Origin of the sequence: Paenibacillus abyssi, assembly GCF_014640295.1 — a bacterium.
Classification (GTDB): domain Bacteria; phylum Bacillota; class Bacilli; order Paenibacillales; family Paenibacillaceae; genus Paenibacillus_D; species Paenibacillus_D abyssi.
The window spans coordinates 1-230686 of the sequence record NZ_BMGR01000008.1 but is presented as its reverse complement, the minus strand read 5'-3'; the positions used below and the strand labels follow the sequence as shown (position 1 = coordinate 230686).

At 49.2% G+C, this 230686-nt stretch carries 187 protein-coding genes, 11 tRNA genes, 6 pseudogenes and 3 riboswitches (1 of these 207 cut by a window edge); of the genes and pseudogenes, 36 read left to right on the top strand and 168 right to left on the bottom strand.

The window, feature by feature from the left end:
* The 8 genes and pseudogenes from IEW11_RS13695 to glgB form a co-directional block, all read right to left on the bottom strand.
* On the bottom strand, positions 1–27 hold the start of the coding sequence (locus tag IEW11_RS13695) for a response regulator (RefSeq protein WP_229725271.1). 2058 nt of this gene lie to the left of the window's left edge; 27 of the gene's 2085 nt are visible here — the first part of the coding sequence; its start codon is at positions 25–27; its stop codon lies beyond the left edge, outside the window.
* A 24-nt stretch (positions 28–51) separates the two neighbouring features.
* On the bottom strand, positions 52–894 hold the full coding sequence (locus tag IEW11_RS13690) for a CheR family methyltransferase (RefSeq protein ID WP_188531663.1): 843 nt from the start codon (positions 892–894) through the stop codon (positions 52–54).
* The gene (locus IEW11_RS13685) at positions 887–4579 is read right to left on the bottom strand and encodes a response regulator (RefSeq protein ID WP_188531608.1); all 3693 of its coding nucleotides are present in this window, start codon (positions 4577–4579) and stop codon (positions 887–889) included. Before IEW11_RS13685 ends, IEW11_RS13690 begins: the two co-directional genes overlap by 8 nt.
* A 184-nt stretch (positions 4580–4763) precedes the next feature.
* The gene (locus IEW11_RS13680; RefSeq protein ID WP_188531607.1) at positions 4764–5090 is read right to left on the bottom strand and encodes a YflT domain-containing protein; all 327 of its coding nucleotides are present in this window, start codon (positions 5088–5090) and stop codon (positions 4764–4766) included.
* Positions 5091–5184: 94 nt separating this feature from the next.
* The gene (locus tag IEW11_RS13675) at positions 5185–5688 is read right to left on the bottom strand and encodes a hypothetical protein (RefSeq protein ID WP_188531606.1); all 504 of its coding nucleotides are present in this window, start codon (positions 5686–5688) and stop codon (positions 5185–5187) included.
* A gap of 348 nt (positions 5689–6036) precedes the next feature.
* A pseudogene (locus tag IEW11_RS13670) lies at positions 6037–6342 on the bottom strand (transposase); the annotation flags it as partial.
* A 196-nt stretch (positions 6343–6538) separates the two neighbouring features.
* Positions 6539–7981, bottom strand: a complete 1443-nt coding sequence (gene glgA / locus IEW11_RS13665; RefSeq protein ID WP_188531605.1) for a glycogen synthase GlgA — start codon at positions 7979–7981, stop codon at positions 6539–6541.
* 25 nt (positions 7982–8006) lie between these two features.
* The gene (gene glgB / locus IEW11_RS13660; protein ID WP_229725267.1) at positions 8007–9932 is read right to left on the bottom strand and encodes a 1,4-alpha-glucan branching protein GlgB; all 1926 of its coding nucleotides are present in this window, start codon (positions 9930–9932) and stop codon (positions 8007–8009) included.
* A gap of 333 nt (positions 9933–10265) precedes the next feature.
* On the opposite strand from glgB, the gene IEW11_RS13655 reads away from it, so the two are divergent.
* Entirely contained in the window at positions 10266–11468 is a 1203-nt protein-coding gene (locus tag IEW11_RS13655; RefSeq protein ID WP_308422737.1) for a glucose-1-phosphate adenylyltransferase, read from the top strand.
* A 65-nt stretch (positions 11469–11533) separates the two neighbouring features.
* Here the strand turns inward: IEW11_RS13655 and IEW11_RS13650 are convergent, their stop codons facing one another.
* From IEW11_RS13650 to IEW11_RS13625, 6 genes are all read right to left on the bottom strand, one after another.
* On the bottom strand, positions 11534–13132 hold the full coding sequence (locus IEW11_RS13650) for a hypothetical protein (protein ID WP_188531604.1): 1599 nt from the start codon (positions 13130–13132) through the stop codon (positions 11534–11536).
* Positions 13133–13146: 14 nt separating this feature from the next.
* Entirely contained in the window at positions 13147–13902 is a 756-nt protein-coding gene (locus IEW11_RS13645) for a hypothetical protein (RefSeq protein WP_188531603.1), read from the bottom strand.
* Between the two features lie 16 nt (positions 13903–13918).
* A complete protein-coding gene (locus IEW11_RS13640; RefSeq protein WP_188531602.1) occupies positions 13919–17851 on the bottom strand; it encodes a vWA domain-containing protein in 3933 nt (1310 codons plus the stop codon).
* Positions 17848–19245, bottom strand: coding sequence for a hypothetical protein (locus tag IEW11_RS13635; protein ID WP_188531601.1), 1398 nt, complete (start codon positions 19243–19245; stop codon positions 17848–17850). Before IEW11_RS13635 ends, IEW11_RS13640 begins: the two co-directional genes overlap by 4 nt.
* A gap of 237 nt (positions 19246–19482) precedes the next feature.
* Positions 19483–19908 (bottom strand): hypothetical protein, encoded by a 426-nt coding sequence (locus IEW11_RS13630; protein WP_188531600.1) that lies wholly within the window; start codon positions 19906–19908, stop codon positions 19483–19485.
* 4 nt (positions 19909–19912) lie between these two features.
* Entirely contained in the window at positions 19913–20281 is a 369-nt protein-coding gene (locus IEW11_RS13625) for a zinc ribbon domain-containing protein (protein WP_188531599.1), read from the bottom strand.
* Between the two features lie 227 nt (positions 20282–20508).
* Between IEW11_RS13625 and IEW11_RS13620 the strand changes: the two genes are divergently transcribed.
* Positions 20509–20817: a TM2 domain-containing protein gene (locus IEW11_RS13620; protein ID WP_188531598.1), complete on the top strand. Its 309-nt coding sequence runs from the start codon at positions 20509–20511 to the stop codon at positions 20815–20817.
* 150 nt (positions 20818–20967) lie between these two features.
* Here the strand turns inward: IEW11_RS13620 and IEW11_RS13615 are convergent, their stop codons facing one another.
* The 15 genes from IEW11_RS13615 to IEW11_RS13545 form a co-directional block, all read right to left on the bottom strand.
* Positions 20968–22323, bottom strand: coding sequence for an MATE family efflux transporter (locus IEW11_RS13615; RefSeq protein ID WP_188531597.1), 1356 nt, complete (start codon positions 22321–22323; stop codon positions 20968–20970).
* Between the two features lie 25 nt (positions 22324–22348).
* Entirely contained in the window at positions 22349–23116 is a 768-nt protein-coding gene (locus IEW11_RS13610; RefSeq protein WP_188531596.1) for an ABC transporter ATP-binding protein, read from the bottom strand.
* Positions 23113–23934, bottom strand: coding sequence for an ABC transporter ATP-binding protein (locus IEW11_RS13605; RefSeq protein WP_229725265.1), 822 nt, complete (start codon positions 23932–23934; stop codon positions 23113–23115). The genes IEW11_RS13610 and IEW11_RS13605 overlap by 4 nt, the downstream gene beginning before the upstream one ends.
* Complete coding sequence (gene nikC / locus IEW11_RS13600; RefSeq protein ID WP_229725263.1) at positions 23934–24782, bottom strand: nickel transporter permease; 849 nt, start codon at positions 24780–24782, stop codon at positions 23934–23936. The genes IEW11_RS13605 and nikC overlap by 1 nt, the downstream gene beginning before the upstream one ends.
* Positions 24782–25732 carry a nickel ABC transporter permease gene (nikB, locus tag IEW11_RS13595; protein WP_188531594.1) on the bottom strand — a complete coding sequence of 317 codons (951 nt, stop codon included), beginning with the start codon at positions 25730–25732 and terminating at the stop codon, positions 24782–24784. The genes nikC and nikB overlap by 1 nt, the downstream gene beginning before the upstream one ends.
* A gap of 71 nt (positions 25733–25803) precedes the next feature.
* Complete coding sequence (gene nikA, locus IEW11_RS13590; RefSeq protein WP_188531593.1) at positions 25804–27354, bottom strand: nickel ABC transporter substrate-binding protein; 1551 nt, start codon at positions 27352–27354, stop codon at positions 25804–25806.
* A gap of 379 nt (positions 27355–27733) precedes the next feature.
* A complete protein-coding gene (locus tag IEW11_RS13585; protein ID WP_188531592.1) occupies positions 27734–28660 on the bottom strand; it encodes an aminoglycoside phosphotransferase family protein in 927 nt (308 codons plus the stop codon).
* A gap of 623 nt (positions 28661–29283) precedes the next feature.
* The gene (gene groL / locus IEW11_RS13580) at positions 29284–30921 is read right to left on the bottom strand and encodes a chaperonin GroEL (protein WP_188531591.1); all 1638 of its coding nucleotides are present in this window, start codon (positions 30919–30921) and stop codon (positions 29284–29286) included.
* Between the two features lie 75 nt (positions 30922–30996).
* Positions 30997–31278, bottom strand: a complete 282-nt coding sequence (groES, locus tag IEW11_RS13575) for a co-chaperone GroES (protein ID WP_188531590.1) — start codon at positions 31276–31278, stop codon at positions 30997–30999.
* 275 nt (positions 31279–31553) lie between these two features.
* Complete coding sequence (locus IEW11_RS13570) at positions 31554–32138, bottom strand: hypothetical protein (RefSeq protein WP_188531589.1); 585 nt, start codon at positions 32136–32138, stop codon at positions 31554–31556.
* 97 nt (positions 32139–32235) lie between these two features.
* The gene (locus IEW11_RS13565) at positions 32236–33459 is read right to left on the bottom strand and encodes an MFS transporter (protein WP_188531588.1); all 1224 of its coding nucleotides are present in this window, start codon (positions 33457–33459) and stop codon (positions 32236–32238) included.
* 269 nt (positions 33460–33728) lie between these two features.
* A complete protein-coding gene (gene kduD, locus IEW11_RS13560) occupies positions 33729–34484 on the bottom strand; it encodes a 2-dehydro-3-deoxy-D-gluconate 5-dehydrogenase KduD (RefSeq protein WP_188531587.1) in 756 nt (251 codons plus the stop codon).
* Positions 34485–34622: 138 nt separating this feature from the next.
* Positions 34623–35378: a DeoR/GlpR family DNA-binding transcription regulator gene (locus IEW11_RS13555; protein ID WP_188531586.1), complete on the bottom strand. Its 756-nt coding sequence runs from the start codon at positions 35376–35378 to the stop codon at positions 34623–34625.
* Between the two features lie 39 nt (positions 35379–35417).
* Positions 35418–36251 carry a 5-dehydro-4-deoxy-D-glucuronate isomerase gene (kduI, locus tag IEW11_RS13550; protein ID WP_188531585.1) on the bottom strand — a complete coding sequence of 278 codons (834 nt, stop codon included), beginning with the start codon at positions 36249–36251 and terminating at the stop codon, positions 35418–35420.
* 92 nt (positions 36252–36343) lie between these two features.
* Entirely contained in the window at positions 36344–37204 is an 861-nt protein-coding gene (locus IEW11_RS13545) for an AraC family transcriptional regulator (RefSeq protein WP_188531584.1), read from the bottom strand.
* A gap of 227 nt (positions 37205–37431) precedes the next feature.
* Between IEW11_RS13545 and IEW11_RS13540 the strand changes: the two genes are divergently transcribed.
* Positions 37432–38313, top strand: coding sequence for a sugar phosphate isomerase/epimerase family protein (locus tag IEW11_RS13540; protein WP_188531583.1), 882 nt, complete (start codon positions 37432–37434; stop codon positions 38311–38313).
* Positions 38314–38351: 38 nt separating this feature from the next.
* Here IEW11_RS13540 and IEW11_RS13535 read toward each other — a convergent pair whose 3' ends face one another.
* From IEW11_RS13535 to IEW11_RS13510, 6 genes are all read right to left on the bottom strand, one after another.
* Positions 38352–39275 (bottom strand): proline dehydrogenase family protein, encoded by a 924-nt coding sequence (locus tag IEW11_RS13535; protein ID WP_229725261.1) that lies wholly within the window; start codon positions 39273–39275, stop codon positions 38352–38354.
* A gap of 162 nt (positions 39276–39437) precedes the next feature.
* Positions 39438–40520 (bottom strand): DNA alkylation repair protein, encoded by a 1083-nt coding sequence (locus IEW11_RS13530; RefSeq protein WP_188531582.1) that lies wholly within the window; start codon positions 40518–40520, stop codon positions 39438–39440.
* Positions 40521–40541: 21 nt separating this feature from the next.
* Positions 40542–40838, bottom strand: a complete 297-nt coding sequence (locus IEW11_RS13525) for a DUF6509 family protein (protein WP_188531581.1) — start codon at positions 40836–40838, stop codon at positions 40542–40544.
* A gap of 308 nt (positions 40839–41146) precedes the next feature.
* Positions 41147–42649 carry an alpha-glucosidase/alpha-galactosidase gene (locus tag IEW11_RS13520; protein ID WP_188531580.1) on the bottom strand — a complete coding sequence of 501 codons (1503 nt, stop codon included), beginning with the start codon at positions 42647–42649 and terminating at the stop codon, positions 41147–41149.
* An 80-nt stretch (positions 42650–42729) separates the two neighbouring features.
* On the bottom strand, positions 42730–43188 hold the full coding sequence (locus IEW11_RS13515; RefSeq protein ID WP_188531579.1) for a divergent PAP2 family protein: 459 nt from the start codon (positions 43186–43188) through the stop codon (positions 42730–42732).
* A 94-nt stretch (positions 43189–43282) separates the two neighbouring features.
* Positions 43283–44182 carry a DMT family transporter gene (locus IEW11_RS13510; RefSeq protein ID WP_188531578.1) on the bottom strand — a complete coding sequence of 300 codons (900 nt, stop codon included), beginning with the start codon at positions 44180–44182 and terminating at the stop codon, positions 43283–43285.
* 163 nt (positions 44183–44345) lie between these two features.
* On the opposite strand from IEW11_RS13510, the gene IEW11_RS13505 reads away from it, so the two are divergent.
* Positions 44346–44507: a hypothetical protein gene (locus IEW11_RS13505; RefSeq protein WP_188531577.1), complete on the top strand. Its 162-nt coding sequence runs from the start codon at positions 44346–44348 to the stop codon at positions 44505–44507.
* Between the two features lie 252 nt (positions 44508–44759).
* Positions 44760–45236 (top strand): C40 family peptidase, encoded by a 477-nt coding sequence (locus IEW11_RS13500; protein WP_188531576.1) that lies wholly within the window; start codon positions 44760–44762, stop codon positions 45234–45236.
* A gap of 130 nt (positions 45237–45366) precedes the next feature.
* On the opposite strand, the gene IEW11_RS13495 is transcribed toward IEW11_RS13500, so the two are convergent.
* The 10 genes from IEW11_RS13495 to IEW11_RS13450 are packed head-to-tail and all read right to left on the bottom strand — an operon-like array spanning position 45367 to position 54120.
* Complete coding sequence (locus tag IEW11_RS13495) at positions 45367–45696, bottom strand: DUF1904 family protein (RefSeq protein ID WP_188531658.1); 330 nt, start codon at positions 45694–45696, stop codon at positions 45367–45369.
* A gap of 59 nt (positions 45697–45755) precedes the next feature.
* Complete coding sequence (locus IEW11_RS13490; RefSeq protein ID WP_188531575.1) at positions 45756–46292, bottom strand: NADPH-dependent FMN reductase; 537 nt, start codon at positions 46290–46292, stop codon at positions 45756–45758.
* A gap of 28 nt (positions 46293–46320) precedes the next feature.
* A complete protein-coding gene (locus IEW11_RS13485; RefSeq protein ID WP_188531574.1) occupies positions 46321–47922 on the bottom strand; it encodes a nitrilase-related carbon-nitrogen hydrolase in 1602 nt (533 codons plus the stop codon).
* Positions 47919–48875, bottom strand: a complete 957-nt coding sequence (locus IEW11_RS13480; RefSeq protein ID WP_188531573.1) for an AIR synthase related protein — start codon at positions 48873–48875, stop codon at positions 47919–47921. Before IEW11_RS13480 ends, IEW11_RS13485 begins: the two co-directional genes overlap by 4 nt.
* Positions 48850–50019 (bottom strand): MSMEG_0565 family glycosyltransferase, encoded by a 1170-nt coding sequence (locus tag IEW11_RS13475; RefSeq protein WP_188531572.1) that lies wholly within the window; start codon positions 50017–50019, stop codon positions 48850–48852. The genes IEW11_RS13480 and IEW11_RS13475 overlap by 26 nt, the downstream gene beginning before the upstream one ends.
* 30 nt (positions 50020–50049) lie before the next feature.
* Complete coding sequence (locus tag IEW11_RS13470) at positions 50050–50973, bottom strand: methylenetetrahydrofolate reductase (protein WP_188531571.1); 924 nt, start codon at positions 50971–50973, stop codon at positions 50050–50052.
* 41 nt (positions 50974–51014) lie between these two features.
* Positions 51015–51527, bottom strand: coding sequence for an MSMEG_0572/Sll0783 family nitrogen starvation response protein (locus IEW11_RS13465; RefSeq protein ID WP_188531570.1), 513 nt, complete (start codon positions 51525–51527; stop codon positions 51015–51017).
* Positions 51528–51573: 46 nt separating this feature from the next.
* The gene (locus IEW11_RS13460) at positions 51574–52536 is read right to left on the bottom strand and encodes an amidohydrolase family protein (protein ID WP_229725257.1); all 963 of its coding nucleotides are present in this window, start codon (positions 52534–52536) and stop codon (positions 51574–51576) included.
* Complete coding sequence (locus tag IEW11_RS13455) at positions 52487–52978, bottom strand: MSMEG_0567/Sll0786 family nitrogen starvation N-acetyltransferase (RefSeq protein ID WP_188531569.1); 492 nt, start codon at positions 52976–52978, stop codon at positions 52487–52489. The genes IEW11_RS13460 and IEW11_RS13455 overlap by 50 nt, the downstream gene beginning before the upstream one ends.
* A gap of 5 nt (positions 52979–52983) precedes the next feature.
* Positions 52984–54120 (bottom strand): MSMEG_0568 family radical SAM protein, encoded by a 1137-nt coding sequence (locus tag IEW11_RS13450; protein WP_229725255.1) that lies wholly within the window; start codon positions 54118–54120, stop codon positions 52984–52986.
* 337 nt (positions 54121–54457) lie between these two features.
* Here IEW11_RS13450 and pdxR point away from each other — a divergent pair, with 337 nt between their 5' ends.
* Positions 54458–55897: a MocR-like pyridoxine biosynthesis transcription factor PdxR gene (gene pdxR, locus IEW11_RS13445; RefSeq protein ID WP_188531568.1), complete on the top strand. Its 1440-nt coding sequence runs from the start codon at positions 54458–54460 to the stop codon at positions 55895–55897.
* Positions 55898–55966: 69 nt separating this feature from the next.
* Here pdxR and IEW11_RS13440 read toward each other — a convergent pair whose 3' ends face one another.
* From IEW11_RS13440 to IEW11_RS13315, 26 genes are all read right to left on the bottom strand, one after another.
* The gene (locus tag IEW11_RS13440) at positions 55967–57088 is read right to left on the bottom strand and encodes a DUF4432 family protein (protein ID WP_188531567.1); all 1122 of its coding nucleotides are present in this window, start codon (positions 57086–57088) and stop codon (positions 55967–55969) included.
* A gap of 142 nt (positions 57089–57230) precedes the next feature.
* On the bottom strand, positions 57231–59645 hold the full coding sequence (locus IEW11_RS13435) for a hypothetical protein (protein ID WP_229725253.1): 2415 nt from the start codon (positions 59643–59645) through the stop codon (positions 57231–57233).
* Positions 59646–59672: 27 nt separating this feature from the next.
* Positions 59673–62012 carry a hypothetical protein gene (locus tag IEW11_RS13430; RefSeq protein WP_188531566.1) on the bottom strand — a complete coding sequence of 780 codons (2340 nt, stop codon included), beginning with the start codon at positions 62010–62012 and terminating at the stop codon, positions 59673–59675.
* 16 nt (positions 62013–62028) lie between these two features.
* Positions 62029–62862 (bottom strand): carbohydrate ABC transporter permease, encoded by an 834-nt coding sequence (locus tag IEW11_RS13425; RefSeq protein WP_188531565.1) that lies wholly within the window; start codon positions 62860–62862, stop codon positions 62029–62031.
* Between the two features lie 3 nt (positions 62863–62865).
* A complete protein-coding gene (locus tag IEW11_RS13420) occupies positions 62866–63768 on the bottom strand; it encodes a carbohydrate ABC transporter permease (protein ID WP_188531564.1) in 903 nt (300 codons plus the stop codon).
* Positions 63769–63872: 104 nt separating this feature from the next.
* A complete protein-coding gene (locus IEW11_RS13415) occupies positions 63873–65213 on the bottom strand; it encodes a sugar ABC transporter substrate-binding protein (RefSeq protein ID WP_188531563.1) in 1341 nt (446 codons plus the stop codon).
* Positions 65214–65421: 208 nt separating this feature from the next.
* The gene (locus IEW11_RS13410) at positions 65422–66459 is read right to left on the bottom strand and encodes a LacI family DNA-binding transcriptional regulator (RefSeq protein ID WP_188531562.1); all 1038 of its coding nucleotides are present in this window, start codon (positions 66457–66459) and stop codon (positions 65422–65424) included.
* 157 nt (positions 66460–66616) lie between these two features.
* A complete protein-coding gene (locus IEW11_RS13405; protein ID WP_229725251.1) occupies positions 66617–67426 on the bottom strand; it encodes an EcsC family protein in 810 nt (269 codons plus the stop codon).
* A 102-nt stretch (positions 67427–67528) separates the two neighbouring features.
* Positions 67529–68431, bottom strand: coding sequence for a response regulator (locus IEW11_RS13400; protein ID WP_308422736.1), 903 nt, complete (start codon positions 68429–68431; stop codon positions 67529–67531).
* 7 nt (positions 68432–68438) lie between these two features.
* The gene (locus tag IEW11_RS13395) at positions 68439–69698 is read right to left on the bottom strand and encodes a sensor histidine kinase (RefSeq protein ID WP_188531561.1); all 1260 of its coding nucleotides are present in this window, start codon (positions 69696–69698) and stop codon (positions 68439–68441) included.
* 87 nt (positions 69699–69785) lie between these two features.
* A complete protein-coding gene (locus tag IEW11_RS13390) occupies positions 69786–70550 on the bottom strand; it encodes a TSUP family transporter (RefSeq protein WP_188531652.1) in 765 nt (254 codons plus the stop codon).
* 20 nt (positions 70551–70570) lie between these two features.
* Positions 70571–71221, bottom strand: coding sequence for an amino acid ABC transporter permease (locus tag IEW11_RS13385; RefSeq protein ID WP_188531560.1), 651 nt, complete (start codon positions 71219–71221; stop codon positions 70571–70573).
* A gap of 14 nt (positions 71222–71235) precedes the next feature.
* The gene (locus tag IEW11_RS13380) at positions 71236–71889 is read right to left on the bottom strand and encodes an amino acid ABC transporter permease (protein WP_188531559.1); all 654 of its coding nucleotides are present in this window, start codon (positions 71887–71889) and stop codon (positions 71236–71238) included.
* A gap of 74 nt (positions 71890–71963) precedes the next feature.
* Positions 71964–72815, bottom strand: coding sequence for an ABC transporter substrate-binding protein (locus IEW11_RS13375; protein ID WP_188531558.1), 852 nt, complete (start codon positions 72813–72815; stop codon positions 71964–71966).
* A gap of 25 nt (positions 72816–72840) precedes the next feature.
* Complete coding sequence (locus IEW11_RS13370) at positions 72841–73569, bottom strand: amino acid ABC transporter ATP-binding protein (protein WP_188531557.1); 729 nt, start codon at positions 73567–73569, stop codon at positions 72841–72843.
* A gap of 401 nt (positions 73570–73970) precedes the next feature.
* Positions 73971–75968 (bottom strand): chemotaxis protein CheA, encoded by a 1998-nt coding sequence (locus tag IEW11_RS13365; protein ID WP_188531556.1) that lies wholly within the window; start codon positions 75966–75968, stop codon positions 73971–73973.
* A 4-nt stretch (positions 75969–75972) separates the two neighbouring features.
* On the bottom strand, positions 75973–76407 hold the full coding sequence (locus IEW11_RS13360; RefSeq protein WP_188531555.1) for a chemotaxis protein CheW: 435 nt from the start codon (positions 76405–76407) through the stop codon (positions 75973–75975).
* A gap of 24 nt (positions 76408–76431) precedes the next feature.
* The gene (locus tag IEW11_RS13355) at positions 76432–77046 is read right to left on the bottom strand and encodes a sigma-70 family RNA polymerase sigma factor (RefSeq protein WP_188531554.1); all 615 of its coding nucleotides are present in this window, start codon (positions 77044–77046) and stop codon (positions 76432–76434) included.
* 32 nt (positions 77047–77078) lie between these two features.
* Positions 77079–78668 (bottom strand): methyl-accepting chemotaxis protein, encoded by a 1590-nt coding sequence (locus tag IEW11_RS13350; RefSeq protein WP_188531553.1) that lies wholly within the window; start codon positions 78666–78668, stop codon positions 77079–77081.
* A gap of 75 nt (positions 78669–78743) precedes the next feature.
* Positions 78744–78826, bottom strand: a riboswitch (cyclic di-GMP riboswitch).
* 29 nt (positions 78827–78855) lie between these two features.
* Positions 78856–79203 carry a Na-translocating system protein MpsC family protein gene (locus tag IEW11_RS13345; RefSeq protein WP_188531552.1) on the bottom strand — a complete coding sequence of 116 codons (348 nt, stop codon included), beginning with the start codon at positions 79201–79203 and terminating at the stop codon, positions 78856–78858.
* Positions 79204–79518: 315 nt separating this feature from the next.
* Positions 79519–80493, bottom strand: a complete 975-nt coding sequence (locus IEW11_RS13340; protein WP_188531651.1) for a ring-cleaving dioxygenase — start codon at positions 80491–80493, stop codon at positions 79519–79521.
* 25 nt (positions 80494–80518) lie between these two features.
* On the bottom strand, positions 80519–80977 hold the full coding sequence (locus IEW11_RS13335; protein WP_188531551.1) for a MarR family winged helix-turn-helix transcriptional regulator: 459 nt from the start codon (positions 80975–80977) through the stop codon (positions 80519–80521).
* Between the two features lie 171 nt (positions 80978–81148).
* Positions 81149–82165, bottom strand: coding sequence for an iron-hydroxamate ABC transporter substrate-binding protein (locus tag IEW11_RS13330; RefSeq protein WP_188531550.1), 1017 nt, complete (start codon positions 82163–82165; stop codon positions 81149–81151).
* A gap of 104 nt (positions 82166–82269) precedes the next feature.
* A complete protein-coding gene (locus IEW11_RS13325) occupies positions 82270–83304 on the bottom strand; it encodes a FecCD family ABC transporter permease (protein ID WP_188531549.1) in 1035 nt (344 codons plus the stop codon).
* Entirely contained in the window at positions 83301–84347 is a 1047-nt protein-coding gene (locus tag IEW11_RS13320; RefSeq protein ID WP_188531548.1) for a FecCD family ABC transporter permease, read from the bottom strand. The genes IEW11_RS13325 and IEW11_RS13320 overlap by 4 nt, the downstream gene beginning before the upstream one ends.
* 121 nt (positions 84348–84468) lie before the next feature.
* On the bottom strand, positions 84469–85065 hold the full coding sequence (locus IEW11_RS13315) for an MSMEG_1061 family FMN-dependent PPOX-type flavoprotein (protein WP_188531547.1): 597 nt from the start codon (positions 85063–85065) through the stop codon (positions 84469–84471).
* Positions 85066–85392: 327 nt separating this feature from the next.
* On the opposite strand from IEW11_RS13315, the gene IEW11_RS13310 reads away from it, so the two are divergent.
* Both IEW11_RS13310 and IEW11_RS13305 read left to right on the top strand, forming a co-directional pair.
* Positions 85393–85944 (top strand): M15 family metallopeptidase, encoded by a 552-nt coding sequence (locus IEW11_RS13310; protein ID WP_308422735.1) that lies wholly within the window; start codon positions 85393–85395, stop codon positions 85942–85944.
* Positions 85945–86030: 86 nt separating this feature from the next.
* Positions 86031–86534, top strand: coding sequence for a cupin domain-containing protein (locus tag IEW11_RS13305; RefSeq protein ID WP_188531546.1), 504 nt, complete (start codon positions 86031–86033; stop codon positions 86532–86534).
* A gap of 89 nt (positions 86535–86623) precedes the next feature.
* Here the strand turns inward: IEW11_RS13305 and IEW11_RS13300 are convergent, their stop codons facing one another.
* The 11 genes from IEW11_RS13300 to IEW11_RS13250 all read right to left on the bottom strand — a co-directional run bounded on the left by IEW11_RS13300 (position 86624) and on the right by IEW11_RS13250 (position 101175).
* Positions 86624–87460: a carbohydrate ABC transporter permease gene (locus IEW11_RS13300; RefSeq protein WP_188531545.1), complete on the bottom strand. Its 837-nt coding sequence runs from the start codon at positions 87458–87460 to the stop codon at positions 86624–86626.
* Positions 87461–87487: 27 nt separating this feature from the next.
* A complete protein-coding gene (locus tag IEW11_RS13295; protein ID WP_373289325.1) occupies positions 87488–88369 on the bottom strand; it encodes a carbohydrate ABC transporter permease in 882 nt (293 codons plus the stop codon).
* Between the two features lie 149 nt (positions 88370–88518).
* Entirely contained in the window at positions 88519–89817 is a 1299-nt protein-coding gene (locus IEW11_RS13290; RefSeq protein ID WP_188531543.1) for an ABC transporter substrate-binding protein, read from the bottom strand.
* Positions 89818–89822: 5 nt separating this feature from the next.
* Complete coding sequence (locus IEW11_RS13285) at positions 89823–91313, bottom strand: DUF5605 domain-containing protein (RefSeq protein ID WP_188531542.1); 1491 nt, start codon at positions 91311–91313, stop codon at positions 89823–89825.
* 198 nt (positions 91314–91511) lie between these two features.
* A complete protein-coding gene (locus IEW11_RS13280; RefSeq protein ID WP_188531541.1) occupies positions 91512–92687 on the bottom strand; it encodes a response regulator in 1176 nt (391 codons plus the stop codon).
* Positions 92665–94473, bottom strand: a complete 1809-nt coding sequence (locus IEW11_RS13275) for a sensor histidine kinase (protein ID WP_188531540.1) — start codon at positions 94471–94473, stop codon at positions 92665–92667. The genes IEW11_RS13280 and IEW11_RS13275 overlap by 23 nt, the downstream gene beginning before the upstream one ends.
* An 89-nt stretch (positions 94474–94562) precedes the next feature.
* Positions 94563–96299 carry a DUF5605 domain-containing protein gene (locus IEW11_RS13270; RefSeq protein ID WP_188531539.1) on the bottom strand — a complete coding sequence of 579 codons (1737 nt, stop codon included), beginning with the start codon at positions 96297–96299 and terminating at the stop codon, positions 94563–94565.
* 109 nt (positions 96300–96408) lie between these two features.
* A complete protein-coding gene (gene glpK / locus IEW11_RS13265) occupies positions 96409–97923 on the bottom strand; it encodes a glycerol kinase GlpK (protein ID WP_188531538.1) in 1515 nt (504 codons plus the stop codon).
* A gap of 12 nt (positions 97924–97935) precedes the next feature.
* Complete coding sequence (locus IEW11_RS13260; RefSeq protein ID WP_188531537.1) at positions 97936–98874, bottom strand: transketolase family protein; 939 nt, start codon at positions 98872–98874, stop codon at positions 97936–97938.
* A gap of 3 nt (positions 98875–98877) precedes the next feature.
* Positions 98878–99723: a transketolase gene (locus IEW11_RS13255; RefSeq protein WP_188531536.1), complete on the bottom strand. Its 846-nt coding sequence runs from the start codon at positions 99721–99723 to the stop codon at positions 98878–98880.
* Between the two features lie 18 nt (positions 99724–99741).
* Positions 99742–101175: an L-fucose/L-arabinose isomerase family protein gene (locus IEW11_RS13250; RefSeq protein ID WP_188531535.1), complete on the bottom strand. Its 1434-nt coding sequence runs from the start codon at positions 101173–101175 to the stop codon at positions 99742–99744.
* Positions 101176–101449: 274 nt separating this feature from the next.
* Between IEW11_RS13250 and IEW11_RS13245 the strand changes: the two genes are divergently transcribed.
* Together IEW11_RS13245 and IEW11_RS25455 are read left to right on the top strand one after the other, a co-directional pair.
* The gene (locus IEW11_RS13245; RefSeq protein ID WP_188531534.1) at positions 101450–102508 is read left to right on the top strand and encodes a LacI family DNA-binding transcriptional regulator; all 1059 of its coding nucleotides are present in this window, start codon (positions 101450–101452) and stop codon (positions 102506–102508) included.
* 224 nt (positions 102509–102732) lie between these two features.
* Positions 102733–103089: pseudogene (locus IEW11_RS25455) on the top strand (IS1182 family transposase); the annotation flags it as partial.
* Between the two features lie 62 nt (positions 103090–103151).
* Here IEW11_RS25455 and IEW11_RS13240 read toward each other — a convergent pair.
* Complete coding sequence (locus IEW11_RS13240; protein WP_188531533.1) at positions 103152–103370, bottom strand: hypothetical protein; 219 nt, start codon at positions 103368–103370, stop codon at positions 103152–103154.
* Positions 103371–103527: 157 nt separating this feature from the next.
* Positions 103528–103615: riboswitch (cyclic di-GMP riboswitch) on the top strand.
* Between the two features lie 95 nt (positions 103616–103710).
* Between IEW11_RS13240 and IEW11_RS13235 the strand changes: the two genes are divergently transcribed.
* Positions 103711–106620: an EAL domain-containing protein gene (locus IEW11_RS13235; RefSeq protein ID WP_188531532.1), complete on the top strand. Its 2910-nt coding sequence runs from the start codon at positions 103711–103713 to the stop codon at positions 106618–106620.
* A 489-nt stretch (positions 106621–107109) separates the two neighbouring features.
* On the opposite strand, the gene IEW11_RS13230 is transcribed toward IEW11_RS13235, so the two are convergent.
* From IEW11_RS13230 to IEW11_RS13205, 6 genes are all read right to left on the bottom strand, one after another.
* Positions 107110–107745, bottom strand: a complete 636-nt coding sequence (locus IEW11_RS13230) for an ABC transporter permease (RefSeq protein WP_188531531.1) — start codon at positions 107743–107745, stop codon at positions 107110–107112.
* Between the two features lie 18 nt (positions 107746–107763).
* The gene (locus IEW11_RS13225; RefSeq protein ID WP_188531530.1) at positions 107764–108663 is read right to left on the bottom strand and encodes a glycine betaine ABC transporter substrate-binding protein; all 900 of its coding nucleotides are present in this window, start codon (positions 108661–108663) and stop codon (positions 107764–107766) included.
* Positions 108660–109343 (bottom strand): ABC transporter permease, encoded by a 684-nt coding sequence (locus IEW11_RS13220; RefSeq protein WP_188531529.1) that lies wholly within the window; start codon positions 109341–109343, stop codon positions 108660–108662. Before IEW11_RS13220 ends, IEW11_RS13225 begins: the two co-directional genes overlap by 4 nt.
* Positions 109340–110554, bottom strand: coding sequence for an ABC transporter ATP-binding protein (locus IEW11_RS13215; protein ID WP_188531528.1), 1215 nt, complete (start codon positions 110552–110554; stop codon positions 109340–109342). The genes IEW11_RS13220 and IEW11_RS13215 overlap by 4 nt, the downstream gene beginning before the upstream one ends.
* Positions 110555–110768: 214 nt before the next feature.
* Complete coding sequence (locus IEW11_RS13210) at positions 110769–111542, bottom strand: Cof-type HAD-IIB family hydrolase (RefSeq protein WP_188531527.1); 774 nt, start codon at positions 111540–111542, stop codon at positions 110769–110771.
* Between the two features lie 285 nt (positions 111543–111827).
* The gene (locus IEW11_RS13205) at positions 111828–115364 is read right to left on the bottom strand and encodes a hypothetical protein (protein ID WP_188531526.1); all 3537 of its coding nucleotides are present in this window, start codon (positions 115362–115364) and stop codon (positions 111828–111830) included.
* Positions 115365–115784: 420 nt separating this feature from the next.
* On the opposite strand from IEW11_RS13205, the gene IEW11_RS13200 reads away from it, so the two are divergent.
* Positions 115785–116612, top strand: a complete 828-nt coding sequence (locus tag IEW11_RS13200) for an AraC family transcriptional regulator (protein ID WP_188531525.1) — start codon at positions 115785–115787, stop codon at positions 116610–116612.
* A 158-nt stretch (positions 116613–116770) separates the two neighbouring features.
* Here IEW11_RS13200 and IEW11_RS13195 read toward each other — a convergent pair whose 3' ends face one another.
* The 4 genes from IEW11_RS13195 to IEW11_RS13180 form a co-directional block, all read right to left on the bottom strand.
* Positions 116771–118753: an alpha-amylase family protein gene (locus IEW11_RS13195; protein ID WP_188531524.1), complete on the bottom strand. Its 1983-nt coding sequence runs from the start codon at positions 118751–118753 to the stop codon at positions 116771–116773.
* A 27-nt stretch (positions 118754–118780) separates the two neighbouring features.
* Positions 118781–120415: a type 2 periplasmic-binding domain-containing protein gene (locus tag IEW11_RS13190; RefSeq protein ID WP_188531523.1), complete on the bottom strand. Its 1635-nt coding sequence runs from the start codon at positions 120413–120415 to the stop codon at positions 118781–118783.
* Positions 120416–120603: 188 nt separating this feature from the next.
* Positions 120604–121491 carry a carbohydrate ABC transporter permease gene (locus IEW11_RS13185; RefSeq protein ID WP_188531649.1) on the bottom strand — a complete coding sequence of 296 codons (888 nt, stop codon included), beginning with the start codon at positions 121489–121491 and terminating at the stop codon, positions 120604–120606.
* Between the two features lie 31 nt (positions 121492–121522).
* Entirely contained in the window at positions 121523–122488 is a 966-nt protein-coding gene (locus tag IEW11_RS13180) for an ABC transporter permease (protein ID WP_188531522.1), read from the bottom strand.
* Positions 122489–122529: 41 nt separating this feature from the next.
* Between IEW11_RS13180 and IEW11_RS13175 the strand changes: the two genes are divergently transcribed.
* Positions 122530–122775: a hypothetical protein gene (locus IEW11_RS13175; RefSeq protein ID WP_188531521.1), complete on the top strand. Its 246-nt coding sequence runs from the start codon at positions 122530–122532 to the stop codon at positions 122773–122775.
* 75 nt (positions 122776–122850) lie between these two features.
* Here IEW11_RS13175 and IEW11_RS13170 read toward each other — a convergent pair whose 3' ends face one another.
* Together IEW11_RS13170 and IEW11_RS13165 are read right to left on the bottom strand one after the other, a co-directional pair.
* A complete protein-coding gene (locus IEW11_RS13170) occupies positions 122851–124524 on the bottom strand; it encodes a type 2 periplasmic-binding domain-containing protein (RefSeq protein WP_188531520.1) in 1674 nt (557 codons plus the stop codon).
* Between the two features lie 59 nt (positions 124525–124583).
* Positions 124584–126788 (bottom strand): helix-turn-helix domain-containing protein, encoded by a 2205-nt coding sequence (locus IEW11_RS13165; RefSeq protein ID WP_188531519.1) that lies wholly within the window; start codon positions 126786–126788, stop codon positions 124584–124586.
* 273 nt (positions 126789–127061) lie between these two features.
* On the opposite strand from IEW11_RS13165, the gene IEW11_RS13160 reads away from it, so the two are divergent.
* Positions 127062–128390 carry an alpha-L-fucosidase gene (locus IEW11_RS13160; RefSeq protein WP_188531518.1) on the top strand — a complete coding sequence of 443 codons (1329 nt, stop codon included), beginning with the start codon at positions 127062–127064 and terminating at the stop codon, positions 128388–128390.
* 126 nt (positions 128391–128516) lie between these two features.
* Here IEW11_RS13160 and IEW11_RS13155 read toward each other — a convergent pair whose 3' ends face one another.
* Positions 128517–130241 (bottom strand): stalk domain-containing protein, encoded by a 1725-nt coding sequence (locus IEW11_RS13155; RefSeq protein WP_188531517.1) that lies wholly within the window; start codon positions 130239–130241, stop codon positions 128517–128519.
* An 809-nt stretch (positions 130242–131050) separates the two neighbouring features.
* On the opposite strand from IEW11_RS13155, the pseudogene IEW11_RS13150 reads away from it, so the two are divergent.
* A pseudogene (locus IEW11_RS13150) lies at positions 131051–132041 on the top strand (transposase); the annotation flags it as partial.
* 24 nt (positions 132042–132065) lie between these two features.
* Positions 132066–132268, top strand: a pseudogene (locus IEW11_RS13145) (alpha-L-fucosidase); the annotation flags it as partial.
* Positions 132269–132446: 178 nt separating this feature from the next.
* On the opposite strand, the gene IEW11_RS13140 reads toward IEW11_RS13145, so the two are convergent.
* From IEW11_RS13140 to IEW11_RS13110, 7 genes are all read right to left on the bottom strand, one after another.
* Positions 132447–133748 (bottom strand): stalk domain-containing protein, encoded by a 1302-nt coding sequence (locus tag IEW11_RS13140; protein ID WP_188531516.1) that lies wholly within the window; start codon positions 133746–133748, stop codon positions 132447–132449.
* A 330-nt stretch (positions 133749–134078) separates the two neighbouring features.
* Positions 134079–134342: an HPr family phosphocarrier protein gene (locus IEW11_RS13135; RefSeq protein WP_188531515.1), complete on the bottom strand. Its 264-nt coding sequence runs from the start codon at positions 134340–134342 to the stop codon at positions 134079–134081.
* A complete protein-coding gene (gene ptsP / locus IEW11_RS13130; protein WP_188531514.1) occupies positions 134342–136060 on the bottom strand; it encodes a phosphoenolpyruvate--protein phosphotransferase in 1719 nt (572 codons plus the stop codon). Before ptsP ends, IEW11_RS13135 begins: the two co-directional genes overlap by 1 nt.
* Positions 136061–136085: 25 nt before the next feature.
* Positions 136086–137240 carry a mannitol-1-phosphate 5-dehydrogenase gene (locus IEW11_RS13125; protein WP_188531513.1) on the bottom strand — a complete coding sequence of 385 codons (1155 nt, stop codon included), beginning with the start codon at positions 137238–137240 and terminating at the stop codon, positions 136086–136088.
* Complete coding sequence (locus tag IEW11_RS13120; protein ID WP_188531512.1) at positions 137240–137677, bottom strand: PTS mannitol transporter subunit IIA; 438 nt, start codon at positions 137675–137677, stop codon at positions 137240–137242. The genes IEW11_RS13125 and IEW11_RS13120 overlap by 1 nt, the downstream gene beginning before the upstream one ends.
* Positions 137674–139752 carry a BglG family transcription antiterminator gene (locus IEW11_RS13115; RefSeq protein ID WP_188531511.1) on the bottom strand — a complete coding sequence of 693 codons (2079 nt, stop codon included), beginning with the start codon at positions 139750–139752 and terminating at the stop codon, positions 137674–137676. The genes IEW11_RS13120 and IEW11_RS13115 overlap by 4 nt, the downstream gene beginning before the upstream one ends.
* An 85-nt stretch (positions 139753–139837) precedes the next feature.
* Positions 139838–141301, bottom strand: a complete 1464-nt coding sequence (locus tag IEW11_RS13110; RefSeq protein WP_188531510.1) for a PTS mannitol transporter subunit IIBC — start codon at positions 141299–141301, stop codon at positions 139838–139840.
* 716 nt (positions 141302–142017) lie between these two features.
* On the opposite strand from IEW11_RS13110, the gene ahpC reads away from it, so the two are divergent.
* Positions 142018–142581 (top strand): alkyl hydroperoxide reductase subunit C, encoded by a 564-nt coding sequence (gene ahpC, locus IEW11_RS13105; protein WP_188531509.1) that lies wholly within the window; start codon positions 142018–142020, stop codon positions 142579–142581.
* Positions 142582–142593: 12 nt separating this feature from the next.
* Positions 142594–144123 carry an alkyl hydroperoxide reductase subunit F gene (gene ahpF, locus IEW11_RS13100; protein WP_188531508.1) on the top strand — a complete coding sequence of 510 codons (1530 nt, stop codon included), beginning with the start codon at positions 142594–142596 and terminating at the stop codon, positions 144121–144123.
* Positions 144124–144345: 222 nt separating this feature from the next.
* Here the strand turns inward: ahpF and IEW11_RS13095 are convergent, their stop codons facing one another.
* The 4 genes and pseudogenes from IEW11_RS13095 to IEW11_RS13080 form a co-directional block, all read right to left on the bottom strand.
* Complete coding sequence (locus IEW11_RS13095; protein ID WP_188531507.1) at positions 144346–146730, bottom strand: alpha-L-arabinofuranosidase family protein; 2385 nt, start codon at positions 146728–146730, stop codon at positions 144346–144348.
* Positions 146731–147208: 478 nt separating this feature from the next.
* On the bottom strand, positions 147209–148390 hold the full coding sequence (locus tag IEW11_RS13090; RefSeq protein WP_188531648.1) for an MFS transporter: 1182 nt from the start codon (positions 148388–148390) through the stop codon (positions 147209–147211).
* Positions 148391–148438: 48 nt separating this feature from the next.
* Positions 148439–148660, bottom strand: a pseudogene (locus tag IEW11_RS13085) (MerR family transcriptional regulator); the annotation flags it as partial.
* Between the two features lie 41 nt (positions 148661–148701).
* Positions 148702–149679 carry an aldo/keto reductase gene (locus IEW11_RS13080; protein WP_188531505.1) on the bottom strand — a complete coding sequence of 326 codons (978 nt, stop codon included), beginning with the start codon at positions 149677–149679 and terminating at the stop codon, positions 148702–148704.
* Between the two features lie 48 nt (positions 149680–149727).
* Between IEW11_RS13080 and IEW11_RS24910 the strand changes: the two genes are divergently transcribed.
* Positions 149728–149928 (top strand): IS3 family transposase, encoded by a 201-nt coding sequence (locus IEW11_RS24910; RefSeq protein ID WP_188531504.1) that lies wholly within the window; start codon positions 149728–149730, stop codon positions 149926–149928.
* A 59-nt stretch (positions 149929–149987) separates the two neighbouring features.
* On the opposite strand, the gene IEW11_RS13070 is transcribed toward IEW11_RS24910, so the two are convergent.
* From IEW11_RS13070 to IEW11_RS13050, 5 genes are all read right to left on the bottom strand, one after another.
* Positions 149988–150815, bottom strand: a complete 828-nt coding sequence (locus IEW11_RS13070) for a carbohydrate ABC transporter permease (protein WP_188531503.1) — start codon at positions 150813–150815, stop codon at positions 149988–149990.
* 21 nt (positions 150816–150836) lie between these two features.
* Positions 150837–151715, bottom strand: coding sequence for a carbohydrate ABC transporter permease (locus IEW11_RS13065; RefSeq protein ID WP_188531502.1), 879 nt, complete (start codon positions 151713–151715; stop codon positions 150837–150839).
* 78 nt (positions 151716–151793) lie between these two features.
* Complete coding sequence (locus IEW11_RS13060; RefSeq protein ID WP_188531501.1) at positions 151794–153101, bottom strand: ABC transporter substrate-binding protein; 1308 nt, start codon at positions 153099–153101, stop codon at positions 151794–151796.
* Between the two features lie 260 nt (positions 153102–153361).
* Complete coding sequence (locus IEW11_RS13055) at positions 153362–154459, bottom strand: response regulator (RefSeq protein ID WP_188531500.1); 1098 nt, start codon at positions 154457–154459, stop codon at positions 153362–153364.
* Complete coding sequence (locus tag IEW11_RS13050; RefSeq protein ID WP_188531499.1) at positions 154452–156218, bottom strand: cache domain-containing sensor histidine kinase; 1767 nt, start codon at positions 156216–156218, stop codon at positions 154452–154454. The genes IEW11_RS13055 and IEW11_RS13050 overlap by 8 nt, the downstream gene beginning before the upstream one ends.
* Before the next feature lie 368 nt (positions 156219–156586).
* Here IEW11_RS13050 and IEW11_RS13045 point away from each other — a divergent pair, with 368 nt between their 5' ends.
* From IEW11_RS13045 to IEW11_RS13010, 8 genes are all read left to right on the top strand, one after another.
* The gene (locus IEW11_RS13045) at positions 156587–158374 is read left to right on the top strand and encodes a sensor histidine kinase (protein WP_188531498.1); all 1788 of its coding nucleotides are present in this window, start codon (positions 156587–156589) and stop codon (positions 158372–158374) included.
* Entirely contained in the window at positions 158361–159659 is a 1299-nt protein-coding gene (locus IEW11_RS13040) for an ABC transporter substrate-binding protein (protein WP_188531497.1), read from the top strand. The genes IEW11_RS13045 and IEW11_RS13040 overlap by 14 nt, the downstream gene beginning before the upstream one ends.
* Positions 159660–159686: 27 nt before the next feature.
* Positions 159687–160871 (top strand): response regulator transcription factor, encoded by a 1185-nt coding sequence (locus tag IEW11_RS13035; protein WP_188531496.1) that lies wholly within the window; start codon positions 159687–159689, stop codon positions 160869–160871.
* Positions 160872–160986: 115 nt separating this feature from the next.
* The gene (locus IEW11_RS13030; protein ID WP_188531495.1) at positions 160987–162291 is read left to right on the top strand and encodes an ABC transporter substrate-binding protein; all 1305 of its coding nucleotides are present in this window, start codon (positions 160987–160989) and stop codon (positions 162289–162291) included.
* Positions 162292–162364: 73 nt separating this feature from the next.
* Positions 162365–163321: a carbohydrate ABC transporter permease gene (locus tag IEW11_RS13025; protein ID WP_188531494.1), complete on the top strand. Its 957-nt coding sequence runs from the start codon at positions 162365–162367 to the stop codon at positions 163319–163321.
* Between the two features lie 13 nt (positions 163322–163334).
* On the top strand, positions 163335–164162 hold the full coding sequence (locus tag IEW11_RS13020) for a carbohydrate ABC transporter permease (RefSeq protein ID WP_188531493.1): 828 nt from the start codon (positions 163335–163337) through the stop codon (positions 164160–164162).
* 528 nt (positions 164163–164690) lie between these two features.
* Positions 164691–165305 carry a TetR/AcrR family transcriptional regulator gene (locus IEW11_RS13015; protein ID WP_188531492.1) on the top strand — a complete coding sequence of 205 codons (615 nt, stop codon included), beginning with the start codon at positions 164691–164693 and terminating at the stop codon, positions 165303–165305.
* Positions 165306–165353: 48 nt separating this feature from the next.
* Entirely contained in the window at positions 165354–167741 is a 2388-nt protein-coding gene (locus IEW11_RS13010; protein ID WP_188531491.1) for an MMPL family transporter, read from the top strand.
* A 304-nt stretch (positions 167742–168045) separates the two neighbouring features.
* Here IEW11_RS13010 and IEW11_RS13005 read toward each other — a convergent pair whose 3' ends face one another.
* The 9 genes from IEW11_RS13005 to IEW11_RS12965 all read right to left on the bottom strand — a co-directional run bounded on the left by IEW11_RS13005 (position 168046) and on the right by IEW11_RS12965 (position 177266).
* Positions 168046–168603, bottom strand: coding sequence for a nitroreductase family protein (locus IEW11_RS13005; RefSeq protein WP_188531490.1), 558 nt, complete (start codon positions 168601–168603; stop codon positions 168046–168048).
* Positions 168604–168769: 166 nt separating this feature from the next.
* A riboswitch (cobalamin riboswitch) is annotated at positions 168770–168983 on the bottom strand.
* Between the two features lie 143 nt (positions 168984–169126).
* Positions 169127–171160, bottom strand: a complete 2034-nt coding sequence (locus IEW11_RS13000) for an amidase family protein (RefSeq protein ID WP_188531489.1) — start codon at positions 171158–171160, stop codon at positions 169127–169129.
* A 229-nt stretch (positions 171161–171389) separates the two neighbouring features.
* Positions 171390–172385 carry a glycoside hydrolase family 43 protein gene (locus IEW11_RS12995; RefSeq protein ID WP_188531488.1) on the bottom strand — a complete coding sequence of 332 codons (996 nt, stop codon included), beginning with the start codon at positions 172383–172385 and terminating at the stop codon, positions 171390–171392.
* Between the two features lie 193 nt (positions 172386–172578).
* A complete protein-coding gene (locus IEW11_RS12990) occupies positions 172579–173703 on the bottom strand; it encodes an NAD(P)/FAD-dependent oxidoreductase (RefSeq protein ID WP_188531647.1) in 1125 nt (374 codons plus the stop codon).
* A gap of 158 nt (positions 173704–173861) precedes the next feature.
* On the bottom strand, positions 173862–174224 hold the full coding sequence (locus IEW11_RS12985; RefSeq protein WP_229725249.1) for a MerR family transcriptional regulator: 363 nt from the start codon (positions 174222–174224) through the stop codon (positions 173862–173864).
* Between the two features lie 101 nt (positions 174225–174325).
* Positions 174326–175306: an aldo/keto reductase gene (locus tag IEW11_RS12980; protein ID WP_188531487.1), complete on the bottom strand. Its 981-nt coding sequence runs from the start codon at positions 175304–175306 to the stop codon at positions 174326–174328.
* Between the two features lie 126 nt (positions 175307–175432).
* The gene (locus IEW11_RS12975; protein WP_188531486.1) at positions 175433–175708 is read right to left on the bottom strand and encodes a hypothetical protein; all 276 of its coding nucleotides are present in this window, start codon (positions 175706–175708) and stop codon (positions 175433–175435) included.
* Between the two features lie 354 nt (positions 175709–176062).
* Positions 176063–176512 carry a DUF441 domain-containing protein gene (locus IEW11_RS12970; RefSeq protein ID WP_229725247.1) on the bottom strand — a complete coding sequence of 150 codons (450 nt, stop codon included), beginning with the start codon at positions 176510–176512 and terminating at the stop codon, positions 176063–176065.
* A 328-nt stretch (positions 176513–176840) separates the two neighbouring features.
* Positions 176841–177266 (bottom strand): Rrf2 family transcriptional regulator, encoded by a 426-nt coding sequence (locus IEW11_RS12965; protein WP_188531485.1) that lies wholly within the window; start codon positions 177264–177266, stop codon positions 176841–176843.
* Between the two features lie 157 nt (positions 177267–177423).
* Here IEW11_RS12965 and IEW11_RS12960 point away from each other — a divergent pair, with 157 nt between their 5' ends.
* The gene (locus IEW11_RS12960) at positions 177424–178377 is read left to right on the top strand and encodes an alpha/beta hydrolase (protein WP_188531484.1); all 954 of its coding nucleotides are present in this window, start codon (positions 177424–177426) and stop codon (positions 178375–178377) included.
* A 27-nt stretch (positions 178378–178404) separates the two neighbouring features.
* On the opposite strand, the gene IEW11_RS12955 is transcribed toward IEW11_RS12960, so the two are convergent.
* The 16 genes and pseudogenes from IEW11_RS12955 to IEW11_RS12880 all read right to left on the bottom strand — a co-directional run bounded on the left by IEW11_RS12955 (position 178405) and on the right by IEW11_RS12880 (position 195719).
* A complete protein-coding gene (locus tag IEW11_RS12955) occupies positions 178405–178755 on the bottom strand; it encodes a DUF1048 domain-containing protein (RefSeq protein WP_188531483.1) in 351 nt (116 codons plus the stop codon).
* A gap of 12 nt (positions 178756–178767) precedes the next feature.
* A complete protein-coding gene (locus tag IEW11_RS12950) occupies positions 178768–179115 on the bottom strand; it encodes a DUF1048 domain-containing protein (RefSeq protein WP_188531482.1) in 348 nt (115 codons plus the stop codon).
* Complete coding sequence (locus IEW11_RS12945) at positions 179115–179420, bottom strand: PadR family transcriptional regulator (protein ID WP_308422739.1); 306 nt, start codon at positions 179418–179420, stop codon at positions 179115–179117. Before IEW11_RS12945 ends, IEW11_RS12950 begins: the two co-directional genes overlap by 1 nt.
* A gap of 856 nt (positions 179421–180276) precedes the next feature.
* Positions 180277–181299: a stalk domain-containing protein gene (locus IEW11_RS12940; RefSeq protein WP_188531481.1), complete on the bottom strand. Its 1023-nt coding sequence runs from the start codon at positions 181297–181299 to the stop codon at positions 180277–180279.
* A gap of 255 nt (positions 181300–181554) precedes the next feature.
* Positions 181555–182274: pseudogene (locus IEW11_RS25450) on the bottom strand (IS110 family transposase); the annotation flags it as partial.
* Between the two features lie 352 nt (positions 182275–182626).
* Positions 182627–183076: a cell wall hydrolase gene (locus tag IEW11_RS12930; RefSeq protein ID WP_188531480.1), complete on the bottom strand. Its 450-nt coding sequence runs from the start codon at positions 183074–183076 to the stop codon at positions 182627–182629.
* 74 nt (positions 183077–183150) lie between these two features.
* The gene (locus IEW11_RS12925) at positions 183151–183324 is read right to left on the bottom strand and encodes a hypothetical protein (protein WP_188531479.1); all 174 of its coding nucleotides are present in this window, start codon (positions 183322–183324) and stop codon (positions 183151–183153) included.
* Between the two features lie 176 nt (positions 183325–183500).
* Complete coding sequence (locus tag IEW11_RS12920) at positions 183501–183914, bottom strand: ASCH domain-containing protein (protein WP_229725245.1); 414 nt, start codon at positions 183912–183914, stop codon at positions 183501–183503.
* Positions 183883–184929: a GNAT family N-acetyltransferase gene (locus tag IEW11_RS12915; protein WP_188531477.1), complete on the bottom strand. Its 1047-nt coding sequence runs from the start codon at positions 184927–184929 to the stop codon at positions 183883–183885. Before IEW11_RS12915 ends, IEW11_RS12920 begins: the two co-directional genes overlap by 32 nt.
* Positions 184926–185453, bottom strand: coding sequence for an ATP-binding protein (locus tag IEW11_RS12910; protein WP_188531476.1), 528 nt, complete (start codon positions 185451–185453; stop codon positions 184926–184928). Before IEW11_RS12910 ends, IEW11_RS12915 begins: the two co-directional genes overlap by 4 nt.
* A gap of 667 nt (positions 185454–186120) precedes the next feature.
* The gene (locus tag IEW11_RS12905; protein WP_188531475.1) at positions 186121–186417 is read right to left on the bottom strand and encodes a hypothetical protein; all 297 of its coding nucleotides are present in this window, start codon (positions 186415–186417) and stop codon (positions 186121–186123) included.
* 222 nt (positions 186418–186639) lie between these two features.
* On the bottom strand, positions 186640–186972 hold the full coding sequence (locus IEW11_RS12900; protein ID WP_188531474.1) for a helix-turn-helix domain-containing protein: 333 nt from the start codon (positions 186970–186972) through the stop codon (positions 186640–186642).
* Between the two features lie 2155 nt (positions 186973–189127).
* Positions 189128–190984, bottom strand: a complete 1857-nt coding sequence (locus tag IEW11_RS12895) for a TnsD family Tn7-like transposition protein (RefSeq protein ID WP_188531473.1) — start codon at positions 190982–190984, stop codon at positions 189128–189130.
* A 12-nt stretch (positions 190985–190996) separates the two neighbouring features.
* Positions 190997–192727 (bottom strand): ATP-binding protein, encoded by a 1731-nt coding sequence (locus IEW11_RS12890; protein ID WP_188531472.1) that lies wholly within the window; start codon positions 192725–192727, stop codon positions 190997–190999.
* Positions 192727–194916 carry a TnsB C-terminal domain-containing protein gene (locus tag IEW11_RS12885; protein ID WP_188531471.1) on the bottom strand — a complete coding sequence of 730 codons (2190 nt, stop codon included), beginning with the start codon at positions 194914–194916 and terminating at the stop codon, positions 192727–192729. Before IEW11_RS12885 ends, IEW11_RS12890 begins: the two co-directional genes overlap by 1 nt.
* Entirely contained in the window at positions 194913–195719 is an 807-nt protein-coding gene (locus tag IEW11_RS12880) for a TnsA endonuclease N-terminal domain-containing protein (protein ID WP_188531470.1), read from the bottom strand. The genes IEW11_RS12885 and IEW11_RS12880 overlap by 4 nt, the downstream gene beginning before the upstream one ends.
* A 142-nt stretch (positions 195720–195861) precedes the next feature.
* Between IEW11_RS12880 and IEW11_RS12875 the strand changes: the two genes are divergently transcribed.
* The 3 genes from IEW11_RS12875 to IEW11_RS12865 all read left to right on the top strand — a co-directional run bounded on the left by IEW11_RS12875 (position 195862) and on the right by IEW11_RS12865 (position 198717).
* Entirely contained in the window at positions 195862–196086 is a 225-nt protein-coding gene (locus IEW11_RS12875) for a helix-turn-helix domain-containing protein (RefSeq protein WP_308422734.1), read from the top strand.
* Positions 196087–196378: 292 nt separating this feature from the next.
* On the top strand, positions 196379–198019 hold the full coding sequence (gene recJ, locus IEW11_RS12870) for a single-stranded-DNA-specific exonuclease RecJ (RefSeq protein ID WP_188531468.1): 1641 nt from the start codon (positions 196379–196381) through the stop codon (positions 198017–198019).
* A 185-nt stretch (positions 198020–198204) separates the two neighbouring features.
* The gene (locus IEW11_RS12865; protein WP_188531467.1) at positions 198205–198717 is read left to right on the top strand and encodes a hypothetical protein; all 513 of its coding nucleotides are present in this window, start codon (positions 198205–198207) and stop codon (positions 198715–198717) included.
* Here IEW11_RS12865 and IEW11_RS12860 read toward each other — a convergent pair.
* On the bottom strand, positions 198712–199356 hold the full coding sequence (locus IEW11_RS12860) for a phospholipase D-like domain-containing protein (protein WP_188531466.1): 645 nt from the start codon (positions 199354–199356) through the stop codon (positions 198712–198714). The two genes, IEW11_RS12865 and IEW11_RS12860, sit on opposite strands and share 6 nt — an antisense overlap.
* A gap of 501 nt (positions 199357–199857) precedes the next feature.
* Between IEW11_RS12860 and IEW11_RS12855 the strand changes: the two genes are divergently transcribed.
* Positions 199858–200052: a hypothetical protein gene (locus IEW11_RS12855; RefSeq protein WP_188531465.1), complete on the top strand. Its 195-nt coding sequence runs from the start codon at positions 199858–199860 to the stop codon at positions 200050–200052.
* A 483-nt stretch (positions 200053–200535) separates the two neighbouring features.
* On the opposite strand, the gene IEW11_RS12850 is transcribed toward IEW11_RS12855, so the two are convergent.
* From IEW11_RS12850 to IEW11_RS12825, 6 genes are all read right to left on the bottom strand, one after another.
* Positions 200536–201861, bottom strand: coding sequence for a competence protein CoiA family protein (locus IEW11_RS12850; RefSeq protein ID WP_188531464.1), 1326 nt, complete (start codon positions 201859–201861; stop codon positions 200536–200538).
* A 36-nt stretch (positions 201862–201897) separates the two neighbouring features.
* On the bottom strand, positions 201898–204216 hold the full coding sequence (locus IEW11_RS12845; RefSeq protein ID WP_188531463.1) for an AAA family ATPase: 2319 nt from the start codon (positions 204214–204216) through the stop codon (positions 201898–201900).
* A gap of 332 nt (positions 204217–204548) precedes the next feature.
* The gene (locus tag IEW11_RS12840) at positions 204549–205505 is read right to left on the bottom strand and encodes a DNA/RNA non-specific endonuclease (RefSeq protein WP_188531462.1); all 957 of its coding nucleotides are present in this window, start codon (positions 205503–205505) and stop codon (positions 204549–204551) included.
* A gap of 190 nt (positions 205506–205695) precedes the next feature.
* A complete protein-coding gene (locus IEW11_RS12835) occupies positions 205696–206103 on the bottom strand; it encodes an HIT family protein (RefSeq protein WP_188531461.1) in 408 nt (135 codons plus the stop codon).
* Positions 206104–206422: 319 nt separating this feature from the next.
* Positions 206423–206653 (bottom strand): hypothetical protein, encoded by a 231-nt coding sequence (locus IEW11_RS12830; protein ID WP_188531460.1) that lies wholly within the window; start codon positions 206651–206653, stop codon positions 206423–206425.
* Between the two features lie 400 nt (positions 206654–207053).
* Positions 207054–207341 carry a hypothetical protein gene (locus IEW11_RS12825; RefSeq protein ID WP_188531459.1) on the bottom strand — a complete coding sequence of 96 codons (288 nt, stop codon included), beginning with the start codon at positions 207339–207341 and terminating at the stop codon, positions 207054–207056.
* Positions 207342–207485: 144 nt separating this feature from the next.
* Here IEW11_RS12825 and IEW11_RS12820 point away from each other — a divergent pair, with 144 nt between their 5' ends.
* Positions 207486–207917, top strand: coding sequence for a DUF3908 family protein (locus tag IEW11_RS12820; RefSeq protein WP_188531458.1), 432 nt, complete (start codon positions 207486–207488; stop codon positions 207915–207917).
* A 54-nt stretch (positions 207918–207971) separates the two neighbouring features.
* On the opposite strand, the gene IEW11_RS12815 is transcribed toward IEW11_RS12820, so the two are convergent.
* The 15 genes from IEW11_RS12815 to IEW11_RS12745 form a co-directional block, all read right to left on the bottom strand.
* Positions 207972–208964, bottom strand: coding sequence for a toll/interleukin-1 receptor domain-containing protein (locus IEW11_RS12815; RefSeq protein WP_188531457.1), 993 nt, complete (start codon positions 208962–208964; stop codon positions 207972–207974).
* 348 nt (positions 208965–209312) lie between these two features.
* Entirely contained in the window at positions 209313–210566 is a 1254-nt protein-coding gene (locus IEW11_RS12810; RefSeq protein ID WP_188531456.1) for an SIR2 family protein, read from the bottom strand.
* The gene (locus IEW11_RS12805) at positions 210529–211809 is read right to left on the bottom strand and encodes a hypothetical protein (RefSeq protein ID WP_188531455.1); all 1281 of its coding nucleotides are present in this window, start codon (positions 211807–211809) and stop codon (positions 210529–210531) included. The genes IEW11_RS12810 and IEW11_RS12805 overlap by 38 nt, the downstream gene beginning before the upstream one ends.
* A 417-nt stretch (positions 211810–212226) precedes the next feature.
* Entirely contained in the window at positions 212227–214059 is a 1833-nt protein-coding gene (glmS, locus tag IEW11_RS12800; RefSeq protein WP_188531454.1) for a glutamine--fructose-6-phosphate transaminase (isomerizing), read from the bottom strand.
* Positions 214060–214705: 646 nt separating this feature from the next.
* Positions 214706–216046, bottom strand: coding sequence for a phosphoglucosamine mutase (gene glmM / locus IEW11_RS12795; RefSeq protein WP_188531453.1), 1341 nt, complete (start codon positions 216044–216046; stop codon positions 214706–214708).
* 39 nt (positions 216047–216085) lie between these two features.
* Complete coding sequence (locus IEW11_RS12790) at positions 216086–217552, bottom strand: CdaR family protein (RefSeq protein WP_188531452.1); 1467 nt, start codon at positions 217550–217552, stop codon at positions 216086–216088.
* Complete coding sequence (cdaA, locus tag IEW11_RS12785) at positions 217545–218378, bottom strand: diadenylate cyclase CdaA (protein ID WP_188531451.1); 834 nt, start codon at positions 218376–218378, stop codon at positions 217545–217547. The genes IEW11_RS12790 and cdaA overlap by 8 nt, the downstream gene beginning before the upstream one ends.
* A gap of 140 nt (positions 218379–218518) precedes the next feature.
* Positions 218519–219166, bottom strand: a complete 648-nt coding sequence (locus IEW11_RS12780) for a zf-HC2 domain-containing protein (protein ID WP_188531450.1) — start codon at positions 219164–219166, stop codon at positions 218519–218521.
* Between the two features lie 123 nt (positions 219167–219289).
* Positions 219290–219856 (bottom strand): RNA polymerase sigma factor SigW, encoded by a 567-nt coding sequence (gene sigW, locus IEW11_RS12775; protein WP_188531449.1) that lies wholly within the window; start codon positions 219854–219856, stop codon positions 219290–219292.
* Between the two features lie 117 nt (positions 219857–219973).
* Entirely contained in the window at positions 219974–222781 is a 2808-nt protein-coding gene (ppc, locus tag IEW11_RS12770) for a phosphoenolpyruvate carboxylase (protein WP_188531448.1), read from the bottom strand.
* Between the two features lie 147 nt (positions 222782–222928).
* Positions 222929–223002 (bottom strand) — tRNA-Gly (locus tag IEW11_RS12765).
* Between the two features lie 7 nt (positions 223003–223009).
* Positions 223010–223086, bottom strand: a tRNA-Pro gene (locus tag IEW11_RS12760).
* A gap of 32 nt (positions 223087–223118) precedes the next feature.
* Positions 223119–223195, bottom strand: a tRNA-Arg gene (locus tag IEW11_RS12755).
* 10 nt (positions 223196–223205) lie between these two features.
* A tRNA-Gly gene (locus IEW11_RS12750) sits at positions 223206–223280 on the bottom strand.
* 198 nt (positions 223281–223478) lie between these two features.
* Entirely contained in the window at positions 223479–224342 is an 864-nt protein-coding gene (locus IEW11_RS12745; RefSeq protein ID WP_188531447.1) for an ABC transporter ATP-binding protein, read from the bottom strand.
* Between the two features lie 280 nt (positions 224343–224622).
* On the opposite strand from IEW11_RS12745, the gene IEW11_RS12740 reads away from it, so the two are divergent.
* The gene (locus IEW11_RS12740; protein ID WP_188531446.1) at positions 224623–226374 is read left to right on the top strand and encodes an alpha-glycosidase; all 1752 of its coding nucleotides are present in this window, start codon (positions 224623–224625) and stop codon (positions 226372–226374) included.
* A gap of 93 nt (positions 226375–226467) precedes the next feature.
* On the opposite strand, the gene IEW11_RS25145 is transcribed toward IEW11_RS12740, so the two are convergent.
* Positions 226468–226590 (bottom strand): hypothetical protein, encoded by a 123-nt coding sequence (locus IEW11_RS25145; RefSeq protein WP_268237389.1) that lies wholly within the window; start codon positions 226588–226590, stop codon positions 226468–226470.
* 69 nt (positions 226591–226659) lie between these two features.
* Here IEW11_RS25145 and IEW11_RS12735 point away from each other — a divergent pair, with 69 nt between their 5' ends.
* Positions 226660–227442 carry a glucosamine-6-phosphate deaminase gene (locus IEW11_RS12735; RefSeq protein WP_188531445.1) on the top strand — a complete coding sequence of 261 codons (783 nt, stop codon included), beginning with the start codon at positions 226660–226662 and terminating at the stop codon, positions 227440–227442.
* Positions 227439–228623: an N-acetylglucosamine-6-phosphate deacetylase gene (gene nagA, locus IEW11_RS12730; protein ID WP_188531444.1), complete on the top strand. Its 1185-nt coding sequence runs from the start codon at positions 227439–227441 to the stop codon at positions 228621–228623. Before IEW11_RS12735 ends, nagA begins: the two co-directional genes overlap by 4 nt.
* 39 nt (positions 228624–228662) lie before the next feature.
* Here nagA and IEW11_RS12725 read toward each other — a convergent pair whose 3' ends face one another.
* The 8 genes from IEW11_RS12725 to IEW11_RS12690 all read right to left on the bottom strand — a co-directional run bounded on the left by IEW11_RS12725 (position 228663) and on the right by IEW11_RS12690 (position 230587).
* The gene (locus IEW11_RS12725; RefSeq protein ID WP_188531443.1) at positions 228663–229856 is read right to left on the bottom strand and encodes an ROK family transcriptional regulator; all 1194 of its coding nucleotides are present in this window, start codon (positions 229854–229856) and stop codon (positions 228663–228665) included.
* Positions 229857–229949: 93 nt separating this feature from the next.
* Positions 229950–230032 (bottom strand) — tRNA-Leu (locus IEW11_RS12720).
* 14 nt (positions 230033–230046) lie between these two features.
* Positions 230047–230122, bottom strand: a tRNA-Lys gene (locus tag IEW11_RS12715).
* A 9-nt stretch (positions 230123–230131) separates the two neighbouring features.
* Positions 230132–230206: transfer RNA gene (locus IEW11_RS12710), tRNA-Gln, on the bottom strand.
* A 6-nt stretch (positions 230207–230212) separates the two neighbouring features.
* Positions 230213–230288: transfer RNA gene (locus IEW11_RS12705), tRNA-Val, on the bottom strand.
* 61 nt (positions 230289–230349) lie between these two features.
* Positions 230350–230424, bottom strand: a tRNA-Glu gene (locus IEW11_RS12700).
* Between the two features lie 8 nt (positions 230425–230432).
* Positions 230433–230508, bottom strand: a tRNA-Thr gene (locus IEW11_RS12695).
* A gap of 3 nt (positions 230509–230511) precedes the next feature.
* Positions 230512–230587 (bottom strand) — tRNA-Asn (locus tag IEW11_RS12690).
* Positions 230588–230686: the final 99 nt, after the last annotated feature.

Here is a 230686-nt window from a genome sequence, read left to right as displayed (position 1 = left end):
ATTGATCAGCGTATCCATCGTGTTCATCTCGCTACTCACCTGCCCTTCGCGTCACTTCACCTTGCGGTACAGCCGGTTCTGGTTGTCGAGCTCCTCATAAGCGTCGGCATGCTTTGTAAAGTTAATTGATTCCTTCGTGCCCAGTGCAAGCACTCCAAACGTGCTGAGGCTGTCGTACAACAGCCCGTGAACATGATCCTGAAGCTGCTTATTGAAATAAATCATGACATTGCGGCATAAGATCACGTTGAATTCATTAAAAGAGCTGTCTGTTACTAAATTATGCTGGGCAAACACAATATTACGCTTTAATTCCGATTGAAAAATAACAGATTCATATTTTGCCGTATAGTACTCGGAGAACGATGACGCGCCTCCCGCCTCCATATAATTCCGGGTGTACAGCTGCATTCTCTCAAGTGGAAAAACGCCTTCCTGTGCCTGCTTCAGCACACCGGCATTCGTATCCGTCGCATAAATCCGCGCCTTCTCGTACAGACCTTCCTCATGCAGTAAAATCGCCATCGAATAGACTTCTTCCCCCGTTGAACAGCCTGCATGCCAAATGCGGATGAACGGATAGGTATGAAGAATCGGAACCACCTTTTCACGGAAAGCCTTGAACATCTGCGGATCGCGGAACATCTCGGTGACATGAATGGTTAAATCCGATAACAGACGGTCCATACATTTACGGTCGTGGAGAATCCGTTCCATTAGTCCGGAAACCGTAGTCAAGCGCTCGATATTGACCCGATGCCAGATCCGCCTTCTAATCGATGCATAGGCGTAGTTACGAAAATCATAACCATACAGTCTAAACACCGCTTCAAGCAGCAGCTCAATTTCAATCTGCTCCCGCTCTTCTTCTTGAGTTTTTACTAGCTTATTTATACAACCACACCCTCATCAACGACAATAACTGCTCGGTATTGACCGGCTTGGAGATATAATCCGAGGCGCCGGCTTCGATACACTTATCCCTGTCGTCCTTCATTGCCTTTGCGGTAACGGCAATAATCGGCAGCTTGTTAAATTTCGGCATCAGGCGAATTTCACGCATCGTTTCATAACCGTCCATCTCCGGCATCATAATATCCATCAATACGAGATCTACGTTCGGATGTTTATCCAATTTCTCTAATGCTTCCCGTCCATTTTCCGCAAACGAGATATTCATTTTGTAGCTTTCAAGCACACTGGACAAAGCAAAGACGTTGCGGATATCGTCATCGACCATGAGAATGTTCTTTCCTTCAAAAATCGTCTCCATGCTGTGCAGTTTGCGCAGTATATTGCGCTTGTCCTCCGGAAGGTCCGCCTCCACACGATGCAGGAACAAAGTTGTCTCCTCCAGGAGCCGCTCCGGCGACTTCACATCCTTGATAATTATTGTGCCTGCGTACTTCTTCAGCTTTAACTCTTCTTTAATATCCAAATCTCTTCCAGTATAGATGATAATCGGCATTTCGTGCAGCAGCTCATTCTGGCCGATTTGATCAAGCAGCTCAAATCCGGAAATATCCGGGAGCCCTAAATCAAGCACCATGCAATCGTAATGATGCTCCTTCAGCTGCTCCAATGCTTCTTTCCCCGTTGACACCGCAGTAATAATGACATCGTCATGTCCGATCAGCTCGACGATGCTTATACGCTGTGCGGCATCATCCTCAACGACCAGCAGTCTCTTCAGACCGCGCTCCAGGAAGGACTCAATCTGCGTGAACACTTGCTCCAGGCTGCCTTTGTCCGTCGGTTTCTTCAAGTAAGCGATAGCGCCCATCGATAATCCATGCTGAATATCGTCAACGACAGAAATAACATGGACCGGAATATGCCTGGTCTCCGAATGATGCTTCAATTGGTTCAGAACCGTCCAACCGTCAAGCACCGGCAATTGAATATCAAGCAATATCGCGTCCGGCTTGTAGGTTCGCGCATAAGACAACCCTTTGTCGCCCTGCAGCGCCACAATCCCTTTGAAGCCGCGCGCACGCGCAATATCCAGCAGAACCTTGGCGAAGTTGACATCATCTTCAACGATTAGCACTACCCTATCCGAGGCTTCAATATTGTTGAGATCGTCTTCTATATCGGATTGTAAATGTTTTAAATCCTGCGTGGTGTCCACGACCTCGATTGCCGGCGCAGCATACAAGGAAGGATCTACAACGCGCTCTCCAACTTCAGGATTATACAGCACATTGTCATAAAGCTCGCGGGAATTTTGCTCACCTGCAATATGGAATTCCGGAAGATACAAGGTAAAGATGCTTCCGCTTCCTTCGACGCTCTCCAATTTGATCGTTCCGCCAAGCAAGGCGGCGAGCTCACGGCTGATCGCCAAGCCAAGCCCGGTTCCTCCATAAATCCTGCTTGTGGTGCCGTCTACCTGCTGGAACGCTTCAAAAATGAGCTGTTGTTTATTCTGCGGGATTCCAATGCCGGTATCCTTCACTTCAAACGCGACAATGGAGGTGCTGTTATCCTCTGCCAGCTCACACTCATCCGGCCTGGCGTTGCGAATTGTAAATTGAACCGAGCCCTGCTGTGTGAACTTAAACGCATTGGATAACAAATTCTTTAAGATTTGCTTCACACGATGGCTATCCGTGTATATCTCCTCCGGCAGGCCGTCCTCCAGTTTTGTTTCCAGGGCAACGCCCTTCTGCAGGCTAATCGGCGTAAAGCTGCGGCGGATGTACAGATCCAGCTCATTCAGGGGCACATGCTCGATAACAACATCCATTTTTCCCGCACTGATTTTGGATAGATCGAGGATCTCATCAATCAGCTTGAGCAGATCGCTGCCGGAGGAATAGATCGTGGTTGCAAACTCAACCTGCTTAGCCGTTAAGTTGCTGTCTTTATTATCCATCAGCATCTGCGACAGAATGAGCAAGCTGTTGAGCGGCGTGCGCAATTCATGCGACATATTCGTGAGAAATTCGGACTTGTATTTGGATGACAACGCCAGTTGGAAGGTCTGCTTCTCCAGCGCGGCTTTCGTTTTCGCGATTTGCTCGCTTTTCTGCTCCGTCTGTTTCATTTGCAGCTCCAGCATGTGCGTCTTTTGAAGCAGCTCTTCGTTGCTCTGCTCCAATTCCTCCTGCTGGCTCTGCAGCAGTTCCTCCGATTTCTTCAGCTGCTTCGTATGCTCTTCGAGCTTCTCATTGGATCGGCGCAGCTCTTCCTGCTGGGATAACAGCTCTTCGGATTGGGCCTGCAGCTCTTCGCCTAATGCTTGCGATTCTCGCAGCAGTTCTTCCACCTTCATCTGCCCGAACAGATTATTTAATATAATGCCGAGACTTTCCATCGTTTCTTCAAGCAATCTTCGCTCCAGCGCACTGAACGGACGAATCGCAGCCAGTTCAATAACGGCCAGCGTATGCTGCTCGTACTGAACCGGAACAAGCAGGAGATGCTGCGGTGAGATATCACCAATGCCGGACTGTAACTTTACATAATCCTTAGGCAATTCATTTAGTTCGATTGGTTTGCCATTTTGTGCGCACTCACCCACTAATCCCTGACCAAAGATAAACTGCTTATCGAATTCGGTCTCATCATCAAAAGCATAGGCTCCCTGAAGCTTCAGGAAGTTCTTCTCCCCGTATCCTTCCCTTACATAGAGCGCGCCAAATTGCGCACCGGTAAGTGGAGTCATCTCCCGGATAAACGAACGGCTTAATTTTGTCAGATCCATATCACTCTGAATCTTCACCATGATTTGGGCCAGATTGGTTTTCACCCAGGACTCTTCTTCTCTGCTCCTACTGTAGATAAGCTCCAGCTCTGTTTTTTTCTCGATATCTTCAGCCAAGGCGTTAAACACCTTCGCCACATCGCCGAATTCGTCGTTTCGGATATGCTGAATTCGCGAAGAGGCATCGATCGTCCCATGGGCGAATCCCCTGATCATGACGGAAAGGCTTTGCAGGCCTTCACCAAGGCATTTCATACTCCACAGCATTGCGCCGATGCCCAGCAGCAGCCCGATGACCGTAGCGATGCTCATCATTGTGATCGTAGAATCACTGCTTGCTTTCGACTCCTCGAATGCTCTATCCATCTCTGCCCGGTGATATTTTACCATTTCGTTGGACTTAGCTGTGAGTTGATTCTGGTAACCGACGCCTTCGTTTTGCCAAAGGGCGCTCGCTTCGACAGCCTCTCCCGCTTCCATCAGCTGGATGATCTCTCGGGCATACTGAATGTAATCTTTTCCAGTTTGTAGAAGTTCAGCTAAAATCTTGTCTTCAAGCGGCGTATTCGTCTGCTCATCAAGCCTCTGCAACGCTTCTCCGGCTACAACTAATGATTGCTGGATACGCTCTGTATTTTGTTCTAAATTTTCCTTGGTCGGTACAGCTAATATGTTAGAAATAGATTGATCGACCTTATTGGCTTCTCCTCTAACCTCATAGGCAAGCAGCATTTTCTGATAACGATTGGCATGAAGGTCGTCCATCTGATTGGCCAGTTTCGTCAAATTGCCGATTCCCGCACTGGCCAATATCAGCAGCACCACTACTAAAATGAGAGATCCGATTAACAGCTTTGTCTTTATCTTCATTGTCCGCTCCTCACCCAAAGTAAATAATAATGAATCAGAGAATAGTCATTATATCATAATGTATTATGGTGTTTATTGCACTTTTTAACAAATCATAGGGAATACCTGATATAAACACAAATAGAAGACAAGCTTCCGAAGAAGACTTGTCTTGTTCAAACGATTGGTTTGAAATAATGTTTTTTTAATGGATTTTCGCAATGACAAGAACTTTCCCTTTATCCAGTTCTTGTTCATATTGATCGGCCTCTTGCTCAGATAATCCGATAGACTCCAGCTTTGCGCGAAGCTCATCACCCCGGGATCGAAACAGATTAGCCATGGAGGTGAATACTCCCTCTTCAGACATGCCGATTGTGTTCGCATTCGTCGCATCGGCTAAGGAATCGGTATGATCATCATCATGTGCAAGCACGTATATATCATCTTGGCTATACCCTCGTTGGTTCAAATCGCGAACTGCGTTGATCGCCGCCATTCCCGTATCTAATACTTGTACAGTTGGTTTCATCTTTCATTCCTCCGTTTCTTTTTTATCATTGGGTGAAGCTTGTGTAACGAGCTAGTCCTGATTACCACATTCCAATCGGATTGAAACATTAATTTTAAACTTGTGATGACCAATACACTTGAAGCGAATCCAATTGCTTGCCGTCTTCCTTGTAATAGAGCTTCAGACTAATTCCATCCTGAACATAAACCAGTCCATCCTCGGCTATATAATCGGGCGTCCCGAGCGTGGTCACCAGATGGTCCATTTCGAACACCAGCTCTTTATCGCCGATCTTGACCACTCCTTGATCTGCAGTAACTTTTATATACTCCACGTAATCTCCACTGAAACCAAGCACCGTGTTGTCATATACATGCTCTTTACGTTCTGGCAACAATGCATCCTTCTCTATCGTAACCGGCTGCCCGAGTTTATCCTCAATTGTAATTAAATTATCCGTTAAACTAATCCCATTCACCTGCTGAAATGAAACGATAGACGGCTCAGACTGGTCGGTTATCGGGGCTGCTGTTCCGGTCTCTGATTGATTGGCAGGCATGACATTTGCAATCTGAAAACCAGCAAGCAGCAGGACGACGATTAAAGATTTTATCATAGGGTACCCACCCTTCCCTCTATTTCAGTACCCATATTTACCCTCCTGTCCAGGGTGTCAAACAACCGATTTGTTCCAGATAGAGCGCTGTGTATTGAGCTTGCCCCGCTGGATTACCGAATTTTATACCGACGTTTAAACTAGCAAGCAGAAAGAGACTGTCTAAAAAAAGTAAAGCACACAGCCTCAACCAAAAAAACAAAACCTATGTAATTGAAAACGGGATGGATCAGGGGTTATATCTGCTCCATCCCGTTTCTATTTTGGTCAATGGCTGCTTTCTTCAGCAAATTTTGGGCTTAAATCCACTCTCTGCGGTATCTGTGCTTGTTTGTGATACGTCTCATATTTCACGACGGACTTCATGTGCTCTGAGAAGAAACGGTTAATGGTGCGAGAGTCTGGGCACTGCCGGGCGGCGAGCCACATGAACATGATATTCTCGCGAACGGCTTTTGCGATTTGGCGGGAAGAGCAGATACGCTGCTTGTAGGCGTAAATGATGACTTTCATGAGCATTTTGGGGTGGCAGCGATCTCGACCGCCGCCGGGATAAGCTGGAGTGAAGATCTTCATAGGTAGGCGATTGACTGCATCATTGATGTCCCAAACGAGATGGTTTTCGGGGATATCTTCCTGCAAGTCTATGGGCAAAGTAAACGGTTACGCCTAAACGGAGCAGATCGAATGATTCTGGAGAAGCGTCAGCGGTCGCCTTTGTTCCCGGATTCCCACCTCGGCCTATTCATTCAAAGGAATCCGGGAACAACAGCGATCGGAAGAACATTCGACTGCGCAGTGAATGCGGTACAACCAAAGCTTTTAAGAAGGGGCTATCCCATCGTCATCATTAACTATATACAGGGCTGAGCACTTCTTCGTACAACTGCTTGTATTGGCGCGCGGACTCATTCCAGCTGTAATCACCGGCCATCGCATTTTTCACAATCCGCTTCCAATGCTCGGGCTGATGATAGACGCTGAGCGCGCGGCGAATCGTGTACAGCATATCGTGGGCATTGTAATTCGTAAAGGAGAAGCCGTTCCCTTCACCGGTCAATTCCTCGTAGGCTTGCACTGTATCATTCAAGCCGCCCGTTTCCCGTACGATCGGAATGCTGCCGTAACGCATCGCGATCAGCTGGCCCAGCCCACAGGGCTCAAACTGCGACGGCATCAGGAACAAGTCAGATGACGCATATATCTGCCGCGCCAGCCTCTCGTCGAAACGGATCTGCACGGAAAGCTTATCCGGATGACGCAGCGCCATATCTAGAAAGAATCCCTCATAATGCGGATCGCCGCTGCCCAAAATGACAAGCTGCAGCTCATCGTCCATCAGCTCATGCAGCACGTGGGACAAGAGATCCAGCCCTTTCTGAGCAGTAAGACGGGTAACCATGCCGATCATCGGCGTGTTTTTGTTCTCTTCCATACCTAAGACCCGCTGAAGCTCCGCCTTGTTTGCCTGCTTCTTGGTGACGCTGGAACGATAACGCTGGAACAGGTGGGGATCAGTGGCGGGATTATACGACTTGTCATCGATGCCGTTAACAATCCCGGTCATCCGATCCCCAAGCCAGCGAAGCGCGCCATCCAGCCCTTCTCCGAAATGAGGCGTCTGAATCTCATCGGCATAGGTACGGCTCACGGTCGTTACCCTGTCGGAATAAACGATGCCGCCTTTCATAAAGCTGACTCCGCCTTTGTATTCGAGCTTATCCGGGCTAAAATATTGATGCTCCATACCAAGCAGCTCACCGAGCACCTCATACGGAAAGACGCCCTGGTACTGCAAATTATGAATCGTATAGATCGTTCGAATGTTCTGATAAAAAGAATCATGGCGATAATGCTTGTCAAGCAGCGGACTGATCATCCCGGTATGCCAATCATGGCTATGAATAATATCCGGTTGAAATTCTATATGCGGCAGTACCTGCAGCACCGCGCGATTAAAGAAGGCAAAGCGCTCGGCGTCATCATAATGCCCATAGACACCGTCCCGCGCACCGAAATAATACTCGTTATCGAGGAAGTAGAAGGTTACCCCATCAAACACCAGCTCAAAAATACCGCAGTACGATTGCCGCCAGCCCACCGGCACTTCGATATGCTGAATATAACGCATCGATGCCGTATACTCTTCCGGAATTGATTTGTACTTGGGCAGCACCACCCGTGCATCGATCCCATTCTTGAGCAGTGCCTTCGGCAGGGCGCCTATGACATCCGCAAGCCCTCCCGTCTTTATAAAAGGGCTTCCTTCCGCTGCAGCAAATAATACCTTCATCTCTCTCCACACCTTTCTTATCTATTTATTTTTTTGCCTTCTTCCCCTTTTTGAGCCAGATGACGCTCATCGGAGGAAGAGTCAGCTCCAAGCTGTGTTTGTGGCCGTGCCATGGGACCTTCTCTATCTCCAACGATGCCTCGCCAAGCACGCCCTCGCCGCCAAAGGCAGGATCATCACTGTTAAGCAGCATTTCATAACTCCCCGAGCTCGGCACACCGATCCGGTAACCATCCCGCTGCACCGGCGCGAAGTTGCAGATGACGATGATCTGCTCCCCTTTGCGCTTGCCTTTTCTCATGTAGACAATAATATTTTGCAAATGATCCTGATGATCAATCCATTGATAGCCATCGAGGGTATGATCTAGCTGCCAGAGCGACTTTTCCTGTATATACAGATGGTTCAGCTTGCGGCTGAATGACTGCAGCTTGCGATGCATCTCATAATCCAGCAGCAGCCAATCGAGCTGCTCGGTGTCCTTCCACTCGATAAACTGTCCGAACTCTCCGCCCATGAACAACAGCTTCTTGCCGGGAAAGGACATCCAATAGCCCAGCAGCGCTCGAAGGCCGGCAAACTTTTGCTCATATGTACCAGGCATTTTGTTCAATAGCGACTTTTTCCCATGCACGACCTCATCATGAGACAGCGGCAGACAGAAATTCTCCTCATAGGCATAGGCGATCGGAAATGTTAACAGCGACTGGTTGGCCGCCCTATAGATCGGATCCAGCTCGAAATATTTGAGCGTATCGTTCATCCATCCCATATTCCACTTATAATTAAACCCAAGCCCGCCTTGATCCGTAGGGCCCGTTACCTGAGCCCAGGCACTGGATTCCTCCGCCATCATCAACGCATTGGGATAGAATTCAAATACCGTTTCGTTCAGCTTCTTGATGAAGGCAATCGCTTCGAGATCCTCTTTGCCCCCATCCTTATTCGGACGCCACTGCTGCTTCTCGAAATCGCGCAGCAGCATGCTCGTCACCGCATCGATCCGCAGCCCGTCGATATGATAAACATCAAGCCAGAATAACGCATTCGAGATAAGGAAGGAGCAGACCTCCGGCTTGCTGTAATCGAACCCGAGCGTTCCCCACCCCGGCTTCTCGGCAATTAACGCGTCCTCATGCTCAAACAACGCGGAACCGTCGAACCTGCGCAGACCATGCGCATCCTTGGCAAAATGAGCCGGCACCCAATCGAGAATAACGCCGATCTCCCTCCGGTGACACTCGTCCACAAAATACATAAAATCATGCGGTGAGCCGAACCGGCTCGTGACCGCGTAATACCCCGTCGCCTGATAGCCCCATGATAAGTCATAAGGATGCTCGGTTAATGGCATCAGTTCAATATGCGTGTACCCCATGTCCTGCACATAATCGAGCAGCTCCTCTGCCAGCTCCCGGTAGGTGAGCAGAGTACCGTCTTTCTTCTGCCGCCAGGTGCCCAGATGCACTTCATAAATATTTAACGGCCGGTCATATACCGGACGGAGCCGTTTCTGCCATTTGCGGTCACTCCAGCGGTAACCCTCCAGAAATCGGACAACCGATGCGGTGCGCGGACGCACTTCTGCCTGAAAGGCGTAAGGATCAGCCTTCAACAGCTTTTCGCCTTCTGCGGTAATAATCTCATATTTATATAATGTCCCTTCGGCTAAACCTTCCATAAACAGTGTCCATAACCCGGACCTGTTTATTTGTTCAAGGGGATGATGCCGGCCGTCCCATCCGTTAAAATCGGATGCCAGCCTTACTTCTCTCGCGTTCGGTGCCCAGACCGTAAAACGCACTCCTTTTTTGCCCGAATGAATCTCAGGCTGCGCTCCCATGATCTTGTAGCTCTGATACAACGTGCCTTCATGAAATAAATAAAGGTCCTCCGGACGAAATACTGTTGATTCCAAATTCCCACCCACTATTGTGTTTTTAGCCATCATTACCTCATCACCCTCCTTTTGAAGCATTTTTCACCAATTTGTATGTTCACATTTTTGTATGTCCATATTTCGATGTAAGGTTCGATGTAAAGAAAGCTTTCATAGATTCACAAATATATTTTCATTATTCTACAGAAAAGGAATGTTTTCCTTTTTAAAATTCTAAAAAAGCATAAGTTTCACACTTATACAAGCTTAGAATTCACCGCAAACAGATCTCCCGCCGCCAAAGACTACGTCAGCAGTTTTCTGTTTGTTTTTTCCTTTTATTGTGTTTCGTCCTGAGCTTTGAAGTTTAAATAGAGCTTACGAACAGAATGCGGGAGGGACATTATGAGACCGAATGAATGTGTTGCAATGGTATTGGCAGGAGGAGAAGGAAAAAGACTAGCCCCATTAACGAGTAAAGTTGCGAAGCCTGCTGTCCCTTTTGGCGGGAGCTATCGAATCGTAGACTTCCCACTTAGTAACTGTAAAAATTCTGGAATTCACTCCATTGGTGTATTGACACAATATATGTCCGAATCGCTGGAAACCCATATCCAGGACGGAAAAGCTTGGACGGACAATGAAGCTGACAGCGAAAAGGTTACACTGCTGCCTTCTTCTGAGCTTGGGACAAAAGGATATTGCGGAACGGCAGATGCAATCTATCAAAATAGAGATTTTATCGATCGGCTCAATCCTGAGCATGTACTTATTCTATCTGGCGACCATATCTATCAGATGGATTATCAGGCAATGCTCGATTTTCATAAATCCAGAGGAGCGGAAGCGACAATCTCGGTGAACCGGGTGCCTTGGAAGGAAGCTTCCCGATTCGGCATCATGAATACTGACCCCGAGATGCGGGTGATTGAATTTGTGGAAAAACCGGACAAGCCGGTGAGTAATTTAGCCTCAATGGGCGTTTATCTGTTCCGTTGGTCTTTCTTGAAGGCCTATCTGGAAGAAGATGCGAAGAATTCGAAGTCAAGCCATGACTTCGGTAAGGATATTATACCACGCATACTGCAAACCTGCTCCAATATTTATGCTTGTCCGTTCGACGGATATTGGCGTGATGTAGGCACGGTCGAGAGCCTGTGGGAAGCGCATATGGATTTGCTGGATGGCCAAATTTCGTTGGAGCGGCCCGAATGGCCGATGTATACTTCGGATAATGACACGCGGTTTGCCTCTTATTGTTCTCCTTTTGCTGATATAAGCCAGTCACTGATGCATCACCGATGTGCTGTAGAAGGCGATCTGAACCGGTCTGTTCTGTTTAGCAACGTGCAGGTCGGACGGGGCAGCGAAATTAACGAGAGTATTATCATGCCAAATGTGAAAATCGGAAGAAATGTAAAGATTACACGCGCCATTATCGGGGAAGGCACGATTATCGAAGACGGCGCCGTCATCGGCGGCGGTCAAGAAATAACGGTAATCGGAGCCGATGAAATTGTATTCTCCAGCACTTCCCTGGCGGACAAGCCGAAGCAGCTGCTTAAGGGAATTTACAACAAGTCTATGCAAATTCCGGTCAATAGCTGAAATAAAAGCTTCTCACCTGTTCCAGTGGAACGGATGAGAAGCTTTTTACATGGTTGTTTATTCCTTTATGGCTGTTTCAAATTTTTCTTGCGGATAATCAAGATTACCGTAACTGTCCCGCCCACCAGCAGCAGGTTGATGACGATAATTACAATCAGCGCTTTGCTCCATCCGCCGCCGGCGGCCTGCCAGGAATAGCTCGTTTCATTCCCATGGCTGTCGCGGACAGAGATTTCTAATGAATCGCCTACGCCCTCGATACTGAAATACCCACTAGCGTCGGGCGTAATTTCATTGCCGTTGTGGATAATGATGCTGTCTAGATCCGCAAACCCGCTGGCTAATCCGCCTTCCAATCGTTCGTGTGTCGAGAGCGGCTGGATCATCGTTAATCTTGGCGGGGTGTAATCGACCAAATACCGTTTGGAATATAGTTTGACCGCCCCGCCCTGATCGGCAAGCAGCACCTCAATAATTTGGTCACCCTCGGCAAGCGGCACGGAGACAATCTGCTCCTCCGCCTCTTCGCCGCCAGCAACGGCTTGGTCGAACAAGATTCCGCTCGAGCCGTTCACGATTTGCACATGGGTTTTTGCTTGAAGCTTCAATATCACCTGGAGCTGCCGGGCATTCGTCTTCTCCGTTTCAATCGACCACTTGACCTCATCCTTGCTCCAATCCCGCATCTTTAGCTCAAAGGAAGGGATGTCCATCACCGGGCTCATCGTATAGTCGCCGAATACAACCTGAAATGATCCTTTGTATGCACCGGCATTCAGCGGTAACAACCAGCGGAGCACCTGCATATCCGTCCGCTCCGTCTGTTCAATCTCCGAAAGCTCCTGCCTGCCGGCATGCTTTAAGAACGTGCTGCCCGTGCCGTCAGTAAAAGAAGCTGTAATGACCGTCCATTCGAGGTCGCGGGGAAATTCAAATTCAAGCTCAATGGCATCCCCACGCGGGATCGCATGTACAGCTCGAATGCCGTCATAGCTGACTCCACGCTGTACATGCAGCGTCACATCCGGCTCAATGTGCTGCCCATCCGGCGTTTTGTTATCGGCTATGATGAACAGCTCATATTCCCCATCTGCAAGCGTGCCCGGCAAATATAATGACGCCGCTCCATCTCCCAGCTGCGCTTCTCCGATCAGCATATTCTGCCATCCGCCGGCCGGCCTTAGGAAGAACCGGATTCTATCATTCGCATCGTAGTCTCCCTGGCTTCTCCACGCCAGTTGAATCGGCTCGTTCGCAGCGGTCAATTCGGTGCCCAATGGCGATACCCAAGCCGTGTCCGGCCGTCGTAATTCCTTCTTTATGGTGACTCGATAGGCTTGCTCTGTACCTGAGATATGCAGCTTATATTCGCCGGCCGGCGCTTCATTGATCAGCCAGCGGCGCTCTCCCTCCATATCAAGATACAGCACTTTCTTGCCGTCAAATTGATCATGTGTATACCGCGTTCCGCCCGGCATTTCCAGCTCCACTTCAAACGGCTCCGAGGCTTCTCCCGTTACAATGAACTGAACATTGAACTGCTTCTCATCCAGCCGCAGGGTTTCGGTTTTAATCGCAGGCTCCGCGTTTGCCGGCAGGACGGAAAACATGAAAACAGCAAGCCATAACGCCAGTAGGTAAGGGCCTTTGCGCAATGCGTTCATTCCTCTCGAAGTTGTTATAAATAAGTATCGGCCCATGAGCTGAAGGAGCGCTCCGCATGTTGATCATAGTACTTAATCGGTGCTTGTACATTGGACCTGATGTCTCCCAGCAGCGCGGCGAACTGTCCGTCGTACAGCCAGCTCACGGGAATCTGGATGATGGCATATTTCAATGTCCGGGTGTTGATGCCTTTTCCGATATTCAACAGCAGCGTAAACCGGTCGTCATAAATTTCCTTGACCGTCTCGGTAAAATCCGGGAGACGGCGCTTGATCTCATCAAACCGAAGCTCCTTGCGGAACGCAAAGACTCTTCCCCCGACGTAATGATTATTGGCCTTGGTCACATCGATCAGCACATGCTCCACACTGGACCATTTGATATAGGGAAGTATCCTGGCATCTAAATTGTTAAACAAATTGACGGCGATCCCCCCGGCATCCGTTACAACAAGCGGAACACGTACAGCCGTGTCCGGGTATTTCCTGTGTCGTCCCGGGGTATTGACGGACCGGATAAATATAACTCCCCCGACGACCAGACCGGCTGTAATGGCCCAGTCCTTCAGCCACATGATGTCCTGCTCCGCGGAACGAGGAAGTACCGCTTGCAACAGATAGTAGAGGATAAACATTGTAATCGCGATCGCGGGAACCGCCAGGCAGCCGATATACGGCATATTCCTGTATCCGCGGTCGGCACGGCCGACTGCGGAAAAAAGGCGGGCGAATTCCCACTCATACGCGCTGCAGCTATAGCTAGTTCTCATCCTTAAGAATCACTCCTTAGCGGTATACTGCAGGATCGGCGCCCAAATGAATATGAGGCTCGAACATCCATGCCTCCGCTTCCATAATGAGGTAGGATTGATCAAAACGGGAAGCATTTAGAAACAACGCCATATCCCCAGTAAGCTCCATTACGTTCAGAGAGCCTCGGTAAGTAATCGTCAGGTCGCCGCCGTAGTTGTAATCATGCCACAGCAGCCTCGTATTCCCGTCAAAGTTGATCGGCTCGATGAAAGTACCTGCGCTGATTTCGTTAGCATCGATATACGCCGTTCTCTTACTTAGTTCGAATCCGATCACCTTTAGCGTCATCGCCCCATTAACCGACCATTCCTCTGTCCCCAGACTTTTCACTCCCGCTTCGCCTTCTACGCATAATACACAAGCTGAATTAGGGTCCATATCGACAAGCGGCAGCTTGTTCACCCATTCGATCGCTTTCTGGAACGGTCCGTCGACTGCCGTTCCGACCTCTGTGCCGAGCACGCCGCCAAAGCCCTCTCTTCCGTCAATTCCGACCTTAACGGCACGAGCGGTCAAGCCTGTGGTGCCCAGAGGCACACCTCTCGGGCTGCCGACCAGCACTTCTCCCGCTCTAGGCAGGATGCTTCCCTGCCAACCCAGCTTCAAGCCGAATTTATTGATGAGGGCTCCGGCATCCGATGTGACATCAAATGAAAAGGCGCGAATCGTCCCCTTAAAATCCTCGATCTCCATTCCCAAATCGAACTTTCCGGTTTTATGCTCATAAGCTGCGGACAGCTTCGTTCCTCCGGTCTCCAGTAATGAGCCCAGCTGAAGCGCAGCGCCAACCTCACCGCTGACTGTAATGTTATCCGTTTCGTAGCCAATCTCCAGATTTGCATCCGACGGCAGGAACTTTACGGTTTGCATCCACCGATCGATGTGAGGCGATTTCAAATCGCCCAAGAACGAGAAGCCTTTTATCCCCGCTTTGGACTTCAAGGTTCCGCCGTCACCCTTGTATTTCGCTTCATACGTCAGATTAGGCGCCAGGTAAACCTCCAGGCCGAATTTCCCGAGCGTGGCTTTATCCAAAATGTCCCTAGCGGCATTGCTGCGTGTAATCTGGAAGGTCTTTTGGTTATTTTGGACCTCCATCGTAATATTGTCCGGCAAAAACCGCTCCTTCAGATTGCTGGCACCGACCGCTGCAGCAGGCGCGATGCCGATCTTCGTCTTGTCGACGTTCGCGAGCAAACCGCTGAACGTCAAGACGCGTCCGCCTTCGAGCTTCATCTCTCCCCTCGCATCATACAGGAAACGGTCGACAGACGTATTGCCCATGAAATGGGCTGTTCCGGGTTCGTCCTTGATGAAATCGGCATACACTCTTGCATCTCCGAATGCCCGGTACTCCTGGTCGCCTGACTTGGCTACCGACAGATTGTATTCAAGCTCCCGCTGGTCCTTCGCGATCAATTTGATTTTATGAATGCCCAGCGCAAGGTTGTTCCGAACCGTAATATCCAGCCTGGTGTCACTGACCCGGTTGAAGCGGATATCCTCGTTATTGAACGCGACCTTCTCCACGCTGCCGAAGCCGATGCCCAGAATTTGCACATTTGTGGTCCCGAGCGCTGAAGCGGTAATACGATTAGGTATCGTCTGATTGATCGCAAAATCAATCCAATCGGCTTCAACTGTCGCACCATCGCCCACCAGCGGGCCGCTTCCAGCCGCATCGGCATCCATGCCAATCGTATAGGTTTTGGAGGCCTTTGTATCATTCGGCCCCGTCAGGCCGACCCGATGAACGCCTTCCTCCATCGGATCCAGCGTGTAGGATATTTTGTAAGACCTCTCCAGGGTGGCTTTTATCTCGGCAAAGCTGATCATCAGATCATCCAGGCCTGCAGCTGCAAGATACTTCCCTCCTGTCGCCTCGGCGACATCCCGGAGCGTCTCATATCCCGCCCCGAAGCCGACCGCAAAGACGGTGACCCCTTCTTCATTGGCCCGCTGAATGATGCCCGCGCGGGTTTCCGGCAGCGAGAAATTGTCATCCTCTCCGTCTGACAGGATAAACAGCACACGCTCGCCGGATTCCCGTCCGATCAACTCCATCCCGGAATTTAATGCCTCGGCAATGTTCGTGCCGCCGCCGGCGGAAATTTCTCCGACCGCTTCCATGACCGGGGGGAGGTTGGAGGTAATAGGATTCAAGACAAAGCTTCCGTCCGAGAAGGCGATGACGCCAATCCGCTCATTCTCGCGCAGATCGTGAACAAAGTTCTGGACAGCCAATCTTGCCGCATCGATCCGTTCTCCGTCCATCGAACCGCTGCGGTCGATGATCATCACGATATTCCGCTTATAGTGGGACGCTTCGCTTATCTTTTCGATGCTAAAATCTTTAATATCCGTCGCATTGTCCCTAATCTTCAGCGTTGACTTCGTCAGCTCGTCTACATTGTCCGTTGTCACATAAAGCTCCACCTGGCCATTCTCTGCTGCCTGTATAGAGGAAATGCGGATGCGCGATTTGTTCAAGTGAATCAGCTGGTTGCTCAGATGAACGGCGAAGCTCCTCTCCTGATCCGTCGGTTCTGCTTCAGTGAGCCTCTTTCCGTTCATTGTCTTGAAGCTGCGATAGACTTCATTCGTCAGTTCATTACGTTCCTGCAGCTCTGCAAGCGACATCTGTCCAGCATCCGGCAAAGACCGCAGCGATTGGACATAATATTGCTGCGGCACCGTCAGATTAGACGGATGTTCGGCAATCTGATGAATATAGTCGGCTGACTTATCTATCTCGTGCATTTGAAAGTAGTATTCCGCCATCAGAAATTCGACCTGCGGATTATCGCTTCGCGCCTCCAGTGGTTTTAGCAGCGCATAGGCGAGATGCGGCTCCAGATCCAGTATCGACTGGATTTCGTTCAGGCGATTTTGCACGATTCGTGCCGCCTGTTCATCTCCAGGCCTCACCTCGTTCGACCAGTCCTGCAGCAGCCGCTTCTGCTCCTGACGGTGCCGCAGCTTCGCCTCCTGATAAGCCGGAAGCAGCTGCAGCCGTTCTTCCTCTATGACTCCAGCCCCGCTGAGCAGAAGCTCTCCGAGCAGCATGGACGGCTCCTCCGCATCCGGATACTGCCTGAGGACATCTGTAAGCAGCTGCCCTGCATGGCCGGAATCACCCATGTAAACCGCAGTTTTTGCCAGCTCCACTTTGAATGACGGATCATCCGGGGGCCCGCTGACCGCCTCCCGGTACAAGCTGTCAATCTCAGCTTGCGCTGCACCCGCATCATATTCGCCGTCATGGGCAGCTTTGTAAATATAATCGATACGATCGGGATCAAGCTGTGCCAGCGTAAGGATCTCTCTCTCCTGCTGGTCATTAACATCGCTCCTTATCCGCTCCCGCAGCATATCGGCTGCACCTGCCGCGATTCGTTCGTATTCGGCCCTGCCTGCGGAATCGACGTCTTCTGCGGTTGCGGCAGTGATATCCTGCAGCAGAAGATCAAGCTCAGAAACCGACATATAGGCGGCTTTACGTGAATCGTCCGCTAGTTCCGTCAGTATCGGGGCGCCCATTTCCGGCTGACGCGCGTTGATATAGGCCAAGCCTAATATCAGCTTGCTGTCTGCCGAAGGCGTATGCTCCCACATTTGCTTCGCCTTGGATAGCGCAAACTCCGGCGTATCATTTTGCAGCCAATAGAGCTGCTTGTACAGATGAACGTTGTCCGACTGCCGCGGCATATCGGATTGTCCGCTTTGCGTCAGCATGTTAAAGGAGGCCAAGCCCACAATCGCCATACCGGCCGCTAAAAGGGAGCCGACCTTGAATACCCCTGTTCTCGGAAAGTACCACTTCGCGCTTACGATGACCGCGAGCAGACAGACGGCTGCAACGATGAACGTAATCAGCGTTCCGATTAACCATTCATTGTGGGTCATTCAGCAGCCCTCCTTTTCACGAGTATTAGCTGTACGGCATATGAGAGTGTAAGGAACACAACGGTGGTTAAGCCGACTGCCAGCACCGCTTGACTCCATTCGAAGCCGATGAATGCGCCAGGTGACTGTCCGACCGTAAAGCTGATGTTGAAATAAACGGATAAGAGCGATGCAAGGATGATGACTCCACTTACCGTAGCCGCATAAATCCAGACGCTAGTGAGCTGAATTCGGCTTAACGCGAATAAATATGCAAGCAGGAACGCCACGTGGTACCACTGCCAGCGGATATCATCTGCCAACTCCTGCTTCCAAGCGCCCTCGCTTGGTTCTCCGGCGCTTTCATACGTAAATTCCCCAGAGTCATGGGCCGGTGCCGGATCGCGCACGCTATGAAATAAACTTAATCGCAGCGGCGCTCGAACCTCCAGCAGGTCGGCTGCAGGCTGGCCGCTAATATGCCAGGTTCCGCCGAGTGAATAGATCTGTTCCTGGAGCAGAACATTCGGCACCACTGCGTATACGGCGGGATCGGTCTTGTACGCTTTCCAGATGGATCCCATCGTTGTGATCTGCGTGCTGTAGACATGGCTTTGATTCGACAGCGTCCAGCTGACGGCCATTAACGAACCAATCAAAATAAAAAATCCGATGATGGTCAGCACGAATGTGCGAATGCTTGCTGCCCAAGCTCCCCATATGCGATTACTCAGAAAAGCCCATTTGCCTAACCCGACTGCCACAGCGGCAAGGCAGAGCAGAAAAATCAGAAGAAAGCTCTTTAGAACAGGCATGCTCAGCTCAAGCGTATATTCGTCCCTTCCGAACACAAACTCGCTGTCCGGCCGGGCAAGCAGCAGAATAATTGTCATCACGATACTATACACGGCGCTGAAACCTGCCGCCCATCCGAACCGCAACAATTGCCCGCCGGCATAACGCTTGACCAGTGGCCGCATTAGCAGCCCGCAAAGGAAAAGGATCACAAACCATATCGCTACGGAAAAAATGAGCGGGATATGTAAGCTGAATGATAAACTCTGGGGATCGCTTTGATGCTGCGCGATGCGGTAAGTCCCTTCGATTGTCCCTCCATGAAGAAGCATCAGGTGCAGCCAGAAATCAGGTTTCATACGGCCGGCGAAGAATGCAGCCTGTTCGGGGGGTATTCGCAGCACGTTCATTAACAGATGGTACACAAGATCGTTAAAGAACTGCCCGCGGCTGGCAGCCCAGCCGATGAATGCAGAAAAAGCGGTAATCAGGGCTGCCGCACCGGCTGAGGCGCATGTAAAGCTGAGGGCGAACCGGCTGAAATTGTGGCTGGATGGCATCGCCTCGTTAACTGCATGTTCCGGCAATGCGGCCGGCTGTTCGGCCCCACTCTCATTCATTGGAGCCTCTGTTGCAGCTGAGACCCTCGAATCCTCAGAACATCCCGGTTCCTGTGGCTCATTGGGAATTTCGCGTGGCTTCTTTTGTTCCGGTTCGATTCTTGTCCCGCACTGCGTGCAGAATTTCCCGGGTGCAGCGGCACCGCATGATGGACAATTCATGTATAATTATTTCCTCCCGGATGTTCAAAATGAAAAGCGCCCCGCAAGAGGCGCTTGCTATGTACTCCATTAAAATTAAGCCCTCTCAACAGCTGCATAAGAAGATGCCGAGTATTTAAAGACCGCATAACCCAGGAAAGCATATACGCCGGCTGAAATTAACGAACTAAGCGAAATGCTCGTGAAGGGAAACAGAATGTATGCGGCATATCCCCAAAACGCATAAGGCAAGTATTTGAAATTTTTCAGTGAGACCAATGTCATCCAGGCGCCGATCAAAAACGCGTGATACGCGATAGCAGACAGTGGAATCGTGAAGAAAATAAGCTGCAGCGTGTCATATGCGCCGAATGGCAGCAGCAGATACAACAGCTTTCTGAATACCAGGATCCCTAAACCGCCAAATAATAGATGCATCTCGAACTGTCTCAGAAGCTGATACCATCCAAAGGATTCAAACCACTTCCGCATTTCGTGTAAAACGACTGAAAATTGCTGCATGAACTTAAACCTCCTGATTCGTTGTTGCAAATTGATGTCCGCAGTGCGGGCAGAAGCGCGTATCCAATGCCACGGTTTTGCCGCACACACACTCTTGCTCATCCGAGATCGTTTTCATTTGCTGTAGATTGCTTTGAATTTCCGCCTCCAGCTGAAGAACACGATCTATAAACGGTCTGATCTGCTCATCTTGAAATTCCGGCGAGCGGCCTGCTACGGACATAAATACCTGTTTGCCGATTTCCTCATAATGTTGTGCGATTTCTTTCTGCTTGGTGCTGTTCTGCATTTTCAAACGATTCAGCTCGACTGCAACTTTAGCCTTATTGCCTGCTTCCGTTACCCCTGTCTTCAACTTATCAAAAAAACTCACTTCTAACTCCTCCGTCCGATGTAAACTGGGTATAATGACCCCGATTGCAAAACATTACCTTGTAAACTTCGACGCAATAAAACAAATTCCTTCAACTTCTCAATGTGTCAGATGGGTATTTTTTCTTATAAATGTCGTCAAATCACAACTTTTGTTGTAGAATTATAGAACTAGAAACAATTAGTAAATACTCCAGCCGATGGGGAAATAATGAGGGGCTAGATATTGTGGATAACGTAATGTTAAAAAGCAGTTTGACGAGCCAACAGATGTTAATTGTACAAAGTGAAGTGGAGAAAAGTAAAAAAAGCAAAGGCGTCATGTACCTGTTATGGCTGTTTACCGGCGGTATTGGTGGTCATCGTTATTATCTGGGCGATATTGGACGAGGGATTGCGATGACACTGACTCTCGGGGGATTAGGATTTTGGGCGTTAATTGATGTGTTTTTTATTGGCGGAAGATTGAGAGAAAAAACGGAGAAATTAGAACTCGATGTTATTAGTCGGGTACGTACAATGTCAGGTGAAAATTAATATACTTTATTTACCCAATTATTTGGTTTTGGGATATTATACATAAAACGAAAGGCTCCAGGATTAGAAAGCGGGGTTTCCGTTCCCGGAAACCCTTGATGCATAAGCCTGCCGCCCTTATTACACCATGCCTTCGAGAATTTAAAGATTTTAGTTTTTGTTAGCAAATTTTTCACGAGTTAATTTTGGAACAAATAACGATAAAAAGAAAGAACGTGATAAACTAAATACAACGAACGCTATCCATAATCCATGGTTTTGATATTGAGGAAAAAACAACCAAAGTATAATTAAAAAAACAATTAATGCTAAAGCAATGGAATCCCTGATCGGTTTTGCTTCCGTGGCACCAGAAAATATCCCTTCGAGTTGCAAACCCCAGAAACCAACGATTGGAAACACGATCATCCATACAAGAAAGTTCTCTGACATCGTTTTCACTTCTGTAAGTGTCGTAAATAAGCTGATTATACTTTCACCATAAGTATAAACACATAATCCTAACAGAATTGCCGATGCAGCCCCCCACTGAGCTGATAGAGTAAACGCACGCTTATAGAGAAACAAATTTGCTCCACCTATAGCTCTGCCAACCAAGATACTAGAAGCATTCGCGAAACCTCCAAATAAATAAGCTATAATATAGTGAATTTGTAGTAAGATGGCATTGGCCGCTAACGTAACTTCACCCATACTTGCACCTGTAGAAGTAAAGATTACGGTCATCGTAAGCAAACATACCGTCCTCAGGAATAAATCCCTGTTCATTTTCACCATCTTTAGAATTGGTTCTGTTGCTAGCAACATCGATAATTTTATAACAGCTAGTTTCTCTCTATTCGTTATATATAAAAACCATGCCCCTAACACAACAGCGCTAACCTCAGCTATAAGAGTGGCATAAGCAACGCCCTTAACTCCCATTCCTAATCCTAAAACAAAAACAAAGTCTAATATAATGTTTAAGACATTCATCCATATTTGAGTAACCAGAGCTAAGCGAACCTTTCCCATTCCAATAAGCCAGCCAATAATTACATAACTTAGCAGAATAAAGGGCGCGCCCCAAATTCGAATAGAAAAGTAGGTGGAAGCAATCGATGATACCGCTTCACTTCCTCTAATTAATGATAAGGAAATGGTTAAAATAGGACTCTGTAAAATGATAAAAAATGAGCCAAACAAGATACCTAAAATCATTGGCCTAAGAAAGGAAAGTACCATTTCATTTTGATTATTTGCTCCTTGTGCCTGAGCAGTAAATCCACTTGTACTTACTCGGAGGAATCCAAACAGCCAGTACATCGTATTAAAAATAACGGCCCCTACAGCAACTCCGCCAATTAAGGCCGGGTCAGGAATCCTTCCAACTACCGCTGTATCAACAGCCCCTAAAATAGGTGTTGAAATGCCTGATATGATGAGTGGAATGGCCAAAGTTAAATACTCCCTATGACTGTAGGTTGCAGTGTTATTTAAGGTCAATGATTTTGTTGCCAATTTCATAAAATCCTCCTGCTATATGCAAAACTTACTCTGACGAAGCTGCTTGAATTAGAGCTTTTGTATAAGGGTGACGTTCCTTATGATAAATGTCTCCTATTCTGAACTCATCAACCATTACACCGTTTTTTAGAACAATCACTCGCCCACATAAATAGGCAACAGCTCTTATGTCATGTGAAATGAAAAGAATCGTCATATTTGTTTTCTTTTGAAGTTCTTTAAGCAGTTGTAGGATTTGAACTTGAACGGTTACATCTAAGCTGGCAGTGGGCTCATCACAAACCAAAAGTGAAGGGGCAAGACTAATTGCTCTAGCAATACTAACACGTTGCTTTTGTCCCCCACTTAACTCATGCGGATAACGATTTATCATTTCTTTTTCTAATCCAACAATTTCTAAAAGCTGCTCAGCCTTTTCCATTTTGGTAAGACCCTGTTCCAGAAAAGAAGGTGAAGCTTCTTTATAATTATCCAATGGTTCCAGTAAGCTTTTCCAGATTGGTAATTTAGGATTTAATGTATTTGTTGTATCTTGAAAAATCATTTGTACACTCTTCCGGTATTCTCGTAACGATGTACGATTTTTGGGAACAATTGGCTTACCATTATAAGTGATAATGCCTTCTTTATAGGACTCCAATCCTAATAGAATACGGGCTAACGTACTCTTTCCGCTTCCACTCTCTCCAACTATACCAACACATTCCCCTTCTGGTACCGTCAGGGAAATATGCTTTAACGCTTGAATACCCTTCGTGTACTTTTTTGAAAGACCTTCAATGATCAAGCTCATACTAAATACACTCTTTTCTGTTGTAATGATTCAGCTTCCGGGAGAGATAGTAAGCAAGAACAAAGTTTTTTTGTATAAGGATGTTTATGATGGCAACGAATTTGTTCAGGTAAACCTTCTTCGACAATTTCTCCTTGACTCATGACATATATGCGATCTGTCCTCTTATAGGCTAATGTTAAATCATGTGTAATCATTAAAATAGAGCAACCTGTATTTTGTCTTATGTAATCAATGTAATGTAAAACCCTTTCACTGTTCATTACGTCTAAGGCCGTCGTCATTTCATCACAAATTATTAAGTCTGGTTTTAAAGCTAGAGACATCGCAATGGCTGCACGCTGAACCTGTCCTCCACTAAGTTGGAATGAATAGCTATTATAAACTCGTCTTGATTCCAATCCCATTTCCTCTAGAACCGTAAGAGCGATGTTTTTTGCTTCATTTCCAGACATCTTATCATGTGTTCGAATCGTTTCAATCATCTGATTTCCAATTTTAATAAAAGGAGTAAAACTGCCTCTGTAATCTTGAAAAATCATACCTATTTTACGTCCGAGTATATGTCGGTGCTCCCTAGGTGTCGTCGTTAGCAGATCAGTACCTTTATATAAGATCTTTCCACTAACTTTCATATCAGGGGAAACAAGCCTCATGACAGCCCTCGCGGTCAGACTTTTCCCACTTCCACTTTCCCCAATAAGACCGACAATCTCTCCCTTTTCAATCTCTAAATTAACATTGCTAACTAAAACCTTTTCAGCTGATTTACTAGTAATCCGCAAATCTTGTATAGAAATCAAAGAATTTTTCACCATTACCCCCTCCTTTTGCGAATATCAAAATAGTTCTTCAAACCATCACCTAGAAGGTTACAGCATAAAACAATTAACATTATGGCGAGACCTGGATAAATCATAAGAGAAGGTACGACCTGGAAGTATGTACGTCCTTCATTTAACATAGCTCCCCATTCCGGAATAGGTGGCTGTGCTCCAATACCAATATAGGAAAACGCAGAGATGAGTAGAATGACCTTCCCCACATCAATTGCAGCCATGACAATAATATCTGGTATAACTTGCGGAAGTAAATGCATCCTTATTGTTTTAAAGGTACTAGAGAACGAGACCTTGGAAACTAGTACATATTCCTTTTCTTTTTCAGCAAGTACCAAACCACGAACAACTCTTGCATATACGATCCATCTCACTAAAACAATCGCTAAAATAACATTGGTTAAGTTAGGTCCAAGCATACCAGCAATGGCAATAGCAAGAATGAAATCAGGAAAGGACAATATGCCGTCTACAATTCTCATCAAGAAAGCATCTATTTTTCCACCTATAAATCCCGTAAAAAGACCTATTGGCACCCCGATAATCACTGCTATCATGATGGCAAATATACTGAGACCGATGGTTAACTTCGCACCGTAAACGATTCTCGAAAAGACATCCCGACCTAATTGATCCGTGCCAAGCCAATGTTCAAAAGAAGCCCCTTGTAATCTATTATTCATATTTATTTGAAAAGGATCATGTGGAACAAGCATTCCACCAAGGACGGTACCGCCAACTAAGAACACTGCAAGGAAAATACCTGTACGCATAGTAGGATCACGGAGAAGTTTAAAAGTTATATCTTTCATTAAAACTGGCACCACTAAACAGACTCCTTTCCTTGTTTGATTTGAGGATTAACAACTAAGTATAATAAATCGACGATCAGATTGGTAATGACGACTAAAAAACCTACAATGAGGATGTAGCCTTGTATAACTGGATAATCACGTTGTTTAACTGAGTTCACGATAAGTTCTCCCATTCCGGGCCATGAGAAGAGTATTTCAATTACTGTAATTCCTCCTAATAGGCTTCCAATACTTAAGCCAAACATAGTGATTAGCGGAATTAAACTCCCTCTTAGGGCATGAAAGAATAAGATTCGTTCTTTACTTAATCCCCTTGCCCTGGCTGCCTCAATGTATGAACTTTGTAATGTAGAGATAAGACGCTCACGTAATAGACGAATATACATCGGTGCCATAGCAATCCCCAGTGTGATCGAAGGTAATACAAAATGGGCTAACGTTCCCTTCCCCATAACAGGTAACAAATTAAGTTTTAATGAAAAAAAGTAGATCAATAGTAAGCCAAGCCAAAAACTAGGAATAGAAGCACCTAACATTGCCAGCCATCTGCTAATAAAATCAGGCCAACGGGCTTCATAAGCAGCACCTAGTGTTCCAAATGGAATGGCAATTAAAAACAACACCACCATGCCTCCTATCGTTAAGGCAATGGTCGCTGGCAATCTACTAAGGATCATTTCCATTACCGGGCGTTTAGAAATAATAGATTCTCCTAAATCAAATTGCATAACATTCAAAATCCAGTGTCCATATTGAACGAGAATGGGTTGATCAAACCCATACTCTTTCTTTAGCTTTTCCTCATCAGCTTTTGTTGCAATAACATCATCTACCTTTAGCAGGTCCCGAATTGGATCACCTGGTGTGAATTTCATTAACCCAAAAGTCACAAAAGAAAGGACTGAAACCATGATGAGTAATTGTAAAAGCCTTGAAGCAACAATTGACAAAATTCTTCTCATTCCAGGTACCTCCTACTGACTGAAAAAAACAAGAAAAGTGAAAGTATCAAAGACACTTTCACAATTCTTTCTTATTCAACATCCATTGAATTTGTAATCAAGTAATACTCCTCTGATCCTGGACTCCAATTTTTTACCCGTTCATTTACACCGACAATGATATGCGGATGTAAAATAAAGGATTGCGGGAGTTGCTCCTGAATGATAGCCACCGTTTTCTTTTGTAAAGCAATTCGTTCTTGCAAGTCAGCTGTTGCATTTAGTTGTTTCGTTAGTTCATTTACCTCTGGAATGTTGATTTGCCCAGGGTTTAAAGAGCCTTCTGGCAAGTAAGCAACGTTAAAGAAGTATCCCCCATCGCCTCTTGGAGCCGTTAAGTTAGAGTACGTTGCCAGATCCCACTCGTCTTGTTGCTCCCATAGATAACTATCAATGTTTTCAACTGTTACTATATTGATGTCAATTCCTAAACCTGCTGCTTCAGCCTGTATATATTGAGCCATTAAAGGAAGTTCAGGTCTTCCTTGATAAGTCGCAAGTGTTAACTGAAGAACTTTACCGTCTTTTTCAAGTTTTCCAGCTTCGTTTTTCTCATAACCAGCTTCCTTTAATAAAACTTCAGCTTGAGCTGGATCATAGCTAGCCGGTTCAAGCTCTGAAGCAAATGGAAAAGAAGGATTAAAAGGTCCACTTGCAGCTGTAGCATGGCCATTCATAATCTCATTTACCATAACAGGGCGATTCACAAGTAAGTCTAATGCTTTTCGCACCTTTAAATTTTGCAGAGCCGGCTTTGCTGAATTATAAAGGATAAAATGAACTCGCAAGCTTGACACCGACTCTACCCGAAGGTTGTCCTTACTTTCAATCGGGTCTAGTGCTTCAGGTGGTAAATGGTAGGCAAGGTCAGCTTCACCAGATTGAAGAGCTAACGCACGCACATTCCCATCAGAGTTAAATTTAATCGTTACTCTATCAAGTTTAGCAGCGCCATCCCAGTAGTCCGCATATTTCTCTAGCTTAATCTCCGATTCCGATATAAAATCTACCACTTTAAATGGCCCTGTACCAATAGGTTGCTCACTTATGTTTTCTACATCCACCTTAGTAATTGAAGCATTCGTGTGCACAAGTTCGGATATAAATGCTGGATATACTTCCTTTGTAACAAATGTAATTTCTTGACCATTTGCTTCCATTGATTCTATTTTTAAGCTAGAGCTAATAACATCATTTACACTTAAAACTCTTTCAAATGAGGCTTTGACCGCTTCTCCATTCACTGGAGTACCATCATGAAACGTAATCCCCTCCCTCAATGTAAACGTCCATGTTCTTTCATCCTTTTGTTCCCAGGATTCAGCTAGCCACGGCTTGATAGTAAGGTTTTCATCAATTTTAACTAAAGTCTCTGCAATTCCCGCACGTACACCCATCCAATCTTGGTGAGGGTCAATCGTTTTAGAGGCAAAACTGAACAATAATGTAACTGACTTGTCCTCTGCTTCTGTAGATTTAGCAGTTGAGACATCCTCTTTCACTGAACTACTACTCTGCTGTTGATTGCTACAACCTGAGACTAAAATACAAGCGATTATAAACACAAGAAACTTGTTTAACATGTCCACATCTCCTATAACAAATATAATTTACTTAATACCCCCTACTAAAAAAGACAGCTCTTAACTCTCTAAAAGAAAAACGTTATTTTAGTTTATTTATAAATCGTAAACATTACTATTTAATTACCGTTTATTAATATAGCTCCTTTTTTAGAGGTAGTCAATAACAAATCGTAAATATTACTATTTATAACGTTTCTATATTCATTCAGAAGGTCAATTCACTTAAGAGCCTATTCCTTTATATAACTTCAAGAAATAAAAAAGAGGCTCCTCAAAAGTTATCAACTAATGAGAAGCCTCATTTTTTTTAACCCATCTTAGCATTTTGTTAGCAAATTATTCAGAAATCCTTATATCCAAGGGTTTCAGGGGTCCGTCAAGCTTTCAGATTTAGAAGAAAATGTCGCGTGCCTTTATAGGCGTCACTCCATCCCATTTTAGCGTAAAATCGAAGTCCATCGAGTCCCTTGAAATAATAGGCGCCGAGTAGCCTCTCCTTAAAATAAGGAATTGAGATTCCAACTTTCGCTTGATAGTCTTGATACGCCTGAATGACGCCACTCGACGGCATATGTCGATCGAGAATTGCAAGATCCACGAGAGAGTCGCCATATAGGCAATTCCCATCGATGATACCGGTGATCCGTGTGCCGTCGGACAAAATATTCCACTGGTGGAAATCCCCGTGGATAAAGCCCCTGTGCAGTTCATTATACGGTACATAGGCCAACAAGCGGTTATAGATTTCTTCGAATACGTCTCTCTCCAAGCAAGACGTTCGATACAGGTCGTACCAGTTCTCCCAGAACGTCCCCGTCTGATCTTCCGCATTGAAGGCAACGACGAATTCCTTCCAAGAATCGTAAACTCCATTACCGTCAGACCCGATCCACCCGTACCCGTTCGTTGCCCTGATGTCCACAGCTGCCAACTTGGTCAAGATGCCGATAAGTTCCGGTAATTGACGAACCTGTTCCTCTGCCGTGTAATCGCTTAGATTTCGTCCGTCCATCCTTTTCAAGATCATGTAGGCCAACCGGCCGGTTTTCCCCAGCGCGAAACATTTTGGAAAAGGGATATCCTGACCAGACAACAAGTCAGAGACATAGCTTTCCGTCTCGTACGCTCCTTCCAGATCGCTAAATTTCACGACATAACCTTTGCCTTCGTGAACGAAGGAAAACACGCTGCTCAAGTTGCCGCCGGCCATTGGCGTAATTTCAGCCGCACCGGGTCCGAGATGTTTCAGTAATACGGTTTCGATTTCTCTCATGTCCAAACTAGGTTTCTCGTATGCTGTCATCGTTCCATCTCCCGTTTATTAAAGTATAGTTTGAGTTCAGCAAAAACAATTACAAGAGTGCTCGAACAGAGAAAAGCCGTGAATGAACAATTGTTCACTCACGGCTCTTCAAACGTAGCAAAGTCGAAACAAAATAAATACTTTGTCTCGCTCATTCATTACGAAAGCAGTGATGGTGTTCATGAGAGGTGGCACGAACGAGACAAAGCAAACCTAACCCAACTATAAGCAGCTGAGTGCTTTAATCACGCACGTACGTTATTCGGTTAATATTAACCTTTAACCTCTGTCAGAAACACAGCCATCATCATCACTGCACATATCCCACCCTCACTATTTGTTACCATAATAAGGTGTTTTAGGGAAGTGGTCAATGTTAGAAATTGGGTTTCGGTTCGAGCTACACTTAACTGCCCGTTCGTCTAGTCCTTGCCTTCTTGAAGCAGATATTTTTCACATTATAAAGACATCTCTGATATTACGCAAAAAGACACCTTAGAGAAACACGGGACGTAAATCCCGTTTTCTCTAAGGTGTCTTCTTTTACACAATGTGGGCAAAATGTGGGCAATCAGTGTTGCCCCGAGGAGAAGCCCTTGCTGCGCAAGGGCTCAGCCCTCATATTACATCATGCCGCCCATTCCGCCCATGCCACCCATGCCGCCCATATCAGGCATGCCTGGTTTGTCTTTTTCCGGTTTGTCGGCAACAACCGCTTCGGTTGTCAGGAACATAGCCGCAACGGATGCTGCGTTTTGCAGCGCGGAACGCGTTACTTTCGCAGGGTCAACGATACCCGCTTCGAACATGTCCACCCAGTCGCCTGTAGCTGCATTGTAACCAATACCGATTTTCTCGGATTTCAGACGTTCAACGATAACGGAGCCTTCTTGACCCGCATTCGCAGCGATTGTGCGAACTGGCTCTTCGAGGGCGCGCAGCACGATGTTGACGCCAGTTTGCTCGTCGCCAGTCGTGTTTACTGCAGCTACCGCTTTGTATACGTTCACGAGTGCAGTACCGCCACCGGATACGATACCTTCCTCAACCGCAGCGCGAGTGGAGTTCAGGGCGTCTTCGATGCGCAGCTTGCGCTCTTTCAATTCAGTTTCAGTCGCAGCGCCGACTTTGATTACCGCTACGCCGCCTGCCAATTTGGCAAGACGCTCTTGCAGCTTCTCACGGTCGAATTCGGAAGTTGTTTCTTCCAATTGCGCTTTAATTTGGTTCACGCGAGCAACGATGTCAGCGGAGTTGCCGCTTCCGTCTACTACGATCGTGTTTTCTTTCGTTACGCGAACTTGACGAGCGGAACCAAGCTGCTCGACAGTTGTCGATTTCAGCTCAAGACCGAGCTCTTCAGTGATCACTTGGCCGCCAGTCAGAGCAGCAAGATCCTGCAGCATTGCTTTGCGGCGGTCGCCAAAGCCAGGAGCTTTTACGCCTACGCAAGTGAATGTGCCGCGCAGCTTGTTGACTACCAGAGTCGCCAATGCTTCGCCTTCGATGTCTTCTGCAATGATCAGAAGCTGTTTGCCGGATTGAACGACTTTCTCCAATACAGGCAGAATTTCTTGGATGTTCGTGATTTTCTTATCTGTGATCAGGATGTATGGATTGTCCAGAACGGCTTCCATTTTATCCGTATCAGTAATCATGTAAGGAGAGATGTAGCCGCGGTCGAACTGCATACCTTCCACGACTTCAAGCTCAGTAACGAAGCCTTTCGATTCTTCAACCGTAATAACGCCGTCGTTGCCGACTTTCTCCATCGCTTCAGCGATCAATTGGCCGACTTCATCGTCAGCGGAGGAAATGGCAGCAACTTGAGCGATCGATTGTTTGCCTTCGATCGGTTTTGCGATATTTTTCAGCTCTTCAACAGCTGCTCTTACCGCTTTTTCGATCCCTTTGCGGATAACCATCGGGTTAGCGCCTGCAGTTACGTTTTTCAAGCCTTCGCGAATCATCGCTTGAGCAAGTACAGTAGCTGTAGTCGTTCCGTCACCGGCAACGTCGTTTGTTTTGGTCGCAACTTCTTTAACAAGCTGTGCGCCCATGTTCTCGAATGCATCTTCGAGTTCGATTTCTTTGGCGATAGAAACACCGTCATTGGTGATGAGCGGGCTTCCGAATTTTTTCTCCAATACAACGTTACGGCCTTTAGGACCGAGTGTTACTTTTACTGCGTTCGCAAGTGCATCAACCCCGCGCAGCATTGAGCGGCGAGCGTCTTCACTAAACTTGATATCTTTAGCCATGGCTTGATAACCTCCTTAGATTTTGAAACGAGTTAAGTAAGAAATAACATTATATATGGGTTTCAAAACGTGGGCTTATCCCAAGATCGCGTGAATATCGCTTTCCTTCATAATCAAATACTCTTTTCCTTCGTATTTGATTTCTGTGCCAGCGTATTTGGAGAAAATGACGCGGTCGCCCTCTTTCACTTCCAAAGCTACGAAAACGCCGTCCTTTTGCGTACCTTTACCTACAGCAATAACTTTGCCTTCTTGCGGCTTTTCTTTTGCTGTGTCTGGCAGCACGATACCGCTAGCGGTCGTCTCCTCTTTCGCGATCGGCTCGATCAATACGCGTTCACCTAAAGGTCTGATCATGAAAAAATAGCCTCCTTCTGAAATTTGATCCTTATTTTTTTATTAGCACTCGATGAGGTCTAGTGCTAATAACCATTTTTATAATACTCATTTTGAGCAAATATTTCAAGTCTTTTCGTTCTGAATTCATGAAATTTTACAACATGGGATAGCGGGGGGAATTCATGCTGCAACGAAAAGAATGGATAGAGGCATTCCTCTATCCATTCTCGCCATAAACCGATTATTTATAACAGCATTAGACTTATCGTGTAAGCTATGAATTTTCCCATTCGCTATTTTTTAAGCTGGCCTAACAGATCCTGCATGTCCGGTAAATTGGCCTGAAAAGCGATACGAATCCGGTCCGGGTCAAAATATACCCCGCGAACCTCAAGCATTTCCGGAAGTTGGCTTCCCAAAGGAATGACCAGCTCCTGCATCCCGTCTGCAGGAAGCGGAATGTCGCGGATCGCCAATCGCTCCGGAACGGCCCGCAAATTCGGCTTTTCCCATACCAACCGGTATTCGGCAACCGCGGCTGCTTCTATTTGTCCCATATAGGTAACATTCACATGAGCGGTCAGCACGTCGCTTTGCAGCTCGAACCTCGCCCCATCCAACCGGACATCCGGTGCGAGCATGCGATTATCGCCCAAGTGGCTTTTGATCAGGTTGTTAATATCCTCTTCCGTGAGTGTAAGCTCCGGATTCATCTGAAGCGCCATATCGGTCGCTTTTTGCCGCAGATCAAGCGGAGCCGCATTCAAATCCAATTGCTCCCGGGGCGCGACATACCGGGTTAATCCCCAGCCCGCCAATACCACTAATATAACCAATATAATAACAAAAATGATTAACCGCCGGAAAAACTTTTTCATCCTATCACACCTTCATTTTTTACAGTCCACTATGTATGTAACCCAAAGTGCCCGAAGCGAAACACTCAGCCATTCCTCACATGGCTGATTATTCGGACTACCTTTTAATAAGCCACACGAGGTTCAACTGAATCAGAGCGGCCGCGAACAGCACGAACGGTATTTTTGCGGACTCGAGATCCTGAGCCAATACAAGCAGCAGCAAAATCGACAGGACGCGTCCGGCATTCAGAAAGACCTCTCGCATAACGACGGATTCGATGCGAAGCTGCCCTTTGAGCGGGAGCTCCCCCATAATCCGATAGTAATATGAGGTTAAAGTGTTGACCGTCAGCGGATTGCACAGTGAGTAAACAACCATAAAAGTGACGACCGTCCAAAGCCGGATATCCAGCATCAGGACAGACGCCCCGCAAATGACCCCAACCGATGACGTAAGCACATAACTGCGGGCGTATTGCTCTTTTGCTTTGCGGGAGATCATATAACCGGTACCGACGGTAAGAAAAGCGAACATCACACCGAAATAACCGACCCAATCCTCTCTGCCGACCGTTTGAAACAGCAGAATGTTGGGCAGGAACAGCATGATTCCCTGCAGAAGACCAAGCACGAAGAAACCAATCAGCGCCTTTACCCATAAATGATTTCTTCGCATCAGCAAACCGACGAATTTTAAATAATACGCTTTATGGTGAGAATTCACCATTGGGATCCGGAAGCTGATAAATGAAGCGACCAAGAACATGATAAACGCGATTGTAAACGTAATCATATATCCTTGCAGCCCTTCGTTCAGCGAGATTACGTACCCGGCCAAAGCAGGCCCTGCAAGCCCCGCTGCGTTAAACACCATCATATTAATCGCCAGGAATCGGATGCGGTTCGTATCACTGGACACATCATACATCAATACGAGATATCCCATCCAATAAAAGCCTTGGGCCAATCCGCTGAATATTGCAAACGCGATGAAGTGTTCGGCTACTCTTTCTTGTGATAATATGACGACCAAATAAAATAAAGCGATCAGGACGATACCAAGCCGGTAAGTCAACATCCGATCCTTCTTCTTGGCAATCCAGCCGCCTAATGCAAAAGCAAACGGGGTGATGAAATAAACGATGGCATTGTACATTCCGTTCACCCATAAATCCTCTGTCAACCGCCATAAATAAAGGTTAAGGAACAGCGCTGACATCGAGGCCCCGAACTGAAAACAACCGTGAATAACAAGCGATATGACCGCTTCACCCGACAGCCTGCGTTCCGGCGGTACAGGCGTTCCTCTTAGCCAAGACCACCTTGCAGATAACCCCATTTCATTCCCCCTGCAACCATATTGATTGACAAGATTATCTTATCACACCGCTTATGAGCGATAACGTTATGGATCCGTCGGATTATCCGAAAAAACAGCATGCTGCCCCATAATTGCCGATCTCTGGCATTCAGCATATACATTTCTAACCCGTTCTTCCTGAGAAGCGGGTTCATAGTAAAGAAATAACAAGATCGGATCCGGCTGGGCAGCAGGATAATCTTGTTATTTCAAAAGCGGCTGTATCAGCCGGGATGTATAAGTGAAGGCTATCTGACCATCCAGCCTCCATCTACACATAAGATATGCCCGTTCATATAATCTGCTGCGGAGGATGCCAGGAATACAGCCGGACCTTTCATGTCCTGCAGTTCCCCCCAACGGCCCGCCGGAATTCTCTCCAATATCTGTTTGCTTCGAACCGGATCATCACGGAGCGCTTCCGTATTATCCGTGCTCATATAACCAGGCGCGATCGCGTTCACTTGAATGCCCTTGGAGGCCCATTCATTAGCCAGCGCTTTCGTCAATCCGGCTACAGCATGCTTGCTGGCAGTATAGCCAGGCACTGTGATGCCCCCTTGAAAGGACAACATCGAAGCGATATTGATAATCTTGCCGGAGCCTTGCCTGATCATTTCTTTACCCGCTAATTGGCATAAGGTAAAAACCGAATTCAAGTTGACATCCAGCACCTCCTGCCAATCCGTATAGGCATGATCAACGGCAGGCGTGCGGCGGATGATGCCCGCATTATTAACTAGGATATCAATCCTGCCAAAATGCTGTAACGCCTGCTCTATAATACCCGGCAGTTGACTGCGGTCTCCCACATCGGCTTGAACCGCTAATGCGCGTCTTCCGAGCGCTTCAATCTCGCGCTTCACATCATCCGCTGACGAACGGTTGGTGACGAGCACGACATCCGCTCCCGCCTCTGCCAGTCCCAGTGCGATCGCTTTGCCCAAGCCGCGTCCTGCTCCTGTCACGACGGCTGTTTTCCCCGACAAATCAAACTGGCTCATCGTTAGCCTCCTTGAATAATTGAATAAACCGCTAATACAGTGAGTAGATCGCTACGAGATCCGGTTCATGCTTCCGATCGCCGTCGCTTCTCCAGCATGAATCCGCTATCTGCGCTTTAGTCGTATTATAAGATTAGATCAAGCCTGAATCAGCTGCGCCAAGTGCGCTTGATACTTCGCCGCAATTTCGGCATCCAGGCCGTTGTCGGTGATGATGCAGTCCACATCCTCTAATCCGGCAAACGTAATTAAGGCGCCTTTATCGAATTTGCTGTGATCCGCCACACAGTAAATGCGCTTTGCATTCGCCATATACAGCTTTTTCAGCTTGGCCAGCTCTTCAGTGAAGATCGTCAATCCATATTCCACATGGATGCCAGTCGTGGACAAGAACAGCTTGTGCACATTGAGACGGCTGATCCATTCCTGATCGCCGCTGCCGATCAATAGATTGTTCTGCCGATATCCGCCCGGCACAACCAAGCGGATCTGCTCCTTGGCGATCAGCTCGCGGATGATGAGCAGATCGTTCGTTAATACCGTAAGCGGCATATTTTTAAGTTTTTTGGCAATTTCCAGCGTGGTGCTGCCTGCATCCAAAGCGATAATATCGCCCGGCTCGATCAATTGCAGCGCCCGCTCGGCAATCGCGGCTTTCTCACTCCCTCGCCTCACATTCGGAATTTGCAGCGGCAGGAGGCTATCCTCCCCCTCGGCTTCAAGGACGGCTCCGCCATGAATCCGTTTGAGCAGCCCTTTTTCCTCCAGCTTTTCGAGATCTTCGCGAACTGTCTTCTCCGTGACCTGGAACCATTCACTAAGCTCGGATACTTTGACGCTTCCGTCCCGTTCCAGTCGTTCAATAATATGACGGTGACGCTGTGCAGCCAGCATGAATGTTCCCCCTTGTCGCAGCTTTAAAGCTTCATGCCGCTATTTTAACGCATCCATGGCGATGAAATCCATATCCTTGAACGTATAGTTCTCTCCCGCCATCGACCAGCAGAATGAATAGCTGCTTGTGCCCGCTCCGGAATGGATCGACCATGGCGGCGAGATGATCGCTTGTTCATTGGCCACCACAAGATGCCTTGTCTCGGAAGGCTCACCCATGAAATGCATCACCCGGGTTTCCGGTTTCATATCAAAATACAGGTACGCTTCCATCCGACGGTCGTGCACATGGGCCGGCATCGTATTCCATACACTGCCCGGCTTGAACAGGGTAACCCCCAGCATCAATTGGCAGCTTTGAATGCCGTCGGCATGAATGTACTGATAAATCGTCCGTTCATTCGACGTTTCAGTCGAGCCCATATGGTTTGGAGTCGCATCGCTAATCGCAAGCTTCTTGTTCGGCAGTGCCGCATGAGCCAGGGAGGAGCAAAAGTAGATTTTGGCTGGGCTTGAGCTATCCTTGCTTGCCAGCGTTACCTTTTGAGTACCTTTACCTACATATAATACGTCCAGCTTACCCAATTCATAGGTCTCGCCATCGGCTGTAATCACCGCTTCCCCTTCACCGATATTCAGGAAGCCTGCCTCTCTGCGCTCCAGAAAATACTCCGTTTTAAGCGTCGCAGCCGCTTCAATCTCCAAAGGCTCCTTCACCGGCACCGCACCGCCGACGACCATTCGGTCGTAATGGGTATATACCATCGAGACTTGTCCTTCCTGGAACAAGTTTTCGATCAAGAAATCTTTTCTCAGCCTTTCCGTTGTATAGGCTTTAAAATCGGTCGGGTTTGTCGCGTGACGCAGTTCCATAATAGACAGCCTCCTATTAGTTCGAATTTGTTTGAATTCATTATAACACCACATTTTCGAACATAAAAGAACTTTTTCGGTATTACGGAAAGCTACAAGCCGATTTGCCGGCGGAAGATTTTGGGTGCAACCCCCACATATTTTTTGAACAGCCGAGAGAAATAGAAAACATCGTTATAACCCAAACGGCTGCTGATTTCCTTCACGCTGTCATCTGTATTGAGTAGTATTCTTTTTGCTTCCGCAGCCTTTAACCGATGAATAAATTCATTGAGCGGGTAACCCGTGCAGAAATAGACGATTCTCCTAAGCGTTGAGAGTGAGATATGGTGCCTCGCCGCAAAGTCCGACGGTGCAATCGAATCATACACAGAGTTAGAAAGATCATCGATGATATGGTGATGCGCGCCTGTCCGATTCCGGGATTCGGCAGTGTGCAATTTATGGGTAAGCTCGTACAGAAACGATTCCAACAGAAGCGCCGCACGGTCCAGATGAACCGGTGTGCCGCTTTCCATGAGCGAGAATAACATCTCCATTCTGCTAAAATAGGAATCGTCGCAGCCAACGCTCATCACGCTGTCCGGCTGTATGGACCACCCGTCGAGCCACTCCTGAACGCGCGTTCCTTCAACCGTGAAATAATACTCGTCCCAATAACCGCCGTCATCCGAACCATATTGAAAGACCGCACCCGGATATAGACAAAATAAGGAGCCTGCCTCCACCGTTTTTCTTGGTTCCTTATTCACCTGATAATATCCCTGGCCGCCTGTAATGTAGACAAACGCCCATCGTTCAAACACGGCATCCTTTCTTTGCAGCGTTCTTCCCGGCAAATGGCCGGCGCTTACAAGCTGCAGCGTCTTGACCCGCAGCCTGCTGCGATCGACATTCGCACCGATCAGACGAATCGGATAAGAACTAATCATATCATCCATAATCCGTGTCATATCCGCAAACTCCCCCCTCCATTTCATGGACCCGCTCAATTCTATAAACTTTGTTCTATATGTAATAATTCATTAGGATCCTTTCGTCATCATCATAACACAATAATGATGTTCCTCTTGGATAAAATAAACATATAATCCATGACTATAGTTATACTGTTCATTCTCCTAATTACGATCTAATGTTATGTTAAAACCAGTACGCATTTTTGAAAGGGGTTATTTCATTGACATTATCCAATAAAATTGGCGTTATCGTGGATAGCTTCGGCATCGGCGTCATGGAAGGCTTGAAAAAGGCGAAGGAAGTGGGAGCGGACGGTGTGCAGATCTATGCGGTTTCCGGTGAAATGGACCCTGCCAATCTGACGCCGGATAAAAGACGTGAGCTCCGCAGCTATATCGAGGACCTGGGCTTGGAGATCTCAGCATTGTGCGGGGACTTAGGAGGACATGGCTTTCAGGATCGGCGGGGCAATCCGGAGAAAGTGGAGAAGTCCAAGCGGATCCTCGACCTTGCCGTTGAGCTGGGTACAAATATTGTCACCACGCATATCGGCATCGTGCCAGGCGACAAGAACAGCGAGATCTACGAGGCAATGCACCTTGCCTGCGACGAGCTCGGCCGTTATGCCAAAAGCATGGATGCTTACTTCGCCATCGAGACCGGGCCTGAGCGCGCCGCGCACTTGAAGTCGTTCTTGGACTCCTTGAGCACGAACGGCGTTTCCGTTAATTTCGACCCGGCCAATATGGTTATGGTAACAGGCGACGATCCCGTGCAGGGAATCATCACGCTCAAGGATTACATCGTACATACACACGTCAAGGACGGCAGACAGATTCGGCCGATTGATCCTCGTGACGTGTATGGATTTTTAGGTTATGAAGGTGAAGGCATGAGCCATGAGAAAATCGCTGAGATGGCTTCGTCAGGGGCTGCCTTCCTTGAAGTTCCGCTAGGCGAGGGACAGGTCGATTTCGACGCTTATTTTGCCGCTATACAGGAAATTGGTTATACAGGCTATCTGACGATCGAGCGCGAGGTCGGCGCACAGCCCGATGTCGACATTCGCAAGGCGGTTGAATTTATAAAAAAGTATAAATAAGGGCATACCAGGCATGGTGCACACGGGCGCCCCATGCCTTATTTTTTAAACATCGATTTGACCACAAACTTAACATTCTCCGGGCGCTCCGCCATCCTTCGCATGAAATACCCGTACCAATCCCTCCCGTATGGAACGTAAACACGCATCGTGTACCCTTCCTCTGCAAGTTTTTGCTGAAGCTGGGGACGTATCCCGTACAGCATCTGAAATTCGAATTGTGTCTTGGGAATGCGCTGGGCCGCGGCGTATGCCTTGCTGTGCTCGATAATTCGTTCATCATGAGTGGCAATCGCTGCATAATGGCCATGCTTTAGCTGTTTTTCGATCAACAGGATAAAATTGCGGTCCACGTCGGCTTTTTTCGGAAACGCCACCTCCGGAGGCTCTTTATAGGCGCCTTTAACCAGCCGAAAGTTCGGGGCGAGTGGACGCAGCCTCACCATATCAGATTCCGTCTTGTATAAATACGCCTGCAGCACGATGCCGACATAAGGGCCATACGTCGAATGCAGCTGCTCAAACATAGCGATCGCCTGCTCATTGTGGCTGTAATCCTCCATATCGATGCGCACAAAGTTCCCGAGCCTTTTCGCCTTGGCAACAATTCCTCTCATGTTGTACAGGCACTTCTCATAGGAGATGTCGAGGCCTAGCTGCGTGAGCTTCACCGATACGTTTGCCCTCACTCCGGAATCTTTAATCGCTTCGAGCGCCTTTACGACGTCCGCCGCCAATGCCGCCGCCTCCTCGCTCCCAGCGACATATTCACCCAGATGATCAAGCGTCGCCAGAATGCCTTTGTCATTCAATTCGCGTACTTTCACCAAAGCCGTATCCAGCGTCTCGCCGGCAACAAAACGTTCCGCGCCAAAACGCAGGCCGTATTTCTTGGCCGCTCTGTTCGCCATTTGATTTTTGGACAAATACAGAAGCATATTACGCATGATCGGCATGCTCATCACCACTTTTCTCTCGTCGATCCGTTATATGTTATATATATATAATGAAGATGGCGCGAACATACTAAACGCCTCGCTCTTGGGCGCGAAACATGACAGGTCTTGTCTGTGTTCCGCACCAAGAGGAGGCGTCCTTAGCGTCCTTAGCAGTCTTGCATCCGGTTATATCGATACGAGGAATGTGCTACCCGCGACTTCTTCGCCATTAATAATTAATGTTATGCGATGCTCGCCCGGATAATACTTGCGGGTTGTAATGAATTGAAAGGAGTGCTTGCCCTTTAAGGACGTACGCCCCGGCCCATAGCCTTTCTCAGACAATTTGAACAGCTTGCGGCTGAGACCGCCGTTAGCCTTCACAAAGTCAATGCCATATTCGATACGCAGCTTTTGCAGCTGCCCTGAATCATTGACAATATCAAAGATGAAATGAATCTCTTCCCCCATCCGGATCGCATCAGGGGCAGCGGCAAACTTCTCCACGATAATTCCCTGCGGCGTGTGAAAGCCGAAAAAAAGCAGGGCGTCCGGATGGCATTGCTTCAATAACGTCCGGCAGCCATGCCGGATAATCCAATCCGTAAACGGGTTCTTTCCCCACCACTGGCGTGCCAGATTGAGCACGAGCTCGGGATGGTCCTTGGAAATGTCATTGAGGTTATTAGCGACGCTCTTGCGCACATATAAGGATGGATCTTCCTTCAAAGCGGACAGCACCGCCAGAATCGGCGACGGGTCCTTCTTAAGCGGCTGCAGACTCATTGCCCATGGCAGACGGGGACGGCAGCCCTCGCTTGCCAGCCGCCGGACATGCTCGTTGTCGCTTGCGCTCCATTGCCGGAGCTGCTCGAACATCCGCTTCGGATAACGAAGAATGAATGGCCGCACCGCAAACTCCGAGCTGCTGCCTGGTGTAAGAAAAGAAAGCGCCTGGATCGCTTCTTCCGGATGTTCCAATCCCTTTAATTCCACGTAATCGGGAAACACCAGATGAGGCAGCCCATGAAAAAAGACAGATGCCTCCTTGATTACTTCCACGGCCTCCGGAAACGATTCCGGCAGCTGCTCCGCTAACGCGAGCGAAATGATCCGGATCCGTTGTTTGAAGGCCGCTTCGTCCCAGCCCTCTCCCCGAACCGCGGCATGAAAATCAGCAGGTCGAAACGGGGGATACGCTTGCTGCATCCGTGTACCCAATTCGTTAATAAAGCCGCCTGTGAACACGTCCTTAATCAATTCCGCCATCTCGTGCCCCTCTTCCAGCTCTTAGAGTTTCGCTCCCTGCCAGTGTTCCTTACAAAAAGCGGCTATCGCTTCTAATTCCTCTTCTTCAAAATCAAACTCCAAATATCTTTCCGTCGTTCTTTCGTAAATATCATACTTTACGATCTCCGAAGTACTCTCATCAACCCTATAAATAACCTTGACGTACAATCCCTTCTCCGAGTACAATTCGTCATCCTCATCCACTTCAAGATCAAGGATAAACTCATATCGCTCTCCGGTTAAAATACCGAAGGGATCCTTTATGAATTCCACGCTGTAAGCCGTAATCGTTACCATGTTATCATCCTTTCAAAATCGCTAAACCTTATTATACAAGAAAAGCCGGCCAAGCAGAAATAACTGGCGCTGTCTCAAGCGTGAAAGCCATCATAACGCGGCGGATGGAGCATGTAAGAGGCTGTCCCAAAAGGGATCTTCAATGAGATATTGAAGCTTGATAGGCACCTCTAAAACAGTAAAAATGGCGTCACAGGTCTCCTATCTGTGGCGCCATTTCTCGTCTTCGGTCAACTGCGGCCTTCTTCACTCTTCAATCGCTCTCTTGCCATTTGTTTATGGCGGAGACCCCTTTCAACCTACTTCATTCAAACCTGTGCCGCGCGATCTTTTCCTTTATCTGCCTCGCCGGCATTTTTATTTGCCGCTTCACGATCCCGCTGCATCTCTTCCACCGTCTTGACCTTCAAGCGTGCGGCACCTTTATAATCCCGGGTTGGAATCAGATTGCCTGCTTCAATCCGTTCCTTGGCCTCAGCAATCGCTGTACCGTATTGCGGCAGCCATTGCTCCTGAGCAACCAGCATCTCATCGACCATTTGCCATATTTCGTTCGGATTACACACCGCGCCGACTAGAGGATCCATCATAAACGCCTGTCGAAGCAATCGGTCATCTCCGTGAACAGCCGCTTCAACGGCCAGCCGCTGTACCGAAATGCTAACATTACACACCGCGGCAGGACCAAGCGGAAGCTCCCCGACATGCGGCATGGATATACCGTTACGGTCGACATAACCTGGCGCTTCAATCACCGCGTCATCCGGAAGATTACTGATTACGCCTTTGTTCACGACATTGAAATGACCGCGATACACTCTGCCTGTCTCGAGCGCTTCAATAATATAAGAGCCATGCTCATGGCTGCGCTTCTCTTGCGTATACACCAAAGCCGGATCCTTCATCCAATTCGGAAAGTCGGTCTCAAACCAATTGCGCCCTTCCGTGCATACGCGCAGGTAGCCGCCTGTTTCACCGTTAATCCAGCTCCCCAGATCAATCCAGTCGTTAATTTCTTCCGGGCGCTTCCGGTACCATGGCACATATTCGCTTAGGTGGCCGTTTGATTCCGTACTATAATAACCGAAACGGCGCAGCATATCGATCCGCACCTTTTCCGTCCGTTTAAATTCCGGATGCTTCTCGAATGCTTCGAGCAATTGTCCTGTCAGATCCACTCCACTGTGACGAATCTGGATGTACCAAGTCTGATGATTAATACCCGCGCAGATGATATCCACTTCTTCCCGCTTCAAGCCGAACGCTTCGGCAATCTGTTGATGTCCGTGCTGCACGCCATGGCATAATCCAATGGTGCGCACACCGCCGTATTTATTGCATGCCCAGGTCATCATCGCCATCGGATTAGCATAATTCAGCAATAATACATCCGGTGCCGCGACCTCGCGGATATCTTTGCAAATATTCAGCATTTCCGCAATGCCCCGCTGGCCGTACATAATCCCGCCGGCACAAAGCGTATCCCCGACACACTGATCCACGCCATACTTGAGCGGAATATCCACATCTGAAGCGAAGGCTTCAAGACCCCCGACACGAATCGTACAGAGCACATAGTCGGCGTCCTTCAACGCTTCTCTTCGATCCGTAGTCGATTGGATCTGGACGGACAGCCCGTTCTCGCTGATGTCCCGGCGGCATAACTCTGTTACCATCTCCAAATTGTGCGCATTGATATCGGTAAAAGCTACTTCAATATCGTCAAATTCCGGTACAGCCAGCAGATCACGTAAAATTCCGCGGGTAAAACCGATGCTTCCCGCTCCGATAAATGTCACTTTGAATGCCATTCTCTTCATCCCTCCGCTTGAGTTTATAGATGTTTCTTACCACCTATTTTAACAAACTCTCACACGGAAGCGTTACCAAATTACGTACGGGCCGTCCATGCGCTTACTCCGCCGATAGCCGCTCCAAACAGCGCCCCGGCGATCACTTCCTCCGGCTGATGCCCCAAGCTTTCTTTTAGTTTAATTTTTCGCCTTATATGGTATACGCCCGGATGATGACCCGCTAACTGCTCGACATCCGCATCCAGATCGTTGACCTGAATCGCAATCTCTCCCGCATGCCTGCGAATGTTCATCGCATCGTACATCACAATGATGCCGAGCAAGGCGGAAAGGGCGAATTCAGGCGATTTGCAGCCATGCTTCACGGCCGAATAGGCCGCGAGCGCGGATACGCCGCTTGAATGCGAGCTGGGCATCCCGCCGGATTCGATCATCCTTTTCAGATTCCATTCCTTTGTTTTAGCATACTGGATCGGAACTTTTAACAGCTGCGCCGCTCCGACCGCAATTAATGAAGTAATAAGTCCTCGGTTCATCTGAAGTTTGCTCCCTTCACAGCTTAGGATCAGTTATCAGTGTTCCCCGGGGAGCGCTTCTTACTTATTCCATTTATTTGCAAACATCCCGCTGCTAAACCGCATTTTCTATGGGCTTCTTCTTGGCCGCCGCAGGCTTGCCTGACGGAAGATTAAGCAGCAGTAGACCGGCTAGAAAAATAATCGTTCCTATAATGATGTAACGGGTGATGGATTCTTCAAGAAACAGAAAGGACCATAAAATCGTGAACAGCACCATACTGTTGCCTACAATGACAGCCATCGCAAACGGCACCCGGCGGATCGCTTCCGCAAACCAATAAAAGCTGAGTCCCGTAATTAAGCCTAATCCGATAAGAGCCAGCCATGCACTTCCTGTAATCGGACCGACAAATCCTTCCGACTGAATCGGCAGCGGAATCGCCATCAGCACGGAACACCAAAAGAACACAGAGAAATTCATGTTTCCCGTGTCCATATCTTTAATGAGCATCTTTTGGCTTAACACATGGATCGCTGCACCGATTCCGGATAAAGCAAACAGCAGTGTCGTCAAGCCGTTCCCGCTCCAGAGTATGTCCAGCGGCTGTCCGTTCCAGCTGATAAACAGCACGCCCATGATACACAGGCCCGCAGCCATCCATCCCCGGCTTGAAATATGCTCTTTGAACCACAAGGTTGAAATGAGCAGCAGCGTCACCGTCTGGATCGGCGGAACGAGAATGTTTCCATACGCAAAGCCAATCGATATCGCCAAATTTTCAAACAGGTAATTAATGCTTTTACCGAGCGCTCCAAGCCAAATCCACGTCAGCTTCGTCCGCAATTGGATCCGTCCGTCTTTAAGGAGCATGAAAAGGCCGAGAAACACGATGCCGAAGAAGAATCTTGCAAACGTAATGACTGAGCTGTCGACCATTGTGGATGCAGCTTTGACTAACATGCCGACGAAGCTCCATGATAAAGTAGCTAACAGGAGCAGTATGTAACCCACAGCGCTTCACTCCGATCTCAACGAATCACATTTTTCTAATTCTAACACACAATATTGGGAAAAAGAGGAAGCCAGTCCCATTGAATTAGCTATAGGGTAATCAATTCGTTCGAAACGGACTTCAGCGCCATACGTAAATAATACAAATGGGGGTGATCGGCACATGTTTACTGCCAAGGAAAAGCTCTATATGCTCAAACTGCTCAAGCAAGAGAAACGCAGGAGCTTCTTCGGCATGAAGAAGCCGCCCGCTGAGCATGGCAAGCTGGTCGAGAAGCTGGAGCAAATGATACGTAATGAACAGGTAAACCGCGATCATTTATAGTCTAGGTACAATACCGCATATGATTCTAGCAAGAGAGGCGCCATGGCGCCTCTCTTTGTGTGCAACTATATTTATTACCACTTTTTCTCATTTCCGAATCTGCATGAGAAAATTCTCATTAAATTCTCATAAAGAAGAATATTCTTGTATAAACGTAGGTTTGCCTTCTCATATGCTAATTTAGCCACTTTTTAACTGTGTTATAGTAATTTTAGTAACAACGAGAACACTAGATGGAGGGACAACATAGAAATGCGAAGCAAGAATTTCCTAAAGAAAATCGTTAGCGTGAGCCTGTGCGCCACCATCGGACTATCGGCACTTACTCTATATACACCACAAGCAGAAGCATCGCCAGCCAAAAAATTTGAGGTCATTGAAACAGGGAAACAATTTCTGGGCACGCCTTATCGTTTCGGAGCACCTGCCGGTATCACATCCGCGTTTGATTGCTCTTCGTTCACACAATTCATATTCAGACAATATGATATCAAGCTTCCAAGAACGACTACAGAGCAAGCTAAAGCAGGCGTAAAAGTTACAAAAGGTTACTTAAGCACAGGCGATCTCGTATTCTTCAATACGAATGGCAAAAGTATCAGTCACGTAGGAATCTACGCAGGCAACAACAAAATTTTGCACGGTTCAAGCAGCCAGGGCATTGCCATCTCCAATATGAATTCAAGCTATTGGAAAAGCAAATACGTAACAGCGCGCCGGGTTCTTTAATAAATACATAATTTATTGAATGTATCTTTTGGTGTGACATGGCCCTTTAGCCATCATAAAGAAGCGTCCGGACATCCCGAACGCTTCTTTCCCTTTTTATGCACCCTATCCGATACAAACGGACTTTTTACTATTCGCACGGTATACCATTAATATAGTAAGCATCCTCACGGTAGACCTTAAATGCGATTTCCACTTCGGCTATGCCCGCAAGCCGGATATGCCGGGTTACCGCCTCCGCCAAGCGATCCCTTACTTCCCGTCCCCTCTCGAACCAAGCTACTTCGATGAAAGGATAGGTATCGGCCCTCTCCCCGTCAAATACAGAAGTGACAGACAAACAATCTACCGTAAAATTATCCGTTCCGCATTCACATACGGCTGCAAGCTCCTCTATGAGCGGCCGGCTAATAGCCATCATTGTGTTGGCTTCAATTCCTCTTACCGTTAATTGCGGCATGGCAACCCCTACCGCATTCGACGTAAAGTGACTACACCAGTCCCGGTAAACCTTAAGCATCATCCATGCAGCGCTTTGCTCATCTTTACAACCTGCGCCGCCAAGCTCTCGATTCTCTCCAATACCCCGACATCCACAACCTCATTATGTTCATTAAAATGCTCCCGATGGGCATAGACGTAATCAGGTGCCGTATACGCTCGAAAATAACCGGCAATCGGCTTTAGCTGATTCTCAATGACCAGAAAATGCTGATAGGTTCCGCCCGTCCCAACAAAACCGATGACCTTCCCCCGGAAGGCAGTCACAGGCAGCAGGTCGAACACATTTTTAAGCGCCCCGGAAAGCGATGCCTGAAAAATCGGCGTGCCGATAATATAACAGTCGGCGGAAAGAATCGTTTCAATCACTGTTCGTGTATCCTCATTGTAGCCTGCAGGTTCGCGCCCATCGCAAAATTCAATCTTGTAGTCTTTCAGATCCAAAAGATCGGTATCGAGACCAGGCTCAAGCAGCGCGGCTTGTTCTACAACCCGTTTCACAACAGAGAGCGTCTTCGCCCCGACAAGCGTTCCGGAAATGCCTAATAGCTTCATCGCGAGCCTCCCTTCGCAAGATTTTATTTTATTCAATGAGGCGTCCATACAAATGGGTTTTTGAGCGTCTCATAAACGGCCTGCTTCTTGCCGTTTCCAGCATTTGGGCATGAACCGTCCCAACTAGCGCTCCTTCCCTCGAATCCTGCTCCAGATGGACCTGCCGGTGTAAAAATAACTGGCTTCCAGAAGAGCCTGCCGGCATAGCTGCCGCCAAAACGGCATCATTCTCAAACGCCCATATGCGCTGCATCCACGCCGCGTCATTTGCCTGGCCCGCACCACACACCGCTATGACATCTGCGCCCTGCTTGGCGAGCACCCGGTATGATTCCGGAAATAACGCATCGCCCTCTGTCAATATCCCCACCCTGGCAAAAGGCAGCTCGAAGGTCCGGAAAACAGAATCCGCCTCTCCCCTTCTCCTTTCAGGACGCCCCCGGTGAACTTGACGATAGGTTCCGATCTTTCCCTCAGGCCCGACCAGATAAACAGAAGGGACCGGCCTGCCGCCGACCTCCTCTAACAGGCTTATTGCGAAGTAGCCATTGTAAACGAAGGCCAGCCTTTGAAGCTCCGCAAAGAAAAACTCCAGCTCACCCGCTGAGGGTGATGGAAATGATTCCAGCTCCGGCAGCACAATCAGCCGATGTACCGCGTGTTTCAGATGGTCATTGATTTCTTCCAAAGACAGGCGAATCCGGGCTGCAAGCTGCTCCGCTCTGCCGCTGCGGAGCAGCTTGGGTATAATGACTTCGTATGATTCAGGAGCAGAAATCGGCCGTGTTTCCCCCTCTTTCCAAAGGTAGGGGTGCAGCAGCAGCTCCTGATAAGCATGCGGCCGCCGGGCTTCAAGGATATTCCGGCGTTTGGCGGGATCCAGACGCGCCTGCCCGTAGACGATTCCTTCGCCGGATATTAGCGACTGCTGTACGCTGCCATCCGGCTCGATGACGGCGCTGCCTCCGGTGAATACCGCCCCTCTTTCCGTATCCGAACGATTGGAAGCAGCCCAATACAAGCCGTTTTCCTTGGCGCGCAGGCACCAGGTTTTGCTTGGCGGATTGTTGGAAGCTCCCACCCAATTAGTCGGAAAGGCGATGATGTCCGCTCCCTGCAGGGCGGCAATGCGGGAGGGCTCAAAATACATAGCATCCATGCAGATTAAGAGAGCGATGCGTCCAATCTCCGTTTGAAAAACAGGGATTTCTTGATCGCCCTCTCGGGCCCATCTGGGATCGGCGGCGAACAAATGTGTTTTGCGGTACTTCCCCACAACGCCCTCCGGACCGATCAAAACGGCACTATTATAATATGCGCCGCTCCACGCATCGGTTTCCGGCAAGCCGACTGCCGCATAACAGCGGAATTTGCGCGTGACTGCAAGCAGGGCTTCTGTGGTTGGTCCCGGGATCGTTTCGACGAACGGAGCGATCTCCTCTCTGCTCTCCCACACGTAACCGCTTGAAGCCATCTCAGGGAACACAACCAGCTTCGCACCGTTTTCCGCCGCCTCAGCCAGCCGACTAACAAGCCGCCTCCGGTTCTCCTCCACTTCGCCCAACACGGGATTGAATTGCATCGCCGCTATCGTGAAGCTTATAACCTCATTTCCGCTTCCACCGTTCATCTTCCGCCCACCACCAACGATTCATTCGCCCAATCAATGTACAGCGCTTCTTCCCCACCATCCTGAATTATAATTTGCGTATCCGACGTAAGCTCGCCGATGACGGTAGCGGCAATGCCCTCCTGCGCAAACAGCGCCGTTATCTCATCTGTACGGTCCGGGTCAGCGGCCACAATAAATCCATAGCCCGGAAACATTTGCAGCCAGCGCTCAAGCTCCACAGTTTCCGGCTTTGGAATACTCCCGAGCTGCACACGGGCACCGCAGCCCGAATTTTCGGCCAGCATGGCAAGCGTGCCTAATATGCCTGCATTGCTGATATCCCGTGCGGCGGTCGCCAGCTGCCGCTGCGCCAGCATTGGCAGCAGGTCCAGCTTCCGGCGTAATTCTTCAGGCTGGCGGAAGCTGGTGCAGTCCCACTGCAAATAATGCTTGAACGGCTTGCCGTCCAGATCGACCGCAGCCAGCAGGGACTGTCCAGCCGATCCCATCGTGCCGCGCAGCAGATGGGTCGCTTTTCCGATAATAGCGGTTGCCACCCCTTCGGATTCCCCGGGCAGAAAATGGCCGCCTACCATCGCTACGCCGAGCTTTCTGCAGCCTTCCGCCATGCCCTTCGCGATTATGGCGGCCGTCTCGTCATTGGGAGCGCTGAGCAGATTGACGACCGCAGTCGGATGCCCTCCCATTGCATAGATATCGCTGACGCTGACCAATACCGCGCAATAGCCTGCCCAAAAAGGCTCATCGCGGACCAGTGCGGGGATGATCCCGTCACAGGAGATGAGCAGATAGCCGTCTTCCGTCTGCAGGATTGCCGCGTCGTCCCCGATCGGATCCAGCGTCGTGTCAGGATCCCAGGCAAAGGCTTTGAGCGGTACCTGGATATTTTTTTTGCGGCTGAAGCCGGGAAAATTCAATAAGTCGTTAACAAGAGTATGCAGCTTGCCCACCCATCATCACCCTCCTGTACAGGCTTTTATGTTTTTCGGCAGCCACAGACCATGTATATTGACGCGCTGTCACTTTACCATTGGTGCTTAGATGCTCGGCCAGCTCCTGCTCCTTGACCATCCGCAGCATTGAACCGGCAATTTCTTCCGGACGATCCGGATCCGCCAGCAAAGCGTTGTGCCCATGCTTTAAAAACTCTTGAAAAACGTCGATATCGGAGGCCACAACCGGGGTACCCGCGGCCATCGACTCCAATATCGCCAGTCCCCAGCCTTCCTTCTTCGAAGGCTGAACGTAACAATCTGCCAAACGGTATAATTCCTGTACCGTCTCATTATCCGGCGATCCCATGATGCGGATGCTGCTTACAACAGCAGGCTCCAGGCTTTGCAGCTCCAATTCAAACTCGTTCCTATAGTGCCGATAATCAAAAAGGGTCGTTCCCCCTGCAATAAGCAGCACCGCTTCAGGTAAAGCCCGCCTCACCTGTGTGAATGCGCGCAGCGTGGCGATCGTATTTTTACGGGGCTCGATTCCGCCTAAGGCCAGAAACACGGTACGTTCCTGGAGCCCGTATTTCGCTTTCAATTCCCGGGAATCGCCTCCTGCTTTATGAAAGAAGCGATCCTCCACCCCGTTATGAATAAGCGATGAAGCGCGGCCATATTCAGCCTTCATGCGGCGGCTCCAATATTCACTGACCGTGACCAGCGCCTGCGGCTGGACAACCGACTGATTCTGGCAGTCGACGAGCGCAGGCGTAGTGAAATCATCTAAATGATGAACCGTTCGAATGAAATAGGGGACAAGTCCCTTAGTCATCAAACGGTTCAAGCTGTTAGCGCTTATGCAATCCTGCGCGTGATGGATATCGTAAGCATCCAAGGGCTCAGATTCCAAAGCCGCTGCGTAGGTATCGATGTAGCGGATAATACGGGCTTCAAACAACTCATCCTGCCGGGGCGTGAACGGAATCACCTTCGTGTCCACCCCCACCTTCCGGAAAAATTGCGATTCCCCATTCAGGCCAAGCGCATGCACGGTGACGAGGCAGCCCGCCTTCTGCAAAGCCTCCGCCAAAGCAAGCGTGTGAACCACGCCGCCTCTCGGTTTCGTATTGTAGGTATAAAGAGCAACCCTCATCCCTCATCACTCCTTTTCGCAGAAGCCGGATCAAGCGCTTGCCGTCAATGGACCCAGCGGCATCAATCCGGCGGCTTTTACGAGCTTGTTGACACTATCCTCCGCACCGCCGATCGGACGGATATGGATGCCGCTCATGCCTTCGATCTTTCGGATCTCGCCGATCAGCTCGGCGGCGATCGCCAGCCCCTCTTCACCCGATTCCGAGTCCTCGAGCCTTGCACGGAACGAATCCGGAATGACGATACCCGGAATTTTCAGCGCTGTTTCCACATGATTCGCATCGCGCAGAGGCAGAATACTGGCCATAATCGTCACTCTTTCATGAAGCCCGCGCCGCCTCGCTTCCTCCATCCATTCTCCGATCAGATCGAGATCGAACACCAACTGGGTACGCACAAAGTTCGTGCCGCCCTCGACCTTGGCTTCCAACCGGTCGATCAGTTCCTTAATCGGTTTGCCGGCGATGTTCTCTACCGTCCCGATCGTGAATTTCGGCGCCTCTTCCATAACCGTACCGTCAAAGAGCTTGCCTTCATCAACAAACCTTCTGACGTAACGCACGAGCTCCATCGTTTCCAGATCATACACTTCCTTGGCATTCGGCTCCGTACCTACTCTGGCCGGATAACCGCCCAATATCGCGATGTTTTTCACGCCAAGCGCCGCCAGCCCCAATAGATCGCTTTGAATGCCCATCCGGTTGCGGTCCCGCAGGTTGATCTGCACGATCGGTTCAACTCCGACCTGCCGCACGAAGAATGCGCCGACAACAGGCGAAAGACGCGCAATCGCCAGCAAATTGTCACTCAAATCAACAGCATCCACGCAGCCTCTGTAACGCACCGCTTGCTCAACAAGCGGACTCGGATTCCAGTTCCGGGGCGGAATCAGCTCTGCAGTCACAATGAAATGGTCCCGCTCTAGAGCCCCCTTTTCCAGAAGCAATGTCATCTTCTTTCACCTGCTTTCCTGATGCTCGGTAGAATTTTGACCTAGATTTGGAACGTGCTTAAGATAAAGGCGCCGGCACGGGAGTATTCAATCAGGCAGTCCTGCAGATCAAGGGGATGTACAGGAATTGTCCCTTCAATCAGATCCTCCTCGCGCAGTCCGTGCAGCGCCAGCCCGAATCGGCATACATATACCTTTCCGCCCTCCTTGATAAAGGTGGCCAGCCCTTCGTTCGCGTTCAGCTGCCCTGCGAAGGCGGCATTGCCGACGGTCGGAAACCCGCGGGTCGCCATCGCGTTCATCGCTCCGGTTCCATAAAAATAAATGGCGGTTTCATAACCTTTCCGCTGCGCGCGGATCGCTTGCAGAACGGCAACGTAAGAAAGCGAGGATTCATGCGCGATACCGTGAACCAAAGCCAGAAATTTCTCGCCCGGATTCGCCTTGTAATCGGGGAATACTTTCGTCTCGCCGTACAGCTTTGAGCCCAGCGGCATGGAAGGATGGGGAATCTCATTCATCGATCTCAGTTCATTTTCCGTAAAATTTGCCATGGTCAATCAACCTCCAATAATGTTTTTATGGAAAAGAGCGAATGCCCTATGCCAACCTGCTGAAATAAAGCTCCTGCGCATTGCCCCAGAAGATTCGTTCTTTAATCTCCTCCGATACCTTCATACCTTGAATTTTCCAAAACTCGCTTTCGAAATCGCTCCAGGGCTCATCGCAGCCGAACATGATGCGGTCCACGCCGATTCCGGTTTTGTCCACTTCCTGCAGCAGCTTGCGTACGGCAAAACCGATTGCCCAGCTTGTATCGATGTAGACTCGGTAGCCGCCCTCGATCAGATCCTTCCACTGGGAGAGCAGGCGGATGTGGCCGCTGACGCCCCCGCCCATATGCACAAGATGGATTTTCAAATCCTTGCCCCATCGTTTGATGAGCTCGAAGTAGCCAAGGATATCAGACCCGCCGCCGGGACTTGTATGGAAATGAATCGGAATATCACGCTCGATTGCCGCCTGAAAAATGGACTCATGGAGCCGCAGTGTTGCTTCGTCCCACTTCCTGGGATCTGCGGTTCCACCAAGCAGATAGCTCATCTTAAGGGCTTGAATGCCGGGTTCATCCAGCAGCTTTAACGCCGCCTCCGTCCGTTCACGGTTCTGCGGCAGACCCGATACCCACAGCGCACCGGCTACGTTGCCGGCGCCTTCCCTGCATAAGCGGGCGACCAATTCATTATGGGAAAATGGCTGCTCCTGAACGGGGATGCCGTAGTTCGGGATGATCAGCGTTTTCTCGATTCCCCGGCACTTCATGAAAAACTCCAATTCCTCGGAGCTTGACGGACCAGGATCAGCGGGCGAGATCGGCTCTTCGGATTCATAGAATGGCCAAGGATCCAGGTGGCCGACATGATTATGCACACTGAACACTTTCCTGCCCATGCCCATGGACAACGGTGTTTCCGCTGTACACGCTTCTTCTTCGCTACCGTAACCGGCAGTGTTATCGCCCGATGAACTGCCGCTGCTTCCGGTTAGATGCATCAAACACATGCAGATTCGCCTCCATTAATTGATGGGGCTGTCCGTAAGAGATGAACTGCTCTCCCACCTTGCTCCATCCAAGCTTTTCAAACAGCTTCACGTTTTGCTGCTGCACTTGGGCCAAAAACCGGCGAACGCTGCGCCGCTGCATTTCACTTACAGCTGCTTCGATGAGGTAGACGCCAATGCCCCGGAGCCGGTAATTCTCGTGCACGGCCAGACGTCCTCCCCACCAGACCGAACGATCCTGCTGATCCGGATAACAGCGGACCGTGCCCATTAGAAGCGAATCGTTCTTCCAAGCATTAATATAGATGGACTCCGGATCATACTCGTCGGCGTCGGATAACGCGAACATCCGCTGCTCCTCTACAAACACTTGCCGGCGCAGCGTCAATGCGGCGGCAACCTCCTCCTTGCTGTTTGCTAATCTGAACTCATAGCTCCTCATCGCGGTCACCTCGCGGCTTCCAGTTTTTCGAAGGCGGGCAGCGCAGAGCAGGCTCCGCATTTTGCACAGCCGGCACTGCTTCCCTCAGAGGACAGCTCGGCCTCCTTCAGTATGGCGGCAACCTTGCGGTACGCTTCCTCCATATAGGCAGTGGAGGGTGGCGAAGTATGCTCAAGCAATGTCCCGCTCAGCGGCCGAAGCGGCACCACAAACGGGTAAACGCCCAATCGCGCAGCGCGCTGGCAGCCTTCCAACGTCGTTTCGATATTCTCGCCCATGCCCAGGATCACGTAAGTGCTGACCTGATTTCTGCCGAATACGGCGACGGCTTTTTCGAAGGCTTCAAAATAGATCTCCAAGGAAATCTCCGATTTGGACGGCATCATCCTGCGGCGGACTTCCTCGTCGAACGACTCCACATGAAGCCCGATCGTGTCGGCGCCGGCATCCTTCAACACCTGATAAAGCCGATGGTCATCGGGCGGCTCGCATTGCACTTGAATCGGCAGCCGGCTCACTTTACGGATTTCCCTGACGCATGCTGCCAGATAAAGCGCTCCCCGGTCCGTCTCGTTAGGAGTACCCGTCGTCAATGTAATATGCTTGATGCCATCCAGCTCTTCTGCCGCCTGTATGACCTCGGCGAGCTGCTCCGGCGTTTTTCTGGCCACTGTGCTGCCCTGCTCCAGGGAATGTCCAATCGCGCAAAACTTGCAGCGGTCTTTCGGTGTCCAGCGGATACAGCTCTGGATCACCGTGCTGGCAAGCACGTCGGCACCGTGCAGAACGGCAATCTTGTTGTAGGGGATGCCGTCTTCAGTCGCAAGGTCGTAAAACTTCGGACGCGCTACGGAATCCAAAACCATCAATGTCTTTCCTTCGTATTTCAGAGACAAGCCGGCATCGCTTTGGACCAAGGAATACGGGGAATGCTCGGCCGGATTGTTCAAGGTCGGCAGCATGACCGTTTGATCACCGAACCGGAATGCACGGTCATCCGACGGTCCTGCTCCTCCGCGGCGGCCTCCGCTCCCCAGCCCTTCCGTCCGCAGCCCTTTGTTATGAAGATCAACCAACCAATGCGCTTCCGCTTGAAGCGAGTCCCGCTCTTCTTGTGACGCATGATGCTTGATGGGATTCAATTTGCTCCCCCTCCCTTATCGATGTTACGCAATCTCACATAATAGAAGCACTTTTTGTTTTTATGTCACTTTATATAACATATGCTAACTTAAAAAATGAGGTGTGACATCATCCACTGAATCATTATTTTTACCATCCAGTTAGATTTATCCTGTAAAATCAAGTGATACCAAGATAATCTCAATCCTGTTAGCAGAAGTTTTATATGGAATATTTCCTTACATTAAATTATAATAACAATAGGGTTCTCCACTGATTTCCTCTTTCATCCTCACCTTGGCTCACACAAACATGACGCTATTTAAAGGTTAAATAAGCTTGTTTTGGAGGCATTGTATGGACTGGAAACCAAGCAAATCGACCGGCGTGCCGATTTATAAGCAAATTGCCAATTATATCGAAACCCGTATTATGACCGGCGAATTTCCGTCCGGCGGCTGCCTTCCTTCCGAACGTTACTTGGCAACGGAATTCGGCGTTAACCGCAGCACGATCATTTCCGCTTATAATGAGCTGCATGCCAGCGGACTCGTGAATCGCGTGAAGGGCATCGGCACGCTTGTCAGTACGGATCTATGGAGCTCAGGTGAGCAAAAGCGCGTGCCGAATTGGGATCAATACGTGAAGGGCGGTTTCTTCCAGCTTAACAACCCGATCAATCGCCAAATTTACAACGTGATTCAATCCGGCCGAAATATCATTAATTTGGCCATTGGCGAATTAAGCGCTGATCTGCAGCCCGTAGAGCTGATGCAGGATGTCCACAGCGCGATGAAAATTGACAACTATTTGGGCTACGAGCATATGCAGGGAAACCTTAAATTGCGCGAGGCGATCTCGGAGCATCTGAGAGCATACCGGAATATCAACTCTACCCCTTCCTCCATCCTGATTACTTCCGGAGCGCAGCAAGCGCTGCACCTGATCATTCAAAGCCTGCTTAAACCAGGAGACGCCGTCGTGATCGAAGATCCATCTTACGCCTACTCCCTGCCGATTTTTCACTCCGCCGGCCTAAAGACCTTTTTATTGCAGCCCGGACAGAATGGAATCGACCCCGAAGAAATCATCTCCCTTTATAAAAAACACCGGATCAAGATGGTGTTCCTAAATCCCATTTTCCAAAACCCTACCGGCACAACACTCGCTTATGAAAGAAGACAAAAAGTCATTGAAATTTCCACCATGTACGGCATTCCCATAGTGGAGGATGATCCTTACAGCGTAACTGCCTATAACGGCCAACCGGTTCGTACTTTGAAATCCATGGATCAGGATGGAGCCGTCCTTTATATCAGCTCGTTATCAAAGATCATTGCATCCGGACTTCGTATCGGCTGGATTCTAGGTCCGCAAGCCGTCATTAACCGGTTGACCGACGCCAAACAGCAGATTGATTTCGGCCATCCCAACTATCCACAGTGGATTGCCGCACAGCTGCTTTCCTCCGGCGGTTTTGACGGCCATATCAGAAAGCTGAGACAGGGATTGAAAAACAAACGGGATCTGATTATCGAAGCGCTGCAAAAGGAGTTTGACGGCAGGATTGAATTCGGCGTGCCTGAGGGGGGAATTCATCTCTGGTGCAAATTAAAGGAGGATTGGGACGAACACACACTGTTTAAAGAATCGATTCAGAATGGTGTCGTGTTCGCCCCTGGAAGTACGCTCGGCTCAAATGCCAATTATGTCCGGCTGACTTTCAGCCGTGCGGATGACCACTTGGTACAGGAAGGCATCCGCAGGTTCGCGGCAGCCGTCAAAAGGATGAGCTAACTAATGAATACGAACTGTTAACGCTGTATGGCGCACATACGAATGAACGCAATATTGTGTAATTACCAGCTATTTCCGCGCAGCCAAGGTGATTGCTTGCGCTAATGCACCGATCATAGCGGCATCCCTGGTGACGCCTATGATGCACTGGGTAACAGCACTATGGCCGGGCTGCAGTACAAACGCCTCTCCGTCGATATGCTTCTGTGACATGCGATTGGGTCTCGTTCGGCACGGCTCGAAGGAAAACATAAAACTCTCGTCGATCTCTTTGGCAATCAGCGACTTAGAGAAATCGTCTAATGCCCGAATGACAAAACCGGCGGCATCCTTGCGATCGTTCACCATCATCTCCGCTGTAACGCCATGCCGCTGCCTAAGCTGCTGGACAAACGGGGCCAGCTCGCCAAGCTGATCCATGCCGATTACCGGCTGCGGAACATATTGGTAACATCGTATCGGCCGCTTTCCCTGACTGATCGGATAGATCCGCAGCGGATCAGCCTCAGGAGGAGCTGAATCCCTCAGGAGCAGCGTGCGGCTGGGCGCAGGCAGCACATACCGTCCACCGTCATGCATGTAACGTCCCGATAATTGGATATGATACCCATCGTCCAGCGTCTGCTCAGCGTCCGAACAATTCCACGTTGTTTCTTCCCTTAAGATCAAAGAGGCATCCTTTTTTGTCACCATCTTGATCTCCTTCTCAAATACAGAAGAACCGGAGCAGCCTCGAACAACCGCCTTGCCTTCAACGACGATGTCTTCCCCGGTGCAGCTTATATGAACCGACTCCGCTACCGCAGGCGAGTAAGAGCCTGTTCCATGCAGCGTCAAGCCTTCCCCCGGGGTGCCGAACAGCTCCGGACCAATAACGGCGACAGCTGAATAAAAACCGTCCAGCCAACCGATCCCGTTCCGTGCCTGCAAGTCTGCATGATCCGGGTGCAGCAAATAATGCCCGCTTCGTTCCCAGCTCATTGTTTCCCCATCGACAACGATATCTCCGATCTCAAGCCCTCTTTCGGGCAATACGGTAAAGGCCATCCGTCCGTTATAAATTGTTAGTATTGTCAGCTCTTTATTATACTTATCCGTAAAGAGCCGCTTCTCAATGTATCCGCCGCCGGGCAAATCAATGGTCTTCTGCTCAGGCAGCTCATTCAGTCTCAGTTTCACCGTTGTTTCCATCGCGATCCCTCACTCTTGTTACAGAAATGAAAGAAAACAGCTTGACGAACATGGAATTCGTTCATGCTGTTTTCTTTGTTGTTTCCATATTAGAAGACATAAGTGCCGTACAGTCTCAAAAACTATAACCGAAGCTATTTAGCTATTTTCTGCTTAATAATGAAGGTATAAAGGCACCATTCTCAAAAATGACCGTGCGGACTTCCTGGCCCGGAGCCGCAACAAAGGATTCTCCCGCTTCATAAAAGTGGAACTCCCTCGGGTAAGCCGCATAACTTGTCACTTCGTAACGGTCGCCTGTTCTCACAATTTCTCCGTTTACGCAGCGCAATTCTCCATTCTGGGTGTATAGAAAGGTTTTCGTGCCGAAGCCTTCCAAATAGGCGACCAGTTCTTCACCCATATCCCAATCGTCTCCGGACGCATTGCTGAACAATTGCTCGAACAGCCCCCCGTCCTTGGCGAACACCGATTGGCCGAACCGGTTGCGGGACAGATCGGGACGGTTCATATTCGGTCCGGCGACGCTGTAAGTGGAAGCAGCCTGCCCCTTTTCTAATTTCTTATCTGTTGCCGTCGCGTGCCAATCGTAACAGTAGAATACCGGCATCGTCCCGCGGTAGGCCGCAGTCAAATATTCTGTCCGCTTTATATGCTCATAAGCGACCAGCGTCGAAGCCGCCACCAACCCGCCCCACAGGGAATGGGTCATATAGGATAAGGCTTCCCACCAGCGGTCCGGATTCTGTGCGCGGAAGTCATTGCTGAATCCGATATTGGCAAGCAGCAGTTCTCCATAACGGTCCGCTTCATTGGTATGGCCGCTTAGGCTGAGGATCTCGCAGGTCGGCCCAAAGCCCGCATTATCATAGAAGTGCTCTGTCACTGCGCCGGTGTAAAGCTCGCTCCCTGCGCGCAGCCTCTCGCCGGTTGCCGACCATAAGGAGGATAACCGTTCATACGCCTCCATCCTATCATTACGCTTAAGGTCGTCCAGCAAATCTTTGATGAACAGGCTGTACACGCCTGGCATATGGGTCTCTTCCTTCTCCCGTTCATCCGCATGCAGGTTCTCATCGAACCGTACGACCATCACTTCAGCCGCCCATTGCAAATAATCAGAGGGCTCATGATGAACTAGCTGATCCGCAGTAAATTTAGATAACAGATAGTAAATATGTGCAATATAATCAAGATCAATAATACGGTAAAATGTACCGTACAGCTTGGCAGGCTGATAGAAATCTCCGTTCACGAACCATTTCGGCCGGATATAATGGACCGCACTGTTCTCGACTTTGCGAATCTGCTCCTGCTCGAAGCTGCCGATTTCATTCTTCTTCAGCACAAGCGCCAGCTTGCCCAGCGATTCACCCTGATTGGAAAGCGGGAGAAATGCATGAGGCACCTCCGCTCCCTCATTCTGATACAGATTGCGGCAGATATACTCGACTCTGGACTCAATGATCGTACGAATCGGCTCGATGACATTAAACACAACATGATCGACAGTACCATTCTCCAGCTCGATTCCCAGCTTCCGTTCTCCGGGTCCGGCTAATCGCGCCTGCAGCAGAAACTTCCCGTTGATCTGTCCCAATTGATCCGTCACATCAACCTGCTTGCATCTGTCCCCCTCGAAGGACTCCACCCATGCCCTCGTCAGCCGCTGCTGCCCGGGCAGCTGGAAGGAGGCTTGGAACTGCCCCCCGCTCACAACAACCGGACTGTATTCAAGCGCGGGATGCCCGAGCTTCAAGCCGTTATCGTAAAATTGCTGCTGATCAGCAAACGGCATCAGCACATATTCCCATTCCAGCGAGTGGCCTGCAGCCAGTTCCACCGGCTCCGTGCCAGTGCCATAAATCCAATCGGAGGATGACGGCGAACCGGAATTAACACTTCCTGTCCCGACAAGAATCAAGCTATGATACAGCATTCCGTCCAAAGAAGGGGATACATTTTTAAAGAAATTATTTTCGAACCGGCAGTAGGTGCCCACCGACCGGGTGATCCCTTTTACAGCATACACGCCAAGATGAGGGCCGAGGTTGCTTCTTCGCACACAGGCAAGTTTGCTGAAGTTCGGTGAGATGGAAGGAAACACCGCACAGGAATGGTCAATGTTCCGCATCACATCCGCATCCTTGAACATGACGTAGGCCAGCGAGGACCACATGTAGAAGTGATCCACCGTTAACGGTTCGCTGCTCTTATTAACGATGGAAATGTTCCAGCGCATGGATGTATCATCCGTCTCCAGGTCATAGGCGAGCCGGACTTCGAAAGGCTCAAAGGCATAAACAACCTCCAGCCATTTCTCTGCGAGCCGGGCAATAACAGGCTTACCTGTCTCACTGCTGTTGTACAGCACCTGATTCACACGCAGGCTAAAATGTCCGAACAGTTTATCTTCATCGGGATAGCCGCGTTCCGCCATATAATCTTTGTCGATGACCCAGTTCATCCTCTTGCGGTCTTCATTCATGGAAAGCTTATCTACAAAGCCTAGATCGGACAATTGAAGATAAAAAGCTGTATTCTTGATGGCTTCCAATAGGCTCACTCCCAATTCCTTACTTCTCTATTTAGCGACCTTTTCTTTGATCAGGGCAAAATCAGCCGTGCCGAACTGATCATACAGCTTCCAGTAGCAATGGACGGCCACAGCCGGAATCCATGGGAAGCAGGTTTTGTTACCTTCGCCCTTCCAGCGCTTTCCGAATCCGGTATCGCCAAACATCGGGTCATCCCAAGCCCACCAGCTGATTAAGTAGCCTTCCTCCTGCAAGCCTGTATACGCATAACCCCAATCCTTCTCAGGGGTAGCTACCGTCTGGTTGCAGCCATGCCACAGCAATTCCGCTACCTTCAACAAGTCCTTGTCACCGGTAAAGCCGGCAATCTCCACCATTTCCGCCACGCCGGACAGCTCAAACGGATGCACATAACCCGCGCCAGGCGTATCACACGCTCCGATACCCGTACTGCGGAAGCCGAACCTTGCCAGCGTGCTCTCTTCCGGCAGCGGAACATCCCACAGTACAGTCCAGGAAGCGTTCAGCTTCGCCGCATCGTGGGCGCCCTCCAGAAAGTATTGATCCTTAGTCGCTTTGTATAAGGCGAGCAAAGCAATCATCGGGAAATAGATACTCTCGTTATCGATCAATTGTCCCTTGGCATAGATGCTGTCATGGATGCCGCCATTGAATTTGATGCCGGCGACGATTGTCTCGCGCACAAAACGTCCGGCTTTCTTAGCAGCTTCCAGGTAGCGTCCCTCTCCCGTGATTTCATAGAGCTCGACAAGCAGCGGAACCGATGTAGCCGTTGACGATTTTTGCTCATAGATCGTTGTTCCGAACCAGATCGGTGGATCGGTAATCGCTTTGCCGTCAATATCATAGGCTCTATACCACGAACCGTCCGTTTCTTGGGTTTTCAGCAGGAAATCCGCGTAGCGCCGAGCAGCTTCCAGCCACTCTTTGTTCTCCCGGCCCTGCGATTTTTCAAATGCATAAATGAGCAGCAGCGCATGCACATCTTCATTCATGCAGCGCAGATACGAGCCCTGCTTCTCTCTTAACGCCTTGATGACAAATTCGCGATGCTCGTACAGCGGCCCCATCAGTTCGACCAGTCTTTCACCTTCGGCATAAGCCAGCGGCAGAAGCAGGCCCGTCCACCAGAAGTCGAAGCTTTTTTTCTCCACACTGTATAGATTATAGAACATTCCCGTCTCAGGCAGATGCGCTTTGTTAACGAAGAAATCGACAACCTTTTGCGCTTTCTCCACATAATCGGTTTTTCCGTTATCCAGTCCAAAACGCAGCGAATTATAAGCGCTCAGAATGTTCTGGCCGGTAAATCCGAATTGAATAATATTGCTTAATTGAATGCCGTTCTGCGGATGGCAGTTCAGCGCATAACCAGCCGGCATGTTCGGATCCTCGTCTTCGCCCTTCTCGATATAATAACGGTCAAGCGCTTCGAGCCGGTATTCATTCAGCTTTTCAGCCGAGGCAGGCAGCGGAACCGGTGTCGAATCCAGGTCTTTCATTCTGCGGGTATAAGCGCTCCAGATCGCATCGATGAACTTGTCCTTCATTTCCACACGGATTGCGTAGGATACCTTAAGCGTCTCGCCCGTTTCCGCCGGCCAGAAGGAGCCCCAATCCGGCCTTTCCTTCATGTACAGCGCATGACAGCGCCCCTCGAAGAACGGATAGGCGGCGCGCAGCGACATCTGCTTCTCCGCGTTCGGTGCTGTCCAGACGCCCAAGCTGCCGATATCGGTCCGCTGCAGAAATAATCGCTCCTTATCCGGACGGTCAGGCACCGAATCATAAGCCGGCTGGTCGGCACGCATCAGGCTCATGCTGACCTTGCGTTTCTCGTCATAAGCCGTAACGGCCAGCATATTTAACCGGTCTTCACGGTACATCAAATCCTGCGTGCTCAGATAATCCTCCACACCGTCTTCATCCAAGTCATTTTTGTCATAAAGCGCCGGTGGAGCAAAGTAACGCAAATCCGTAAAGTCCATTTCCTCCTGAAGTGCGGTCACCGCGTCGAACCGCAGCCTGAAGCCGGTCTTTTCCGCCCCCTGCAGCACGCTCAGTTTACGGTTAACCTGCCATGTGTCATCGGCGGTTCTTACCCATTCATCGATAATCTTGCAGCTTATTTCACCGGCAGCCAGCTCCGCTTCGCACAGGTAGCCGTCTCCACGCTCCACTACCGAACTATACATGACCGCATGCTCGGTAATCTCTTCCTTTGATGCGCCTACCGTCCACAGCTCCACACTCGCCGGCTGCGGTACGTGAAGTACGCGAAGCCCCCCGGCTGTACCCTGCAATTTAAATTCCGGCGCGTAACCGGATGATTGTTCGAGCATGTTTAACATCAATTGATTTCCCATACGAGATTCTCCTCTTCTATTCTTTAGTGGCTCCTGCGGTCAAGCCTTTGATCATTCCTTTTTGGGCAAAGATCGTGAAGATAATGACAGGGATGATATACAAAATGCCGGTAGCCGACATTTTACCCCAGAAGGTTTGGAACGTAGTAACATAACCGGCGATTCCGATCGGCATCGTCTGCGATGCATCGGTACGCGTCAGGGTCAAGGCAAACATAAACTCATTCCACGCAGCCAGGAAGCTGAAGATTGAAGCAACGCCGATGGCCGGCATGGAAAGAGGAACCGCTATTTTCAAGAACTTGCCAAAGGTGCCCAGCCCATCGATCTCGGCTGCTTCTTCAATCTCGTTTGGAATCTGGCGGAAAAATCCCTCAAGGATCCAGATAATCAACGTGAGCTGCAGCGGCAAATACGTAATGATCAAGGCTAGATTGGTATCAATGAGCCCAAGCTGACGCATCATCAAGAAGAACGGAACGCCCATCACAATCGGCGGAAACATCCGGATCGCCACCACTGTTGCAAACAGCAGGCCGCTGAATTTGTAACGGTATTTGGCAAAGCCGTAAGCCGCGGGAATACTGACAAGCATGGATATCAATGTACTGACGCCGGACACCGTCAAGCTGTTCTTCATAAAAGCCTGAAACTGGCCTTCGTCAATAATATCTGAATAATGTTGCGTGGTTACCGGGTCCGGGATCCATACCGGCGGCACCGAAAACATTTGAATTTCCGTTTTGATCGAGGTCAGAAATGTCCATAGGAACGGGAAAATGACAAACGCTGACATTGCAATAAGAATGAAATAAGAAAGAATGTTAGATAGTTTAAAGGATTTCATCATGATCTATCTGTCCTCCTTCGGCCGCAAGAGACGGAACAATCCGAAGCTGATGATCATGATCATAATCATGACCAGGAACGATGCAGCTGATCCTTGTCCAAAGTTCAATCCAGTGAACGTGCTTTTATAAATATAAGTGCTCAATACTTCCGTGGAACCGCCAGGGCCGCCCTGCGTCAGAATATAGACAATATCAAACACGCGGAAAGCATCAGACAGGCGTACCACAAGAATCATCAGAATCGCCGGCTTTAGCAGCGGCAGCGTAATATTGGTAAAGATCTGCACTGCATTCGCGCCATCCAGCCGTGCCGCTTCGTACAAATCCTCCGACAGTGACGACATCGCCGCAAGTAAGATCAGAATGACAAATGGCGTAGCGAGCCATACGTTAGCAATTAAAACAGCGGTTCTGGCACCCCATACGCTGCCCATCCACAATGGTCCGTCAATGCCGATCATCGAGAGCACAGAGTTGATAACCCCATATTGGTCGGCAAACAGCCATCTCCATTGAAGACCGGATACTACCGGCGCAATCATGAGCGGCAGGGTGAAGAGAACCCGGAAGAACTTTGTGCCCGGCAGGCTCCTGTTCAGCACCAGCGCTACAGCAAATCCGATAATCAGTTCGACAATGATCGTAACCGAAACAAAGCCTAATGTATTCCATAATGCGCTTTGAAATTGACTGGATTGCAGTACATTAATATAGTTTTCCAGACCGACAAATGAGCCGCTCGTCATCATGCCCTTCGATTCAAATACACTGATCTTCAGCGACCATAAGATCGGGTAAAGCACCGTTGCCGCCATGACAATCAAGGCAGGCAGAGTAAGTAAAATACCTGCGGTTCTTCGGGATCGTTTGTTTCGTCCTGCTTTTTTCATCACGGATACTGCCATGCTGTATCCTCCTAACCTGTTGTTTAAGTAAGACCTCTGCAGGGATAGCAAGGGACCGCTGCAGTGTGAGCCTGCGCAAGTCCCTTGTCATCCAGGATGCTGCATTACTGCGATACGATCGACTCGATATCTTTCTGCGCAGCTTTCAGTTCTTCTTCCGGCGTGCTTTGCTGGGTCATGATCTTGGAAAGCGACAACGCCAGGCGATTTTGGATGGCTGGGAATACAGGCGTAGTCGTAACATTTTTACCGTACTCTACTGCCTCTGACATCGTAGCAATCGCTTGCTTATCTGCATCGGATAACTCGGCATCGGAATTCAATGCTTCTACCGCAGCTGTTTTTACAACCGGATTAATGAAATGCTTTCCAAACTTTTCCATCATATCTGTACTGGTCGCCCACTCCAAAAATTCCATCGCTGCATCTTTATTTTTCGAGCTGGAAGAAATACCGAAACCCCAGCTCCATACTGCGCTTGCATGCTCCGCGCCAGCGGGCTGTGGAGCAACCGCGAATTGGCCGGCTACTTTGGATTGGCCAGGATCATTGGCAAGCGTATACATATACGGCCAGTTGATAACCATCGCAGCCTTGCCCTGCATAAACATGTTGTGCACATCCGCGTTATCATAACCTACCGCACCGGCCGGGCTGCTCTTGTCTTCATGCTGAATGCCCAGCATGAATTTGAATGCCTCAACGTTCGCCGGGCTGTCTACGACGACCTTATCTCCGTCAAGCACTCCGCCTCCTGCTTGTAAGAATCGGTCCATCAGATGCGTAACCGGCTCTCCGCTTTGCTTGCCCTCGACAATCGTTCCGTAAACGCCGCCGGCTTCATCCGTCAGCTGTTTTGCATATTCGCGGAATTCATCCCAAGTTGCTGGCGGCTCTGTTAAACCCGCCTTTTCAAACAAATCCGTCCGGTAGTACAGCACCGGTGTATGCACCAGATACGGCAATCCGAAAATTTGATCATTATACGATACCGCTTCCAGAGCTGCCGGTACGAACTGCGCGATATCCTCATCCGTTAACCGGTCGTTAAGCGGCTCCAGAAAGCCCATCTCGGCAAACTCTGAAATCCACGGCTGGTCCGTTTGGAAAATATCGATTGCGCCGGTACCCGACGCCGCTTCCGTAATGAATCGCTCGTGCATGTTATCGTGAGGCACATCCAAAAATTGAACACTGATGCCCGTTTGCTCTGTAAATTCAGGAGCCAAGTTCTTGTAGAACTCTGTGTAAGGTCCGCCGGTTTCCACACCAATCGTTATTGTCTTTTCTTCATTTCCTCCCGCATTCGAAGAAGCGCTTTCATTATTGCCATTTGAGCTCGCTCCGGAGCATCCGCTAATTAATCCGACAGCTAAAGCGGATACCGCCATCGTAAGACCAAATTTACGCCAAAAATTCTTTACGTGATTCCCTGCTTTTTTCATCGTAGAAAGACCCCTTTCAAGTGATATAATCGATTGATTTCAAGCTTTCCCCTTTAACGGCTGCATGTTCATTCCGATAGGCTTCCCTCCCAATAGAGTATACATGTTCAAACTTAATCGATTAATTAAAATTTCTGAAAAAAACACGCTCATTTGTGCTCCTTCAGGATTGCAACCGCCTTCATCGATGACTTTACTTGCTGCTCTTTCACTCTCGAGGCTTCCCTACGGTATGGCGTTTAATCAGCGTGCATTTTAACTTCTTATTTTTTTCGGTAGCTTCTTCTTGATTCAATATCGATACTAATGATTTGATCGCTTCCATGCCCATCTCATGCAGCGGCAATCTCATGGTTGTCAGCTTTGGGTTAATATAAGAACTGAACTCCCGATCATCAAAGCCGATAATGGAGATATCTTCGGGAATATGCAGCCCTCTCTCCAGACAAGCATTGATCGCGCCGGCCGCCATCACATCATTCATCGCAAGAATGGCTGTGGGACGGGTTGTCCCATCCAGCAGCTCACGCGTTAGCGTGTAACCGGATTCGAATTCCCAGTCCCCGGTTTTGATAAAGCTCGGATCGAAAACCAACTCGTGATCCTTCACTGCCTGGTAATAGCCATTAAAGCGATCCCTTGAGGGATTGGAGTTAAAGAGGCCGCTGATGACCGCGATTTTGCTGTGCCCTTCTTCTATTAAATACTTCGTTGCTTCATAAGCTGCCAAGTGGTCGTCGTAATTAACGGAATAACCTTCACCGGAAGTGTAACAGTACGTATATACCGTCGGAAGCGTTCCTGTATTAATGATTCCGCTTACATCGCGGGTATGAACGCCGATATAGATCAAACCGTCCACTTGCTTGTTTAAAATTTCCTTCATTGCGGGGGGTGTCAGCTGCCTGACCTTCTCCTGGTCTTCAAGATCCCGTCCCAGACGTTTTAGAACCCTCATGTTCGTCAACAGCAGCGAAAAGCCGTGATTCTCGGCGTATTCGTTAATTCCGTCGATGATCTCGGAAGAGTGGAATGATGTAACATCCTCCACCACAACCCCGATCGTGTTGGTTTTCTTGATTTTCAGGCTTTTGGCGATATGATTGGGCTGGTAATTCATTTCTTCAATCACTTTTAAAATTTTAATGCGTGTCTTTTCACTGACGCTTCCGGTTCCGTTTAATACGTAAGATACCGTCGCAGTGGATACATTCGCCTTCTGAGCGATATCTTTAATACGAATCATAAACGCTCCTTTGAATTTCCGCCATGTAATCTGGTGTAAACGTAACTCCATAATTACCGTAAGAGATTAATCGTTTAAGTTGTTTTTATCTTAGCACGGGTTTTATCGAATTACAAGTTATAATTTCTTCCCGTGCTAATGAACTGGTATTGTCGGATCAATCGTTCCCCAGGCTTTCCAGCCGCTCCATAATCCGCCTCTTGCGGTACAGCATTTTTCCCGCTTCGGCTACATCCTGCAATGTGCCCCGGTTGATCCATGCACCAAAGACCATGCCCGCTACCGGCACCATTTGGAACAGTTTTTTCCAACCGAAGTTATCCCGGTAAGAGGCCACAACCTCGCGCCAGCCCTGGATTTGGGAAATGGCCTGATCCGCTCGGGCAGACCCTGACAGCTGGGCTAATTCGTCCAGAATGACACGTTTGCCAACAATATCGGAGGATGCAAATTGCAGACATTTCACCACAAATAACCGCTCCTGCTTCTCCTTCGGATCATAGCCGTAACATACGGAAAGCTCCTGCAGCACCTTAAGCGAAATACCCAAGATCGCCGGAATATCGATCGCAAGCGTGAAGATGCCGCCAATTCCGGTTGTCGCCCCCTGTACAGCGGCCAGCTTGCTGCGGCTGCTCACAAGGGAATCCGCCACCTTGTCCATTGTCACAAGAGGCAGCTCCGATGCCCGTACAAATGGGATGGAGACAGCACGCGCTTCCCGTGCCAATTGCTCCTGGATCGAACGTTCGGAGATGAGGTATTGCCCCCCGCTCTGAATAAAGCTGCCGAGCTCATTCAAAGCCATACCCAGCTTTTCATGTACAACCTTCGGCGTGATTTTATCAAGCAGCATAAACGGCAGCCTGCCCAGCTTGTCAAAGATCCCCATGCCGTTTTGCTCGCGTTCCCATTTATTGATTGCCTGCAGCTCATTCTCCAGCTGTTCCTTCGATTCAACTGTCACTCTTGTTAACCATCCTTCGCAATGTGATATTAGCTGCCGCTCCGTTCAAGCGAGGGAGTCGCCAATGAGCTCCCCCGCCGGACAGACCTTTCCATCCGATTGTTACGGCTCTCTCCGCACTTTATCCAGCACTTCCAAGTAAAGCACCTGCAAAAATTTCTTTATATTAACTTTTCCCCTTTCCGGCCTCAGGTTCTCATCGATTTCCTTCATTTTTAACCGCACATCCTGAAAATCAAAATAAAGCGGCGCGTAATGCTCAAATTTCGGATTGCTGTAATCCGTTAATCCGATATTGCACAGATTGGATAATGCGCTCATGACCGTGCGCCGAATCCGCTGTTCAACCGCTTTCCCTTCCTTCTCCATGTCGCAGCCGGGCCCTTTGCCGGCTTGTGCGGCCACCTCATAGAGCTCTTTAAGCGGCGGGAGGGTATCCGATTTATGATGCTGAACCAAATGCTCCATGATTTCAATAATATCCCTGCTGCCGCTCTCTCCGACTATGCCCATTTCCATCAATATCGGTTGAATGATTTCACGAACGGTCCGTTTTCTCGCGCTGTTGCCCAGCTCCATATGAAGATTGCTCAGCTTGGCCAGAGAATCCCTAATTTCATTCAAATACGTTCCGATTTTCCAGTGCTCGTTCACCCGGGTCAAAAGCGCTTCGACTTCCACCCGGTTGATCGGCTTGCGGATATAGAACTCGATCCCAGCCCGGTACGCCTTTCCGATCATGTTCGTATTTTCGATTTGCGAAATCATAATATATTTCCCGCAGTAGCCCTGCTGCCTTAACCGGTTGATCGTCTCAATGCCGTCCTGGTCCGGCATCAATAAGTCGATCAGCACGACGTCCGGCTGCACGTCAAGAACAACCCGTTCGCCTTCGCCGCCGCTGCCCGCAGTAGCGACAACCTCGCCAAATCCGCCTCTTTCAATGATGTTCTGCAGCATCAACCGGCTCGCCGCATCATCATCTACAATACCGAATGACAGCACCCGTTCCTCACACTCCCTTTTTCAACATATCGGTCGAAAAAACAACGACAAAGGTGGTCTCTCCCGCACGCTCTGCGGATTGCAGCCAAATCGTCCCTCCTGTTGAATGTACGATGTCACGCACATGGGATAACCCGATTCCCGTGGCCGCGTATCCGTCCTGGTTAAACTTCGTCGTAAACCCCGGTTCAAAAATCATCGATTTATCCTGCTCCGCAATGCCGATTCCCGTGTCGGAGACGGTCATGACCGTTTTGCCGCCCTGTTCGTAGATCCGTACCCCTACCTTCCCTTTCTTCTCGATCGCTTCCACGGCATTGGAAACGAGATTATTCAGCACCGTGATTAACGGAATAAAATGGGCGGTGACATAATCAGTTCCGACCGAGCTTTCGAATTCAACCTCTTTCTTCAACATCTGTCCATACTTGCGGTTGGATTTGATAACAAAATCAACGATTTCGGAGAGGGTCATATCGGAAGCCGTCTCACGGTCAAACAGCTTCAGGAGTCCGGCGAGAATCCGCTGGGAATCCTTCTTCACCTCATGAATCTGCTGCGTAATTTGCAGCATGGAGCGGCTGCTTTCTTTCTCGCCCGCTTCCATAAGCTTGCCGTACAAATCATGGCTTTGGGCGGTGATCCGTTCAATCGTATCCATCGATTTTCTTAAATAAAACACTTCACCGTACAAGCCGGAGCTTACACTCAGCATCTGCTCCATCCGTTTCTGCTGCTCAAGATGCAAAGCCCGCATCTGGCTGATCATGATGCTGCTGTACAAGCCGACGACAAAGAAGCTCCGCACCACCGCCGTCGCTCCGATCAGCACCCACTGCCCCGTGTAAAAGTAGGTCAAATCAAACAGAAGGCTGCGGGCCAGCAGCTCGATTTCATTGGAGATAAAATCAATGCATGCCACACAGCCGCCGAGCAGAAACGGATGAAATTCAGACAATCTGCCTTGTATCAAGCTCATGCCTAGTGCAAAAGCAATATAATAGAGCGCGGCGGAAAAATGATCCTGCAGGCTTCCAATGAGGGAGAACGTTTCAAATGACGTCATACTGTCCATCGTCGTCCGGAAGAGAAGTACAGTTATTCCCGTCATAATTCCTGCACGCACATAGGGCAGCTGTCTCATCAGAAGCAGGCAGAGCAGAAATGCGCTGCTGCCAAGCCCGATCCGGAACAGTTCACCGCTGAAGGGCGTCACCTTGAATTCCCCGGCTATCGCCGTTACAATCGCAAGCAGCGCCAATTGCATCTTTTCATGATTGAAACGTCCCGGCAGATGACCCCACCTCCAATTACCATAATTGTAATCAAAGCGCGGTCATTTTCATAGACATTTTCACTGCAGCAGATCCCATACCTGCTTGCCGATGAGCAGCGTGCATACCGCGATAAATAACGGACGCACATAAGCGGCTCCCTTGCGCACCGCCACACGCGATCCCAGGAGAGAACCGCAGATCATCGCCAGCCCCATCGGAATGCCGATCTGGTAATTGACCGCCCCGATGAATATAAAGGTGACCAGACTTGCAATATTGCTGCCAAAGTTCAGCACCTTGGCATTTCCGGCTGCCGTCACAAAATCAAATCCGAGCATCAGAAAGACAAAGATTAAGAAGGAGCCTGTGCCCGGCCCGAAAAATCCGTCGTAGAACCCGATCCCGAGAGCAGCCATTCCCATCAGCCAGGCCGATCCCTTCGTCAAGCTGCGGAACGTGGACATACTCCCCCAATTTTTGCGGAACACCGTATATAACGTAATGAGGATCAGCATGACAACAACGATCGGCCGTAGAAAATCCGAAGGGATGGCCCGCAGCACCAGCGTTCCGAAGACAGCCCCCCCTGCAGATAATATAAATAATCCTCTCACCACTTTGAGATCCACATAACCTGAGCGCATAAATGAAACCGTGCTCGTCAATGACGACATTGTACCTGCCAATTTATTCGTACCCAGAACATCCGTCGTCGGCATGCCTGTTGCCAGCAGCAGCGGGACGGAGATCAGGCCGCCGCCGCCTACAACGGAGTCGACAAATGCGGCGAAAAAAGCACCCGCGATGAGAAGAAGCATCATTTCCAGACTAAGCTGCATCATCATTATGAAGACCCCTTATATTACACGAATTTCGCTTCCAGCCTTCTCGCAATTAATGATAAAGCATAATTAACCGAGAAATACAGTAAAGCCACTACCATCAGGACAGGGATGACAAAATCATAGCTTTGTGCGATGACAATCTTCGAATGATTCATCAGCTCCGGCAGCGAAATGACCACGGCCAGCGAGGTGTCTTTCAATAAAGCGATAAACTGGCTGACCAGCGGCGGCACCATACGGCGAAGTCCCTGCGGCATGACGATATGCCACAGCGTCTGCGTGTAGCCGAGTCCCGAGGACCTCGACGCTTCAATCTGCCCCTTGTTGACGGAGTTCAAGCCGCTGCGGACGATTTCCGAGATGATTGCCCCCTCAAATAAGGTTAAAGCAACAATCGCCGATGTGACAACATCAAGTTTAATGCCGATGTCCGGCAAAGCAAACCGCGTAAAAAAGATGATCAGCAGCAGCGGCAGATTGCGAAGGATTTCGACGATGACGCCCAGGACCGGCGCCAGAATCGGAATCTTCGCATAACGGATCGTGCCAACGAGACAGCCGAGTACAAAGCTTAATACAATGGAAATAAAAGCCACTTTAAGCGTCACATAAAAGCCTTCCAGAATAAACCTTAGATTGTCCGGTGATAAAGCCCCTGCAAAATCCATCTTTTCCCCTCCTTTTATCCGCTTTTAGCGAGTTTGCGTTCTAATTGCCGCGCCATATAACTCAAAGGAAGAGTCAGCACCAGGTAAAATAAAGCGACAAAAATATACGTATCAAAGGTGACATAGGTCCGGCTTGCAATCTGGTCGCCAAAATACATCAGGTCAAGTCCGGCAAACACCCCGAGTATCGAGGAATTCTTGATGAGATTAAGGGACTGGTTGCTGAGCGGCGGAATGACGATCTTTATCGCCTGCGGCAGAACGACATACCTCATCGCCTGCACGTAGGTTAATCCCGAAGCCTGCGCCGCCTCCAGTTGGCCTTTGGGAACGGACATAATGCCTGCTCTGATCGCTTCCGCGATAAACGAGGCCGTGTAAATCATCAGCCCGAGCGTTCCGCATACGAATCCGCTAAGCGTAATTCCCAGTGAGGGCAAGCCATAGAAAAACACAAAAACAACCAGCAGCAGCGGGATGTTGCGGATAAACTCCACGTACATCGCTCCCGCCCAGCGCAGCGGCCGGATCGGCGTAATCCGGAATACCGCAATGACCGTACCGATCGCAAAGCTGCCCAGCAGCGCAATGACGCTGGCCAGGATCGTGTTGCGGAACCCGTGCAGGTAGATATCAAAATTTTCGGTAAGAATAGAGAAGTCCGGCATATGCATCTCCCTTTCGGTTCTGGCCTACAGAAGAAGGGTGGCCGCAGCCACCCCTCCTATGTTTGGGTTGAAGCTTATTCGGACGGTGCTTCACCAATCCACTTCTCATAGATCGTGTTGTATTCACCGCTCGACTTGAGTGCTGCAAGCCCTTCATTGACGGCTTCCACAAGGGCCGTCTCGCCCTTTTTCATCGCAATCCCGTACGGCTCATCGGTAAACGGCTCCCCGACCACTTCATAATTGGCATCCTGGGCCATCATGCCGTAGAGGATGGAATTATCCGTCGTTAACACGTCCCCTTGCCCGGCTTTAAGCGCGCTGAACGCATCCTGATAATTTTCAAACTCCAGCACGGTGGCGTCCGGAGCGATTTCTTTAATGTTATCTACCGATGTGGCGCCCTTTACAGCCAGAACCTTCGTACCGCTGGTGACATCTTCCACGCTTTGAATCGGGCTTCCCTTCTTCACAAGCAGTGACTGTCCCGCTTCGAAGTAGACTTCGGAGAAATCGACCTGCTCCCGGCGCTCCTCCGTAATCGTCATCGTTGCGATGATCATATCGATCTCATTGTTATTGAGCATCGGAATACGGGTTTTGGAGGTTACTTCCTTCAATTCAATCTTGTTCTCATCACCAAGAATGGATTTGGCAAGCGCCTTGGCAATATCAATATCAAAGCCCTCCACCTCACCGCTGGCCGGATCCTTCAAGCCGAACAGCTTCGTATCGAACTTCACGCCGACAACGAGCTTATCCCTGCTTTTGATCTCATCAAGCAGCGAAGCTCCCGCTTCAGACTCTCCACCGGCTGCAGAATTGCCGTTACCGTTGCCGTTACCGCTTCCTCCCCCGCATGCAGCTAATACCAACGCCGAAATAACGAACAACATGAAGCTAACTGACATCCACTTTTTTCTCATCCTAGAACACCCTCTCTTCTATTGGTTAATGATTTAAAACCCGGTTTAAGAACAGCTTTGCCCTCTCTTCGCGCGGATTGGAGAAGAATTCACCTGGCGATGCCTCCTCGATGATTTGCCCCTGATCCATAAATACGACCCGGTCCGCTACTTCCCGCGCAAAGCCCATCTCATGGGTCACTACGACCATCGTCATTCCCTCGCGTGCCAGCGCCTTCATGACATCAAGCACCTCACCAACCATCTCCGGATCAAGCGCGGATGTCGGCTCGTCGAACAGCATCACCTTGGGCTTCATCGCAAGTCCCCTGGCAATGGCCACGCGCTGCTGCTGGCCGCCCGACAATTGCGAAGGATACTGGCCGGCCTTTTCCGCAATGCCAACCTTCTCCAGGAAATACATGGCCGTTTTTTCTGCTTCCTGTCTCGTCATCCCCAGCACTTTGATCGGGGCTAACGTAATATTGTCGATGACTTTCTTATGGGGATACAGGTTGAAATGCTGAAACACCATGCCGATATCCCGCCTCAGCTTGTTGATATCCGTTTTCTTGTCGTTAACCTTGCTGTTGTTCACGGTCAGCTCTCCGCTTGAAATCGCTTCCAAACGATTAATGCACCGAAGCAGCGTACTCTTGCCCGAACCTGACGGTCCTACGACAACAACCACTTCGCCCTGTTCGATCTGGAGATTAATTTCCTTGAGCACATGAAAGCTTCCGTAATGCTTCTCGACCTGCCGAAATTCGATCACCGGACCCCTCCCCCTTAGGCTAAAACAAAGATTTCTGTTAGCTGTATGTGATGAAATATAACATTGAGCTTAAACTAACTATGACGTCCAAACTACGTAATCTTATAAAATCCTACATTTTTTTCAAAAAATTAATAAAAAAAACCGATCCCCGGCTTTTGAGGATCGATCCTTGACCGCTGATTTGTTCGGTCGCCAAGCTTTCCCGACGTAGTCGTGAAGTCCGCGTAAACCGCATTCACTGCGCAGTCGAATGTTCTTCTCCAGAATCATTCGATCTGCTTCGTTTAGGCGTAACCTTTTCTTTCATAAAAACAAAAAAAGAAGCCTTTCCCTGTTAACATGTAAGTACGACCAAACATGAACAATGGAGAGGCTTCTTTACGGCCGTTCTTCCGTTCCTACCTGCCGCCGATTTTGTGAATGATTCCGGATACTTCTAAGATTAAAGCAACTTTACCATCGCCTAATATCGTAGCGCCGGCGATCCCTTCCACTTTCCCCAAGTAAGAGCCCAGCGACTTGATTACGGTCTCCTGATTGCCGATCAGCTCATCAACCACCAACGCCAACCGTTTCTCCGCCGACCCTACAATCACTAACGAAATGTGATTTTTCCCTTTACTCTGCTTAGGGATGCCCAAATAGTCGTGCACCCATGCCACCGGGATGACTTGTTTGCGCAGTAAAATGACCGACTGCCCGCGTACGGTTTGAATATCATCCAAGGTTACCCTGACGATTTCGGCGATATTGCTCATTGGGATGATAAACGTTTGCTCATGCAGCTTAACAAGCAATCCGACGATGATGGCAAGCGTTAACGGAAGCTTGATCTTAAAACAAGTTCCCTCTCCTAATGTAGTCTGAATATCGATCATGCCATTCAGCTTTTCGATATGGTTTTTGACGATATCCATTCCCACGCCCCGCCCGGATACATCGCTCACGGTATGCGCTGTCGAAAATCCGGAACGGAAGATTAGCTCGATCGCTTCCCTGTCGCTTAACTGCTCCCCCTCTTCCGGTGAAATAAGGCCTTTCTGCAAAGCGACCTTTATCATGTTGGCCGGATCGATGCCCGTTCCGTCTTCCTTCACATAGATGACGACCTGGTTGTCCTCATGAGCCGCTCTGATTAACAAGGTTCCTTTACGGCTTTTGCCCGACCGTTCCCTTTGTTCAGGTGTTTCGATCCCATGGTCAACCGCATTACGGATTAAGTGAACGAGCGGATCGGCAATTTCTTCAATCAAGGTCCGGTCTAATTCCGTATCTTTTCCCTCAATGATAAGCTCGATCTCTTTCCCCAAATCACGGGACAAATCCCGGATCATGCGGGGAAAACGGTTAAACAACTGCTCGATCGGCAGCATTCTCGCCTTCATGACACTTTCCTGCAGATCGCTTATAATGCGGGAAAGATGATCGGAGATTTGGCCCAGCTCATTCACCGAGTCATCGGAGAAAAGCCGGCTTTGCATCCGCTCCACCTGATGAATGCGGGTCTGATCGATCACCAGCTCGCCTACCAGATTCATAAGATGATCCAGGCGCTCCACGCTCACCCGGATCGTCTGGGATTTCGCTTTTCCCGTTTGAAGCGAGTCATCATTGTCCGATCTCGGCTGCATGGCCGAAGGCGCAATGATAAGCTCTGTTTCACCTGCTTCAATAGGCTCCACGTTGACATGCGCAACCTCAGCCAAATTAGAAACGAGATGCTGGAGCTCATGGCGGCTGTGATCTCCGGAATAGAGGAATGTCAGCTGCAGAAGGTCATCGCTCTGCTCATCAATCTCCTCCGCTTCCGGAACGGCGAGCAGAACCTCTCCCCACTCGTTCAAATTCGACTGAATGACATAGGCTCTAGCTCCCTTGACCGCGCACTCACTTGGAAGCACCACACCGATCCAGAACACCTGAAGTCCATGCTCCTGCGCTTCCTGCACCTTTAACCGGGCAGCCATGTGGAGCGGCGGTTTCGCTAGTTCCGGCAGGACAGAAGAAGGGTCAGGCTGAGCGGGGTCGACAAACGCTTGAAGCAGCCTGACGCAGCCGGATATATCGGTACGTGTGTAATCATGAAGCTCAATATCTTTTTTTAACTGCTTGAGACAGTCCAGCGACTGAAACAGAAGATCGATAAGCGGGCTGGTTACCCTTAGCTTCTTGCATCTTACTTGCTCCATCAGATGTTCCATCTCGTGGGTTAATTGCTTCATTTGCTCAAAACCCATGACCGCAGACGAGCCTTTTAATGTATGGGCTGCGCGAAACAAGCTTTGGATGACCTGCTCCGACTCACCCGACTGCTCCAGCTTTAAAATTTCTTCATCCATGAGCTGCAGCTGTTCCTCCAGCTCTTCCATAAAAACCTCTCTGTACTCGGATAACATGCGGTCACTCCTGTTCGCGAACTAACACTTCATTCAGCTTTAAGATTCCGGCGAGGCCGTTATCCGATAATCCGATCCCTGTAAAGTAATTGCCGTCAATCCCCCCTACACGATCCGGAGGAGGCTGAATATCCGAGAAGGTCGTCACTTTGTTCACGCGGTCGACAATGATGCCAACAGTATCCTCTTGATGATGAACGACCACGATGCGAGTCATCTTCGTATACGCTTCTTCATGGAAATGGAATAAATTCCGCAGGCTGATCACGGGTACGATCTTTCCTCTAAGATTAATGACTCCTTTTACATAAGGCTTCACGTTAGGAATTTGCGTAATATCCTGCATTTTGATAATTTCATGGATATCCTGAATTCGAATCGCGTATTGTTCGTTCTTAATCCCAAACTCGATATATTGACCCTGCTTCGTTACCTCCATGCTTCTGTTCCTCTTCCCTTGTTATTAGCTGGCTTGGATATGCAGCGCCTTTTTCTTAATTCTGCTGATCGCGTTATCGACGGCCTTCGGACTCACGCTAATGTGTTCCGCAGCTTCCTTATACGACTTTCCGTCCATAATCTCCATGAAAACTTGCAGCTCAATCCGGGACATATTCCGTACGACCTGGTTTAACTGAAGCTGATGCTCCCTTGTTTCTTCCTTTATTAGATAAGCTTCTTCCGGTGTCGGCGCATCCGAGACAAAATCCATGAACATACCCTCTTCCGCACCTGAATCTTCCATTCTTTGAAAAAATGAAATGTAGTGATTTAAAAAATAATGTTTTCTTCTTGTTGCCAGCTTTACTGCGTTTAAAATGTGATTTCTGATATGCAGCCTTGCAAATGCATGGAACGTTCCTTTATCCGATTCGAATTTCATTAAAGCGATATATAATCCGGTACATCCTTCTTGATACAAATCCGCTTTTACCATACCACCAGCGAAAAAACGGCTGCAGTAGTAATGAATCATCGGCGTGTATTTAGCCAAGAGGCTGTTAAAAGCCTCTTGCTCCCCTTCCATATACCGTAAGACTAACTCTTCATCCGTTAACGTTTCTATGATTGTTGTCATAAATCCGCTCCTCATCGTAATAAGGGAAATGCTTATTTAATCCTGAAGCTCGATACAGCTGTATTCAATTCTTCTGCAAGCCCGGCCAGGGATTGGGCTGTTGCTGCGGTTTGCTCGCTGCTCGCCGCAGACTCTTCCGTCGTAGCGGAGATACTCTCGATCGAAACAAGCACCTCCGAAGACTGAGCGGCCTGTTGTTCGCTGGCAGCGGCAATTTCCGCAACCTTGCTTGTCGAGTCATTAATCATGGAAATAATGCGATCGAACGATTCGCCTGTCATTTTGGTCGAAGCAACGCCCTCGCCAACCGCTTTTACGGTGGTTTCCGTATTTTGCTGCATGCCTTTAATAATGGCTGTAATTTGCTTGGTCGCTTCACTGCTGCGTTCAGCAAGCTTGCGCACTTCATCTGCCACCACCGCAAATCCGCGGCCCTTCTCTCCAGCACGTGCCGCCTCGATCGCCGCATTCAGGGCAAGCAGATTTGTCTGCTCGGCAATATCGTCAATGACTTCTATAATCTCTCCGATTTTGTTCGAATCATCTTCCAGCTTGGCCATCTGCTGACTGACCTGATTCATGCCATCAATCGAAGACCGGACGACAACTCCCCCGTCCTGCGCAATTCCGAGCGTGTTATTGGATAATTCGGCCGCTTCCTCCGCATTCCGGGCAACTGAATTAATGGCTGTGGACAGTTCAGTAAACAGCTCGCTCATCGTTTGCGCATCGCTTGCCTGGCTGTTGCTGCCGCTGGCGATCTCCTCTGTGCTGGCGGATATTTGCTGAGCCGCTGCAGCGACATTTTCCGATGAAGCCAGTATTCCGCTCACCGTATTTCTCAGGCTCTGAATCATGTTGTTAATGGATCCGGCCAATTGTCCGATCTCGTCTTTTGAATCGATATGGATCGTTTCCCTCAAGTCGCCGTTCGCTACGTTATTGACCAGACCGACGACCCGGTTTAAAGGCCGCGCAATGATTTGCGAGATAAAATAACCGAATCCGATACTGATGAGCAGCGCTCCAATGATAATGATGACCGTAATGGTTTGCGATTTAGAGAACATCGCGTTGGCTTCCTCATACGCTTGCTCCGCGGTTGTCACATTTACCGTAATCATATCCTTCAAAATATTTTCAGCATTGTCACCGGCTTTTCGGAAATCAGGGGCGATTCTTAAGTATTCCTCCGTATCACCGGCATGGGCCGATGCCATCGCAGCATCCAAATATTCATTGTACGCCTGCCATGCGGGTCCAAATTGATCCAGCAAATCCTGTGTTTGTTCATTTACATTCGCATTTTCGAGACTGCCCATCTCCGATTCTATTTCTGCTTTCAATTGTTGAATGTTTAGTTCATAAGTGTTCTTTTGTTCAGGCGTAACCGCAACAAAGTTCATATCCCGAATATTGACGCGGATTTGTTGATACATCACTTGTGCATTCGCGAGCTGGGTAATTGGAACAAGCCGATCATTGTAAGTAGCAGCCAAACCGTCGTTAATCTTCTGCATGTTGCTTAACCCGTAGAATCCAACAAATACCAACAATGCGGCAATCGTCAAAAATGCAGAAATCAATTTCACAGCCGTTTTCAAATTATAAAACCATTTCAAAACCCAACACCTCTTCTTTACCTATGATTTTTTATGCAACACAAAAAGGACCCAAAGGGTCCTTTTGTCCCCCCTTTTGGCGGCCCGGCTGTCATAGCTTGCGCGTTAGACCCGTGGCTTTGCGTCCTTACCTTTCGATAAGTTTGCCATTATCAATAGGAAATATATAAATCTGCCATTATCGAAACTAATTCCTGACCGGTTTTTCAAATACAAACACCGAAACAGCCTCATCGTCTTTTACATGAATGTCTGAGAACAAACGCACCAATTTGGATCCGATGAGCTCCTCCATTCCTTCTGGAACCTGGCGCCCATAATATTCCTGAATAAGCTTTGTGCGCGCTTGATGCACCATTAGCATACCCTGCTCGGTCTGTGCCAAGAGCTTTTCTACCGGTGTTAAATTCCCTCTCATCGTCGTAATTACTTTGTTTTCCACAAATATCGTATGTACATCCTCCGGGCCTTTTCCAAACAGTTCTTTTCGAACCTTACGCACCATTTGATTAAAAAAGTGTTCTTTCTTTTGCATGATACCTAGTTACCTCCAAGGATCAAGACTCAAAAAAAGACCACCATAAAGTAACCATTTACCTTAACTGGTATATGGCCGGTTTATGATGGATGCATAGCTGACATTAGGAAATGCCTTTTACCAATCCGATCATTAAGACTTCCATAGTGAATGAAACCTCGTTCCAGATCTATTCACCATCATATTGTCCTTTATGATACGATTAGTTATCCCCTCTGTCAAACAATCTAGTAAAATTTAACCAATCCTTAATATCTAATGTGTCAATACTTTGACAACGATAGGATAAATTACCTACGCTTAAGTTCATAATCAATCAACCTTTGTATTCAATGGTTTTAAGCCGGCTTCGATTTGGGTTCTTTGCGACTCAAGGAATGGCGGCAATGCCAACGACTCGCCGAGCGAATGTAATTCCTCGTCCGTGTCAAAGCCCGGGCCATCGGTTGCCAATTCAAAGAGAATGCCGTTCGGCTCTCTGAAATAGAGCGATCGGAAGTAAAAGCGATCCACAAAACCGGAATTCGGGAATCTCGCTTCGCGGATGCGGTTGATCCATTTACGCAATTCGTCTTCGTTGTCCACGCGGAATGCCACATGGTGAACACCGCCGCGTCCAAGCTGTTCGCGGGGAAGGTCGTTTCTCTCTTCCAGATGAACCTCTGCCCCTGTCCCTCCTTCACCGGTTTCATACACTACAATATCCGGTTGGCCCGCTACCTGGGACGGGTATTGCCGGCTGTGGCGGAAGCCCATTAATTGCGTCAATACAAGCGCGGTTGGCTCCGCATGTTGTACCGTTAATTTAACCGGCCCTAATCCGACAATGCCGTACTCTGCAGGAACCGGACTTCGATCCCATGGCTTGCCGGCTTGTACGCCCTTGTCATTTTCATCCGATACAAGAATAAGCCGCTGCCCTTCAAAATCCCGGAACGCTAACGTTGCCCTGCCCCCGCGGTCCGTAATGTCATCATGATCGACTTTGAATTGTTCGAACCGGCTCTTCCAATACTGTAACGCTTGATCGTTCGCCACACGAAGGGACAACGCAGAGATGCTGCTTACGCCTTCGCGGTTCTGTCCGGACATCGGAATTTCGAAGAAGGTTAGTTCGGTTCCGGGATTGCCCTTTTCGTCTCCATAAAACAAGTGATATACGGACGTATCATCTTGGTTGACCGTTTTCTTGACGAGGCGAAGACCCATTACTTTTGTGTAAAAATCAAAGTTTTCAGGGGCCCGTGCAGTGATCGCCGATACGTGATGAATTCCTTTCAGTTCCAATTCCATGTTCATAAACCTCCTGGCATTATTTTGGTTGACCCTTACTTTTGAATTTTTTCAGCAGCTCCAGAAGCTGTTTTTTCTCATCCTTATTCAATCCGCTGAATTGATCCGCTTGAAACCGTTCCTGCTGGGGGACAACCTCTTGGAATACCGCTCTTCCTTGCTCCGTCAAGGAGAGGTACTTCGTTTTCCATTCCTGATCACGCTTGATCCAGCCCAGTTCTTCCAGCTTACTCAGCAGTTGTGTAATATTCCCCTTCGTGACAAAAAGTTTATCTGCGAGCTGCTGCTGCGTCAGGCGTTCGTGGGAACCGACTTGAACGAGCACATCGAACTGCGCGGCTGATAAGTTCCAATTTTTCAAATGCTGATTCGATTCCCGGATACTCTGGTTATAGATTCGCGACAGACGGTACCATACCATCAATCCCAATCGTTCCTCTTGCTTCGATAAGAAGGGTTTTGTTCTGTTCTCTTCCATAGGTCTACCTCAATCCCTCTTGATAATTATTAGTTTAGCTCTAAACTGATAAAGAGTCAAGATCATCGCCCAGCAAAAAGAGCGGCTTCATCCATCAGTATCGGATGAAGCCGCTCTTTTGAGTTAGTTTGAGGCAATCACTCATGTGTTGGAAGCTCTGTGTCGCAAATCTTACTTCATTTCCAGCGCGCTCAGCAGATCATCCATCACTTTTTGCCCTGCAATAGCACCGCTGTATAACCAGCTGCTTTTCGTGCTCATCTCATATACATGCCCCTCTTTGACGGCAGGAATCCCCTTCCAGATCGGACTGTCCAACGTTTCCGCCGCTTGGCCGGAATCGCTGTTTACAAGGAAGATATAATCCGCATCAAGCTCGGCCAGCTTCTCCAGCGAAACCGGATTCCAGGTTGCTTGTGCTTCTTCCGGCAGGTCGGTGATCAGATTCGGCTGTTTCATGCCCAAATCTCGGTATAGAACAGCTCCGCTCGAAAGATTGCCGTCAACCATATAGAATTGCTTTTGCGTCAGCCACAGGATCGCTGCCGATTTATCAGAAACAGCTTGCTCGAGCTTCGCTTTGGTATCCGCTACTTTCTGATCGTAAGCTTGGATCGCCGCATTGGCTTCATCGGTTTTGTTCAACAGCTCACCGATCTTGAGAAGCGTCGCTCTCCAATCTTTGATCAGCTCGTCACCGAGCACATAGGTCGGAGCAATCTTCGCATATTGATCATAGAGTCCATTCTGTACCAAGAAGGAAGATCCGATAATGATAAAATCCGGGTTAAAGCCGGCAACCGCTTCAGGCGGAAGATCATAATTAATGAGTGGAATCCCCTGCAGATCACTCTCCAAATAGTCTTGGGCACCGTTGGCAACAGACCACTGCGCCACAGGCTTAACGCCAAGGGTCACCAGTTGGTCTTCATAGTAAGCAGCCAGTACCCGCTCAGGATTAGCAGGAATCGTTACTTCATTGCCCATCGCGTCCTGTACGGTTTTTTCGGTCGCCGCTGTTTCCTCACCTGCAGCAGGAGTTTCAGAAGGCGCTTGGTTTGTATTGTCCGGTGTCGTTTCCGGTGTATTGCCATTACTGCCGCAAGCCGCTAAGAACACTGCCAATGCGAGCATGCAGACCAAAAGCAAACTTACTTTACTTGTACCTTTCTTACCTGTACGTACCATTGTTTTCCCCACTTTTTCAAAAAAGTTTAATTAACACCCAAATATCATGATAATGATTATCAATATCGTTGTCAAGAAAAAAAGAAGCTCAGCTCCATCGCTCCTCATGATTTGGATTTTGCCAATAAAAAGAGGAAATATGGAGCCCCGATAATTGCGGTTACGATGCCTGTCGGAATTTCAGCCGGCTGCAGGATGGAACGGGCCAGCGTATCCGCCGTGATTAACAGCAGCGCTCCCATCAAGGCCGAGACCGGCAGCGCATATTGATGCTGATGCCCGACGATTCTGCGGGCAAGATGCGGGCCGATGAGACCGACAAAGGCGATCCCTCCCCCGACGGCGACGGACGAACCCGCCAAGCCGACAGCCATAGCAAGCAGTATGAGCCGCTGCCGCTCTACATGCGCCCCCAACCCGGACGCAGTGTGTTCCCCCAATGCCATCACATTGAGAACTCGCGCTTTAAGGAAGACCAGCGGAAGCAGAACGAGCAGCCACGGCAGCAAGGCAAGCACGAAGTTCCAGTTGGAGCCCCATATGCTCCCAGCCAGCCAAAGGGATACAAATTGATATTGCATCGGGTCCAGACGAATCGTCAAAACCAGCATGGCTGAAGATATACCGGCGGCAACAGCAATCCCGACAACGAGGAGGCGTGTCGGCGATAATCCTCTTTGCCGGCTATAGGAGAGAATATAGATAAGCGCAGCGGTCAGTCCCGCGCCAATAAGCGCAAAAACCGGCAGAAAAAAGACCGGGGCAGCGGTGTTCATCGAAAAAAAGGAGATATACAGGACCACCGCCAATCCGGCCCCTGCATTAATGCCCAGAATGCCCGGCTCAGCCAATGCGTTACGGGATATTCCCTGCAATATGCAGCCGGATACCGCAAGGCCTGCCCCGACCAATATGGAGAGGACGATGCGCGGCAGCCTGAAATCGAACAAGATCAGCTCTTGCCGATCGGTCCCGTTCCCCCAGAACGTATTCCATACCTCCACAGGTGTCAGCTTAACATGTCCGGTATTCATGCTGATTATAAAGGCTGTCCCGATCAGGATGACAAGAACGGCCATCACAGTGGCAGCCCTCGCCATTTTGCGTCTCTCCATATGATTTGATGGAATGGAAGTCATGAAAATACCCTCTTTTCCTTTTGTGCCAAATAAAGAAAGAACGGTACGCCGATCAATGCGATCAGAGCGCCGATTGGTGTTTCATAAGGAGGATTGATCATTCTCGCCGCAATATCGGCAAACACCATGAGCAATGCCCCCAGCACTGCCGAGCACGGAATGATCCAGCGGTAATCTACGCCGACGAACATCCGGGCAACATGCGGAATAATGAGCCCTATAAAAGCAATCGGTCCAGCGGTCGATACCGCCGCGCCTGCCAACACGAGCACGACCAGCATGCAGGCGATTTTAACCGCTGTCGTTCGCTGTCCCAGTCCGGTCGCTACTTCTTCTCCCAAACTCAGGAGCGTAACCGAACGCGATAATATAATGGCAGCAGCCAATCCTCCGGCGATCCAAGGAAACGTCATTTTGACTTGAAGCCATTGCGTTCCCGCTAATCCACCCGCATACCAGAACGCCAGATCCTGCCCGATCCTGAAATACAATGCTACCCCCTCGGCCAAAGCAATGAGCAGTGCACTTACCGCCGCGCCGGCAATTGTAAGGCGTACTGGAGTAAGACCTCCCCTGGCCATGGAGCCGATTCCGAACACCATGCCGGCTCCCACCGCCGCGCCGAGAAAGGAGTACAGCATCAAGCTGGAAAAAGGAAGGCTCGGAACGATCGCAAAGCAAAGCGCCAGGGCCAATCCCGCGCCGGCGTTCAAACCCAACAAGCCTGAATCCGCCAACGGATTGCGCGTCATCCCCTGCATGATCGCACCCGCTGCGGCAAAGCTCGCACCGACCAACGCTCCGCTCAACGCGCGCGGCAGGCGCAGCTCTTGTATAATCTGATGCTGGTTCACATTAGCATCAAAATGGAAGATCGCCTCCCACACGGTCGACAGGGAAATATCCGCCGCCCCGACGGAAATAGAGCCCGCGATACCTAGCGCTAATACGATCAGCCCACCCGCCAGAATGGCAACTGCAGCCATGGGACGTGTCTTTAATTGAGGACCGGCCTCATTTGCAAACGCCCGATTATTGTTCATATACCCACCTTCTCAGTTCACTGTCCGCAATACTAAACGACATCAAAAACCACCTGCTCTGTTAAAGAAAGCAAGTGGAAAAAAAAATTAAAAATAACGCGCTGCCGCTTCCCTTGCGGCATTAGTCTTTGAGGAGGTAGCCGTTCATTTTCAAATGCGCGTGGAACATATCCGTCATTGACGGCAATTCCTCCGCGGCCGGCCATGATTCCACCTGCCAGACCTTCGCTTGGTTAAGCGCCCGCGGGCAGTGAATAAAACATTCCTCGACTTTGACAATGACGCCGTAGCCTGATGTTTTCCCTTCCCATTGCATCGTTTCCAATAGCTTCCTGTTCCTTGTAATCCTTGCTTGTCCGTTAATTCGCAGCACTTCCTTCAAGCCGGGAATAATGCAGAGCATGCCAACATGCGGATTCGCCAATATATTTAACAAGGAATCCGCACGGCGGTTTCCAGGCCGCTCCGGAAAAATAATATGTTTGTCATCCAGCACCTTCACAAAGCCCGGGCCGTCGCCGCGCGGCGATACGTCGCACCGGCCTTGTTCACCTGATGTGGATAGAAAAAACAACGGCGAGATCGACAAGTATTTCCGAACATGATCATCGATCGTTGCCACACTTTTTTTAATGACAGCTTCATGCGGTGTACCTGCCAGCTCCCGCAGCTCGCCCGGTGATGTAATAATGTCCTTCGTCCATGCTGTATCCGTCATGAAAACGCACCTTCTTTCCTCTCCCATTTCAAACCATTATTCTATGCACAATCATTCCAAAACCATTCATTATGTAATCGGTTCGATTTGATGAGAAGTATTATCATTGTATAAGTATAACACATCCAGTCTAAAATCGTTATCCTGAGCGTGCTATGCGGGACAATGTTCCTTCCTCTCTCGTTATGATAAAATAAACGTATGGAATCTAATAGAGACGCACCAATGATACAACGAGGCCAGAGGATGCACAGCCAGGCTGCCGCTGAAAGGCAAATTAGACATCAAACGAGCGCAAACGGCCGGCCCAGACGAAGGAGAAGCAGATTGCTTTTACTTATGGTATGGGCGGTTATGGCTGCTGTAATATGGAGAGGAATCGAAGCATTGGAATGGAGCATTCCAGAGTCGGTGATTGAGCCTGCTCCTCCTGTAACGGAGCTTCATCCAACCGTTCTGGCAAAGAAAAATGAGTTAGTCGCTGAGACCAGAAAAATAGGCATAACCATCATGATTACCGACGGCTTCCGCAGCCATGAGGAGCAAAACATCATATATGAGCAAGGACGCACGGCAATCGGGCAGATCGTCACCAATGCCAGAGGCGGAGAATCGTATCATAATTATGGCTTGGCCATCGATTTCGCGCTGCGGCTGGCGGATGGGAGTGTCATCTGGGATTTGGAACATGACGGCAACGGCAACGGGAAATCCGATTGGATGGAGGTAGTCGGGATTGCCAAAGGACTTGGATTCACTTGGGGCGGCGACTGGGACAGGTTCCCCGATTATCCTCACCTTCAGATGGATTTCGGCTACTCCATTCGTGAATTACAGCGGGGAAAGCGGCCGTCTGTCGATGAGCAAGCTGATTCTTAAGAACCTGCACAGCCTGGTAACATAAGCAATGTCGATGTAAAACAATTAAATAGGGTACTCATTACTATACAAGGAGGGGCTTGCTGTTGAACGATTCCAAAGTTGTGACCTTCTTCTTCAAGGATGATGGTGTTATCCCCAACAACCCGAATCTTCCGGTTGTCCTTTATCCGAACGCTTTTGAATGTAAAGCAAGCCGGGCTGAGCACATTTTCAATCAGCACAACTGGCTGAACAGCTGGTCAAACGGCGTCTATGAGTATCACCACTACCACAGCAATGCCCACGAGGTATTAGGCATCCGGAGAGGGGCTGCTTCCATGATAATCGGCGGCGAATCCGGCAAAGTAATTGAGGTTAAAGCGGGTGACGTTATCGTGCTTCCGGCTGGTACAGGACACAAAAAGCTCGCATCAAGCCCTGACTTCAGCGTTGCCGGCGCTTATCCGGCGGGCATGCGATACAATCTGAAGACAGGCAAGGACGGAGAGCGGCCTCAAGTGTTACACGAGATCCAGCTCGTCCCCCTCCCCACACAAGATCCGGTATATGGCGGTAACGGGCTATTAATGGCGCTTTGGACACTTTGAAGCAGGCGGAATCCTAGGATCCGATCTGCACGAACGGTTGCCTTCACCATGTGCATTTCTGCACCTCGCTTGGCCCTAATCAGCCTAACTTAGCCTTTTACAGAGCCGGCCAAGCCGGAGACAAAATACTTTTGGAACGCCAGATAGACAAGCAGAATCGGGACAACAGAGATCAGCACACCAGCATTCAGCAGCGTATAATTCGTCGAGTGTTCACCGCGGAACGCGAGAAGGCCCGTCGTTATCGTTCTCATCGAATCGCTCGTAATAAAGATTTGTGCGAGCAGGAATTCATTCCAGGTCGCCATGAAGTCGAAAATGAACAGCGTCGCAATCGCAGGCATCGACAGCGGCAGAATAATCCGGAAAAACTTCCCGACATCTCCGCATCCATCGATTAGCGCAGCCTCATCAATCTCCTTTGGAATCGTGCGAAAAAAACCTCGCAGGATCAAAATGCCGAAGGGCACCCCAAATCCGATATATACCAGGATAATGCCCGGATACGTGTTGACCAGGCCCGTATTGTTCAAAAATATGTTCAATGGCACAAGCGTCGCCTGCATCGGAACCATCATGCCCACCAGGAAGAAGGCAAACATCAAGTTGCTTCCCTTAAACACCATTCTTGTCAGTGCATAAGCGGCAAAGGCTTCGATCAGGATCCCCAGCGGCACCTTAATAAAGGCAATGAGAGCGGTGTTCTTCATATACATGCTTAATCTTCCCTGTTCCCATGCTTTCGCGTAATTTCCCCATTCAAATTTCTCCGGCAATGCATAGAACGGATTCGTCAGCAAGTCGGCGTTCGATTTTAATGAAGTAAAAGCGATAAATACGATCGGTATTAAAAAAACGACAGCCAGTATCGTTAGTAAGGCATACCTCAGCATTCCGATCATGGGGTGAACTCGCTGTTCGTCCATTGTAGTCAGTCACCATCTTTCCGAAAATCACACATGCGATTTTTTAGTTGTATAGTAAACGTAAGGAATAATCACGATCATCGTAATAAAGATAAGAAACATGGAAATGGCTGAGCCGATTCCGATATTGGCAAATTTAAAGGTTTGAAAATACATCCAAGATGCTAATACATGGGTGCTCTCCGCAGGCCCTCCACCTGTCATCGCATACACGATGTCATATACTTTCATCGATGAAACCATCGTAATGGCCACAACAATAACAAATGTTTCCCGCAGCAGCGGAAGCGAAATATTCCAGAACATCTGGTAAGGCTTCGCTCCATCGATAACCGCTGCTTCGTATGGATCCTGCGGAATGGTCTGCAGTCCTGCCAGAAATAACACGAGCGGCTGCCCTACCCCATGCCAGATCGCCGCAACAAATACCGCATAAAGCGCGATCTTTGGTTCCGCAAGCCAAGCGAGCGCCCAGTTCTCAAGGCCGATGGATTCCAGCAATTTGTTGACGAAACCCTGCATCGGGTTGTACATCCAGGTCCATATTGTTGCGACGATTACGCCCGATAACACGAAAGGAAAATAAAATATGCCGCGAAAAACGATCCGGCCCTTGATTTTCTTATTCAACAACAGCGCAAGCATTAATCCGATCCCCATAATGATCGTCAGGGAACCGATGGTCCACAAAATGTTGTTCGCCAGTGCTTTCAGAAAGACGGAATCCCGAAAAATCAAATCCGCATAATTCCGAAAACCTACGAACTGCTTAGTCGGCGCCACCCCGTTCCAATTAAAAAAACTGAGATACAATGTATAAAGGGATGGCACGAATATAACCGTCAAATAAATCAAGAGTGCAGGCATAATAAACAACCATGGCTTCATCAACCTGATTCTCACTCGCATTTCCTCCTCTTGGATGATAAGGGATAGAGCGGTCGCCGATTTGGGCAGCGCACGCATCCTCCCGGAGGCGTGCGCTGCGGCGCTGGATCGCGGCGAGCCGAACTACAGCTCACCGCTTTCGCTTCATCCCTGGTTATCCAGTCTTGATGTTAACCGTTATTTTTGCTTTTATAATCATTAACCGCTTTGTCCATCTCTTCAGCGGCCTGCTGCGGCGTCCATTCGCCCAATGCCACTTTATCCTGCGCTTCAAACAGTTTTTGCACAACTTCCTGCGGCAGAGCTTGATCCGTAATCAGAAATCCTCCGTTTGTCGCCATATCGAGAAGCGGCTTCACATGCGGCGTATTATCCGTGAATGTGACATTCAACGTTGCCGGCGTGCCGTACGTATCGATATATTTGTTGACGACTTCAAGACTCGTTATATACTCGCCTAATTTCACAGTTGCATCCATTGCCGCTTGGTCCAATGCGCCGTTAATCTGGAACATCTCCGCGAACACAGACACTCTCTCGGTCGGGAACTTAAAGACATTATAATCATCCGTGCTAAAGCCTCCGGTATTTATTGAGCGGTCCAACCATGTGCCCTCAATGGTCAAGGCTGCTTGACCCGGATAGAAGGTGTTAATGGCTTCTGCCTGATCCAGCGCAACATGGCCCTTAGGGAAATATTCTTTATCGGTGTACTCCTTGATTTTCTCAAACGTTTGGACAACCGCTGGGTCGTTCCAGGATGCGCTCAGGCTGTTCAACTGATCATGCAATTCAGGGCCTGCAAAGTGCTCCAGCAACTGCTCCGTCAAACGCATGATATGCCAGCCGTTTTTGCCTCCCAATGCCAACGGAATGAACCCGCCGTCTTTGATCGTTTGCAGCTGTGCCTCAAACTCTTCAAATGTAGCCGGAGCGCTGAGATTCAGCTCTTCGTATACCTGCTTGGAATACCACATATCCACCGCATTCAGATGGTACGGAATGCCGGATACTTTGCCGTCATAGGTTGACATGTCAATGGCTGCTTGATTGTATATTTCGGACCAGTTGTGGTCTGCTGCGATCTGCGTCAAATCCGCGGTCAATCCATTCTCGGCATAGAAAGAGCCGAGCGAACCGCCCCATGTAAACCACATGTTCGGCAACGTTTTGGAATTCGCGGCCACTTTCAACGCCTCTTTAAGCGGATCTACGCCGTACTTGCTGACTTCCACGTTAATGTTCGGGTTTTCTTGTTTAAAATCCTCAACCGCACCATCGATCCAAGCATGGTCATTCAGAATCCAGAGCGAGACCGTTACATTCTCTGCCGCAGCTTCCCCTGCGCCCTGCTGTCCGCCGTTACTGGAGACATTGCCATTGCTGCTGCCGCCGTTACCTGAAGAACAACCGGCAACTATCGCGGTTGCAATCAGAATACTCAACCATACCGACATCCATTTTTTCATTCTCTTTATCCCCCTGTTTTAACTTTAGTAATTCTTAAAGCTTGATAAGGCTTGCCCGGCATTTCAACCCGGCAGGTCCCTTCAAACTGGCCTTCCAATGGTGTGATCGTCATGTTCCATGTATCGATCAAATCGATGCTGAACCTTACTCCCTCGGGAAGTGGCAGCACACGGAATGCCGGCCGGCTTGTGCCAAAATAGACGAGATAATATTCGGAATCCACACCGCCGGCGGCAGCGTCCCACTTGAAGTTGATCCCGGTCGGTCCAAGCTGCGGACCCTCCTGCATGATGTTGTGAAGAAACTGGATCCTTTCCGGGCTTTCCCCGTGGAGCGTTCCCCCATGAGACCACCAGATGATGTCTTCCGGATGCACGAAGGTTTCACCGTGGGTCACATATCCCCCTTGGGCCATGCCTTCCCAGAAGCATTCCACCATTCTTTCCGCGGTAATGTTGCCCCACCCGTGATTCAAGTTGCCTTCATACCGGCATTCGTCCACCACGACCGGCTTGCGGAACTGTTCCCGCCACTCCGTCACGAAATGCAGGTCAGCATGCTGAATGCTCGCATGGGTAACCCATGGCTTTCCGTGATCGTACCAATGCCGGTTGCTGCGATAATGGATCTCCGGGCTGTGCCAGTTATGAATCGAACGCAGATGCTGATACGGGTCAAACGCTTGAATAATACGGAAGTAGCGGTCCCAATCCTGCATCGTTTTCTCTGCCATCAGGTCATATTCGTTGGCCAAAGACCACCAAATATTCCGGAACGACGACAGCCGCGCCATTGCGTAACGCAGATACAAATCATCCGTCTCCCGGCTCATTGCAGAAAATCCCCAGCGGTCATAAGGGTGAAACAAGATGAGGTCGGCCTCTATTCCGAGGTCTTGCAAATCTTGAATGCGGCGCTCCAAGTGCGCCCAGTAAGCCGGATTAAAACGGGCGAAATCCCATCCCTTCTCCAGCGAGCCTTCAAACGCATAATGCCCGGGCTCATTGTGGTTGTAATCATAATGCTTGGGAAACACGCACATTCTGATTATATTGAAAGGCGATTGGCTTAGGCTTTGCAGCGTCTGTTCTTCCCGTTCTGCTCCCTGGTGATTCCAGACATAACAGGTCGTTCCGACCGGATAGAACGGCGTTCCATCCTCGTAGGCAAAATGGTAAACCTGATCCACCCTGACGGGTCCGCGGTTTCCCGGCGCCGGTGCCACAACTTCCAGTGTCCCTTTCAACCCGGTTAATTCCGGCACGTTGCTTACGGTTTCAAAAGACCAATGGCCCAGCGTATCCGGCATAAATCGGACGCCGTATTCCCCGGCCCCGTCATAAAATCCGTCCACCTCCACCACACGATGGCGATCGCGGAAACGCGCCGAAAACTGTACATCTGTAAATGGATTTCCGCCGCTTGGACCCTTTGCGCGAAACTCAAATCTTCCCCAGCGCTCCGTTTCAAATGTGTTTTCCAATGCTTGCGTCATGGTTGAAATCCCTTCCTTTTCATTATGAATTTATTGTAAGGCTGAAGGCCAACATTTCGTAGAAGCTAAACCTGCTCTTTTGTGCGCTAATTTGCCGCTTTTTTAGCCCAAACAAGAGGCAGGGCACCTGTAACTAGATGATCTTTGATCTTTCCTATGTTTTTTTGTTCCCGGTCATGAAATGAATAGATTGGCCGGTCATTGATTGCGGTATTCCATCGGCGTAACGCCGACACGTTCTTTAAACAGCTTGCTAAAATAATGGGGGTTCGTATATCCAATCTCATCGGAAATCTCATAGATTTTCCGGTTCGTCCCCCGCAGCAGCTTTTGGGCGTATTCAATCTTGTTGCGTATGACATATTCCGAGAAATTTTCTCCGATTTCCTTTAAAAATACCCGGCTTAAATAACCTGGGCTAATATGCAGCGCATCAGCTACTTTGGTGAGCGTTATATCCTCAAGCAGATGATTATCCACAAATTCTTTTGATTTGCGCACGATAAAATTATCGCTCTGTTCATTGATCGGAAATTGAAGAAGTGCGTCCATATAGGCGCTTGGCAGCTGGTTCAACTGTCCATACGTCGGGCTGGCCGAATAAATAAGCGCCACATTCAGCAGCTCCAGCACCTTCTGCCGCAAGCTGTCTAAATATTTATGTCTTTCCGGCATCCCGGTCTCTCCTGCTTTCGCCGCCGGCGCAATCCATAAGATTTCCCGGTAATTGCGGTGAAACACGAGGCCTCCCCAGTTCTTCGTTACCAATTCATCGATTAAATATTGAATGGACAAAAACCGCAAATTGTCTGAATCCCCGCTCACCTGAGCCGCATCATCTCTTTTTCGAAAGACAGTCAGCCAGTAGCCCGATTCAAAATCCTCACTCTCCAGTTCGGGAATACGGGGATTGTCGGGAAACGTATATTCATCAAGAAGGGAGAGATACAGGCTATTTTTCTCCTCTTCCGTGAAGTTTTGCTTATCCGCATGCGTCTCCTCCAGCAGCGCTACCGCCTTGCGCAGCGTAACGGCGATCTCTTCTTCATCCATTGTCGGTTTATGCAAATAATCAACCGCACCGATGCGAATCGCTTCCTTGGCATAAGAAAAGTTATCGTAGCTGCTCAGAAATATAATTTGCACACCAGGATGGCGCCGCTTGATTTGTTTGGCAAATTCAAGCCCATCCATCCCGGGCATTCGGATATCTGTGATGACGATATGAATGTCTTCCTTTTCCACGATCTCCAGCGCTTCTTCCCCGTTCGAGGCTTCCGCCTTCCAGCAGACGCCGCTGCTTTCCCAATGGATCATGTAACGCAGCCCGATCCTCACAATTGACTCATCCTCAACCACCAGCAGATTCCACATTCCTGTCCGCCTCCTTGTCCAGCATTCGATAAGGCATCTTAAGTTTAACTACCGTTTGTCCGTCGATTCGTTTTAGCGCCATACCATACTCATCGCCGAACCGCAGACGGATTCGATCCTGCACGTTCCGCAAGCCGATATTGTCGGAATCGGAATCGCTGCTTGGTTGATTCAGAAGTTGTTCAACGCCGTCCGGCAGCCCTGAACCATCATCCCTGATCACGATCTCAAGGGCGCATCCCGCATCCTCCAGCCTGGCCTCAACGGCAATGCGCAGCTTTCTTTCCAATCCCTTCGCCCCATGAAAAATGGCATTTTCGATTAGTGGCTGCAGCAGCATGGGAGGAACTCCTGCATGTTTAACCCGCTCCGGAATATGCCAGGTCATCTCGAAAACATTCGTATATCTTAAATCCATCAAGGCGGCATATTCCTTCAGCAGCCGGATTTCATCCGCCAGAGAAACCAGTTCGGTATCCAGCTTCATGTTCGCGTGCAGCAGCTTGTTCAGCGATTGAATCAGCTTAGCGATCTGGGAGGATTGCTGCAAAATAGCAAGCATGCGAATGGAATTTAACGTATTGTACAAAAAATGCGGTTGGATCCGCGCGCGCAGCGCGTATAACTCCGCATGCCGTTTCTGCCGTTCTTTTTCTTCGATCGAATAAATCAACTCATCCAGCCGCTGAACCATTCTGCCATAGCTGCTTTCGAGCCGGCCGATCTCATCTTCGCGCTCAAACGAGACGGGCACGGAAAACTTCCCCCGCTCCACCTCGCGCATCGAACGGATCAGTCTATAGATCGGTTTTGACAGCCCTCTTGCAAGCAGCCAGGAAACCGCAGCGGCGGCGATGCCGACGGCAATAACAATAATAAACGTGAAATTACGAATGGAGCGGCTTCCCTGCAGCATGACATCGCGGTCCACACCCATATAGATCTTCCATTCCAAATAGTTACTTTCCAAAAAAACACCGCTAAATGTTTTTTTGCCGTTATCCTCCGAAACCTCTGTTTCCCAGCTCCCCTTTTTTTGATCCATGCCGATTGCTTGCTGCTGCTCAGCCAGCTTTGGATCGGAAGCATAGATAAGCCTGCGGTCCCGATCCAGTACGGTGACCTGGAAATTGGGCAGCTTCAACGAGCGGACGAACTTCGGAATAAATTCAGGGGAGATAAAGATCGCAATCACACCCAGCGGTTCATAATTATCATCCATTAATAACCGCGCACCGATGATGGAGTTAAAGGGGGCGCCGGTGAACTGACGGACATCTTCAACACCGGTGATAACAAAGCCGCCTTGCTCGGCCAATACTTCCTTGTACCACAGCTCTTCCTTTACATTGGCAGCCAGATTGATGCCGAGATCTCCGCTAAGCCGGTACCCGTTAATCGATCCGTTCATGCCATAGATCATCAGGCCGTTAATGGAGGAATTAATAGAGGGATAAGCGCTCATCAGCCTCACCATCGTTTTTTGGGCGTTGATTTCTGATGTGCTCCAGTTCTCCGGCGCAACAAAGGGCTGATTCAGAAAGCTGAAAATATCCGGCAAATAATAGGGGAGCATGGAGAATCGGTCGAAATCGCTGATTTGACGTTCGATTGAACTGTTTAACTGGGCGAGGATAACACTTAGATCTTGTGTCGTCTGCTCATGAAGCATTTCGGACGATTTCTGGTAAGCGGTGGTTCCGATTAGAAGAGCTGGGATAATACTCAAAAGAATGAAAATGGAAAACAACTTCGTTTGGAAGCGTGTATTTTTCCATTTTGACATGACGGCACCTCACTCTAATAGCCAAATAAATCTCAATCAGGGCGGGGATACCGCTGATTGAGATTTATCTGAATCCATAGGTTTATTTGTTATAACTTCCTCATTCTAACAGCCATATATTGTCTGCCGGGAAGTTCGATCCGGAATTCCCCTTCGTAGATGCCATCTTGCTCCACTACGGTCATGTTCCATGTATCGATGACGTCCACCTTGTAACGGACTCCCGGCTTCAGGCGGAAATCTCTGAATCTTGGCTGGTTAAAGCCGAAATAGTACAAATAATATTCGTCCGCAATACCCGCGCGCGGTACATCCCAATCGGAAGGCAGCGGATTGAGTCCGTCTGCTGGCCCTTCTTCCATGATGGTCCGCAGGAATGCGATCCGCGCCGGACTGCTGCCGTGCAGCTTGCCGCCTTTAGACCACCATAAAATTTCTTCGGGATTCAAGTACGTCTCGCCATGTCCGACATAACCGCCTCTGACCGCACCTTCCCAGAACCGGCGGGTCATCTCTTCCCCAGTAATGTTGCCCCAGCCTTGGTCGATATCGCCTTCATACGCACACTCGTCGATGACAATCGGCTTCTTCCATTTCTCCCGCCACTCATTCGTTGCTTCCGAGGTTTTGTAGACGTCGACTCGCTGAATGCTGCAGTGCGTCACCCAAGGCTTGCTAAAATCATAGAAGGCGAAACAGTTATGATTGGAGATCAGATGATGAACAGGATCATTGGAGGTTACAATCTGCGCATAACGCTCCCAATCCTCCGGCTCCTTGGCCCACATCAGATCATACTCATTAGCCAGCGACCACCAGACATTTCGGTACGCCGACAGTCGTGCGACAATGTAGCGCAAATACCGGTCGTCGGACGCCTCGTCCATCTCCGCATACCCCCATCGGTCATACGGGTGAAACAGGATCAGGTCGGCTTCGATGCCCAGTGCGCCAAGATCGGCAATCCGATTTTCCAGATGCCTGAAAAACGCCGGATTAAATCGCTCAAAGTCCCATCCGTCCTCCATAGAGCCTTCAAATGCGTTGTAGATTGGCTCGTTCAAGTTGAACAGATATGACTTTGGAAACACACACATGCGCATTTTATTGAACGGCGACGCTTTAAGCGACTCCAGCGTTTCCTCTTCCAGCGCATCCCCCTGATGCGTCCACGCATAACAGGTTGTGCCGACTGGAATGTACGGGCTCCCGTCTTCATAGGCAAAATGGTACGTATTTTTCACACGTACCGGACCATGATTCCCCTCTGATGCACTCGTACAGATGAAGCCTCCTTCGATGCGATCCAGCGAACGGGCGGAGCTGTGCGTCCGGTACGTCCACTCCCCTTCGGCATCCGGCATGAATCGAACACGGTATACGCCAGCGCCATCGTAAAAGCCCAGCGTTTGCAGGGTACGTCCTTCGCATCGGAATTCGGCGCTCAAGGCGACATCAACGAATGGGTTGCCATGGTTCGGGCCTTGGAGTTCAAGCTCGAAAACGCCCCATTTCTCCGTTTGCTCCGGTGCGTGGGCAACAGCAGAGCCGATCGCGACTGATTCGTCCTCATAATCTGTCGCTGGAGCACTTGCGGTTCTCACCGCTTCTCTTGGGGGTACTTTGGACAGCTCTGCAAGGATTGCCGGCAGCCATTCCGATGCAATGGTTTGATTATACTCTGAATATCGCTGCAGGGTGTGATTCTTGAATATAAAGGAAAGATGCGGCAAGTCTGATAATTCCGGAATATAGTCCAGCAGCACTTCACGCGCCGCTTCATTTTTCCAGATCTCGCCGATCCTGGACTGTTCTGTAAACGTCATCATTTTTACCTCCTTGATCATAAACGTTTCTTCCGATCTGTGCTGCGACTGCTAACTGCTAATTGCGAATTTAAGCAATTCAGTTGGCAGCGTGTTTGCTCCGCTGCTTTCACCGAACCATTTCCACCGAATCATTCGTTTTTACTAGAACCGAAGCAACCGCCCGTTTCCAGCCGGAATAGTCCCGATCCCGCTGCGCGGAATCGATTGAAGGATGATATACGCGGAAGGATCTCGACTGTGCTGTGATATCATCCATAGAGGCCCAGAACCCGACGCCGAGGCCGCCCATATATACGGATCCCATGGCGGAAAGCTCTGCGATGTCCGATTTGACAACCGTTTGATTCAGCATGTCCGCTTGAAATTGCATTAAGGTTGCATTATCGGAAGCTCCTCCGTCAGTGCGCAGCTCCTTCAAACAAATGCCTGTTTCCGACAACATCAGCTCCACCGCATCACGCACCTGATAGGCGATGCTCTCCAATGCGGCGCGGATAATATGCGCTTTATTGGTACCCCGGTTCATGCCCGTGATCGCGGCCCTGGCATAAGGATCCCAATAAGGCGCGCCAAGACCGACAAAAGCAGGAACCAGATAGACGCCCTCATTGTCAGGCGCCTGCACAAGCAGGCGCTCCATCTCTTCGAAGGAAGTAAACAGGCCCAAATTGTCCCGGACCCATTTGATGCTGTCGCCTGATGTGCGGATCACGGCTTCCAGCGCATAGGTAACCTCTCCGCCCTTTCCCCAGGCAATGGCGGATACAAGCCCATTCCCGGAAGGGGCCGGTTTCTCCCCGACGTTCATAAGCACCGAGGTTCCCGTACCATAGGTTGCTTTGGCCATACCGGGCTCCAAGCAGAGCTGCCCGTACAATGCCGCTTGGGAATCGCCGATGATACCGGAGATCGGAATCCGCTCTGCAAACAGCTCCGGAGCTTCCGTATAACCGAATACTTCGTCAGATGACTTGATCTCGGGAAGCAATTCGCGCGGCACTCCGAACAAACGGCATAGTTCTTCATCCCAATGGAGGGCATGAATGTTGAATAGGGAGGTTCGGCTTGCATTCGTGTAATCGGTAGCATGAACCTTCCCGCCCGTAAGCTTCCACAGCAGCCAGCTGTCGACCGTCCCGGCAAGCAGCTTTCCTTCGGCCAGCAATTGCCCCGCACCTTCCGCATGCTCCAGCATCCAACCCCATTTGGCGGCTGAAAAATACGGATCCAACATCAGGCCGGTCCGGGCTCGAACCTCGGGTTCATGTCCTGCCGCCTTATAATCCGCGCACCGGTCAGCCGTCCGTTGGCACTGCCACACAATGGCATTGTAAACGGGCCTTCCATTGGTTTTATCCCACAGGACAGCCGTCTCCCGCTGATTGGTGATCGTCACAGCGGCAAGCGCGCTTGCCTCGATCCCTGCCAGCTCCAGCGCTTTCTTCAACGTTCGGTTGACATTCTCGTAAATTTCCAGAGGATCATGCTCGACCCAGCCGGCCCGGGGATAATATTGCGTGTGGTCGGCCGTGCTTTTGGCGACAACGTTTCCGGACCGGTCAACGACAAGCGCCTTGGTGCCCGATGTGCTTTGATCGATCGCCAGAATGTATTTGTCCATCGTCTGCCGTCCTTATCTGCCCAGCAACTCCAGGGCGAGCTTCTTGATGTTGTCCGCACTGATGCCATAATGGGCGAATACCTCCGCCGTTTTGCCAGCGATTGCCGGTTCGTCAGGAATACCGACAATCCGGACCGGTACCGGACAATGCTGGACGACCACTTCCGCCACCGCCGCGCCGAGCCCGCCGTGAATGCTGTGCTCCTCCACAGTAATGATCCGTCCCGTTTCACGGGCTGCCCGGATAATCGCTTCCTCATCGAGCGGCTTGATCGTATGCATGTTGATCACGCGGCAGGATACGCCCGCCTCTTTCAATAGTGCTTCCGCGTCAAGTGCGACCCGTACGGTTTCACCCGCCGCGATGAGGGTCAGGTCCGATCCATCACGCATGGTGACTGCCTTGCCAATGACAAATTCATATTTATCCGACTCGTACACATCCTCCACAGGATTGCGCCCGATGCGGACATAAACGCCGCCTTCGTGCTTCACAAGCGCTTCCGTCATCCGTTTTGTTTCATGACGGTCAGCGGGCAGAATAACCGCAAGCCCCGGGATCGCCCGCGCTACCGCCAAATCCTGCACGGAGTGATGCGACATTCCAAGCGCGCCGTAACTAACGCCGCCGCTGATGCCGACCAGTTTGACATTTGTCGCCGAATAAGCGACATCCACCTTAATCTGCTCGATGCTGCGCATGCTCAGGAAGCACGCCGGAGAGGTAACGAACGGCTTCTTACCGCTGTGTGCCAGGCCTGCGGAAATGCCGACAATGTTCTGCTCCGCGATACCTACTTCGACGAATTGATCGGGCAGCGTCTTGGCGAACGGCGCCATCGCGGCCGAGCCGCGCGAATCGCTGGCAAGCACCATAATGTCGCGGTCTTCCTGCGCCAGCTCAAGCAGTGTTTCACAAATGACCTGCCGGTTGGGGATCGTGTTTGCCATCGTTTATCGTACCTGCCCTTCCTGTTTGAATAACTCCAGCGTGGCGGACAGCTCCGCCAATGCCTTCTCCAGCTCCGCATCACTAGGGACATGATGGTGCCAGTGTGGCACATTCTCGGCAAAGGAAACGCCTTTGCCCTTCACCGTATTGGCCATAATCAGCGTCGGTTGATCAAGCACGAAAGGAATAGCTTCAAATGTCTTCACCAGCGTGTCCATATCATTGCCGTCGATAGAGACGACATGCCAGCCGAAGGAAGACCATTTTTCCTCCAGCGGCTCTAACCCCATCACATCTTCCGTCGATCCGCTGATCTGCAGGCGGTTCCGGTCGATGATGCCAATCAGATTATCGAGCTTATAATGAGCGCCGGCCATCGCCGCCTCCCACACCGAGCCTTCCGCCTGTTCACCGTCGCCCATCAGACAAAAGACACGGTAGTTTCTGCCATCCCGCTTAGCGGCAAGCGCCATACCGACAGAGATCGCGAGCCCATGGCCGAGCGCACCCGTATTCATCTCGATGCCCGGCACCTTGTTATTGGGATGGCCGATCAACCGCGTGCCGAACTGGCTGAACGTCTTTAATTCCTCTTTTGGAAAGAAACCAAGATCTGCAAGAATGCACCACAGGGACTCTACAGAGTGGCCTTTGCTGGCGATAAACCGGTCGCGATCTGCCCACTTCGGGTTCTGCGAGTCAATATTCATCACCCTGTAATAAAGTGCGGTCAGAATATCGGTGTTGCTAAGCGAGCCGCCGGTATGACCGGTCTTGGCTCCGTGAATCATCCGCAGCAGGTCCATCCGGACCTGAACCGCTTTGGCTTTTAATGCCTTCGTTTCCATCTTATCCGCCCTCCTTGTTTACAGGCCCGCGCCGCGCAGCCATGCCTGAATTTCACGCTCTGTCGGATCCACTGGATCCGGTGTAAGTCCTGGAATATAATGGCATGCTTCATATAAAGCAGGTATCGCATTCGCATGAATGCCGACCGAGTGATGAACGTAAGGTCCTTTGACCAATTTCTCTTCCCAAAGCGGCCAGTCATTCACTTCCACCCAGACATAGGAACCGCGTGTATACGGACCTTGAATGCCGCGGGCGCGACCCAGGAACAATTGGTACTCGCCATGATCGCCGTCAAAACGGGCCAGTGTCATCCCGCCGCCTTTGATTTCCCCTTCATGTGTGCCCGGCGCATGGTCGTCGAACAGAAAATGCTTCCGCAGCTTCGGCTTATCCTCGACCGTGAGCGATACGGGAAAGTTTCCGCAGTGGAACAGCAATTCTCCATTCGGGTTTTCCGGATGCCGGACGGTCAGATCGGCGAAAAAGGTTGGGTGCTGATTCATCGTAGCCGCCTGTACCATGACGGAGGTGATGGCGCCGTGAATGTCGGTTTCGCAAGTGACCGGAATCTGCTCGTCGGTCAAGATCGCATTAGCGAGGCAAGGCATGATGCCCATCGTATCCTGCAGTGATGACCAGCATTGAATCGCAATCGCGGTGCTGCCGGTCTGGATCGCGTACTGTTTCATGGCAACCTTAAGCGCCGCGATACGCTTGACATCCGCCTCCGTTACCTCCGACCAGTCCAGCTTTGCTTTAATATAATCGACCGCTTCCGCCAGCTCGGCGCTGTTGCCGCTTTCAATACGCTTCGATGCCCGCTGGATATCAACGAGTGTAATCGGATGAATCTCAATGCCGAACCGCTCTAACAGCTCGCCTTCGTTGCACATCATCGTCCAGAAAGAAGCCGGACGGGGCCCGATCTGCAAAATCCGCAGGTTCCTGAACTTTCTAACCACGTTCGCCGCTGCGATAAAGTTCGTGAAACCGCGCTCGAACACGGGATCGTCTACCCTGCTGTTCGTCACATACGTGAACGGGACGTTAAAGCGGCGAAGCACTTTACCGGAAGCGAACAGGCCGCATTGTGTATCGCGCAGCCGCATGCCATCCTCCAAAGGCGATTCATCTCGGGGTCCCCACAGCAGAACAGGCTTTCCTAGCGCCTTACCCACGCGGGCTACCGTATCTTCCGTCCCGAAATTACAGTGCGGGAAAAAGACGGCGTCCACATTCTCCTGTCTAAATCGATCAGCGATAAGATCTGCGTTAATATTATCATCGTAGAGCAGCCCTTCGGTGTTAAGCCCTTCCAGATCAACAATGTCGATATCCATCCCGAAGCTTTCGATCTTTTCCTTAATCATGACTTTGTACCTGAAAGCATCCTCTGCACTAAATACGAACCGGCGCGTGGGCGCATAACCAAGCTTGAGCTTTTTCATTCCCGTTTCTCCTCCGTCAGTTACTGAACGAACTAAATTAAATGAACGATACAAAAACTAAACTAACTAAACTAAATTAAAATAATTTACTATTTTTTATAAATCTATCACCTTATTCGGAATAGGTCAATGTGTTTATATAAATATTATTATTAATTTAGTTATAATATGACTAAACTATATTATTAATTTAGTCAACTCTTGCTTCTAAACATTTTGCAGTGTACACTAAACTTACTAAACGGATATTTAACAGGAATGGGGATTTTTCACTGTGAAAATGGAGGATATAGCAAAGCTTGCTGGCGTTTCAAAATCAGCCGTATCGCTTGCATTCAGCGGAAAGCCGGGGATCGGTCCCGAAACCCGTGAACGGATACTTAAAATCGCACAAGAGAACGGCTATCTGCCAAAGTCCAGGGCAACAATAACGGACCCGTCCACCAAATCGTTGACCTTTCTTGTATTCGCTAACTCAGGGATTGTTCTCGAGCAGTATTATCAGCAGCCCTTTTTCAGGGAACTGATCCATTACATTGAGGAGCAGTGCCGCTCAGGCGGTTACTCGCTTATCTTCACATCCGTGGAGATGGAGTCTTTTGAACAGGAGATTAAAGCCGTTGCAGAGGAAAAGCGCAGCGACGGTGTCATTCTTCTCGGTACGAATCTGAATCAGGCTCAAATCGCAGCGATCGCCGGCCTTCTGACTTCTCCGCTCGTCGTACTGGATACATGTTTTGAAACCCTGCCGATTCATTTTGTTGAAATCAATAATGTAATGGGCGCTTATCAGGCCGGCTCTCATCTGTGCGGAATCGGGCACCAAAATATCGGCTATATCGCTTCTAATGTAAGAATTCATAATTTTGAGGATAGAAAACGCGGGTTCACAGCCGCTTTACGCGAAAACGGCCTTGAAATTGCAGAGGATCACGTGTTCTCAGTGGCTCCTACCATTCTCTCTTCACAGGAAGCGCTTAAGGGTCAGCTGGGCGCCTACCTGGATGCGGGACACCCGCTTCCGACGGCGTTTTTCTGCGAATGCGACTATATTGCGATAAGCGCCATCAAAACGCTTGTCGAGCTTGGTTACCGGGTTCCGGAGGATGTTTCGGTGATTGGATTCGATAATATATCCGAATCCGTCATCGTATCTCCCGAGCTGACAACCATACATGTGGAAAAAGAACGGATGGCCCGCCTTGCGGTCGACCTGCTCATTCAATCTATCGAATCCGACGAGGATGTAAAAACGAAAATAACCGTGGATACGCAATTCATTGAGAGGCTGTCATCCCGATCGCCAGTCAAAGAGGCCGTGAATCCCGCTTAACGGCAAAATGGGGGTGTCCCATAAGTCATCGATGATGACGATGGGATAACCCCTTTCTCTTAAAAACTTTGGTTGTAGGCGTAACCTTTTCTTTCCTAAAAACAAACAAAAAGAAGCCTTTCCTTGTTAACATGTAAGTACGACCAAACATGAACAAAGGAGAGGCTTCTTTTGTAGATCGAATATACCGTCATCATTTACGCCTACACGCAGCGTAGCTACTCTTCCGGTCAAAGCGCATTAAGGTCGTCCTCGAAACGGTATTTACGGCCGTTCTTCAGTTCCTCGCGGAACAAAGCTACGTCTTGCTGGAGCATTACTTTGTTGAAGGAACCAAGATCGGAGCTAATGCCAATCGCTACGTTCGTTTGGGGCAAGGCGGTCGTCAAACACAAAATGAAGCTGCAAGAAAAAGTGCAAACCCTGTTCGCGACGATCAAAGAGGTCCAGAAGCAAGAAGATGCTGCGCTGAACGGCCAGGACCTCAGTGAGCTTGGAGAAACTGCGTCCATACAAGCGAAAAGCTGGAGCAAGCGGTCAAGCAGTTCGAAGCGAAACTGGAAGATAAACCGAATGACAAGCTTCAATATCTCATTGAAGATCTCTTTTGGGACAGCCTCATTACCTTACCAACCAAGCCGCTTTATGCGCTGCAGCCTTCACACTCATAATATTGGTCGCCTGTCGTTTCCTTCTTCTCTAACAGATCGCCAACTACAATATCGTCCGGTTCCGTGAACTCGAAATCAGTGATTTTGGCGTGCACTTTCTCACGCGCTTCCTCTTCGCTGTCCGCTGACCAGCTGAACTCGCCTTTCTGACCTGTAGATTTAACTTCATATGCAAATAAATAACGTGCCATGCGGCAGTCCTCCCAAAATGTAAGATATAGATTCTGTTTCTGTTACCCATTATACAAATAGGTCAAACCGCTGCGCAAGACAATCCCCGCCAAAGATAACTATGTTTTGACAATATACGACATTTCATATTATGATGTTTTTATAATTTTGTACTTATATATTCTACGGCAAACTCGTCCGAAAGGCGAGGACGCAAAGCCACAGGTCTTCCGCACATCGATGCGATGACGGCTGGGTTGCATTCATGGACACTACCTTTCGGTAGTGTTTTTTGTGTTTATTTAAGGTTATTCACTCCTCTTTATCATAAAATCTCTTCTTAGGCGGGAGCCGTAATTCATGTTCGATACGAAAAAATCATTATCTTTCCATTCATTATTTTACTTGATTCTATTGATTGTTCTTGCTTATCTCGGTAATGTAGTCAACCTGTCCCTATTCTTTGGAGTCAACTTTTTATTCGGCAGTATTTTCGTATTGTTAATATTAAAGCTGTATGGATTTAAATGGGCCCTGATCGGCTCCATCATCGCCAACAGTTATACGTTACTGTTATGGAATCATCCTTATGCCATGGTCATCTTTGTTCTGGAAACGATATTTATCGGCTTACTGTACCGGAAGAAGATTAATAATATCGTCCTGCTGACCGCTTTATTTTGGGTTTTCCTGGGGATGCCGGCAGTTTGGTTCACCTATCACGACGCATTAAACATGAATGCCACAGCCACCTTGACGGTTATGCTTAAGGACGCTGTAAACGGGATTTTCAATGCCCTGTTGGCCGCCCTGATCTTTACTTATTTGCCGGTTTCAAAATGGCCTGGATTTTACGCAGAGAAAACCTCCCGCTCGTTCTATGATATTCTTTTCAGCATTTTTATCGCCTTAATCATCTTTCCGCTGCTAATGGTCATGATCATCATTGGGAGGGAAGAATTTCACAGCATCGATAGAGATATACAGGAAACCACGGAGCTCAAATCGGAAGTGATTCGTAACGATATTACCAATTGGAGAAATGTTCATGCGGCATCCATTTATCAGCTCTCAAAACTGGCATCCGAAATGCATATGAACGAGGCGGAGACGCTGCAAATGTTTACAACCCATCTGAAGCAATCCTTTCCTGATTTTCATAATATGTATGTTGCCGACTCTCAAGGCTTCACATTTACTTTCTATCCATTGCACAATATAAACGGTAAATCCACGATCGGCTTGAACTTCTCTGACCGTCCATACTTTAATGAAATGAAAAAAAGCTTACAACCCGTCATTTCCGATGTATTTAGAGGAAGGGGCGGCGTATCCGAGCCTATCATCATGATCGGCGCACCGATTATTATTGACGATCAATTCCAGGGCATTGCTGCCGGGGCTTTAAACCTTGGTTATATCAGCCAACGAATCAAAAGGCTAACAGACCATAAAGGCATGGATGTCACCATTGTAGACCGCAACAGTCATGTGATTGCAAGCACGCGATCCAACGTTGCGATCATGCAGGAATACGATTGGAGACAAGGCGGAAATATCCATCTGTTGAAGGATGATCTATTCCATTGGTTTCCGCAGGATATTAAAAATCCAATGAACCGGTGGGAAAAGTCTTCGTACGTCAAGGTCATTACGTTAAACGGGATGACGGATTGGACAATTGTCGTGGAAACCCGCGTTGCGCCGTATCGGGATGGCCTGTACTTTAGCTATATCAAAATCTTATCCATTTTACTGATTTCCGGATTAATTGCGATTATAGCGTCTATCTTTATCAGTCGGTCTATCGTACGGCCGATTAAGCAGTTGGCGGAAACGACAACAGACCTGCACATTAAAATTTTGGGCAAGCAAGCTGTTCATTGGCCGAACAGCTTTACGACCGAAATTACGATACTGATCGACAATTTCAGGAACATGGCAATTAGACTTCAAAAAATGTTCGGTGAAATCCGCTACCTTGCCTATTATGACAGTTTAACGGGACTGCCCAACCGAATTTTCTTCAACAGGGAACTGGCCGCTACGCTGGAGCAATCAAGGCGAAAGGGGCAGACATCGGCCATCCTTTTTATCGATTTGGACCGGTTTAAAGTGATAAACGATACGCTTGGCCATGAAAACGGCGATATATTATTGCAGCATGTCGCCAACCGGCTGCGAAGCTGCCTTGCGACCAAGGATATTCTCTCCCGCATGGGCGGAGACGAATTTACAGCTGTCCTGCCGGACATGACGCGTGAACAAACAGCCGAAGCTGCGCAAAAAATACTGGATGCCTTCACCCTTCCGATCGATATTAGCGGCCACGAAGTATTCATCACGCCAAGCATCGGAATCAGTATGTATCCGGAGGATGGCCTTGATCATCAGGTGCTTGTCAAGAATGCCGATCAAGCCATGTATGCGGCAAAGGACAACGGCAAAAATACGGTTCAGTTCTTTGTTGCCGGGATGGATGAGGCGTACTCGAACACCATGGTTCTTGAAACCATGATGCACAAAGCATTGAACAATAATGAATTTGAGCTTCACTATCAACCAAGAATTAATGTAAGGACAGGAGCCTTGAGCGGTCTGGAGGCCTTGATTCGATGGAGGCATCCGGAGCAAGGATTGATCCCTCCAACAGATTTTATACCTGTCGCTGAAGAAAGCGGTATGATCAATCCAATTGGAGAATGGGTACTGCGCACGGCTTGCGCCCAGAATAAATCTTGGCAGGATGCCGGGTATCCACCTTTCTCCGTAGCCGTCAATCTGTCCGTAAGGCAATTCAGAGAACAAAATCTGGTTCAACTCATATCCGATGTGCTGCGGGAGACGGGACTGGAGCCGCAATATCTTGAACTGGAGATAACGGAAAATCTCAGCATGCATAATATGGAATATGTGCTGTCCATTTTGCATGAAATCAGAACATTGGGCGTAAAAATATCGATGGACGACTTTGGGACAGGGTATTCTTCGCTCAGCTATTTGAAGAAGTTTCCGATCGATCATCTTAAGATTGACCAATCCTTCATTCGGGATATCCAACATCATAAAGAGGACCATTCGATTGTTAAAGCCATCATATCCATGGCGCACAGTCTCGGCATGATCGTCGTTGCCGAAGGGGTGGAAACCGATGTTCAATCCTCCCTGCTTCATGAGATGGATTGCGATGAGATTCAGGGGTATTTGATAAGTAAGCCGCTTTCAGCTGATAAAATCAGACATTTTTTAGAATCAAAGGATGAGCAATAGAGATCCAGGATCTGTAAGCTCCCAGCGCGCGGCGTTTCGCCGCATGACGAGGGCGGTCGACCAATGACTTGGCTACGATGTGTCGACCGCAAAAAAGCGCTGCTGCCGGGTGTGGCCGGACCGTCTAAGCGGGTCCTTGATCCGCTGTAACAAACTTTACTGGAAAATCTTCCGCTAATTCATCCTTCAAGTCTTCCGGAAGAAAGTAGAGATGGAAAACCTCCCGCTAATTGTATCGTTTGAGTCTGTTTTATCCCTCGAGCGCCGAATTAGCAGGAGGTTTTCCAGTTTAATGGTCAATTCGGGGGATGGCAAACAAATTTGCGGGAGGATTTCCCGTTAATTGAATCCCTCACTTTAGTTCTTCAGAGAAGATACAACGCCCATCCGGAACGGAAAGAAGTTCAGGCTGTTGTGAAAAAGGCCATTCCTGCGTAGTTAAAAACTTTTGGGATGGCCCCTTCAATTTATGATATCGTAATCGCAGACTTAAGCCGCTTTCCCTTGGCCAACGCGCCGCTGCAGCTTACCTAGAAATAAATCGGCAAGCAGCGCAAGCAGGGCAGCAGGAATCGCACCCGCGTAGAGCCGTGCCGGATTATCCATGTTGATGCCGGAATACACCTCGCGGCCCAGCCCTTCGCCCCCGATCAGCGGAGCGATCGTCGCTACACCAATCGCAATCACAGCGGCCACCCTGATACCCGTGAAAACAAAGGGCATCGCAAGGGGAAGCTGCACACGGAACAGAAGTTGCAGCGAACTCATTCCGACACCGCGTCCTGCTTCCGTAATCGCCGGGTCTACCTGCGTAAGCCCGACATACGTATTGCGGATAATCGGCAGCAGCGAATACAAGAACAATCCAATAACCACGGTTGTGAAGCCAAGCCCGAATACGATCATCAGCAGCACGAGCATGGCCAGGCTCGGGAAAACCTGCACGACATTGGCCAATCCGAGAATTAGATTAGCCAGCTTGGGAACCCGGGCTGCAACGATACCGAGCGGAACGCCTACGACCAAGGCGAACAGAATAGCCAACAACACCATCAAGATATGCTGATAGGCCAGTTCGATTAGATAAATCCAGTTTTCTCCCACATACCGGAAAAACATATCCATGCCGGCACCTCTTTCCTTTTAGTCAAGCAGTCCGACTTTAATCAAGTATTCTTCGGCTACTTTTCTTTCATTTCTTTTGTTGACGTCGACTTCATAATTCAGCGCAATCATCGTATCGACATCGATCTTACCCGCCAGCAAACTTATAATTTCATTCAGCTCCGGATGTGCTTCAAGGACATCGTTACGGATGACCGGCACCGCATCATAGGGCGGGAAGAACTGCTTATCGTCCGCGAGTGACCTCAGATTGTATTCCTTAATACGGGGATCTGTAGAGTATGCAAGCACGATATCCACATCTTGGCTTGCCACGGCCCTGTACACAAGCGCCACTTCCATAGGTAGCGTTTTGCCGAAGGCAAAATCGTATTCCCTCTGGAACCCCCGGTAACCATCGGCATCCCGCTCCAGCCAGGTCGTATCCACCCCGAGCGCCATGCGGTCGGCGATCGGCTTCACGTCTGAGATCTTTTCAAGATTTTCTTGTTCCGCCAAGTCTTCACGCACCGTGAAGGCATACGTGTTCTCAAAGCCATAAGGTTCAAACCAATGAAAGCCGTAAAACTCATCAAATCCTTCTTTGGCCTGCTGCAGCACGCGGTCACGGTCTTTCGTCTCCTCAATCGGAAAATAATTGTCAAAGATCATCCCTGTATACAATACGGCCATCTGGATATCATTGTTTTTCATCGCTTCAGCAACAACCGCACTGGATGCCAAATCGGGCAGCACATCTACCTTGAGGTCTGTTCTGTCTTCAATGAGCAGCTTATGCATTTGCGCCAAAATCTTAGGCTCCGAAAATGTCTGCGTACCGATAATAATCTTATTTGCATTACTGCATCCGGATAATACAAATGCAGATACGATCGTTAGAAATAACAGCTTGGCAGCTGCAACTTTGCTCCGGTTCATTGGTTACCCCCTCGTGCTGCGGCAGTCTGTCTGGTTGTGGGATTCGCGCTGGCCGTTACCCGTTTTTCAGCTAAGCCGAGTAGAAAATCTGCAGCGAGCGCCAGTATAACAGCCAATATGGCCCCTGTAAAAATAAGTTCTTTCCGGTTGGTGCCCATCCCGGCAAATATCAATTGGCCCAGTCCACCGGCGCCGATCAGCGTTGCCAAGGTCGCCCAGCTGATAATATAAACCGTCGTTACCCGAATACCTGACATAATGTAGGGAAAGGCAAGGGGCAGCTGAATTTGGAGCAATCGCTGCTTTCTGTCATATCCCATCCCTTTTGCCGCCTCGAGCAGATTCGGGTCAACCGACTGAAAACCGCTGTACGTATTACGCAGTATCGGCATTAAGGAATACAGGAACAAAGCAAAAATAGCCGGGCTTCGGCCCACTCCGAGCAGTGGAATAAGAATGGCGAGCAGCGCCAGGCTCGGAATTGTCTGCAGCACATTGGCCACGGCGAAGACGACGCCGTTGATCCATGAGACTCGGTTACCGGCCAGCCAGATACCGATGGGAATCGCCACAAGCGCCCCGAGCAATACAGCTACCGCCGAGATAATGATATGCTCCTGAATGGCGCGGAGAATGTCTCCCTGCCGGCTGATCACAAAGTCGATATATTGACTGATCATATCGCTCCGCCGCCCTTCTGCTCTTGAGACAGCTGCTCCGCTTCCATGCCGGCTGCCGCCATCTCTGGTATGACCGCATCCGTGGTTTCAACCGGCGTATAAACATCTGCAAGATGCCGCACGATGCTCCCCTTCGTAATGAGACCTGCAAAACGGGCACCACGAATAACCGGCACATAAGGCAATGCGTGCTCATTCATCAGCGTGATCGCAGCCGTTATCGGCGTGCCTGATTCTACAACATGCTCGAATGGGATCATCACATCGCTTAGTGTCGCATTTTCTTCGCGGAAACGGTCCAGCACCCGGAATATGGAAGCATATCCGAGCAGCGTATGGTTTCGGTCTACCACAATCAAAGAGTCTACTTTACGCTTTTCCATCAGCTTGATCGCTTCGGCCAATCCACGCGTCGGATACGCGGTTACGGTATTTTCTGTCATGACCTCGTCTACGGTGTACAGTTCATCGGCTGTTTCGGTCTGGAGCCTTTTCTCCCCAATAAAACTCTTTACGAATTCATTCGCCGGATGCCGCAGAATCCGCTCGGGGCGCCCTGTCTGTACAATATCCCCATCCTTCATCAGAACAATGGTGTCGGCGATTTTCAGCGCCTCATCCATATCATGTGTAACAAAAACAATCGTTTGCTTTAATTCCTGCTGCAGCCTTACAAGCTCGTCCTGCAGCTGCTCGCGGGTGATTGGGTCCAGCGCACTGAACGGTTCGTCGAGCAGGATAATATCAGGATTTGCAGCGAGCGCCCGGATGATCCCGATCCGCTGCTGCTGTCCGCCGCTAAGCTCTGACGGATACCGGTTGCGGTACGTATCCGGTTCAAGATTAACGAGCCGCAGAAGCTCGTCCACACGCTTATCGATGCGAGCCTTGTCCCACTTGAGCAAACGCGGGACTACAGCCACATTTGACGCTATCGTCATATGCGGAAACAAACCTATATTTTGGATCACATATCCGATGCTCCGCCTTAACTCTACCGGGTCGATGTTTGAAATGTCTTTTTCCCGGATCAACACTCTTCCTTGGCTTGGTTTATTCAATCGGTTAATCAGCTTCATCAGCGTGCTCTTTCCGCAGCCGCTCGGCCCGATTAAAACCGTCAGCTCGCCTTCTTTAAACTCAATATCGATGTTTTTAAGCGCAACAAAGCCGTCTTCATAGACTTTTCTAACTCTATCGAATCGTATCATTTTACGCATCCCACCCCTTTAACTAAAATGATACCCTTCCAGTATGAGATTGAAACAATCAAGTTCAACGTTATTCCTAGCTGCATGTACGAATAAAGGAAAGGATAATTTTTCGGCTTTTAGAATAGAACGTGTACGTATGAAAAAAGAACCCTCGGAAAGGGTCCTTCGTCTTCTTGATTCTTTTTAATTATTGCTGCTCACGGAGCTTCTATTAGAGCAGTCCCACCAAACGCAAGCCATGCATAATCCCGTCTTCGCCAACGTCTTTCGTCACATGCTTGGCCGCTTTTTTCACAATGTCCGGCGCATTGCCCATAGCAATGCTGTTGCCCGCAAATTGAAGCATTTCAATGTCGTTTAAATAATCGCCGAAAGCATAAATATCTTCTTTGGCAATGCCCAGCTTACCGATCATCGCTTCAATGCCCTTTGCCTTGGAGCCTCCAAGCGGCAGCACATCCATGGAGAACTGGTGCCAACGAATGAAATCCAGGCTCGAAAAGCGTTCCCTGTACATGGGCTCCTCGCCGATCGTGCAGAATACAAGACATTGGAAAATATCCCTGCCGCGGAAATACTCCGGATCATGCGCCGGATGGGGCACCTTCAATGTCGCGATGCTTTCTTCGATATGTACATGATACTCGGTACTGCTTCTCATCGTCTCAAGGTCCATGTAAACAATCGGATTTCCATGCTTATCCGCATATTCCGTCAGCTGCTGCAGCAGCTCGGCTTGAATCGGATTCTTAAGCAGCGGCTCGCCTCTGAACTCCACGTATTGGCCGTTATAACTAACGAAGGAGTCGATCCCCAGCTCCTCCCGAATCTCCTTGAACATAAATGGGCCCCGGCCCGTGGCGATGGCCACTTCATGCCCCAACCGCTTCAACTCGCAGATCGCTTGTTTTGTTGATGTTGGAATTTTTTTATCATGATCCAGCAGCGTGCCGTCAATATCGAAAAAAATCATCTTTCCCGTCATAGCTCTAACACTCCTCGCGCAAACTTTATAATCTAATGTAACAATCATTGCAGCGGTTTGCAAAGCAGAAAATTTACCGGCTGCCTGACACACGCTGAATCTTCCCACGGAAGGGCTTCAGCTGCGTGAACCGGTTCATTCTGCCAGCACGTATCGCCCCACCATACGCTGGGAGCGCGCGCAGTGCAGAAAATATACGGGGCAGCAAATCATGCTGAAAAACCGAGGCGAATCAGGTATGGCAACCTGAAACACGCTCGGCTGTTGAGCAGGCTATTCTATTCGCTATCCAGGCGGCCTAATCTGCGAGATCCCGGCGACCTGCCGGCTGGAAACGTGATCTCTATGCTTTCCATGTCCCGGCGGAATGACGGTCAATTGGACTTCCGCCCTCTTGCCGGCATGTTCGGCTGTAATAATCGCACTTCCTCTTGATTTGCCGGTGATCGTCAGGCCTTTGATTCTGACTCTTTGCGCGGGCTTGGCTGTCACATGGACTTCTTCGGTCAGCAGCTTCTCCACCTCACGGCCAGGGATGCCATTCTCATAGCGGCCGTAGACGGAAGCCTCGATCGATTCATGAATGCTGATCTCATACTCGGGCAGTTCAATCCGGACAGAGACCAGCTCGTAATCGGTCACGACAATGCTCCGTTCCGCTTCACGCCCGGCGTAAGAAGCGCTAAGGACAGCGGTACCTTTCGCAAGCCCTGTCACCGTACTGCCCTCGATCCGGATGATCTCATCCGAATCCGAGCTAAAAACGGTCTCCCCCGTCACGTCATACTTAAGCGGCCCATACACGGCATAAGCATTGACAGTGATGGCGTCGCCAGCTTGCAGCAGTCCTTCCGGCGCTTCCAGCTGCAGCTCCGTATAAGGATGTACCGTCACTGTAGAAGCCTGAACCGGTTCGCTTGCGGCTACGCCCGGCACGATCGCGGTTGCCGTGTAATTGTGCATACCCGCTGCAGGAGCCGGAACGGCAATCATTACCGGTGTTTCGCCCGCCCCCATCCCTTCTGCGAGCAGTTCATCGCCTTCTTTGATCAGGATCCTCGCCCCTTCGGTCGCCTTCACGGACAAATGTACGTCGTCGCCTTCCGCGACATCGGCAGCCTCCGGTTCAATGGCGACGACCGGAACCTCGGACGGATCAACAATCGTATGCACCGAGACCTCATCGTAGTAAGCGGTCGTTACCCATGCTACAGAGCAGATCAGTACAACGCGCAAGCTTACCGCCCCCGCCGGTGCCGTACTCGCCAGCTCGACAGGAATCCACTGCCCAGATGGCGCCTGAATATTACTGGAGCTGCCCGCACCCGCAATCTCTTTGCCTGCGGCGTCGTAATAACGGACCAGGACCGAAGTGCGGCTGCTGCTAAATGGCTGTCCGGTTGCCGGATTCACAGGCGGGGAACCGAGGAATACATTCACGCCTGTGACATATTCCCTCCCAGCCTTGACTTTTACGGGATCGGATTGCATGGCCGAAGAAACCGTTGTGCTGGCATCAACCAGCTTCAGGCTGCGCTCTCCCGACCGTTTCTGCTCCGTGGATGCGGAGAAGGAGGATACATCCGGCGCCGAGCTTCGGATGGACCAGCCCGGTATGGAACCGTCAGCGTTTACTTCCTCGAATCCGCCATTGCGAATATCAAGGTAGGACTTGTAGGGGCCCGGTTCTACCGGCGTTTCTTCTTCAGGCGGAGCCGGTTTGGCCGCCGGCGGATAACGCAGCACTTTTGTTGCATTGACCACATATACCCGGTTCTGCGCATCAAGCGTAAACAACTGTACCTTATCTCTCATGAGGGTGCTGCCCATCGTCTCCGGATCAACGACCGTCAGCCTGGCTCCAACATCGGTATACAGCAAACCATCGCTGCCCCAGCGCTGATGAACCGGACGCCATTTGCCGTAGTTCGTGACATCAGGGTAAATGTTTCTGGATTTCACAACCTGACGCGTGTCCGGGTCAAATGCAAATACGATGCCATTGGCAGACGCCCAGATTAAACCGTCAGGCCCGAGCGTCAACCCGCTGATCATCGGCAGGCTGGCCGCCCCGCCGAGCTCCGGTTCCCACTCATACAGCTTCTGCTTGGTTGCCATATCCCAGACGAACAGCTTGGCGCGGGCGCCGACCGGCGCATCTCCGAGCCCGCCGAATATCGATGTGGAGCCGTATATCAGGCCATCCTTATACAACAGGCCCGTGATGCTCTGGTCCTGAACGATATTGCGGAACACCTCGAACTCCGGCTGGCCGCTTTGAGCGGAGGCTTCCGGATCGTAGATCGTGAGCGCCCCGCCGAATGCGGAGTAGCCGGGGATCGTACCGATCAGCAGCTTGCCGGCCCCTTCTGTTACTACGAAAGGCCGGTCTTGTTCTTGCCCGATCTCGAATATCTTTGCCGGTCCGGTCTCTGTCGGCAGCGGAGTCGTTGTGTCCCAAGCAAATAGTTCTGCTTTCGGATACAACCCGAAGTAAAGCGTATCGCCGACTGAGCCGATACCTTCCGATTGCCCAAGCGGGAAATTGGTGAATTGGCTTGTTGCCGGATCATACTGCGAGCCTTCCGTGCCCATATAACTGCTCAGATAAATCTTTCCGTCCGGTCCGGTTTCTATCGTCTGAATATTTATGCCCTGACCGGATACGACACGGGGAAGCGCTTTGCTCAATTGATTCGGCGGATCGTAGAGCACGACTCTGCCATCGTAGGAGATAGTCACCATCGCTCCGTTTGGAAATTCCGGCTGATTCGCTACGTTCATCCATTGACTGTTGCGGATACTTCCGTCAAAAGGCATAACCGGCCGTTCCGTGAACGTTGCGACATCAATCTCCCACATTTGCTTGTCTCTTTTGCTTGTATACAACTTGCCATTATTGTAACCCGTAGCCGCCTGCATGCCGCGGATATTTGTGAAGGCAGCGTCTGTCCACTGACCGGCCTCCATATCGAATACATGCATGGTAAACGGGCCGTTGAAGAAAACGAATAAATAACGATCGACTGCCGTTAAGCCGTAAACGGCGCCCATTTTGTCATACATGCCGTTATAGATCGGATCGCTTGGCGAGCCGGGCAGCTCGATTCTCGTTCTTTCGCCGGTTGTCGGATCGATCTTCCAAATCCGTCCGTTCGTTGAGCCTGTCCCCGCATAGATATTGCCTTTATAATAGGCGAGGGAGCGGACATAATCCTCCCGCTTGCCGTCGTCCCCAGGCGCGGTTCCATCGTCGACCGGCCCGCCGATCAGGTCGGTGATCTCCAGCGTCTGCGCGTCGATCCGGAAGACGCGTCCGCCAACCGAAGCGGAATAGATGCCCCCGTACACGTTGCCGTTCTCATCGGAGGTGAGCGACCAGATGGATTCGGTGCCGGCAAGCGGCCTTCCCAGATCCGTCAAGCTCTTCGTTGCAGGCGAATAAACGAACATTTTGTGGGAAGCTCCAATAAAAACCCGACCATCCGGTGTTACCAAGTGTGACCAGGCATTACTGACTCCTGTGAGCGTTAAAGACCGAAGAAGCTTTTGATTGTCGACATCAATGACGTTAAAGGTCGCATATTCACCTGACGAGGCGCTGCCCGTTACCGTCGTATACACAACATTGGCTCCATCCTCCTGGCCATAAGCCGCATCAATCGTCTGTGCCGTCTGAATTGGAATGCCCAGATCCTCAACAGCTGCTTCAGAAGCCGTAACCGCTGCTGTCTCTGCCGTCACGATTGGCGCCGCGCCAACAAACAGCCCTCCGATTAAAGAAAAAATCAACAGACTTGCTAACCACTTGTGTTTTCGCAAATGTCATTACATCCTTTCCTCTGACGCTGATTTTTTGCCCTGCAGCTTGCCGATGTGTATAGATACCTCCTCTATGAAAACAATACATTTGAATCATAGTAAAGTTAGAGATCATATGGTAGAAAGGGTTTTCATAGATGTTTGCTTTATCTACCAGAAAGATTCTGGCTCTTACAATTCCCTTATAAATAAAGGAAATAGAAAGGTAGAATATGATAAAGTGTGGAAAATGGACAACTCTCTCCTTCCATTACCCGCATGACGGACAAATGGGATACGACAACGAAAATGAAAGGGTGCAGCTTTGATTCATCCCTTTGAATCCGTGTCCCGTTTCCTCCTTCTCATGGTATACTCTTAAAAGAAGCACAGCGGAACATTCGAGACTCACCACATCAAACAAACTTCAGGTGGTTGACCATGAAAACGACGAATGATGAACAAATGATTTCCGATCTGCTGCAAACCCTCCAATTAAATGTGCTGGAAGCCCACAACACCCAATGCCCGCTGGATTGGAAAGAGCTCGATTATATTCCCCGTTATAATAAGCTCTACTATATCCTTAACGGTGAAGGATGGATTAAAGTGGGCAATAAGGAATTCAAACCTGCTCCCGGACAGCTCTGTCTCATGCCGGCATATATGCTGCAGTCTTATTCCACGCTCAGCAACCGCCCTTATCTGAAGGACTGGTGCCATTTTACGGCTACCATCGGACCGTTCGACCTGTTTCAATGGATTGGTGTGCCCGTCTGTATCGACATTAAAGACAACGGTGAAATGGCAGGTTTATTCCGGCAGCTGATTACCCTCCGCGAGAACAGTGCTTTCATTGCCAGACTTCGTGAAAAGGCCGTGCTGCTGGAGATAATCTCCCGGTACCTGGATCAGGTGCCTGTTCGTATGCTGCAGCACCGGACCGAGGAGTTAAACCGGCTCAATATTATCCAGAACTATGTGGACCAGCATCTGCACACGAGCATCAGCGTCGAAGAGATGGCTGGCACGATTCATCTGCACCCGAACTACTTTATTACGTACTTCCGGAAGCACTTCGGGACCTCTCCCCTTAAATATGTCAACCGCAAACGGGTGGAGAAGGCCAAGCTGCTTCTTACCACAACTCCGCTCAGCATTAAAGAAATTGCCGATCAAACCGGCTTTAAGGAAACTAACCATTTTACCAAATTTTTTCGCAAGGAAACCAGCTACAGCCCCACGGAGTACCGCTCTGCTTTTGCTTAATTTTCGCGCTTCACCTGGGGATCACTATAGACACCTTGGCGGGGGAGTGAACGACGCAAAGAAGGCCGCAACCTTATTGTGGTTACGGCCCTGCAGTGAATCTCCCATTCTTTGCACCAATCACCCAATGGCTTGAACCGCTCCCCGGTTAATGCCTCTCAGCCTTCAACAACCAGCATCGCATGGCCGTCAAGCACGGTCACGCGGGCATGGACGTATCCGTCGCTGTAAGTGAAGGCCAGCTCCCGCTTCGCCGGGGCCAGGTATACCCGCTTCGGCTCCTGATCGGTCCGCACGGCGATCGGCATATCGACGAGCGGGAACGGGTCTTCTACAAGATCGAGGTCGTCTGCCCGACGCTCCGGATAGAAGCTGAGCAGGTGAACCATGAGATTCCCGCCCTTGCGGACAACCGTCGTTTCGAGCTTGCTCGGCCCCTCATCCCGGATAAGCGGCCTTGGCAGCAGCAGGCCGATACAATTGCCCAGCAGCGTGCGGTAATTAGGCGAGGCATGCTTGCCGTAGGCTTCGAAGATCGGCACCGAGAAGGTAATCGTTCTTCCGTTCTTTACTGCCGCCGCATAATCCGATACCCGCTTCTCCGGCGTATAATCATGACCGCTGAAATGGTTATATTCCCGCTGAAAGTAGGGCTCCCCTACGGCCACCAGCTTTTCGGCTCCTGCAGCGGGCTTCATCCGGAATCCGGGCTCATACATGACATAACCGTAATCCGCCAGCCCTGTCGACACGCTGTCCAAGGCGTGCAGGAAGGTGTGGCTGTATGGGCTGGGACCCTCTGACACAATGCCCAGCTCCCTCAGCACCGGCTTGCCGTTCTCATCCAGCGCGGCAGGGCCGCTGATGATCAGCCCCCCGCCGCCGGCAATATATGCCTGCAGCTTCTCCTTCAATGCGCCGTCAACCGGCGTGGTCTCCGGAATAATAACCACCGGATAGCCGGTCAGGTCCATCTCCGGCGGTACTATATCGAACTGCTGCCGCAGCTGCTGGAGCGCACGGACCACGCCAACACCTGACGGGCCCGGATTATCGCCCAGCTCCGGATTGACGACAACCGCGATCTCGCTAAGCAATTCGCCGTTCTCAACATAAGGCTCGCAAGCTTCGATATGCTTATAGACGCTGCCGATCAAGTCGTATACCGCCCGGCTCGGCAGGCCCCGGGGATGAAGTAGGTCGCCCACGCCGTTGGTCATGCCCTGGCTCAGAATTTGGCAGCATTCATATTTGAGCGCCATCTCCGGCTTCAGGGAGGTGTTGTCGCCCCAGCTCTTGAAGAAGCGGCCGGTATGGCTTAGGGTCGGCAGACCAAGCGGTCTGACAAACCGGGCCACATATGGAAAATAGGCATAGCCCCACCCGCCTGTCGGCAGCGCTTCGATCTCCACATGGCGCAGAAACTTCTTTTCAACGTGCAGGTTGGTCTTCGGACGGCTGTTGAACCACACGCCCGCCGGACGGTGCTTGGCCTGCGCCTCATCGACCATTCCCTTGTATCTGGCCATGTATTGGTACGCAACTTCCCGCGCATATCGCGCCCGGTCTTCCTCCTTGCGCGGGTCATACCCTTTCTTCAGCATGCCTTCGATCGCCCACTTGGATGAGCTGGGCTGATCCCAGCACATATCCATGAAGATGCCGTCAACAGGTGTGAACCTCTCCAGCACCTCGGATAATATCTCCGCAAGATAATCCTGGTAAGGGCTGGACATGTCCAGAATCTGCCACCCCGCTTTGTAAGCGGAGCCTCCCCACTTTACCTGCTGCAGCTCCGGCGAAAGCGCCACCCAATCGGGATGCTTATTGGCCGCATATTCATTGCACTGCACACTGATATAGATCGGTGCACGGATGCCGGCCTGATGCAAAGCTTCCACCTGCTGCTCCAACAGATGCAAATCGGCGGCCATTCCCGGATGGCGCGCAGGATGCGGCGTGTTATAGTACAAATGGCCATGATGGCACATCGCAAACAGGGTGACGCTGTCCACACGGGCCTCCTTGAAGCTTTGGACGAACGCCTTGGCGTCGAAGTCTTTCCCGATCTCCGGAACCTGCGGCCCTGTATGGAAATCCAGGTGAACGGTCCGTTTCGGGAAATCCTGCTGCATACTCATTTCCAAGCCCTCCTTTGGGATCGTCAATTATTTTTTGCTGTCGTATGCCCTTTGATAGATGTCCAGGTATCCGGCAAGATTAAGCCCGTCAAAGCCTTTTACGTAGCTGTCCCATTCCGCGTCATTCAGCGGCTTGGCGCCGGTAATGAACTGGGCCATATTCGACCGCACATAATCATTGATTTGTGTGCGGAGCCGGTTCGCTTCCTTGGCATCGGCGGCATCCATAAAGATGCTCAGAGGGAATGTCTCCTCCGGCTGCTTGTTCTCGTAGTTGCCCGCCGTCTCCAGGAACAAGCGGTATTCGTAGCCTCTTTGGCTGAACGGGTCCTCCGGCACCGCCCATGATTCGCGAATGTCCCGCGTCCGTCTCGTAATCCCCATCTGATCCCAAGTATCGTTCATGGTCGGCCCGATGTTCCAATATTCTTCTTTGATGCTGTATTTAGCCGGGTTGCCGTGGACATCCACCTCGCCGCTCTTGCCTTTCTCCCAATACTTCCCTTCCAGCCCGTATTCATTTGTAATGGCATGGTCCTCCGAGTACAGATAGTCCGCAAGCTTAATCGCGGCGATTTGCTCTTTCTCCGAGGCTTTATTCGTGATCGCAAACATGCCCAGTCCATATGACTTGTAGTACCCAGAATAGGCAATGCCGCCAGGTCCTTTCAGTGGCGGAACGGTCACATATTCCTTGTGCCGGTTTTGTCCCTCCACCAGACTGAAGAACATGCCGATGTGTCCGGCCGCAACACTGCCAAGCACGTTATCGCCGTCTCTGTTGCCGACCTGCGCGCCCTGGTCCAAATTTTGCGTGAAGGCTTCCTTATCGATCAGGCCTTCGCTGTATAGCTTGTTAATATACTCCAGGCCCTGACGCCACTCCGGCTGATTCGCGGCCAGCTGGACCTTGCCGTCCTTCATGAAGAAAAAGTCCTCATCATTGTTGTAAATAAAAGAATTCATCAGGAAATTGGACGGAATTCCATGCCAAGTGTTAAAAGCGCCGGATAACGGAATTTCGTCCGCCGCCCCGTTCCCGTTCGGGTCCCGGGTCTTGAAGGCTTTCATTACCTCGTGGAATTCCTCAATTGTCGTAGGCATTTGGAGATTGAGCTTATCCAGCCATGTTTTGTTAATCCATAATTTCTGGGAATACCAGCAGTGGAAACAATCATTAATGTGGGGAAGCGCGTAAATATTGCCGTCCGGCGCCGTGATGGCATCCCTCAGCCCGGGATCCTCCTCCATCGCCCTCTTAATTTCCACCCCGTACTCTTCAATCAGATCATTCAACGGGATTAATATCCCTTGACTGCCGTAATCGATTTGCTCCGCCTGTGTAAAATCACCCGATAAAAATACGGACGGATAATCGCCGCTTGCCATGATCAGCTGTTTTTTGTCCCTTGCATTGGCTTCGGGAGTCGCATCGAACTCAAACTTGATGTTCATCTTCTCTTCGATATATTTGGTGACCGTGTTCGTATTAATATCCTCGATCCGCGGCGTCAGCTTGATATACGTGGACAGGGTCACGATCTCTTCCCCGTTTTCCCCTACTTCAGCCGGGGCATTTGAATTGCCGCTGTTGCTGCAAGCCGATAAGATAACCGAAAGCGCAAGAACCAGGCTCAACATCAGACTGCTTGTTTTTTTCAACACAGACGCCTCCCTTTACAATTTGCCATGCTTTACACCGGAATTAATCCGAGTAACTATGAACTGCCGAGTCCAAAAGCTTTAAGCCAGAACAAGCACAATTGCCGAACTGTACCACCTCCCCCGAAGGTATGAGAATCAGGCCGTCTGCCGCATCCATATGTAAGCGATATCATATCAGGCAGCTGTTATCCCTTGATCGACCCGATCATAATCCCCTGTACGAAGTACTTCTGGACAAACGGGTAAATCGCCAGGACCGGCAGCGTCGCCACTACAATGAGCGAGAATTTCAACAAGTCCCGCAGTCCCTGTCTTGCCGCCATCTGATTGGCGTCCACCATCATGCTTGCATCGATGGAGTTAAGGATCAGGATATTCCTAAGCACAATCTGCAGCGGATACAAATCCGGCGATTTCAGAAAAATCAACGCCTCAAAATAAGCGTTCCAATGACCGACCGCATACATCAGCACCAATACGGCCAGAATCGGCTTCGATAATGGAAGAACCACGCGCCACAGAAATCCCAAATCGGAGCATCCGTCGAGCTCGGCGGCTTCACCCAGTTCTTTGGGGATGGTGGACTGGAAGAAGGTCCGTGCAATGATCACCTGCCATACGGCCAGCGCGCCCGGCAGCAGCATCGCCCAGCGCGTATCGAGAATGCCGACCATTTTTACGGTCAGGTAGTACGGAATCAAACCTCCGCTGAACATCATCGTGATGATCAGGAGAACCATAATGAAATTGCGGCCGACAAAGGTCGATCTGGACAGCGGATAGGCGAGCATGACGGTCAACGTGACATTGATGAGAACCCCAAAGAACGTATAAAAGAGCGAATTAGCGTAGCCGGTCATCACCGACGGATTCTGGAAAATTGCCTTGTAGCCGGCCAGGCTCGGTTCCACCGGAAGCAGCCAGACCCTGCCGCTGATGACAGCCTGCGGCGAGCTGAAGGAAGAGCTTAAAATGTAAATGAGCGGGTACAGCACAACAATGAGGATCAGCCCCAAAAACACATACACACAAAACAAAAAAACGCGGTCGCCGAAGGGCTCCTTGATTGCCATAGGTTTACTCAAGCGCGATACACTCCTTCCCTTACCATAGGCTGCTGTCCGAAAATCTTCGAGCCGCGTAGTTGACTGTCAGCAGCAGGATCAGATTAATGACCGAATTGAACAAATCGACCGCCGACGAGAAACTGAAGTTGGCGCCCAGAAGACCGATTTTATAGACGTAAGTAGAAATGACCTCGGATGTGCTCAGATTGAGCGGATTTTGCATCAAATAAATTTTCTCGAAACCGACGTTCATGATTTGTCCCACATTCAGAATGAGCAAAATGATCGCTGCCGGCATGATGCCCGGAAGATCGATATGGAGCACCTTCTGCAGCCGCGACGCCCCGTCCACCTTGGCCGCCTCATACAAATCCGGATTGATGCCCGCCAGCGCCGCAAGATAAATGACGGCTCCGTAACCGATGCCCTGCCACACGTTGGACAAGACGAAAATACTCTTGAAGTAACCCGGCACCCCCATGAAGTTGATCGATTCCATCCCAAGGCTCCTCACAATAAGATCAACAAAACCGAGGCGCGGCGACAAAAACAGAATGATCATCGAAACCATCACAACGGTGGAAATAAAATAGGGCGCGAACGTGACCATTTGTACGGTCTTTTTGAACCTCAGGCTTCTGACCTCATTAAGCGCAAGCGCCAGAATGATCGGGGCCGGAAAGCCGACGGCCAGCGAGTATAAGCTGATGAACAACGTATTTTTGATCAGCATCCAGAAATTCGGTGAGTTGAAGAAATCATTGAAATGCTTTAATCCTACCCATTCACTGCCCGTAAAGCCTCTGACGATACTGAAATCGCGGAATGCAATCTGCGCGCCGTACATTGGAATGTACTTAAAAATAAAAAGGTAAACCAGAGGCAAAAACACCAATAAATAGAGCTGCCAATGCCGCTTCATCCGCAGGGCCAAATCCTTCGCTCGTACGGATTTCTTCTTCTGTCCCAGCTTGTTCGCCGTTAATACCCCAGTGGACTGCATATCAGTTCTCTCACTTCCTCTCCCGTAATCGGTGTTGATTTGTGTTAACGATAATGCAGCGCGGCAAGGGGGTCAACGGCCAGTATTCAACGAACAGACCGTTTTCCGCAGCCGCTTCCCGCAAGGCTTTTCCAGCGTTTCGCTCAGTTTTCCGCCAGCGTACCGATTTCCGTGAGCGTATTTCCGGATTCTTGCCCGGCGATATGGCGAACATGCCCTATTCCATCCTCCCGCATGGCAGATCTCGCTCGTTAACGACGATTAACATCATTAACTTTGCCGGTTAAGCGGAGAGGTCTGCATTAACGGCATACAAAACAAGCCTGCTTCCGTACGAGACGGAAACAGGCCTGGCTGCGCTCTTAGCCGCTGCGTATATAGTTGTCGTAGGCTTCCTGATAAATGGCCATATAACGTGACAGCTTCAAGCCTTTAAAACCATCGAGATAGGCCTCCCATTCGGTATCGAGATCTTTGGTGCCGGTAATAAACTGCACCATGTTCGATTCAATATAATCGTGAATTTGCACCCGCAAGCGGGCCGCCTCGAAGGCATCATCCGGATCCATGTAAATGTGCGCGGGAAGGACTTCTTCCGGTTCCTTGCCCCGGTAGTTTTGTTCCGTTTCCACGTACAAGCGGTGTTCATAGCCTTCCCTGGAGTACATGTCCTCCGGCACTGCCCACGACTCACGGAGATCCCGGTTCCGGTAGAGAATCCCCATCTGGTTCCAGCCTTCATTCTGTGTCCGCTGCTCCCAGTATTCCGGCTTCAGCTTATATTTGGCCGGCCTGCCATGCACATCCACTTCTCCGGGCTCTCCCCTGCGCCACCATAAATTTTCCGGCCCGTATTCGTTCAGGATTGCCGCTTCCTCAGAGTAAAGATAATCCGCAAGCCGGATCGCTGCCGCCGCCTCGGTCTCGGTCGCCTTGTCCGTAATGGCGAACTGTCCGAACTCCAGCGTGCTGAAATATCCCGCCGCCTGATAACCATTAGGTCCGATTAGCGGCGGAACAGTGGCGTATTCGGTATTTCGCTCTTCATTGCTTCCAGTGAACGCCATCCGGATATGGCCCATCGCGGCGCTTCCGATAACCCCCTCATCCTCATTGCCGGCCAACTGAATTAAACCGTCAATGGTCTGCGTGAAGGCGGCCGGGTCGATCAGCCCTTCGCGGTACAGCTTGCGGATGTAGGCAAGTCCCTCCCGCCATTCCGGCTGTATAGCAGCCATTGCTACTGTACCATCTTCTATGTAGAAGTAATTATCATCCGTATGGTAAATAAAAGCGCTCATCAGAAATCCGGTTATCTTCGTGCGCCAGGAATCTGCCGCTCCGGTCAACGGAATTTCATCCCGCTTGCCGTTTCCGTTAGGATCCTCTGTCTTGAACGCTTTGAGAACGCTGTACAACTCCTCGGTTGTCCGGGGCATGTCCAGACCGAGCTTGTTCAGCCAGGTTGTGTTGATCCATAGCTTTTGGGAATACATACAGTGAAAGCACTCGTTAATGCTCGGAAGCGAGTAAATATTGCCGTCCGGGGCCGTAATGATTTTGCGCAGCCCGGGGTTTTCCTCGAAGATTTTCTTGATATTGTCGCCGTACTCGTCTATGAGATCATTCAGCGGCCTAAGCATGCCCTGCATGCTGTACTTAATCTGTTCATCCGGTGTCAGCTCCCCGCTAAACAGCACGGCCGGATAATCCCCAGCGGCGAACAGCAGCTGCTTGCGCTCTTTCTTGGCGGCGGGACTGGCCATAATAAACTTGAAATCGATATTGAGCTTCTCCTCTACGTAGGCCGTGAATGAATTCGTATTTAAATCCTCCACCTCAGGAGGCGGGGTGACAAATACGGACAGCCCGATCGTTTTGGAGGACAGCGGAAATTGCCCCGGCGGAGCGATTCTGTCCACCGCTCCCGGGTTTCCTCTCTCGGCGGCGGGATCAGCCGGAGACTCGCAGCCAGTGATCAAGAGAAGGATCATGAACAGTATGATTACCGATAACCGGCTGAACCTCGCTTTCAACGTGGCGTCCCTCCCCGTCCGATTTTGTCAGGTTTGCGGTTTAACGGCCTGTTCCGGGGTCAGCCCGTTCTTGTCATCGCACTGCGCTTGCGGTAATCCATGGGTGAGATGCCCTCGACTCTGCGAAATACCCTTCTGAAGGTTGCCGCATTGACATATCCGACCCGTTCGCCGACATCCTGAATCGAGTCCGCGTGCTCCGCCAGCCATTTCTTGGCATGCTGAATCCGAACCTCCGCCAGAAATTCGAGGAAGTTCTCCCCGCATTCTTCCTTGAACAGTTGGCTTAAGTACTTGGGATTGATAGAGAATTTATCGCTCAGATAATCCAGCGAGAGATCCGGATTTGCATAATTACACTCAATATACGCCTTCACGTTCTGCATCAGCTGATGGTACTGCCGGCCCTCCCGAAGCGCGGTTAACCGTTCCGCCAGCTCCTCCAAAACCTTGTAAAGTCCAAGCTGAAGCTCTTCCAGCGTATCAAAGCTCCCAATCATTCTCCTTGCCTCCGGCAGTGCGGTCTGCGTCCAGATTGCGTAATAGTCTTTGGAAATTTGCGAAATATGAAGATCCATATGCGCGACCAGATAATGGCTCAGCTCGATGATCTTATTCTTGGACAGACAGCATTCCCTGTACCCGTCAAAGACAAGCCTGAAGTCACCCGGCCAATTCTCCTCATTTAACCGGAAACGCTGCACCAGGCTGTGAATGGCCTGTAGATGCTTATTATTCGTATTCTTGTCGGCCGATTGTCTGGCTTCCTGAATCGTAATGATTCGATTATGGCCAAGCGCCGCCTTGAACTTCAACGCTTCAGCGGCCTCCTTGTAGGATACATCCGCGTCTTCCAGCGAATCGGCCGACTCGCCCAGCCCGATCGTCACGGTAAATTTCAGATTATTGCTCACCCATGCAATAATGCTCTCGCAGATGTCGGATATGCCGGTGTCAGGCTGCTCGCTCATAAATACCATGCCGGTCAGTTGCAGCTGTGATGTCCACTCCAGCCAAATCCGGCCATCATGCTGATCGAACATTTCGTTGGCGACGCCGCTAAGCACAAATTTAAATAACGATTGGTCAGGGGCTTTATAACGGCAGAATAATTGCTCAGGGTTGTCGATTTCAATAACGAAAACCTTAATTCGGTTATATGGAGGCAAGGGAAGGCTGTCCGTATAGGCATACAGGCCTCCGCTTGAGAAGGCCAAATCATTGAAGAAGTTTTTCCGCTTATGAAGAGCCGCATTTTCGAACTCCTTCTCGAAGGTCTTCGATTTCTCGGCAAGTTTGTTGATTGCCGATTCAATGAATGCGAACTCGTTAACCGAGAGGCTGCCCAGCGCATCCTTGCCGTGCAGCAGCTTGTCATGGACCAGCATGATCAGATCTTCCAGCGGTTTGTAATTTTTGCGTGTGATGTAGATGATGGATACGACGCCGGCAATAAAAACAAGTACACCCAGAAGCATCCAGACGCCCGACAGACTTGCGGCTAAGCCCATGATTTCACCCCGGTATACGCCGCTCTCTACAGTCCAACCTGTATATTGCGAATGGATGCGGGTCAGCACTTCCTTCTGTTCCGCCTCCCCCGCCTGCCTGAAAAGCGGTATGCCGTTACGATCATAGATATCCACGAACGCTTTATCCACATCGTACATCCCTGTGACCAGCTCCTGCAGGGAGGCGGCGCTGATATTGATGACGAACAGCCCTTCCGAGCCCGGGCCGGGCGGCACATGATGCACGAGGCTGATCACATCTTTTTTATTCTGGAAAGAAAATTCCCGGTAGGTTCTGACATCGGTCCAAGGGGATTTCACCTCCCGGTTGCGCATCTTCTGTATGAACGCGAAATCTTCAAACTGCTCGATATTGCCAATGACATTGCCGTTGTAGACGAGCTGGTCGCTGAACCGCACCAAATAAAAGGAATCGATCAGCGGCACTTCCTGCTTGAGCACCGTCAATCTCTTGGCTACCTGGTATTTCAGATAAACATCATCATGGCCGTCAAAAAAATCCGTCAACGGCTTGTTGTTCATCATTTCGCGGATGATCATATGATCGACGGATTTCAGAGAGACGTCGACGGACAGCAGCAGCTGGTTGGCAAAGCTTTCATTGGACTGCCGGCTGTTCTTTTCGTTCTGCTCCACCAGTGTCTGGAAGAACATGAAATAGGCGAAGGAAAAAAGGATGAGGAAAATCGGAATATACGACCAGATCATTTTGCGAAGCCAAGACTTATTCATTTTTGCACCATTCCTTTTCAGGAATTTGACAAGCCTCTGAGAAAGCGCATACAAAAATGATAGGCTGATGTACGAATGTTTTATCATTATATTCATCCGCAACGTGAATTTATAGGTAAAAAGCTAATCTATATGGGGACAAAGCTAAGATTGTGATTCGAGAAAGTTAATATTATACCCTTCCAGATTAGGCTTATCCCTGTCCGGTGAGGCCGATCGTTGATACACTGATAGGGAAGGATTGACAATCCAGCCTATCGGGAGGTAAATAAAATGGACACTGTCTTGCAAGATCCTGTCAAGGAAAGAAATGAGCGCACCCATTGGTTCCGCAATGACCGCTTCGGCATGTTTGTTCACTGGGGGCTTTATGCCATTCCCGCCAGGGGAGAATGGGTGCGCAGTGTTGAGCAGCTGAGCGTGGAGGATTACCAGCCTTATTTCGAGCAGTTCAACCCGGACCGTTACAACCCCCGGGAATGGGCTAAGGCCGCCAGACAGGCCGGTATGAAATACGCCGTGCTGACGGCCAAGCATCACGACGGCTTCTGCCTGTTCGACAGCGAATTGACAGATTACAAAGCAACAAACACGAAGGCGGGCCGCGACTTGGTCAGGGAATTCCTCGATGCGTTCCGCGAGGAGGGCCTGAAGGTCGGCCTCTACTACTCCCTGATCGACTGGCATCACGAGGACTATCCGGCCTATGGCGACCGCGTTCATCCAATGCGCAATAACGAAGCCTATAAAAGAGATATGGGCAACTTCCACCGCTATGTCGACTATCTTCACGGACAGGTGCGCGAGCTGCTGACAAATTACGGGAAGCTGGATATTATGTGGTTCGACTTCTCCTACGACAACATGGCCGGTGAGACCTGGCGGGCAACCGAGTTGATGAGTATGATCCGCTCGCTTCAGCCGCATATCGTAATCGATAACCGCCTGGAGGCGAGCGGAGAGCACGGAGGCAGCATTTATACGAGCGAGCCTTCCATATATGCCGGCGATTTCGCCTCGCCGGAGCAGATTATTCCTCCCGAGGGCGTTACTGACAACAACGGCTCTCCTATCCCGTGGGAAGCCTGTATTACGCTTAACAACAACTGGGGGTACGCAGCCGCGGACCGTACCTACAAATCCGCAGCCACCGTCATTCGCAAGTTGGTGGAATGCGTTAGCAAGAACGGCAATCTGCTGCTGAATGTCGGCCCGAATGCCAGGGGAGAAATTCCGCAGGAATCGCTCGATATCTTAGCCGAGGTCGGGAACTGGATCGCGTTAAACGGCGACAGCATCTATGGCTGCAGCCAAGCGGACTTTCCCAAGCCCGAATGGGGACGTTATACGCAGATTGGCAGCACGCTCTACGCTCACATTTTCGAGGAAAGCATCGGCCCGATCAATCTGAGCGGTTTGGCGGGGAAAGTGAGCAGAGCCGCCCTGCTCGCCGACGGATCGGAGGTATTCTTATCCCGGCCATGGAATGCTTCACATTTCCCTGATGATGCATTTGTGAACTTTGCCCGGCCCGAGCATATGACCTATCCGCTGCCCGATGCCCGGAACACCGTCATTCGGCTGGAACTGGATTTATTATAAATAACAGCAAGAGGAGAACCTTTCCTCATGAGAAACAGCCTTATCGGGAATCGCTCCTGCATAAGGCTGTTTTGTTCGTAAATGCTGGCACGACTCATAGCTGGCAGCAGCTGCATCCCGAAACGGTTAATCGACTTTCAGCGTGTAAAATTCGATTACGTTCTGCCTGTTCGAGCGGCCTCGGGTGTCCGAAACCGAGAAGTACCATGTCAGCGTATTGCCCTGCACAAGCGGCGTCATATTGCCTGGTGACGGTACACCGGCCAGCTTCACCGGCTTCTGCAGAATCTCGCCCTGACCGTCCACAACCGCGTAGTATAATGCCTGATCACTCGTATTTTCGTGATATTCCCTCCATAAGAGTACGAATTTATTCTCATTCACTCGGCTCAGATGCGTTTCACGGATCCGGATATCGGAATTAGCGGGATGATCGGTCAGCATCACTGTCTTAACGTCCATGATGTTATGCGCCGTCTTCGGCACGACGCTTAAGAACACATTCTGGCTGCTCCGGTATGCGGGGTACGTGAATACACTGTTGGAGCCGGCGACCAAATAGTTCGAGGCCGAGCTCTCCAGTCCGCCCAAGTAGGCTCCCGTATAGTTATCGCCGGTATTGCCGGGAAAGAGTGCGAGATCAATGGTCTTCGTGATTGACCCGTACTCTTCAACCTGCAGCACGAATCCGCGCGGATATGCATCGCCATGGTCGGCGTAGACGATCCGGTCGCCATCGAATCTGACGTAAGTGGCGAAGGAGTGGCTGACATGGTTGTCCGGCCATTGCCCGCCCTTCTGAAGCACGGCCATACTGCCGGTGTCGATCAGAAAGCTGATGTTCGACTGATGGCGAAGGCCGTCATCTGGCGTCACATACCGCAGCCTTGCGGAATGGATGACCAGCTTTCCGCCGCTGCTGTCCATGGTCAGATTGCTGCCGTCGAACGGCCGGGAAACATAAACACCTGTGATATCCGCTTGACCGGTATTGGTCCACGAAGCATCGTATTTAACAACCCGGTACACGGTCTTGTCATCCGACTCTTCCATGTTCTCCTGACCGTAAACGATATAATAATTGCCGTCATCGTCCATATGGAAGCCGCCGAACAGCGGCAGCTCCATGCGGACCGTTGTCTCCTCCAGCTTCGAGAAATCTGCCGCAAACTGCTGGATGTAGATCGTCTGATCCTTAATCTCTAACAGATTTATACGGTCTCCCGTCCTGAACAAATATCGCTCTGAAGGCCTGAACCAATTGGAGTAGTAATAATCGGCGCTCGTCCTGGCCTGCGCCACCGCATTTACGGCCGTGACGGATACATTCGGGTATGTAATAATCTGGATCGTATTATCATAGGATCGCCACGTAACGGGAAAGTCCAACTGCCGGCTGAGATCGCGCAGCTTGAAATAATTATTGCCCCCGATATTGTACGCGGTTAATGCCACCTGGCGGCCGTTCACCAATATACCGGATGCGGCAACTGTCGCTTTTTTCTTGTCCAGCCGCTCCAATACGGCAAGTTCCCCGCCTACCGGTTTGTAGGCTTGGCCCGGCAGCAGGTTTATCCGATTGCCCGCGCTGTCCCAATCCACAGCGAAGCTCTTGCCTGTACCGTCCAAAGCTTTGGCCAGATCGCGCAATTTGAAATAGTTGTTGCCATTAATATTGTAGGCATCAAACTTTACTTCTTGCCCGTTTATGAACACCTCTGAAGCGGCGGGAACCGCCTGCACCTGCGCCGATGCAGCAGGCGACGCCGATGCGGAATTCTCCCCGCCTGCAGCGAACGCTGCACTTACCGTCATAACTGTGAATAATAGAATCCGTGCGTATTTTTTCAATATTATTCCCCTTTACTCATGATGAAAGAACTTTGATTTCCACTGATAATCCTCTTCCATAACTGGTTCTCTTGTAGAAATGCTTGCATAATCGGATGCAATCAGAGAAGCTTTGCTGAAAAAGTAGTCCAATAGACTTATTCCACAATTCAGATGAATACCCTTTTTCGACATCGAACTTTCCACCTTTATACAACCCTGCAGCCAGCCAAAAAAATAAAACAGCGGAGCAGAAATAACTCCTGCCCAGCTGTTTTACAATAATCAGAATTAAATTAGATTCATAGTTGTACGGTTGGCCGAAACCAGCTGTACACGCGTTGGAACACTCATTTCCATTGTAACGATCGAGCTTAACTTCAATTCGAAAGCTGCAAATAGGGACAAAGCGACCAACCATCTTTTATACCTTCAAAGATCCAACGACAATCGTTTCTCCTTCTGTTTTTAGCTATAATGATCCGATAAGAAGATGCCTTATCGATTACTAGAAGTATAACATATGAGCGTATTTTCTCACAAAAACCGCGCTTGGCGAAAAGAGTCCGCAATTGGTTAATTTCAGCCGATTCGACAACAAAAACCGACCGCCTCGCTTCGTTTTGCGATGGCGCTCCCGCGCTCTCGGTTACGAAGGATATAATACTAGGAATCTGGATAATTCCAATGCATATCGCAAAAATCCCGCGGCAGAATCAGAGGCCACTGAAAAAGTCCGTATTACAGAAAAGGTACAGTCACTTAAGAAATTGAAGAGACTATACCTTTTCTCGTTTATAATTAAGGTATCTCAGAGAGCAGGTGAGCGAATGATACGACAACAACAAACCCTGATGCTAAGTCCATATGCGGATCTGTATAACATCGTCGTACCCAAAAGACAATATGCTGCGTCGGATCAACAAACTGGTTAATTTTTCCTTTATATATGAGGAACTGCAAGATAAGTATTGCCTGGATAACGGCCGTAATGCAATCGACCCTATTCGCATGTTTAAGTACTTGTTGCTGAAAGTCATCTTCGAGTTGTCGGACGTCGACATCGTCGAGCGTTCGCGGTATGATCTGTCGTAATACTTTCTCGGCATGCGCCGGAAGATCCGCTAATCGATCCGAGCTCTCTGACGAAATTCCGCAAGCTGCGGTTAAAGGACATTAATCTCTTGGACAGCTCATTACTAAGACGGTATAACCCGCATCGGGAAAGTGATCTTGAAGAGCACTTCTATTATCGTAGACGCGACCTACACGAAAGCACGATATAACCAGAAGTCGCCGCGGGAAATCTTGCAGGACCGGGCGAAGAAGCTGAGGAAAGCTGTGTACGGCGTGGATGAGTCGGTTAAAGTCCGCATGCCCGCCAAGAACACAAACGATGTGCTGGCGGACAAAATCGCGTATTGTCAAAAACTCATCACCTTCATCAAAACTAAGTCGGGGATCGCGCAGGTGCAAGATTACGGAACCGCTGAATCTCCTGAGGGAGACGGTGGAGGATGACGTCGAGCAGCTTCTTCTTGCTGCCGACCCGGATGCGCGCGTAGGATACAAGAGCGCGGACTCCGCCTTTTTGAATACACATCTGGCGATGACGGAAGAACGCATTATTGCAGCCGCGCGGTAATAACAACTGGCGAGAAGAACGACGGCAAGAAATTATAAACCCTGATTGAGAAAAGCCAAGCGGCCGGCATGCAGGTTAGCACCGTCATTGGGGATGCCGCATACTCCGAGAAAGATTATCTGACCTATGCAAAGAAGAACGAGATTGAACTGGTAGCAAAGCTTAACCCACTCATTATTGGACTGCCGGCTGTTCTTATGATTCTGCTCCACCAGCGTTTGGAGGCAAGCGGAGAACAGGGCGGCAGTATTTATACGAGTGAGCCTTCCGTTTATGCCGGTGATTTTGCTTCGCCGGAGCAGATTATTCCTCCTGAAGGGGTAACCGATGACAACGGCTCCCCAATCCCATGGGAAGCTGTATCACGCTCAACAACAATTGGGGGTATGCTGCCGCGGACCGCGGGCTGCAAGGTATATTCGAACGAACGGTCTGCCCGCCGTACGATAAAGGCCTCCGCCTCAGCTCTTGGCACAACGACCATGTCGTGACGGAGCACAAAACAGCCGCCAGGCTAAATGTCGGCGGCTGTTTTGTCAGCTTGATCTCTCAAGCTTTTTTCAATTTTTCTCATGCCATAGTCACTTAGCAACGCCCAGCGCTTTCATCGCTTCATCCCATGTAAAATTAGGAAGGCCGTCTTTCAATGGTACTTTCACAAAGGACGTTACCTCTTTTTCGATTCTGGAGCTGCCTGTTTTATCGTATATCTCTACTTTATAGTTCAGGAAGCCTACAGCCATGCCATTTTCGAGGGTAGGGTTGAACTCGATCTCCTGTCTTCGTATTTTTCCGTTCACCTTTTCTTCTCTGGCCATAGCTGTCCAGAATTGCGTGCCCTTATCTTTTGTTGTATAGGATTCTTTCTGTATGGAAATGAATGTCGCTTTGCTGTTTCCGAAACTCATATAAAGGTCAGGATCCGTGATTTCATTACCGTTCTCATCTAATTCATAGCTGAAGCTCTCGGATTTATAGGTATAGAACACCTGTCTTTCAAATAGCAAATGTCCGTTGACCACCATATCAATGCCGCCATAATGAAGATTGTCCACTGTACTCATACGCATCATATTGGGGAGCGAAGTATGAGGGATCATAAAAACGCCGTTTATCCGTTTGACAGGTTCATGATTCGGCATCGGAAACTCATTTCGAACCCAGTCAAACGAGCCGCTCAGCTCGCGATGCTTAACGGTCGGAATCCCTTCGGTGTAGATTAACTCGTTATTGTGAAAAACAATGGTTACTGTACCGTTCTTCGGGTCCTCCGTCACTTGACCGCCAATATATTCAGAAAAATCTTTGATCGGAAAATAAGCGATTTCCCCTTTGATGACGGGTTTTGTTTTAAACGGTACCGCCTTGCGGTCGATATAAATCTCCGGCTTCAATTTCTGTCCTTTTAAGGCCATCTGCGACGCTTCTCTTTCCGGTGTCCAGCGGCTGGAGTCAAGCGATTCGAAGTAAGAATCAGCGATAACCATCCGTTTGGAATTGATCACATAACCGAACACCTCAAGCGGGATATAAACCTCTTTTTTGATCAACTGTGCCGGCTGCGGAAGTTCATCTTTGAACGTGGGCACAGTAAAGTTTTTGCTGTTTAATTTAAATAGGACCCAATGCTTGCCCTGCATTGTTTTATAGGTTTTCTTTTTTTTGTTTTCCACAATTCGCACACCAAATTGCTTGGATGCGGATAGCGGTATCATCGGGGTTCCTTTCACGAAAACCTGCGGAAGCAATACGGTTTTACCAGATGCTTTCAGCATGAATGTTTTTTCAGGCACTGCCGCTGAGACGGGGCTTAAAGGTAATGAAAAAATACTGACAACAGATAATACAAAAACGATGACTGCACGATGTAGGAATGATGACAACAATTTCGCCTCCTGGATGGATGTTCGATAACACATTTTTCCATTATACATGGATTCAAAGAATATAACAGGAAATCGTTTCTTGAAATGTAGTTATATAGTCTCAGCTTGCAATAAGATTCCCTAGAGACGAAGCCGCATGAGTGCGACTTTATTCCCTCGGGTTAATGGATCATTCCCAATTAAAAAAAGGGTATACTTTTGCGTCGGCACTCTTGCTCTTACGGATTTATATCATGATGTTTAAAAAATCATTCTATGCCGCTTCAACCTAAAAAATCCCGCGGCATGGTTCACCGCGGGATCGTTAAATTTATTTTTAAGTGAAGACTATTCTTCGTAAATTTTCGTCAGCATGGCGCCAAGCTCTTTGAGCGCCTCTTCTTCGCGCTCGCCGTCCACTTCCAGCGTTACTTCGTCGCCTTTGGCGAGGCCAAGGGCCAGTAAGCCAAGCGAGCTTTTGCCGTTGACTTTTTTCGTGCCTTTGATCAGGTTTACTTTACAAGGAAATTGAGTCGCCGCATGGACGAAAAGCTTGGTCGGACGGGCATGAAACCCGGATGGATGAATAACGGTATAAGTTTGCGATAGCATTAGATTTGACTCCTTTGTTCTACAAATTGTTGAACCTCTTCTTGCGTTCCCATAGTCAGCGCTTGTTCGGACAGAGACGCCCATTCCTGCTTGGACAACCGGCCCACCAGCTCGCGTGCAGGCAGCACGGAGCTTGCGCTCATGCTGAATTCGTTCAGGCCCATACCCAACAGCAGCGGAATCGCCGTCTGGTCGCCCGCCATCTCGCCGCACATGCCGGTCCAAATGCCCGCTCTCTCGCCGGCCTTGATAACCATGTTGACAAGCCGCAGGATGGAAGGATGGTAAGGCTGATACAAATATGCGACAGATTCATTCATGCGGTCAGCCGCCATTGTATATTGAATCAGATCGTTCGTGCCGATGCTGAAGAAATCGACTTCCTTCGCAAAATGATCGGCATTAAGCGCAGCGGCCGGGATCTCGATCATCATGCCCACTTCGATGGCGTCGGATACAGCGATGCCTTCCTGCTCCAGCTTCGCCCGTTCCTCGCCGAGAATACGTTTTGCTTCGCGAAGCTCGCTCAGCACCGCAATCATCGGGAACATGATGTTCAGCTTGCCGGACGTACTCGCCCGAAGCAGGGCACGAAGCTGGGTACGGAACAAATCCTCCCGCTCCAGGCACAGCCGCAAGGCACGAAGACCAAGAAAGGGGTTGCTTTCCTTAGGCAGCTCCAGATAGGGTAGCTCCTTGTCCCCGCCGATATCCAGCGTACGGATGACGACACGTTTGCCGTCTAATTTTTCGAGCACATGCTTGTAGATCTGGTATTGTTCTTCTTCGCTCGGGAACGAATTCCGTCCCATATATATAAATTCGGTACGGAACAGACCGACGCCGTCGGCGCCGTTCTCCAGCACCTTCATCAAATCTTCTATGCTGCCGATGTTGGCTGCAAGCTCCACATGCACGCCGTCGGCAGATACCGAAGGCTGCTGCGCGAGAAGCTTCAACTGTTCCCGGCGCTCGTCGTAACGCTGTTTTTTCTCGCGGTACTCGGCGAGCACTTCCTCCGAAGGATCAACGATTACTTGGCCTTCCACCGCGTCCAGAATAATCAACGTCCCGTCCGCTACGCTGGCGGACACCGCGCCTGCGCCGACAACGGCCGGAAGCTCCAGCGAGCGCGCCATTATCGCGGAGTGCGAGGTGCGGCTGCCGATCTCGGTCACAAAACCGCGGATATAGTTGAGATCCAGCTGCGCGGTATCCGAAGGCGTCAAGTCCTCCGCCAGAATAATCGTCTCCTCGGAAATGCCGGTCAGGGTCGCGTACGGTTTGCCGAGCAGATGGCTCATTAACCGTCCGGAAATATCCTTCACGTCGGCGGCACGTTCACGAACCATTTCATTGTCCAGCTCCATGAGCATTTCAACGACCGCTTCCGTCACTTCGTGCAAAGCGTATTCGGCGTTTAATTTTTCATCGTTAACCTTATCAAGTACGGCATCAACAAGATCGGGGTCCTCCAGGAGGAAGAGATGGGCTTCGAAAATTTCGGCTTTCTGCGCACCCAGCCTTGTCTCCGTCAATTGGCGGATCTCTTCAATCTCGCCTTTCGCTTTCTCGACCGCCTGCCTGAACCGCCCGGCTTCCGCGTCAGCATCCGAAATGGTCTGCTTCTGCGGGACATGCCGGGTATTGGTAAACCGGAATGCCTTCGCTATGGCTATTCCGGGAGATGCCGCGACACCCCTAAAGGTATTCGTCATATCGTGTTCTCCTCTCTTGGTTGTTTTATTTCCGCTCGTCAGCAATGCTTGCGTAGCTTTCCATAATCAGAGCAAATACCGGATGCCCCTCCGGAATTGATGTATAGTCCGCTGCCGTTTGCCCGGCTCCTTTGTCCTTGATCGATTGCTGGAGCTCGGTCGATTCCGGATCATCGGCATAATCGAAATAGAGCGCCGCCGCCATCACTTTCGCCAGCTGTTTCGGTTCCATTCCCATTTCATGCGCCTGCAGAGCCGGCTTCACCAGCCGATCATTCGGCGACAGCTTGCGGATCGGCGAACGTCCGACTCGCGTTACTTCGTCGGTCAAGTGATCATTGCGGAAGCGGCCGATAATTTTCTCGATATATTTCTCATGTTCGGCCTGGTCAAAGCCGTAGCGCGCCACCAGCACCGCGCCCGTTTCCTTCAGCGTCGCCTTTACTTCGCCTACGATGCTGTCATCGCCCATGGCCTGCTGAATCGTCTCATACCCTTTCAGATTGCCAAGGTAGGCTGCCGCGCAGTGACCCGTATTGACCGTGAACAATTTTCGTTCGATATAGGGCAGGAGATGATTAACGTAATGTACGCCTTCAACCGGCTTATAGCCTTCGAACATCGCCGAAGCGTCCACTACCCATTCATAGAACGGCTCAACCGTAACCGCAAGCGGATCTTCATGGTGCTGGAGCGGTACGATCCGGTCAACCGCCGCATCAGGGAAGGCGACAACCTCGGAAGCTTTAGCCTGAGCCGCCTCATCCAAATGCCCAAAAACATGCTCTTTAAGCTGGGTACTGCCGCCGATTGCATTCTCGCAGGCGATAATATGCAGCTGTCCCGCGCCGTTTGCAATCCGTTTCTCGATCCCCCGGGCAATACCTGCCGCAATATGCTTCAGAATATTGACGCCTACTGCTGTTGTAACCAGATCGGCTTCCGCCACGGCCGAAGCAACGGCATCCGCATCCGTTCCGTCAATGGCCGTCACACCTGTAACTTGCAGCTGTTCCTGAGCGTCATTGGCCAGCGTTACCGTATACTCTCCGCGCTGCTGTAATGCAGCAACAAGGGTCTTGTTCACATCGGAAAAAGTAACGTTATAACCGGATTGGGAGAGCAGCAGGCCGATAAAACCGCGTCCGATGTTTCCGGCGCCGAAATGTAGGGCCTTCATTATTCTTCCATCCCGCTTTCGAAGATTTGGATCATTTGTTCCGGAGTCGCAGCCTTCAAGATCTGTTCCATATTGTCGTCGTCGGAACAAATCATCGCCACATTCGTAAGGATATCCAGGTGGTCATCGCCGACTGCTGCAATGCCGATAACAAGATGCGCGATGTTCCCTTCCCCGAAATCCACGCCTTCAGGAAGCTGAACAATGGACAATCCCGTCGATTTGATGGAGCCTTTCGCCTCAGCAGTTCCGTGAGGAATGGCGAGACCTCCGCCCATAAAGGTGGATAGAGAGCTCTCGCGTTCAAGCATGCTGTCCACATAGCTTGGGTCGACATGGCCAGCGTTTACGAGCAGCTGCCCGGCGATGCGGATCGCTTCCTCTTTGTCCTTCACGACTGCATTCAATTTCACTTTGTCTGTAGAAAGTATACTCATTCCATTTCACTCGCTTCCGTTTTGGTATTAAAAAATGTTTTCAGATGGACCGTTAAATAATTCCGGATTTCCATCTCCCCGCCAACTTCAAGCAGCTCGATCATTTCGTCATTGAGCAGCATGGCGCTTATTTCGCTCAGCACCTCCAAAACTTCCCTGGATAACGTTTGGGGGGCGAGCATCAATAAAAACTCACTTAACCGCCAGGGTGGTTCTGTTTCAATCGTCAGCGGGCTTTCCAATCGGTATAACGACAGCGATGCACGGCTAACCTCCTGGCTTCGCGTATGGAACAAGGCTACAGATGTTCCGGGAATCATCTGGCTGCCGCTTTGTTCGCGCTGCATGAGCCGTTGTGCGATCAGGGGGGCATCTCTCAGAACGCCTCTTTCTTCTTCATACCGGCAAGCTTCTTCCAATATAAGAGCAAGCTCCCCGCTGCTCTCCCGGATCTGAACGATTTCAAAGCGTTCAATCAGGTTGACCATCTCATCAAGTGTGATCTTCAAACTTAACAGCTTGGCGAAGACAGGGACTTCCGATGCGCCTCTCTCTTCTGCAGGAAAGACATCATTACGTTTTTGTTCCAGCACCGTGCGGATAAATGACCGCAGCCGTTCCGTCTCTTCCTGTGTAAGGAGTGGACTGACCTTGATGTAATTGCCCGAATCAAAGGGCAGGTCCATTGTGGAAATCATAAGGTCATACTTGTCTTTGGCAATTCTTGATGCTTCGTACCAGGATACGCGCCCTACGATTTGGATCAGCGGCAGTTCCTTCTGCAATCGCAATTGCAGCAGCTTGGCGGAGCCAATCCCGCTCGAGCATACCAGTATGGCGCGCACATCCCGCCGCAGCTGCTTATGCCGCTCCAGCGACGCTTCAAAATGCATGACCAGGTAACCGATCACCTCATCCGGCACCACTACATCCTCAAGCACATCGTGCGCGGCTTCCCGGACGATGCCAAACAGTGTCTCAAAATCCTTCTTAATCTGATCCAAAAGCGGATTGCGGATGCTTAACCCGTCGGCAAGCCGCTGCAAGGCATCCTTCATATGGTAGAACAGGCCTTCACGCAGCGAATGATCCATACTGAAATCGGCTCCCGTTGCAATTTGAACGTGTTCGATGAGCGAACGGACCTTCGATGTCAGCGCCAGATCGTCCCCCGGCAGCATTGATAATTCATCTGCCTGGGCTGCGCTCAATAGCCCGGATATATAGATCGTCTCCTCCGGAGAGAGCGCTTGTCCCATCCTTTCGGATAACAATCCCGTAAGGCGAATCACATCGGATTCCTTAAGCGAGGCCATGCTTGTCCGCCGCGCGGCCGGATTTGATGCCACTGTTTTGCCTGACCGAATCCGGCGCAGCGCAATCGAAAGCCTGATCAACAGCTCCGTATAGGCATCCTCGGTCAACCGGCCGGCCCAGCGTTCCTCCCAGTCCCACAGGATCGTCTCGATGTCGTCCATCTCCGCTTTCCCTGCAAGCTCAAACAGCTTATGGTCGAGCGGATGAAGCGGCTGCTTGTCCCGGCTGGCTATCAGCTCGGTATCATCAAGCCTCATCCGGATTAACTGGCGGAGCGTCTCTCTGAGTTTCTCCTCCGAACCGGTAAGCTCTACGCCGTATCCTCTTTTGCGGGTCAAGGTAACCCCGAATTTGCGGATCCATCCGTCAAGCTCATCCAGATCGCTGCTTACGGTCGGGATGGTTACCTTTAGCTCATGCCCTAACGTATATAATTTAACCGGTTCGGCGCTTTCGAGAAGCAGGCATAACAGGTACAGCTGTCGCTCGGCCGGTGAAAAGTCGATGCCCTCCGCGGTCGAAATGAGGCGGGACAGCTTCTCCAGCTCTGCCTCGTCACCCTGCAGACGTATGCCCGAACCGGCTTTCTTCAGCAGCTGTATCCCCTGCTTGTGCAGGATATCCTCTACCGCTGCTAATTCACGATGTACTGTTCTGGAACTGACATGGATCTCTGCTGCAATCTGTGCCGCCGTTAGTTCCCGGTCGCTATGAAGCAGCAGTTCAAGAATCTGGCGAGATCGGCTGGATATATTCATATCACAAAACCTTCCTATAACAATAGAATGGCCCTAGCGCCGGCAAATTATTGCCGGCGCAAGCAGCCTCGATTGTAGGGTCAAATTAAGAAAGGCGTTCTACGAGCTTGTCATATTCAGGGCTTTTCAGGAAGTTATCAATGGAGATATGTTCCGCATTCGGCGCCTGCAGTCTTGCCCGGTCTGTCAACGATTTGTGTGTGATGACAATGTCGGCATCGCTTGGAATATCGCTGATCGCTGTGTTGATCACCGTAATATCCGAGCCGGCAGCCTTCATTTTCTTGCGAAGAACCGACGCGCCCATTGCGCTTGAGCCCATCCCTGCGTCGCAGGAAAAGACGATTTTGTGGACATCCTCTTTGGCTTTGACCGCATCATTCGCAGCCGGAGCAGCCGATTGTCCAGCAGCTTCAGCAACCGCAGCCGCCGCAGCGCCAGGGGTCCCCGCAGCTTTCATTTCTTTCATTTTTGCCGATGCTTGCTCCAGATCGTCGCTGTCCTCAGCGCCTGCTTTCGTTGTTTTGAGCAGCAGGGCGGCGATGACAAACGAAACGATTGTCGCGACGACAACACCGCTGAGGGCGGCGAGAAGTCCGCCTCTAGGCGCCATGGCAATGTAAGCGAATATACTGCCCGGCGATGGCGGCGCAACAAGTCCGGCGCTAAATAGCGCGAACGTGAATGTACCGGCTACGCCTCCGGCGATCGCGGCCAGAATCAGACGCGGATTCATAAGGATGTACGGAAAGTAGATTTCATGAATCCCCCCGAAAAAGTGAATGATCGCCGCACCGGGAGCCGATTGTCTCGCCGCACCGCGGCCGGCAATCATGTAAGCAAGCAGAATCCCCAGGCCTGGCCCCGGATTGGACTCCAGCATGAACAGGATCGATTGTCCCGTTCTTGCCGCTTCCTCCAGCGCTATCGGGCTAAGCACCCCATGGTTGATGGCATTGTTAAGGAATAGAATTTTAGCCGGCTCAATAAGAATATTCGCCAGCGGAATCAAATTATTGTTCACCATGAACTGCACGCCGGCGGACAATAATTTGGTCAGCTGAGAAATGATCGGGCCAATTCCGTTATAGGCAATTAATGTAAGGATCGCCCCGATAATGCCCAGCGAGAAGTTGTTAACCAGCATTTCGAAGCCTGATTTGATTTTCCCCTCAACCGCTTTATCGAATTGCTTCAATACCCATGCTGCGAGCGGTCCGCAAATCATCGCGCCCAGGAACATCGGAATGTCTGTGCCGACGATAATCCCCATCGTCATCAGCGCGCCGATCACACCGCCGCGCGTCTTGTGCACCATTGAACCGCCCGTGTAGCCAATGAGCAGCGGCAGCAAGTAAGTGATGATCGGTCCTACAAGACTGGCTAAGTCCTCGTTCGGCCACCATCCCGTAGGAATGAACAATGCCGTGATGATCCCCCAGGCGATAAAAGCGCCTATATTCGGCATAACCATGCCGCTAAGGAAACGTCCGAATCTCTGGACGCCTACACGAATTCCCCCGGCCGAAGAATTATTATTTTGCTGCATAGTGGTCCTCCTGTTATATAAACTTCTTCTTTTTTTAATCGAACTTTTAACTTTAGTTCGCATTGGTTCCATCGTAAAGCAAACCTGCCACCCAAACAACAAAAGGAAAATGTCATTTTGTCATACATACTGTTGACAGAATTTAAAAACTTTATGTTTAAAAACTTTGTGACGGATTTGATAACGTTCCATCGCAGCAGAAGAAAGGATGGTTTTGGAGGCGCAGCAGTATCCTTAACTAACATTAACCACAATCTCTAAAGACAAACCAGAACTGATATCTCTTCCATTGACAAAGCGGAATCATCAATGATTTGATTAGGAAGAGCTATTCTTTCTGAAGAGCTATTCTTTCTATTGTAAAAGAAATTTCCCCATAAGCGATTCTTTTTCACGGAAAAGGGTTAATTACTCCAAAAGTCTCCTATATAATAAAGAATACATGTTGAAGCCGTTCTGCATATCCTGTTGACCGATGTAAATAATATATCGGACAAGCTTCCGCTATTTGTTTCACGCGCTTAGGCTGACGGCATCGGTTCCGGGCAGCATGAAGTGGAATCCCGTATCGTGTAGTTGATGTACAATATGTTGTCCACTTGACAAAACAAACAAAGGTGTATAATAATAATTAATATCTAATTAGAATTATTACAATAGTTTTGTCCTATCTTAACTAGTATAATTCTAAAAACCACACTCAGGAGGAAATTTAAATGTCTCTAATTGGAAAAGAAGTACTGCCGTTCACAGCACAAGCTTATCAAAATGGTAAATTTATCGAAGTTACAGAAGCCGATCTTAAAGGAAAGTGGAGTGTAGTTTGCTTCTATCCTGCAGACTTTACATTCGTTTGCCCAACCGAGCTGGAGGATCTTCAAAACCAATACGAAACTCTGAAGGCACTCGGCGTTGAAGTATATTCCGTTTCGACTGATACCCATTTTACACATAAAGCATGGCACGATAGCTCCGAAACAATCGGCAAAATCACCTACGTTATGATCGGAGATCCTTCCCATACGATTTCCCGCAACTTCGATGTGTTGATCGAAGCCGATGGTCTTGCTGATCGCGGTACGTTCATCATCGACCCGGACGGTGTCATCCAAACCGTTGAAATTAACGCCGGCGGCATTGGCCGTGACGCAAGCACTCTTGTTAACAAGGTTAAGGCAGCACAATATGTTCGCAACAATCCGGGTGAAGTTTGCCCAGCTAAATGGCAAGAAGGTTCTGAAACCCTTAAGCCTAGCCTTGATCTCGTAGGAAAGATCTAAGAGGTTAATAAAATGATACTGGACGCAGATATTAAGGCACAATTAAACCAATACCTTCAGCTCTTAGAAGGCGACGTGCTAATTAAAGTTAGCGCAGAGTCTGATGCCGTATCTACGGACATGCTGGCCTTAGTGGACGAGCTAGCCAGCATGTCGTCCAGAATTACGGTAGAAAGAACTCAGCTGCCAAGAACGCCGAGCTTTAGCGTGAATCGTGTAGGCGAAGATACTGGGGTCACTTTTGCCGGTATTCCTCTGGGGCACGAATTTACTTCCCTAGTGTTAGCTCTGCTGCAGGTTAGCGGACGAGCTCCGAAGGTTGAACAAGACGTCATTGATCAGATTAAAAGCATTCAAGGCGAATACCACTTTGAATCTTACATCAGCTTGAGCTGCCACAACTGCCCCGATGTTGTACAGGCGCTGAACCTGATGAGCATTCTCAATCCCGGCATTACACATACCATGATTGACGGTGCGGCATTCAAAGAAGAGGTAGAAAGCAAAAACATCATGGCAGTGCCAACGGTTTTCCTGAATGGCGAATCCTTCAGCAGCGGTCGTATGACGCTTGAAGAAATTCTTGGCAAGCTGGGCAGTGCTCCGGATGCTTCAGCTTTTGCTGACAAGGATCCATACGATGTGCTTGTTGTCGGGGGCGGCCCAGCCGGTGCAAGTGCGGCGATCTATGCAGCACGCAAAGGCATTCGCACAGGCATTGTTGCGGAACGCTTCGGCGGTCAGGTTATGGACACCGTCGGTATTGAGAACTTTATTAGCGTTAAATATACCGAAGGTCCAAAACTGGCAGCAAGTCTTGAAGAGCATGTGAAAGAGTACAACGTTGACGTCATGAAATTACAGCGCGCCAAGCGTTTGGAAAAGAAAGACCTCATCGAAGTTGAACTCGAAAACGGCGCTGTTCTAAAGAGCAAGACCGTCATCCTTTCCACCGGCGCGCGCTGGCGCAATGTCGGCGTACCCGGCGAAGCTGAGTTCAAGAACAAAGGCGTAGCTTACTGCCCGCATTGTGACGGTCCTTTGTTCATCGGAAAACACGTAGCGGTTATTGGCGGCGGCAATTCCGGTATCGAGGCGGCAATTGATCTGGCAGGCATTGTAAAACATGTCACTGTGCTTGAGTTCATGCCGGAGCTGAAAGCGGACAGCGTATTGCAAGACCGTCTTTACAGTCTGCCTAATGTCACTGTGCTGAAGAACGTTCAAACCAAAGAAATTACCGGTACGGATAAAGTTAACGGTATCTCCTACATTGAGCGCGATACAGGCGCAGTTCAGCATATTGAGCTGGAGGGTGTGTTCGTTCAGATCGGTCTTGTGCCTAATACCGATTGGCTAGGCGATACCGTTGAACGGACTCGCATGGGAGAAATCGTAGTAGATAAGCATGGCGCAACGACCCTGCCTGGCGTGTTTGCTGCAGGCGACTGTACAAACAGTCCGTACAAGCAGATCATCATTTCTATGGGATCGGGAGCGAATGCAGCCTTAGGCGCATTTGATTATCTCATCCGAAATTAATGAACGAGAATAAGTCATTTTAAATCCGATATCCTTTATTTCCGAAAGTCGCATTGCTATCCTGCCGGTAGCAATGCGACTTTCTTTCTTTACCGGCGATGTAAACGATGCGTGCTTAAACGCGAGGACTTTCCTCATATCCCTCGTTGAGCGCTAAAGAGGCTGCCTTGCGGCAGCCTCCTCGTGTTGCTTATTCAGCACTTGTTTTCCGTTCAAACGTTCTCAGCCTAACTTAATCTTCAAAATCGCGACTGCGTAAGCAGGTACACGATACATTCTCCCATCCACATGGAGCGGGGATGAGATCGGCACAACGCGGGTCGGCTGATCCAAGGTATTGTACGCTTCCGGCTCATCGGCGGTCAAAATCAGCTGCTCTCCAGCGATTTCCGTCATGTTCGTACCGTGGATATCCAGCTCGGTATCAATGTCAGATGCGGACGGATTAACCAGCTTCACGGTCAGCTCGTTGTTCGTCTCATCCAGCGTCGTAACCGAGGTCAAATACGGAATGGTGCCAAAAGCATGCTCATGAACGAGATGTCCATCCAAATAACAGCTGACCTCTTCGCGGCCGACAACGATACGCAGCTGCTGGTACTCAGCGGGCGTAATGCTGACCTTCGCATCCGCTGCCAGCTTGACGCGCGACCATCCGACGATTCGGACGAGCCTGCTCTCCCCGCTCGGCTCAAGCTCCCATAGAAAATAATTCTGCTTCTCCCACGACTGGTGGCGGTCGAGAAAGCGCAGCTTCAAGCCATGCTCATCTAGCTTAACGTTCATCGTGACCTCGATCTGCTGCCAAGAGGGATCGCCGATCCACAGCGCATTATGGAAAACGCTGCAGGCCGGCGATTGGTCAGAAAGCTGATTCAGCTGAAGCCGGATTTCGCTGCCCGACGATATGCGCACTTCCTTTACTTGCCCAAGCTCGCTCAAGCCAAGCCCAAGGCCGCCGTGAATAAGCGGGGGCAGCTGATCCGACTCAGTCCGGCTCTCCACTACGAATTCGCCGCGATTTTCCCCGAAGAGCTTCTGCACATAGTACGATGGGGTACCGCACTTTCGCGTTCCGTCAAAATAAATTAAATTGGGATCCCACACCGTATGATGGATATTCGCAAGCAGAGGGGCATACGAAGACATGACAACGATGTCCTGATTGCGCTCCATACCGGTCATGAAGGCGGCCTCGCTTAACGCTCCTTGCAGTGTGCCGTTCTTGTTATTGACGATCATCGCATATTCACCAACATAGATTTTCGGGCCGCTGCGGTCATAATGGTCATACATGTCATGGTAGAGCTGGTAAAACTCATTATCCGCATAGAAATGCTCGTCCACAATTTCGACCGGCAGCCCCTTTGTTTCAGTGCCGACCTCCCAGTGCGTGTTCCAGATCGTTATGATTTCCGGATAGGCCGCCTTCACCGCGTCGTAGAACACCTTGTAGCGGACATTATACTCAGGACCGAAATTCTCATTGCCGATCTCGATATACTTCAGGCCGAACGGCTCGGGGTGGCCATGCTGAGCCCGCAAAGCTCCCCATTTACTCGTGACCGGACCATTAGCGTATTCGATGGCATCGAGCATATCCTGCACCCATTCATCCAACTCGTCCATTGGGATGAGCTCGCCGGGCCTGCCTTGGCAGGTCAGCCCGCAATTGACGACAAACATCATTTCCAGCCCCATATCCTCAGCCATTTGAAGATACTCGTAGTATCCGAGCCCGTTCGTCGTCCGGTAATGCCAGAGCGTCCAGTGGGAGATCCGCTCTGAAAGCTCGCCGATGGTTTTCTTCCATCTATAAGCGGTTTCCACCGAGAAGCCCTCGACAAAGCAGCCGCCGGGAAACCGGAGAAACGTCGGTGCAAGCCCCTGCAGCATGCCGACAAGATCAGGGCGAAGACCGTTCTTCCGCTTTCGGAACGTATCTTCTGGGAACAGCGAGACCAGTTCCAGCCAGAATGTCCCGGGCGTTCCGGAGGAGATGACAAGCCGCGCTTCGGGATTACTGGCCTTGCTCTCGAGCGTCAGCTCAAATTTCTGCCACTGGTCAGATGTCATGCTGACCGATTGCGCGGCATGAACCGCTTCTCCGGATGAATCCTCTAACGTAATGTCCAGCAGACCAGAAAAACGATTATCCTTTCTCGCATAGAAGGACAGCCCGTACTTTGCCCCGGCTTGGACGGGAATTCCCCAGAAGCCGGTATTGCAGACTGCTGCCCGGCCACCTTCCGTACGCTCGATATCGACACGAAGCGAGAGCGGATTGGCTGCATTGAGCGGCTGGGAATCGTCCAGCTGCATGCGGGCTTCTGTGCCTGCTTGCTCAAGCAGCTGCCAGCCTGGTATCGGATCTGAATGTTCGAATGGGGCGGTCCAGCCGGCAGGCGTATGCATCGTGCAGCCGTCCACATGGCATCGGTCGGGCACAATCGTATCCTCAAACGAGCGATTGCGGATCAGTTCGGCGTAGAGCCCGCCATCACCGGCATGGTTTATCTCCTCAAAGAACAAGCCGTACAAGGTTGGGCTGACTGGAAACAGCTTGCGGTCGGCATGAATCGTTACTTTTGCCGATCTACTCGTCATTGCATAATCCACCTTTTATATTAAATTTTTATGATGTTAATATTATGATGCATGCAATGCCCCGGATACTATCATAATTAAGACCTCTATTATGCAAAAAAACGACCTATCGCAGGGTCAAGGTAAGGAGAAGGTTCTGAGTAGTACTTGCTGTGGATATTTGTGTTGTGGATATGTGTATAAATCATTTGAACTTATATTCATCTCTTGTAAACTGCGTATTCAGTATGTGGATAACCTGTGGATGAGTGAAATCGGCACGATGATCTACAAATGTCACCTTTCTCTAGCCTTCTGTTTTTTCCTCATTACTTCAGCGAATATCTAAAATGGCATCATTAAAGCCGATACAACCTGCGCAATGGTACCGCCGCCCAGACTTCCTTGCTAATCTTCCAATGGCAGGCCCCTTAGTTAAATGAAGAGGCCCGGATGAAGATCGCTCGAGAACGCTTTCAGGAATTGCGGTTTTTCTGCGTCAATTTGTTTCCGAAGGAAGAGAATCTGTGTTCAGAGAGAAAAGCTCTTTATTTTTCAACAAATGCTTCACGAAGAAAATGAAGAGCAGCAAGGAAAACGCCACCGAAACGGCGCTGACCGTGAACAATACCTGGTAGCTCGAGTACTGGGAGACCCAGCCCAGCATGATCGCACCCAGCCCGATGCCGAGGTCGGTTGCAGTCAATAAAGAAGCATTGGCAATTCCTTTACGTTCCGGGTGGGCAAGACGTATCGTTGCTGCTTGAAGAGCCGGCTGCGCGGAACCGAATCCGATACCGTACAGAACTGCCGAAACGAGCACGCCGAACAATCCGGTCGAATAACCCAAGACAATCAAAGCCGAAATCGTCACCACAAGGGCCGGTACAATGACAAACGTCTCGCCATGCCGATCCGAAAGCTTTCCTGCAAAGGGACGGATCAGGGCAAGCGTTGCGGCATAGGCCAGAAAGAACGTACCGGAATTGACTTGGATCGAGCTAGCGAACAGCGCAACAAAGGCGGTAATGCCGCCATAAGCGATATACAGAAAAAAGACCGATGCCGCGACGGGCAAGACCGATTTTTCGTAAAAGGCGATTCTCCTTGCCCCAGATTGCGGCCGGAAAGGCATCTTTGCACCAAAGGTCAAAAGCAGCGCTGCCGCAGAGAGGCCGACGGCGGTAAGAAACAGAGCGTGGTACGATTGATTCTGTATAACCCAGATACCTAACATCGGGCCGACCGCCATCGCCAGGGTCATGGCCGTGCTAAACCATCCCATGCCTTCTCCGCGGCGGGCGGACGGAATCATATCCGTAATCGCCGTGATCGTGGCGGTTGTGGACACGGCCCAGCTCATCCCGTGCAAGATTCGGAGCCCCATCAAAACGATGATCCCGCCGATCCAGTCATACATATACATTGCCAAGGTGAAGAGAAGTAGCCCCCAGACGATAAACGGACGCCTGCCGAACCGATCCAGCAGCCCGCCGACAATCGGGCGAAAAAAAACGGCAGACAACATAAATACGCCCGTCGCCAGACCGACCTGCGCTTCGCTGCCGCCCATCTGTTTGATAAACAGCGGCAGCGTCGGAAGCAGCAAATAAAATGAGGTGAATAGAAAAAACATCCCTACGGTCATGAGAATAAACGACTGTGTCCATAAGCGTTCCAGGTTTCATGCCTCCTCTATTGTTTACTCTCTAAACTAATCCTCCGGTCCACCCTGTTGAAACAGTCCAACATACTCAATCAATACTTCAACCGGAAGACCTGCACTTTGTCGCATACATTTGATAAAATCAACCCACTTACAGTCTTCTTCCGTATACTCCCTGATACCGTTTTTGTTGCGGTTCACAGGAGGTATCAGTCCGATGCGTTCATAATAGCGGAGTGTGTCCTGTGAAAGATCAAATTTTGTACTGACTTCAGAGATCGTCATAGAGACGGACCACTGTTCGTCCAGTGGCCCGTCTTTCTAGTTTAGATGCCGTATATCAAATGCGGTACATAAGGTTCCTCTAGGCTCGCTATTTCGTTTGAATCCAGCTTCACCGACAACGCAGCAACTGCATCCTCCAGATGATGAGGCTTTGTTGCGCCGACGATCGGTGCCGTTACCGGTTCCTTTTGCAGTACCCACGCAAGCGCGACTCGCGCGCGGGGAATGCCCCGCTTGGCGGCAACTTCGGCCACTCTCTCCACGATCGTGCGATCGGCGTCGACCATTCCCGCAACCAGCCTATGTCCGGCTTCGTCTATCTCTGAACGGGCTGTCTTTTCATCCCAATCCCGGGTTAGCCGGCCTTTAGCAAGCGGACTCCATGGAATCACACCGATTCCCTCTGCGCGGCAAAGCGGCAGCATCTCCCGCTCTTCTTCCCTATACAGCAAATTCAATAAATTCTGCATGGAGACAAACTTGGTCCAACCGTTTCGTTCGGCGACATGCTGCGCTTTCAAGAACTGCCAGGCATACATCGAGGATGCTCCTATATACCTTGCCTTACCTGCCTTTACGACATCATGAAATGCCTCCATCGTCTCTTCGATAGGGGTAGTATGATCCCAACGGTGGATCTGGTACAAATCGACGTAATCCGTACCGAGCCGTCTTAGGCTGTTATCAATTTCGCTCATGATGGCCTTACGGGAAAGTCCCGCACCATTCGGACCCCGGTGCATGCGGAAGAATACCTTTGTCGCAATGACGACCTCGTCACGACAGGCGAATTCCTTCAACGCACGTCCGACAATTTCCTCGCTTGTTCCGTCAGAGTATACATTTGCAGTATCGAAAAAGTTAATGCCAAGTTCCAGCGCCTTTTTAATGATTGGCCTGCTTTCCTCTTCATTCAGCGACCATGGAGCGATTCCACGCTCGGGTACCCCATAACTCATGCATCCCAGACATACTCTTGAAACATCCAAACCGGTACGGCCAAGTTTAACATAGTCCATACGTCGATACACTCCTCTGTATAGGATTGGAAAAAGCTACACAGTGCAGTGTATACCCTGGAGCTAACTCTAAGTCAAGCGTTTTCAAGAAACGGTTGGGGTAATACATACAGCACGTTTGAAGAGCTCAAGAAGGACATTGACTACATCCACTTTTACAACAACGAGCGTTTACAGGCAAAATTAAACGGCCTCAGTCCCATGGAATTCAGGACTAAGGCCGCCCGCACCCTCTTGGCGAAACAATGACGCTTCTCCTCATCATACGTTCCTGGAGCTTTCGATCTAGTGATCCACTGTGCTTTGCATTACCCCTTCACCGCGGAGCCGACCGTCATCGCCCGCTCCACCTGCTCGCTGAAGAACAAATAAATGAGTACCATCGGTAGCGAGGCCAGCGTCATGACCGCTCCCATTGCCCCCCAATCCGTGCTGTAAGAGCCCTGGAAGAAGAGAAGTCCAAGCGGCAAGGTTTTGAGTGTCTCTTCGGATATTAGAATATACGCGAGCGTAAACTCGTTCCAGTTGTTCAAGTATTGAAAGATGGTAACGGTCGCGATCGCCGGGGTCACCATGGGGACCACCACCTGAAAAAACAACCTGTAAATGTTCGCCCCGTCCATGCAGGCTGCTTCCTCCACTTCCCTCGGAATGCCCGCCATATAGCCGCTGAACACCATGACGGAGAATGGAATCCCGATGGCGACATAAGGTAGGATCAGCGCCCCGTACGTGTTCGCGAGCTGAAAATCGCGGACCAGAATGGCGAGCGGAATCATGATGACCTGAATCGGCATGAACATGCCGATAATCATGTAGATCCGGGCCAATCCCCGGAATCTCCACTGCATCCGCGTTACCGCGAACGCAAACAGCAGGGAAAGCGCCAGAATGAGCACGGTCGCCACGGTCGAAACGACGATACTGTTTAGAAAATAACGCGGAATATTGAATTGCGACCACGCAGCCACATAATTTTCGATCCGGAAATTCATCGGAAGCCCGAACGGATTCGTGACGAAGATTTCATCGTTGTTCTTCAGGGAGTACGAAACCATCCAGAACAGCGGATAGATGGAAATCACAAAATAAAGCCACAGCGGAAGCTGCATAAGAATTCGTGAAGCTTGTTTCATATCGTTATTCCTTTCCGGCCGTCAAGCCGTTTCGTTGCGGTCAAACACTTTATTGATGATGAGCGTCGCAAGGAGTGAAATCGCAACCAGCACGACGGAAACCGCGCTCGCGTATCCATAGTTGCTTTCCATGAATGCGTAACGGTAAATCATAAACGTCAGCGTATAATTGCTCGTACCCGGCCCGCCGTTTGTCATGATCAGCATCTGGACAAAGGCCCCAATCCCGGAGGTAATTGCGATGATAAAGCAAAACTTGAAGGTTTCCTTCATCAGCGGCAGCGTGACGACGCGGTGAGCCATCCATTTGCTGCAGCCGTCGATCGTCGCCGCCTCGTGGTACTGCTCGGGAATCGACTTGACGCCCGCATAAAGCAGAGCAAACTGATACCCCATATACTGCCATGCGTTAACGAAGGCTATCGCGATAATCGAGTGCGTCGGGGACGACAACCAATTTTGCTGATAAGGAATGCCGAGCATGTCGAACAAACGGTTGATGAGCCCGTTCGTCGGATCGTAGATCGCAATCCAGAGCTGGCACACAACGGTAACCGACAGGACGACGGGAATGAAATAAGCGGTTTTCAGCAGCTTGCGGCCTTTCACCTTCGGATCGGCGCACACCAGCGCCAGAACCGTCCCCAGGCCGATTTGAAATACAACGAGAACCACGGCAAAAACGAGCCCGTTGCGGAGCGACGTCAAGAGCAGCGGATCTCCCATCAGCTCCGAATAATTTCCCAGTCCGATGAATACCGCTTCGCTCAGCCCGTCCCATTCGAACAAGCTGCGGTATACGGTTTGCAGCACCGGATAAAAGATAACTATGCTGTAAACGAGCAAAGCGGGCAGCATGAAGAGCACGATAGCTGTCTTGTTACTTAAGTATTTATGCATTTCTCTCCCACCTATTCTGTCTTTACAAACGAACCCCAAAAGCGCAGGCGCGATTTTGGGGTTTGCGAAAAACAATCGTTATTCGTTCGCTTTCTTCAGTGCCCGATTCAGGTTTTCAACGAAATTGTCGACGGTGAATCCGTCAATTAGCATGCTCTGGGTGCTGTCGTTGACCGCGTTTTGAATTTCAGTTTTGTTCAATGCAACCGAGTAGGCATCGGCGTTAGGCAAAACCTCGGTTGCCAGACGCTGCATCATTGCCGGCACGTCGGAAGCGATCGGCTTGTCGGTTTTGGAAGCCACAATCGGGCTGCCCAGCTGCGTATACCGGTACTCGGCCGCTTTTTCGGCCAGGAATGCCGCTACCTCTACCGCTGTATCCACATTCTTGCTGCTTGGCGAGACCGCGTATCCTTGCGGCGAACCGGCGCCGTTGATATAAAACTTCGACGCTTCGTACGTTGCTTCATCCTTCGCCGGCCAGTACATCCAGTCCACTTTGTCGCCCAGCTTTTCTTGCGAGCTGTAAATTTCCCATTGCCCGTTCACGAACATCGCCGCTTTTTCCTGATAGAACATCGAGGAAGCCTGATCGTAATTCGTGTTGGTCGCATTGGCGTCGAACAGACCGGCTTGCTGCAGCGCTTTGACTTGCTCAGCGGCCGTCACGTATGGCTCGGGAAGCGCCGTCAGGCCGTCCTCGCCCAACGCGCCCAGGCCTTGCGGCTGCTCACGAACGACAAAGCCGTTATAGAGCGCAGTAGTAATCCATTTTTCCTTGGCAAAGATCGACATCGGCACATAACCGGCTTCCTTCAGCTTCTTGGCTGCATCGACCATTTGATTGACCGTCTTGATCGGTGTCTCGATGCCAACCTTCTCGAAGATTTCTTTGTTGTAGTAGATCAACTGAAATTCGATGCCGGTATCCGGAAAAGCATACACATGGCCGTCCGGAGCGACGAGCCGTGTTTCAAGACCCGGATTCATGTTGCTTTTAAAAGCTTCCGTTGCCTCGTAATCATCCAAAACAACGACGTTTTGCGACTTGGCGAAGGTTTGCAGCGTCGCCCAGTCCGTAAAATAAATATCCGGCAAATTTCCTGTAGCCGCATAGGTTTTCAGCTTCTGGTATCCGTCCTGAACCGCTTCGTCCAGTTCGATTTCCACATTCGGCATCGCTGTTTTCAGCTGCTCTACCGCGTAGTCGAACGGGCCTGCCGTATCGTCATCGAAATGCTGCGCATATACCTTTAACGAGATCTTTCCGTTCTCCGCATTCGTGGATTCGGTCTGGTCAGCCGCATTTCCGCCGCATGCCGCGAGAAAAAGCGCCGCCGCCAAAATCATCGCGAAAGCCCGTGTGTTCCGCAATTTGGTCTTCATGAAAATTTCCCCCTTAATTGAATATCCCTCTCCGGTGTTTAACGTTTTTAATTATAGTCCCCTGGACCGCGCATCAAAATGAACAAAACGGGCATTATCCGTAAAAAACGGGACAACGGCGGAAACAAGCGGAAACGGCTTACGCCGTCTTTGGGGCGGAAGATCCGCCGCGGTGGATTCCGATGTATGGAATATAAGTAAACCTGTACTTTTTTTGGAATCAAATAAAGCGAACCGGGCATCGGTTCGCTAAGCGGTGGTCACATCGGGGAGTTTTTCAATTGCTCATATTCGGACGGGGTCATCCCGAACCGTTTCTTAAAGCTTTTGCTGAAGTAGTTCGGGTCGCTGTACCCGGCCCGCAGCGCAATATCCGATATTTTTACGTTGCCTTTCAGGATCCATTCCTTTGCTTTCTTCATGCGGACGTGCGTGATATGGTCGACAACGGAAAATCCCGATTCTTTCTTGAATACCTTGCGCAGGTAACTGGAATCGACGAATACGCCGGCGGCCACCTTTTCCACCGATAAATCCGGATCATCGAAATGCTTCTCAATATGCGATTTGGCGGCGGCAAACAAATTCGACGACTTCGTCGGACGGACATGTCTGGTCAAACGGGCCAATTTTTCAAACAGCCCCAGCAGAAAAGCTTCCGCCTCGTCCCAATCCGCCGTTCGCCTCAGCCGTTCAGCCGGCGCCTCCTCCCGCTCCCACAGCCGGTCGTAATCCATGCCCCGTTCGCTCGCGTAAGAGATGGCCAAAGAAACAAGCCCCATCAGCATCGTATACGCGTACTCTCCACGCAGCTCATGGTGCCGAAGCAGCCGAAACGCGCTTTTGATCTCGTCCGGCACGTCGTCGTTCATCCGCAGCGCCTGCAGGATGGATTCGTGGATGGCAGCTGCATCGTAGGACGGAGCCTCCCGATCCGGAAATGCGTTTTCGCTCCCGCCGTTCTCCGTTTCATGCTGCGGCAGCGGAGGCAGCGACGGGCGGATCCGCTCCAGCATCGAAGCCAGCTCGGTGCGATTGAACGGCTTAAGCAGGTAATCGTGTACGCCGATCCGGACCGCCTTTTGCACGTACTCGAACTCGTTGTGCCCGGTTACGAAGACGATGACCATCGACTCGAATCTTGCCTTCAGCCGCTCTGCGAGCTCCATCCCATCCATAAACGGCATATTGATATCGATGAGTGCCAGATGAGGCTTGTGCCGCTCCGCTTCCTCGAGCGCTTCCTGCCCGTTTCTCGCCTCGCAGCACACCTCGAACCCGTAGTTGCTCCACGCCATTTTGTTTCGAAGATAGTCTCTAAATAGGGGCTCGTCGTCCACCACTATGACTTTATACATGGTTTTCGCCTCCTGTCGCGACTGCGGGTACGATCATTTTCGCAACGGTCCCTTCACCGGGCGCGCTGCGAATGAATACCCCGTACGGTTCTCCGAAATACAGCTTTAGCCGCTCCTGTACGCTGTAGATGCCGATCGACTCCGTCCCGGCGCTGCCGGTATGAAAGTTCATCAGCCTCTCCACTTGCTCCTTGCTCATCCCGACACCGTCGTCCTCTACCCGAATGACCGCTTTCTTGCCGTCGACAAATGCCGAAATACGGATGAGCCCCCGCATTCCCTTCGTTTTCAGGCCGTGGTAAATCGCATTCTCGACAAGCGGTTGCAGGGACAGCTTCGGCACCGGAAGCCCGTGCATCAACGGCGGAATGTCGATCTCGTAGCGAAAGACGTCCGGATAACGGACCTGCATGATCGCTAAGTAATCGGAGACCAATTTTGTCTCCTGCTCCAGAATAATGAGTTCCCTGCCTTTACTGAGCACGATCCGGTAAAAATCGGCCAGCGCTTTCGTCGTATCCCTCGCCTCTTCGTTGCGTTCCAAGTCGTTCAATATATAAATCGTATCCAGCGTATTATACAAAAAATGCGGTTTGATCTGGGCGGAAATAAGCGCCAGCTCAAACTCCCTTTTTTGCGCCTGCTCGCGCTCCACCGTAGCCAGCAGCTCCTGAATGCGCTGGAGCATCGTATTAAACGCCTTCGCGATAACACCGACTTCGTCCCGCGTGTGAACCGGCGCAGTGACCGACAAATTGCCCGCCACCACCTGCTTCATCGCACCGGTCAGCTGCTGCAGCGGGTATACGATCCTCTTGGAGAGGACGCTTGCGCCGATGAGCGCAAGCACCAGACAAATCAGCCCGATGAAGGCCGTCAAGCGGATATTATTATGGATATCCGCCGTCAACGCATCCACGGACTCGATATGAATGAGCTTCCAGTCCATGCTCTCATAATCGCTCGCAGTGACCATAAGCCTGCCGCTTTCTCCCGATTCACCCGGCTGCTCGAAGGTATGTAGCAGCTGATGCTTGTCGGGGCTGGCGATCACCCGCTGCCCGCTGTCGACGAGGTAATACATCGTCTCGGCGCTCCCGACGTTCTGCGTAAAAAAGGACGACAGCGTCGATTCCTTAATCGTCAGGAACAGCGTTCCGTACAGTGTTCCGGAATCGATGTCGACCACCATCTTGCCCAGGGTCAATACCGGTTCGTCCGGATCGGCGGCCAAATAATCGCGGCGCTCCATCGGAAACCAAGTGGTCACCCCGTAACTGCCGCTGTCGCGCAAACGCTCGATCATCCCGCTATCGAACACTTGACGCTCGTCGTTGTTCACCGTATACGAAGGATAAATGTTCCCCGACTGATCTACGAATACCGCCGCTTCCACCTCCGGAAACAGAGACAGATCGGTCGACAGCCGGCTCTGCATCAAATTGCGGAACCTCGCTTCCTCCAGCGAGCTCCGCTCAGCGGGATACTCTTTGATCAGCCGGTTTAAATTCGTCACCATCAGATTCGCGCTTATTTCGGCATTTCCGATGATGGAATCCAGCTTCGCCAGGATCAACTTGGATTCACTGCGGATATTGATATTGGTTCTTTCGATTACAGATCGGCTGAATAAATTGCTCGATAAGAGCGCTAACGTCAAGAGAGAAAGCAGCAGCAAGGGCAAAAAGATCGCGATCACCTTGCTCTTGAACTGTAATCCGTCAAACCACTTCGAGCACCGGTACGCCAAATGCCGCATCGCTTCTTCCTCCTTTCTGTCAATTACACATTTTACGCTTTTGGTACTGTAAGATGCAATGGATTCTACAAATCTCGACAACATGTTCCCGTCCAGACGGAGCGGCGAGAAAACCGGCACCACGCGGGCCGGCTGTTCCATCGTATTGCACGAAACATTATGAGGCATGAAATACACCGGGTACTATCCGAATTAAGACTTCAATTATCCAACGACTTATCATGGGATCAGCAATGAAATCAGAGAGAAAAGAAAAAAGCGTGCAAAAGCAAATTTATCGGCAGATGCTGGACATTCTTCAGTAAATGTGCGATATAATAATAGAAAACGCTTACTTTCATTGACGTTTAAAAAGGGGTCGACTTCTATTGCTTCGCAAAACCTCGATTCTTTTCCAGCTCATTCTCGGCTTCTCCGTGATCTTGATCGTCATTCTAACCATTACAAGCTTCTTCTCTTACCGTTATTCCTCCAAAGTAGTCGTAGAAAAAACGTCAAGCTATCTGTTGGATTCCGTCGTGCAGATGCGCGGCAAAACCGATGTCATGCTTCAAGAATACGACCGGCTGGCGCAAAAGGTGGCGTTCAGCCCGGAAATCCAGCAGCATTTCAACGCGGTCAGCCGGGGCGGCGAGACGACTTCCACAATCGCGGACATTAACAAATTCATTGCCGACCAAAGCCGTTATTCCGGCTCCGATCTGACGATCCATATGCTGGACGCAAGCGGCGACCTCTACTCGCGCAACGATGCGCTGGCATTCTTCTGGCGGTCGGAAGACGAACTGCGCCGCGTCGAGTGGTTTCCTTCCGTCGCGGAAATGCACGGCCGCATGCTGTGGCTCTCGGCTCCCGCATGGCGCAGCGGCACCATTCAGGCGATAATCGGAGCCAGACAGCTGAACGATTGGTCCTCACTCGAGCGGATCGGCGACATGTTCCTCCTCATTTCGGTAGATACGATCAGGCGCGTTATTGACGAGAACGCGCGCGGCCTGTCGCGCAAAACCCACGTAATCGACAGTCGCGGCAAAATCGTCTATTCGACCGAGACCGAAGAGATTGGCGAGAACGTGAACAGCGAGCTTTTCGCACGCATGAAAACGAGGGATACAGATCTCATCAACTGGGATATGAACGACGCGGCGGCTTACGTTCCATACTCCACGTCGGCGTACAGCGGCTGGACGGTAGCGTCCTATATCGACGCGAAGGACATGGTGAACGATCTGGAAAATATTCAGAAGAGCATCCTCGTCATCGGCCTGTTCGGCATTGGCGCCGCCATCCTGCTGACGATCTTTTTCTCCTGGTCCGTCTCCAAACCGATCCGCTACCTGGCTCACAGGCTCAGCCGCGTCGAGCGCGGCATGCTCAATCCTTCGCGCGGTCGGCTGATCAACCAGGAGGTGTCCATCCTGTTTGACAGCTACAACAGCATGGTCAGCAGCCTGAACGATACGATCCGCGACCTGTCCGGCAAGCAGGCGACCGAGAAGCAAGCGCAGATCATCGCGCTGAAGGCGCAGTTCCGGCCGCATTTTCTGTACAATTCGCTTAACACGATCTATTGGCAGCTTATCAACGACGGCCAGGACAAGACCGCACAGATGGTGCTCACACTCAGCGATCTCATGCGGTACAGCATCCAGCCCGGCTCCGAGCTCGTGACGATCCGGGAGGATTTGGAGCAACTGAACCGCTATTTGCTGCTTCAGCAGGCGCGTTACGGCGATAAGCTCCAGGTAACGATCGACGCCGATGAGAGCCTGCTCCGGCATCGGGTGATGAAAATGCTTCTTCAGCCGCTCGTCGAGAATTCGATCACGCACGGACTGGAGACGGTCAAAGGCCGGCCTTGGCGGATCAACATCGAAATCAGACAGACGGACGACCACATCCTGCTATCCGTCGAAGACAACGGCAAAGGAATGCCGCAGGCTGAGATGCGCACGGTTCTGGAGGAACACTCGGGCTCCGCGGAACCGGACTCGATGCATACGGGTCTCGGGCTCGCCAACCTGCAGCGCCGGATCAGTCTCATATACGGGAAAGACTATGGCATTACCCTTCGGGAAGGTATGGAAGGCGGACTTCGGGTCGAAATCGATTTGCCGGCTGACGGCGCAAGGGGGACCGGAAATGAACAGAGGTAAGTGGGGTAAAACACTCGGTGCGCTCGCCGCATTCTGCATGCTCGTCTCCTGCAGCGCCGCGCCGGCCGCCAAGGTGGCCTCGCTGGATGCGCCCGAGGTGCTCGAGCTGACCGTCTGGCTGATTCCCGGTACGGGGCTGGACGAGCTGATCGCCGAATACGACGAGCGCAATCCGGACGTCCGGATCACGATCCACACCGCCCAATACGAGGATATTCACACCAATCTCCAGACGGCCTTCGCCGCCGGATACGGCGCGCCCGACGTCTCGCTCATCGAGTTGAGCTACATCGAGAGGTTCAAGAAGCTGCCGGCCTATTTCTACAATTTGAACGATTTCGGCGCGCGCGAGGTGGAGTCGAATTTTCTTGACTGGAAATGGCAGCAGGCGCAAGATCCGTCGCGGACGTTCGTGTTCGGCCTGCCGACGGATATCGGGCCGCTGGCCGTCGCTTACCGAAGAGACTTGTTCATGCAGGCCGGCCTCCCCTTCGGGCGGGACGACGTGTCCGATCTGTTCCGCGTCTGGGACGACTATTTAGTGGTCGGGAAGATTATAAGCGAACGTACGGGCGTGAAAATGTTCAACAATCTGAAAATTTTCTACCGCATGATGTTCAGCCAGCTGGAGACCCAATATTTCGATCGGACGACCGGAAAACTCATCCTGAGCGAAAATCCGGACATCCGCAAGGCCTGGGATTATGCGATGGAGGCATCGCAGCTGGGACTGTCGGCAAACATCGAAACGTATTTGCCGGAATGGGGCGACGGGCTTGCGGAAGGAAAGTTCGCCGTCATGCCCGCTCCGGCATGGATGACGGGTATGATCCGCAACAATGCGCCCGAGGCAGCCGGCAAGTGGGATCTCGCCCGGCTGCATCCGGATCAGCACAGCAATTGGGGCGGCTCCTTCCTTACCCTTCCGAAGGAAGGAGAGCACCCGGAACAAGCGTTCCGGCTGATCCGTTATTTGACTTCGCCCGAACAGCAGTTGCGCATGTTCGCGGACAACGGCAATTTTCCATCGACGCCCGTCGCTTATACCGATGCGAGCATCCGGGACAAGCGCGATCCCTATTTCAACGACGCTCCTGTCGGCGATATGTTCTCGCAGGCCGCGAAGAACGTCAAGCCCGTCTACGAGGGTCCCCTGTCCCAGGTGGTGGCGACGGCGCTTGACGACGTGCTTCAGCTGGTCGACAATAACCAGCTGCCGCCCGGACAGGGCTGGGCCGAAGCGCTGAAGCGCGTAGACCAGGCGCTCGCCTCGTACGATAAATGACGGACTTTTGCAAAGGAGGTTGCATGGATGCACATTCTTGTCGTTGACGACGAACCGATGGTTCGCGCCTCCATCGCCCGGATGATCGTTACGCTCGGCGAGCGGTACCACGCCTATGAAGCAGGCGACGGAGAAGACGCGCTCGAGCTGTTAGACGTGCTGCCGATCGACCTGATCATTACCGATATCCGCATGCCGGCCATTGACGGCCTGCAGCTTGCCGAGCGTGTGCATCGGCTTCATCCGCACATCCGCACGGTTCTCCTCTCCGGCTATGCCGAATTCGAGTATGCCCTGTCCGCGCTTCATTGCGGGGTTCACGAATATTTGCTGAAGCCCGCCTCCCGCGAAAGCCTGACCGAACTCATTCTTCGCGTCGAAGAGGAGCTCCGTCAAGCGCGCGACGAGAAACGGATCGAGCGGCAGCGCGCCGCCAGCGTGCTTCAGCAGCGGGTGCAGGATCTGTTGTACGAGCTTCCCGTGCCTTATGTCGATCTGGCCTTGTTCCCACCCCACTGCAGCACCGCCGTTTTTGCGTTGACCGCCGACGCCGGCACACTCCGGAAGCAATCGATGCGCTTCGCGATGAAGAACGTACTCGAAGATATGCTTCGGGAGCTCGGCGATCCGGTCGTCATCGCCCATGACCGCCTGATTGCCGCCATCCTGTTCGCCCGGAAGGAAGCCGGCGCGGACGACTACAGGAGGTGCGCCGAACAGACGCGCGATACGCTGCGGAGGCTGTTCCACTTCGACGCGCGGATCGAATGGTGCGCCGGGGCCGGCCAGCTCTCCGAGATCAGCCTGGCCTATATGGATTGCCTGCGAAAGCTCGGACTCGACCGTTGGATGGATGCCGCGGGCGCGGTCGAAGGCGGCGCTCCCGGCGGCTGCCTGAACCGGCTTGTGCGGACGGCGCTCGAGTGGATGGAGTCCGAGCATGCGGACAGCATTTCGCTTAGCTCGATCGCCGAGCGGCTGTTCGTCAACCCCAACTATTTAAGCACCCTGTTCAAAAGCGAGACCGGCATGACGTTTACGCAGCATCTGACGCGCATCCGGATGGACCGGGCCAAAGCGCTGCTCAAGGACACTCACCTGAAGATTTATGAAATTTGCGAGAAGGTCGGCTATACTGACCAGGCCAGCTTCACCAAACTCTTTAAAGCGACTGCCGGCATGACCCCCTTCGAGTACAGGGAAAACACCTGAGAACTCGCCAAGAAATATAAGATTCGCCCCGTGGGATTCGAAAACGCCCTGCCTTACACTTAAGGCAGGGCGTTTTTTTACATGACGCCGAACCATAATCGAGGGGGAACGTTACATGATGAGAAAATTGACACTTCTGGCAATGGCCGCAATACTTGCATTCGCGATGGCCGCCTGCTCGTCCGGAAACACCGGTTCCAATTCATCCGGTAACGGCGGCGGAAATGCCGCTGACGGCAAAAGCGGAGAAACGGTCGAGCTTACGATGTGGATGTTCACCGGAACGGGACTTGAGCCTTTTGTCGAGCAATACCAGAAAGATCACCCTAATATAAAGGTTAAAATCCAGCAGCAGGAATACGCCGACCACCACAATGGCCTCGTAACGGCGCTGGAAGCAGGCGGAGCGCCCGACATCGCGCTCGTGGAAATCGGCTATATGGACCGGTTCAAGGCCGACGAGAGCAAATTCCATAACCTTGCCGATTTTGGCGCGAATGACATTATGGGCGATTACCTGGAGTGGAAGAAAGTTCAGGCTTCCAGCCAGGATCAGAACTTCATCTTCGGTATCCCGACCGATGTCGGCCCGATGGCGATGATGTACCGGACGGACCTGTTCGAGCAAGCCGGACTTCCGACCGATCCGGCGCAAGTGGCGCAGGAAATTTCGACCTGGGACGCCTTCATGGAAGCCGCCAAGAAAATGAAGTCCGCAACCGGTAAGCCCATGGTCGACACCTCGCTCTCCACTTACGAGGTCATTAAAGGCCAGCTGACCAATCACTATTTCGACAGTGACGGCAACCTGATCGCCGAGACGAACCCCGGCATCAAGAAGGCTTACGATTACGCCGCGGCGCTGTCCATGGAAGGTCTCTCCGGCAAAATCGCCCAATGGTCTCCCGAATGGGGCGCCGGCATGAACAACGGCGACTTCGCCGTCCAGATGGCTCCGGCATGGATGATGGGCTTTATGAAGGCGAACGCTCCCGATTCCAAAGGCAAATGGAACGTAGCGCCGATGCCGGAAGGCTCCGGCAACTGGGGCGGCTCGTTCCTGACCGTCCCGCAGGAGAGCAAGCATCCCGCGGAAGCGTTCGCGCTGATCAAATGGCTGCTCGCGCCGGAACAGCAGCTCGCCCTGTTCAAGAGCAACAACAATTTCCCGTCCACACCGAGCATCTACGAAGATCCGGCGATCCAGAACTATACCGACGAATTTTTCAGCGGCGCTCCGGTCGGAAAAATTTACGCAGAAGCCGCGAAAAAGGTTGTGCCTGTCTACTACGGTCCGGATTACACGATCGTCAATACGCCGATCACGAACGCGCTCACGGAAGTCGAGCGAAACGGCGGCGATCCGGAAGCGGAGTGGCAAAAAGCAATGGATCAGATCAAGCGCGACCTGAGACGATAAGCCGTTACCGTCCATACGCCGATGGTGGACAGTTCCGCATCGGCGTATCACCCTTTCACCCAGGAGGCATTCTATGGAATCACGCATTGAACAAAACCGGCCAGCTGCCGGCCCGGGCCAGGCAACGGCTCAAAGCAAATGGAGATCCCAAAAATTCAGGGACCATCTGTCGGGCTACCTGTATGTATCTCCGTTTCTGATTGTCTTTGCCTTGTTCACCTTGTTTCCGGTCCTCTGGTCGATGTATATTTCGCTCTTTTCCTGGAAGCTGATGGGCTCCAAGACGTTTATCGGCCTTCAAAACTACGTCTGGCTGTTTACGGACGACCCGCTGTTCTGGAAGTCGGTCGGCAACACGTTCAGCATGTGGCTTATGGGCACCATCCCGCAGCTCTTCCTGGCGCTGTTCATCGCCACGCTGCTGAACGCAAACCTGAAGGGCAAACGCTTTTTCCAGGTCGGCGTCATCGTCCCGAACGTCACGTCCCTTGTCGCCGTAGCCGTTGTCTTCATCAGCATCTTCGGTGCAAATTACGGGCTTATGAACTACTTTACGAGCGAAGTGCTGGGCTTCGAAAAAATTAACTGGCAAGCATCCTACTGGCACGCGCAGATCGCCGTGTCCGTCATGGTAATCTGGCGGTGGACCGGCTACAACGCGCTGATCTATCTGGCGGCGCTGCAGAGCATCCCACAGGAGCTATACGAGGCCTCGACGATCGACGGCGCCTCGAAATTCAAGCAATTCCTGTATATTACGATTCCGATGATCCGGCCGGCCATCATTTTCACCATTATTCTTTCCACCATCGGCGGCATGCAGCTGTTCGTCGAACCGCTGATTTTCGCCGGAAACACCGGCGGCCAGGCCAATCAGGTGCTGACGATGGTGCTGTATCTGTACGATACGGCCTTCGCCAAAAACTCGTTCGGCTACGCCTCCGCAATCGCCTGGATGCTGTTCGTAATCATCATGCTGTTTTCGCTTTTCAATCTTTATTTGACGCGCAAGATCAATTCCACGACGTAAGGGGGATCCGGCAATGGTCGTACAACGAATCGGGCGACTGTCCGCCTATGCTTTTCTTCTGGTAACCGTGCTGATCTCGATCTTCCCTTTCTACTGGATGTTCGTGATCGGTTCGAATACGACGGCGGACGCGAACCGGTTTCCGCCGGTCATCATACCCGGCAGCCTTTATATGGATAACATTACTAATGTGTTCAACAACATCGAGTTTTTCCGCGCTTTGGGGAATACGGTTATCGTTTCAGTTGCCATTACCGCTGCGCAGCTGTTCTTCTCGTCGCTGGCGGCGTTCGCCCTGTCCCGGCTCCACTTCAAGGGACGACATGTCCTGTTCGTCTTTATCGTTACGACGCTGATGATCCCGCAGCAGCTCGGCATCATCCCGCTGTATATCATCATGCAGAATCTAAGCCTCGTTAATACGCTCACTGCGGTCATCCTGCCGGGCATCGTCGGCGCATACGGCATTTTCTGGATGAAGCAGTATATGGACTCTTCCGTTCATTACGAGCTCATCGAGTCCGCCCGTATCGACGGCTGCGGCAACTTCCGCACGTACGCGACGATCGCGCTTCCGATTATGGCTCCGGCGCTCGCAACGCTCGGCATCATTATGTTCATGGGCACCTGGAACGACTTCCTGTGGCCGTCCATCGTACTGAAGGACACGTCAGTGCATACGATCCAAATCGCGCTGCGCAATCTGAACAAAGTTTATTATCGGGACATCGCCATGATTATGGCAGGCACGTTCCTGGCGACGATTCCGCTGCTCATCGTCGTCGGCGTGTTCAGCCGCTATTTCATCTCCGGCATTACGGCCGGCGCCGTAAAAGCGTAACCTGATTCCCAAAAGTAACGATGGCTTCGAAGCTGATTCCGTTCCTTTTACGAGGACTCCGGAAGATGATCTTAGTCCGGCAAACCAAGACCGGTTCCCCGCTTGCTAGCGGCAGGGAGCCGGTCTTGTCCGTTTGATCCCGTTTATATTGGTAATTTTCTGATCGGTATCTGGGTTGTCCGGCATTCCAACTTTTATACTTGGGCTGATTTTCCATTGGATCGGCAGCGGATTCGTCCTAAGACCAAACCATAACACTTGATCCGGCTTTGCGCTGCAATGCCGAACATCCCCCCTTATAACAGAAGCTGCCCCTTGAGCAAACTGATTAACTGTATGAGGTGTATTTGTTATGCCGACAAAATGCCTTCAACATTCTATGATCCGTTGTCACAATTCCGTAAAATAATTGCACAAAAAGCATAATTGCATATTAGGCATAATTGCACATTGGGAAACTAAATGCTAGACTATGACCTATAACTAACCAATTTACTGGAAGAGAGGTGCACGCAAAGGCGTGAAACGATGAATAAACAAAGCTTGCGTGATATCAAGAGAGAGGCGACCGCACAAGCGCTGGCGGATGCGGCTTTCGAGCTTGCACTTGAACGGGGGTTGGACGGCTTTGTCGTCGAGGATGTGGTGCAGCGCGCCGGTTACTCCAGGAGAACATTCGCGAACCATTTCTCCTGCAAGGAAGAAGCGGTCGCCGCGGCAGCTGTTACATTCATCGGGATGGATGAAGCTGAAGGTTTGCTGGCTGATTTGCCTGAGAGCACTACCCTGCTTGAAGTTTTGCACCAATTGATGAGGACGCAGCTTACAGCCGAGCTGCTCCGGAAAATGCGCGAGCTCGTATCGCTCTCCAAGCGGCATCCGACGCTGGAACCTTTTATCCTCAGCATTTTCCACCGTCTGCAGTCAACGGCTCAAGAGACATTGGGTGACTTATTCCATGGCCGTTACCCCCAAGAATACAGCCATCTTCTCGTCGGCGCAGTTTACGGGGCGGTGCTGCCTGTCGTCGACGGAAGCCTAAATGTGCAACTTCCGGGCCAAGCGGCATCCGAAACACCCGGTGCTATAACGTTCGATCAATATTTGGATAAGACATTCGGCTACTTAAGAAACGGCTTCTAATTTTCTGAACGATTCATATTTGCATACAGAGGAGAGAAACATACTGCCATGTCTATATTTTTGTACAAGTTAGGGAAAAAGGCGTACGACAAACCATGGTATTTCATTGCGGGCTGGATCGTGATTCTGGGAGTCGTTATCACGATGCTCGGCATCAATGGCGTAAGTGTAAGTACGGACATGAAGCTTGAAGGCACAGAGTCACAGAAGGTTCTCGATAAACTTGAGGCGGAGCTGCCGGAAGCGTCCGGCGGTCAAGCGAGCGTACTGTTCACAGCGCCTGAAGGAGAAAGACTCGATACACCGGAGCGCTTGGACGCGATCATCGGGGCGATTAACGAGGTTTATGTCCTCGACTATATCATCAACCCCGCCGAATTAGCAGCCGCTGCTGCGAACGGAGCGTCACAAGATGCTCATGCTGCGCTAGAGGCTCAAGCGGCTCAGGCCGCTCAGGCTGCGCAAGGTGCCCAAGCGGCACAAGACGGAAGTTCACAAGGGTCGGACAATACCGGCTCGGCAGGCGCCGTTCCGGCTGAAATGCCGCCATATGGACCGCTCATCGTGGATGGAATGCCCGTACCAGGCGTGTTAATGGCAACCGATGGCAGCGTGGCTCTGTTCCAATTTCAGTTCACCGTCCAGCAAAACTCGCTTCCCCAAGGGGTCGCGGATTCGGTCGTTGAAGCAGTCAAAGAAGTAGAGAGCGGCACAGGCATTACAGCACTGCCGAGCGACTCCCTGAAAACACCCGAAATTCCGATTGGCACCCATGAGATATTCGGATTGATTGTCGCAGCGATTGTCCTGGTCATGACACTCGGCTCCATCGTTGCCGCTGGTTTGCCGCTTATCATCGCACTCTTCGGCGTCGGTATCGGCGTTGGCGGCGCGTTCGCCATTTCCAGCTTCGTCGCGATGAGCTCCGTCACCCCTGTTTTGGCCCTTATGGTCGGCCTTGCAGTGGGTATCGATTATGCGCTCTTTATTGTCAACCGCCAGCGTCGGCTCATTTTCGATCAGGGACTGACAGCGCATGAAGCTGCAGGCAGAGCAGTCGGCACGGCGGGAAGCGCCGTGTTCTTCGCCGGACTGACGGTGATTATCGCCCTGTGCGGATTGCTCGTGATCGGAATCTCCTTCCTGAGCATGATGGCGCTCGTCGCATCGGTAACCGTGTTCCTCAACGTGCTCATTGCCCTTACGCTGCTGCCGGCGCTGCTTGGCCTGGTGGGTGAGCGCATCGTCTCCCGCAAAGCGCGCGAGAAGAGCCTTGCCAAGGCATCCGACAAGCAGCATGGCATCGCAGACAGCTGGGTGAAGGGAATTGTAAAATTCCGTTGGCCCGTGATTGTTGCTATTGTCGCCATCCTCGGCACAGCGGCGATTCCGGTTGCCAAGATGGAACTCGGTATGCCTTCCGGCGCTACAGCGAACCTGGACACGTCCGCACGGCAGAGTTACGAGGCGATCTCTGATGGTTTCGGAGAGGGATTCAACGGTCCTCTGCTTATCGTCGCCGAACCGAATGATCCATCCGGTACGATCACGCCGCAGACGCTTAACAATCTTGTGTTGGACATTCAGCAGGTTAACAATGTGTCCGTGGTTTCGCCCCTTGGCGTAAACCAGGATGGAAACATCGCCATCTTGAGCGTTATACCGGACACGGGACCGACTGATGCGGAGACCAAGAACCTTGTAGGAGATCTGCGCGCCGCCGATTCGTCGATTGCACAGAACCATGACGTTACGCTTGGGGTTACAGGATTCACCGCGATCAACATCGATATGTCGTCCAGGCTCGCGGAAGTCTTCCCGCTCTACGTCGGTGTCATTGTCATCCTCTCGCTGATCATTCTGCTGTTGGTCTTCCGGTCGATTCTCGTCCCGATCAAGGCGACGGTCGGCTTCCTGCTCAGCGTGCTGGCGACATTCGGGCTGACCACAGCAGTGTTCCAGTGGGGTTGGTTTAGCAGCCTCTTCGGTGTTGATACCGGCGGCCCGCTCATGAGCTTTATCCCGATCATGGTCACAGGGATTCTCTACGGATTGGCGATGGACTATCAGGTCTTCCTTGTCTCTTCCATGCGCGAATCTTACGTCCATGGACATCGGGGCAGCAAGAGCGTTATTCATGGATACAACCAGGCGAGCCGTGTCGTAGTGGCTGCTGCCATCATTATGGTCGCCGTATTCGCAGGATTCATATTTACGCATGATATCATGATCAAGCAGATCGGTTTCGCGCTGGCGGTCGGCATCCTCATCGACGCCTTCGTCGTCCGCATGGCGCTGGTTCCCGCCATCATGGCCCTCTTCGGCGACAAAGCCTGGTGGCTGCCGAAATGGCTGGACCGCATGCTTCCGAACCTGGATGTCGAGGGCGATAAGCTGATCGCCGAGCTCAAAGCCAGGGACGGCGCAAACGCCTAAGACAGCGTGAACGCCGGTGAAATACCTGTCTCCATTCGGGTATTTTACCGGCGTTTTTTGTAGCCCCTTCATGCATCACCTTCAGCGAAACCTGTAAGAAATAATAACCTCCAGGTATTCTCCCTTATCCATTGAAAAGCACAATAACGATTTAAGGTCGCCCTAATACAATTAGGACGACCCGTTATGTGATTAAAGCCTTTGCAAGCTTGACCGGATCGCCTTCCTGATATCCTTTCCGGCTTCCTGATTGTAACTCTTCAGATTCCACAAACGGTGAATAAATTTTGTTAAACGGATCGTTCTATAACCAAGTCGTTTTTTCTTGGAAGTCTGTACGTTTTGTTTCCACACTCTCAGCGGAAGAGTACCCGACAAAAACGGCCCCGATGATCTTCCTGTTCTCCGGGGAGCCGATCAGCTTGAACAACCGTTCGTCTCGGACAAGACCGATGCCTCTGGTCCGCCATACGAGGCCCAATCCTAACTCCTGCGCAGTCAGCCACATCGAATGTATCGCACAAGCCACAGCATATTCGTTGTCCTCGGAGGACGCTTCATCTCCCGGTATGATCTCTGAAGTGGCTATTATGACCAGAGGCGTCGCTTCAAGCACCGCGATGGATTCTTTGACCAGGTGCGGCTTTGTAGGAAAGCGCTCCTCCAGAAATTCCCGGGCAATCTGCTCATACCGCCCTTTTGCTTCCCCTCGGATAACATAAAAATGCCAAGGCTCCCGCAATCGGTCGTTAGGCGCCCAGGTGGCCGCTTCCAGCAGCGCATTGATTTTGTCCGTCTCCACTTCCCTTGCCTCATAGTTTCTTACTGCTCTTCGGTTTTTTAACACCTTCATAATGGACATTGTCGGCATCTCCTTGTAATCGAAAATAAAAAAAAGCATTTCCAACATTGAGAATGTTAGAAATGCTTGGATAAAACTTTATTAAGATGGTCACTTCCCGAAGAAGCTGAACCGCCTGACAAAAGAATCTTCCGGTCTCTAACACTCCCTAATTCCACGTAGGGTTGCAGTGTTGTTAAAATAGGCAGGTCTCCTGACTAAGGACATCTCTTTCAGACCTTCCCGGCGTTATACCAGTGGTTATTCTGAAAGGCATCAGCCGGTAACAGCTGAAATCCATATACAGTGGCGGGTCCGTGTCGGAATCTAACCGAACTTCCCTTTTAAGCGATAGAAGCTTGTGGAAGCATTCTATTCACACCTATTTGCTATACCCTATGAAGTTTTACAAAAATCATTTCTTATATCTTAGTTATGAAACCTGTGACTGTCAAAGTGTGCGTTAGCTTTCAACTCACGTTCCTCCATTATACCATTTTCTAAGCTGATTGATGGATACGAGTCGTTAATGAGGTTAAATTTCTTAGCTCTTGAAGAAATCGGGCCACCAAGAAAGGTACAGCTTATAATACAGGGCATTTCCGGTCTTATCGACTTCCTGCTGCGTTGCGAAGTTGCTCTTGTACACAGCGACGGCTGCGTCGTATTCCGGGCCGGTGAAATTGCCCGCTGCCGCGTCATCGATCAGCTGCTTCAGGCGGTCCTTCACAGCCATTCCCGGCGCCACACGCGCTTTCGTCGCTTGCTCGAACGCATAACCCATTTGGATGAGTTGTTCTTCCGTGAAGGCATCGCCTGTAAATTGCAAATTGATTGGCTCCCCATTACTGCCTTCGGCTGTGCGATAACCCGCCGGCACCGTAATGCTTGGATAGCCGGCCCTGGCCGCGATGCCTGTCGTTGCGCCGTTCATTCCGATGAGTCCGTCCAAGCTATATTTGTTGAGCAGGTAGTTAATGCCGTTCTTTCTGGAGTATTCAATGTCCGCTGCCCGTTGCTCCTCATAGGCTTGGTAATCGTTAGAACCCGGCGTCATGTCGTACGCTACAGCTTCCTCAAGAATGCTTTGGCCGTATTTTAAGAGATTCAAATGCTTTTTGTTGTAATCGATGATGTCCTGCAGACTTGTAATAACGGTCTGATTGTCACTAGCTACGATCGGATTTTTCTGGGCTTTCAAATAAAGTTCGATATCTTGCTTAAAGTCGTAAAAGAGGACCTTCGATGCCGGCGCCGCCTTCAATTCGCTGGACAAACCTTCGCCGTTTGAGGCATAGACAATTTTTGCCCCCTGATTTTCCAGTACCTGAATTGCCTTTACGAACGTTTCATACACATCAGGCTGCCTTTCTTTGTCGGGAATGCTATAGACACCGAGCGTTTTTCCTTTCAGCCCATCTTTATTTAAATAGTCCCCGTATCTCTCGGTATGGGCGTTCAGATAAGCAGCATCAACTATGATTTCGTTATCAATACCCATGTTGATATGGATGTCATCCGGATCATAGCCCTGCATGGCGGTCAACAAGGTGGCTACATCCTCCACGCTGCGTCCCATCGGCCCTGCCGTATCCTGGCTGTGCGAAAGCGGGATAATCCCGCTCCGGCTTACAAGGCCTACGGTCGGTTTCAGCCCTACAAGCGAATTCCTAAAGGATGGCGAAAGAATCGAACCGGAAGTCTCCGTACCGATCGTTATTGCAGCAAGTGCTGCCGCTCCGGCTGACCCGGAGCCGGATGACGAGCCCGATACGTCAAGCACGCCAGGCAAATATGGATTTAGTACTTGCCCTTCCAGTGTGGAATAACCGTTTCTCATTCCCCGCGTGATAAAATTAGCAAACTCCGAAAGGTTGGTTTTGCCGAGAATGATAGCCCCGGATTCCTTCAGCAGCGTCACCACGAAGGAATCGTCCGCCGTATAGTTGTTCGCAAGCGCAATGGATCCTGCCGTGGTTGGCATCCCATCAGCCGCGGCTGTACCGATATTGTCCTTGATGAGAACCGGAATCCCGAACATGCCGGCGGCTTTGGAAGGATCCGCTTTCACAGCTGCGTCTGCCTGGCGGGCTAACTGAAGCGCATTTGGATTGATGCTTGCTACGGCATCCAGTTGAACCGTATGGGAGTTGTAGAGATCGATTCGAGCGAGATACATATTGACTAATCTCTCATAAGAGAGCTTTCCTTCCTTTACCATCGCCTGCATATCGGCAATCGTCGATTTTTGCAAGTCGATTGTCAATGAATCTATTGCCACCCGTAATTGAAGCCGTGTCTGGTTAATTTTGTATACCGCGCTGTTCGGATTGAGGTTGTGTATCCTGGCTAATGCATGCTTTACTTGGCTTGAATATTCGGCAGGATAATCTTTCAGGTTCAACTTTTTTGCTTCTGCAACGGCAGCCTTTAACTCATTCAATGCCGCCGTTGTGGTCGTTACCTCGGCAATCATCCCGTTGGCATTCAATGCATATGCGGGAACTGTGTTACCGAGCAGCATCGCGCATAACACGGGTACCGCCAATACTTTGAACGCTTTTCTCTTTTTGACCATTGAACAAACCTCCATATGTAAGATTACATGACATTATTTATGTTATATGGGTTCCTTTCATTAGTCAAAGAGGAGTTATATTCAATTAAGCGTTAACAAATAGTTATTTAATGAAAAATCAACCTCATTTGGATTAAATCGTGTTATATTATATAACGTAATATATGCGGATTTTAATGGACAATGGGCGAAAAAAGATCGCCGTTATGGTAACGGCGATCTTTCATTATTATTCCCCAGCTTCACCCGGGTAGGGGTCGATCGTCTGGATTGTTCCGTCTTCATTGTAGCGCAGCTCGGTATATTTCACGCAGCGCTTGTGATTGACTCCTTCCGACAGTGAGCTGTCGTGATAGAACAAATACCATTTGTCCCGGAATTGAACAATGGAGTGATGGGTCGTCCAGCCGATAACCGGCGTAAGAATTGTTCCTTTGAACGTGTAAGGACCCATCGGGTTTCGGCTGACGGCATACACCAGCTTGTGTGTCGTGCCGGTCGAGTAGGACAGATAATACCAGCCGTTATATTTGTGCACCCATGGCCCTTCGAAAAACCGGCGATCTTCATCGCCGGCCGTAATCGGGCTTCCGTTTTCGTCGACGATCGATATTTCCTGCACCGCTCCCTCAAACGACAGCATGTCCTCGCTCAGCAGGGCAACACGCGGGCCGAGTGCAGGCTCGTCCGCGGCGGGCTCTTTCCCGTTCGGGTTGAACGTGCCGGTACTCCACTTCTCCAGCTGGCCGCCCCACAGCCCGCCAAAATATATATAGGCACGGTTGTCATCATCCACCAATACAGCCGGATCGATGCTGAAGCTGCCCGGAATATAATCCGGCTGCGGGTTGAACGGACCGGCCGGTGAAGCGCTTGTCGCCACTCCGATCCGAAAATTCCCGTCATGATCGCGTGCGGGGAAGAACAGATAATAGATGTTGTTCTTATACGCGGCATCCGGTGCCCACAGCTGCTTGGAAGCCCAGGGAATATCTCTCAGATGAAGAACCTCGCCATGATCGACGACGGGCGAATCGAAGTCGTCCATCGACAGCACATGGTAATCTTCCATTGCGTATTGGTCTCCGTTGTCATTACTAGCTCCGTCGTGATCCAGGTCATGTGAAGGGTAAATATAAAGTCTGCCTTCAAATACATGTGCCGAAGGATCGGCCGTAAAGATGTGGGTGACCAGCGGTTGATTCTGTTTAGGTGCTTTTTCCATATCGAGTCTCCTCCAATGTTTAGATCAAAACTGAATGGTTAATTCATACAAGCTATAAAAAAAACTATATCATATCGATCATTTTATTTGAATGCGGTTACATATGGATCATACTTAATAAATTAAACATTATGCTTCAATACATTCAATAAGCAGACTAAATTACACCTAAAAGACATGATAAAAAAATATATCAGGAAAGGGCTTTACGAATGTCATAATCGGTAAGATCGATGTCCGGTTCCATCCCTAGCGCTAATTTAGCCAGCTGGCTGCCGATATAAGGGCCCATCGTCAAACCGGAGGCTCCGAGGCCGTTGGCCGCAAGGATGCCTTCCCAATCTGGAATCGCGCCTATGACCGGTAGAAAGTCAGCGGTAAAGGGGCGAAAACCAACCCTTACTTCCTGGAACGTACTATCTGCCAAATCAGGAGCCAGTGTAAGACCTTTGCTTAAAATTTCGTGCATTCCACCTGGCGTGACCCTCGTATCGTACCCTTCAATATTATTTTCATGCGTCGCCCCGATCACGATTTTCTGCTGTTCAAAGGCAAGCAGATATTGATCGGAAGGCGGTATAACGACCGGCCAGCTGCCGGTGTTTTGATTGGCGTCTGGAACCTGCAAGTGCATGATTTGGGCTTTTTGGTATTTTACCTTAAAATCAATGCCTAAAGGCTGCAGCAGCGGCCCGGCCCAAGCTCCCGCACATATAATTACCAAATCGGCCGCGTAATGATTCGACTCAACCGTTACGCCTGTTACCCGGTTGGATTGAAACTTAAGTTTAGCATCCCCATATCTAAGCTCAGCCCCGTTCCTTTGCGCGGATCGAAGCAGTGCATCACGCAGCGCCCGGCCATCGACACGGGCTGCCCCGCTAATATGAACGGAAGAATATCCTTCCTCGAGAAGCGGGAAGAGCTCACGGGTCCTATGTTCATCAAGCCGGGTAATCTTACCGATTTCCGGCGCGTCTTCTATACGCTTGGAAGCCCGCTCTTCCATTTTGCCGATCTTCTCCGGATCCGTATGAATACTAAGGGCCCCGACCTTGGAGTAGCCGGTCTCGGTTTCTCCTTCCCTTTCAAGCTGTTCAATCAGCACAGGGTAATAGCGCGCTCCGGCTTTTGCCAACCGGTACCAAGCCTTATTGCGCCGCTGCGACAGCCAGGGGCAAATAATGCCGGCAGCTGCATCCGTAGCCTGTCCTTCATCTTTCCGATCGATGATGAGAACATCCGCCCCCTGCCTAACCAGATGATATGCGGTTGATGCTCCGGCAATACCCGCTCCAATGATCATTACTTTCATGATGACTGCACTCCTATCTGTAATCGCTCACTCCATTATAACGGGATTCCCCTTAAATTGAAAAAACGCTATGGGTATAAAAAATAGGCTTGATTCCTCAAGCCTAGGCTCCAAACTTTCCTCCTCGGGGCCGATTCTTTTCATGGACTTTCAGGCCTTCTTCACTGCTTCACTGCTGTCAGTTCATATCTTGCTATTTTTTTATCCATGCGTCCGAGCACATTCTCCATCTCTTCCATTCTGCTTATCAGCTGCTTACGCTGCTCGATTAGGAGTTCTTTTCTCGCTTCGATGGTTTCATCACCCTGTTGATACAAACCAACATACTTAATCAAAACTTCAACCGGAAGACCTATACTCCGCATACATTTAACAAATTCGACCCATCTGCAGTCTTCTTCCGTATAACTCCTGATTCCGTTTTTCTGGCGATTCACTCGGGGAATCAGACCGACACGTTCATAGTAACGGAGGGTATCCTGTGAGAGATTAAATTTCTTGCTTACTTCCGCTATTGTCATCATGAAGGCTTACCTCCTAATTCCTAAACTACGACTCATAGAAATGTAAGTTATTCCTGAAAAACGGACCACCGTTTCCTTCAGTGGTCCGGTATGATTGGTCATTACTGATGGCCAACTATCTTGTGAGGCACATACGGTTCTTCCAACGAAGCAATTTCTTCAGGTGTTAACGTGATCGACAGAGCAGCTGCAGCATCTTCGAGATGAGAAATTTTCGTAGCACCGACAATGGGCGCTGTTACCGGTTCTTTCTGCAGCAACCAGGCAAGCGCGATTTGAACGCGGGATACGCCGCGTTTTTCTGCGATTGCCGCAACCTGTTCCACGATCAATTGATCGGCATCCGCAGTCGCATCGTATTTCTGTTTCGCAATTTGATCGGTTTCGGAACGATGCGTTTTATGCTGGGAATCACGGGTCAATCTCCCGCCTGCAAGGGGGCTGTATGGAATCACCCCGATTTTTTCTTCCTTGCAAAGCGGCAGCATCTCCCTCTCCTCTTCACGGTAAATGAGGTTTAAGTGGTTCTGCATCGATACAAATCGGGTCCATCCATTTTTCTCCGCTACATGCAGCGCTTTCTGAAACTGCCATGCGTACATCGCAGAAGCGCCTATGTATCTGGCCTTGCCCGCCTTCACCACATCATGCAAGGCTTCCATCGTCTCCTCGATGGGCGTATTGTAGTCCCAGCGGTGAATTTGGTACAGATCCACATAATCTGTTCCCAGTCGCTTGAGGCTCTTATCCATCTCACTCATAATTGCCTTTCGGGAAAGTCCGGAACCATTAGGCCCTTCCTGCATGCGACCGTGAACTTTGGTTGCGATAACAATCTCATCCCGATTTGCGTAGTCGTTTAAAGCCCGGCCAACAATTTCCTCGCTTACCCCTTTGGAATACACATTTGCCGTATCAAAGAAGTTAATACCTAACTCCAAAGCTCTTTTAATAACCGGGCGGCTATGCTCCTCATCAAGCACCCATTTATGCATCCAACCCTCTGCATCGCCAAAGCCCATACATCCAAGACAAATCCGGGATACATCCAAACCGGTATTTCCAAGTTTCACATATTCCATTCGTCAATGCACTCCTTTTCCGGATGATATATAGATTTTACCTCTTGGAGTCAACTCCAAGTCAACAGAAAATTACTTTTAGAGGAATGTCGTCGTGATAAATTGTTTATCCTGAGTTGTTTAAGATTACATTGTCACTTCTATAGGCGCCGTCTGAATCCAGCTTATATCCTGACACGCTTCCATGTATTCATCCAGGGTATCGAAAAAACATATACTGCTTGATGGCTGATTGCAGGAAACATACTCATGGACCATGATGGTGCCTTGCTCCAATTCCCAGGCCGTATGAATGCGATAAACCCGGTTTCTCTTAACCATGAGCTCATTTTCCACGTGCCTGATCGCTCGGTTGCTGTGCAGCTCATCTCTATCGGTAATCCTGACCGGATACTTGACCATCTTTTAAAACTATACCTCCCTCTTCTCAATTACTCATTATCTAGGAGCATACATCTAAAGCATACATCTATATTTTTAAACAGATATAGAATCACTGCAATTGTCAATTGAGCTTGATTTGTTAAATAATGAACAGTTGCTGTAAAATTGTTAATTATTCTTGTCTCTGAGTATTTCATTTTGCAAAGCGGATGCGATTCGGGTAAGCCCCCTATGAAAGACCTTGCCCCCACGATGTCTCGGAGGCATATCCGAATCACTCCAATAGTAGTAGGATGCTGTCGTTGCTGATGAATGTTCCCCGTCATCCCTGTAAATAGAAAGAGCCTCTTACCGAGGCTCAATCCTACATGCTCATCTCCCAATCAAAAGCGATAATATTCCGGCAGCTATCAGTGGCCCAACAGGCACACCTTTCAGGAAGGCCACGCCAATAATTGTCCCGATGACAAGACTTGTCACTATCGCAGGGTTGGCGGACATCAAATGAGCGCCGCGTCCGCCTAGATACGCGACCAACACGCCAACGGCAATGGCAGCGATTGATTTCCAATTCAGGAAGGACTGGTAAAGCTCCTTGACACTGATCGACCCGCTGGCCAGTGGCGATAGAATCCCAATCGTCAAGATAACGATGCCAAGCGAGAGTCCATGCTTCTCAATCCATGGAAAGGCTTGATGCAAATTGACGACTCGAATAAGCAAAAGCACGACGGCAGCAATCGTAATTGAATTGTTGCGGCTGACGATACCAAGTAAAGCCAACAATACCAGCATTAAAGATGGCATATCTAGCTGAGGCAAATCGATAAACCTCCTTCTCACTTCGCAGGGCTGAATTGTTACATTATAATTCTTATCATTTCTCTATATCAATGTCGATATCCTTGGGTCTGGACTCATTATAACAGTTGAATTAACCTGCACGTTGTGCATGTTCTTGTCTCACTTTGGACAGAACTTATATCTTATAAAATAAAAAAGCCACGAATCACGTGGGCTGCTAAGATATATATTTGATTTATGCTCTATCAATCCCTTAAGTGCATATTAGGTTTAGGCCTTTATTATAAAAATCGGCAAAGTAAGGGTACATTAAATCTAAAAGTTGTGTGGGATGATCTTAAATGGATTAAGAAGAGAAATGGGCCCCTTCCCGTACAATATCTTCAATCGTGTATGCATCAAGGACGCTTTGGAATTGCTCCTCAGCCTTGGAAATTAACAAGGACAGGAATTGCTCCGAACCTGTTGACGGTACGTTCCAAAAAGGCGTAACCTGGCCTTTGCCAAGCGCGCGATATACCTCACCGACCCGAATAGCGCCGGCAGGCTTGGCCAGTCGATATCCTCCCTCTCGGCCGCCGTAGGCCGACACAATACCTGCCTTTGAAAGGCCGGCCATAATTTTTCGCACATAGGTTGGCTCGGCGCCCAACGTATTGGCGATATGCTGGCTTTTCATCCGCGTAGATGATTTGGATAACAGCACGAGCGCCCGAAGCGATACATGAAACCAGGTCGGCCCCAAATCCCCCGACTGAATTAACAGCTGCATAATTTCCTCCTCAATTGAGTACGGTGACATGACGGTTCCTATCCATAACTATATCATTAAATTATGATTGACAGCCACCAATGCCCATGCTACTTTTTAATTGTGATTATTTTTTCACAAATAATTGGAAGCGTTATCATTTAAGGAGGTTAACAAAATGGACTTTTTTAGCAGAGTAGCCCCGGAATTGAAACAGGTTTTAGCTTTACTCCCTGCACTGGATCTGCACGATTTAGCGAATGCAAGACAATTTCTTTCCGTTTTGCCCCCTGTTGAGATCCCGGAGGATGTACGTGTGACAACACGCATGATAAACGGCGGCGATGCGCAAGAGATGATGGTAAAAATATATGAACCGGCCAAGCGAGAAGCAACCCAATTGCCGGCCTTGCTGTGGATTCATGGAGGCGGGTACGTGCTCGGACATCCCGATACGGATGATGCGTTATGTGCAAGCCTCGTACAGGAAGCCCAATGCGTTGTCGTCTCCCCTGATTACCGCCTTGCTCCGGAGCACCCTTACCCTGCACCGATCGAGGATTGCTATAGCGCCTTAGTCTGGATGCGGGACGCACAGGAAGAGCTTCATATTGATTTATCCAGACTGGCAATCGCCGGAGCCAGTGCAGGCGGCGGTTTAACCGCTGCCTTGGCGTTGTTGGCCAGGGATCGTGGAGGTCCGGCGATCGCCTTCCAAATGCCGCTGTATCCGATGATTGACGACCGGAATATTACCCCTTCAAGCCATGAAATTACCGATAAACAAGCCGTATGGAACCGCAGCAACAATCTGCTCGGCTGGAGCATGTATTTGGGAGACCATGCTGACGGCGATATCTCACCGTACGCGGCACCATCGCGCGCAGAGAACTTGGCCGGACTCCCGCCGACCTACACATGCATCGGCGAGCTGGATACTTTCCGTGATGAAACGATCGACTATGTGGCGCGTTTAGCGCAAGCAGGCGTGCCTGTCGAATTTCATTTGTATCCGGGATGCTTCCATGGCTTCGAAATCTTCGTTCCAAACGCGGAAGTAAGCCAGCGCTGCAGAAACGGATATATTAAAGCGCTCGTAAGAGTGTTAAACCCTAACCCAGTACACGTCTAGCTTCACTTCCATCACGATATCCCCCTTTTACTTTGTTATATCCGTAACCTTTTTAATGGCCTTGTCACCTTCTTGGTTAACAGATTCTTGATAGATATCAGCGTAAGTTTTTGAATCTTTGATTAGATCGTCGCAGAAAGCCGCTACGTCACTGCCCGTCACTTCGAGCACGCCTTTCCCCAAGGCCGCGCCCTCCTCAAAAAGATCGATAATTCCCGAGAGCAAACCCGTCCCGTCGGTTAGCTCAAGAGGGCCGACCTTAAAGAAATATTTTCGAATTTCTTTATAAACAATCTGATAATCTTGCGGGAGCGCTTTGACACGCGCCATAAGCGCTCTCCACTCTTTTTTGCCTTCGATAATATCTCGTATTCTCATTTTATCCTCCTCCTATTTACCTAATTTTCTAGCGATATTATTGTTGAGTTGCTCGCGCCACTTGTCGCGAAAAGACTTTGCCCCTTCTTCGCCGGCCAGCGCTGAACAGAAGCCTTTGATATCGTCACCCAAAACCTCTTGGACACTCTGACCGTCCGCCGCCGTTTCTTCCAGCAGGCCAAGCACACCGTCAAGAATTGGCATGAGGTTGCGACCGGTGAAATCTGAGTGCGGCCAAAGATTGGCATTAATTTTTTCCCATGCCGCTTGATAATCAGCCGGCAGCTTTGTGACTCGCGATTCAAAAGTTTTAAATTCTTTAGTCATGTCGCTGCCGGTGATTTTTTCCCAAAAATTCATTATTTTTTCTCCTTTAACTCGTTAATTTTTGATGATACGAACTCCCATTTTTCCCAGAACTTCCGCAGTTCCTCGCGCCCCGCGTCGTTGATCGCGAATAACTTTCGCGGCGGTCCCATATCGGAGGGCTTCTTGGTGATCTCCACCAACTTGTTTTTTTCAAGCCGGATCAGGATGGTGTACACCGTTCCCTCCACAACATCTGTGAAGCCGAGGGCGTTCAGCCGCCGCGTGATTTCGTAGCCGTAGGTTTCTTTGCGGCTTATGATTTCAAGGACACAGCCCTCAAGCACGCCTTTGAGCATTTCCGTTAGGTTTTCCAGCACAAACACCCCTTGCTATTCTGTAAGACTGGTATGAAGTGTTACTTACTACCGCTATAAAGTAACACGTAGTAGTTGGTTTGTCAATAGCGTTACTGCGACACGGATTTTACATTTTCAACTATCCGTGTTTACATCATTATTTCCACGGCAGCTGATTTTGAATGCATATTGTGGTTGTAATCATATAAATGAAAACAAGGAGCAATTGCCTGAGGCAAACTGCTCCTTACTCCATCAACTTGTGCATAACTCTGTGGACAAACAGTGGATACATTGTTGATAAGAGATGATGTCTATTCTTCCTCATCGAAACGCAATTTGATTCAGCTGATGTTGCTTGCGAATAGACTTAACTTTGTCCCCTATAGTTATCTCATATAGCCCCTTTAAACAAAAGTGGGCCGTCCCCATGCTGTAGAACGGCCCATGATGTTCATAGAACAACACTTTATTGTTTAGAACAACACTTTATTGTAATGAGTCAGATGATGATGTTCGATGAAAATAAAGAATTAGACTTGAGTCGTTGATTTGAAGCGGTTTTTGAATTGAAAAATCGGTAACTTTTTAAAAATGAGTTTTAGACTGATCCATTAAAAGAAAAATCGGCGGACCACAACTTGAAAAATAAAGTCTTAGACTACCGCTGGTGTCATCCAACTAACGTCCTCGTTAGTGCAATCAATAAGCCTGTTCACCATATCATCTCTTGAGTGAAATCGAATAGCGCCCAATTTAGTACCCATCGCAGTTGGGTCGCTGTTACCGATTCTTTGAGTGAAAAAAATCCCGCAATTTATGCGGGATAAAACAGCCATTTAGAATCAATATAAAGTTATTTTTTCTCGAAGATAAGTACGGTCCTGGGGTTCGTCATGTATTCCACGGAGGACTCCAACTGTTCGGATACAAAGCGTACTGGCACAAACGTACTGTTATTCTTCAACAACATCGGCGCATCAAAGGAATCCGTTAGTCCATTTACGTTTGCGTTCTTCTCATTCACGACCCAGCGGATCGTCGTATTGCCTTTTTGGATCGTTACCTCTTTTTTGCTTTGGTCCCAGCTTACTTCCGAACCCAACCACTTAGACACAAACCGAATGGGCACATACGTGCGGCCCGATGCAATAAACGGGGCATGGGTGAGCGTAAAGGCACTTTCCCAGATATAAGCGGTGGTACTGCCGATTACTAATCGTTCAACTTTTCGTTGGTATCCTCCTTCCCCGCCGAGCTGATTGAGAATTTTTCGCGACTTGGTAGGCGGCGGATCTCTCAGATCCAAATAGTTTCCCTTCACCTTCAGCGCGGGTAAGTAAGCTCCTGTGTCATATTGATTATCGAACGTATGGTTGCGGATGGGCTCCAAATCCCAAACACGATTGTTACCTAGGTATAAGTAGCTAATATTCGTAAGAGATTTCAAAGGCCCAAGATCGTATACCAAATTCGACGTGAGATCCAATTCATTCAGATTCGTCATCTTCTTTAATGGATTAAGATCCTTGATCTGATTGTCCGAAAGGTTCAATTCCGTTAACTTGCTCAATGTTTTGAGCGGCCCAATATCTTCAATCTCATTTTTGGACAAATCAAGTTGCGTAATATTCGTAGCATATTGCAAGCCCTTTAAACTTTTAATCCCTTGGCCAATAAGACTAACAACGGTTAATGACTCCATCTCTTTCTGCGTGATGGCTTCATTATCATTCTTCTGTAAGATTTGCTTGATTGCTTGCTCCAACTGCTCATCCTGAAAGCTAACCTCCAAGGAAGCCTGTTCCATGGATGCCTGTCCTGGTAAGCTAAAACAAATGGCCATGATCAACATTATCCCTGATAAAACCTTTTTCATGATGTCTCCCCTCTTCTGTTGTATTGGTGTCTAGTAAGGTTTGACGTTCTTAACCATAGAAGGTTGCGGTCCACTTTTTTCCACCATACTGCGATGCCATATAGGTATGCGCTCCGTACCTCACTGTTTTGTTTCTTTCACTATCCTCCCTCTATGGAGAATCACTTTTCTCTTAAATGCTCATCCTCATTAAGTGCTTTTCTCGTACGAAAGAAAAACGTTCAAAATCTAAGAAAACATGTTGTAGAAGAAGTAACGGCTTGCCGCCGCTTGCAAACTCCTCATACGCTCGATACCGAGACCTCGCTTGGCAACCTTTCTGAGATGACTCAGCAAGGCTTCCTCTGACTCAGAAACCAGCTCATGCGGCAACAAACAAAGACTGAGCATTTGGCGTGCGGACTTGCATTCCCAATCCTTAAATACCGTGAGGAACTCTGGGAAGTACCGATCCAACCAGTTATGGACACGGCCTTGCACCATGCGCAGATCAATCGACAGATGGTCGCGAATTTTCATCGCTTCCCTTAGTTCGGCATAGATGCCCTAGGGAAGATGAGGTACGGCGTATCTTCCGTCTTTGACGAGCTGTGCGATGACTCTAGCATCCTTGATGTCGTTCTTGGTTGTCGAATTGTCATCTAACTCTTTGCTTTTCTTCACGTGGAGCGGATTAACCACAGCGCACGTAATGTGATGTTCTCTTAGAAAATAGGCCAGGTTCAGCCAGTAGTGACCGGTCGGTTCCATACCAACGATGGTGTCCTGGAAACCTTGCTCCGTCGCAATCTTTCTGAACCAGCTAACGAACATTTCAAAGCCTTCACGATTGTTCTCAAAAGTAATGGGTCTCCCGAACTCGACTCCGCGGTAGTCTTGTGCTCGAGCCACATGTTTGAATTTTGCAATGTCGATACCGATAATTAAGGTAGAAGAAGTAATTTGATTAATACGTTCATTTTGAGTAGAATTCATCTTGTAGTTTTGTTTCTCAAATCTCGTATTTCTCTATAATAGGAATGCTGCCCGTTAGCGGAACGAGGCTGCCGTATTATTTCGCGGCAGCCTCATCGTGTTCCTTTATTGAGCAATCGTTCCCCGTCAGCTTAATCTTCTTCCGATACTACTTGAAATTTGATAAAGGCTCACCCTTGATTATTTAAAACAACTACTTTTAATTGATCACCTATTTTTTCACAGTCAGGTGAGGACTTTTATCAAGAAGAAGATGGGCTTCTTTTCAGGCAACTTTTCGTAGTCGATGGCATACCAAAGTGTTATTTATTTGGCATTGAATGCCTTATGGCATTCGCCCTTACAAAGTTTTTTATCGGTAAATTTCCGCGCATTCTGTGCTTGTGGGTTGGTAAAAACAATGATTTTTCCAAGCACCCGCGAACGGTTGACCGTACCACATTGCGGGGCAAGGTTGAGACGTTGGCCCCCACGGGTTGAAATACCACAGCGAGTATTTTGAAGGCCATTCTCGCCAGCCTTTTATGGTCTGTTCAGCTAGCCGCCGCTCTCGTTCCCGTGACTTCTGATAAAAATCGGGTTCTAATATGGCGTCGAACATGGCATCGCCATTCATATAATGATAAATAACATCATTAATATTGTTGACGTTCTTGAAGTCCGAACACCTGACTACGGCCCGATTAATCACGACAGCGCCAACCGTTAACATCCCCTTTTCGCCTTCCGCCTGTGCCTCGCCCCTCATAAGCCGCGCCAACAAATCAACGTCAGACGACCTATACTTAACCCTCGCACCCATGGAAAAACCTCCTTTAACTGGTTAACACACTATATTCACATTTTGGGAAAATGACCGTTCGCGTGCGTGGCGGTTCACATGCGTGCCAGGGTGTCAAAACTTAAAAAGCAGCCGATCGCCAGCTGCCGCTCTTCAATTGCCGTCATCCAATCCTCCCGAATACTGATCATACCTACACCAAAACCAAATAACATAACAATAGTGACTTTTATCAATATATTCTCGAGCTTCCCTGCTCTTTGCTTCATTAAAGCGCACCCCTGTCTGGTTTTGTTTGATCATGCACTGGTTACACCGTTTCATATCAGTGTTGCCAACGGCGATGCCGGCTAACTGTTCACATTGATTTATTTTCGAGAAATTCCCAAAAATAAAAGCCCCAGCCGAAAGAATTCCTTGGCTGAAGCCGCTTGGTCATTCAACATTACAACACTAACTGAAGTTCCTTCCATTCCTTATCTGCAACATAGCGATACGACTGAGGGGCTACAAAATGTTCAAAAACATCTTCAGGTTGAACAGGATTCTCATATTCCCGATATTCCTTAATTTGAATCGCATATCCGGTTTCTCTATCTGAAAAATACTGCTTGAAGAAGTCTTCAGAAATTCCAGATTGTTTGTGAGTCCGATCCCATAGCGCTTGAGGAGTATCCGATAAAATATGATCGAATGTAAATTCTCCGACAATCATCCCTACCGGCTTCGTACAGTAAATAATGACGGACTCAACCTCTTTCTTAAATATTCGCTTCCGATATTCGAAGAGCTTCTTACCATTTACAATCTGCTCCACATACTCCGGTCTAATCGATAACAATACTTTCAAGTACTCCACCTTCTTCTATTATACGAACAAACTGTTCATCCGTGATTTTAAAAAAGCCCCAATAAATGTCGCGGTCAATCCCAATCTGCTCAATAAGCTTCTGGCGAATCAATCGTTTGCTTAATGCTGCGTTATAGGTCATCTTTATTGTATAACACCCGCCGCGGTTATACCAATATTGTAAATCACTTCGATCAAATACACTATATTTTGTGGCATAAGAATAAAACGCTTCAAAATTTTCGAATTCAGTTTGGTAACGGACTTCTTCCACTACACATACAGAGCTGACGACAGAACTGTATTCTGCTTTTTTTCCTTCATCCTTGGTTCGATACATGACCAATATATCTCCTCTTACCAGCGGATAAACCTTCATCCTGGTCACATAAATCTTATGAATGCTGTTCGTGTATGAGACATCCTCCAGGATGTTGACGTTCTCATTTCTTAAGATAGAGTCCGGGAACATGACGGAATGATATTGAGGATAGATCGAAAGGATGTATTTGTTATTCCCTTTTGTCGAAATCAAAGGATAATCCGTTAATATGTCGCCCGTAAATGTGGTCAGAGACTTTACAAACACCAACTCAGTTCCGTTTACTGTTACCTTTACTCCATGGCGCGAAAACCCATATTTTTCAAACAGATCCACGAGAGCCTTATGTTTTTCAAATACAGTGACGTAACACTGTTCCACTCCCATAACTATTGCATAATCGACGGCCTTTTTGATAAAGCGTTCGCCTAAGCGCGTACCGTGTGGATTTATTTTGAGCGTACCTATCTTCAGGAGGCGTTTACCGGTAATGACGGGTTCTACATCTGTAATGGGTCCTGATTCAACTTTGAAATAAAGAAAGCCTTGAATAAACCCGTTTTCGTAATACAGATATGCCTCTTCATCTCCCTTCCGCTCAAACCAAGCTGCAAATTCCCGATAATCGGATTTAAGTGAATCAAAAAATGGGTCGTTCAGATTAACCTCTCTAAACTTCTTCCGTTCCAGTATTCCGCTCATCGGGTGCCCTCCTTGTAACATTCGCTTACGAAGCCGCTCAAATCAAAAATATCGGTCGGAGTAATAATGTTAACAGGGCAACGCAATTTTTCCGAAACGTATTGAGCGTATTCCATTTCAGCATTTTGAAACTTCTCTAGAAATGAAAGGTCATAATGCTGAGCATCTCTAGCACCTAATCTTTCGTAAATGGAACTCACGTCATCCTTTAGAAGGATTATTCCCGATGGATTAAGGTCTGCGAATGTTTGGTACGGCACCCTTTCAATCGCATTCTCTTTATTCACAAGGCAAAAGTGCCCGTCTAATAAAAATCTCTGGGACGCGCGGGTACGCCTCACGGCGGATAGAAGCAACAGTTGGTTTTCCTCAACTTGATCCACCCTCTTGTCACTTGTAAAAGATTCGTTTCTTTCTTGGGCAATTAGCGTACTTGCAGAGTAGTGAGCTATACCTGCATGAGCAGACCTTTCTTTGCACCAGCTTGTTTTGCCGACACCGTGTATACCACCAACGAATATCAAGGACTTCACCTCCGAAACATAGTTTTATTGCACTACTATTTCGACAAATTACAGTAATTTCCTCTGATCTCATTTAGGTCAAGTTTGATTTCATTAAAACGATAATAATTTCGTATTATGAAGGTCAGGGTTTACAGGGATAAGAGCTGGGTTATCGCCCCAAAATCAGAATTCAAAACTGAAACTCTTTTCCAGCTACAATAGAATACGGCGACTATGACAAATGAAAACCCTCATGGTGGAAGAAATCTACCTAGAATTGATCCAATTCGACAGCTAACCGATCAGCTTACGTTCTCTTATTCTCGATCTAACTCGAAGGTGGAGATAGTCTATGGAAATCAAAGGCTGGAGCTGCTGGAGGACAGGCCAATCAACGTTGCTTACCTTCGAGGGGGTTCGAAGCATTATGGAACCTTGTTTGTTTTTGCAACGATTAATAAGGACAACACTCACCAAAAACCGCTAAATGAGTGCTTCCTTCTGAAACTGTTTGAAATGAAAGAGCCGCTGGAAGCCCCAGGTCAAGCCTACCAGCATAATAACGTTTTTTAAAATGTTTGCAAAATATACAGCAAACCCGGCTTATGATAACGCGCCGGGTCAGAAACATAGTTAATTTATTGTGTTAACTAACGTTCTCCGATAGTTTAATTATATAGGATACTTACTCTTGGGAATCCATGTTATCCACTCTTCCAAATACAACCTTTCGAGGGAGGCTTTTTGACTGCAAAGAATAATGAGCACCTCTTATATCTGGTTTATGCTGTTTGGTAAGCACTAATCCCCGAAGCATATTAAGCAGAGGAGTTAGCACTTCCAGTTTCATTTCGGACAATTCCTTTGGCGTTAGACCTACACTCACACCAAATTGTTTATGAATTACATTCTTAAGCATAGCTTCTTCTTCCGCACTTACTTTCTTCAATAACAAATTTATCTGATATTCTTCAATACGCATTATGGCTCACTCCCCAAAATAACATTATTCTCCACTTTGCATACGAAGTAGCACCCAATTAAGTTACGGTAATCTGCCCGTTACTTCAAAAAGGACGTTCCCGCTCCTTCGCTTGGGCTACGTCCTCCTCATTATAATTAAAGTATATATGCTGGTAGTATGTATTACTTTAATAAGAGACTTATCTAAAGCTAAGCGAAATCCTTTATTTTCATTAAATAACTATATTGATCTTAATTTTATTTTTACTCGTATAAACTCAATTATTTCGTTCTTGTCATAATCATCAAGATTTCTAAAGACTTCAATCAGCCTTTTCTCGAACTCATCTACATATGTCGTCCCATCTTCTGCAGCGATACCAGTTAATAACCAATTTAAGTTCACATTATATTGTGTTCGAATAGATATTAATGTTTCCGCAGACGGATTACTATTTCCCATTTCAATTTCACTCAGGTTTCCTTGTGATATGCCTATACTTTTTGCAAACTGAATTTGGTTTAAACTATTCTCTTTGCGGATACATTTGATTCTATAGCCAATGTCACTCAACAATTTCACCACCGATCGTAAAATCCCATTTACATTTATTTCTACACAGATTAAAAGGGAGCCCAAATCATTCCCCCGGGCTCCCTTCTAGATGATTAATCATCTTGCATATCGGTTCACGACATCTTTTACTAGTTCACAACATCTTTTACTGGTTCACAACATCTTTTACTGGTTCACGACTTTTTTATCAGCTGACAGATGATGTTCGCGTTAAAAAATAGTGGAAAGTGAATCTTCAGTAATATCAACGATTATTAGAGCAGGCATTTCAAAAACGTTAAATAATAGTGGGAAGTACCTTTTTGGACGAGCGTTAAATAATAATGGGAAGTAAGATTCGTTGATCTCTATGGCAAACGCCACGAATACACCAAGTTCATGCAATTATTCGACGGCTGTTCAAAAATCGTTAAATAATAGACGCAGGTAGTCCATTTTCCAAGAGCTAAATAAAAGCCGCAGGTGAATCTCCAAGTATATTCACATTTACGACTAATGATTGAATTCAACGGGTATCCCCGCCGTCTAATTGATGAAGTGAAGTACCGCTTCACCACTCGACACATTTACTCTAGCGACTTACTCGTTTTCTGTTCCAGTTCCGCGTCAGGACGGAACGCCTCTTCTCGCGGACCAATTTCTAATAATCAGGAATTCTCCTTCGGTCCGCATACAAGAGGAGTTTAGGAAATGGTGTAGAAAGCACTCGATAAGGTAGGTGGTAATATGCGAATTTTAATAATTATCTACTGTATAGTGATGTGTTTTTATGCTTTTTTCATTGTGCAGTATTTTATGATAAAAGATTCCTTGGATAATATGTTTACAGAATACAAAGTGGTCGGCCGAACCTTTAATGCGATCGACATAAAAACTGAACGATGTTATTTTAAAGTGCTATTAGACGGCACAAAGATAATCAGGGTTAATAAGGCCAGCTGTATTGTTCGCCCACAGGAGGGGAGATAATATGATAACTACTCTATACAGAAAATTACATACATGCTATCTTAAATAGTAGTCCACTAGAGAGGAAAGAGGATTTTGTCAAAGCCCCACGAAACTAACATTCAACATTACAAAGAATTTCAAACGAAAGATATTCGCCGAATACTCTTATTGTCTTTGTTTGGCTTTTTGTTATTTAATATCATATTATTGCTTTTCCATAAGCAACACTGGTATTGTTTGGTAATCAGCTTTATTGTGTCTATAATTTATATTTTTATAAAGGTTAGAAGGATTAAAAATGTCACTAGCATCTTAATTCAATTAGAAGAAATAAAGTCAATGACCTCTCCTAAAGTCGGTTATAAGTCGCGCATAGAAGATCATGAACGGATATCGGAAGAGGCTCAATCCAATTATGACTTACTTAAATACCTCGCTCCACTATCGATAATCATATTTCTAACTAGTTTATATTTTCAGAATAAGATTCCTTTGGGATTAACCACGCTTAGCATAATTAATTTGCTAATTTTTCTGGTTCATTTCTTTTTCTTGAGTGTGTACTTAAACAAATTTAAAAAGCATATGCATGAGGCTTCCTTCTGGAAAAAGGAACTGAACCGTTATGAAGAAGCAGCAAAAACAGATAAATAAACAGCAAACCAAAGAACAAGCATCACTTCCGATGCTTGTTCTTTGATTAAATTTATTGATAAGGGCATTGTGAATTAATTCGACGGCGGACTTAACGACATGGTTTGCGGAACTTTTTCTGGGTGCGTATTCAGTATGTTTAGACACCAATTTGTTTTCAATCATGTTGACTGTCAACTATTTAAAATTTCTGTTTCACTGCTGTGTTTGCAACGGTGAGGAATTGCTTATTCCGTTCTTCCAATTTACCCTATTATCCGAATATTTTGCCTGTATTTTGGCATGGAGCCAATATTCGAAATCGCTTTTACATAATCCTCCGAAACATATTCATTTCAATAAGGCGTCAAGCACCCCACAAAATCTCCGCCGTCCCTTTTTTGCCCTTGCAGAAACAACGGCTTCTGCTAAATTATTTGCATAAAAAGTTATGCAAAATGCACGAGGTCGTAAAGATTTTAGGTTGATAATCGAAGGACAAGTTAACTTCCGAACAAGCTACCTAATACATGAAACAAGCCTATCCGCAGAGATAGGCTTGTTTCAGTTAAAGCATCTTGCACTCCCACAAAATCTGCTCATGCACCGCCTCCGAAAAACCTGGCCGTAGCCCAGCTTTTCGGACGATCTTCCACTCCATCAGCAACTCGCTGTCCGCGCGAAGCTGCGCGGCCACAAACCTGACTCTACGGATTTGAAAATCCTCGATTGTCTCGGTGACTTCGCTGAGATACCTTATCGTTAAAGGCACTTTATCCGCATGCCGATGCAATATAGCTAGGCGGCCGATCCGTTTGCCGACCATGCTGACGGTTATGCGTTCGGGCTTTTTCTCGCCGCTAAGCTCATCCTCTACCACCTGAGCGGCCGCGCTGAGCATCTCTTGGTCTCTTGCTTGCCAATCCACCCGCGTATCAGAATATTTCTGTGGCGGAGTTTTCTTCGGCGAGTGTTGATACAGCCATTCTTTATCGTGTCGGTACAGCCAAGTGAAATCCGCGGGAGCCATCTTACGTAGCATTTTACGCGTAGCTTCGGGATACTTTAACTGCAAAGCAAGCCAGCTGTCTCTCCTGATAATTGTATCATCCTTATCGGGATTGCTCTCAGATATCACATCCGCCTCGGTTTCCACTTCTCCAAGAAGTCTCTTCTTGTAATTCATAACGGTGCAAACATTACAATCAAGAATGGATGCAATACTCGCTACGGTTCTTCCCTCTAATGCCAGTTCTTTTAGACGCGATTCCCAAGTCTCTCCGTACACCTTAATCCGTCCGATACGGTATTTGTCTTCCGCTGTGCGGTCTGGTCCGCGGCGGGCGTACACAAATCCGCAGGCGCAGGCAAATGTCCCCACAGGAAGCCCTGTTTTATAGTCTCTCGTCACCTTAATTTTCTCGATGACGGTTTGCCCTTCGTGGACTGCCGCCTTGTTCAGGCATGGCCACGGGCCTTCGCCGAAAGGACGAAAGGTCGTTTCCGCCGCAAAAAAGGTCTCGGGTTCAAAGCCTAGAAACCGCATGAGCAAAAGGTGGCGAATCGGATGTGCGGCGGCTCTTGGTTTCCGCACGAGTTTGAGCAACCAGTTTCCTTGCTCTGCGTAATCAACGCCGCAGTGCAGGGATTCCAGAAACTCTCGGCCGTAAAAACCGACGAACCCCCTAATAAATTTTTCATTATCAACCTGCCCCTTAAAGTTTGCGTAGCCTTCTAGCTGCAAGCGGGCAAGATACTTCTGCCGAATTTTCTCTTGGCCAAGAATCGGCACTTCATTTTCAAGCACCCAAGCCGCCGCCTCCGCCAGGTAAATTTCATGATCCGACGGCTTATGCTCTCCGCCCGCTTCCGTACTGCCAACTGCAACCGAAATATCCACAAACTCATGTTTGTTTTGCTTTTGCGAAATCTGAAGCGCGCTTTCGATAAGACGCGTCTTATGCTTATGGCACACGTTTATGCCTTGTACCTGGTGGCTTCGATGCCAATACGCCTCCCCGTACCTTTCGGTGTCTTCGGCCACGCATTGATGGCAATACCGCATATGCGTAAGCACAGGGATCGCGCTAGCCATCACGCCAACGGTTGTGTGCACCTCCCCGTCTGACTTCATTTTTTCAACCGCTTTTTGGACACGGTCAAGCGAAAGAAACGGCGCGTAAAACGGAAAAAGCGTTAAATCCCGAATCATGCGCTCTGGCGTAAACCGAGTCCCTGGTTGCAAATTGAGATGCAGCATGTCAAGTCTGGAAGGCAGATCGACCACCGCCGAAGCTGACCTGCTTGAAAAAGCGTCATATACGGTTTCCTTGCTGCCGATGACCACATTTCGGCTTGTGATGTGGAAACGCGCAAGCACACTGTACATCAATTCATCTTGATGCGGATTAAAGTCATAGATCATGAAAGCACCTCCCTAAACGGCATGGAATTCCGTTGACTCGCGGATATACCCCGCTTCCTTCAGGGCCTCATACGGCGCCACACGCTGTTCAAGCCCGCGCGCCGTAATCCCGCGCAAATCCTGCTCGGTGTATGGAACGTTCTTTTTCACGCGTGCTGGTGTTTTTCGGTTTTGCTTTCGATTACTCGCTTCTTCTTTTGCCTTTTTCGCCAGTTCAAAAGCGTCCCACATGGCCACTTTAATGTCCGTGCTTCCGCCGTTCATCAGAAGCGCCCCGCGGGCGCAGTCTTTGGCGATCTCCTGGTCCACGCCTGCATTGACCAGATTCATCGCCACCTGAATGATCAGCATTTCCTCATCGGCCTCGCCAACCGTATCCGCGCTCTCCATCTTTTGCTGCATGGCAAGCGTGTTGAGGCGGCCCGTAACTGTAACCTTGCTCCTTTGACTTTGGGAAAACTTTTCCAGAACTTCATTGCTTACGGGAATGACATCCCCGTATTTGAGCAGTTTGTTTTCATCGCCGTTTCGAAGCGCATCCAGAATTGGCTGCGCGGTTTTCATGTGGGTTTTAGCCGTCTCACGTATAAGAGCAGGTGTGATTTTCTCCTGAACACCAGGAATCCCAATGACCGACCACTGCGTGAGCATGAATAGCTTAACCGCTAAATCAACAATGCCCTGCGTCTGATCGTATAGCATGTCACTCAGGGCCTCATCGAGCGGCGTGTATTCACTTGTGAACTGATACTTCCACAACTTTTTGACGAACTGCTGCCACTCGCGGTCTTCCTGGTTCAAGTTCGTCCAAACCATATCGCCTTGTGACAGCCCCCGTCTTACCTGGGCAAATTCTTGGGTCAAGATCCGCTGCGCACTATGGGTGCCGATCAAAATCACAGGAACGCCGATCTCGTTGTTCAGCTTTACAAAGAAATTGAGCATTTGCTTGGCACCGCCACTTGCTGCCATACTCAGCCTCTGAATTTCGTCAATGACTAGAACCCCAAGCCCGAGTGATGAGGCAATGCGCGACATTTCAGGTATCAGCTCCTCCGCCGTGCGGCGGCTTTTGTGAAACTTTCGATAATACTCCGTTCCCATAATCTGATCAACGGATTGAAAGAAGTTTAAGACCAGCGCTTTAATGGAGCCGTTATACGGGCACTCCAGTTTCAGCCAGACAAGTTGAGACCGCTCAAACACGTGTCCGTTGTATTCATAGTGCATTATCAGTTGCGGGTAATACGCAAGCACCCGCTCCACCGCTTTGGTTTTTCCGACCCCGCTGGTGCCGATAATGGTAAAACCTGTGGCAGATGGGGAAATCACTGGTTTTTTGTACTCATCTTCTCCGTCCCAATCAAGATTCGGGAAAGATGACCGCAGCTGCTTCACCCATTCTGGGGAAAGCGGGTTCCGTGTGACATAACCGCCGCGTATCACTCTGGATATCCTTTGATGAAGATCCAACTGATTGGGAGTGGGCTGAATGAAATTTGAAAGCCGCTGAACAGCATGCTGGCGATACTCGGGTGGAAGCTCGCGCTCCGACTCCAAATATGCGGGTTCTAACCGAAGCTGGAACACCGCCTCTTTGGGGCTTAGGATTGGAGGAAGAGCCGCGAGGTAAACGTTATGCTGGCACATGGGATCTTGCTGCTCATTATATCTCGCAGTTACTTTGTTGCCGATAAACGCATGCGTTCCATTGGCTAAGATTTGCTTTTGGATGTCAGTCATCAATGCTCCTCCTCATCCAATATATCCAGGAATGAATCTCGCTTCGTTGTCTTCGGACGGAGTTCGCTGCTCGGCCCGTCCTCTTTACGCGGCATCTCGATCACCCTGGCTGGGTTTTCCAGCGGCGGTTTTTTGCCGATGTCGTGTCTCTCGGCAAGGCGGTTAAGCTCTTTTTCCTCTCGCCGATTGTTTCGGATCTCTTTGGTTCTCTCGTTGTTACTTTTATCGGACTGTTTCAGCTCTTCGTCTGTCCGTTTCGTTGCCTTTTCGATTATCGCTTGTCGCTTCGCGTTGTATTCGGTCTGCGACTGCATTTTCCTCGGGCCTGCTAAATCGCGGTTTAGCTTTGCAATTTCGTTATAATCCGTTGCTTCTTCTATGGTTTTGTTCTTGTAAAGCTCTTCTGATTTCGGCGTCAATTCGCAGCGTTCAAAACCTTGTCCGTTTTCAGCGGGCAGATAAATCGCATTCGTGCTGCGAAAATCATACGAAATCGGCACTTTCCAAACGCCAGTTGACGCCGCCTGTTCAAACCAAGCTTCCCTCATCGCCGTATCGCAGGAATAAAACATGCCCTCAAACCTGATGCCCTCGCGGGTTACGGTCGCTTCTTCTTTTGGCATCAGATGATACCGAATATAATCAGGAGGAAACGCTCGAAGGATGCCGCCGCGGTTTTGAATGCCCCAGTTCCACAGGTCAAGCGGGTAAGGGCTGACGTGCTGGGCAACCATATCTGAGTCCAAGCCGTAGTAATCCATATACTTCTCTTGGTTATGCTCCAGTACAGTTTGGATCATATACGCTGTAAACTCCTCCAGCGTAAGTTTGCCGTCCAAGCGGTGATCTTTCTCTCCGCGCTCACGCTCACGCTTGTGTACCGCCCCAGGCGCCCATTTAATGGCGTTTACATTCAGCAGGTTAAACGTTTGCTCTACAATGCCTTTCCAGTCCGCGCGGAAAGGTGCCGCATTCAGAAGTGTAATGCCTAGCCCGCTTACCACATTATCGGAAGCTTTGCTTTTCAGTTCGCCATTGTCCGCGAGAATCGCCTTTGGCACATGCTGGCAGGGCCACTGATCTTTAGTGATTGTGATTCCGTACCGCGCACAAAACTCCACCTTATCTTCAAAAGCGTTTGCAAGCGCCATTCGAGCACCCGTCCAACTTGGTCCCTCCAGTCCGACATAAAACCCAGGAATTAATCTGCTGAAGCCATCAACGATAACATAAATTACAGGTCGGCCTATTAGACGTGTGCGGTCAAAGCGGGAAACCAAGTATATATCCGCAATGGTCGCATCAACTTGGTAAATAGCTCCTGGACCAAAGTGCATGTCCTTTGTGCTGCTTAACAATGGTCGATGCTTCAAGTTGAAGGCTCGCTTGCCTTCTTTGGCAATTAACCTCTCACGTGTGTTATAGCTTCTGTAATACCAACTTTTAAACGAAGCGAAAGTCGGCAGTTCTTCTTCAGACGGGAGCAATGGGATTTTATTGCCATCTCTGTCCGTTATATCGCCGATGCTAAACCATTCATCGATCATGTCTTTGTAAGCTTTGGGCAGCGACTTGGGCTTTCTCGGGTTATAGAAAACCTTTATTGCGAGCGAAAAAATCGCTTCTATTTCCTCTGTGATATTCACGCCCGTCATAATGCCAAGCGTCTTGGACACTCTGGAGGGCCGCCCGCGTTTTGATCCGTCGGCACTTTTCTTTTTTCCTTTTCCACCCTTTCTGTCATGTGCGTGAAATAACGCCGCTTCAGTCATGCCCCCTGCCCAGTATCTGCGAAGATACTTGTAGTACGTTTTCGCTGTGGCACCACTTTCATCCATTCGATCCTGTAACGCGGCCCATCGAAGCGTTTTATCATAGATATCGGGCACATCTTTTACCAAATCCTTAATCAATTCCCAGGCTTTATCACGATCCTCGTAAGCTTGGGTATTATCGGGCGACGGAACAGGAAAATTCATATATGGGTCAACTGGCCGCACGATCGCCTGTCCTTCTTCGAGCGCCGACGTGAGCGCCTTCACTTGACGCAGCACAGGAAAGTAAACCTGCTCTTCTCCTAGTGGATTCAGCCGTATCACATAGCATTCTTTATAGTGGGAATCGACCCATAACACCCGTTCCATGTAATCCGTCTCGATCCACTCAATCAGATTGCCCGCCGCAATCATGACACGACATTCTCCTTATGATGTTGGATTCCGTTTTGAGCTGCTCGTTCCACAAAGAGCGGTTTTGACGGATGGATTCGCTTGGTCATGTCCACAATCCACTGTTTTGTTGCTATAAAATGTTGGATCGCCCAAAGTGATGCGCCGTTCTCCATGCCTGTCCGTTTGTCTACGTTTAAAGCAGCTTCGGCAAGTGAGAATCCATATGAATTTGTAACTTCACTATACAAAGTCGGCTCCAATTGCGCTAAAATCGTAGGTGACGAGTGAAACGGTGAGCCATCGATATCCCGACAAGCGTAAATCCATTCAATATTTTGGGCCATCTCTTTCGGAATCTCGTGTTCCGTCACGATTCCCCAGTCTACATTTCGCTCAGCCCAATACATGCGTTCCAGTTCAAACTTATCGATTTTCCGTTTTGAAGAGAGTTGATTGGCTGGAATGACTGTTCGGGCAACCATCTCGTTATTCCCATTTTGATTAACATTGATCACAAAATCAGTGGTCATCACGATCAACTCTTTTGTTTTCTGATCCTCGGGGTGTTTAATACCGAGTCTTTGGGACAAGTCGCTGGTGTTCTCGATAGGCAAGGGATATTTTTCTCTGATGTCTGTAATGTTGTCGGACCATTCGAGCATATAAAAATAGTGGCGTTCAAACTGGGACAAGAAGTTATGGATACGCCCTGTCTTCCATCCAGGAACCCTTCCTGACTGGGAGTTGTTTCCAGAAAAATCTCGAACTGTGGTCCATGGCACGTAATCTTTGCCCGTTTCCTGGCCGCGTCCTGCCTTCATTCTGTTCTCCTGAGACATTTTACGCATGTTATTCACCTGCCATTGTATGATAGTGTTATCATCATATTCGTCAAATTGTCTGACAATTATACCCATTTCGTGAACGGCGGCTATCATTTATCCATCACTAATTGAAAGAGGTGTGAATCTAGTGACATTTGGTGTAAATTTACGGTATTTCCGTATTAGAAAAGGTCTGACGCTCCAGGAATTAGCAGAGCGACTGCACGTGTCTGCCAATTATTTAAGCACCCTCGAAAATAACAATGGAAAGATAAAGCCCGAGTTTCTCCCCCGATTATGCGCCGAACTCGGCATCCAGCTGACTGACTTATTCGAAGCGACTGCTGAACGTAGAATCTATTGAAGTCGGCAGATGTTGAAAAATGTAAAGCGATGACAAACTTTCGTCTGTATGGTCCAGAATAATTGGCGCCGCATGAAATGTCAATAGATTTCCAAAAAATAATGATTGCTTATTAGTTTGAAATCATTTATAATTATTGATTTTATAATATCAAATTTTGGATGTTAATGACCCTTTAGTTAACCGCTGCTCAACTGAGCAGCGGTTTTTTTGTATTCAATTTGGTTCAATATTTCCAGAGTCTGGAAATATTTTAATTTGGCAATGAATGAGGTAGTGAGGTGATCCAAAAATGGAATGGACTGAGAAGCCGAATCTTTGCTCGGATGATGTGGCCGCGTACCATTCAAGTGCTTTTCTAATTGAGCCACTGACAGCTAAAATGCTTTTTGCTAGGGGAATCGCAAGCGAGGATACTTTTTGGAAATACGCCTACCCGACAATCTCGGACCTGCATGACCCTTTTTTGCTCCGCGACATGAAAAAAGCCGTAATCAGGATCGTTCGGGCAATAAAGAATCATGAAAGAATTGTGATCTACGGCGATTATGATGTTGACGGCATTACCTCAGCTTCTCTCCTGTATAAAGGTCTTTGCTTTTTCGGCGCGGATGTAAGTGCCGTCCTGCCGACACGCAAAGACGGGTACGGCCTTACCGCAATCGCTATTGAACGCATGGTGTTGATTGATCCTGCCTTGATCATCACGGTCGACAACGGCTCAAATGCGTATGAAGCACTTCGCTACGCCGCTTCCAAAGGAATTGATGTCATTGTCACGGACCACCATGAGATAACAGGTTCGCATCCAAATTGCCATGCTTTTGTGAATCCAAAACGGGATGACAACGACTACCCGAACCCGTACCTTGCTGGCGCAGGGGTGGCCTATAAGTTGGTCCATGCCTTGTTTGTAGCCAGCGGAAATCATGAATGGCGGATTCATGCATGGCAGTATATTGAGCTCGCCGCGCTCGGAACCATTGCGGATCTTATGCAGCTAACGGGCGAAAACCGCGTAATCGCTAAGCTCGGCATTCAAAAAATGAATGCAGATCCGTCCCCGCGGCTGCGCGAGCTGTTTCGCTTGCTCAATCTGAACTCGATCGACAGCTCCACGATATCGTTTCTAATCGCGCCGATTTTCAATTCCTGCGGCCGTATTGGCGATCCAAATGAAGCATTGCACGCGTTGATCAGCGATGATACTAAAACTAAAGAGTTTGAGCGGTTCATTGAACAAAACAAAAAACGTAAAAGGTTGACCCAGGAGTGTTTTCAATTACTTGATCAATCCATAATAAGTCAGGGTTTGCATCGGCAAAAAGTAATCGTTGCTTGCGGGGACTATTCAGAAGGGATTATCGGTATTCTTGCGGCGAGAGTAACGGATAAATACCATAAGCCCGCAATCATCATTACCAATGAGGGAAAGGGCTCAGGCCGCAGCGTGCAAAATACGCAGTTTTCCATCATAAACACCGTGGCCCGTTGCGCGGATTTGCTTAAGGCTTACGGCGGACACCAAGCTGCTGCTGGATTAACCGTGGATCTTGCCTGCTTAAATCAGTTTAGAACATCCTTGCAAAATGCCGCCGCGCACGAACCGCCGATTATACCGATCAAGTATTATGACAGCTCGTTTCAGCTGAGCGACTGCACCAATGCCCTCTTTGAAAACTTTATGTTAATGGAGCCTTTTGGCATGGGGAATCAAAAACCTGTATTCTTAACCACTGGCATGGCTGAGGCATTTGAACGATTTGGAAATCAAAAGCAGCATGCTAAATATCGGATCGGCTCAAAAAGTGCATTATTGTTTGGCAGAGCTGAATATATACATTCAAATTCTTGCAGCCAATTTCGATTTCTTTACAGCCCAAATTCGTATGAGAAGCGTGATTTTGTAATCAATGATATTCAGAGTATTTAATTTGAAAATATTCCCTTAGTCTCGCGCGGCGGCTTAAATAGCAGCCGCTATTTTGATTGTTTTTTCTTCGAGATGTTAAGTAATCTGAGTATTTTGCTTATCTTCGAGCCATTCAAAGCCTTTTGTCCTATTTTTCTCAACAATACATACAATTAAGAATTACAGCTTACGAGAGGTGGTTTTTTATGAGTCATTTCAAGGATACCATCTTTTTGTTCATGTTCTTTATAGCCATGGCCTTCGCATTCATTGGCAACAGCTACTTCAATCCAGTGGATGCAAAGTTTTCAGCACTAGCTACCGATGCGGCACATGAAGCAGTCTCGACATTCACATCTCCGATTAAGGAACTCTTCAAAAATTCAGCAGAACCAAGCTCAAGTTATCAGTCACCGTACTCAACAGGCCAAAACTTTTGGCTTCCAGCAATTATGTACTTACTTGCAGCGACCCTGTGTATTAGCGCAATTTATTTTTATTATAAAATGAATCATTGGAGTAATTTTACCCCTATCGAAAAATGGCTCCGTGTAGTATTAATGTTTGTTCAGTCCTTTATGGGATTTATTTTTGCGATCGGTGGTGTGAAATATTTAGCTTATGGACTAGTCCACTCCTTTACATTTCTAGCCGTCTTTGCATTCTTTTCTCTAATTCTCCTCGGTGTATTTAAGCAAATCTTTTATAGGCATTCATGAAGCGTTTGTGAAAGAATCCCTACCAATAAACTCTCTAAAATTATTCTCGTCATTCCACATTCTGTTAAATTGGTCTGTCCATTTCTGAGCGATATGGTTATCCTCTAGAATGACAATTACTTCATCATGGGAGCTTTTGGCCTTATTTGTGTAATTATAGGAACCTGTCACGATTTTATCATTGTCCGCTATCAAAATCTTTAAGTGCATATAACCTTGATGATTATTTACTTTTACTGGTATGCCAGCTCTTGCAAGGGATTGAATTAATGAGTATTGACCATTCGCATTTTTAGTTTGAGCTTTATCGGTTATTAATCGCACTTTAACCCCCCTGTTTGTTGCGTGGAGCACTCGGTTTAATATCCCTTTGTCTGTAAACGTATACATAGCTATATCAAGACTTTTTTTAGCCGTATCAATTATTTCTTTCAATTTAACATCTGGAGGATTGTCAGTTTTTGTGAACGCGTAAGCGACTTTAAATTTTGAATTATTTACAGGATCAATTTCCTCAATAATTTTCTTAATTTCGGCTGCGTTATCCTGAGATGAAAGGTCATTTTTTTTCTTGTATAGAACATATCCAGCAACCGAAATCCCTGCTATGCTTGCAAAGATAATTGTTATTGGTTCCATAAATATCCCCCCTTTAAACCAAGGTATGTATTGACAGATTTGTCCTATACTAATCACAATTATAAATAAAACAATCCATTTCCTTCATAATTGACGTCGCTCGTATTGTCGGGGTGTTTATAATTGGATTTAACACTAGGCCAAGAACAGAATAGCCTGGCTGCTCCCGTTCTTTTTTATCTTCGGCCGTGAATCATCAAGCAGCAACTTGTCGAATAATCGTTCTTGATCTTGGCATTTAAATTACTATAAAATATAGGGTATTAGAGGTGGTCAGGGTTATACCGATTAGCACATTACGCCCAACAAAGGCGGTGGTCGGAAAGTCCAAGGTGCATGAAACAACAAAACAACAAAAATCACAACACCTAGAAAGAAGCGGTTGATTAAGGTCGAAAAACTCATAATCAAGGTACCGAACTCATCATTCACAAGAAAGATGTCAAAATCCATTCAAAAGACAGCCATGGCAATGATACTTATCCACCGAAGGGGTAACGCATGTTCAAATCAGGATTTATTCTATCCACCGACGCACATATCGCAGCCGCAATCCATAACAAAACACCAGTCACCGCCTGGATGGAGAATAAAATCGTAGACTATGGCGGTGTAATCGAATCTCAGAACGATTATGCCGTCAAGATCAACGATGAATATTACGTAAAAGCCGCTTGCGAATTCAGGGTTCGCTAAGCGGCTATATTTTTCTCTGTTTCAATCTATCTGCTCCAACTCCATAATGGATCTTTTATTTGATTCAAACCAATTTACATAGTGCTCATACTCTTCACACGTTTTATGATTTAGCATAGCCAACGATATTTTCTTGAAGCTTGTTTTATCCAAGCCACTTAGGAAAAACATGCTCATCCGTATTAATATCATCATCTAAAAAAATGCCGCACATAAAACAACGATCATATGTAAAAGTCATTTCTTTAAAAGGATCGTAATGTTTGACCATATTATTTGGATCTCCCTTTCCTTTTCGTCACATCTTAATTTGCGGTCAAAATATCAAATTTTATTACGAATGAAGATGTTCGAGTAAGAATGCTTATATCACGCCCGTTAGCTTAATTAGAGGTAATGCGAAGGTTACTCTTCCTTTAAAGCATTTAATCGCTTTATTTGACTATAAAATCACGGATTAATGTGTCGAGAATGACTGCACCGTTACTCTCCTCTAAGGTATTCGATTTCAATCAGCCATTTGCGTATGTCGGGATTGCCGATTCTGCCAAGCGCATAGTTGATGAGTCGCTTAACCTCTTTAAAAGACAGGCCGTAATCATCAAGCTCGCTACGATGCCGCTCCATGAAATGGAATAGCCTTTTAGCTTCTTTGGCGGTGATTGACGCGGCCTTCAATTTGTCCATATAATCGAGGACATCGATATCAACATTCACGATTTCCGACGCGGCGGCAACCGCTCGCTGGTATTCGGGCGGCAGCGCCTGCATGCGCGTTCTTGCTGTTTCTTCGGCGGCATACTGCGCAGCCAAGCGCGCCTCCTCGCGGACGATCGCTTCTTCTCGGAACTGCTCAACCCGCTCGGCCACATCGTTTGCGAATTGCATGCGGTCTTCATCCTCTTGCTCTTCCCTGCTCAGCACGATTTCATCGCGAACAATAAGCGCGCTGGACATATGCACCCGATAGCCGCGGGTTAACGCGAAAGCGCGGAATGGCTTCCGCTTCTCGTCCAAGATTAACCGATAGACCGAGAACGTTATCTCATCGCCTGCGGAGTGCACATAATACAAGCTTCGAACATCAAGTTGCATGGGTGCGTATGCCCGATACCCGAACAGATCCAAGATATTGTGATCAGTGAAATCCTGCATGATACCTTCCATGAATGCGTCCCATGTGCGGTCCGCTTCAGTCTTGATTGCTAGGCCGTACTCAGCTTCCCACAGATGAAGCACGCGGTGCTCAAAATCATCTGCTAGTTCCCTGTCTTCGACAAACCATATTGACTCCAGGCCTCTATCAGCGAAATACTGATTTCGCTTGCTGATCGTTTTGACGATTTTTTCATCCCCGATATTGTGAACCTCGGTTATTACCGAAATGGCGAATTCACGCCCACCCTTGCTCATGTAGATATCGGGATAATGCCTCCACTTCTCGGATGCTTTTTCTTTATAGCCGTACTCTACCTTGAGGTCGGGCTTAATGATTTCCTGGCTCTTCAGCTCGGTGTAAATTGCTTCCTTGATAATGGAATGCTTTTTGTTCTCGCGCCTTGTTTGTTCGCGGTATGTATCGTAAGCGGCTGCTTCCTGACAGGTCTTGCCCGATGGATGTGCAAAATGAATTCCGCGGATTTCACCTGCTCGAAGCAGCAGTTTCTCAGCGCAAAACGGGCATGTCATTGCTCCTTTTTCTGCTATACGCCTGTACTTTTCGATCGCTTTATCTCTGTCGTAATCGCTGACCTTACTCAACTCTGTATTAATATTCATCACTAATCCTTCGTACCGCGCGATATCCATTTTTCGATCCTCCACCTAGTGATTTGATCGTGACGCCTAGATTACTGCATTGTGTAATCCCCTTAAAGCATTGAGAGTCCGCCTAACGTAGGCGAGCAATTCGGCTTCGTTGATGGGCACAGTATCCGCAAAAGGATTTTGGTCGTGATGATACTTCTTACTGTAATCATTAATATCTTCAAGATCAGCAAGCTGCCCTTGTATTAATGAGAGATGTGGCTCGGTTGACGTCCGTACCTTTTGAATAAATCCGCCAAGCCATTCACTGCTGGTGAAATCACGAGGAAAGCGAACACGCAAATTACCTTCCAAAATAGGGCGAATGCACATTGCAACGGATCGAAAATTCATCGGCGGCAGCTTTCCGTCCAAGAAATCTGCGAGCGTATGATACAAATGATAGTAATCAGATCTTGTTTCGGCTTCGATATCCCATATATCAATGGTGCTGTCGTACTTGCCTTCCCTTTTGATGCAAAACTGGCTAAGCAATGTCTTTTTCTCCGCAAACTTGTCCCACAAAACGCGCGCAAAGAAGGTATCATGCGTCAGCACAATCACTTGTCTAGCGATCACAGAAAATTTCATGATCTGGTCTGCCGTATAACTCTTTCGATGGTTATCCATACTCGAAATCGGATCATCGAAAATAATCACTTTATTGCGAATTTCAGGATCAGATTCAAGCTTCGCCAAGAAAAACGCAAAGGCAAGACTGCTCTTATCTCCTTCACTTAGTGTGTTTTTGAATGAAGGTCCCGTTAACGGAGATTTGTCATTCCCCACGTCGACTGCCATATCGTTGATCTTTAGCGAAAAATTGCTGCTTGGTCTGCCGCCGACAAAACTCGATTTATAATCCGAAATCGTAAAACTTGCTCCGCAATTTGTTAAATGTCTATTGATTTGAGTTTCATACTTGGCAAAAATATCAGTCGTGTAAGCATTCAATGAGAGTCGAACTTCATTTTTTGCCCGCTCTAGTTCGCGGATTGTTGCTAAAAGTTGTGTGTATTTCTCAGCCATTCCGACTTTTTCTTCGCTATAACGCAGCTTTACATTCGTTAAATAAGTGAGTTTAGTTTTTACTTCTTGGATATTCGTGTTATCCGCCAACGTTTTTCTTGCTTCGATCGTTTTGTTAATTTGAGTTATTGTGCCATTATAAGCGGTCAGCTCATTCAGCAGATCAAGGTACTTATCAATTGATGCGATTCTTTCGGAGGATACATTTATCTGTTCGAGCGGCGCAAGTTTTTTTTCGGCGATTAGTGTTGTCATGCTTCTTGTGAAATCGTCCCACGTTGCTTTTATTTGTTCCCAATCCAACTGCTTTACATCGTCTATGGCGTCGTATGATCTCCAATATGATACTAACTCGTGATTGGTATGAAAATGTTTCTGCAAATTAAGCAACGCGTCATTGGAAAACTTTTCTGTAAACGTCGTTTCCAAGAGATTTACCGTATGTATTGCTCTTTTGTATTCCTCGCTAAAGTATGTTTTGAAAGCAGTCACCAATGGGGTATTTTTTAGATCTTGATCGCAAAACGGACACTTTTCATCTGACGTAATTTTGGAAACTCCATACTCAAGCCATTTCTCGCCGCGCTGATCAAGGTGTTGCTGGATATGTTTTTTGGTCAATTCCTCTGCATTATCAACGAGTTGTTGGAATGTGTTGCCCGATATATTCCCAAGAAATTTTTGTTTATCGAACGACGGTAGAGAAACCGCCGAACAGTATGGTTTTGCCTTAATTTCATTTTGCTTCTCCATAGCTTTAAGTGTGATAGACTGCTTTTGAACTTCATCCTCAAGATCATGCTTCGGAGGAAATTTCAGGAAGTCAGCTGGAGAGACAACGCCCTGAACACCTTGCACAAGCTCTTTTTCGGTTTCCTTTTTTTTGGCGTTTTTCTTTTTCAAATCATCATCCAAGGACACAAGATGATCGGCCAGTTCCCCGCCTTGTTTTCCAATCGTGAATAAGTAGAGCTGTTTTTTTTGATCATGCTCAATTACGTGTCTGGAGTATACATTTTGACTTACAAAGGATGAATCGAATATTTCCAGATCAAAATCGGGCTTACTTAACCAGTTATGTTCTCTAAAAGAGAGCATTCCGTTTTCTGTCAACAAATCTACGGCCTGTTCGCCACTCCCTCCAATCGTTTTTCTGCCCACAATCCATTCCCCATTTTGTTCATGAAGCGAGCGAAAGACGTTTGACAATGTGGTCTTGCCACGGCCATTTTCGGAGTAGAGAATAGTGAATCGGTTTAGTTGTATCCCCTTCGGCGTGCACGATCTGAATTTACCCGTGTTTTTGATCTTGACGATCTTCGTAATCATTGAAATCATCCCCTGAGATAAATTAAGGAAATATTCGACATCAATTGTCAGACTCCTTTCAATTTTCATTAATATAGTAAAAATAATCCTCTAGCAAAGCAGTATAACGGTGATGTTATGCTCTTTACACAAATTAAGCCAATGCTTGTTACTATGGGCACCGACGAAGGAGACAAAGTGTAACTAACCAATGCCCGTTAGTTAAGTTATTTTCAGAAAAAAAAACGATGTATCTGTTCAACCTTAGTTGTTTCCTGTACAGACACCAATTTGCAAATTGTAAAATCGTCCAACGAGGAAAATTTTCTGTACTTTCGTCATTTATTTTAGTCTTACTCACCTACCATGCCGTCACCATCACGATCATCCATATATTTGTATAGCCAGTGGTCACTCGTTATTGGCATACTATAACCAGCTGTTTTTGCTTCTTTAATCGTTACCTTTCCGTTACCGTTTGTATCGACACTAGAAAGATCCTCTGAACTCGTGGAATCGGAAGGTTCACTGCCTGTTAAACCGAGTGATGCGTTCACTTCATCAGGATTCACATTGTCATATGTATCGACAATTACGTTACCCATTAACGTATAGGTATATTGATAATTTGAAGGGATCTGCGTCTCCGTGTTCGGGTAGGCGATAATAGCTTCGAAATTAGTAGCTACACCTGCTTTGCGTATAGCGTCTTCCATATAAGCTTGATCACCATGTCGGTTGAGTGTACTATCTTGTGGGGTGATGTTATAAGCATTCGATACCCCGCCAAGTGAATCAGCAATAACATGTCCTTCATCTAACACATCACTTTCGACACCAGGAACTTTTGCTTCATCAGAGCAATATCTACCAGACGATGAGACAGACTCCTTACTGTCATCTTGTAGAATGATTTCGTCAGCAATGACACGCACTAGTTGCCCGTGTTCGTTTGTAAATGCCCAGTATTCACGGTCCCCGTAACCAACATCCACAACGACGTTAGGTTCACGATGCCCAGACAAATCACAACCATCCACTTCAATGAGTTTGTATCCTGTGAAAAGTTCGTTATTTGGTTGGGTTGGTGTTTCCTCGGCTACCTGTTCGTCAACAACCGTCGGGGTAGTTTCTTCTCCTTCTGTCTTTATAATGACCTCGGTAACAGTTTCTTCAGGTTCTTTATCAACTGTGGTTACTTCTTGTGGAGCATCTTCTACATTTGTAATAGTTGAATTTTCTGCATTGGTACAACCAACCATTAAGATGATCATTAACAGTAAGATTAAATAGTTCAATTTCTTTTTCATTTTAGGACTCTCCTATAATAGTTTCATACCTGTTCATTCTAGAAACGACGACTTTAAGTTATCTTGTTCTATGTTCTTACCATAAAAGACTAATATTCTATTGAATGCTGCCCGTTAGCGGAACGAAGGTGCCGTATTATTTCGCAGCAGCACATCGTGTTCCTTTATTGAGCTATCGTTCCTCGTTAGCTTAGTTGCTTTTTCGTTCATTCACTGAACTCTTAAGCATATATCGAATTCCTTTACCTGCTAATGGCTCATCTTGATACCTGGGAATCACATGAAAATGCGAATGAAATATATGTTGCCCGCCAACTTCTCCGCAGTTCCAACCAAGATTGTACCCCTGTGGTTTATACACTGTATCTAAATATTTTTTAACATCTTGAAGCAAAGAGTATGTTGATTCCCATTCCTCTGATGTTAAGTCAAATGCTGTTTCTCTGTGTTGTATCGGAACAATTAAACCTGCACCTTCAAGGTTAGCTCCTTTGACTTGAGCTTCTTCCAATTGTAAAAACAAACAATGTTCATTTTTTAAAATGATTTTTTGCTTTGGTTCAAGTTCTATGTTACAAAAAATACAATCTCTCTTCATATATTTTTGTCCCCCCACTTAATCTACTTTCACCAAATAATTATTCGATTTTTAATAGGTAACGGTATATTGATCCGTGGGCTTTATGCCTCCTACTTCAAGGCAGTTCGAGAGCCAAACTGCTGGCTCGCCTTTATCATGGTAAACTCCGCATTCCGTGCGGGCGACTTCACGACTCAATGAATGATCCAATTCACTAGCCTCCACACTGTTATTTAATCCCATCTTATCTGATCATTGAGCACGATGCGACAACTTTTTTTAAATTATAAAAACCACATGGCATAGCCATGCGGTTCATTGTTGTCCATGGCTAGCATTAAGCCAATCGGGCCGCGAACGCAGAATGGATGGCCTCGCTATCCATAAATGCCGACTCACCTAAAAGCTCGGTTAGCTTACGGTTAAAGCACGGCTTGCACATCCTTACGCTTTTAAGATTGCTAACCTCATACAGAATATAATCGACATTTTGTCTGCCCGTCAGCAAATGCTCGCAGGTCTCTCCCCCCGCGTTTACGGTCTCGCATTGCATGTTTGCGACTGTCATTGCCGCCAACACCCTTCTTGGTTTTGGACAATGATGATCGCGCTTTACTGTTCTGTGTAAAAACAAGAGGCATTTATCGACTCTGAAGAAAATCTGCTTGCATTTTTCAGGCAATTGGATATGCTGGGATATAGTAGACGCTAATATTACAGGAGGAAAAGACGGTGGCAATCACGTACGAGTTGCATGAATTCAAGAATTTATTACAAGATTTAGCTGATGGATTTCCAATTCTCAAAAGTGTAATTACCGACTACAACATTACTGAATCGGAGGCTATTCATATATTCTTAGACTATGCGCTAGCACGGCGCGCCGCAACTGGACAGTGCAACATAAGTTTAGAAAACGGAACATTTACATTTCTGTCTATGTTCGGATGGACACGTCATTCTAAATTTTACGAGGTTTTTCTCATTAATGATTGAATCAACTCTTGTGCATAACCAGGCAGGTCTTGCAAACGAGGCTGCTTCTTTAATGGCGCCCAATCAAGAATTTCATGGGGACCGATGTACTTGCAAAGCTCCCACTCTACTTCGCCTTTGTCCTCTCTGCTTACGTAGACCCGCAATTGCTTTATCGAACGCTTTGATTTTATCAAAAAGACAAACCCAAAAGTTTTGCTGCCCATTAAGACGATGTCCGCTTCATGCCTTATAAAACCAAAGTCGGTTATTTTTTTCATATCGTATCACCTCACCTTTTGTGTATAACCGCTTGCTGTAAATTGTCAATATCTTTGCCTTTTTAACATGGCGGTACAAAACGCACACGTATTTACGATCCACAAAAAAGCCTACTTATTTTTCTCAGGTGAGGAGCGGATGTAGTGGATATAAACACCTTTATCAACCGCATCGTAGGCGAAGCATATAACGTCAGCTATGCTTTTAGGCAGATCGCTGTTGTTCTTCGCCAATTAATCCAGGACAGTAATGCAAAACATATTCTCTACCCCAAAGGGCTTTTTATAAAAGACTCTAATGAGGAAGTTTACATTTTCGAATCAAACGGAGTGATGCGTTTCTCGGTCAAAGATCACAGCGTCAGTGTGGAGACTTGGAAATACCTCGATATTCAAAAATTGGAACTCAGCCTATCGCCGCGAAATAATCAGCATAATAAAACACTCAGCATTTGTTTTTCAAACGGTGACGTAATCAAGCTCGACAGTTGTAACGACACGAATGATCATTGGAGTCACAATTATGCAGAGAAACTGCTGGAGCTGTTTCAATGGCTCCGCTCCTACGCAAAGTAAATAATCCCTCGCTGTTGCGAGGGATTAAGGGTATGAATATGAGACCCGTCTGAATCATCTGAAATGGTGCTTCAAATGACACTCCCAAATCTCCTTCACGGCCCCTCGGGCATCGTGCGGTCCTTTATTGCCAAACATGCTAAACGTCATTTCCAAAGCGGGTTGCCTGTCGGCGTCCAACACAAAGGCAATTCCCTCGTTCATCGAATTATCGTTGTCGTAATCCCGCGCTCCGAAAGCAAGATTAATTTGCGGCAGAGATCCGAATAAACTGCCCAACCAGATCTTAACATTTGTGATAGACTTCCCGCCCAAGAACAGATGGTACACCATTTTCTTCTCGGTGATCTTTTGACGATCATAATCGAAGTTTGGATTCTGCTTTTTAAGTTCGGCAAACAGTTTATCTAGCTCCTGGTTTATGTCCTGATAACTCGTTTCTATGAACCTCATCTTATCCCTGTCGGTGTATTCCCTGACATGCGGTCGCACCAATTCTTCGAAGTAAGTATCGTTCGCCGCGGTTTCCGTTGGAATCCGATCAGTTGCCTTTCTGGGAGTCAGCGTTGGTTTTGGACCGATCGGCTCCATTTCGTAAAGCGGCACATCAAAGATCCGATGAAGCAGTTCGGTGAACGATTCATCGAACTTGCTGTCATCGGAAAAATCGATTGTGTAATACCCGCGAAGATGAAATGGTATAGCCGCCTTAAAGTTGCCGCTATGCCTGTTCAGGAAAATCAGCTTGTTTGGATTTTCCTGCAAAGTGGAAAGCGAAAGCACCGTTTCAAAGCCGACACCGCCTTTATTGTTGTCGGCTCGATCCGCATAGTTTTCGGTCAACACCACTATGATGAAGCTGTTTCTCATCATGTTTTGTACCATCATGGAATTCAGGTTAACTGTGCCGCTCTGGGTAATGAATATATCCAATTTAGCGTCCACGCCGTTCTTTCTTAGCTTGTTCGCAAGATCAAGCACCCATTGCTGATGCTGCGGGCTATCCCAGCTATAACTGATAAATGCGGGTATTGGCTCGTGCTCCACGACCACTCCTCCTGATCTGTTTACTTGGTTTCAAAGTTTATCGCTTGTCCGCTTGATGAACGTTAGATGGACACCACTCCGAATACCCTTCTTCATTAATCAAACCAAGATTACCTGGTTTTTTGCGGCTGCTCCTCTTCGCAATAAAATAGTAATGATCCCACTCCCGCGGTCCAGCCATTTCAAGCAAACGCGAACGCCCGTGGGTCATGAGACTGGAGAAGCGCCTTTGCTTCCTCTATAAAGGCTTGGTCATCGGCAATCGAAGCAATATGAAAACGGTGGCGGACATCGCATGCCGAATCCTTTTTTCACTTTGATGATCATATGCTTAAACCGCGCCATTTCTTAACATAAGTAAATCTTGGTTAAATAGCGGATCAACACTCGAATAGCCTTCACGTAATCTTCCGAATCAGTCCAGCCGCCCTCGTCAAGTTTGACATTCAGACTGATCACCTTGATGTTCTTCTCGTTGAACCTTCTCACCGTCTCCAGGTCGGCGTTTGGCAAAATAATATAATGCCGAGACTTCACGAGCGAAATCATTCTCTCGTACAGATCCACGAAAAACTTATCGGCAAATGAAAACCCGATAAACAGAAGTGGATTGTTGTTCATAATCGAACTGAAGGTGATCAGGAGCTTTTGATCGTCGTACAGCTTTTCGTAATCCTTATTTGAAACAATCATGGTGTCCATTTTGTTGATATGTCCGTGAAGATGTATGACCTGGTTTACGCCCTTCATCAATTTTCTGATGCTTTCAATTTCAGTGAGGCAAACGGGTGCCGTGTATACGCCGCTTTCTTCGGATAAAAACTCGCTCATCAGAAGATCGTAATTGGTCGTAATATAAAATCTACTGTTCAACTTAGCAAGATCGGCATAGTTGTGATCGTCAACGCGGGTCTCTCTCTTCCGCCGCTCTTTAATAATTTCAACGATTCTTTCTTTAATTTGGTCATAAGAAGCAAATTCGTATGACTCAGCGACCAAATAGTCAAATGCGGCGAGAAGATCACCTTCTTGAATCAGGTCATTAAACCTTTCCTCGATTGCTTTGTCAGAGAAAGAGCCGTCGTTCATGATTTCAAGAAGCCCTTTCCAACTCGGCAATCCAAGCGGCGTGGAAACACCCGAGCCGATAAACGGAATCACGTCCGTAATCTCGGCCGCGAGCATGTCTAAGTGCTTTGGAAAGTTCGTATTTAAATACCGCTTCTCTTCCCCTCGGAGAACATGCGCGCGTACGGATTCAATGAAATCGCGCTTCAGCACGAACATTTCCTCAATCTCGTGGTGTTCGGCTTCACCGATATTCCATTCGCAATGCTCGCATTGTTCGTCCAAATTGGATACCGTGCCATCCCAGCTTTCTTCTAAACAGTAGTAATGATAATGCGATTGAAGTCCGCCCGCCTCCCGAATCATGACGAGCAGCGCATCGATTTCACCTTCGGCAAACTCATTTGAGAGAAGATCTTTGCTGAAGGCCGAAAAACCACCGATCTCCACAACGGTATTAATTTTCTCCAGCGCCGCCGCTTCGTCGATGCCTAGATTAGTAGCCGCGGTGTTGATCAAGGTTTCCAACGACATGCTGAATTAACTCCTTGCCCAGATGTTTTTTTCCTTTGAAGCGCAAGTACAAACAATCGGTCATTGATTCGATCCTTGTTTGTTCCATTTTATCTACATCTGGATTATTCGGGTCTCGAAACCATGAGAGGTTCCACTTATTCAGCTTTTGCGCCTTCTCGAAGTCGGTTAGTAAACTGTACAAGTTCTCGGTCTTGCATATTGGCTTTCCTTTTTGCCCTGTGCCCGTTGAACTTCGGTTCATACGGTTGTTTTGATAATCGATATTGGTGGGATATCCGATAAGCCCTGCGTCGGCCGCTTTCTGTGCCATCACTTCATCTGGGATGTTATTTTCAATATGAATGCCAAGCAGCAGATTATGAATATTCTTGGACAGGTCGCCGATTTGGTCCCTTGACGGCTTACTGCCAAGCCGCTTCAGCGCCTTCTCCAACTTGCGTGTAGTCGCATCAATATCTTGCTGCGCCGAGGATCGCACAACTTCACGAACGTCACTGATCAGTTTTTCGTAAAGTGAATAACAGAAAGCGAACATGCCTTCTCTATCTTTCTTGACATTTTTCCCAATCTTGATTGAAAAGGGGCTTACAAACTTGTCCAAGATGAAATTGCGATATCCACTCGGACTTTTGATTGATTCGTCACCATCGTCTATCTCCACGTCAGAAGTGTGCTTGGTCATGACGATGCATATACGTCGCTCAAAATCCAGTTCAACCGCTGCGAGCAGATACCCAGGATAGGACGTTTTTTTTCTTTTTAGCATCACGGTTCTACCGACTAGGAACCGTACGTTGGTCACATGGTTACCTGACTGTTTGTAATCGAAACCAGCGATGAAATTCGCTCCCATCGTGGTGACATTCAGAACGTCCATCAAGTAAAACTTCTCAGCGGACTTCATATACGCCTGCGCGGTTGTTGACACATTACCTTTAAAACTCTCAATGATTTTCTCCGCTTGCTTTTTGAAAATATCAATGCCAAGAGTAGACGGGGTTTCGATCTTATGAATAAATACATTTGTCAGGCGGCCATACATGATGTTCTCGAAAAGGATTTCATTCAATGCGGCGGTCGAGCCTTTGCTCTCCGCGTAGTTTTCATAGAACTCCGAGAAACTCTTTGCGGACAGGTCGATGTATCCAAGCCGAGCTATTACCGTGACCTTGAACTCTTCAAAATGAGCATGATCTGTAAATCTGGCCCCGTTAAATGCGTATATCGATTCAACTCTCACACATTCGCCTCCGCGTTAGCATAGTTTTTTGAACCCTGACAAACGGCATTTGCTGTTCCTATATGGTTGATCGGGGAGCAACGTCACGCGTTGTAATACTGCCTTCTCTCACTCGAATTCTGTCTTATACTGTTATTTCTATAATATCATATTTCAGTATTTTAGTAAGCGTGTTTATACACAGATTGTGGATAATAAGTTTGCAAGAATTGTGGATAACTAGTTTGAGCAATAAAAAAAACCCATCGAGATAATCGACGGGCCGAAGCGATTGAAATACCATACGGTAGTGTTTTCCTGCTTTGTACTTCCCACTTTTATTTCACACTTCCCGCTTTTATTTAACGCTTCCCATTATTATTTAACGCTTCCCACTATTATTTAACGATTACAGATGAAAAAATTTAATTTCCAAACTCACTCCACCGTAACGCTCTTCGCCAAATTCCGCGGTTTATCCACGTCATGACCAAGTGCTAATGAAGCGTAGTAGGATAACAGCTGAAGCGGAACGACGGACAATGCCGGCGTCAACAGTGCCAGCGTGTTCGGGATCGAGAATACCTCGTCTACCGACTTGGCCACTTCCTCGTGGTTGCTGTGGTTCGTTACGCCGAGTACGTGAGCGCCGCGCGCTTTGACTTCTTTAATGTTGCTAAGCGTCTTCTCAGCAAGTTCTTCTTGCGTAACCAGCGCGATTACCGGTGTACCGTCCTCGACCAACGCAAGCGTACCGTGCTTCAATTCTCCAGCGGCATACGCTTCGGAGTGAATATAGGAGATCTCCTTCAGCTTCAACGAGCCCTCCTGTGCAACCGCGAAGTCCAAGCCGCGTCCGATGAAGAACAAGCTGTTGTGCTTCACGATCGAATCAGCGATTAACTTCAGTACAGGCGCTTGCTCCAGCAAAGCTTCTACTTGCTCTGGCAGCTGCAGCAGCGCAGTTGTCACTTCACCAATATACTGCTCGTCACGCGTCCCCAGCGTCTGGGCGAAGTATAAGCCTACAAGGTAAAATGCGATCAGCTGCGAAGTATAAGCTTTCGTCGATGCGACCGCAATCTCCGGGCCAGCCCAGGTTGTGATGACATCATCGGCTTCACGGGCAACGGAGCTTCCCACTACATTCGTGATCGCCATGACACGGGCGCCATTGCGCTTCGCTTCACGAAGAGCGGCAAGCGTATCCGCGGTTTCACCGGATTGGCTGACGACGATAACGAGCGTATCCTCCGTGATGATCGGATTGCGGTAACGATATTCCGAAGCCACATCCGTTTCTACCGGAATACGTGCCAACTGCTCAATAATTGTTTTTCCTACCAAGCCTGCATGATAAGCCGTACCGCAAGCAACGATATGAACCTTTTGAATTCCGCGGATTTGCTCTGCGGTCATGCCGATTTCCTTAAGCGTGATCGACTTGCCGTCTTCGGAAATACGGCCCATCATTGTATCGCGGTAAGCCTTCGGCTGCTCGTGAATTTCTTTCAACATAAAGTGGTCGAAACCCGCTTTTTCCGCAGTAATCAGATCCCAATCGACATGGAATATTTCCTTGGAAATATTCTCGCCGCTAATCGTCAGCAATTCGACATGATCAGCTGTCAATATAGCCATTTCGCCGTCATTCAAAATGTAAACATCGCGAGTATGCTCAAGAATAGCCGGGATATCGGAGCCGATGAAATTCTCGCCTTCACCAATACCGATAACGAGCGGGCTCGCATAGCGGACAGCAACTAATCTGTCCGGTTCATACTCAGTCAATACGCCCAGTGCAAATGCGCCACGCATCCGCTTCACGGCTTGTTGTACGGCTTTGACAATGTCTCCCTCGTACACCGATGCAATCAGGTGCGAGATGACTTCCGTATCGGTCTCCGATACAAACTTATGGCCGGCAATGCTCAATTCCTCACGCAGCTCCAAATAGTTCTCAATAATCCCGTTGTGTACAACCGAGAACTTGGATGAATTATCCGTATGTGGATGTGAATTCACGTCAGACGGCTTGCCATGTGTTGCCCAGCGTGTATGTCCGATCCCGACCGAACCGCAAATCGGCTCCCCTTGCAGCTTCTCCTCGAGAACAGCCAGGCGGCCCTTCGACTTGCGGATCTCCAGCCCATTTCCAGTGAAAACGGCAATTCCCGCCGAATCATAACCGCGGTATTCCAGCTTTTTTAAACCTTCAATCAAAATATCCTTCGAATCGCGTTTTCCGATATATCCTACAATTCCACACATAATTAAACAGACCTCCGTACGGTATATTTTTTCCCCGTTCCACGGATGCCATCCATCATGCGGTTTAGGCTGTATTTGGTTTTCCCGAACGTGTTCTTGTACGAAAAATCCTCATGCCCGTACCGATATGACATCGGCATCGCAGACATTCAGGAATATATTAAAAAATAGCTGATTCTGCCGAACTCTTGTCGGACCGGTCGCCCTGGTCTTTTTGCGTTTCGGCTTACGGTTTGAATCCTAACCGGGAGGTCCCCGCCGAACATTCCGAACACCTCCACCTCGTCAGCTTGCCGGATCCCTTCATCTCTCCGTGGCGATCCATGCTAGCTCTGGCGCTTGTGATGCTAAGTAACCTCTATCCTGCCCTTCCATTCCAGAATCATACTACCTATCATATTCATTTTCACAGCAGCTTGCAACACCAAGTTTTTCAAGGCGTTTTCATGCTTCCTCATATCGTTACCCAGCAAGTTCAGAGTGTGAAACAGTTGATGAGCTGCTAATCGGTAAAAGACTCTATCTTTACTCCCGGGAAATCCATTAGCGGTGAAACGGCTGCCGCCATCCATCGGCGGACAGCACCGTCTCCCGCGCTTTCATGAATGAAACAATGAGACTCGATGATTAGAGTCTCTTGTATTCATTACCCAAGCTCTGCTTTGACCACATCTACAATGCGAGTCACATATCCCTCAACGACATCCTTGTCCGGGCCTTCAGCCATTACGCGGATCAACGATTCCGTTCCCGAAGGACGCACCAGCACTCGTCCGTTGTCGCCAAGCTCCTGCTCTACTTCAGCTACCGCTTTCGCAATGGCGGCATTGTCCTTGTACATGCTCTTGTCCGCTACTCTGACATTCACAAGCACCTGCGGGAATTTGCGCATCAGCTGTTTCACTTCGCTCAGCTTCTGTCCGGAAGCCACCAGCGTATCCACCAGTTGAAGTGCTGTCAGGATACCGTCGCCTGTTGTATTATAATCGAGAAAAATGACATGGCCGGATTGCTCACCGCCCAGATTATAACCGCCGCGGCGCATTTCCTCCATAACATAACGGTCGCCTACCGCAGTTTGGGCTGTATGAAGACCCAGATGCTGTGCCGCTTTGAAGAAGCCGATATTGCTCATCACCGTTGTCACAACCGTATCTGCATGCAGTGTGCCTGCCCGCTTCATCGCATCCCCGCAAATGCACAGTATGAAATCCCCGTCAACCTCTTCGCCTGCATCATCCACAGCGATCAACCGATCCGCGTCTCCATCAAAGGACAGTCCCAGATCGGCTCCATGAGCCAGAACCTGTTCGCGCAAATACTCCGGATGCGTGGAGCCCACCCCGTCGTTAATGTTAAGCCCGTTAGGCTCCGCACCAATCGTGATGACTTCCGCTCCAAGTTCGCGGAAAACTGCCGGTGCCAGCTCATAAGCGGCGCCATGCGCGCAATCGAGTACAATTTTCAAACCTGAGAACCGGTTCTTTACCGTTGTCATCAAGAAATCCACGTACATTGCTTTGGCATCCTCAAGCACGGTTACGGTACCGATGCCGCCGCCTTCCGGACGAGGAAGCTCATCCTGCTCCGCATCCATCAAACGTTCGATCTCCATCTCCGTCTCATCAGAGAGCTTGAACCCGTCCCCTCCAAAAAACTTAATCCCGTTATCCTCTACAGGATTGTGGGAGGCCGAGATCATTACCCCTGCATCCGCTCCAAGCTTGCGAGTCAAATAAGCGACTGCCGGCGTAGACACCACACCAAGCCTCACTACGCTTGCTCCGATGGACAGCAGGCCGGCGATCAGCGCAGCCTCCAGCATCGGGCCGGAAATACGCGTATCCAGACCGATGATTACCTTTGGCTTCTCTACCTGCCCTGCTAATACATAACCGCCGCAGCGGCCGATTTTATATGCTAATTCCGGCGTTAACTCCCGATTGGCCACACCACGAACGCCATCGGTTCCGAAGTACTTACCCATTCGATTTATTCTCCTTTAAGTCCAAGTTGTTTACTTTCATTATGTCCTATCATTGCCATCCATTGGTTCGGGCGGCTGCTCCTCCACTTTATTGGAGGCATTGTTGTTCACTGTTGGAGGACTTGTGTCAGCCTCGGCATTCCCTGAAGATTCTCCTGCCGGAGCATCCGACGCATCGGCCGAAGTCGAAGGCGTGTTTTGTACAGATTCCTCAGGCACATCTTCTGACATAGCTCCCGGCTCCGGCTCCTGCTCCGGCTGCTGAATGGAGGTCTCATTGCTGTCGATAATCTGCACTCTGGCTGTGAGCTCGTTATTCGAACCAATCTCGATAAACCTTGGCAGCTGCACCTCGATCGGCACTTCATGCTCCCCGGGCGCCAGGCCGTTCACATCCACCATCACTTGAATATCCCTTGCTACGAGCTCTGCGAGCAGACTTGGCGCTCCCCTTACCTGGATGTCCAGCCTTCCGGCTTCCGGCGTCAAAAATCTCGCATCCAATCCACCCGACAGCCCCGTCACCGCAATCGGAATCTGCGGCAGCGTACGTGTCTCCGATGGAGCGACCTCGATATCAACATCGATCTTGCTCGGATTCACTGAAGCCAGCCCATCCATCGGCTTCAAATCAACGGATACGGTACCCGACCCTCTAATGGAAGACAAATTAACGGAAACATTATCAAAATGATCATATTTATCCAGTTCAACCTGCGGTCCATATGCCGTTACGTTCTCCGTTTCACTGCGGACAGCTACCAAACTGAGGCCGTTCGGCAGTTTTCCTGCAAGACCGATTCGCAGCGGCAGATGTTTGAACGGCTTTGTAATCGGCACTTCTACCTCAACGGTCTCCGGATCCACAACGGCATCCGGCATTTCCTGGCCTGCCTTATCATACGCCATAAGCTTGACCCGCTTCTCATTCACTGTATTCTCTTCATTCTCCACATCAATAACAGCACCGACCCGTCCGACCTGATCCATCAGATCCTCCGGCAGCGTGACAAACGCACGGCTGTTCGGCTTTACGATCGGCGCTCCGACTTTATAATCGTTGGCCGGCTTGCCGATTGTATTGATGCTGACATCGAACTCTTTGGTTCTCATCGGCTCCAATATAACAGTTACCCTGGCAGGGGACAGCTCAACCAACTGGATGCGGTTCGGCAGCTCTACCTTTAACGGCAGTATATGCTCGCCATCGGGAATATCGGTCAAATCAACGGACACTTTATATTCATCCTGGGAAGCGGACAGCAGATCTGAACGGCTTCCTCGCACCATAATACGCACAACGCTTGGCTCGAGCAATCGCAAATCATGCAGCGTCTCGTCATATCCGACCGCCCTTACCTGCAGCGCTTCGAATTCTTTGGTATCCACCGTAGATGTAATCGTGGCCGGCGCTTCCGGATCAAAATGAACGACCGCCCAAAGAAGCAGTGCCAGCACAACTGAAATGACTTTTAAAATCGTGGGGTGATTCAGCCATTTATCCATTCTGATCCCCCCTCCGCTTCCAGAACGAAACCCTCGCCTTCGCTTTCTCGGCTGTTGATTTTGGCGTCAGCTCATCAAACAGCTTGGAAATCAGGGATTCCTCGTTAATATCCCGCACAACCATGCCGCCAAGCGCAAGTGAAACTTGTCCCGTTTCTTCCGATACAACGATCGATACGGCATCGCAGACCTCGCTGATTCCGATCGCGGCACGATGGCGCGTACCCAGCTCCTTGCTGATAAACGGATTCTCCGATAACGGCAAATAACATCCCGCCGCCATGATCTGATTGCCCCGAATAATAACGGCGCCATCATGAAGCGGCGTATTCGGAATAAAGATATTGATCAGCAGTTCAGAGCTTACACGCGATTCCATATGAATGCCGGATTCTATGTAATCATTCAGTCCGGTTTCCCGCTCGAATACAATTAATGCGCCGATTTTTTTACGGGATAAATGATTAACAGCTTTAATAAGCTCATCAATACGATCATGGATATCACGTTCCACCGGGTTAGAGCGGCCAAACAGCTTCCCCCGGCCCAACTGCTCGAGCGCGCGCCTTAGCTCAGGCTGAAATAATATGAGCACCGTGATGACCCCAAATGTAAACATTTGATTCATTAACCACTTTAACGTATAGAGGTTAAACCAGGTACTGATCGCCCAAGTGGCCACGAGGACGAAAATACCCTTCAATAATTGAACCGCACGCGTCCCGCGGACCAATAAGAACAGCTTATAAATAATATAACTTACGATCGTTACATCGATCAGATCTTTAATCCATTGATTCCAGGTCAAATCGGCAAAATAATTCATGCGCCAACCCCCATCGACCCTTCACAGGCTCTCTAAATTTTGTGTTTTTATTCCACTAACTTTATTCTTTTCTATAAGTTGTCTTCTAAATCCTCTATTTCAAGAAAAAAAACTCCCTGTCACCAGGGAGGCTGTTATCGTTAATAGGCCAGGCCGCTGACTGTTTTCGTTACTTTAAACCAAAGCCAATCCAGCGCTTGATTGATCTCTCGGTTCTCGCCTACAATCTTGGCCGTCGATGCCAACTGGAGCGAGCCGTCAATCACTGTGAGATTGCCCTGCACTTCACCACGTATATCTGCCCTACCGTTCTCGACGGTCAAATCACCATTGACTTGAACGCCTGCAGGCACGATAACCGTATCGCCATCAATGACAACATGCTGCAGGTCCGAACCGCTGACGATCAGCTCTGAACTCTGGCCCCACATCGCTAAGAAGCTTGTCATCATAACGAACACAAAAACAGCAGCCACCGTTACCGCAGGGTGGTTGCGAACGAAGCGCATCCATCCTTGCTTCCGCCGCTGCTGAGGCAGCTTCTGCATAATCCGGTTCGTCAGGGAAGCGGAACTTACTGCGGATCTTCCCGCACTAGCAGCAACCGGAATCGTGATTCGTTCGGTTATCGCTGCTTGCGCGAACGCTTCTGTCCGCTTTAACTGTTCAAACCGCATCCTACATTCCGGGCAAGAAAGCAAATGTTCTTTCAGTTGAATAACATCGTCCCGGGGCAGATCGTCGTCCAAATACTCATGCATCCATAAGATGGCGACTTTGCATTCCATGGCAGCCAATCCTTTCTGCAAATTGCTCAAGCATGCTTTCGTTTCTTTTATACGATACGTGGCAGAACAAGAGATGTTTCATTTTTTTATGTATCCATTATTTAAAAACTTGCGATCGTACAATTAAAGAACCCGCTCCAGCTTTTTGCGGAGAAATTCGCGTCCGCGGTGCACACGCGTCTTCACTGTTGTGACGGGCATACCCAGCACATCCCCGATTTCTTGGAGCGATAATTCCTGTAAGTAGCGCAGTACCATGACCGATTTATATTTGGCCGGCAGCGTGTCCATCGCTTGATGGATAATCCGCTGTGTCTCGGAGAGGAGCGTCTCACTCTCTGGTGTCCGGTCATCGCTTGGGATCATCGAATAACCATCCAGCCCTTCATGATCACTCGATTCCGCATCCAGCGAATAGCTGGGCTTTCGCTTGCGAAGCCGGTCAATACACAGATTGGTCGCGATCCGGTATATCCATGTTGAAAATTTCATCGTTTCATCGTACCGGTCAAGATTGTTGTAGACGCGAAGAAAGGTGTCCTGTACCACATCCTCCGCCTCCTGCCGGTTGCTAAGCATCCGGTAGGCCATATGATACAGCTTTTCCTGATAAAGGCCGACGATTTCCGCAAACGCCTCTTGATCGCCTCTCAGGGCCATGCGCGCCAAGCGCGCTTCTATAGATATCACGAATGATTCCTCCAAACGTGCCGGTTTGGCCGGAGCATGTTTCAACAAAAACGGCCGGACCCTGGAGCAGCCTTATAGCTGCTCCGGCCCAGCCCCAACTTGATGTGTTGCCTATTATTAGCCGGTATTCCGCAGTCCTGCCGCAATGCCGTTAATCGTTAACAGCACTTCCCGCAGCAGCTCGGTATCGTCCCCATCCTGCGCCCGCAGCTCACGAAGCTCCGATAAGAGCTGAACCTGCATATAGCTGAGCGGATCCACATATGGATTGCGCAGCCGGATCGATTCCTGAATAACCGGTACATTGTCGAGAATCTCATTCTGTCCGGTAATCTGCAATATCATGCTGGACGTGAGGGTGTACTCTTCCTCGATTTGTCCAAAAATACGTGTCCGGATCGTATCATCCTTGACCATCGCCGCGTATTCTTTGGCGATTTGCAGGTCCGCTTTGGCAAGCGCCATTTGCAGATTATCGATCAACGAACGGAAGAATGGGAAGCCGGCATACATTTGCTTCAATGTCTCCATCCGCTCTTCGCTGCCGTCCACATAGCTGCGCATTGCTGTGCCCGCTGCATACCAGGCCGGCAGCAGATAGCGGCTTTGCGTCCATGCGAACACCCATGGAATCGCCCGCAGATCCTCGAAGCGGTCACTGTTCTTCCGCTTGGATGGACGGGATCCGATATTCAGTTCGCCGATTTCCGTAAGCGGCGTGGATTCTTTGAAGAAGGTCAGGAAATCCGGGTCGCGGAAGATCAAGTCCTGGTATTTCTTCTGTGCCGTCTCAGAGATCCCTTTGGCAATGCGATCCCACTGCGCCTCTGCTTCCGGCTCCTGGCTCGGGAATTTCGCAAATCTGGCCGCAGTGATGAGTGCCCAAGTCGCTTGCTCCAAGCTGCGGTAAGCAATGCCTTGCATCGAATACCGGGAAGACAATACTTCGCCTTGCTCCGTTATCTTAATGCCGCCTCCGATGGTGTGCGGCGGCTGAGCAAGAATACTGCGGTTAAGCGGCATACCGCCCCGGCCAAGCGCTCCGCCCCGGCCATGGAAGAACTTCAATTTGACATTGTATGTTTTTGCTGCGGCTGTTATGTCTTTCAATGCAACGCGCAGCTCCCAGTTGGCCGTCACAACGCCGCCATCTTTATTGCTGTCGGAATAACCAAGCATAATTTCTTGAAGATCGCCCATCGCCTCAACAGCTGCCCGGTAGATCGGAAGCTCGAACAGGCTGGACATAATGCTTGGCGCCGCATGCAGGTCATCAATCGTTTCGAATAACGGCACGGATTGCAGCGTACAGATCACGGAACCGTCCGCCTCCTGGCGGAACAAGCCGACTTCCTTCGCGAACACCATGACTTCAAGCATATCACTGGCGCCTTGCGTCATACTGATCAGATAGCTGGAAATACAGTTCGGTCCGAACTCCTGCTGCGCCCGATAGACCGTCTGATAGACGTCCAAGCATTCCCGCGTGCCTTCCGAGTAAGACAAGTGGCTCGAAGTTAGCGGACGCGGATCCTTCAGCAATTTATGCAGCAATTCAATCTTGTCCTGTTCGGACAGAGATGCGTAATCCTCGACGATCGACATCTTCGCCAAAATCTCCGTCATCGCATTCTCATGCTCTTTACTATGCTGACGAATGTCCAGCGCAGAAAGATGGAAGCCGAACAGCTCAACTTGACGGATCATCTTGCGGATGTGAGTATCTGCAACATAATCGGCATAGTGATGGCGCAGGCTGCGATCAATAATCTGCAGATCCAGCTTCAGCTCATCCGGACTGTTATACCGCTTCGAAGTCCCCTTTAATGACTCATCCCGGGTATTGTTCAGCTTCTCAAGCATGTAAGACAGCTTGATTCGATAAGGCTCTTTCTCATTGCGCCACAGCTCGATGCACTTCACAGACCCGATATCCTGGCGGTCGCTCCGGATCGATTCGCTAAGCTCTTCCGTCACGTCCACGATATTCGCGCTGAAGCTGAGCAAGTTCATAAGCTCCTTCAGCATCTCTTCGTATTTCTCAAGCACAAGCTGGCGATGCAGCGTCAACGTTTCCCATGTAACCTTTGCCGTTACGGAAGGGTTGCCGTCACGGTCTCCCCCGATCCAAGAACCGAATCTCAGATATGTCGGCACATGCCAGGATTGTTCCGGATAATATTTATCCAAACAGCGCTCCAGCTCTTCGTACACCTCAGGGAGCACTTCAAACAATGTCTCGTCGAAATAGTACAGGCCATTGCGCACTTCATCGATAACCTTAGGTTTACGATCGCGCAGCTCATCTGTCTGCCATAAGGTAAGTACTTCATTCAACAGCTTTTCACGCAGCTTCTCGCGCTCACGGTATGTGAGCGTAGGATTGTCCAGCTCCATGACATCCTCAGCCATCCGTTTGTGGATGTCCATCACAGCTCTGCGCGTTGCTTCCGTCGGATGTGCAGTCATAACCAGCTCGAGCGAAATATCGCTCAGCATTTCTCTTACGACCTCAACCGGAATATTCCGTTCCTTCAAATCCTGCACGGCGCTCTCGATTGAGCCCGGCTGCACCGCTTCACCAGCAGAGCGCTCATAATCGCGCTTGCGGCGCACACGATGGTTCTGTTCAGCGATATTCACAAGCTGGAAATAGATCGCGAATGCCCGAATCACTTGGTGGCGGTTCTCCGGGCTAAGCGACACAATCACTTTCTTGAACTCTTCATAAAGCTCAGGCAAATATTCCGCCCGCAGCGTTTTGCTCATCTCTCTGATCTTCTCAACGATTTCAAGCAGTTCATCACCGCTCTGATGGACAAGAACCTCTCCCAATATATTGCCCAAAAACCGTACGTCACGGCGCAGTAAATTGCTGGGTTGCGACCGGTTCGCCGTTGCTGATGCTGCATTAAGTTCCGACATAACGTTCCTCCTGTTTTGCATCACTCACAGACGCTTTTTCACTTTCTACATCATACTACAAAATGATACAGGGTTGAAGCCCTTTCGATCAAGCACGTTAAACTGAAAAGAAGCCCTGTTGCCAAGGCTTCTTGTTAATATTCATTATGGAGCGGGTGATGGGAATCGAACCCACGCTACCAGCTTGGAAGGCTGGAGTTCTACCATTGAACTACACCCGCATCATGGTGGTCGGGACGACACGATTTGAACATGCGACCCCCTGGTCCCAAACCAGGTGCTCTACCAAGCTGAGCTACGTCCCGATGATGCAATATTGAGCTGCTTATGAAGAACATGGCGTGCCCAGAGAGATTCGAACTCCCGACCTTTTGATTCGTAGTCAAACGCTCTATCCAGCTGAGCTATGGGCACAAGAAATTTATGGAGCGGAAGACGGGAATCGAACCCGCGACCCTCGCCTTGGCAAGGCGATGCTCTACCGCTGAGCCACTTCCGCATGTTTCTTGCGTCACCGCCGTACTTCAAAGGCGACAATTGATAATATAACAGGTTTTTAAATAAAATGCAAATGTTTTTTTAAAAATAATTTCCCCCTGCTTATTTCATTGTAAAATTCAAGCAAAAAGCACGCCATCCGGTCGGATCGCGTACTACACATTTCATCTATGTTTCAAGCTATATTTAGAACATTCGCTTACGCCATTGCAACTGCCAGTTTTTGCTCCTGCACTACGGCATCCTTCAGCACTCGTTCCGCCGGAGCATTCTGGGCCTGCGCTGTCAATGCAAAAGGCAAGCATAACGGAACGCCGCTACGCGGATCCAATACGACATCCGCCTCGATGCCGAATACCTCACGAAGCACCTCCGGCGTCATAACCTCTGCCGGGGAACCCTCGCCTGCTACACGTCCGTTCTTGATCGCGATCATGTGGTCAGCATAACGGGATGCATGATTCAAGTCATGAACGACCATCACAATCGTTCTTCCTTCTTTCTCATTCAAAGCATGTAGCAGCTGCAGCACTTCCAGCTGATGCGCCATATCGAGAAATGTCGTTGGTTCGTCCAAAAATAAAATATCTGTTTCCTGCGCTAAAGTCATGGCAATCCAAGCCCTCTGGCGTTGGCCGCCTGACAGCTGATCCACCGGCCGCTCTGCAAATTCGATCATACCTGTCGCTTCGAGCGCCCAATGCACAACGCGGCGGTCCTCTTTGCTGAGTGAGCCAAAGCCCTTCTGATACGGGAATCTTCCATAGGATACCAATTCCGCTACGGTTAACCCGTCCGGAGAAGTTGGATTCTGCGGCAGTATCGCCAGCTGTTTTGCAACCTCTTTGGTCGATTGCTTATGAATGGATTTGCCATCCAACAATACGCTGCCGCTTACAGGCGTCATAATTCTAGCTAATGTTTTCAGGATCGTAGATTTACCTGAGCCGTTCGAGCCGACAAGCGCCGTTATCTTGCCTTGAGGAATTCCGATATTCAAATCATCCACTATCAGCCTTTTCTCGTAAGCAATATTTAAGTGAGTTGTCGTCAAACGAATCATCGTAAAAACACGCTCCTCAGAAAGTCAGCCGCATCACACTGCAGCCGGTTATCATTGATAATGATTATTACTTGCACAAATAATGATAAGGGTTCTCAATATGTTTTGTCAATCCTCTACAGCTATATATCTTATCCAATCATTGGTTGATAACCGCTCCAAGCCGTGATATGATGATAAAAATTTAAAGGCACTGTAACCTTTCAAGGTTCAACCTCGTCTTCACGTAGAGGTTGGGCCTTTTTTGCGTTCATGCGCCCACAAAGGAGACTGATAACCCATGCATCTGGAAGCAGTGTATCACCGCATCAAGCAGAATTGGTCCTATGCGTATGACCACAAGACGCTGCACATTCGAATACGCACCAAAAAAGAGGACATAACAAAAGTTGATCTTTACTGCGGGGACAAATACGGCTGGGAAAACACACATCAGGTCATATCGATGGAAAAATGGGCTTCTGACGGCCTATTCGACTATTGGGAAGCGGCGGTACAGCCTGCCTATCGCAGGCTGGTTTATTATTTCGCTTTACATAATGAGAGCAAGACGGCCTACATGCTGGAAAAAGGTTTTTTTGATCATCCGCCGGAGGTCATCTATGAAGGCCTTTTTGATTTTCCTTTTCTTAATCCTGCAGACGTCATCTCACCCCCGGCTTGGGTGAAGGATGCGGTATTTTATCAAATTTTTCCGGAACGTTTCGCCAACGGCGATCCATCCAATGATCCGGAAGATGTGCTGCCATGGGGCGGCACACCAAGCCCGGACAATTTCTTCGGCGGCGATCTGCAAGGTGTCATCGACCATCTGGATTATCTGACCGAGCTTGGTATCAATGCGATCTACTTCACCCCTGTGTTTGAAGCGACAAAAAACCACAAATACGATACGAAGGATTACCTGAAGGTCGATCCTCATTTTGGCACAAATGAAACCTTGAAACAGCTCGTTGACGCCTGTCATACAAAAGGGATCCGGGTCATGCTCGATGCGGTATTCAACCATTGCGGCCATACGTTCCCGCCATTCGTGGATGTGCTTCATAACGGCAAGGCTTCTCCTTATGCGGATTGGTTTCACGTGCGCGAGTGGCCGCTGTCCGCAGCGGAAGACGGCCTCACGTATGATACGTTTGCATTTGAGCCGATTATGCCCAAACTCAATACAGAAAACCCCGAGGTCAAGGACTATCTGCTGGGCGTTGCGAAATATTGGATTGAAGAGGTTGGCATTGACGGGTGGAGACTCGATGTCGCCAATGAGGTGGATCATCAATTCTGGAGAGAGTTCCGCCGTACAGTAAAAGCGATTAAACCGGAGACTTATATTCTTGGTGAGATCATGCATGATGCGATGGTTTGGCTGCAGGGCGATCAATTCGATGCGGTCATGAATTATCCGTTTACGAACATCCTGCTCTCCTTCTTCGCCCGCAGGCAGACCCGTGCCGAGGAATTTGCCAATGCCATCCATAAACAGCTGGCCAGTTATCCGAAGCAAGTTAATGAGGTGGCGTTTAATTTGCTGGGCAGCCATGACACCGTGCGATTGCTTACGCTGTGCGAAGGCAAGGTGGAGCGAATGAAGCTCGCCTCGTTATTCCAGCTTACTTTCCTGGGAACGCCATGTATCTATTATGGCGATGAAATCGGACTGGACGGCGAGTATGACCCTTATAACCGAAGGTGTATGGAGTGGGATGAAGCCAAGCAGGACCAGGACCTGCTGTCCTTCTTCAAGGGTATGATCCAGCTGCGCAATTCACACGCGGCGCTTCGTACGGGAGGACTGAAATTTCTGCAGGATCAGCACAACGATTATGTATTGGCCTACGAGCGCCGGGACGCCCAGGACCGCTTTGTCATTGTGATGAACAACTCGGAGCGGGCGGTGACCTCTCAAACCGTTGTATCGGGTTCCTGCTGGCACAATATCGTAACCGGACAGTCGGTTCGTGCGGATAAAGGGCAGTTGAATGCCGAGCTGCCGGCATACGGTTATATGATTTTACAGGCAACACAAGCGTAAAATTAAAAAGGACTATCCAGGTCATTTCAGCGCTTTGGATAGTCCTTCCTGTTCTGTCGGATATCATTTGTATTCGTTCAGCGTTCAGGATTGTCAGTGCCCCATGATGATTTCCTTTCCTTCACGCGCAGAATGATAAATCGCCAAAATGACATCCACGGCTTTCTTGGCCTCTTCACCGGTCACCGTGCGGAGCTCTACATTTTTCGCTTGCAAGAAAGAGAATTGTACTTCATAGTAATTAGTATAATATTTATATTAATTAGAAGCAGAGGAGTGTTTTCGATGAATGAAGCCAATTCGCTTATTGTGGATAAAACCGTGGACCAGCTTCGCGTACTGGTATTTAAAGACCGTCAAACCTTAGGAAAGACTGCCGGAGAAGCGGCAGCCTCACAAATAAAAAAACTGCTGCAGGTGAAACCGTCCATTCGCATGATATTCGCGGCAGCGCCCTCCCAGAACGAATTTCTGGATACGCTCGCAAACAGCGAGGGCATTGATTGGTCCAGAGTAACCGCTTTTCACATGGATGAGTATATCGGGCTGCCTCTTAACGCCCCGCAAAGCTTCGGCAAATTTCTAACCGACCGTTTGTTCAGCCGCGTAGAACCCGGGGAGGTGCATCTCATAGACGGAACGGCTCCAATCGAGACCGAATGTGAACGTTACAGCCGGCTAATAACAGAAGCCCCGATCGATATCGTCTGTCTTGGCATCGGCGAAAATGGCCATCTCGCATTCAATGATCCGCCGGTTGCCGATTTTAACGATACTGCTGTGGTGAAGCCCGTTGAGCTCGAGCATGCCTGCCGTCAGCAGCAGGTGAACGACAAATGTTTTGACCGTCTTGAAGAGGTGCCCACCCATGCACTGACACTCACGATCCCGGCTTTAACTGCAGGAGCTCATTTGTACTGTATGGTGCCAGGGACAACGAAGCGGGAAGCGGTCCTGCAGACATTGAACGATGCGATCTCAACTGCGTGCCCGTCCACCATATTGCGTCTTCATCCGAGCTGCACCCTATATACCGACACCGATTCATACGGGGATGCTGTTATATGATCAATGAACGGGCAAGGATAGAAACAACACACAAGCAGGTCACCTTAGAAGGACGACTCATCCATGACGCTAGACCATACCGTATTACTTTGCAAGATGGAACGATCAGCCGTTTAGAGCTGCTGCAGGAGGATGGGCGGGATGACCTTCCCTGGATCGGCCCGGGTCTGATCGACCTGCAGATTAACGGATATGCGGGCATCGATTTCAATACCGCATCGTTATCTGCACAAGACGTTACTGAGGTTACGGCAAGATTGTGGAAGCAGGGCGTGACCTCCTTTTTCCCAACAATCATTACAAACAGCGATGAGAATATAAGAAAAATGACTGCCATCATTGCGGAAGCTTGCCGCTCGGACCGAATGGTAAACGCCAGCATCCCCGGCCTCCATCTAGAGGGACCCTTTTTATCCAAAGCGGACGGTGCGCGCGGAGCGCATGATGCGCAGTATGTACAAAAGCCTGACTGGGAACTATTCCAAAGGTGGCAAGAATCGGCAGACGGACGAATCAAGATTATTACCCTCTCTCCGGAGTGGGATGATGCACCCGAATTCATCTCTAAGTGTGTTGATAACGACGTGATGGTTTCGATCGGCCATACATCCGCGTCTCCGCAGCAAATCCGCGCGGCCGTTGCCGCCGGGGCAAGGATGAGCACACATCTTGGCAACGGCGCACATCTCACGCTTCCGCGCCATCCGAATTACATTTGGGAACAGCTTGCATCCGATGAGCTGACCGCCAGCATTATCGCAGACGGTTTCCATCTTCCCGAATCGGTATTAAAAGTATTTCTCCGGGCAAAACACGATCGGATTGTTCTTGTCAGTGATGCCGTCTATTTGTCCGGGCTTCAGCCGGGATGCTACGAGACACATATCGGCGGTAAGGTTGTATTGACCCCGGAAGGAAAGCTTCACCTGGCTTCCAATCCGAATTTGCTGGCCGGATCGGCGCAATTATTGCGGGCCGGTATCCATCATCTGGTCAATAGCGGCCTTTGTACGATTGCTGAAGCGTGGCAGATGGCCTCTGAGAGGCCGGCAAGTCTTCTTGGGCTGGAGAAGCTGGGGAGAATTGAAGCAGGCGCTGAGGCGGATCTCGTGGTGTTTACACAGGAGAAAAACAGTCTGCAAATTCAACAGGTCTACAAAAAAGGCCATCTTCAGCTATAAATAAACATCCCGTATCCGGCCTCAGCAGTGAGCAGCAGTTCAGAATCGTATCGGCTCCAATGGGTCGGAATGACGTTCAAACTCCGCGATAACCGCTGAAGCGGCTCCAATTGCTCCTGTGAACGGGTATAACGACGAGCGAACCAGCTCAACATGATCTGCCGTGTAAGAGAGTGCCTTCGCATGCATTTCTGTCCTGATCAGCGGGAGCAATACCTCGCTGGCTAACATTAGCGGTCCATCACAAATGAGATATTTCGGATTCAGGATATTCACAAGATGAGCCAATGCTTGCCCGATCACAGCTCCGATTGCCTGCATTTCATGAATCACAGCCTGGTCACCGGCCGCCGCCATGTCTGCAAGCCAGTTTACGTTCATGTGCTTCTGCTCAATTCCTGTTTGCTTCTCTAGTCTCGCATAGATTGCAGGCAGACCAACAACGGCTTCCAAGCAGCCTCTATTTCCACAAGAACAGCGAGGTCCCCCAGCATCGATCACGATATGGCCTAATTCACCGGCTACCCCCGAATCCCCCCGAACAAGCTGTCCGCCCACGATAAAACCACAACCTACGCCAGTTCCAAAAGAGCAGTACGCAAAATGTTCAATATCTTTGCCAATTCCATGCCATAACTCACCAAGCGTAGCGAGCTTGACCGCATTCCCAAGGGTAACAGGCAAAATAGTCCGCTCCTGAAGCAGCTGCTTTAATGGGACTGGCCCCCACCCAAGATGACTGGAACCCATGACTGCCGCATTGGATTGATCCAGCACCGCCGGTACGCCGATGCCTGCACCAATGAGATCTTCTATTCTCCATTTCTCTGCCGCTTGAGTAATAAGCTTTGATACCACGTCGATTACAGTCGCTGGATCCATACTGGGCAGTGAAGTAGTGTAGGTTTCTAACGGAGTGGCATAGAGATCCGATACGACAGCGTATATTCGATCCGAAACGACCTGAATTCCGATAACCTGACGCCTGGAAGCAGCGAATTCAATCCCGACTGCCCTGCGTCCTGCGCCTTGCTGCTCCTGCAATCCCGTTTCCCGTATATAACCTGCAGTGATTAATTCATCGACAATCGAATTGACTGTATTTTTGTTCAAGCCGAGGGCCACAGCGAGTTCAGCTCTCGACGAGCTTCTACGCCGCTTCATTGTACTATATACTAACCTGCGGTTAATATCCTTCGCTAAAGTCGGACCTCTGCCGCGGGAATGTTTCATCCCCAATTCCCCCTCATCTTGCAAATGCAACATCTCGTATAATTACAAAAGAACCCCCAGGAGTTTGGGCTCCTGAGGGTTTAACTTATGTATTGGTGCGCGTAGAGGGACTTGAACCCCCACGGTCGCCCGCCAGATCCTAAGTCTGGTGCGTCTGCCAATTCCGCCATACGCGCACGATTGTAAAACATGGTGAGCCATGTAGGACTCGAACCTACGACACCCTGATTAAAAGTCAGGTGCTCTACCAACTGAGCTAATGGCTCTAGATAAAATGGCTGGGGATCTAGGATTCGAACCTAGGGATGACGGAGTCAAAGTCCGTTGCCTTACCGCTTGGCTAATCCCCAATAGTATGGTGGACGCTGACGGGATCGAACCGCCGACCCTCTGCTTGTAAGGCAGATGCTCTCCCAGCTGAGCTAAGCGTCCAAGCGCATCGTAACGTAAGCACGATAATCATCAATACAAATCGGTCTCAATAAAAAGAAAATGGTGACCCGTAGGGGATTCGAACCCCTGTTACCTCCGTGAAAGGGAGGTGTCTTAACCCCTTGACCAACGGGCCATAGTAAATGGAGCTCTCAACCGGGATCGAACCGGTGACCTCATCCTTACCATGGATGCACTCTACCTACTGAGCTATGAGAGCAAATGGCTCCCCGAACAGGACTCGAACCTGTGACAACTCGATTAACAGTCGAGTGCTCTACCAACTGAGCTATCAGGGAACGTGTCTAATCACTCTTTACCCAGAGCATTGCGCCCTGAAAACCGGATGCGAAAGTGATGAATTACCTTAGCTGTCTTGCTGTTGTTTAGGATAAGCC

Bases quoted from the DNA above. Each gene is read 5' to 3' on its own strand.
- IEW11_RS13030 (WP_188531495.1), top strand. From the start codon at position 160,987: ATGATGAGAAAATTGACACTTCTGGCAATGGCCGCAATACTTGCATTC.
- IEW11_RS13005 (WP_188531490.1), bottom strand. From the start codon at position 168,603: ATGTCCATTATGAAGGTGTTAAAAAACCGAAGAGCAGTAAGAAACTAT.
- IEW11_RS13325 (WP_188531549.1), bottom strand. From the start codon at position 83,304: ATGACTTCCATTCCATCAAATCATATGGAGAGACGCAAAATGGCGAGG.
- IEW11_RS13390 (WP_188531652.1), bottom strand. From the start codon at position 70,550: ATGATGCAGCTTAGTCTGGAAATGATGCTTCTTCTCATCGCGGGTGCT.
- IEW11_RS13430 (WP_188531566.1), bottom strand. From the start codon at position 62,012: ATGGGAAATCAATTGATGTTAAACATGCTCGAACAATCATCCGGTTAC.
- IEW11_RS12835 (WP_188531461.1), bottom strand. From the start codon at position 206,103: ATGAAGAGAGATTGTATTTTTTGTAACATAGAACTTGAACCAAAGCAA.
- IEW11_RS13215 (WP_188531528.1), bottom strand. From the start codon at position 110,554: ATGATACGATTCGATAGAGTTAGAAAAGTCTATGAAGACGGCTTTGTT.
- IEW11_RS13015 (WP_188531492.1), top strand. From the start codon at position 164,691: ATGAATAAACAAAGCTTGCGTGATATCAAGAGAGAGGCGACCGCACAA.
- IEW11_RS12850 (WP_188531464.1), bottom strand. From the start codon at position 201,861: ATGGATATCGCGCGGTACGAAGGATTAGTGATGAATATTAATACAGAG.
- IEW11_RS13475 (WP_188531572.1), bottom strand. From the start codon at position 50,019: ATGAGGGTTGCTCTTTATACCTACAATACGAAACCGAGAGGCGGCGTG.
- IEW11_RS13345 (WP_188531552.1), bottom strand. From the start codon at position 79,203: ATGCAAAAGAAAGAACACTTTTTTAATCAAATGGTGCGTAAGGTTCGA.
- IEW11_RS13255 (WP_188531536.1), bottom strand. From the start codon at position 99,723: ATGGAAACGAAGGCATTAAAAGCCAAAGCGGTTCAGGTCCGGATGGAC.
- IEW11_RS13115 (WP_188531511.1), bottom strand. From the start codon at position 139,752: ATGAATATATCCAGCCGATCTCGCCAGATTCTTGAACTGCTGCTTCAT.
- ppc (WP_188531448.1), bottom strand. From the start codon at position 222,781: ATGTCGGAACTTAATGCAGCATCAGCAACGGCGAACCGGTCGCAACCC.
- pdxR (WP_188531568.1), top strand. From the start codon at position 54,458: ATGGACTGGAAACCAAGCAAATCGACCGGCGTGCCGATTTATAAGCAA.
- IEW11_RS13050 (WP_188531499.1), bottom strand. From the start codon at position 156,218: ATGCGGCATTTGGCGTACCGGTGCTCGAAGTGGTTTGACGGATTACAG.
- IEW11_RS12925 (WP_188531479.1), bottom strand. From the start codon at position 183,324: ATGAAGCAAAGAGCAGGGAAGCTCGAGAATATATTGATAAAAGTCACT.
- groES (WP_188531590.1), bottom strand. From the start codon at position 31,278: ATGATCAGACCTTTAGGTGAACGCGTATTGATCGAGCCGATCGCGAAA.
- IEW11_RS12740 (WP_188531446.1), top strand. From the start codon at position 224,623: ATGCATCTGGAAGCAGTGTATCACCGCATCAAGCAGAATTGGTCCTAT.
- IEW11_RS13630 (WP_188531600.1), bottom strand. From the start codon at position 19,908: ATGCAGCAATTTTCAGTCGTTTTACACGAAATGCGGAAGTGGTTTGAA.
- IEW11_RS13420 (WP_188531564.1), bottom strand. From the start codon at position 63,768: ATGGCAGTATCCGTGATGAAAAAAGCAGGACGAAACAAACGATCCCGA.
- IEW11_RS13235 (WP_188531532.1), top strand. From the start codon at position 103,711: ATGTTCGATACGAAAAAATCATTATCTTTCCATTCATTATTTTACTTG.
- IEW11_RS13280 (WP_188531541.1), bottom strand. From the start codon at position 92,687: ATGTGGAATCTGCTGGTGGTTGAGGATGAGTCAATTGTGAGGATCGGG.
- IEW11_RS13365 (WP_188531556.1), bottom strand. From the start codon at position 75,968: ATGTTATCCGAGTACAGAGAGGTTTTTATGGAAGAGCTGGAGGAACAG.
- IEW11_RS13635 (WP_188531601.1), bottom strand. From the start codon at position 19,245: ATGAATGAGAGTGGGGCCGAACAGCCGGCCGCATTGCCGGAACATGCA.
- IEW11_RS12985 (WP_229725249.1), bottom strand. From the start codon at position 174,224: ATGATGACAATAGCGGAAGTAAGCAAGAAATTTAATCTCTCACAGGAT.
- IEW11_RS13320 (WP_188531548.1), bottom strand. From the start codon at position 84,347: ATGAACAATAATCGGGCGTTTGCAAATGAGGCCGGTCCTCAATTAAAG.
- IEW11_RS13650 (WP_188531604.1), bottom strand. From the start codon at position 13,132: ATGAACGCATTGCGCAAAGGCCCTTACCTACTGGCGTTATGGCTTGCT.
- glpK (WP_188531538.1), bottom strand. From the start codon at position 97,923: ATGGACAAATACATTCTGGCGATCGATCAAAGCACATCGGGCACCAAG.
- kduD (WP_188531587.1), bottom strand. From the start codon at position 34,484: ATGAGCCAGTTTGATTTGTCGGGGAAAACAGCCGTCGTGACAGGAGCA.
- IEW11_RS12965 (WP_188531485.1), bottom strand. From the start codon at position 177,266: ATGCAGCTGTTAATTCAGTCGGGGGATTTGGGGCCGACCTGGTTTCAT.
- IEW11_RS13645 (WP_188531603.1), bottom strand. From the start codon at position 13,902: ATGAGAACTAGCTATAGCTGCAGCGCGTATGAGTGGGAATTCGCCCGC.
- IEW11_RS12790 (WP_188531452.1), bottom strand. From the start codon at position 217,552: ATGGATAAATGGCTGAATCACCCCACGATTTTAAAAGTCATTTCAGTT.
- IEW11_RS13655 (WP_308422737.1), top strand. From the start codon at position 10,266: ATGAGACCGAATGAATGTGTTGCAATGGTATTGGCAGGAGGAGAAGGA.
- IEW11_RS13195 (WP_188531524.1), bottom strand. From the start codon at position 118,753: ATGAGTATGCAGCAGGATTTCCCGAAACGGACCGTTCACCTGGATTTC.
- IEW11_RS12840 (WP_188531462.1), bottom strand. From the start codon at position 205,505: ATGAAAAAGAAATTGAACTATTTAATCTTACTGTTAATGATCATCTTA.
- IEW11_RS12960 (WP_188531484.1), top strand. From the start codon at position 177,424: ATGGACTTTTTTAGCAGAGTAGCCCCGGAATTGAAACAGGTTTTAGCT.
- IEW11_RS13335 (WP_188531551.1), bottom strand. From the start codon at position 80,977: ATGGAAGAGAACAGAACAAAACCCTTCTTATCGAAGCAAGAGGAACGA.
- IEW11_RS13095 (WP_188531507.1), bottom strand. From the start codon at position 146,730: ATGACGAGTAGATCGGCAAAAGTAACGATTCATGCCGACCGCAAGCTG.
- IEW11_RS12780 (WP_188531450.1), bottom strand. From the start codon at position 219,166: ATGGAATGCAAAGTCGCCATCTTATGGATGCATGAGTATTTGGACGAC.
- IEW11_RS13070 (WP_188531503.1), bottom strand. From the start codon at position 150,815: ATGAAACAAGCTTCACGAATTCTTATGCAGCTTCCGCTGTGGCTTTAT.
- IEW11_RS13465 (WP_188531570.1), bottom strand. From the start codon at position 51,527: ATGGCAAATTTTACGGAAAATGAACTGAGATCGATGAATGAGATTCCC.
- IEW11_RS12945 (WP_308422739.1), bottom strand. From the start codon at position 179,420: ATGCTCAAAGGCGTGCTTGAGGGCTGTGTCCTTGAAATCATAAGCCGC.
- IEW11_RS12950 (WP_188531482.1), bottom strand. From the start codon at position 179,115: ATGAATTTTTGGGAAAAAATCACCGGCAGCGACATGACTAAAGAATTT.
- IEW11_RS13060 (WP_188531501.1), bottom strand. From the start codon at position 153,101: ATGAAGACCAAATTGCGGAACACACGGGCTTTCGCGATGATTTTGGCG.
- IEW11_RS13395 (WP_188531561.1), bottom strand. From the start codon at position 69,698: ATGCAATTGGCGCTGCTTGCGATTGTAACGGCGATAGCCGGGGAATTC.
- IEW11_RS12845 (WP_188531463.1), bottom strand. From the start codon at position 204,216: ATGATTACGAAGATCGTCAAGATCAAAAACACGGGTAAATTCAGATCG.
- recJ (WP_188531468.1), top strand. From the start codon at position 196,379: ATGGAATGGACTGAGAAGCCGAATCTTTGCTCGGATGATGTGGCCGCG.
- IEW11_RS13685 (WP_188531608.1), bottom strand. From the start codon at position 4,579: ATGAAGATAAAGACAAAGCTGTTAATCGGATCTCTCATTTTAGTAGTG.
- nikB (WP_188531594.1), bottom strand. From the start codon at position 25,732: ATGAGAAGAATTTTGTCAATTGTTGCTTCAAGGCTTTTACAATTACTC.
- IEW11_RS13440 (WP_188531567.1), bottom strand. From the start codon at position 57,088: ATGGAAACAACGGTGAAACTGAGACTGAATGAGCTGCCTGAGCAGAAG.
- IEW11_RS13240 (WP_188531533.1), bottom strand. From the start codon at position 103,370: ATGGCACGTTATTTATTTGCATATGAAGTTAAATCTACAGGTCAGAAA.
- IEW11_RS13020 (WP_188531493.1), top strand. From the start codon at position 163,335: ATGGTCGTACAACGAATCGGGCGACTGTCCGCCTATGCTTTTCTTCTG.
- IEW11_RS13285 (WP_188531542.1), bottom strand. From the start codon at position 91,313: ATGACGCAAGCATTGGAAAACACATTTGAAACGGAGCGCTGGGGAAGA.
- IEW11_RS13040 (WP_188531497.1), top strand. From the start codon at position 158,361: ATGAACAGAGGTAAGTGGGGTAAAACACTCGGTGCGCTCGCCGCATTC.
- IEW11_RS13330 (WP_188531550.1), bottom strand. From the start codon at position 82,165: ATGGTACGTACAGGTAAGAAAGGTACAAGTAAAGTAAGTTTGCTTTTG.
- IEW11_RS13080 (WP_188531505.1), bottom strand. From the start codon at position 149,679: ATGGACTATGTTAAACTTGGCCGTACCGGTTTGGATGTTTCAAGAGTA.
- ptsP (WP_188531514.1), bottom strand. From the start codon at position 136,060: ATGACGAATACCTTTAGGGGTGTCGCGGCATCTCCCGGAATAGCCATA.
- IEW11_RS13035 (WP_188531496.1), top strand. From the start codon at position 159,687: ATGCACATTCTTGTCGTTGACGACGAACCGATGGTTCGCGCCTCCATC.
- IEW11_RS12940 (WP_188531481.1), bottom strand. From the start codon at position 181,299: ATGAAAAAGGTTTTATCAGGGATAATGTTGATCATGGCCATTTGTTTT.
- IEW11_RS13110 (WP_188531510.1), bottom strand. From the start codon at position 141,301: ATGCAGCAAAATAATAATTCTTCGGCCGGGGGAATTCGTGTAGGCGTC.
- IEW11_RS13210 (WP_188531527.1), bottom strand. From the start codon at position 111,542: ATGACGGGAAAGATGATTTTTTTCGATATTGACGGCACGCTGCTGGAT.
- IEW11_RS13160 (WP_188531518.1), top strand. From the start codon at position 127,062: ATGGACACTGTCTTGCAAGATCCTGTCAAGGAAAGAAATGAGCGCACC.
- cdaA (WP_188531451.1), bottom strand. From the start codon at position 218,378: ATGAATTATTTTGCCGATTTGACCTGGAATCAATGGATTAAAGATCTG.
- IEW11_RS12930 (WP_188531480.1), bottom strand. From the start codon at position 183,076: ATGGGTGCGAGGGTTAAGTATAGGTCGTCTGACGTTGATTTGTTGGCG.
- IEW11_RS13585 (WP_188531592.1), bottom strand. From the start codon at position 28,660: ATGACAGCATACGAGAAACCTAGTTTGGACATGAGAGAAATCGAAACC.
- IEW11_RS12905 (WP_188531475.1), bottom strand. From the start codon at position 186,417: ATGCGTATTGAAGAATATCAGATAAATTTGTTATTGAAGAAAGTAAGT.
- IEW11_RS13555 (WP_188531586.1), bottom strand. From the start codon at position 35,378: ATGCTGGCTGCACAGCGTCACCGTCATATTATTGAACGACTGGAACGG.
- IEW11_RS12890 (WP_188531472.1), bottom strand. From the start codon at position 192,727: ATGACTGACATCCAAAAGCAAATCTTAGCCAATGGAACGCATGCGTTT.
- IEW11_RS12880 (WP_188531470.1), bottom strand. From the start codon at position 195,719: ATGAAGGCAGGACGCGGCCAGGAAACGGGCAAAGATTACGTGCCATGG.
- IEW11_RS13125 (WP_188531513.1), bottom strand. From the start codon at position 137,240: ATGAAGGCCCTACATTTCGGCGCCGGAAACATCGGACGCGGTTTTATC.
- IEW11_RS13545 (WP_188531584.1), bottom strand. From the start codon at position 37,204: ATGACACGGATTATGGATGATATGATTAGTTCTTATCCGATTCGTCTG.
- IEW11_RS13225 (WP_188531530.1), bottom strand. From the start codon at position 108,663: ATGAACCGGAGCAAAGTTGCAGCTGCCAAGCTGTTATTTCTAACGATC.
- IEW11_RS12735 (WP_188531445.1), top strand. From the start codon at position 226,660: ATGAATGAAGCCAATTCGCTTATTGTGGATAAAACCGTGGACCAGCTT.
- IEW11_RS12885 (WP_188531471.1), bottom strand. From the start codon at position 194,916: ATGATTGCGGCGGGCAATCTGATTGAGTGGATCGAGACGGATTACATG.
- IEW11_RS13530 (WP_188531582.1), bottom strand. From the start codon at position 40,520: ATGGCGGAATTGATTAAGGACGTGTTCACAGGCGGCTTTATTAACGAA.
- IEW11_RS13300 (WP_188531545.1), bottom strand. From the start codon at position 87,460: ATGGACGAACAGCGAGTTCACCCCATGATCGGAATGCTGAGGTATGCC.
- IEW11_RS13120 (WP_188531512.1), bottom strand. From the start codon at position 137,677: ATGAGTATACTTTCTACAGACAAAGTGAAATTGAATGCAGTCGTGAAG.
- IEW11_RS13675 (WP_188531606.1), bottom strand. From the start codon at position 5,688: ATGATAAAATCTTTAATCGTCGTCCTGCTGCTTGCTGGTTTTCAGATT.
- IEW11_RS13640 (WP_188531602.1), bottom strand. From the start codon at position 17,851: ATGACCCACAATGAATGGTTAATCGGAACGCTGATTACGTTCATCGTT.
- IEW11_RS12915 (WP_188531477.1), bottom strand. From the start codon at position 184,929: ATGAGCGGAATACTGGAACGGAAGAAGTTTAGAGAGGTTAATCTGAAC.
- IEW11_RS13375 (WP_188531558.1), bottom strand. From the start codon at position 72,815: ATGAGAAAAAAGTGGATGTCAGTTAGCTTCATGTTGTTCGTTATTTCG.
- IEW11_RS12865 (WP_188531467.1), top strand. From the start codon at position 198,205: ATGAGTCATTTCAAGGATACCATCTTTTTGTTCATGTTCTTTATAGCC.
- IEW11_RS12975 (WP_188531486.1), bottom strand. From the start codon at position 175,708: ATGGTCAAGTATCCGGTCAGGATTACCGATAGAGATGAGCTGCACAGC.
- IEW11_RS13520 (WP_188531580.1), bottom strand. From the start codon at position 42,649: ATGGCATTCAAAGTGACATTTATCGGAGCGGGAAGCATCGGTTTTACC.
- IEW11_RS12895 (WP_188531473.1), bottom strand. From the start codon at position 190,984: ATGATCTATGACTTTAATCCGCATCAAGATGAATTGATGTACAGTGTG.
- IEW11_RS12995 (WP_188531488.1), bottom strand. From the start codon at position 172,385: ATGGAAAAAGCACCTAAACAGAATCAACCGCTGGTCACCCACATCTTT.
- IEW11_RS13495 (WP_188531658.1), bottom strand. From the start codon at position 45,696: ATGCCGCAATTAACGGTAAGAGGAATTGAAGCCAACACAATGATGGCT.
- IEW11_RS13615 (WP_188531597.1), bottom strand. From the start codon at position 22,323: ATGAAATTGGCAACAAAATCATTGACCTTAAATAACACTGCAACCTAC.
- IEW11_RS13505 (WP_188531577.1), top strand. From the start codon at position 44,346: ATGTTTACTGCCAAGGAAAAGCTCTATATGCTCAAACTGCTCAAGCAA.
- glmS (WP_188531454.1), bottom strand. From the start codon at position 214,059: ATGTGTGGAATTGTAGGATATATCGGAAAACGCGATTCGAAGGATATT.
- IEW11_RS13485 (WP_188531574.1), bottom strand. From the start codon at position 47,922: ATGAACGGTGGAAGCGGAAATGAGGTTATAAGCTTCACGATAGCGGCG.
- IEW11_RS13565 (WP_188531588.1), bottom strand. From the start codon at position 33,459: ATGGGGTTATCTGCAAGGTGGTCTTGGCTAAGAGGAACGCCTGTACCG.
- IEW11_RS13490 (WP_188531575.1), bottom strand. From the start codon at position 46,292: ATGAAGCTATTAGGCATTTCCGGAACGCTTGTCGGGGCGAAGACGCTC.
- IEW11_RS13680 (WP_188531607.1), bottom strand. From the start codon at position 5,090: ATGAAACCAACTGTACAAGTATTAGATACGGGAATGGCGGCGATCAAC.
- IEW11_RS12955 (WP_188531483.1), bottom strand. From the start codon at position 178,755: ATGAGAATACGAGATATTATCGAAGGCAAAAAAGAGTGGAGAGCGCTT.
- IEW11_RS13315 (WP_188531547.1), bottom strand. From the start codon at position 85,065: ATGACGGATACAGCATGGACGAAGGACATTATTACATCACCGGGCGAG.
- ahpF (WP_188531508.1), top strand. From the start codon at position 142,594: ATGATACTGGACGCAGATATTAAGGCACAATTAAACCAATACCTTCAG.
- IEW11_RS13295 (WP_373289325.1), bottom strand. From the start codon at position 88,369: ATGCGAGTGAGAATCAGGTTGATGAAGCCATGGTTGTTTATTATGCCT.
- IEW11_RS13525 (WP_188531581.1), bottom strand. From the start codon at position 40,838: ATGGTAACGATTACGGCTTACAGCGTGGAATTCATAAAGGATCCCTTC.
- glmM (WP_188531453.1), bottom strand. From the start codon at position 216,046: ATGGGTAAGTACTTCGGAACCGATGGCGTTCGTGGTGTGGCCAATCGG.
- IEW11_RS13270 (WP_188531539.1), bottom strand. From the start codon at position 96,299: ATGACGTTTACAGAACAGTCCAGGATCGGCGAGATCTGGAAAAATGAA.
- glgB (WP_229725267.1), bottom strand. From the start codon at position 9,932: ATGATGGCTAAAAACACAATAGTGGGTGGGAATTTGGAATCAACAGTA.
- IEW11_RS12810 (WP_188531456.1), bottom strand. From the start codon at position 210,566: ATGTCGTTGGAAACCTTGATCAACACCGCGGCTACTAATCTAGGCATC.
- IEW11_RS12745 (WP_188531447.1), bottom strand. From the start codon at position 224,342: ATGATTCGTTTGACGACAACTCACTTAAATATTGCTTACGAGAAAAGG.
- IEW11_RS13065 (WP_188531502.1), bottom strand. From the start codon at position 151,715: ATGCATAAATACTTAAGTAACAAGACAGCTATCGTGCTCTTCATGCTG.
- nagA (WP_188531444.1), top strand. From the start codon at position 227,439: ATGATCAATGAACGGGCAAGGATAGAAACAACACACAAGCAGGTCACC.
- IEW11_RS13460 (WP_229725257.1), bottom strand. From the start codon at position 52,536: ATGTGTTTGATGCATCTAACCGGAAGCAGCGGCAGTTCATCGGGCGAT.
- ahpC (WP_188531509.1), top strand. From the start codon at position 142,018: ATGTCTCTAATTGGAAAAGAAGTACTGCCGTTCACAGCACAAGCTTAT.
- IEW11_RS13500 (WP_188531576.1), top strand. From the start codon at position 44,760: ATGCGAAGCAAGAATTTCCTAAAGAAAATCGTTAGCGTGAGCCTGTGC.
- IEW11_RS13380 (WP_188531559.1), bottom strand. From the start codon at position 71,889: ATGCCGGACTTCTCTATTCTTACCGAAAATTTTGATATCTACCTGCAC.
- groL (WP_188531591.1), bottom strand. From the start codon at position 30,921: ATGGCTAAAGATATCAAGTTTAGTGAAGACGCTCGCCGCTCAATGCTG.
- IEW11_RS13610 (WP_188531596.1), bottom strand. From the start codon at position 23,116: ATGAGCTTGATCATTGAAGGTCTTTCAAAAAAGTACACGAAGGGTATT.
- IEW11_RS13410 (WP_188531562.1), bottom strand. From the start codon at position 66,459: ATGATTCGTATTAAAGATATCGCTCAGAAGGCGAATGTATCCACTGCG.
- IEW11_RS13250 (WP_188531535.1), bottom strand. From the start codon at position 101,175: ATGAAAAAGCTCAAGCTTGGTTATGCGCCCACGCGCCGGTTCGTATTT.
- glgA (WP_188531605.1), bottom strand. From the start codon at position 7,981: ATGAAGGTATTATTTGCTGCAGCGGAAGGAAGCCCTTTTATAAAGACG.
- IEW11_RS13455 (WP_188531569.1), bottom strand. From the start codon at position 52,978: ATGAGGAGCTATGAGTTCAGATTAGCAAACAGCAAGGAGGAGGTTGCC.
- IEW11_RS13135 (WP_188531515.1), bottom strand. From the start codon at position 134,342: ATGCTATCGCAAACTTATACCGTTATTCATCCATCCGGGTTTCATGCC.
- IEW11_RS13185 (WP_188531649.1), bottom strand. From the start codon at position 121,491: ATGGCAATCAAGGAGCCCTTCGGCGACCGCGTTTTTTTGTTTTGTGTG.
- IEW11_RS13535 (WP_229725261.1), bottom strand. From the start codon at position 39,275: ATGAGCATGCCGATCATGCGTAATATGCTTCTGTATTTGTCCAAAAAT.
- IEW11_RS13230 (WP_188531531.1), bottom strand. From the start codon at position 107,745: ATGGATATGTTTTTCCGGTATGTGGGAGAAAACTGGATTTATCTAATC.
- IEW11_RS12825 (WP_188531459.1), bottom strand. From the start codon at position 207,341: ATGAAAAAAATAACCGACTTTGGTTTTATAAGGCATGAAGCGGACATC.
- IEW11_RS12830 (WP_188531460.1), bottom strand. From the start codon at position 206,653: ATGACAGTCGCAAACATGCAATGCGAGACCGTAAACGCGGGGGGAGAG.
- IEW11_RS13025 (WP_188531494.1), top strand. From the start codon at position 162,365: ATGGAATCACGCATTGAACAAAACCGGCCAGCTGCCGGCCCGGGCCAG.
- IEW11_RS13200 (WP_188531525.1), top strand. From the start codon at position 115,785: ATGAAAACGACGAATGATGAACAAATGATTTCCGATCTGCTGCAAACC.
- kduI (WP_188531585.1), bottom strand. From the start codon at position 36,251: ATGGAACTGCGTCACGCGACAAACCCGACCGATTTTAAAGCCTATACA.
- IEW11_RS13275 (WP_188531540.1), bottom strand. From the start codon at position 94,473: ATGTCAAAATGGAAAAATACACGCTTCCAAACGAAGTTGTTTTCCATT.
- IEW11_RS13570 (WP_188531589.1), bottom strand. From the start codon at position 32,138: ATGAAAAAGTTTTTCCGGCGGTTAATCATTTTTGTTATTATATTGGTT.
- IEW11_RS13180 (WP_188531522.1), bottom strand. From the start codon at position 122,488: ATGCAGTCCACTGGGGTATTAACGGCGAACAAGCTGGGACAGAAGAAG.
- IEW11_RS13000 (WP_188531489.1), bottom strand. From the start codon at position 171,160: ATGGTCAAAAAGAGAAAAGCGTTCAAAGTATTGGCGGTACCCGTGTTA.
- IEW11_RS13260 (WP_188531537.1), bottom strand. From the start codon at position 98,874: ATGGCAAACACGATCCCCAACCGGCAGGTCATTTGTGAAACACTGCTT.
- IEW11_RS13605 (WP_229725265.1), bottom strand. From the start codon at position 23,934: ATGGTGAAAAATTCTTTGATTTCTATACAAGATTTGCGGATTACTAGT.
- IEW11_RS12855 (WP_188531465.1), top strand. From the start codon at position 199,858: ATGTTCAAATCAGGATTTATTCTATCCACCGACGCACATATCGCAGCC.
- IEW11_RS13055 (WP_188531500.1), bottom strand. From the start codon at position 154,459: ATGTATAAAGTCATAGTGGTGGACGACGAGCCCCTATTTAGAGACTAT.
- IEW11_RS13220 (WP_188531529.1), bottom strand. From the start codon at position 109,343: ATGATCAGTCAATATATCGACTTTGTGATCAGCCGGCAGGGAGACATT.
- IEW11_RS13515 (WP_188531579.1), bottom strand. From the start codon at position 43,188: ATGAACCGAGGACTTATTACTTCATTAATTGCGGTCGGAGCGGCGCAG.
- IEW11_RS13010 (WP_188531491.1), top strand. From the start codon at position 165,354: ATGTCTATATTTTTGTACAAGTTAGGGAAAAAGGCGTACGACAAACCA.
- IEW11_RS13385 (WP_188531560.1), bottom strand. From the start codon at position 71,221: ATGGATTTTGCAGGGGCTTTATCACCGGACAATCTAAGGTTTATTCTG.
- IEW11_RS12725 (WP_188531443.1), bottom strand. From the start codon at position 229,856: ATGAAACATTCCCGCGGCAGAGGTCCGACTTTAGCGAAGGATATTAAC.
- IEW11_RS13355 (WP_188531554.1), bottom strand. From the start codon at position 77,046: ATGACAACAATCATAGAAACGTTAACGGATGAAGAGTTAGTCTTACGG.
- nikA (WP_188531593.1), bottom strand. From the start codon at position 27,354: ATGTTAAACAAGTTTCTTGTGTTTATAATCGCTTGTATTTTAGTCTCA.
- IEW11_RS13165 (WP_188531519.1), bottom strand. From the start codon at position 126,788: ATGAATAAGTCTTGGCTTCGCAAAATGATCTGGTCGTATATTCCGATT.
- IEW11_RS13415 (WP_188531563.1), bottom strand. From the start codon at position 65,213: ATGAAAAAAGCAGGGAATCACGTAAAGAATTTTTGGCGTAAATTTGGT.
- IEW11_RS12860 (WP_188531466.1), bottom strand. From the start codon at position 199,356: ATGGAACCAATAACAATTATCTTTGCAAGCATAGCAGGGATTTCGGTT.
- IEW11_RS13425 (WP_188531565.1), bottom strand. From the start codon at position 62,862: ATGATGAAATCCTTTAAACTATCTAACATTCTTTCTTATTTCATTCTT.
- IEW11_RS13290 (WP_188531543.1), bottom strand. From the start codon at position 89,817: ATGAAAAAATGGATGTCGGTATGGTTGAGTATTCTGATTGCAACCGCG.
- IEW11_RS13470 (WP_188531571.1), bottom strand. From the start codon at position 50,973: ATGACATTGCTTCTGGAAAAGGGGGCTCTAGAGCGGGACCATTTCATT.
- IEW11_RS12980 (WP_188531487.1), bottom strand. From the start codon at position 175,306: ATGGAATATGTGAAACTTGGAAATACCGGTTTGGATGTATCCCGGATT.
- IEW11_RS13360 (WP_188531555.1), bottom strand. From the start codon at position 76,407: ATGGAGGTAACGAAGCAGGGTCAATATATCGAGTTTGGGATTAAGAAC.